Consider the following 174,046-nt stretch of genomic DNA (forward strand, 5'->3'; position numbering starts at 1 on the left):
ATGTAGGTGGAAGCCCTGCAAAACATGGTTAAGCTTCAAAGAGTCACATATGCGCGTATGGCGGAATTGGCAGACGCACTAGACTTAGGATCTAGCGGGCGACCGTGGGGGTTCAAGTCCCTCTACGCGCACCATATTTAACACCCTTCATAGGGAAGCACTCTGTATGTCAACAGAGTAATGTAGGTGGAAGCCCTGCAAAACATGGTTAAGCTTCAAAGAGTCACATATGCGCGTATGGCGGAATTGGCAGACGCACTAGACTTAGGATCTAGCGGGCGACCGTGGGGGTTCAAGTCCCTCTACGCGCACCATACCATGAAGAAACCCTTGGCGAACAAGGGTTTTTTGCTGTTTATATATGTGTTTAATAATTATGTAGTAATCATCCATCATGCTTGATTTTATAACCACGCTTATCATCCACATCTATTAATCGAATAGCCCGGAATGACCATTGAAGCTGTATAGCGCTTGTTCAGCACCATATCTTTGCAACTTATGCTCTAATCGCATGCCTACCTTCTCAAGGAGCCTGCAGGAAGCAGTATTTGCTGTTTGTGTCTCAGCTATTACTTTGCCAAGCTTTAATTCATGAAGTGCGTACATTAATAATTGAACGACTACCTCGGCTGCGTAGCCGCTACCCCAGCTTTGCGGAAGAAATTCATAGCTGATTTCCTTAAACCTTCCGTCTATGTGATTATCTAAGGAAACAACCCCAATAAAATCATTGTTTTCTTTTAGTCTAACCGTCCAAATGTATGACTCCTTCGTTGATGAGCGCTCTAAAGCATCTAGAAACTTATTTAGATGATATTCCACTGGTACAGCTCCGCCTAAGTATTTTCTAACCTCATGACTCGAATATATCCTTTGCATGTATTTTAAATCTGATTGTTGTAATGGGTCCAGCTTGCATCTAGTGGTTTGCATATTGGTTATAATCCTCCTTTTATGTTTGCTTAGGATAGCTTGTTCAAAACACGATCTACCTCTACAGTAAGGTGATCCTGCTCAATCGTATGGGGTTAAAAATGTACAAGGTTAATTGTTTTGAGGATAAATAGTAAATGGAATTAGTGTTTTATATAAAGAAATAGTAATCCCATTGCTAGATTTGTAGACATGGTTTTGTGATCGTAACATAGGGAGTTACAGGATGCCAACCTATTCCTGAATAGAATTTGAGGGCTCTATTATCCATATAATCCCTTCATTTTTAGAATAAACCTGTCGATATAGTTCATTGGGACTAACTGGAATCTACACATAAGAAGGAGAAGGAGATCAGTCAGATGCAGCAAAAGATGAAAAAATGGCTTGTTAGAGTAGTAGCTATTCTGCTTATTATAGTGTTGAATGTGAGCTACACAGGAAGTGAATCATTAGGTGGTAAGGGAGCTTATAGGGGTTCCTCCGTTTCTGCGGCAGAATCGACGAATGAGACAAAAACGGTGGCTTCTAATGCGAAGGGTTCTGCTGCCAGCAAAGCAGAAATCGAGTACTGGCGATACAAAGCAGAAGGTACTCTATATCCTCCGATTGTTATGCCGAGTGGAAAGCTGCTGGTAGTAACGAATAATGGATGGTTATCCTTATTAGATAATGGCGGAAAAGAATTAAAAAGAATAAACACATATTCGAAACTATCCGCCCCAGCCGTAAATGGAAAAGGACAAATATTTACTGCAGGAACTGGTGCTAGGCTTTATCAATATGATGAAGGCGGCAATGGCGGTCAGAAAGGTATTTATTATTTTAAAGGGAAAAAGGAACAATTAGAGCCATCTGGCATGGTGACGGATGGGGAAGGTACTCCTTATTTTGCATATCAGCATGCTGTTTTATCGCTGAGCAGTGTGGGAGAGCAGCAGGCTGCTCTACTGCCAGAGGGAGTCTCGGTTAAGGAACTGGCCGCAGGTAAGCGCGGCGTCTATGTACTGGGCAGCAATGGCGTGTTGTATGCCGTGCGCGGCAATGCAGTTGTATGGGAAGCGTCGCTTGAGCAGACGCTGCTTGGGGCGAAGCTGATCGCAGGCGATGTGAGCGGCGGCGTGATGCTGCTTGCGGGCAAAGCTATCGCTGCGTATGAAGAGGACGGCAAAGTCCGCTTCACTCGCGAGCTTGCAGCAGCGCCCGCAGGCGGTTGGACGTCTCCGGTGCTTGTGCCCGGAGACAAAGGTACTGTCGTTGCCGCGGAGCGCAGCGGCAACGGCATAGCTGCGTTCCGCCTCGCAGACGGGGCGGAACTATGGCGCATTAGCGCCAGCGGGGCGGGAGGCTTTGGCCCCGCGGCGCTTGCGCCGGATCTTGGCGCCGGCACGGTGCTGGCCGGCGGCCGTTCCGGCGCTGTGTACGCGATCGACGGCTCTGCCGGGTCGATCGCGTACACCTACGGCGGTCACACCGCGGTTCCCGCGAGCGGTGTGGCGCCGCAGGGCAGCGGACGCTTCGTATATGCGTCCGCTAGTACATTAATCGCAGCGGGGCCAGTTCGCACCGTTGCGATCACCTATGCAGCAGCGGCGGCGGTTAAGCTGCCGCTGGATACACGGCTCCTGCTCACGGACAAGCTGAAGCTGTCCGATCCAGTCGCTGTCAGCTATCGCTCCGACAATCCAGCGATCGTTCGTATCAATGAGAAAAGCGTGGTAACCCCGGTTTCAGCCGGATCAGCTAATCTTTATGTCGATGTTACAGCTAGCGGCTACAAAGGCCAGCTGAAGCTTCCTATTCAGGTTACAGCCTCTACCTTGAACCTAAAGGTGAAGCATGAATCCAAGAAGGTTGTTGCAGCAGGCCAGTCGTTTACGGTTCAAACTGTTACCATTCCAAAGGGAATGCCCGTTACTGCAGGCCTGGCAAGCCGTAAGATAGGCGTCGTTCAGTCGCTTCAATCGATTGCTAAAGATTACCGTGCAGACGCAGCGATTAACGGAACCTATTTTGAGGCTTATGGCGGCATTCCGGAGCCATATGGAACGGTAATTGTAGACGGCAATGTGGAGCATATAGGCAATACAGGGACAGCGATTGGTTTTACATGGGACGGCAAAGTAGTTATGGATACGCTGCGCGTCAAAATTTTAGGTGGAACAGACGGTTCTTTTAAGTCGCCTAACAACTGGTATGCGTATTTTATTAATCGAACACCTGCAGCAGGCGCATCGTCAGCCATTATGTTCACGCCAAAGCGTGGTGCTAAGCTTGGATTTGCACAAGGCACCTCAGTAACGGTCAGTAAGGGTGTCGTGACCAAAATAAGCAAAAAAGAGAATGTCAGCATTCCAGCAGACGGATATGTTCTCGTCTATACAGGTTCTGAGGAGAAGCTAGCCTCACGCTTTAAGGTGGGGACGAAGGTTGATTATAAGATCGAAATGACCAACCTCTCGAAAAGTCCGATTGCATGGTCTCGCGTTCATACCGCCATTGGTGCAGGACCAAGACTAGTGAAGGATGGGAAACCGGCAGTTAATCCAGCTGGTGAAGGGTTTAGCAGCTCCAAAATATTGACCGATGCAGCTGGCAGAAGCGGCATTCTTGTCAAAAAGGACGGGACTGTTGTCATAGCTACTGTCTCCAAAGCAACGATAAAACAGTGGAGTCAAATCATGATTCAGCTTGGCGCTGAACAGGCGATGAATTTGGACGGAGGAGCATCCTCTGGTATGTACGCGCAAGGAAAACTCATAACCACGCCTGGAAGGCTAATAAGCAATGGTCTCGTATTTGGCACGAAGCTAAAGTGGTAACGTATGTAAAATGATAAAAGCTAGCCGTCCCAACCTGTTGGGCGGCTTTTCTATTTAAATGCGGCTCTATTTTTATCGATATGAATAAATGCTATTTATATTATCATTGACTTTTTTTATGAGAAACATTATCATTAGAAAATAAATGATAATCGTTATCAATATTCGTTACTTATTGAAATATAAATATAAAATGATAAGGTGTCTGCCTCAGGCAGCGGAAGGAGCGTGCATGTTCAATGATTCGTTTAACGACCTCTAGTCTTGATATTGCTTATGATGACCGTCTAATCGTTGAGAATTTAAACATTGCTATACCTCAAGGGAAAATCACGGCGCTAGTAGGAGCTAACGGCTCTGGTAAATCAACGATTTTGAAAACAATGGCCCGTATTATGAATCCCTCGAAGGGCAGTGTACTTCTGGACGGGAAGTCCATCCATAAGCAATCGACGAAGGAAGTAGCGAAGCAATTGGCAATTTTGCCGCAAAATCCAACCGCTCCGGACGGACTCACAGTAGCTGAGCTTGTCTCTTATGGTCGTTTTCCATACCAGAAGGGCTTCGGATCGATGACTAAGGATGACCGCAGTATCGTGCAGTGGGCAATCGAAGCGACAGGTATGACTGATTTTGCCGATCGTCCGGTTGATCATCTATCGGGCGGACAACGTCAACGTGCATGGATTGCAATGTCTCTTGCACAGGAAACTGATATTTTATTCCTTGACGAGCCTACAACTTTCCTGGATATGGCACATCAGCTTGAGGTACTTCACTTGCTTCAAAAGCTCAACGCAGCTAATAATCGCACAGTAGTCATGGTCGTTCATGATTTGAATCACGCGACACGTTACGCTCATCATATGATCGCAATTAAAACGGGTGTCGTTGTAGGCGAAGGTACGCCTGCAGAAGTTATGACACCGGATATTATGCGCGAAGTGTTTAACATTGAGGCAGATATCGTGCCTGATCCGCGTACAGGCGTTCCTCTTTGCTTGCCATATGCACTAGCCGGCCAGCCTGCTGCTGATAAAGTGGCATTGATTAACCGTGCACAGTCAGAGAGACCATTGGCTGCTGCTGGAGCATAGTAACTAATATGAATGCCGTAAACCGCGTTTCCTTTGGAAATGCGGTTTTTTGTTCTTTTAGATAAGCCCTGTGTAGTATATTGAGCTTAGAAGCGAGTGGGTGGGAAGTGAACCGTTTATATTTGTTATTTATAAAATGTAATCCATTAGAGCTAAACAATCGGAAGGATTAAACCGGGTAATAAGATATAACGTCATTTAAGCTGATTTTTATGATTGGATTTATGAAATCTAAAAGCACATATTTCCGCGCCATATAAGGTTTTGCAGCCATATTAGAACATTGTATTTTAAAGGATTTAAAATAATTTAAAACTTTTTTTAAAAAACAGTTGCTTTTTGTTTTCAGGGGTGATATATTATTACTTGTCGCCGCGATGATAAACGAAACAAACGGCCGACAGAAATACATGCGGAAGTGGCTCAGCGGTAGAGCATCGCCTTGCCAAGGCGAGGGTCGCGGGTTCGATTCCCGTCTTCCGCTCCATAAATTGTGCGGCCTTAGCTCAGCTGGATAGAGCGTTTGACTACGAATCAAAAGGCCAGGAGTTCGAATCTCTTAGGCCGCGCCATTTTCCCAACATTAGACGCAATTCATTTACACTTCGGGACGTAGCTCAGCTTGGTAGAGCACCTGGTTTGGGACCAGGGGGTCGCATGTTCAAATCGTGTCGTCCCGACCATAATTTTTTTCTTTGCGGGTGTAGTTCAATGGTAGAACTTTAGCCTTCCAAGCTAATAGCGTGGGTTCGATTCCCATCACCCGCTCCAACTATTTAAACCCGAAAGCCTTGCGCAGCAAGGATTTTTTTGTTTTTATATATTGCAATAAAAGTGCCTCTTGCACCTAATATGGTGCAGAAGATGGTGCGAAATTTTAATTAACTGTTTGAGGGTTAAGATACACAAACCGATCAGAAGCCTCTCTGCTGGTTATTTCAGAATCATGCATATAAATATCTGCTGTAGTTCCGATCTTCGCATGAATGAAGCAACCATTCTTCTATTTGTTTGAGTTCTGAACCGCTCTCTCGCAGTAGCTTCGCCGTTTTATGCCATAGATCATACAAACGGGTATTAGGGAGCTCTCGCTTGCTTAGAAACCTGCTCTAGCCCATAGAGGGGAGGATAGTAATTCACACCTTCTCACCATGAAAGACATATCGCTTAGTACCGCCTTACCAGGTCTTACATAACATTTATTTCATTCTAGTCGGAAGCGTCTTAGAGACTCCCTGTACTAAACAAGTGTATGTAAGCTAATCAAATATCCATTTGTATAGTCGGAAAATTAGCCGAGGGAGGTATATCCATACTTCAAAAAATACTTCCAATCTGTAAAAAAAAGTATCTACCTTATTATTACGAGTTCTGCGCCTCATTAAATCATTCTCCTTTATTGGCATTAGGTGAATTGGAGAAATATAGTTACACTTCGATATATCGATTCGATAGTGACCACGTTTGAATTCTAATAAACTTAAAGCTTATTTTTTGGTAAGCCAATTAATTAAATATATGACCCCAATTGCAGAGCCCAAAACTAAAATCTTCTCTATAATGTTTTCCAATGTAGCTCGTCCCCTGCTTCATACATGCTAAGAAAAAACAGAGCCACAAGAATGGTTGGGGCATATAGGGATTGTTTTATATTCGTAATGACCTCATTCTTTCTTTATTTACAAATATTTCTACGCAAAGCATTAATCTAAGTTTCAAAGACAGTGAACCTAAAACATTTAAACCTATTCTTGAAATATCAAGTTATGATTAAAAATTTCGAATGGCGCGGCTTAGAAGCGTTATTTATGCAGCGAAGTAAGTTATATAAAACGCTTAAGAAAGTGAACTATCATATATTAGCGGCAAGTACCTAAAGCGGAAGTTGAAGGTATAAAGTGGGGGTTTGATGAATTGGTACAGGCGCACGTATTCTTAGCTAATTGTGAGGGTTCTCTACAATTAAAACTTCCAAGTAAGAGCTGTAACGGACATGAGATACCTTATTTGCCGAAATTCCATCCTTTTAGAGAACTAACGGACATAGGATCTCTTATTTAGCTTCAGAATGCTTGATTAGGCTACTTTTCGAGCTATTAACGCATCCTATGTCCGTTAGTTCCACGTAACGAGCTTAAATTCTCGAAATAGCGGATTTCATGTCCGTTAGGACTGAACATGAACAGCGCATGAGCAGACTCCAATGTTGAGCCGAAAATATTATTTATGTAAACATAAATAATCGTATCAAACAGAATCTAGATGTCTTATAAGTGGTGCTTCCAGCCTTGTGTAGAATTAACGGACATGAGATACCTTATTTGCCGAAATTCCGTCCTTTTGTAGAACTAACGGACATAGGATCTCTTATTTAGTTTCAGGATGCTTAATTTGGCTACTTTTTGAGCTATTAACGCATCCTATGTCCGTTAGATCCACGTAATGAGCTTGAATTCTCGAAATAGCGGATTTCAAGTCCGTTAGGGTTAAAGGTTAACCATAAAAAACGTAACAGTATTCCAATGTTGAGTGTCGAAAATATTATATGTGTAAAGAAAAATAAACTTATCAAACAAAACATCCCGTCTGGAAGCTCTTAGCGGGCTGTTTTGTTTGCCCATACACTAAAAAAGTAAAACATGTGCTTAGACGAGGTTTGGAATGGTTTATCAAGTATTTTATCAAATGCTTACTAAGCACTTAATCAACTGGTTTACCAAGTGTTTAATCAAGTAGTTACAATGCGTTTTATCAAACGTTTTATCTAGAACCATGCGCTTTGCCAAGAAGCAACCGCTATATCTAGAACCGTGCGCTATGCCAAGTATCAAACGCTTTATCTAGACCGTGCGCTTTGCCAAGAACCAAACGCTATATCTAGAACCAAGAACGTTGCCAAGAACCAACCGCTTTATCTAGAACCATGCGCTTTGCCAAGAACCAAACGCTATATCTAGAACCAAACACCCTACCAATAACCAAACACTCCACCAATAACCAACCCCCACCAAACCCCAAGCACTTTACAAAAGCTTCATGGAACATTAATCATTATGAAATAAAAACTCTCTACAATTCTAGTTAACATAATAGATATGGGAGTGAGTAAAACTTGAAGATCTATAGTAAAAGGTTAATATCATTATTATTAGCTACGGAAATTACGGCCAGCATGGTGCTGGCAGGTGGACCTGTCATGGCTGCTGGTTTGCCATTGTCTGGGACGCCTTACGCAGTAGACAGCGCCTATAATGTAGCGATCCCGCATATTGTTATTAATCAAGTATATGGCGGTGGATTGAGTAAGGATGCTGAAATACTTTTATCTCACGGTTTTATTGAGCTTTATAATCCGACGGATAGTGATGTCAATCTTGCTGGTTGGTCGCTGCAATATGCGGAACCGCTCCCAGGTGTAACGACAGGTGCTACTAAGGCTTGGGAAATGCTAAATTTGACCGGAACGATTAAAGCGCATTCCTCTTTTCTTATAACAGGAGCTTCTACAGGTGCTGCAAATCCTAAAGTAAATCTCTCTGCCAAAAGTGATCTTACTTGGGAGCGTTTTATTAACAACAAAGGGATGAAGGTTGCTCTCATGAGCAATCAAACTTTACTGACTGATCCTAATCCTTTTATATCAAAGCCAGAGGGCTACGTGGATATGGTCGGTACAGGAAGCAATGATAAGGATAGTAATATCGATGGATATGAGACTGCATTCCCTACGGGCTCAGCAGAAGGCACATCGAAGAAAAAGTCCATTCGCCGCAGCAACTTCGTAGATACAGACAATAATAAAGCGGATTTCAAACAAGTCGATTATGAGGTAGCTACCGGCGATGCATTACTAGCAGCAATACCCCGCAGCGGTGCTGACGGCGCATGGGGGCCGGGTATTGTCCAGCCGCTAGTCATTACTACAGCATCTCTTGCTGATGGCTTTGTTGGATCTCCATATTCCGCAGTTATTCAGGCTACTGGTGGAAACACGCCATATACTTTTACAGCAACTGGTTTACCAGAAGGGCTTAGTCTTGCGCCAAATGGTGCTTTAACGGGGACACCGACTAAGGCGGTAGCAAATACTAATGTGACGATTACAGCGACTGACAGCACGGCAGGTACGCCAGTTAGCATAGTTAAGTCGTTTGCGTTTACCATTCAATCCAGTATAGCTCCAGCAACTCATGTTCTCATTAATGAAGTATATGGCGGCGGCGGGAAAATTAATAAAGATACTCCGCCAGCAGCATCTCCATACCTGTATGATTTTGTAGAGCTCTACAATCCTACTGCTTCGCCAATATTACTTGCAGGATATCATTTAAGATACAGCAATAAAGGTGCTACAACGGTACAAGGCTATGATTTTGAAGAAGGTGCGGTCATTGCTCCTCATGATTATTACCTCGTTCGCCTTGAAGCAACATGGGGCAATACGAGCGACAAAAATTACGGAGATCCTTACCTAGCTGATGCATATGCAAGCACGAAAGAGCAATCCATCGGCATGTCTGATGTGGATGGCACGGTGGAATTATTTCAAGGAGTGTACGCCACTTCGGCAGTTGTTGATGCGGTAGGCTTCGGTGCGGTTCAAACTACCCTGCATGAAGGAACATCCGTAGGGAATGGGGCTTCACTGCCAGCGGCTGTTAAAGGCGTGCGCCGCATTAACTTCCAAGATTCCAACAACAATGCTGCTGATTTTGCAGTAGTGGATCCATCGCCTACGCGAGGTGGGAAAACAGAGGGAACCGTTGATGTCATTCCTGATTTTGTGAAGCTTATCGGCTCACTCCAGAAGAATACAGCAGACAAAGTGGTAACGGTCGAAGGTTTGGTTACAACTCCGTCCGTTAAATCGGATAACAGCCAAGCAAACGCAGTGCGTTATGTACAATCGTTTACGGGCGCAATTGCTGTTGAAGGCATGGACCCATCCATCCCGGTAGGTGCAGAGGTACGCGTTTCTGGGACGGCTGGTCTTCATGACGGCGAAGTACGGGTAAAAGGCAACTTACAGGTAACAAGGCTGAACAATAAAATTTTTAGCTTAGTGGCGGAAGATACGTTCGATAAATCTATGCTTAATGTAGATAAGCTTAGTTCAGTAACAGCTGATATGTACGGCAGGAGAGTGACAACTACAGGCAATGTAACTGCCGTGGACAAAACGGCTAATACGATTAAGCTTGATAACAATATGCTGCTTTATGTGAATGGAGCGTTTCCGAAGGTTGAAGTTGGGGACAACGCACAAGCTACGGGAACCATTGGAGTTTTTGGCAGCGAAGTTAGATTGGCTGTAGCGAGCGCAGCTGCAGATATGATCATAAAACCGGCGTCCGCTGAGTTTAAAGATACGCTCAATATTTCAAAAATCGGACAATATTCAGTAGGCCAATTCAATAAAGATGGCGGCGTTGCCGAGATCGTGAAATTCAACAAAGACAATGGCAAATTTTATTTAGTTAATGGCTCCGGTAATCCGCCAAGCTTAGATATTGTCAGTCTGGGAAGCGGGAACGGAACGCTAAGTAAAGAAAAAACGATACTTGTTAAGCCGATGGCCGAGGTTGAAGGTTTTGTATACGGTGATTTAACTAGTGTAGATATTAATACGACAACTAAGCGTGTTTCAGTCGCAGTACAAGAGGCGGATCCACTCAAGCCAGGTAAAATCATCGTACTCGATTATGATGGTAATTTAATCTCAGCCTACGCTGCTGGTGTACAACCGGATATGATTAAGTCAACAGCTGATGGAAAGTATATCCTTACTGCGGATGAGGCGGAGCCGCGCAATGGTACAGATGATCCTAAAGGAAGCGTAACGATCGTCAATACAGTAAACAACAAAGTTACACATGTACTCTTCGATGATCCGTCCGTTATCGAGGATGGTGTTCATATTCGCGGCAAAGTAGATCCGGCAGATGGGAAAATTAAATCGAGCGGAACAAAAGCAGACGCTGTGTATGATCTGGAGCCTGAGTATATCACTCTTTCGGATGATAACAAGACAGCCTATGTGTCATTGCAAGAGAATAATGCAATTGCGATTATTGATATCGAAACGAACAAAGTGACGGCTGTAAAAGCACTCGGATTAAAGGATTATAATGATCCGCGTAATTCTCTCGACGTTCTAAAAGACGGTGCGATTAAGCTGGAAAATGTACCTTTTAAAGGGATGTACATGCCTGATGGCATCGCATCTCATACGATTAACGGTCAAACGTACCTTTTTACAGCTAATGAAGGCGATGTAACAGAATGGCCGAACCGTACAAACGGCAGCACGATAGGTGCATTAAAAGGAAAGCTTGATCCGACTTCAGCGGCAGCGATTTTCCTAAATGGCAAGACTGCTTATGATGGTATTGAAGTCGCAAGCGATATGGGCAATGACGGCATTTACATGTACGGCGGACGTTCTTTCTCTATCTGGAATGCGAACTCGATGGAGCAGGTCTATGACAGCGGCAACGATTTTGAAACGATAACGGGCAGTCGCTTGCCAGCATTCTTTAACACAAGCAACAGTAAGACAGCCATTGACGATCGAAGCGGCAAGAAGGGACCAGAACCGGAAGATATTAAAACGGGGAAGGTTGGCAATAAGGTTTTGGCATTCGTTGGTCTTGAGCGCATCGGTGGTTTCATGACCTATGATGTAACAGATCCTGCGCATGCGACATTCGCTAATTATACAAATACTCGCGTGTTCAAAGACAGTCAAGGCAAGGACAACTTAGATACAGATACTGGCCCAGAAGGCTTGGAGTTTATTCCGGCTAACATTAGCCCAACTGGAATGCCTTTACTCTTGGTTGCTTTCGAGGTAGGCGGCAAGGTAGGCGTATATCAGCTGAATGTAACGAAAGTAACGATGGATAAGGCTTCCTTATCCTTAAAAGTTGGAGATACTGCATCGAAGCTGGTTGCAACTGTCCAGCCTGTAGGCGGAAGCTCTGCTGCTGCGATATGGACTTCTTCTAATACAGCTGTGGCAACCGTAGATTCAAATGGAAATGTCACAGCGTTAAAAGCCGGAACAGCGGTCATTTCAGCAGCGAGTGCTGACGGATATGGTCTCGCTGAGACGAGTGTCACGGTTACTTCAGGTAACATCGTAACTCCATCGCCAACACCGAATCCATCGCCGACGCCTGCACCTTCTACAAAACCTGAAGATGCTGGAGTGACGATCGTAAATGGTGAGACCGTAAAAGCAGTAAGCACACTTAAAGCTGAAACGGATAACAGCGGTAAGACAACAGCAACGGTAACGGTAAATCAATTGGATGCAGCAATAGCTGCATTAGATAAAGCATCAAACGGCAAGCCTGCATCCATTGAGTTTAAAATGGCGGCTAACACAGACACCAAGTCAACGGCTATCAAGTTTGAGGAAAAAGCTATCGCTAAGCTTGCAGCTAAGGGATTGAAGTCGCTGGATGTTAATGCAGGACTCGGAATCGTATCCTTTGATGCTAAGGCTATTGGAACATTGGCGGCAGCCTCAGGGAATGGCGAGCTTTCCATAGCGGTCAACAAAGCGGATGTATCTAAGCTTTCTAGTGCGATTAAGGAAACGATCGGCAGCCATCCTGTGTATGAGTTTGATGTGATCGGTGGAAAAACAGCGATTACCGATCTGAAGGGCGGTACAGCACGGGTTAGCATTCCTTATTCGCTTCAAGCAAACGAAGACAGCCAAGCAGTAGTCATCTACTATATTGCAAATGACGGCAAACTTAGCATTGTACCTAACAGCGTGTACGATAAGTCGACAGGTCAATTACAGTTTACGGTAAGCCATTTCTCTACTTACGGAGTTGGCTACAATCATGTGGCATTTTTGGACACTGCATCAAGCTTTGCGAAGGATTCTATCCTTTACTTATCTTCCAGAGATATAATCGGCGGCTTGGGCAATCAAAAGTTTGCTCCAAAGGCTAACATGTCAAGGGCTGATTTCACACTCATCCTTGCAAGAATTGCCGGCGCTCAACTGGACGATTACACGTCATCAAGCTTTACGGACGTGAAGTCATCCGATTACTTTGCAGGGGCGGTAGCATGGGCGGCTGAAAAAGAAATTGTCGGAGGCGCTGGAGATGGCAGCTTCAATCCTAAAGCCAATATTAGCCGTGAGCAAATGGTTGCTATGATTGCAAGGTTCGTTGAAGTCATGAACTTTGATTTGCCCGTGCAGACAAATGCTATAGCGTTTGAAGATGCATCATCTATTGGTGCATTTGCGAAGGAAGCAGCAGCTGCAGTGCAGCAGGCGGGAATCATTAACGGCAAGATCTATGCAAATAAGGCAGGCAGCTATTTTGCACCGAAGGATTTGGCTACCCGTGAGGAAGCAGCAAAAATGCTGGCGAAATTAATTCAATTAATGTCATAATTCGACTTGAGCAAGACCGCAGCGCCCTTCAGAGAGAGGTGCTGCGGTCTTTTTCATAAGAGGTCTTATTTATGGGATTGAACCAGTCCTTTCGCTAATTTATTAAGCATCGTTAACTTAACTGAAGCGGGTTGTCTTTCGCAGTTATTATTTAACGGAAACATAAGCAGCAAAAAGGAGCGGGTTATATACTTCGTTTGCGTGAATCTGTTTTTGTTAGGATTGGCTTCAGGGCTTCAACCCTGTAGGTTTTTGTAGTATGATGGTAGAAGTCAAAAAAACGTTCATGTTGTACAAGCAAGCTTTCGAAGCGATTGCTGCTTCGGAAAACAAGTAAATGCTTACGGAGCGATCGTTGCTTCGCAAAAATTTAGGAGGAACAGTATGTCGGATCAATCTGCATCTACTTTGACCACAAATCGGCAGCAGGCTAACAATTTGCTGCGACGCGATGTCCGGTTTCTAGGCAACATTCTCGGTGAAGTTCTTGTTCATCAAGGCGGCCGCGAGCTGCTTGAAATCGTAGAACGGATTCGTGAACAAAGTAAATCTCTTCGCGCTGAATTTGTACCGGAATTATTTGATCAATTTAAAGAAAATGTATCATCGCTTAACCCGGAAATACGTCATCAAGTGATTAGAGCGTTTGCCATTTATTTTCAGCTTGTCAACATTGCAGAGCAAAATCATCGGATTAGACGGAAACGTGATTACGAGGTTTCTGCTGGCGAAGCGGTCCAACGCGGCTCCATTGAGAGCGCGGTTCAAGATCTGAAGGAACGCGACATTGCAATCGAGGAAGTTAGAGATATTTTGAGCAATATTTCGCTGGAACTAGTAATGACTGCACACCCGACCGAGGCAACTCGCCGCGCGGTGCTTGATATTCATAAACGGATTGCTGTGGATGTGATGGAGCTGGATAATCCAACACTAACCTATCGCGAGCGCGAGAAGCTGCGTGAGAAGCTCATGAATGAGGTTCTTATTTTGTGGCAAACAGACGAGCTTCGTGACCGCAAACCAACCGTTATCGATGAAGTTCGTAACGGCTTGTACTATTTTGATGAGACATTGTTCGAGGTGCTTCCTAATGTTTATGAAGAACTTGAACGCTGCCTAAGCAAGTACTATCCAGATGAGAAATGGCATGTGCCGGATTACTTGCGCTTTGGCTCTTGGATCGGCGGCGATCGCGATGGTAACCCATCCGTGAAAGCTCAGGTAACTTGGGAAACGCTAACGCTGCACCGTCAGCTGGCTATTCGCAAGTACGAAGAAAAACTAGGCGAGCTTATGGATCTTCTCAGCTTCAGCACAAACCTTGTCGAGGTATCGGCTGAGCTTATCGATTCGATTCGATCGGATCGCGAGCATGTTGAGCTTAAGTGCGTCGATCTTTGGAGAAATACGAAGGAGCCATACCGTATTAAGCTTGGCTTTATGCTAGAGAAGCTGGCTAATACACGCGATGAATCGCTTAAGGGTTCGCAAATGCGTTACAACCACCCGGAAGAGCTTCGCGAGGACTTGCTCGTTATCGATCGCAGCTTGCGTCATCACTACGCTGATTATGTAGCAGATACAGCACTTGCTAAGTTAGTACGTCAAGTGGAGCTGTTTGGTTTCCACCTTATGGCACTTGATGTTCGTCAGCATAGCCAAGAGCATGAAAATGCGATGGCTGAAATTTTGGCGAAAATGAATGTAGCAGCAGATTATGCGGCACTTCCAGAAGAAGAAAAAACAGACCTGCTTCACCGTCTCCTAAATGATCCGCGTCCGCTTACTTCGGGGCATCTAGATTACACGGAGTCCACGCGTGAATGCTTGAATGTATACCATACGATTTATCGGGCGCAGCAAGAGTTTGGCATAAATTGTATTTCAAGTTATCTGATTAGTATGACGGAAGCGGCAAGCGACATGCTTGAGGTTATGGTGTTTGCGAAGGAAGTTGGCCTGTTCCGCAAGGAAGCGGACGGCACGATTCGTTGTACACTGCAATCGGTACCGCTATTTGAAACGATTGATGACCTGCATGCAGCACCAGCTATTATGAAGCAGCTATTCGAAATGCCGATCTACCGTCAAGCGGTGGAAGCTCGCGGCAACCTGCATGAAATTATGCTTGGTTATTCCGATAGCAACAAAGACGGCGGAGTTGTTACAGCGAACTGGGAGCTGCGCGTAGCACTTAATGAAATTACAGCAGCCGGCAAAGAGTACGACGTTAAGCTGAAGTTCTTCCACGGCCGTGGCGGAGCGCTTGGCCGCGGCGGCATGCCGCTTAACCGCAGTATCCTTGCACAACCGCCACATACGGTCGGCGGCGGCATCAAAATTACCGAGCAAGGTGAGGTTCTATCCTCGCGTTATTCGATGCAAGGTATTGCATACCGCAGCTTGGAGCAAGCAACTTGGGCGCTGATTACGGCTGCTCGTCTGGCGAAATACCCAGAACAAGCACCGCAAGCAGAAGCAGAGTGGGAAGAAATTGCACGTTCGATTTCCGAGACGGCACTCGAGAAGTATCAGGATCTTATTTTCCGCGATCCAGATTTCTTGACGTACTTCAAGGAGTCGACACCGCTTCCTGAGGTTGGCGAGCTGAACATCGGTTCACGTCCTTCCAAACGGAAAAACAGTGATCGTTTCGAGGATTTACGCGCCATTCCTTGGGTGTTCGCATGGACGCAAAGCCGCTACTTGCTGCCGGCATGGTATGCCGCAGGTACTGCAATGAAGCAATATACTGGCGACGACGAGGAAAAGCTGAACACGCTTCGTACGATGTACGAGAAGTTCCCATTCTTCCGCTCGCTAATTGACAATCTTCAAATGGCTCTTGCCAAAGCAGATTTGCTTATTGCGAAGGAATACGCAGATATGATTAAGGACAAAACGATCCGCGATCGTATTTTTGAGCAAATCGAAGAAGAATATAAGCTTACATCTGAGCTTATTCTTAGCATCACAGGCCAAACGGAAATTTTGGATAATGTTCCTGTTATCCAAGAGTCGATTCGTCTTCGTAATCCGTACGTCGATCCGCTTAGCTACATGCAAGTGCAGCTGTTAACTGAGCTTCGTGCACTGCGTGATAACGAAGAAGATGATCCAGAGCTGCTTCGCGAAGTGCTTCTGACGATCAACGGCATTGCCGCAGGACTTCGGAATACAGGCTAACTGTTCAAACTAATCGCTTAGGCGAATATAGAATAGCTACAAAGCCAACCATGGCATTTACTGTGGTTGGCTTTTTTTCGTTGAAAGCAGCTGGAAGGYCTTGTTGTGAGAAGCTAGAAAAACAAACTGCAACAGAACTCTATTTTTCTTATGTTCTTTTATAGTCCACTTAAGTTTTGTTTAAGGTACATCCTGCATGATAGGTACATAGGAAACAGACACCTACTATTGAAAGGATGATAGAGATGAACGAGGAAAACAAACGCTCAGAAACGAGCGGTGATACTTACACGTCGAACCATACATCGAACGAAACGAACCGGACTCCTGTCACTACTTATATTTATGAATCCAACAAATCAACAAATGAGCTTAGAGCTTCATATGAGAGGGAGCTTGGGCTGGGACAAGATGGGAGCGGAAGCGGGTCAGGGTCAGCACCAGGCGGTAAAAAACGTTCAAAGCGTGCGGGCGGCAGCTCGGCAAAAACACTGCTCGCATCGTTTTTGATTGGCGCTCTCGTCATTGGCGGTTTCTCCTACATGGCAGATAAAAACAATCTGTTCAGCGGGGGGGAACAAACCGTTCAAAACTCGGGTTCCAGCGTTGTAAGCAATTCAGGACAGCAGGATGCTGGCTTGTCTACAGCATCGCTAAGCTCAAGTGAAGATATTGCTTCCGTCTATAAAGCTGCGAGCCCCGCGGTTGTGAAGATCGAAAATTATGGGGAGCCAGCACGTTCGAACTCCATGTTCGACGATCCACGCTTTCAACAGTTTTTTGGAAATGGCGGGTCGGGTAGCAACGGACAGCAGCAAGAATCGCAAGAACAACAGCCAAGCAGTTCAAATCTTGAGTTAGTAGGCTCTGGTACAGGCTTTTTCTTCGAATCGGATGGTTATATTCTGACTAACGAGCATGTAATTGCGGATGCAAAGGAGGTTAAAGTAACGGTTCAAGGTTATGACGAGCCTCTAACAGCAAAGGTGCTTGGTTCGAGTTATGATCTAGACTTGGCTGTGCTTAAGGTGGAAGAGCCAAACGGCAAAGCATTCCCGTCTCTTAAACTGGGAAGCTCTGACCAAACGCGAATCGGTGACTGGGTGATGGCGATCGGCAATCCATATGGCTTCGATCAAACGTTGACTATGGGCGTGTTAAGCGCGAAAGAGCGCCCAATTACGATTGCAGATGAGCAAGGGAACCATAATTACGAGCATTTGCTGCAAACAGATGCCTCTATTAATCCAGGGAACTCTGGAGGACCGCTTCTCAACGAGAAGGGAGAGGTTATTGGTATAAACACGGCTGTGAACGCTGAGGCACAAGGCATTGGCTTTGCGATTCCTACGACGACGATTACAAAGGTGCTCGAGCAATTGAAAACAAATACACTTTAATAAATATAAAGCGCATGAACATTGAAGGTCTGGGAACATTACGTTTCCTAGACCTTTTTTGCTTTATTTTAGCGTTCCTAGCCGAAAGTCGAAAAAACAACTAGCCTCAGGTCGATTGCTGACTGAACGTCAAACCTATATAATTATTAGAACGGTTAGTATTTTTTGGAGCAAACGGCAATGAAACCTGAACCTGATGTACGTACATTGCTGCTCATGACTATGAACATTACGGCTAATTAGGGTCGATGCTCATATTGGAAGTATCTTTCTCAATTGTCTTGCTTTTTCAGCCCATGTGCATTACGATTTTTCTAGGGTGTATGGATGCGGACATTATATATTTATAAAATAGAGCAAGGCGATCAGTCGATCGAATGGAAGGTTTGGAGGAGTTTAGGTGATTGTATTGGAAGCACGCCTGGCGAAGTTATCGCTTAAAGGCGATCAGCAGGCTTTTGCTGAGCTTGTAGACCTCTATCAAGACAAGCTCTTTCATATGGCTTATCGAATGTTAAACAGCCGCCAGGAAGCGGAGGATGTTGTGCAGGATACGTTCCTTCGCGTTTACAAAAACCTGGATAGATATGATGAAACGTTAAAATTTTCAACTTGGATATATAGAATTGCTACGAACTTATGTATTGATCGACTGCGCAAACGCAAGCCGACCTATTCGCTGGATGCGGAGTCATCGGATCACGAGGGGCTGGATGGCTACTCCATGATACCGAGCGATAATCGGACGCCAGAATCAGAGCTGCTTCTCTCGGACACACAGCGCATTATACATGCGGCTATTGCTTCACTGCCACCGAAATATAAGAGCGTGATGACGCTTAGATATATGCAGGACCTGTCGTTGCAGGAAATTGGCGATGTGCTGGACATGCCTGTCACGACGATCAAAACGCGGGTTCACCGCGGCAGGGAATTTCTTCGGAAGAAGCTTGAGCATAAGTTATAATTACAAATAATGATACAATCCTCCAAAGGAAAGCCATGTCTAGCGCAGACATAGGCTTCTTTTCGGGAGAAATTCAAGCTAATTCCTTACCTGCAAAGGATTACTTACGCGATTACGAAAAAAAGTGAAACATCCTTCTTGCTAGTAACGTATCCTAATAGCGAGATAAGAACTTAATGCGCGAGCAACTGAAAGAAAGGACTGGCTGCTATGAATTGCAACGTCGCTATCGTATGGATGCATGATTATTTGGACGGCGAGCTGCCGCGTGAAGATATCGTTACGTTAAAATCTCATTTGCTTTCCTGTCCCGCTTGTCGCAGCCGGTTTGAACAGCTCCAGAAGACGGACGCCGCGGTGTTCCAGACTTTAGAAGCGATTAAGCCTGCCGCGGATTATGACAAGAAGGCATCCGAGCTTTTAAATGAACGAATTATGCAGCAACTGCCGAAGAAACAGAGCAAGCAGAGAAACCGCATCGTACGTTTTATTTATCGGTACCCCGGAGTAACAGCAGCTGCTGTGTTTGTACTCGTTATGTTAGGCAGCTTCTTCACGATGTGGGAAGAGGATACCAAGCTGATTGTTGCAGGCGAGGATCTTCAGCAGGTCATTATAGAAGGAAATACAGTTATTGTGCCAGAGGGTGCTCATTTAACGGGTAATTTGACCGTAGAAAATGGAATAGCCGATGTTAAGGGCGAGGTGGACGGCAACGTAACCGTCATTGACGGAACCTTGAACCTGGCTTCAACCGGCCATATCGCGGGTCAGAGCAGAACGATTGATCAAGCGCTCGATTGGTTCTGGTACAAAGTAACGCAAACTTTTGGCGGTAACGCTCGCTAAAGCAAGCTGCCTCCCTGTTGCAGGGGGGCGTTTTTTAATTTTTTTTGAAAAAAAGGATTTCCAATCCCATATATAGAAAATAATAAAGTTGAAAACCGATAATTAGACAATAATAAGGGGATCGGCTGTTGGGGGTTGGCATATGAGTTATTTCTCAGATTTAACATGGCATGACTATTTAAAGGATATTATAGACGTTGGTATAGTTAGTTATATTATTTATAAAATGATTTTGCTTGTGCGCGGAACAAGGGCAGTTCAACTTTTAAAAGGGATCGTCGTACTCGTCGCTGTATGGGGGCTGAGTACATGGTTCAATTTGTATACGTTGAAATGGTTAATGAACCAGATGTTCACCTTCGGAATTGTGAGCGTGCTGATTATTTTTCAGCCTGAGCTGAGACGCGTGCTTGAGCAGCTTGGTCGTGGAAAGCTGTTTGCGCGGTCATTTTCGCTTGATCGGGATGTCGTCAATGAACAAATTGACGGCGTAATTAAGGCTGTCCGTTTTATGGCAGAACGAAAAATCGGGGCGTTAATCGTATTTGAGCGGAGCACAGGCCTCAGTGAATTGATTGAATCGGGCATCCGTATGGAATCAAAAATTACATCGGAGCTGCTGATTAACATCTTTACACCGAATACACCGCTGCATGATGGAGCTGTCATTATACGCGCTAATCAGATTATGGCGGCGGGCTGCTACTTGCCTCTATCGGAAAATCCTTTTATAAGCAAGGAGCTTGGAACTCGCCATCGTGCCGCTATTGGAGTAAGTGAAGTAACGGATGCAGTGTCCGTAACCGTCTCGGAAGAAACGGGGCAAGTGTCATTGTCTCTAGGAGGCATGATCGTACGAGATATTAACGAGGAATCGCTGATTTCGAAGCTCTTTGATGAGCTGACTCCGAAGACGACAGGTCGTACGAAGGAACGTGTAACCATATCGTCTCTTTGGAAGCGGAAAGGAGGCAGTGATGGATAAATGGCTAAGTCACCCCACCTCTCTCAAAGTAATATCCGTCATAGTCGGATTGCTGCTCTGGGCTATTGTACATATTGATCCGGACACCTCACCGCAGACGGCGACATCAAATATTGATACCAAAACGATCGAAGCATCGGTTATTACGGCAGATGGCCTAGATACAGATAAGTACGTGCTTACGGCGATGGAACCTACCGTCGTGCGGCTTGATGTGCAGGGCAGGTTAACTGTTTTGTTCAATGCTTCTTCGAAAGATGATTATAAGGTTCAAGTTGACTTGAAAGGCGTTAAACCCGGCATACAGGAGTTGCCTTTGACGGTAAAACTGCCTAAAGGGATTACGCTTGTGGAGATGTCGCCGCGCACCGTTACGGTTCAGATCGAAGAAATTGTAACAAAGCCTTTTGAGCCGCAAGTCATTGTGGAAGGCAAGCCGGCAGATGGTTATATTGTTGGAGCATCGACGATTGTAGCACCGACAACAGGTGTACAGGTTACGCTGCCTAAGGATGATATGAGCAGAATCGGTGCTGTTACGACGGAGATCAATATTGAGGGTGCAGATAAAACGGTTGTTAACAAAAAAGCAAAAGTAATCGTATACGATGTAGACGGTATTGAAATGACAAATGCGATTGTTTCACCAGAAACGCTGCATGTCGAGGTCAAGGTAACGCCTCCGCTTAAGGTACTGCCTCTACAGGTGCGCTATACGGGCACTCTGCCTGAGGGACTGAGCTTAGTATCGGTGAAGCCGGCAATTGACAAGGTGACCGTATACGGCGAGCAGAAGCAGTTAGACGAGCTGCAGGTTTACGATGGGGTCGTGCTTGATCTCTCGAAGGTGAAGCAAACAGGAACCATTCGTGTGAAGACGGAATTGATTGATGGAATAAAGGCAACTGATCCAGCAGAGGTGGAGCTCAATGTCGTTGTAGCTCCCGTTAAGAATAGAACACTTACAGGACTAGATGTAGCTATAGAAGGTATCGCAAACGGGCTGTCAGCGGTTATACGGACGCCGGCAAACGGTAAGTTTGATTTAACCGTCAGCGGAGCAGATCCGGTGTTGTCTACGCTTAAGGCATCGGATATTAGCATTATTGCCAATGTAGAAGGTCTAGGTGTAGGCACGCATGTCGTCACGCTTCAGGTCGATGTGCCTGCGTATATTCAGACCGTACTGGCTGATGGGCAAACTTTAACGGTAACGATAGAAATAACGGACAACTCCGTACCAGGATCAGGATCAGGCGGAGACAACTCCGAGGAGGTCGGAGGCACTCCGACAGAGGAGTCTCCTCCCCCTGCTACGACACCGCCTCCAGAGACCAGTGAGGAGACTGGCAATGGTGGCGGAAACGCAGCAGGCGGTTCAACTACGAATCCATAATCATCAGAGCGGAATAAGTATATAACAACGAAAGCAATATATTACAAAGGAGCTTTTTAAACATGGGGAAATATTTCGGTACAGACGGTGTTCGCGGCGTAGCCAATCGTGAGCTTACACCTGAGCTAGCATACAAAATCGGTCGCTGCGGCGGCTATGTTCTAACACACAAGGCGCAAAAGCCGAAGGTGGTTATTGGCCTTGATACACGGATTTCTGGCCCAATGCTGGAATCTGCACTGATTGCGGGTCTATTGTCGATTGGTGCAAGCGTTGTGCGTCTTGGCGTCGTATCCACACCGGCAGTTGCCTATATTACGCGTGAGCTTAACGCTGACGCTGGCGTTATGATTTCCGCATCACACAATCCTGTAGAGGATAACGGCATTAAATTTTTTGCTGGCGACGGCTTTAAATTGTCGGATGATACCGAACTCGAAATCGAACAATTAATTGATGCTCTTACAGATGAATTACCGCGGCCTGAGGGCGGAGATATCGGAGCGGTATCAAGCGATAAAGGCGCTAAGCAGCGTTATTTGGATWATTTGAAAACAACGATTAAAGGCGAATTCAAAGGTTTGAAAATCGTGCTGGACTGCGCGAATGGTTCCGCTTATGAGCTGGCTCCTTCGGTTTTCCGCGAGCTTGGAGCGGACATTATAACAGTAGGCGCTGAGCCGGATGGTTTGAATATTAATGCAGGCGTTGGTTCGACGCATCCAGAATATTTGCGTGAGCAGGTACTGGCGCATGGCGCAGACCTTGGGCTTTCTTTTGACGGGGACGCTGACCGTTTGATAGCAATTGACGAAAATGGCGAAGAAGTAGACGGCGACTTTATTCTTTGTATTATTGGCGATGCGATGAAGCGTGAAGGCAAGCTGAAAGAGGATACCATTGTAACGACGGTTATGGCCAATATCGGCTTTTTCAAGGGAGCAGAGCGTATTGGCTTGAAGACAGCGCAAACGGCAGTTGGCGATCGTTACGTCATGGAAGAAATGCGTCGCGGCGGCTTCAATCTAGGCGGTGAGCAATCCGGCCATGTTATTTTCCTTGACCATATTACGACTGGCGACGGTATTCTTACTGCGCTTCAGCTCGTTGATACAATTGCAGCCTCCGGCAAGAAGCTAAGCGAACTTAAAGGCCTTATGCGGAAATACCCGCAAAAGCTTGTTAACGTACGCGTAGCGGACAAGAGCTTGTACCAAGGCAATGCAGCGATAGAAGAAGCGGTTAAACGTGTAGAGCTGGAACTTGGCGACAACGGCCGCGTGCTTGTTCGTCCATCGGGTACGGAATCTTTGATTCGCGTTATGGCGGAAGGACCAGAGAAGGAACAGGTCGAGGCTTACGTTGATCAAATTGCAAATGTCGTTAAAAGTGAACTAGGTTAATCATAGAGAATAATGGTGTCGAAGGCCTGTCGGTTCTTGTAGCCGGCGGGCTTTTTTAGCATTATTTTGGAAAATGGACGAGTATATTTTCCGTGAAAGGTTGCACAGCGGCTGGAAAATGAATATGATAGGTAGTGTGATTCAAGAAGGAAAGCGAGGATAGAGGTTATTTAAGCAACATAAGCGCCAGAGCTTGCGTGATGAATGATCGGTGGTAGAGCTAAGATAGATCAGCTTGAAGCGGGTATTCATACGGGAAGCTGACGAGGTGAAGGTGTTCGAAACATTCGGCGGGGACCTTCCGGTATTACAAGCCAACCGAAAGCCGTTACGTAAAACGGCCGGGCGACCGGTCATACAATCGTGCGGCAGGCTTCGATTATAATATTACTCCCGTATGTCCAAGATGCCACCAGCAGGGTGGGCATGGGCAGAGGGGTTACATTTTCCGCAATCATTCGGATTATTTTGTGACAACTTCATAGTGCCTGTGCCACGCATTGGCGGCATCCGATAAGGACGGGAAAATAACCTATCGGAGGCCTATTAAATTATGTGTGGAATTGTAGGATATATTGGTAAACGCGACTCGCAGGACATTTTGCTCGAAGGATTGAAGAAGCTGGAGTACCGGGGTTATGATTCCGCTGGTATCGCTGTCTTCACGAAAAACGGGCTCGAAATTACAAAGTCCAAAGGACGTCTCGCGAATCTTGAAGGCTTGCTGCGTGAAGTACCGCTCGAAGGTTCTATTGGCATTGGTCATACACGCTGGGCTACTCATGGTAAACCATCTGATGTGAACTCGCATCCGCATACGGACAACACGGCTAAATTTTCGGTTGTTCATAACGGAATTATTGAGAACTACTTGAATCTTAAGGAAGAATTAGTGACAAAAGGGCATGTTTTTGTATCGGAGACAGATACGGAAGTCATTTCCCATTTGATTGCTGATGAATATAACGGCAACATCGTGGAAGCTGTACAGCGTGCGGTTAAACGTATGCGTGGAGCGTTCGCGCTTGGTGTTTTGACTGAGTTTGAACCGGATCGCCTGGTTGCGGTTCGTTATGCAAGCCCGCTTGTTATCGGTGTAGGTGAAGGCGAAAACTTCATTGGCTCGGATATTCCGGCTATTTTGGAGCATACGCGCAACGTTTATATTTTGAACGACGGCGAAATGGCAATCCTGACACGCGATGCTGTCGAAGTAATGACGACTGAAGGCGAAAGTATTTCCAAGGAAATATTTCATGTCGATTGGGATCTAGTAACGGCAGAGAAAGCTGGATTTGATCACTTCATGCTGAAAGAAATTCACGAACAGCCAAAAGCTTACCGTGATACTATGATGAGCCGCATTTCAGAAGACGGTAAATCTGTCGACTTAAAAGAGCTGGGTATGACAGCTGAATATATTAAATCGATCCGCAAAGTACACATCGTAGCATGTGGAACGGCATATCACGCAGGTCTTGTCGGCAAAACGGTCATTGAGTCGCTTGCTCGCATTCCGGTTGAGACAGATGTGGCATCCGAGTACCGTTACCGCTCTCCGATCATTACTCCGGATACGCTGGTTATCGTTGTAAGTCAATCTGGTGAAACGGCTGATACACTTGCAGCTCTACGTGAAGCACAGCGCAATGGCGCTCGCGTGCTTGCGATCACGAACGTAGTAGGCAGCTCGGTTGCCCGCGAAGCGGATCATGTGCTTATTACATGGGCAGGTCTTGAAATTGCGGTTGCTTCGACAAAAGCATACAGCTCGCAATTGATTGCTTTTTATCTGCTTGGTCTACACATGGCAGGTACGCTTGAGACCAAAGAAGCTTCTTACATCGCAGAAGTTCTTGAGGCTATGCATCAGCTTCCAACTCAGGTTGAGCGCATCCTTGAGCAAGCGTATGTGCTTAAACAAGTTGCAGAGTCGTTCTCGCATCACAAACACTTGTTCTTCATCGGCCGCGGCGTTGACTATGCCGTAGCGCAAGAAGGCTCGCTGAAGCTGAAGGAGATCTCGTATATTCACTCCGAGGCTTATGCAGCTGGTGAGCTCAAGCACGGTACCTTGGCTCTCATAGAGGAAGGGATTCCGGTTATTGCTCTTGTTACACAAGAAGAGCTGTACGAGAAAACACTTAGCAACATTAAAGAAGTAAAAGCGCGCGGCGCTCACGTTATAGGCATAGCGAACCAAGGGGCAGAGGAAGAAGTTGCGAAATCTGTCGACGAGCTGTTCGCGATTCCAAAGACACTTCCGATTTTGTCACCAGCGCTATCGGTTATCCCGCTACAACTGATTTCTTATTATGCTTCGTTAGCTCTTGAGCATGACGTGGATAAACCACGGAATTTGGCTAAGAGTGTTACGGTGGAGTAGGGAGTTAGGGTTGGAGTGGAATGTGTGAAATTTTAATATAAAAATGTCACACTCCTCCCCAAAAAGCCTGCATTCTTCGAAATGCAGGCTTTTTTATATTAAAAGTGATGTATACAATGAAGTTATTCGCGACTAGTGTGTAGTAAGAAAATTAGTGTTAGACGGTGAAAATAAAGCTTTAGACAAGGAAATATGTCTTTGCTAATGGGTAGATGTCTTTATAGAAGGCTATGGTTATGTTAAATCCTAATGTTAATTTTCAACTTAAAGAAAACTGCCCTACGTAGGGCGGTTTATTCAGCTAACGTTACTCGTTAGCTTAATGACTATCTTGTGCACTATTTATGATTGAAAAACCCACTAGATACCTCCACTAAGTTTTTCAATATCTTTAAAGACTGATGCAAATCGCTTACCTCTAATATGTGATTTGCATCTTTTATTCTAAGGACTTCTGTATTTGGAAATCCTTCGATATGTTCAATATCATCCTCATGAAAAACTGGATCTTTTGTGCCGCTTACAACTAATCCACCAAATTTCTCAATTATCGGGATTGTTGATCTTATAGGTGTTAAGAACATGTGTCTTATCGATCTTTCTTTAAATAATTCAGCTGTCTTACCAGCTATGTACGTTCCAAGACTTTTGCTGACAAATACGACATCATTATAATCATTAATTATCTGGTTTATTGAGGTGTAGCATTCATGAATCAACTGATCAACTTTAGCTTCTTCGAAAGCGGTTCTCGCAGATTGGTAGCCATATTCAAGCATTAATAGATCATGGCCCGCATCATATGCGGATCTGCCCGTATAGTATAAAAGAGGTAATTCACATGAGTAATTCTGCCCAGGGAAAAACACAGCAACTGAGGGGTTATCATTTTTTATGTGTTTGTGAGAAATATCCCTGCCCCACTCAGAGTGTAAAATAATCTTTTCAACTTGCATCCACAACACCTCTTTACAAGTTATTTGGTAATACATTCAATATCCATCCACTAATCCCCTCCCCAACTCGCTCACAAATTTAGTATACAAAACTGCCCGTTAGCGTAACGACGAAGGGCTGCCACGTGGCAGCCCTTTTAGTCTTCAACTATCGTTACCGGTTAGCGTAACCCTTATTCGATGTGAAACCTTTTAGCTTCAAGTAGTTATCCATAGGGAAGTCATAATTAATCCATTTTTCTTTGTAACCTTCCCGTCCATGTTGCTTTAACAATAAGTCCAGTGCTTGAACAACTGCCTTTGTAAATTCCAGTATAGAACCAGTTTCATCTCCTTATTTGTTCAACAATAGTTACCCGTTGGCTTACTTTTTACTGTATTTGAAATAATACCACTCTGAACTAGAAGCCATAACAATATGTAAAAGGTAAGGGTAATATTCTATGCGGTTTCCCACAACTATAATCTGCTCAATTATTAAATAACTCCATATCAACTGATAAATGAAATTAGCAAGAAAAATAGGATTCCGTGACGGGGAGCATATCACTTCGGTGGCCTTATCGGTTTATTTATGAAGGCGGGAACGAAATTTGTTTTTTAAAAGAGTAAAGCATGAAGGCAATCCTTATCTCGGACGAGCTGACAATATCCATCAGTTGAACTGTATTTTGTCGTGGTCAATCCCCGTAAGATATATTGTTACTTTTTGTCTGTTTTCGATAATCTTGTGGAACTAAACCTAGTTGTTTTCGGAAAATAGATGTGAAGTAACTACCGCTTTGGAAACCGCAAGCCAGTGCAATTTCACTTATGGATCGTTTTGTTTCTGTCAGCATTTCACAACTTTTCTGAATTCGATATCTAGTGAGATACGTGTTAGGGGTTTGACCTACATACTTATTAAACAATGTGCAGCAGCGACTCCTGCAAACAGTACCCGCCGATGATATATCTTCAAGCGTTATTTTTTGATCATAGTGTTGTCGGATGAAATTGGTCATCTTCTGAACATTTGTCCACAATTGTATGTCTTCAGATTGCCCTACCTTCGGTTGCAGGTGATCTCCGGTTAAAGCACATAAAGATAAAGCCTGTGAAGTGAGACGAAGCGGATTTGGGGAATTGCTATCGTGCATTTCATCATAGATCGCTTGAAGAGACAGCAATATGCTCTGTTGCCATGCAACTTGGTTTGTAAGCAATATAAAGTCGTCCGTTAGTTGATTGAATTTTTCGTCCCAATAGGTTTGAAGCGGGGATGCACCTTCGCCAAGAAGGGCGGGGTGAATGACAACAACAATGAATAAACAATCGATATGATCTTGGGAGAAACCAAAATGTAATCGGCGGCTATTCACGAAAATTCCATTCCCTTGCTCTATGCGAGTAATATGTCCGTTAACAGAAAAATCCATTGATCCTTTTAGCACATAAATGAAMTCTACATCTAAATGCCAATGAGCTGCAGCAGCATAATTATTAAATTGATGCAGACTTCCTTTTCGAATATAAAGAGGTAAATCAGGAAGATTATAATCCAAGCGTTCCGATAAATCCGAAAACACTTCTAAATTTTTAGTCAAACGGAACTCTCCTTTGATCTATATACGATTCTTATAATAATATAGTCAATTTTAATAGATTGGACAATAATTTTGTTCTATATTGATATCATTCAATTGAACAGGAAGGAGAGGGGATAAAATAAGGTGAGAAATCGTATGCAACTAACATCTCCCATGAACCGTGATTTTAATCGGGAGCTTATGATGCTCGTGATTCCCATTGCATTGCAAAATCTGATCTCAGCTTTGGTCATTTCAATAGATGTGGTCATGGTGGGCATGATTAGTCAAACTGCGATGTCGGCTGTATCGCTCGCAGGCCAAACTACCTTTGCATTGACCTTGTTTTACATGGGAATGTCTACGGGAGCAGGTATTCTTACTGCGCAGTATTGGGGCAAGAAAGATTTAGAAACGATACAGCGCGTGCTCAGTATTGCCTGCATGTTCTCGTTATTTATCTCTGTTATATTTTTTTCTGTTACGTTTTTTGTTCCGGAGACGCTAATGCGACTTTTTACAAAGGATAACGAATTGATAGAGTATGGTTCAAGGTTCTTAAAAATGCTTTCGTTCTCGTATATTGCAATGGGCCTTTCGCAAATGTATCTCACCGTAATCAGAAGCATGGAAAATGCACGACTGAGTGCTTCGATTAGCTCTATATGCTTAATTTTGAACATATTGTTCAATGCAATCTGCATCTTTGTTCTCTTTCCGACGAAGCCGGAGCTCGCGGTTGCTTCGGTTGCCCTTTCAACGGGTTTAGCTCGTTTCATTGAACTTGCCTGCTGTATTGTACATTCCGTTACCAGAGGACCGATTCGCTTCCGACTTCCTACGTCTAAAGGCAATCAGCGTCATTTGTTAAAGGATTTCTGGAAATACACTTTGCCTGTCCAAGGCAATTATATTGTTTGGGGCATAGCTTTAACTGCGACAGCCGCAATTATCGGCCATGTAAGCTCAGATATGGTGGCAGCGAATTCCGTGGCATCCGTGGTCAAGAACCTTGCTGTTGTACTATGTGGAGGCATTGCCAGCGGCGGATCTGTACTAATTGGAAAATATTTAGGGCAGGGAGAAATTGAAAAAGCGAAACATGCGGGTAAACGGATGAGCCAGTACGCTCTGATTTTTGGAGTTATTGCAGGACTCACGATTTTGCTGCTAAAACCACTGGTTTTCTCTGTCGTGAGCTTGAACACTGCTGCACAAAATTACTTGGATGGCATGCTGTATATCAGTGCTTTTTATTGTATTGCCAAGTCGATGAATGCCACGATCATTGCGGGAATATTTACGGCTGGCGGCGATTCTAAATTTGGATTTTGGTGCGATACGGTTGTGATGTGGGGCATAATATTACCACTCAGCTACTTGTGTGCTTTTGTTTACCACGTACCTCCCATCGTGCTGTATATCGTAATTTGCTTAGATGAGGTCGTTAAGCTTCCTGTTACTTATATCCGTTATCGTCAATACAAATGGTTGAACAATATTACAAGAAACTTTGAACAAGTTAGTTAAAGAAAGCGGCTTATACCCATTTCATATATATGAAAAATATAAATTTTGTCCAGAGGAGACTAATGCATGAATATTCAAGAGCGAATGAAAAACGGTCAATTGTTTACCGATCACGATTCTAATTACCCAGATGAAGCTGCAGCTCTAGCTCGTGCGCGCCAGCGTGGCAAAGCTCTGTGCTATGAAATCAATCAATTGCATCCCGATGATTTGGATGGACGGAAATTGCTGATGAAACAGCTTTTTGGGAGCATGGGTGAAAATGTATGGATGGAACCGCCAATTCGTATGTCCTACGGTTCGAATACTACGGTAGGCAATAATGTGTACATCAACTTTAATTTAACGGTTGTCGATGACTATAAGGTTACGATTGGAAATGACGTGATGTTTGGCCCAAATGTAACGATCGCTGTAACCAACCATCCGGTGCACCCAGTCATGCGCAAAGGAGGCGGAATGTTTGCCTTGCCGGTCGTTATAGAAGATGGGGTTTGGATCGGCAGCGGCGCTATCATTTTACCGGGTGTTTCAATCGGAAAGGGAAGCGTTATTGGGGGCGGCAGTGTTGTAACTAAAGATATTCCAGCCAATGTAATAGCAGTCGGTAATCCCTGCAAGGTCCTCCGAGAGATTACGGATCAAGACGAAATTTTTTATTACAAAAACATGCGTTTTGATCAGGTAGAATGGTAAAAACAGCATTTTAAGTATTAAGAATACTTTCAACCAGTGGTATTTACCCTTACTAGTCAGATATTAGATGATGTTAGTGAGCACATTAAAAGTGTGCTATTAGCAATTTGCAAAACAATCATCCTACGGCTTTGAGACATATGTTTCGGTAGGATACATTGGAGATGAACATATGACGGAAGAGGAACGAATTTTTAAGGGGATTTTATTTAGTCCAGGCGCTCCCGAGTTAAAGGCTATAAAGCTCCGTGCACATAACCTTAGCAGTCAATATAGCCGCACTTTTGAGGATCAGACAGTGGAACGCAAAGAGATACTTGAACAGCTGCTTGGCAGGATGGGGGGAACACATCTTCATTCAGGGTCCTATTTTCTTTCATTACGGGGTTCACACAGAAATCGGAAATCACTTCTTCGGCAACTACAATCTTACCGTACAGGACGATGCAAAGATTACCATTGGGAACAATGTCAGTTTTGGGCCTAATGTAACGATTGTTACACCTATTCATCCGTTCATCGCTTCTGAACGTAGGCAAATGCTTGATCAAAATGGTGATCGTAAGTCGCTGTGTTACGCCAAGCCTGTGACGATCGGAAACGATGTGTGGCTCTCAGCCAATGTAACGGTATGCGGCGGTGTTACCATTGGAGACGGATGCGTGATAGGAGCAGGTAGTGTGGTGACTCAAGATATCCCACCAGGCTCCTTTGCTGCGGGTGTTCCATGTAGAGTAATTCGCCAGATCACACAAGCGGACAGTATGCAATTTAAACCGGAAGTGTTAGCAGATTGCCGTGTGATTTTTGATATAGAGTCATAACACACGATAAATTTACGTATTCTCGGTATGTGCTGATGCAATTAAATTAGCGTAACAAATATATATAACACTCAGCCCTTTTGTGTAATCGTGCAAAAGGGCTGTACGACGTACAATGGGCGTTTTTATATGATTAACATTAATAACTCAACACAAAAAAATACAGGGTTAGCATCAATGGCCATATATTAAACCTACTTAATGATTAAAATGGAACCGTTCTAGAACGGTTCTTTTTTAATGTTATTAAATTTATTTCTTTGCTTTCATTATCTTTGAAAAATCAGCTGTAATTTCGAGCGCTAGTGGATTGGCAGAAGCTATCGAAACTAAACTCAGTGCCAAAGGAAGGTAGTGCGATGAACGGTGATAAAGGTGCAACGATGTTCCTTTGAACAGACGACGGTCTTGAATAATGTAAATTATATTTTAAATGGATACAGCGTATCAACCCGAGAAATATCCTCATTCTTCAAACCACATTAAAATAATATTGTCATATGACAGAATTGATGACAGCGGTCACTATAAGACAACCTCCCTTTTAATTATAGTAGTTAATGATGAGTTTTTTTATAAGGATCATGTTGAAGCCATGGTAAAAAGGCAGCTAAAGACCTCATGACATATCAATGATTAACTATGGTTCCATACAAGAAGTGGAGGAAAGAAGGATGAGGAAACAATCTTTTTTGTTGGTCATCGCTATTTTATTATCAGTTATTTCACCTGGACTAGTATCTAATAGAGCGGATGCGGCTGGGGGTACAGTTACAAAAAGTTACGCCGCCTCTGCGGATACGATGGAGTTGAGAGGTCAGCAGGAATTTGACGGCATATATGATAATGATGGGGATGGCTATCTTTATGTTGGTATGAGTAATAATGACGGATTCGTAAATGTCCGAAATAGAATGGCAATGATGTTTAATCTAGGTGTACCCGAAGGAACTATTGTATCAGCAGAGTTGGTCTTGACTGTCGCTACTGTCCTTAGAGTCACTGGTCATAATTTGTATACGGAAGTTAGGGGCTCTACAGCGAATGATTTGAACCTTGTAAGCTTTCCGCGAATGGATACGAACAACCCTTATGCGGATAAATTTACAGCTAAGAATACTAGTGAAGTGCCTATGGGTACATATCTTCAGGATCAAACGATTACTCTTAACGTAAAATCAGCTGTAGATACATTTACGGACAGTTCTGATCGTAAAATAATCTTCATTCTGAATGGTAATGAGTCAGATGCTGATAGCGGTAGATTTTTATTTTATTCCATGGAAACTGCAAATGCTGCGTATCATCCTAAACTAGTGGTTACTTATGAGACCGGAGCTGCAAATACGATTCCGACAGGTTCTTTTACGATATATGAAGGCGCAGCTACAAGCTCGTCAATTGTTAATCTATCTGTAACGGGATCTGACGCTGACGCAGGCGATAGTGTTACGCATATGAGATTTTCGAATAGTGCTGCGGGTTTGTCGGCAGCATCTTGGTTGCCTTTTAGCAATTCAGCAACATTTAGTCTAGCTGGCGGTGACGGGGCTAAGACGATCTATATGCAATTAAAGGATTCCAAAAATGGAATTTCGAATACATCTTCCCAGAGTATACTATTAGATCAGACATCTCCAACAGGATCTCTTATCATTAATAATAATGCTGCATTTACTAAAAACTACACCGTGACTTTGAGCGGAAGTTATTCCGACGGGAGTGGATCGGGAGTTGAGCAAGCTCGGCTCTCGAATGTTAGCGGTAGTTGGCAAACGAGTTGGTTTAATATTTCTGATTTGAATGGGAGGTCGTGGGTACTCCCAGCAGGAGAAGGCGCTAAAACGATATATGTTCAATATAAAGATAGGGTCGGAAATTTGAGTATGGGAACTATAAGCAGCACGATTACTGTAGATACCATATCACCAGTTATATCAAATGTAGAGAATAATAAAACATATAACAAGGCGATGGCCCCCACATTTAATGAAGGTAGTGGGCTATTGAATGGTAACCCCTTTAATAGCGGGACAGAGATTGTTATGGATGGTAATTATACGCTGATCGTAACAGATTCGGCAGGGAATTCAACAACGGTTAACTTTAAAATAGACACGGCTGCACCAGTTGTAACAGGTGTAACTAATGGTGGAATCTATAAGGGGAATGTGACAGTTACCTTTAATAAAGGAACGGCGACATTAAATGGAGCAGCATTTACTAGTGGAACAATGGTTACAATGGACGGTACTTATACGCTTGTTGTAACTGATCAAGCGGGGAATGTAACAACAGTGAGCTTTGAAATAGATAAGACTGCACCATTTGTAAGTGGAGTAACACATGGTGGGAGTTATAAAGCCCCGGTTACGGTGTTTTTTAACGAAGGAACGGCGACGTTGAATGGAGCAGCATTTGCTAGTGGAATGCGGATTGACGCGGATGGTAGTTATACACTTGTCGTAACGGATGCAGCTGGAAATGTAACAACGGTGAACTTTATTATTGATAGAGTAGCACCAATCGTAACAGGTGTTGCGGATGGTGGAATGTACAAGGATAAAGTGACAGTTAGTTTCAATGAAGGAACGGCAACATTGAATGGAGCAGCTTTTACAAGTGGTATGGAGGTTACTGCAGACGGTAGCTATACACTTGTCGTAACGGATGCAGCAGGAAATGTAAGAACGGTGAACTTTGTGATTGATAAGGTAGCACCAATCGTAACGGGTGTTGCGGATGGTGAAATGTACAAGGATAAAGTGACAGTTACCTTCAATGAAGGAACAGCAACATTGAATGGAACTGCTTTTACAAGTGGTACGGAGATTACTGTAGACGGTAGCTATACACTTGTCGTAACGGATGCAGCAGGAAATGTAACAACGGTCAACTTTATTATTGATAGAGTAGCACCAATCGTAACAGGTGTTGCGGATGGTGGAATGTACAAGGATAAAGTGACAGTTACCTTCAATGAAGGAACGGCAACATTGAATGGAACTGCTTTTACGAGTGGTACGGAAGTTATTCAGGATGACACGTACAAGCTCATCGTAACGGATGCAGCAGGAAATGCAACAACGGTGAACTTTGTGATTGATACAGTAGCACCAATCGTAACAGGTGTTGCGGATGGTGGTATGTACAAGGATAAAGTGACAGTTAGCTTTAATGAAGGAACAGCAACATTGAATGGAACTGCTTTTACAAGTGGTACGGAGATTACTGTAGACGGTAGCTATACACTTGTAGTAACGGATGCAGCTGGAAATGTAACAACGGTGAACTTTGTGATTGATAAAGTAGCACCAGTAGTAACTGGAGTAACCGAAGGTGGAATGTACAAGGATAAAGTGACAGTTAGCTTCAATGAAGGAACGGCAACATTGAATGGAACTGGTTTTACGAGTGGTACGGAAGTTAATCAAGACGGCACGTATAAGCTCATCGTAACGGATGCAGCAGGAAATGTAACAACGGTGAACTTTGTGATTGATAAGGTAGCACCAATTGTAACAGGAGTTGCGGATGGTGAAATCTACAAGGATAAAGTGACAGTTACCTTCAATGAAGGAACGGCAACATTGAATGGAACTGCTTTTACGAGTGGGACGGAAGTCATTCAGGACGGCACGTATAAGCTCATCGTAACGGATGCAGCAGGAAATGCAACAACGGTGAACTTTGTGATTGATAAAGTAGCACCAGTAGTAACTGGAGTAACCGAAGGTGGAATGTACAAGGAAAAAGTGACAGTTACCTTCAATGAAGGAACAGCAACATTGAATGGAACTGCTTTTACAAGTGGTACGGATGTTATTCAGGATGGAACGTATAAGCTCGTCGTGACGGATGCAGCTGGAAATGTAACAACGGTGAACTTTGTAATTGATAAAGTAGCACCAATTGTAACAGGAGTTGCGGATGGTGGAATGTACAAGGATAAAGTGACAGCTACCTTCAATGAAGGAACGGCAACATTGAATGGAACTGCTTTTACGAGTGGTACGGAAGTCATTCAGGACGGCGCGTATAAGCTCATCGTAACGGATGCAGCTGGAAATGCAACAACGGTGAACTTTGTGATTGATAAGGTAGCACCAATCGTAACAGGTGTTGCGGATGGTGAAATCTACAAGGATAAGGTGACAGTTAGTTTTAATGAAGGAACGGCAACATTGAATGGAACTGCTTTTACAAGTGGGACTGAAGTTACTCAGGATGGAACGTATAAGCTCGTCGTAATGGACGCAGCAGGAAATGCAACAACGGTGAACTTTGTAATTGATAAGGTAGCACCAATCGTAACAGGAGTTGCGGATGGTGGAATGTACAAGGATAAAGTGACAGTTAGCTTCAATGAAGGAACGGCAACATTGAATGGAGCAGCTTTTACAAGTGGTACGGAGATTACTGTAGACGGTAGCTATACACTTGTCGTAACGGATGGAGCGGGTAATGCTACTACGATTATTTTCCTAGTGGATACTACTGCTCCAACCGGTACATTAACCATTGATCAAGCTGGTTCGGAATGGACGAATGTTGCGGATACAACTCTAACTCTTACTAGCGATGACAGTAGTAAAGGAAGTGGCGTTGTCGAGATGCGCTTCTCGGGCAATGGGACGGATTGGAGTAGCTGGGAGCCATCCGCTGCAACGAAGGCATGGAGCTTTGGAGCAGGCGACGGGGAGAAATCAGTATTCGTACAGTTTAAAGACAAGGCAGGCAATGTAAGTCATTCCGTTATTCAAGATAAAATAAAACTTGACCAGACGATACCAACAGGAACGATTACCATAAATAGCGGAGCTACTGTAACGAGTAGCAAGGAAGTGAAACTATCTCTAACTTCTTCAGATGGCGATGGTAGCGGTGTTACTGAAATGCGGTTTTCTGCCGATAAGTTGGCTTGGTCAGCTTGGGAGAATGTATTGCTCACCAAAAATTGGATTTTGGATGGAGATTATGGATCTAAGCAGTTATACGTTCAATACCGAGATGCAGCAGGTAATAGTAGTGTGGCACATGCAGCATCTATTGAATACCAAGCAAGCAGTGGTTCCAGCAATGGCGGTGGTAATACAGAAACGAATTCTGATATCACAGTTAGCATAGGAAACAAGCCAGTACAAATGGTTAAGGCAACTGTCAGGACAATAGAAGGTAAAAAAGTAACGACGGTTGTCTTTGAGGAAGCGCAGCTTAAAGAGCTTTTGAAGGGAGCAGGCGATAAACCCGTTATTACGATTACGGTCCATAATCAATCTGATATCGTGAATTGGGAAATAAATGCTCGGCTTCTTTCAGCCTTTGAAAGCAGTAACGCTGTTATTCAACTAATGTCTGAAAAAGCGTCTTATAGCTTTCCGATGGATAAAGTTCATATTGATGAATGGCTTAACCACTTCGGATCTAATGTTTCACTGAAGGATATAACTCTCAAGATGGAAATCATTCATGCTCCTAACTCAGAATTTGTTTATAAGGATAGGGATAACGGACAAATTACACTTATCGCTCCTCCTGTGAGATTTTCAGTGAAAGCATACTTTGGGGGCAAGGAAATAGAGCTGAATCAATTTGATACTTTTGTAGAGAGACGCATTGCATTGCCTGAAGGATTAGATCCAAAGCGTATTACGACGGGAGTAAAGTTAATTTCGGACGGATCGCTCATTCATATTCCTACTAAGGTAATAGAAGAAGACGGACGTTATTACGCTGTCCTTAGCAGCATGACTAACAGCATGTACGGTCTCATTTATCATCAAAAATCATTTAGCGATGTTGCAACACATTGGGCCAAAACAAGCATCAATGATCTGGCATCACGACTTATCATTAATGGTTCTGACGAGCAGCGTTTTTTACCGGATAACGAAATAACTCGAGCAGAATTCACAGCTATAATGATAAGGGCATTAGGTTTAAGCTCTGCTGCTAAATCTGTAAGCTTTACAGATATATCAGAAAAGGATTGGTATCACTCAGCAGCTCAAATCGCGTATTCGTACGGATTGGTTGATGGATACAGCGATGGTTCATTCAAGCCTAACGAAAAGATTACTAGACAGGAAGCAATGGTTATTTTATCGAGGGCAATGAAGCTGGCAGATTTGTATAATGAGCTTGTCAATGTACAGCAGCAAAATCTGCTTCATGGTTTTAAAGATAATACAAAAATAGCAGCTTGGGCTCGCCAAGCCGCGGCATTAACGATTCAATTCGGTGTTATCGGCGGTTATAATGGGGAGCTGCAGCCTCAGAAAAATATTACTAGGGCTGAAACATCCGCCATTATCCAAAGGCTGCTTCAAAAAGCTAAATTCATTTAAGCATTACATAAAGAGGCTGCGGATTCCGCAGCCTCTTTATCGATTAGAAGCCTGAAAATACCTATTAGATAAATTAGGTGTTTCCCGTTTTTTTTATGTTCAATGATATAAGGGGAAAGAGATTCCTTTTTATATTTTGTAAAAAGAGGGATGTTGTGACTCTATTAGTTAACTAGAGATTTCTAATTGGCAACTTCTATTTGTTGTAATATGATGGCGGTTAGGGAGTCTTATGTCGTATTTACCCGGATCTAATGTCTTTTTTACCCCTGTTCGTGTGTGGGCTATTGGTTATAATGAGTATTGTGTAAGGGCTTCCAATTCTAAAAAATTGTTGAAAAGAGGAATGCACTTGAGCAAACAGTATGACGTCGCGGCATACATATGGCCGGCTTATACAGGGGACGAACCAAGAACTAGGATGTTCTGGCCGGAGGGGATGGGGGAGTGGCAATCTGTCAAGAACGCCGTCAAGAAGTTTCCCGAACATAATTGGCCGCGCAAGCCGCTGTGGGGCTACTGCAACGAAGCGGACCCCTATGTGATGGAGATGCAGATCTACGCGGCGGCGGACCACGGCGTCAATGTATTCATTTACGATTGGTACTGGTACGACAAACGCCCTTTTTTGGAAAATTGCCTCAACGACGGCTATCTGAAGGCGAGAAACAACGATAGAGTAAAATTTTATTTGATGTGGGCTAACCATAGCGTGAATAATACGTGGGATATCCGCTTGTCGCATGATATGGAAGGCGCCATGATCTGGGATGGCGCGGTCGACCGCCAAGAATTCGAGATCATCGCCGATCGCGTGATCAATCAATATTTTAAGCATCCGTCTTACCACACGATTGATGGCAAACCAATATTTAATATTTACGATCTTGCCAATCTGATGAGAGGTTTGGGCGGTGCGGAAGAAACGAAGGATGCATTCACTTGGTTCAGAGCCAAATGCGTCGAAGAAGGCTTGCCTGGCTTACACCTGCAGCTCACTTTGTGGGGCGAGCAGAACTTCAATCTCAGCGGCGTTGACGGCGGGGAAAAGGTAACGGCGAAAGAGATCGTGAAGCTGCTTGGCTTCGACAGCTTGACCCACTATCAGTACGTTCATTTCGTGAACGTAGACCGTGATTACAACGAAATCATGGTGGATGTCGTTCAAGAGTGGTCCCGCATTGACGCAGCATACGACATTCCGTATTATCCGCACATCTCGGTTGGCTGGGATAATAATCCGAGGTTTAAGGAACGTGTTCCGCTTGTTGTTCAGAACAATACGCCAGACAACGTTCAGAAGGYGTTTGAACAAGCGAAGCAATATGCGGATACACATCCAGAGCAACCTCCGCTCATCACGGTGAACAGCTGGAATGAGTGGACGGAGACGAGTTATTTGTTGCCGGACGATTTGTACGGGTACGGGTATTTAGAGGCGATTAAGAAAACATTCGTCAAATCGTAAGCGCGGAGAGCAAACCTCCTCTTTGAAATAATCAGACCCACTCGGAGTGGGTCTCTTCTCCGATTTTAAATCATGTCTGCTGGTAGCTTGTGGCTGACAACTGGCAACCACGGCAAAGGAAGGTGTAGTAAATACCTTCACTATTTCCGACTTGCTCCATGTCCAGCTGGGCAATGAATACCATTGTTTGCTCACAACTAGGGCAAGACGGGTATTCAGCATCCTGAATCCAAGTCGGATGCCCTCCAATTTGTGTGGCAGGTACTTCAAGGGTCCAGTACGAAGCTTCATAACTGCCTCTAGGCTGGTCTACCATGTGTAGCAAATGGACGGGCTCTGTATCCTCATAAATCTCTCGAGAAAAATGCTTCGGCAGCTGATTATAGGAACTCCAGCTCAAATGACCCTGATAATCAATTTCCATGAACTGCACACCATAATAAGCAGCGCACCGCATACATGCAGCCAATCGCAAACGTTCACCTTCAAGATTCAGAAATTGCAGAACCGGGTCGAGGAGATTGCAATCAAATAGTACTTCTATTGGGCCGTCGCACCATGGGCAGGTATGATTACTGTCCTTAAGCGCAAGCACTGCTATATTTTCAGTAAATTGATCTTCAGCCTTAAATGCATAGCGAACCGAATGGAATAATGTTATCTTGTTTCCCTCATCATCCAGCTCCCAACCGCCTTCATGAGTATAGCTTTCAGGGGATACATAAAGTTCGCTAGCCCAGTGTGGAGTTGATTTTGCCCAGCTATCAAACTGACGCACGATCTCTTCATCTCCGATCCAAGCAAGGGCTGACAGTAGATGGTTGCGATTCTCCTTATCGTGATGAATCCGTTCCATGATTTTGTTTCTAATGGAAGGCAGAGCATCTTTGAAAAGAATCCCTGGATAAAAACATTCTTTTTGTACTAACGCATCCAATCCAAGATGGATGGTTGCCTGAGCAAAGCAAACGAGCGATAACAAAATCTCTTCGGCCTGATCAAGCTCCCCCTCTTCAATAAGTTGTACAGCATACGCCTCCATTTGAGCGACTTCCTTTGGAGTGAGGTTATGATAAAGTTCCTGTTCGCTTTTTGTGTAGGAGAGAAGGACCTCTAGCGGATCATGTTTTTTAGGTGTATGCATGATTTTAAGAATTTCAACGGGTTCGGTAACATCTTTATAAGGATCGAAGAATCTACGATTGCGGGCAATATAGTCTTCCTTTTCCAATCGAAGCTTTTTTTGTTGGCAGGGCATACATATTCCGCCTGTCTTGGCTGCGGTAGCTGGTAAAATAGTTGCTACGCAGCCTTCTGTTTGGCATGGCAGACGTTCCGTCATTAGCTCACCTCTAGAAAAATGAAATTTTGCTTTCTGTCTTTATTATCCCTGTCATTGAAAAGGTTGTCACTAGCATTTAACCGAATTATTACGGGAAGAAGCATTAGTAATTATCGAATGATGATGGGAGGATTAAGATGCGGGTCAAACGGATCGTCACGAATATTGAAGCGCAGGATATTACCGCTGCAAAACGCTTTTACGAGGATGTACTCGGTCTTGAGTTATTAATGGATCATGGTTGGATTAGAACTTACGGTTCGAGCGAAGAGATGAGCATACAAATTAGTTTTGCCACACAAGGGGGATCTGACACGCCTGTGCCTGATATGTCAATCGAAGTCGATGATCTCCAAGCTGCTTTTGATGGCATGAAAAAAGCTGGGTTTCCAATCGAATATGGCATTGCAGTGGAGCCCTGGGGTGTTCGGCGCTTCTATGTACGCGACCCATTTGGTAAGCTTATCAACATTCTTTCTCATGAGCATTGAGGCAAGGTAAAATTTATTGTTTACAGCATGAGATAAAAGAATGAACGGATAAAGCCCGCCGACCAACAGGTCAGTGGGCTTTATTTTTATGTGGTGCATAGATGGCAATAACATTCATTCTTCTACTGAATTACTGACCGTGAACGGGTGCTTCTTTAAGCTGTGCAAGTATGATTTCTATCGTATTATCAATAAATGATTTTTCGGGACGTGCTTTCAATATTACCGTTAGCCCAATTAACGATACGATTAGCGACTGCGATAAAGCTTTCACGTTTACTGGAATTTCGAGTTCACCCGATTGTATGCCCCGTTCAATGGTCTCTAGAAATATGACGGACAGGTACATTTGATGTTCTCTTGTGAGAATTTCGAATTTTTCATCATGCGGTGCAAGCTCGACTATCGTATTGATGCTAAAGCATCCACGGTTGCGATTTTCTCCGTATTCCTCAGCAACAACCCCTTCAAAATAATGGCGAAAGGCTTCCTTAACAGAGGAATAGCTCTGGAGCTTGGTTCGAACGAGAGCAGCGCGCGACATCGTATATTTGCGCAGTGCAGCTTCGAATAATTCTTTTTTGTCACCAAAAGCTGAGTATAGGCTAGGTCGTTGAATACCCATTCTGGAAGTTAAATCGCTAAGTGAGGTAGCCTCATAGCCCTTCTCCCAAAACAGCTGCATAGCTGCATCCAATGCTTTTTCTTCGTCAAATTCGCGGGTTCTTCCCATAGTCAAAACCTCTCGGTACTCTTTATTTTCTAGTGTTTAATCAAATACAATAGTCAATCGTCTATATTTACATACCAATTGGTATAGTATTATTTTATAATTTGCGATTGGCAATGTCAAATGAAAGATCCGTTAATCACAATATAAACTTGGTTTTTAACCTAAAACCATGTGCAAACATTTTTACGTTGACAGAGATCGTTTTTATGCGCTATATTTACCGAGCGATATAACATACCGATCGGTACAAAAAATCTAGTTTTTAAAATGAATGAAGAAAAGGTGTGTTTGAAATGGAGGAGCTTAGAGAAAAAGCAGCAGTCTATAACAAGGTAAAGATGAATTCATCACAGGGAACAAATAACGATCGCGATTCGGTTCAGGGTTCCTCGATGTCTCGCTATGTCACACTGTTGTTTGCGGTTGCCTGCGGGATGTCTGTTGCGAATATCTATTTCGCACAACCGCTGCTCGATCATCTGTCGATGGCGTTTGGCATTGACTATTCAACCATTGGCATTCTGATTACGATCACCCAAATTTTTTATGGATTGGGATTGTTATTGTTGGTACCGCTTGGAGATTTACTGAACCAGCGCCGACTCATTATCGGTCAGATGTTATTTTCCGTGATCGCTCTAGTTATCGTTGGGTTTGCCTCCTCCAGCCTGATGCTTTTCGCAGGTATGGCCTTGGTGGGACTGCTTGCTGTTGTAGCCCAGACGCTTGTAGCATTTGCAACTAGCATAGCTACCCCTGCCGAAAGAGGACGTGTCGTTGGCGTGGTAACAAGTGGAATTGTCATTGGCATCCTTCTTGCACGAACGATTGCAGGAGTATTAACAGATATAGCGGGTTGGCGTTCCGTATATTTATTTTCTGCAGCATTGATGCTTCTTATGGTTTTTGCATTATTTAAAGTTTTGCCAGATGCAAAGCGAGAAGTGAAATCACTGTCTTATCCTCAGCTGCTTAAGTCGGTGTTTATGTTGTTCGTACAAGTGAGGATCCTACGTATCCGAGCAGTTCTGGCTATGCTGATTTTTACGGCTTTTAGTATATTGTGGACTTCATTAGTGCTGCCCCTTAGCGCACCGCCATGGTCACTTTCTCACACCGCCATAGGGGCGTTTGGCCTCGTGGGAGCTGTTGGAGCGTTAGCTGCTGCAAGGGCGGGAAAGCTTGCCGATCAAGGTTATGGACAGAAAACGACGGGCATAGCTTTGATTCTATTGCTCCTATCATGGTTGTTAATCAGCTATACAGATCAGTCGCTATTCGCCTTGGTTATTGGCATTGTTCTTCTTGATTTGGCTGTGCAGGCTGTACATGTCACGAATCAAAGCATGATTTTCGCATTACATGCGGAGGCTCGCAGCCGGCTTGCAGCGGGATACATGGTTTTTTACTCCATAGGAAGTGCCGTTGGTTCGATCTCATCGACTCTAACCTATGCCCATTACGGCTGGGACGGAGTATGTTTGCTTGGAGCATCGGTTAGTACACTCGCTCTTCTGTTTTGGGCAATGACGAGGCGTACTGCCCCTTCCGCATGAAAATAAATAATATAAACAGGAGAGATTGACCATGGAAATAGGAATAACTTCGTTTGTAGAAACAAAGCCGGATATTCAAACGGGTGCAGTAATAAGTCATGCGCAGCGATTGCGTGAGGTTGTCGAGGAAATTGTCCTTGCCGATCAGGTGGGACTTGATGTATTTGGCGTAGGTGAGCATCATCGGAAGGATTATGCAGCATCTTCACCTGCAGTTGTGCTAGCTGCAGCTGCATCACAAACGAAACGGATTCAGTTAACGAGTGCAGTAACGGTGCTTTCTTCATCTGACCCGGTACGCGTTTTTCAGGATTTTGCAACGCTCGATGGTATTTCAAATGGGCGTGCGGAAATTATGGCTGGTCGGGGTTCCTTTATCGAATCTTTTCCACTGTTTGGCTATGATTTGAATGACTATGACGAGCTGTTCGAGGAACATTTGGAATTGCTCTTAAAAATACGAGGGTCCGAAAAAGTAACCTGGAAAGGCGGGCATCGGCCTGCCATTCATGATTTAGGCGTATATCCTCGGCCTGTTCAAAATTCGTTGCCGATATGGGTAGGCAGCGGAGGCAATCGGGACTCTGCAATCCGTGCTGGACTGCTCGGCCTGCCATTGATGCTGGCGATCATTGGCGGTAGCCCGATGCAATTTGAACCACTGGTACAGCTTTATAAGAAAGCGGCTGCGCATGCCGGCCATGATGATTCGCGCCTTAAAGTGGGGTCTCATTCCATAGGTTTTGTTGCAGAAAATACGGATCTAGCAGCAGATACTTTTTTTCCTTCCACGCAAGCAGGCATGAATAAACTTGGGAAAGAGCGAGGCTGGGCGCATTATGACCGTTCCAGCTTTGATGCCGCGCGCAGCTTTGAAGGAGCACTTTATGTGGGTGATCCGGAAACCGTTGCCCAAAAAATTATTCATCTTCGGAAAAATGTAGGCGTTACGCGTTTTATGATGTACGTGCCTTTAAGTACTATGCCGCATGATCAAGTGATGAGAGCCATTGAGCTGCTAGGAACAGAGGTTGCGCCACGCGTCCGAGAGGAAATTGCCAAGTGGGAAGCGGAGACGGAAAAAGAATCATAATTCAGCTGTAGCTGGTGTAAGCGTTGCTCCCCCACAAACGGCTATAATAAATCATTACCTTGCTCGCATCCATCCCAAATCTCTATACTAAAAACAAACAGATGACATGGTGGGCTTCGGCTCCACATCGAAAGGAGGCTTCGGCTATGCAAAGGACGAGTTGGGAAAAGTGGAATGGTCATAATGGTTCTATTTTCTGGTTAACGGGGTTGTCCGGTTCAGGAAAAACGACGCTTGCTTGCGGGGCGGAGAGTGAGCTGCTGAGGCGGGGGGTCAGATGTGTCATCATTGACGGCGATCGATTACGGCAAGGCTTGAATCGGGATCTTGGGTTTACGGAAGAGGCACGACTGGAAAATATGCGCCGTGCAATGGAGATTGCGGATATGTTTCTAGAGAAAGGTTTTGTTGTCCTTGTACCGATGATTTCCCCTTATGAATCGTACCGAAAGCAGATCAAGCAGCGGTTTGGTCCGGATGATTTTGCTGAAGTGTATGTGAAATGCTCACTGGAGGAATGCGAACAACGTGATCCCAAGGGCTTATATCGCAAAGCGAGAGCAGGAGAAATAAAGGATTTTACGGGCATTGATTCCCCTTACGAGACGCCGATACAACCTAATATGATCATAGACACGGAGAAGTTTGGCGAAGCAGATGCTATAAATGCGCTTGTTGCGTACATCGAATCCCGATTGAACAATATCTAGAATAGAGAGGGTGATATATAAATGAGACCGGAAAAAAGTTATACGATATGGTTTTCACAGCGTACAGGGAGTACCCTGCTGAACGAAGCTCTTTCATCAACTGGCCTAGCAGGAAATCMTGCGGAATGGCTGCTCTTCAATGATCCCAAGACAATGACGGTGGACAAAATGGAGCAGATGTGGCGGGAAGGTACTTCGTCAAATGGTGTTTTTGGCTTGAAAACAAGTATGAATAGCGAATGGATCACTGCATTTCGGAACATCTTTCAATTGCCTGATACGGCGACAAAAGCTAGTGTCTGGCGTGCAGCTTTTCCGAATTGCGATAAACATATCTATATGACGAGAAGAAATAAAGTCCGTTTAGCCGTATCTTGGTGGCGGGCCATCGTATCCGGAGAGTGGCATCGGCAGCATGGCCAAAAACCGCAAGAGCATGATATTGCCGATAAGTATAATTTTGATGCAATCAACCATTTGTTCATCGAAAGCTCGCTTCGGGAAGCGGCGATGGAGGACTTTTTTACAGAAGAAGGGATCGTTCCACTTACGATCGTTTACGAAGATTTTATTCTCGATTATGAAGGAACAGTGCTGAGGGTGCTGGATTTTCTGAACATTCAGTCCGAGTCGGTGAAGGTTGCTCCGCCAGCTTTTGATAAGTTAGCAGAAGATGTGGCAGAGCAGTGGGTGCAGCGTTACCGTCAAGAGCGACAAGCGGGAAACGAAACAAAAGTGTGGTAATTACGATTAATTGATGTCTTAGCTCTTAGTTGAGGCGCAAGCATTCGCGGTTTTCCGCTAACGCTCGGATACAAGCAAACGCGAGCGATCTATGTGATACGTCCCATGTTGATAAATAGCAAGACGGAGCTGCAGCCGCAGCCCCGATTAAGAATGATTAAGATACCTCTGGAATCTGAGCAATTAACACTTTGACACCTTTGTTCTCAATATCCTCAATGGCATTTATGCTGGCTTCACTATCGGTAATTAATAGATCCATATCGGTAATGGGGCCTTCTTTTGCAAAAAAATCGACGCCTAGCTTCTCATGAGGAGCTAGACAAATTCGTTTTCTAGAAATTTCGACCGCCGTTCGTCCTAATGAAGCTACTTCTGGAGAAGAGGTGCTTACCCCGTTTTTGGAAATTCCGCCCCCAGCAGCGAAGCACAGATCTAAAGTGAATTGTCTAAGAAACTGATTAGCGAGTGTATCGGAAATGTTTCCAGAACTTTTCACTTTGCCGCCTATCAAATAAACATCAATTTCTTCACGATCCTTCAACACATCAGCCACTCTGATTGCATTCGTAACCACCGTAAAAGGTACCTCAGGAAGAAACTTTAACATGCCGTAATGGATGCCTGCACTGCCTATAAATACAGTATCTTTTTCTTGTATAAAAGAAGCTGCTAATTTAGATATGGCATCTTGATGCGGTGAAGCCTCTTTATAACGTAGGTCTGGCGGGAGCGGGGCGCTGCGGACTTTAGCAGCTGGTATTGCGCCGCCATGCGTACGTTTGAGCAGCCCTTTCTCCTCCATAATCGATAGATCCCTTCGGATGGAATCAATCGACAATTCAAACATATCCGCTAGTTCCTTGGCGAGTACTCTGCCGTTTTTTTGTAGCAGCTCAATAATCTTGTCACGACGCTCATCGGTAAACAAATCGAATCGCCTCCTCTGGATTTTATAACCAGTTACAATTCCATATTATTCGGTTTTATTCAGTTTTGTCAATCTATTTTGTTCGTGTTAATTCTGTTTTGTTCTGGTTTTGGTTGAGGGGCAGCCATTCCTGTAGTTGGTCCGCACATTTCAGTCGGAGAGGACCGATTGACGTTTGATATATCGCCGATGAATCCTGATAATGTAAAGCTAGTAGGCTGGAAGCATATAAAAGGCCCGCAGAAAGGTTATATTTTAAAAAGATAAGGTAAAATTTGAGCTTTATAGATGACTAACTATACCGATAGAGGTGTACTTGCATAGTTTGAAGTAGACCTATTTCAACATTACTAAGAAAAGGAATGTGATTCGAAGTGGAAAGAAGAAAAAGAGCTCGTATAAGCGCAATTCTTCCTACTGTAGATGAACCATTTAATGACTTTAGTCAACCGGTTGATTCTACTTTTGAGCCTGGTTTTGAAAGAGCAGGGTCTATGTTTAGTCGAATCGGCGGTATTGATGGAATCATGTCCATGATGGGAAGAATGCAGCAGTTGTTTGGCTTCGTTCAACAGATCCCTCCTACTTTCAAAGTAGTTGGTTCATTTTTTGGACCAAAGGCAACCGTCAGCAATCTATCCAGAAAACCAGCAAGAATAAAAAATAAAAAATACGACGCAAAATCACGGACAGCCGCAACTTCGCGTCGCACTACAAAAAACAGATAGAGTAACGTAGAGCAATCCTTTTATTAAAAGCCATAAAAAAGGTTAATCATAGCGATTTAATCTAATCTCCCATCTAACTTGCGAGTTCGCTTTTTCGCGAGAATAGTTGGGTGTTTTCTTTGACTTAATCCCTAGCTCACGGCTAGTGCTTCATTTTGCTCAAATGCTTTGGCTTTAATCTAGCGATGATAGGCAGCGTCAGCAGCAGTACGAAGCTGGAAGTCCCGTACACAAAAATTAAAGAGGTCGCTTCTTTCAGAAACCCTGAGCAAAATGTACCGATTAACATAAATCCGATAAATACAGGAACCATCACACCGTTAACACGACCAACGTATTCATCCTGTACGGATTTGATAAATAGCATATTAAGCAGTACTTGCAGCACGGTATAAAATAAACCGACCAGCAGATGGAATGATGCGGTCAACCAAACGTAAGTGGAAAGCGCCTGAACGAGCACTCCCGTCGCCGTTACAATAATAACAACGGTAAATATTTCCCGAGTTTCAAAACGATTGCCAATAGAAGCAGCTATTAATCCCCCAGCTAACATCCCGACTCCGTATAACATACTGAACCATTGCAAATTCTCTTTCGGCAATTGCAGTCTTTCCGTCAATATAAATACATCAAGTGGTTGAATAAGTCCCCAAGACAGACCATCTATAGCAAACCATACGGCTATAACAACCAATATTCTATTTTGACGGAGGTAGATCATACCCTCTTTAATTTCTTTCAGAACAGAGCTGTTTTCTTTTTTCTCTTCACGGGTCTGTTTAGGAAGAAACGAAAGAAAGGAGGCAGAAAGGGCGAATAGGATCAATAAGCTGTATAAGGATACCTTAAGTCCAAAATTAACGTAAATAGCGGTACCGATGACAGGCCCAACAATCATGAAAATCGAGTTCATGCTTTGCGTTAAACCAACAGCTGCTCCAACATGCTTCGGTTCAACATAACGTTTAATGAGCTTAATGGATGATGGCTGAGAGAACTGTGTAATAATAGTGGATACGAAAGTGGCGATATAAATAGCTGGCCAGAAGCCTAGATCCAAAACGCCAATGATGAGCAAAATAGATACGATACTTAATAAGTCAGCTATAATCATCGTTTTTTTGGGATTCCACCGATCAACGAGCGCCCCGCCTACAAGGGCAACAGCAAAGATAGGAAAATATTCGATAACCGTCAGCATCGACACAGCGACCGGGTCATTATTTGATTTTTCCAATACAAAAAAGAGCAAAGCAATGTTCCGTATCCATGTACCTATATTTTGCAATAAATCAGAAGCGGTAACTAATAAATAAACGCGATTACTAAATAATGTTTTCATATGGCTTCACCTATTATGTTTCTATAAATTTAATTCCATGACCATTCCGACAACCGGCCCGTCTGCATCAATCTCACCGTTTAAGCGGAATCCAAAATGTTCATAAAGCTGTTGAGCACGCGAATTATGTTGATGGAGGCTCAAATAAATGGTTCTGATTTCAAATAATTGCTGAAAATATTCGAGTAGTATAGGAATAAACCGCTTGGCATATCCGTTTCCTTGGAATCGGTAATCAATCATAAAGCGGTCAAGCCACACACTCTTGTTCACGTTGTTTTGCCAGCCGTACATTGCATAGCCGACTAAAGTTTCGCCATCATATAATGCAAGCGAAGTTGCGTTTTTCTCAAATAAACATTCGGCTAAAGAAAAGGCGTTGCTTTCAATAAATGGTTGCTGCTCCTTGGACACCGATAATGCGGCTACAGCGCGCCAGTTTTCTGTTGTTACTTCACAAAAATGAAGACTCATTCTGTTCACTCGCTTTCTTTTGCAGTAAATTCCAATACTCATGAAACTATTTTTGTTTTTATAGTTTTCAAGCTGTTTAAAAAAAGAATAAAAGCGTTGGCTTTTATTCTCCCTTTGCAGTTCTAGGCACTAGTCCAAATAGAATAATATCGACAATGGTGGATAAAGCTTCGGAAAGCGTAATATCATTTTTTTGATAAAAGCGTTGATCGAGTGTTGAGTTTGCTGCGTCGATCATTAGCTTCATAATGACAGATATATTTTTGTTAACTATTATGCCTTCGTGAATGCCTTGTTCAATGACGCTGCGCAATGCATCCCAGTCATCGGTCAGCGCATCATCAATTTTTTTCCATTGCTCTGGATAGTAACGCTTCATTTGCTCCAATATCCGTATATCATATAATTCATAATGTTTTGTTAGAAGGGTTACAATACCTCTGATTTTCTCAATAATCGATAAGCTTGCGTCTTGCGTGATCTGAGCTGTTTTCTCATCGAATTCACCTAAAGTTTGCGCAATGAGTGCTTCCAAAATACTTACTTTAGAAGGGAAATGCTCGTACAATGTCCGTTTGCTAATTCCTAGCCGAGAGGCCAAATCGTCCATTGTAAATTTGATTCCTTTATCATGAATCTCTTCGATAAATGCTTTCATAATTCGATCTATCAAGAACAGACCCCCTGAGAGAGAACTTTTAGATTAGAGAAAACTAAAAAAACTAAAATAGTTTCATGGATCGATTTTACCTGTTTGTCTTTCCATTGTCAATGGCAGGCTAATACTCATGAAGACAATGCTTTATCTGGAATATGGTAAAATAATAGCGGATGATAAGGAGATTGTTGAATCTGGTCGAAAATCATTTAGAAATGAATCCTACATTGAGTTGTAGGGCCTATAACGTTTATAATAAAACGATAATATTCCAAAAGAAAAGGTGTCATTCATGAGCATATTAAACGTAGAACGACTAAGCCACGGCTTTGGAGATCGCGCGATCTTCAACGACGTATCCTTCCGCCTGCTTAAAGGCGAGCATATTGGACTGATCGGCGCTAACGGCGAGGGCAAGTCCACTTTTATGAACATTATTACAGGCAAGCTGCAGCCTGACGACGGCAAGGTTGAATGGTCGAAGCGCATGCGCGTAGGTTATCTCGATCAGCATGCGGTTCTCAGCAAAGGAATGACGATGCGGGACGTGCTGAAGGGAGCTTTTCAGTACCTGCTCGATATGGAACAAGAAATGAACGATATGTACGGCAGAATGGGCGATGTAACGCCAGAGGAACTCGAGCAAATGCTTGAGGATGTTGGAACGATTCAGGATACGCTGACGAATCAGGATTTCTATTTGATTGACGCGAAAATTGACGAAACGGCTCGTGGTCTTGGCCTTACGGATATTGGTCTTGATAAGGACGTTAATGATTTGAGCGGAGGGCAGCGGACGAAGGTGCTTCTAGCGAAGCTGCTGCTGGAGAAGCCGGACATTTTGCTTCTCGATGAGCCGACGAACTATCTCGATGAGCAGCATATCGAATGGCTGAAGCGTTACTTGCAAGAGTACGAGAATGCATTTATTCTCATTTCACATGATATCCCGTTCCTTAACAGTGTAATTAACCTCATTTATCATATGGAGAATCAAGAGCTGAACCGCTATGTTGGCGACTATGAATACTTCCAACAGGTTCATGAAATGAAAAAGCAGCAGCTTGAATCGGCCTATAAGCGTCAGCAGCAGGAAATAGCTGATCTGAAGGACTTCGTAGCACGCAACAAAGCGAGCGTAGCGACGCGGAACATGGCGATGTCGAGGCAGAAGAAGCTCGATAAGATGGATGTCATTGAAATTGCGAAGGAAAAGCCGAAGCCGCAGTTCAACTTCAAGGACGGAAGAACCTCCGGCAAGCTCATATTCGAGACGAAGGAGCTTGTTATCGGATATGACAGTCCGTTGTCGAGACCGCTTGATCTTCGTATGGAACGAGGACAGAAGATTGCTCTCGTRGGGGCGAACGGTATTGGTAAAACGACGCTGCTGCGCAGTATTTTAGGTGAAATTCCAGCTATATCGGGTACGGTACAGCGCGGGGAGCATCAGCAAATCGGATATTTCCAACAGGAAATTAAGGATGCAAACTACAATACGTGTATTGAGGAAGTGTGGAAGGAGTTCCCTTCACTCTCCCAATTCGAAGTACGTGCGGCACTCGCGAAATGCGGGCTGACGACCAAGCATATTGAAAGCAAAATTGCGGTGCTTAGCGGCGGCGAGAAGGCGAAGGTTCGCCTTTGCAAGCTGATCAACAGCGAAACAAACCTGTTAGTACTGGATGAGCCAACCAATCACTTGGATGTCGATGCGAAGGACGAGCTGAAACGTGCGCTTAAGGCGTACAAAGGCAGCATTTTGCTTATCTCTCACGAACCAGAATTTTACCGCGATGTTGTAACCGATACATGGAACTGTGAATCATGGACGACGAAGGTATTTTAATTCGTCTAATATAGCCAGAAAGAGGAGACGAGCCTGCAGGCTCGTCTCCTTTTTTGCATAGGGTAGGTGAAACCGTTTCGCTGGTTCATTAAGGCAAGAGTAGACAAGGCTGCATACAGATGCTAGGTTTAAAGCGGATGGATTTGACCTAGGATATTTGGGTAAGGCTTGTTTAATCCTTTTATTACATTAAGCAAAGTAGGTTTAAAAGAATGAATAATAGCGATCAGCCGATTTATCGATTTAGTGAAGCGCCTATTTGGGAGCTGCAGCGCGCTTATTTTGAAGAGCAGGGCATCGAGGCGTGGCAAAATGATGAAGTGCCGCAGTACATTACGAACAATCCTGTGATCGCGTCTGCTTATGCAGAGATCATATTCGGATTTTTACAGGATAGAGCAAGGTTAGGTGGCATATCGGAGGAACCGATTACGATCCTTGAGCTTGGAGCAGGCTCGGGTCGACTAGCCTATCAAGTGCTGACGGCATTATGTGAGCTGATAGATTTTGCTGGTATGGAGCTTCCGCCGTTTCGTTACATCATGAGTGATTTGCCAGTCAAAAATATTGACTATTGGCAGCAGCATGAACGCTTACAGCCATTTGTCCAGCAAGGCATACTCGATTTCGCTAAGTTTGACGCGGTACGTGATACAGAGCTTCGATTGACGGAATCGGGTGTCACGATAAAGCAGGCAGATCTGAAGCAGCCGCTGCTGCTTGTTGCCAATTATTTTTTTGACAGCATTCCGCAAGAGCTCATTTATGTGGATGAAGGTCATATTTTTGAATGTAAAGTGTCCTTCGCGGTACCTGCTGCTGAGGCGGATGGCATAGATGTATCGGACATGCTGGTGAGCATAGAGCCCGAGTATCATTACCGAAGAGCAGCCGAGTATGAAGAGCAATCGTACCCCTATCGGAATGTGATTGAGCTGTATAAGCAGCAGCTTGAGGATTCGCATATCCTCTTCCCGGAGATTGGGATGGATTGTCTTGAACGGCTTGGACGGTTATCACAAGCGGGATTTGTACTGCTTACAGCCGATAAAGGCGATCACCGAATGGAGAACTGGGCATTTGCTGAGCCGCCCGAACTGATTCATCACGGCAGCTTTTCGCTCACGGCCAATTATCATGCGATACAGCATGTTTTTGAACAAAAAGGCGCATTGTCCTATTTTACTAACCATCATTATAAAAATTTGAATGTAGGCTGCATCATCATGCTGGAGAAGCCAGCGACCTATGCGAACACACGCTTAGCTTATCGTCGTTTTGTCGAACGTTTTGGACCGGATGATTTTTTTAGCATGAAGCTATGGTTTGACGAGCATTTGGAATCGCTAGAGATGTACGCCATTTTAGCTTTCTGGCGACTGAGCCGCTACGATGCGCAATTGTTCATTCAAAGCGCTGAGCGCATACAGTCGCTGCTGCCAGATAGCAGCGACGAAGAAGCCGATGATCTTCGGCAGGGTATGCAAATGATGTGGGCGGGCTATTATCCGATGAATGAACAGCACCATTTGGCTTTGGCATGCGGAAGTCTGCTTTATGAGCTGGAGCTGTATGCGGATGCGAGGCTATATTTGGAGCGTTCGATGGAGGCTGGCAAGACGACTGTGGATGCACTCTACAAGCTGGCGATTTGCTGCTATGAAGAGGGCGAAGAGCCAGAAGCATTACAATATGCGCATCAAGTTTTGGCGATGGAGCCAGAACATGAGGAAGCGAAGTCGTTGTTGACTGCCTTCAAATAAGAGGCGTGACAGCCATTTTTCGTTGTTGCGCACACGTCGAATTGGCGTAATAAGCACGTATGTGTGCTTACGGACGAGCTACATAGGCTATTTTGAGGCTGTAAGCGCAAATGTGTGCTTACAGCCATTTTTCGTTGTTGCGGGTACGTCGAATTGGTGTAATAAGCACGTATGTGTGCTTACGGACGAGCTACATAGGCTATTTTGAGGCTGTAAGCGCAAATGAGTGCTTACAGCCATTTTTCGTTGTTGCGCACACGTCGAATTGGTGTAATAAGCACGTATGTGTGCTTACGGACGAGCTACATAGGCTATTTTGAGGCTGTAAGCGCAAATGTGTGCTTACAGCCATTTTTCATTGTTGCGCACACGTCGAATTGGCGCAATAAGCTCGTATGTGTGCTTACGGACGAACAACATATCCTGTTTTATGGCTGGAAGCACATATACGTGCTTCCAGCTTTTTTCGTTGCTGCATATTGGTAGTGGTCATTTCTCTGACTGAGGCTGCATGCGGTAATGCTTTGGGCTGGTGCCATAGAAGGCACTGAAATGGCGTGTAAAAGGATGGATAGAGGCATAACCAAGCTTCTCGGCAATGGCGGTAACGCTCAACTCGCTTTCGAGCAAGAGATGGGAAGCGCGTCTCATGAGCAGCTTGTGATGGTAGGCTTTTGGCGTGAGTCCGGTTTCTCGTAAAAACAAAGCATGAAAGTAGGTTCGCTTCAGCCCGCAAAATTCCCACCATGTCTCGACGGACTCGCGTTTCTCAGGATGAGCATTTAGATGCGTGAGCAAGCGGACGATGCGATAGTCGGTAGGCTGGTGCGTATGAATCGTATTGTACCAGTTCAGAATCCAAGCATAGAGCAAGCTGTTCATCATCTCTGTTCGGTAAAATTGCGAATCATTATACAGCTTAGCGAGCATTAAGAAGGAATCGTACAGCTCTGGATAAGGCTGCAAGGAAAATACGCATGGCAGGCTGTCGAGTTCATCACATGCCATGGAAGGGGCGACGGTATTCAGCTCGAACGGCTCCGGGTCGTAGATGAACGTTCGATTGGCAGAGACGGGATCACTCTGATTCCAGAGATCACAATACAAATTGTAGGAGGACAGCGGATGGTCGGATGAAATATGGAAGGCGTGAGGCTGCTCTGGCCTAAGAAAGATCAGCGTTCGATTGTTGATGGGGTATTTCTTGCCGTCAATCTCCATTTCCCCGGGACCATCTGTAAATAAATGAAAAGCATAAACACTGCAAATGCGCAGCTTCTCATTGGAGCTGCCATCATAAAGGTAATACATGGAATCTCCGACATGAGGCGTGATCTCGTTCAGCTTCTTCAAGCGAACACCCTTTTCTTTGGTATATTCATATAAAATTTAGCGGATGAATTGTCAACTTAATGGATGTCTGATCAAATACACGTTCCTGTATAGATGATACAATAACAAAAATATTAGGGAATGAACAGCAATAGCTGATGTGGATCAATTAACAACATAAATCTTTTCTTTAGCTAGCTTAACTTTTGCATGTACATGGAGGAATGCCTTTGAGATTTAAAGATAAGGTTGTGCTTATAACCGGCGGCGGTTCTGGTATCGGCGAGGAAAGCGCACGGTTGTTCGCGGCAGAAGGCGCACAAGTCGTCATAGCAGATTGGAATGAGCATGAAGGGCAGCGCGTGGCTGATGAAATCAATAAACAACAAGGATTTTTGAAAGGGCTTCCATATAGAAGTGCGCGGGCAATTCAGACGGATGTATCGCGTGAGAGTGCGGTTGAAGCGCTTATGAAAGAAACGGTTCAGACATTCGGCAAGCTCGATGTTCTGTATAACAATGCAGCGGTTATTCTGCCAAAGCCGCTTGAGGAAATCGATGAGCAGTCATTTGACCATGTTCTTGCGGTAAATTTGAAGGGCGTGTATCTGATGATCAAGCATGCGATTCCGCTATTGCGGCAGACCAAAGGCGCGATTGTGAATATGGCTTCGCTGAACGGTCTTATCGGGCAGCGGAATAATCCGATTTATGCTGCTTCCAAAGGAGCGGTTATTGCGCTGACGAAGTCATTGGCGCTCGATTTTGCAGCGGATGGTGTAAGAGTCAACTGTGTGTGTCCGGCCGGTGTGATGACGCCTTTATTGGAAGATTGGCTGAGACAGCAGCCTGATCAAGCAGCAGCGCTGGATGCGCTGAATACGATGCATCCGCTTGGCCGATCGGCAACCTCGGAGGAGATCGCGCAGTCGGTACTGTATTTGGCTTCCCAGCAGGCGTCTTTCATAACGGGTGTAGCTCTTCCGGTTGAGGGTGGGGCTTCGCTAGGCTATTAAACAAAAGGAAGGGAGTACAAACGATGAAAATCACAAAAGTGGAAACATTCGTACTTCATGTGCCCATCGACCCGCCAATAACGGATGCGATTAATGTGGCGACGCATTGGGGACTGTCAGGCGTTCGGATCTTTACAGATGAAGGTTACGTCGGATACGGCTACACAGGAACCTGCGCCCATGGCGATGATATGATCGTCGACACGATTGAACGTTATTACGCTCCGGAGCTGATCGGCAAGGACCCTTTTATGGTAAAGGAGATTTGGGAGACGCTGCGGTATGGCAAAATGCACTGGATCGGACGGGCAGGCATTACGCATATGGCGCTTGCTGCTGTGGATATTGCGTTATGGGACATTATGTCGAAGGCGTCCAACAAGCCGTTATGGCAGTACCTTGGCGGACATAAATCAAAAGGCATTAAAGCCTATAACACGAACGGCGGCTGGTTGAACTGGTCGAAGGAGCGTTTGCTGAAGGATGTCACGGACATTGTCGAGCAGGGGTTTACAGGGGTGAAGATTAAGGTTGGCAAGTCCGATCCACATGAAGATTATGACCGAGTGAAGGCGGTGCGCAAAGCGATTGGCGATCAGGTGATCTTTATGATCGACGTTAATCAGCAATGGAATATTAATACGGCGATGACCTGGGGCAAGAAGCTGGAGGAATTTGATTTATTTTGGCTGGAGGAGCCGCTTAATCCTGATGATATTCTAGGTCACAAGAAGCTGGCGGATGCACTAAATGTTCCGATTGCACTCGGTGAGCATGTGTACTCGAAATATGCGTTCCGTGATTATATTCATCAAGGCGCTATCGAATATTGTCAGGTTGATGTTACGCGGGTAGCGGGTATTACGGAGTGGCTGCAGGTCGCGGGGCTGGCCGCTTCGTACGACATACCAATCTGCCCGCATGTCGGCGATATGGGACAAATTCACCAGCATTTGGTGGCGGCTACGCCGGGGGCAATGATGCTTGAGTATATCCCTTGGATCAGAACGATCTTTGTTGAACCGGCAACCGTCAAGAATGGACAATATGTGCTGCCGGAGCTGCCGGGCGCTTCCACTGAAATCATTCCTAAATATTTTAATGAATTCCGTATTCGATAGATAGCAGGGAAATTGACAATTCAATTGTTACACGAATCTTATAACTAAAGGATGGGGACTGCATGAATCATTCAAAGCTTTGGTATTCAGGGCCAGCAACGGATTGGAAGCAAGGACTGCCGATAGGGAATGGAAGAATAGGCGCGGTCATTCACGGTGGAATAGAAAGCGAAACATGGAACATGACAGAAATTACTTACTGGTCGGGTCAAGTGGAGCGCATTCAAGGAAATGGAAACCCGAAAGCCAATCTGGAGCAGATGAGAGAGCAGTTTTTCAAGGGCAATTATAGCGAGGGAGACCGGCTTGCTAAGCAAGGGCTGCAGCCGAATAAGCAAAACTTTGGCACAAACCTATCTGTGTGCGATATCAATTTGCGCTTCGAGCAGCAAGGGGAAGATCTTGTACGTGAGTTAAGCTTGGAAAAGGCAATTGTGCAAACTTCCTATACAAGCTCAGGCGGCAAAATAACACGTGAAACGTTCGCAACGCATGCCGATGGTATTGTTGTATCACGCATAAAGAGTGAGTTAAAAGGGGCAATATCCTTCTCGCTGAGCATTCAAGGAAGAACCGGAGATTTTGCAACGACAGCTGCGGATGACGATGCAATTGGATTCCGCGGCCAAGCGACGGAAGATGTGCACAGCAACGGAAAATGTGGTGTGTTTTGCGAGGGTATGGTTAAGGTCGTTGCCGTGGGCGGCATTATCGAAACCACTGGTAATGAAATCAAGGTATCGCAAGCGGATGAGGCGTTTATATATTTTGCGGTGAATACGGATTATGGCAGGACAGATGAGAATTGGGCTTCGGAATGCCATGCGCAAATTAACGATGCTATTGCCAAAGGTTATGAGCGCCTAAGAGCGGATCATATTGTAGATTATCGCGATTTGTACGCTCGTGTGACCCTTGATTTAGGCGATACGGCGAGTGCGAAGCTACCAACAGACGAGCGGATGAAGCAGCTTCGGAACGGGCAGTATGATGATCCGGATTTAGTCGCTTTATTTTTCCAATACGGCCGTTATCTAACGATTGCAGGCTCGCGCGAGGATTCGCCGCTGCCGCTGCATTTGCAAGGCGTGTGGAACGATGGCGAAGCGAATCGCATGGCTTGGAGCTGCGACTACCACTTGGATATCAACACGGAAATGAACTATTACCCGACGGAAATAAGCAATTTGGCGGAATGCCATGTACCTTTGATGAATTATATTGAACGTTTATCTGTCGCAGGCAGGCAAGCGGCTCAGGATTTCTACGGAAGCGAGGGCTGGGTGGCGCATGTGTTCTCGAATGCTTGGGGCTTCTCGGCTCCGGGCTGGGAGACGGGCTGGGGACTGAATGTAACAGGCGGATTATGGATTGCGATGCATTTGAAGGAGCATTATGAGTATGGGCTTGACCGCGATTTCCTAATGAAGCAGGCGTATCCCGTTATGAAGGAATCGGCGGTCTTTTTCCTCGATTATATGACTGTGCACCCTACTTATGGCTGGCTCGTAACCGGACCGTCCAATTCGCCTGAGAACAGCTTTTATCCGAGCGGCAGCAAGGATGAAGCTCAGCAGCTGTCGATGGGCTCGACGATGGACCAGCAGCTGATATGGGATTTGTTCACCTTTTGCCTAGAGTCGGCGAAGCTGCTGCAAATGGATTCTGAGTTCCAAGAGAAGCTGGAGCAAGCGTTATTGCTGATGCCGCCTCTCATGATCGGAAAAAAAGGACAGCTGCAGGAATGGCTCGAGGATTATGAGGAGGCGCAGCCGGAGCATCGCCACCTTGCTCATCTATTTGGCTTATACCCGAGCAATCAAATTACGCCGCGGAAGACGCCGGAGCTGAGTGCTGCCGCTAAGCAAACGTTGATTGGCCGGATGCAGACCGATGAGCTGGAGGATATTGAATTTACAGCTGTACTGTTCGCCACCGGCTTCTCCAGATTGTACGAAGGAGATCGTGCGCTAAAGCATATCACTCATTTAATTGGAGAGCTGTGCTTCGATAATATGCTGACCTATTCCAAGGCGGGTGTAGCCGGAGCGGAGACGAATATTTTTGTCATCGACGGCAATTATGGCGGAACCGCGGCGGTAGCGGATCTACTCCTTCAAAGCCAGCCGGGCGAAATTCACTTACTTCCAGCGCTTCCGGCTGTCTGGAACAAAGGGTCATACAAAGGACTGCGTGCCAAAGGAAATGTAGAGGTTGACGTCTCGTGGGAAAATGGCGTGCTGACTGAAGTAACGATTCAAGCTTTCTCTGCAGGGGAAACGGTCGTAAGATTCGGTGAGCAGGAAGTGCAAGTCTCTTTGATGCCCGGCCGCGTATATCGATTCGATAAAGACTTGAAAGCTCTAGTACAGCAAGAAGCTTAAACGGAATGAGCCTAGTCAGTGAATAAGACAACTACTTGTTTTTAATAGTAGTTGTCTTTTCGCGTCAGTAAGTTATTATAAATGAGCGAAGCTCTTTCGTTGCTTCTAGGCTTCTGTACTGCCTATGTTATGAAAGCGCTAACAATCAAGGGAGGTGGGTTGACCGTGCCAAAGTACTCAACCATTTTTCGGAAATTTCTCATTTCATATCTTATTATCTTGGTCATTCCAAGCATAGCAGGTTACGTTTCCTATCGTACTTCAATCTCGGTGACACAATCCATTTCCATTGAGAATAGCGTCACATTGCTGCAGCGGAGCCAGGATATTTTGGAGAGAAGGATGGTTGAGGTTGAGGGCTTCACAAGGCAGCTCGCTTTGAATCCTGATTTAAATAAATTAATGAATGAGCAGAAAAAAGGCGACATCGTCAACGTCTATGGCATTTGGAGCATGGTGAGACAAGTAACGCCGTTTAGCCAGACAAATGATTTCTTGCAAAACTATTTTATCTACTTAAATAACTATGATGTGATCTTTACGCAGGGCTCCGCCTATTTCCGTCCCGAACATTATTATCAGAACTTTCATTATAACGATCTTACGCTCGCGGAATGGAAGGAAACAGTACTGGACAAAACTCACCGAAGTGAAATTATGCCTCTTCGCTCCTTTACTAGCAATGCCAAACAATCCTCCGTCGTTACGTATATGCAGTCGCTCCCTTTGGACAGCTTTAGCGGCTCATCACCTGCTACTGTGGTCGTCATGATTGATGAAGAAAACATATCTAGCCTGCTCGCGGGAGTAGAGGATCGTTACGGCGGCTGGGCTCATATTAGCGATGCACAAGGGAATACAGTTGGACTACGCGGAATTAGCGAGGAAAATGCTAAGCTGCTGTCTTCGGATTCACGCCTCATCCAAGACAAAGTTAGCCAATTTTATAATAACGATCTCGTCATTACGATTCATTCCGAAAAAAATGGTTGGACCTATCGAGCGGGAATTCCAAAGCAGGTGCTGATGGAAAACGCAAATCAAATTAAACATATTACTTGGCTTGTGACCGGCATCGCTTTACTTCTCGGCCTGCTGGCTGGTCTGCTCCTGTCCTACCGAAACAGCGCACCAATGAATAGGCTGCTTACGGTAATGAAGGAGCAGTTTGGCAAGGATGGCATTACGGGCCGAAACGAATATGATTTTTTGCAGGGCAATATATCGAGCATCATTACGAGCAATCGCCACCTGGAGACGGAATTAAAACGGCAGCTTCCTTTAGTTAGAGATGGTTTCTTGAAACGGTTAATTGCTGGGGAATTTCACACCACTGAGGAAATTACGGCAGCGGCTGTACAGGCGGATACGAGGTTTGATACGAATGAGGGTTATGTCGGTATTTTGCAGATTAATGGATACTCCGGCATGGACAACGTAGAAATACTGAACGAGCTGTATGCAGCAAGACTCATTTTGAAAAAGGCGTTAATCGATCTGGACAGCCAGCTGCATATGACGGATCTTGGCTCGGATCGAATTGTGACGATTATTACGACCATGGAAGGGGAGTATGGAGTCGAAGCAGCTAAGCTGCGAATGAGTCATATTCTTGAGAAGCTGTCCGATATCGCCTATAGGGAGTATAAGATTTCGGTCACTGCAGCATTAGGAGATGCGTTCACGACTATTCTTGACGTTAGCCATTCCTATGAGCAGGCGAAGCAAACGATCGAGTATGCCGAGTTTAACAACAAAAAGAGCTTCGTATGGTTTACGGACTCTAGGCTTGAAACAGCGACATATTATTATCCAATGGACATTGAGCAGCGTTTGATTAGCACTATTCGTGCGGGAGATTCGGATGAGGCAAAGCGGATGGTACATTCGGTTATGAATATTAATATGGAAAATAAGCAGCTTTCTATCGAGATGAAGCAGCAGCTGATCGGCGAGCTGAAGGGTACGCTGCTTAAGCTGCTGGACCAGAAAACGTTCATGGAATCCGATTTGCTGCATGCGTTGAAAAATCAAATCATCGGCATTCAAGCTTCTAATCCAATGGCGGCTATTCAGGAGGAGATCATCGGTATTGTAGAAGCATTATGCAGCGTCATCAACAGTAAAAAAAATCATGTTCATATTCAAACCGTCGAGGAAATTAAGCAGTTTATTGCTGAGGCTTATGGCGACTCTGAGATGACCTTATACCGCATTGCAGAGCGGGTGGAGCGGCCGGAGAAATACATTTCACAATTGTTCAAAGAGGTTACGGATATAAATGTCTCTGACTATTTGGAGATGATTCGTATAGAGCAGGCTTCCTCCTTATTACGGACGAACGCTTATACTGTTGATGAAATCGCTGCTCGCGTCGGGTACAACAGCTCTCATTCGTTCCGAAGAGCCTTTAAGCGAGTCATGGGCGTTGCGCCAAGCTCATATCGACAATCGATCGAAGTGTAAGCGTTCAGCGCAGTTACCGATAAGGAGAGGGTTTGAATGAAGAAAAGAATCGCAGGCCTATCTGCGCTTATACTTCTTGTAGTTTTACTGCTTGCCGCGTGCTCGCAAAGCAATGAGCCAGCTCATACGGATGCAGCTTCGCTTGCTTCCATAGACAAGCCGGTCGAGATTAATGTTTTCGCCCAGCAGGATACCAGCATCGATTTAAAAACAAATGATTTTACGAGGCTGCTTGAAAATAAATTTAATGTCAAATTTAATTGGGACATTATTTCGATGGACGGCGCGAAGGAGAAACGGCAAATTTCACTTGCAAGCGGCGATTTTCCTGATGCTTATATTTTAACGGCCTACATTGACCAGTTCACACAATCCGACTTGTTGAAGTATGGCAAGCAAAGCGTATTACTGCCGTTAAATGAGCTCATAGAGCAATATGCGCCGAACATTAAAGCCGCGATGGAGAAAGATCCGAAGCTTAAAGCTTTGAATACAGCTCCTGATGGCAATATTTATGGGCTTGTTGCCTATAGTGAATGCTTCCACTGCTCCTATCCAAACAAAATGTGGGTAAACACGAAGTGGCTTCAGCGATTAGGGCTTGATATGCCAAAAACGACAGACGAATTTAAAGAGATGCTGAGAGCGTTCAAGCAAAACGACCCGAACGGAAATGGTTTATTGGATGAAGTTCCGCTGAGCGGCTCGACGGAAGATTTTGGCGTTCATATTGTTCCTTATTTGATGAATGGCTTCATTTATGATGACGACCGCAATTATTTGTATATGAATAATGGGAAGGTGGATACAGCGGCCAATAAGCAGCAATGGAAGGAAGGGATTTCCTATATTAAGTCACTTTATGACGAGGGCTTAATTGATCCAGGAGCCTTTATTCAAAATGCCGAGGCGCTAAAAAAAGCTGGAGACAATGCAAATGTTGACATTCTCGGCGCAGCTGCAGCCATGCATCCTGCTATCTTCGTGAGTGAGCGAACGAAGGATTATGCACCGCTGCCGCCGCTTGCGGGGCCGTATGCTTCCTATACTACCTTTGCCAGCGGAGGAATATCACCGGGTGCTAAATTTGTCATTACGAATAAGGCGAGCAAGGAAGCGCAAATTGCCTTAATTCGAATGGTTGACTACATGTACACGCCGGAAGGACAAACGCTAGCGCAGTCAGGTCTTGAAGGCGTAGGCTGGCGAAAGCCGGTAGCTGATGAGGTGGCGCTTGGTGAAGGGCTGGAGCCCAAATTTGCGACATTGATCCCCATCGAAAGCACTGAGCAAAAGAACACCGGCTGGAGCGGGATGGCGCATTTCTACATGCCAAGAGATTATCGAGACAGCTGGGTCGCAAGCAAAGACATATACGCGCCCGACGGCTATGAGCGAAGGCTTATTGAAGCGACACTGCTGTATGAGGGACATGAGCCAGACGAAATGTTTCCGGTGTGGAACATTTGGCTTGATTCGGCACAAGCTGATGAAGTGGGGATGCTGAGCACAAACTTGATGAATTACATCGATCAAAGCATGCTTCAATTTATTACCGGCAACTTGGATTTGGATAGGGATTGGGATACCTACGTGAGCGGACTGGAGAATATGCAGGTCGATCGTTTTATTGAAATCATGCAAAAAGCATATGACCAAAACAAACCTATGCACTAGAAATGCATAAGAAAGAACCCGACTGCCCGAGCAGTCGGGTTTTTTTGCGTTTCTAAGCAGCAATCCTGAAAATTGTACGCCGCTGCGGCGATTTGCCCCCTGAAAACAGGGGTTATTGTACGTTAAAAGACGCAAATGTACCTGTTTGGATAATGTGGATTTCTACTATGATCATCGTATAGAAAGCGCTGTCATTTCATCGGCCATTAGCTACCTAGGGGGGATTGTTCTGGAAAAAGAGATTGTATTGAATAACAAGCTGTTGAAGCAAAAGAGCAAGCGCAGCCTTGCGGATGAAGCGAGCAGAAGCTTCAAGAAGCATTGGCAGCTGTACCTTATCATTATACCGCCTGTATTGTTTTTTCTTATTTTTAAATATTACCCGATGCTGAATGCGGTGCTTGCTTTTAAGGATTACAACGTCATTAAAGGCATTTGGGGCAGCGAATGGGTCGGGCTCAAAAACTTCAGGCTTTTCTTTGAAAATCCGATGTTCTGGACGCTGGTCAAGAACACCATATACGTCAGCGGTTATTTATTGCTCGCGGGGTTTCCGATACCAATTATTTTGGCGTTGATGCTTAATGAAGTGCGAAATGGCCGTTTCAAACGGCTTGTACAGCTGGTCACCTTCGCTCCTTATTTTATCTCTACAGTCGTTATGGTATCGATCATTATGATGTTTCTGGCGCCGCGGCTAGGCTTTGTGAATGTGGCGCTCCACTACTTCGGCATGGATTCAGTCAACTTTCTTGGTGAAGCCAGCATGTTCCGATCGATCTTTGTTTGGTCGGATATTTGGCAGACGGCTGGTTATTCCGCGGTCATTTATTTGGCGGCGCTTGCGGGCATCGATCCTACGCTTTATGAGGCTGCCAAAGTGGATGGCGCATCGCGATTTCAGAAAATCGTCCACGTTGATTTGCCGGGCATTTTGCCGACCATTACGATCATTCTCATCTTAAACGTAGGCAGTGTAATGGCGATTGGCTTTGAGAAAATTTATTTACTGCAAAATCAGCTCAATATCGTTAATTCCGAAATAATTGCCACATACGTGTACAAAATTGGGCTGTTAAATGCCAATTACAGCTTCGCTACAGCGGTAGGCTTGTTTAATTCATTCATCAATCTCTTGCTGCTGTTCACGGTTAACGGTTTGGCCAAACGGTTTATGAAATCAAGCATTTGGTAAAAGGGGAGTGCGCCTATGGCATCAACGAAGATAGCATCGCAGGCACCAATCAGACAAACGATTAAGGATTCAACAGGCGATAAGATTTTTTTGTTCATTATTTATGCCATATTGGCGGTTGTGTTGATCGCGGTTATTTATCCGCTTATTTATATTATCAGCAGCTCGATCAGCAGCCCGGCAGCCGTTACTTCCGGCCGTGTCTGGCTGTGGCCCGTTGATATTTCCTTTAAGGGCTTTAAGGTTCTGTTCGATACGCCGGAAATTATGAGAGGGTACGGGAACTCGCTATTCTATACCGCAGCAGGAACGTTGATCAGTGTAGCCCTTACGGTCATGATTGCGTATCCGATGTCGCGCAAATCCTTTTTTGGCCGCAGCGTCATTATGATGCTCATTACGTTCACCATGCTCTTCAGCGGCGGTTTGATTCCGACGTACATGGTGGTGAAGGAGTTTGGCATGATCGATTCGCGGTGGGCGCTGCTCATTCCGAATGCGGTTTGGGTATGGCAGGTGATTATTGCACGCTCCTTCTTCCAGTCGTCCATTCCAGATGAATTGTTTGAAGCAAGCGAGATCGATGGCTGCAGCGACATCAGATTTATGCGAAGCGTGGTTATTCCGTTATCCAAGCCCATTCTTGCGGTGCTTTTCCTAATGTACGGCGTAGGTCAATGGAATGCCTACTTCGATGCCTTAATCTATCTCAAATCAGCGAAGTTGTTTCCGCTTCAGCTCGTTCTGAGGAGCATCATCATTATGAACAACAGCGCAAGCGTAACGGATGCCTTGAAGCAAGTGGAAAGGCAGCAGCTGTCAGAGCTGCTTAAATATYCGCTGATCGTAGTAGCTACGCTGCCAGTTCTTATTATTTATCCTTTCGTACAGCGTTATTTCGTACAAGGGATGCTTGTTGGCTCAGTCAAAGGCTAACGGGAAAGAGGCAGAAACTGCGCTGGTTTGCATGAGAGGAGGTGGTTCATTTGTAGTGTAATTGCAATACAAAAGTATGGCACAAATCGAAAAAGGGAGCGATACATTTGAAAAAGAGACTCGTAAGTTTGCTCGCAATCATGCTGATGATCAGCTTGGTGCTTGCCGCGTGCTCGAATAATAAAGGAACTTCCAACACTAATAAGGCAACAAATACGCCAAAGGCACAATCGGAAGAGACGGGAGCAACCGCACCGGTTGAAATTACGATATTTGCGGTACAAGAACCGAATATCGATATGGCTACGAATAAATTCACCAAATTTGTAGAAGAGAAATTCAACATAAAACTTAAATTTGAAACGACACCTCCGGATGGCGCGAAGGAAAAACGTCAGATTTCATTAGCGAGCGGAGATTACCCGGATGCGTATATGCTTCCTGGCTACATTGATCAATTCACGCAGGCTGATGTTGTGAAGTATGGAAAACAAGGGGTGCTGGTGCCTCTGAACGATCTGATCGAGCAATATGCGCCAAACATTAAAGCAGCCATGGAAAATAACTCTGACTTAAGAGCGTTCAACACGGCACCCGATGGCAATATTTACGGACTTGTCGCTTACAGCCAGTGCTTCCACTGCTCGTATCCGAACAAAATGTGGTTGAATACGAAATGGCTGGATAAATTGCAGCTGGAAATGCCCAAAACGCCTGAAGAGTTTAAGGCTGTATTAAAAGCGTTCAAAACACAAGATCCAAACGGCAATGGCATTGCTGATGAAGTGCCGCTAAGCGGTTCAATCGAGGACTTTGGCGTACGCGTCATTCCATTCCTCATGAATGGTTTTGTCTATGACGATGACCGCAATTACTTGAATCTAACCAACGGTAAAGTAGAGTCGGCTGCGCTTAAGCCGGAATGGAGAGAAGGCTTAACGTATATTAAATCGTTATACGATGAAGGCTTAATCGATCCGGGCGCCTTTGCACAAAACGCGGAAGCTTTCAAAAAGATTGGCGAAAATGGCGATGCTCAAATTTTGGGCGCTGGCGCCGGTATGCATCCTGCTATCTTCGTAAACATCGATGTGGGCAACAAAAACTCAGCTGATTACAACCCCGTACCTCCGCTTACAGGACCACATGGCTCGTTCGCGACTCATGATGGCGGCGGCGTTGCGCCGGGAGCAAAATTTGTAATCACGAATAAAGCATCTGAAGAACAAAAAATTGCGCTTATTAAATTGGTTGATTACATGTTTACAGAAGAAGGACAAACGAATGGCGCTTCCGGCATGGAAGGCATCGACTGGAGAAAGCCGAAGGAAGGCGAAGTAGCGCTTGGAGAAGGCGTTACCCCGAAGGTAGCAACGATTCCTGCGGTTGAAGGCGAAGCGCCTCGTAATGCAGGTTGGAGCGGAACGGCTCACTTCTACATGCCAAGGGAATACCGAGACAGCTGGGTTCAAGGTACGGATATTTATGATTCCGCCAACTATGAGCGCAGATTGTATCAAGCGACGCTATTGTACCAAGGCCACGAGCCGAAGGAGCTTTTCCCATTGTGGGCGATTTGGATTGATTCAGCGGAAATCGATGAGGCAAGCATTTTGCAAACAAACATTAAGTCGTTTATTGAGCAAAATGCGCTTCAATTCATTACCGGAAATAAATCGCTTGAGAAGGATTGGGACGGTTACGTGAAGGGACTCAAGGATCTGAAAATAGATCGTTATCTCGAAATTTTGCAAAAAGCGTACGACCAATCATTTAAATAATAGTGATTTCAAAGGATCAGGTTCTTTATTGCGAGATAAAAGCCTGATCCTATTTCATAAACAAAGGAGCTAAATAATGACGCAAATAATGAAGAAATCACGTTTGTGGCTGCTAATCGTTGTGATGATTACAGCGCAGCTGGGAATCGTGATACCAAAAACAGATGTTGCGGAGGCGGCGAATAATGGATTAGCTGCGAAGCCATATATGGGCTGGAGCAGCTACAGCTTGCAGGTTTATACGGGCAATGGACAGTGGATTAACGCAGACAATATTAAGGCACAATCGGATGCAATGCATGAGAAGCTTCAGCCTTATGGCTACGAGTATATTAATATCGATGCGGCATGGAATGGCGGAATGGACGAGTATGGGCGGCCAATCCCAAGTACAACTTTATATCCAAATGGCTTTCAAGAGGTGATCGATTACGTCCATGCGAATGGGCAAAAGATCGGCTTGTATGGCATTCCAGGCTTATCGCCGCAAGCTTATGATCAGGATCTGCCGATCTATGGCGCTCCCGGCTGCTCGATGAAGGACATCGCGGCTCAGCCGATTCAGGAGTCGGATTATTGGGGGCTTGGCTACAAAATAGATTTCAGCCAGCCATGCGCGCAGAGCTACATAAATTCAATTGCCGATCTTTACGGAGAATGGGGCATCGACTTTTTGAAATTTGACAGTGTGACGCCAGGCTCAGGCATTTCTGACCTTTCGCTGGATGCGCGTGACGATGTAAAGGCTTGGTCGCAGGCGCTGGCTCCCCACCAAATTTGGCTGGAGCTTTCCTGGGCGCTTGATATCAAATACATCGATTACTGGAAGCAGTATGCAAACGGATGGCGTGTGGACTGGGATATCGAATGCTACTGCGGCAACGGGGGGTTAACGGCTTGGCCTAATATCGCTAGATTATTCCCGAAAGCAGAGCAGTTCTGGCGTCATGCAGGTCCAGGCGGCTGGAATGATTTTGATTCGTTGAATATCGGAAATGGAACAATGGATGGCATCACGATGGACGAGCGGATGTCGGCGATGTCGTTCTGGGCGATTTCATCGGCGCAATTATACATCGGCAATGACATGACAAATTTGGACGATTACGGCATTGAGCTGTTGACGAATGAAGAAGTAATCGCGGTCAATCAGGCTGGCAGGCCGGGGCATCCTGTATCGACAGCGACGGAGCAGCAGGTGTGGTATGCGAATAATGGTGATGGAAGCTATACGGTGGGACTCTTTAATCTCGGCAGCTCTGCTGCGACGGTTAACGTGAATTGGAGTGATATTGGCATCACCGGTTCAGCCACTGTCCGTGATCTGTGGAGCCATGAGGATTTGGGCTCATTTGCGACTGGATACAGTGATGAAAATTTGGCTTCGCATGCTTCGAGGTTGTTCAAAGTAGTGGCACAGGATGGAACAGCAGCTGCTAATGACGACGATACCGGAATGAAATATTCAGGCCATTGGGTTCGTGGCGGCGGGCAGGAGCTAGTCGGAGACAAGCAAAATCTCATTATTGATGTAAGGGATAACACAGCGCAAAACAGCAGCATTAGCCCATCTGCGGCAAGCTTCAATAAGAAGTCTTCGGAGCAGGCTGATGCTGCGACGGTAATGACGCTGAACGGAAATACACTGAATAGTATCACAAACAATGGAACGGTACTGGTGTCTGGTACGGATTACAGCGTATCAGGTGATACCGTTACGATTAAAAAAGAGTACCTAGCAGCAAGACAGGCAGGCATCACGAATTTAACGTTTGCGTTTAGCGGCGGGGCATCACAGACCTTTGCCATAACCGTAAACGACACGACAATAAGGGATAGCAGGGTTACTCCTGCAACAGTGAGTTTTGATAAGAAGCTGTCCACTCAGGCTGATATTACGCTGACGACCTCGTTAAACGGCAATGAATTAACGGGCGCTGAGCATGAAGGAACCCCTTTGGCAATTGGCACGGACTACACCGTATCAGGAAGCCAGCTGACAATTAAGAAGGAGTATTTAGCGGGGCTTCCTACTGGAACGACAGCGTTATCCTTTTCATTCAGTGCAGGAGCGGAGCAGCATGTCTCCTTAGTCGTAAGGGATACTTCTGTAGGCGGGTCAATATCCATCAATGATGATCATCCGTCTATTGTCTATACAGGCGGCTGGAACCGCAGCTATAACCGCGGACTTGGCGATTATATGGATGATGTGCATTATGCGGAGGCAAACAACAATGATTATTTTGAGTATACGTTTACGGGAACGGGCATTGAATTCATTACCGAGCTGGACCCTTCACAAGGTGAAATAGACATCTATGTGGACAACGTATTCCAGCGAACGATCAGCACCTACAACATCGGAAGGCTGGCACAGCAGCAAGTATTCAACATAACAGGACTCACTAACGGAACCCACACGCTTAAAGCGGTGAAGAAGTCTGGTTACTTCCTGCTGCTCGATAAGCTGAGAATTAGTGTGCCGGATTTAATTAGCGCGAGCAGTGGAATGTTTGATAAGGCTGATGGGGAGCAGGCTGATTTTACTCTTTCGACAACAGTTGATGGAAACAGCCTAAGCAGTATTACAGATGGTTCAGGAGCCTTGATAGCGGGCACCGACTATACGGTTGATGGCAATGTGGTGACGCTTAAAAAGGAATATTTGGCGGCACAGCCTCTTGGGACTGCGAGCTTGATCTTTACCTTTGATGGCGGAGCGACGCAGACGCTGGTGATTGCTGTAAGTGATTCATCTGCTGCTAACAGCACAATTAACCCAGTCACAGCCAGCTTCAATAAGAAGGCAGATATGCAAGCAGATATCGCCACAACGTTAACGCTGAATGGAAATATGCTTGTCGGTATTTCGAATGGCACAACGACGTTGGCGGCAGGCAGCGATTATATCGTTTTGGACGATACAGTCACGATTAATAAAGCGTATCTGGCATCACTGCCGCTTGGCACGATAAATCTAAGCTTTAGCTTTGATCATGGAATGGCACAGAACTTATCCATTGCCGTAAGTGATACGACAGGTCAGAACAGCACATTGGTCCCGAGCGCATTAAGCTTCGACAAGAGAGCGAATGCACAAGCAGATATTTGGACGAAGCTCACTTTTAACGGGAACAGCTTGAGCGGTATTGCTGATGGTGCGGCGGCTTTGCAGGCAGGCGTCGATTATCAGTTGTCGGGCGACCAGCTTACGATTAAGAAGGAATTCCTTGCGGCCAAGCCAAATGGAATGACCAATCTGACGTTGTCTTTTAGCGGTGGAGCTGCGCAAATACTGGCTATCGCAGTAAGCGATACGTCTAGAGGCCGCTATGTATCTATTAATAATGATGATAGCGGAATCTCTTATAAGGGTGCATGGCAGCATGGAAGAAACCGTGGATTAGGCGATTACAAGGATGATGTCCATTACACGGAGGCGAACAACGATTATTTTGAATATGGGTTTGAGGGAACAGGCATTGAGATCGTAACGGAGAAAGATTCCTCGCAAGGGGATATCGATGTTTATGTGGATGACGTGTTTAAGCAAACGATCAGCACGTACAATACTTGCCGGCAAATTAGGCAGACGGTATATAGTATTGAGGGATTGTCTGAAGGAACACATAAAATTAAGGTCGTTAAGAAATCCGGGTATTATATGCTGTTAGACCAATTACAGTTTAGAGTTGCAGATATGATTAGTCCGGATGCTGCAAGCTTTGACAAGACGGCGCAAGCCGATGTAACGACAACGATTAGCATTAATGGCAGCAATCTGCTTGGTATTGCGAATGGCGCTGCAATGCTTGTGGCGGGCAGTGATTACACGATATCAGGTAGTGTGATTACAGTTAAAAAAGAATATCTTGCCGCACAGCCGGATGGAGCGGTGAGCTTAGCCATTTCCTATAAAGGCGATTATCAAAATGACCTGCACGCGACGGAGACGAATGGCGATTATGTTGAATATTCATTCACTGGAACCGGCATATCATTCATTGCGCCGAAGTCAGCTTCTCAAGGTGACATAGACATCTACGTTGACAATGTATTTAAAGAAACGGTAAGCGCGCATCATGCGAGCAGACTGACCCAGCAAGCGGTATACAGCATATCTGGGCTAGCAAATGGCGCTCATACGATTAAGGCGGTTAAAAAATCCGGAGAGTATATGTTGGTGGATGGTGTGAAGTTTGAGGTGAATGCGGCGACGTTGCCAACGGCAACGCCAACAACAGCGCCAACAGCAACAGCAACGGCAACACCAACGGCAACACCGGAAGAAACAATAGCGCCGACGCCGTCGGCAACACCATCGATAACACCAACATCGACACCCGTAATCACGAATGCTCCAGCTAAGGAGCTCATCACGATTGATGTTGAAAATGCCGCTAAGGTTGTAATCACGCGTACGACACAAGCGGATGGCAAGAAAACGGATGATGTGCCGATTACTATTGATCAGGCGCAAAAAGCTGTAGACAGCGTCACAGCAGCAGGACACAAATTGGTTAATATTACGATTCCTGATACGAAGGATGAAGTAATGCTAACTTCTGTCACTCTGCCGAAGGAAGCAAATAAAGTGTTCGCAGATGCAAAAATTGATTTAGGCATATTGACAGAAAACGTTAAGATAATGGTGGCTAGCGGCTTGCTTCAGTCAGCACTGGAGGATCTGTTCATTCGGTTTACACCGATTACGGAGGAAGCAAAGAAGCAGGAAATTGCGGGTCGAGCGAATAAAGAAGCGATGTTAAGGATCGTTGCAGGAAATAAAGAGGCATCTATAATAGGCCGTCCGATGAGCATTGAAACGAATATGCCAAAAGGCAATGTAACCCTCATTTTGCCTTTGAAGGATGTGAAGCTGAGCGAAGCAGACCGGAAGGACCTGGCTGTATATATCGAGCACAGCGACGGAACGAAGCAGCTGATGAAGGGCATAATCGTACCGTTTAACGACAATGGCGAGATGGGCCTTCAATTCACAGTCGACAAATTTAGTCTTTTTTCACTCGTCCATGTGGAGGGCTTAGCCGATTCTAGCTTGGGTGCCGCTTATATGAATGGTTATGAGGATGGTACATTTAGGCCGGAAAACAAGATTACCCGTGCTGAGATGGCGGTTATTCTGTTAAGAATCGTGAAGCAGGAAGCGATTGCGGCGGACATTCCTTATCATGATGTTCTCGCAGGCAATTGGGCGAAGGATGCGATTTCTAAAGTAACAAAAATGGGCTTAATGCAAGGATATGAAGATGGAACGTTTGGTGCTGAAAAAGCAATGACACGAGCTGAAATGGCGAAGCTTATATCCACGCTTATCGGTGCTGCACCAAAGGCTGGAGCAGGTTTTACCGATATTTCGACTCATTGGGCGAAGGCATCTATTCTAAATGTGCAAGCTGCTGGAATCACTAATGGCTATGCGGATGGAAGCTTTAAGCCAAATAACGCGCTGACGCGTGCTGAAGCAGTCAGCATGATCAACAAAATGCTGGGCAGAGTCAAACTAGTTGGCATAACATCATCCCCGTGGAAGGATGTTACTAGCAAGCACTGGGCTTATGGCGATATTTTAGCGGCGTCAGTTAAGTAGCAGAGATAGGGTGTCCAAAAAGAGTTAAACTCGCTGAAGAGATAATTGGATTTAATTAAAAACCATAAAAATATTAAAAAAATGGCGTCACAGGAACTTATTCCAGTGCCGCCATTTTTCTGTTTTGGTCTATTTATGTTTGCTTAAATAAATGGTAGGCGAGCAAATTTCTGTGTCTGCTTGAGGTGGAAATGGAGCAGTAAGCACGCATAGGTTCTTACAGCGAGAGAAAAGGCTAGGTTTGTTGTCTGTAAGAACAAATATGGGCTTACAGAGTTACGGCAGCGTTTGTTCGAGGTGGAAATGGAGCAGTAAGGACGCATAGGTTCTTAAAGCGAGAGAAAACGCTTGGTTTGTTGTCTGTAAGAACGAATATGYGCTTACAGACTTGCGGCAGCGTTTGTTCGAGGTGGAAATGGAGCAGTAAGCACRCATAGGTTCTTACAGCGAGAGAAAASGMTAGGTTTGTTGTCTGTAAGAACAAATATGYGCTTACAGAGTTGCGRMAGCGTTTGTTCGAGGTGGTAATGGAGCTTTAAGCACGTATAGGTTCTTAAGGCGAGAGAAAAGGCTAGGTTTGTTGTCTGTAAGAACAAATATGCGCTTACAGAGTTGCGGCAACGTTTGTTCAAGGTGGAAATGGAGCAGTTAGCACGCATAGGTTCTTACAGCGAGAGAAAAGGCTAGGTTTGTTGTCTGTAAGCACATATATGAGCTTACAGAGTTGCGGCAGCGTTTGTTCGAGGTGGAAATGGAGCAGTAAGCACGCATAGGTTCTTACAGCGAGAGAAAAGGCTAGGTTTGTTGTCTATAAGAACAAATATGCGCTTACAGAGTTGCGGCAGCGTTTGTTCGAGGTGGAAATGGAGCTGTAAGCACGCATAGGTTCTTACAGCGAGAGAAAAGGCTAGGTTTGTTGTCTGTAAGAACAAATATGCGCTTACAGAGTTGCGGTAGCGTTTGTTCGAGGTGGGAATGGAGCAGTAAGCACGCATAGGTTCTTAAAGCGAGAGAAAAGGATAGGTTTGTTGTCTGTAAGAACAAATATGTGCTTACAGACTTGCGGCAGCGTTTATTCGAGGTGGAAATGGAGCTGTAAGCACGCATAGGTTCTTACAGCGAGAGAAAAGGCTAGGTTTGTTGTCTGTAAGAACAAATATGTGCTTACAGAGTTGCGGCAGCGTTTGATCGAGGTGGAAATGGAGCAGTAAGCACACATAGATTCTAACTTTTGGGACAGCCCCTTCTGTTATTTGGGGATGAAATGGCGGCAGCTGATTATAGAGAGGCTGCAGTCTAGGTATTAAGATGCCATTTTCCAGACTGCCCCTCTAAGCGCAAATAACCTCGTTAACCATCATTTGACGTGGTTTGTCTCGGGTTTTCTTGTTTTTGCACCTTATAGTGGTTTTTGAACAAATGGTAAAGGAGGCGTATAGTGGTTAATAGTGTAAATGACACGGAAATTGCAAAGCAAGGCAGACTGGAGGTTGCCGAGTATGGAACCATGGAAGCGTACCATGTGGATTTTATGGTTCGGCGTTCTTTTTTGCAGCTCAAGCTATACGATGTCCGTACCGTTCCTGCCGCTATTTCTGTTCGATTTGGGGGTGCCGGAAAGCTCCGTCAATCTATGGGCTGGAATTGTGCATTCCTCAGCTTTCCTCGTCGGAGCAGTGATGGCTCCCTTATGGGGGATGCTTGCAGACAAGTATGGGAAGCGGAAAATGGTCATACGAGCAGGACTCAGCTTAGCTATTATTTATGCGCTGATCGCTTTTGTGCAAACGCCATGGCAGCTCGTCGGCGTGAGAATGCTGCATGGCTTTGTGGGTGGATTTGTTCCAGCATCCATGTCGATCGTAGCATCAGTTGCACCGAAGGAGAAGCTTGGCTGGAGCCTTGGCATGATGCAAGCGGGTACGATGACTGGCGGTATTCTCGGACCATTATTCGGCGGGCTGTTGGCTGAAGCATTTGGACTTCGCAGATCCTTTGTTGTCGCTGCGTTTATTATTTTAGCTGCGACAGTGGCGGTTATTGTATGGGTGAGGGAAGGAAAAGCGGACACATCTGAAGGGGCAGCGGCCGGAACGAAAAAAGAAAAGCCAATCACTTATCGGATGGCTTTTCGCAATCGTGCACTCATGAGTATGCTGCTGCTGCTCGTTATCGTTCAGCTATCGATTAATATGATACAGCCGCTCATTACCCTTCATATTGCCAAGCTGCAAGGGGGGCTGCAAGGAGCGGAGCTGTCAGCTGGTTTTGTGCTCTCGCTTATCGGAATAGCAGGCATTTTGGCATCGCCAGTTTGGGGAAGGCTTGGTGAGAAGAAGGGCTTCTACCGGATTCTCGTCGTATGCCTGTTCTGCGCGGGATCGATCATTAGCATGCAGTTTTTTGTACAACAATTATGGCTTTTCGCTATCGTGCAATTCATATTCGGTTTATTTATGGCTGGCATAGCGCCTATCGTCAATACGCTGGTTGTCCAAAGCACAGATGAGCAGTTTAGAGGCAGATCATTTGGGCTAACAACAAGCGCGAATCAGTTCGGTGCGATGCTTGGTCCGCTCATCGGAGGTTTGTTAGGCCTGGCCGTAGGCATCCACTGGATCTTTGTCGCCACAGGAATGATTATGGCAGCAGCCGGCGTGAGCGTATGGATAAAGCGGAGACATGAGATGGTGAAAACGAAGACAGCCTATCGAGCTTAACTCGGAGAAAAGTGAATAAATAGGCAGCACAAGCCAGGCGGAGTCTAGGGGAAAGCGCTCTAGTTCCTCTTGGCTTTCGTTGTAAATAATAGGAAATGTTCGTTTCTATTTAAACAAAAGTCTGTTATTCTACTGAAGAATAGAACTTTGGACTGAGGAGTGAGCTGCTATCAAGCCGGTTACTGTATATGATATTGCTAGGGAAGCGAACGTCTCAGTAGCCACTGTGTCGCGCGTCATTAATAATACGGCTCCGGTAAAAAAGTCAACCAGAGAGCGAGTTATGGAGTTAATTGCGAAACATCAGTTTCAGCCGAATGCCATTGCAAGAAGCCTGTTTAAGAAGGAAACGGGAATGATAGGCGTTATTTTGCCGGATATTACGAACCCTTTTTTTCCAGAGGTTTTGTCAGGCTTGGATCAAGAAGCGCGCAGCAAAGGCTACACTTTTTTTCTATGCGATACGGTATCAACGAACGGAGATTCAGCAGAGCAATATGTGCGGGAGTCGCAATATTTGAGTATTCTGATGGAGAAGCAAGTAGACGGCATTGTGATGATAGGCGGACGAATTAACCTTGCTAAGCCAAGCAAAGATCTTGTGAGCGAAGTGGTTGAAGCTAGTAAACGCGTGCCGCTGCTGCTCATTAACGGCAATCTCCCCGGTGAAGGGATGACTCGTGTATATGCCGATGAGCAGGAGGGCGCAGAGCTTGCGACACAGCATTTGATTGACTTAGGACATACGGATATTGCATTTGTTGGCGGGTACAAAAACATGTCCAATACGATTCAGCGTACTCGCGGTTTTGTGAAAACGATGGAGAAAAACGGAGTCCAAACTCGCAAGGAGTGGATACGCGATGGCGGTTTTTCCGTTGAAGCGGGTAAGAAGCTAATGCATCAACTGCTGGAGCTGCCCGAGCGACCAACCGCTATATTTTGCGCGAACGATTTAGTGGCTATCGGCGTTATGAAAGTTGCTCACAAAGCAGGGCTTCGCGTGCCGCAGGACCTATCGCTGATTGGGTTTGACGATATTCCTTATGCCTCGAACAGCATTCCAGAATTAACGACGATTTCTCTAAAATGTTATGAGGTAGGCCGGAACGCAGCGGAGCTGCTCCACCTAATGATTACGAAAAACAAAGTGAATAAGAGCACCAAATTAAGGCCGGAGCTCGTTGTAAGAGAGTCTACAGCTCCACCTTCAAAGCAAAATAATGCTTAAAATTGCGTTTTCAAATAATTATTGACAACGCTTACAATGTTGAATACAATCAAAATGTGAAAAGATAACAAGGTGTCACCTACAATAATGTAACCCGTTACATTTACAGCGAGATCGCTTCTTTCCAGAAGCTAACACATAAATACACATCAGCGAACCGTACAGAATTGCGTTCTGTTTATCCCGGTCATGACGTGTATTTATTTTTATCTAAAAATGTAACGGGTTACATGAAACGGGTTACACATTTCGGGCTTTTAGTCTAATTCGTTGGAGGTTTTGACATGGTCATGGACATTGGAGCGAAAGCAGCCGTGCGATTTGATGCGGATGCCGTGAAGATTCAGGAAACCCCTCATATTTTGCTATGTGCCTCGCTGTTTTACTTCCGTATTCCAAGCGCGCTTTGGAAGGAGAGGATGGAGCAGCTGAAGGCATTTGGTTATAACAGCATCGATGTGTATTTTCCATGGAACTATCATGAAACAGTTGAAGGAGAATGGGATTTTAGCGGAGAGYGTGACATTGCCTCATTCCTGACAACGGCTGCCGAAGTAGGACTATACGTCGTCGCAAGACCTGGCCCCTACATTTGCTCGGAGTGGGATGGTGGAGCACTTCCGGCTTATCTGCTTACGAAGGGACTGAAGCTTCGCGATAACGATGCTGAATTCCTCGGCTATGTTTCCAAATGGTTTGATCACATCCTGCCTTTGCTAAAGCAGAACCAAGCAGGTGAGGGCGGAACGGTAATCGGTGTTCAACTGGATAATGAGCTCGATTTCTATGATTGTCATGACCCCAAAGGATATATTAGTGCACTGCGCGATATGGTGCTTAAACACGGAATAACCGTGCCGCTGTTCGCTTGTGCCGGTCAGGGCGGCTTGCTGCAAGCATCGGGACTCGCAGAGGATGTGGTGCCGACCTGTAATTTCTATCCAGATAATCGAGAGGCTGAATTTGAAGACAAGGTGCTTCACTACAGTGGAACCTTAGCTAAACTAGGTTATCCTCTGCTCGTAACGGAGACGAACCGGGCACATTACCTCCTACGTAGATTGCTCTCCTGCGGCGCCAAGCTGCTCGGTCCGTATTTGCAGGTATCGGGAACGGATTTTGGCTTCACGAATGCGACGAACAATTGGGGCAAGCCGCTAGCGTTTATGACGTCGGACTATGATTTTGGCGGCATGATTTCTCCTGAAGGGCATATTCGCGAGGAAGCGTATGAGGGCAGGCTGCTTGGACGGATGATTGCAGCTTACGGCACTTCGCTCGCTGAGGCTGCAAGCCAAGGCTTAAGCACGGATTGGAAGCTGATTGGACAAAGCGATAGAGTTGTTGGCCCCTATGCCCTGCAGTTAAAGGGCGGCGGAAAACTCCTATTTGTTACGAATTTAGATGATCAAGATAAAGAACTAGCCATCGTAATGGAGAATGATACGAATACAAAAGCTGCGAGCAGCTTTAAGCTCAAATCGGGCAGGTCGCTGGCGCTGCCTTCTCAAGTACCTCTACAGCATTGGGGAGTAGAAGGAATACTAGAGAGCTCGACAGCGGAGCTATATATGGCAGAAACAAATGATACAGGTGCAAGTCTCGCTTTTCATACAGAAGGTTATGGTGAAATTGTATTGCTGCTAGATGCAGCGCCGGTGGATATGAAAGCTCTGAATGCAACTGTGGAAACGATAGAGGGAGGCAAGGTCAGGATCGCCTTTGAAGGTAAAGAAGATAGCGTCTGTTCCATTATTACTTCGGATGGGCATACGTTGAAGCTATTTATTACCGACAGAATGAAAGCGCTTTATTCAGAAGGGTTGAACGATGCTGATGACACCATTAATCATGGCAAGCCGCTTCATTACTCGGATCGCACTGAAATAGCAGCTGCTGAGTGGCGCCTAAATCATTTTGATGCGGCATCACCTATGAATAAAAAGGATAAGAGAGACCCATCCGCTTCAAAAAAAGCAGATTACTTAGAACAGCATGAAATTTACCGCGGGTATGCTTGGTATGAAGCGACGGTTCGACTGCCTGAAGACAAAGCGGTAAAAGGTATTCTTATTCGCTCAGGCAGTGATGTTGTGTCGCTGTATGCGGGAGGAGAATACGCGGGAACGGCAGTGGCTGGGGGAGGCAGTTCTTATCTTCATTTAAGCAATGGCCTACAAGAAGGAAAGCTGCTTGCCAGAGTGGAGATATGGGGACATTCGAACTTTGACGATGCTAGGCTTCCCGGGCTTCGATTGCATGCGATGAAGGGGATTAAAGGACTGTCAGCCATTACAGAGGTTAGAGACCTTAGCCGTAACTGGAGTGTTTACCGGGCTGCGGATCGGATTTTGCGCAAGGAGCTGATCGAGTCGCCTGATAGCAGCATGTGGCCGATCGTTAACTTTGGCGGCTGGATGTCTCCTGATCATCCGGCTTTCGAATATTACCGAAAAACATTCCGTGCATCGGAAGCGGCAGACTCGTGGACGCTGCATTTCCAAGGTATTCAATCGCTTGCTCGGCTCTTTGTAAACGGAAAGGAAATAGGCGAGGTGCATCCGTTTGATCCATACTTTAATATCTCTGAGCATGTGACGGCAGGGCAATCCGTAGAGCTTACTGTATTCGTTGAGAGAGTGCTTGGTTTACCATCCGGGCAGGTTTACTTGTATGAAGGCCAAGAGGCCGACAACTTTGCAGTTTATGCGGCAGAGGAGGAAGCGCTTCGGGAGCATGCGGAAAACTTGCGGTCGCAAAGCGGAACAACCGAATTCCCCATCTCATTGGAGCCAGGAGAAACCGCATGGCTGTATGCGACTACCGTGAATTCAGAAGCAGGCAAAGGCTGGAGAGCGAAGGTTTCCGGCACTAGCCTTAAAATGACAGTGTTTCTGGAAGGAAGAATCGTTGGACGACTATGGCTGCCAAGCCAAACGAGCAGGCCTGTCATGTCAGGCGGAAGCCCGGATTCCTTTTACTTGCCGGGAGCTTGGTATGAGGGCGGAGAAGGAAGCTTAACGATACTGCTGGAAGCGGTTGATCAAGAGAAGCAAGGGCGTTTGGAAGCAATTCAATTCATATCCGTCTAGCAATGACGACAAGGGGGAAGAAGGATGGAAACGACCATAGTCGAGCGGGCTCCCCAAAGGAAGCAGAAGCGAATGAGCAGCGGCAAGCTTAGACGATTTTGGAACAACAAAACGTTATTAATCATGTGTTTGCCGGCCATCGCTTTCTTTCTTATATTTGCTTACTTGCCGATGCCCGGCTTGTATCTAGCTTTTATTAACTACAACTACTCCGATGGCATCTTCAAAAGCCCGTTTGTTGCATTTGACAACTTTCGCTTTCTCGTCATGAATGGTGATCTATGGCGGCTCTCATTTAATACGGTAGCTTACAATTTGGTATTCATCGTGCTGGGAAATGTCATGCAAATTTTTGTAGCTATTCTACTGAATGAGATTCGGCGCAAATGGTTCAAGAAGATAACGCAAACGCTTATGTTTTTACCTCACTTTATATCTGCCGTTCTAATCGGGCTTATCGCCTACAACATCTTGAGCTATGACTACGGCTTATTGAACAGCTTGCTGGAATCGTTAGGCATGGAGCCTGTCAAAACCTATTCCGATCCGAAAATATGGCCGTTTATCATCGTACTCACCTACCTATGGCAGTCCACTGGATACGGTTCGATCATTTATTTTGCAGCCATCATGGGGCTGGACAACGAAATTATCGAAGCATCCGAAATTGACGGCGCCAACGCCTTCCAACGCATCATTTACATCGTGCTTCCTTGGCTAAAGCCAACCTTCATCATCTTGATGCTGTTCTCGCTCGGCGGCATTCTTAAAGGCAACTTCGGTTTGTTTTTCAACTTAGTAGGCGCAAACAACACAGCCTTATATCCAACAACGGATATTATCGAGACTTACGTATTCCGTGCCCTGATGACAAACTTCAACTTCTCGCTTGGTAGCGCAGTAAGCTTATATCAATCCTTGTTCGGTTTTGTAGTCGTCTTAACAGCCAACTGGCTTGTGAAGAAGGCTTCGCCTGAAAACTCGTTATTTTAGGAGGTGTCACATATGGAAAATAGGGATGAATCACGCAGCATTCGGACAGACATAAGTGGCATCATCGTCAAAGGTTTTGGTTATCTTTTCATTACATGTTTTTCGATATGCTGTTTATTGCCCTTCTTGCTCGTGCTTGGCACCTCACTGACAGCAGAAGGCACGATTAAGAAGTACGGCTTCAACTTGTGGCCGCGCGATTTCAGCACCTTTGCTTACAAAATCGTGTTCGAAAACCCCGATCTCATTATTGGTTCCTACCTTGTCACGATGGGAATCACCATTGTTGGAACGGTCTTTGGTCTCTTTCTCGTGGCGATGACGGGTTATGCGCTTCAGCGCCCGGACTTCGGCTATCGAAATGGCATTTCGTTTTTCATTTATTTCACGACGCTGTTCTCCGGCGGCCTTGTGCCCTTTTACTTGCTGATGACGCAATATTTGACGCTGAAGGACAATTATCTTGCTATTCTTCTTCCGGGACTGCTCAGTCCATTTCTCATCATCATGATGAAAAGCTTTGTTCGTTCAATCCCGCATGCCATTACCGAATCAGCGAAGATCGATGGAGCAGGCGACTTTACCATTTTTCTAAAGCTAATTTTGCCAATGACTACGCCGGCGTTAGCAACCATTGGGCTGTTTATCGCCCTTGGCTACTGGAATGAGTGGTACAACTCGATGCTGTTCCTCTCGGCGGATATGAAGTACAGGCCGCTTCAGCTGTTTTTGTACAATGTCGTAACCAGCGCTGACTTTATCCGCAATTCGTCCGCTGCATCCAATGTGCAGCTTCGTGATATGCCGCTGGAATCGATGAAGATGGCTACCGCGGTGGTTGCGACCGGCCCTGTCATTTTGTTCTACCCATTCGTGCAACGGTATTTCATTAAGGGAATTACAGTAGGTGCTGTAAAAGGCTGATGTGCCGCAGGCCTGCAAGGGTCTCTTCACATAAAGGGCGAAGCCCGAATCATGAAAACAAAGGGGAGAAGTGAGATGTCGAACGTCAAGAAGATTTCCGCTCTGCTAATCGCTGTAATGATGATCATCAGCCTTGCGGCCTGTTCCGGCAGCAACGGAGATAAAAAGGAAAGCGGCAATAAAGGGAGTACGAACACAGAAAACGGCAATAAGGGGAGCACGAACACGGATGATGGCAATAAAGCAGCTGATACGTCCAAATTCGTAAAAATCAGCTATGTCGTACTTGGCGATAAGCCGAAAAACGGCCAGTTCGAGAAGGTGCTGGCTGAGGTTAATAAGCTGATGAAGGAAAAAATCAACGCCGAGCTGGAGTGGAAATGGGTCGAGTGGGCAGATTGGCAGACGAAATACAATCTGCTGCTGGCATCCGGCGAAGCGGTGGATTTGATTACGATTGGTACGGACTGGCTTGATACATGGGGCAATGCACAGCGTGGTGCGTTTATGAATTTGAATGATTTATTGCCGCAATATGCACCGCAAACCTGGAATTCAATTCCTGAAGAGGACTGGTCGGAGAGCAAATATAAAGGAAATATCGTTTTGATTCCAGAAAATGATTACACACAGTGGGTTAACCATGGCTTCTTCTATCGTGGAGATTGGGCGAAGGAAGCGGGCATAACGGATCCAATTAAAGATTGGGAAGGCATTGGCAAATACCTGCAATATATTAAAKATAACAAAGAAGGCGTTATTCCTTGGGATGCTGTTGCAGCAACAAGCACATTTGGCGGGTATGCAGCGTCCTACACGGATCAATTAGAGCTTCCAATTTCAACGGGCTATTTGCCAGTGTACACGACCAAATCATTTGAAGAGAAATATACGGTAGTGAGCCCTGTATTCGAAGACACATTCCTTAATTTCGCAACGTTAATGAAGGAATGGGCAGACAAAGGTTACTGGCGCGAGGATGTGCTGAACAACAAAAACGACAACCGCTCCGCGCTGCGCGCTGGATTGTCGGGACTGGATCAGCATCATACACAAACGTTTGGCGGGCTGCGCGTTAATATGGATAAGGATCAACCAGGTTCTGAGCTGCAAATGTTCCCATTTGCTCGTACAGGCGGCAATAACTTGACGGAGCTCTCCATCACGCACGGAGGAACATCGCTTGGAGCGCACAGCAAAAACCCTGAGCGCGCTCTAATGGCTTATGATTTAATTCGCAACGACGAGCAAATTTATCATTTGATCAACTACGGTTTGGAAGGCGTTCAATACGAAGTGAAAGACGGCAAACGCCAACAGCCAGCAGCCTACAACGAAGCAAAGGATTCCTTTTATTCGGATTTCTGGGGTGGACGTGTCGACAAATTCGAAATTCCGAGCGTAACTACTTGGGATCAGCTCGAAGAAACGTTGTATGCGGAATATGACAAAATCAAGAAACCTTACCCTTACGGCCAATTTGTATTTGATAAAACGCCGGTAGAAGCTGAATTAACGGCGATTACACAGGTTTCGGGCGAGATGGGACCTGCGATTACGTATGGTAAAGCAGGAGACCCGGCTCAAGCCGTAGAGCAATTCCGCAGCAAGCTGAAAACAGCTGGCTACGACAAGGTGCTTGCAGAATTGCAGCGCCAAATGGATGCTTACAAGAAGCTGATCGAAGGTTAACGAATAGATAGTTTGCGAAGCGCAATAGGGGTTTCCAAGCACGAAAGTGCGGAGCTCCTGTTGCGCTTTTTTCAACACCTTTAAAAGAAAAGCGTCCTTTAGGTCAATTATAATCAATTGGCGGGGTATGCTTGGTTAACCTCAGTAAAGTAGCGCTTTCATTAATAATGCTACAATGAATCTATAACCATGTAAGCTAACCCAAATCTATGATAAAGGCGGCGAAGAAATGAACTCATCAAATATTGCAGTACAGTTGTACACGTTGCGTGACTATTGCCAGAATGAAGCGGATTTGGAGCAGACGCTGCGTAAGGTAAGAGAAATCGGTTATGAAGCGGTTCAAGTATCGGGAATAGGCCCTATTGCTCCAGAAAGAGTGAAGCAATTAGCAGATGCCGAAGGGCTTCGTATTTGTGCAACGCATGTAAGTCTTGATTCTATGGTCAATGACTTTGACAATACCGTGCAAATGCATAAGCTGTGGAACTGTAAGTATGTTGGGTTAGGCTCTATTCCGGATGAATACCGCACTAGCGGGGAGGGCTATTCCACCTTTGCGAAGCAAGCGACAGAAATTGGAAGAAAGCTGCAGGAGCATGACTTGCAGTTTATTTATCATAATCATCAGTTTGAGTACCAGAAGTTTGCAGGCAGAACAGGAATGGATATTTTGCAGCAAGAAAGTGACCCGGCTGCAGTTGGATTCGAGCTCGACACCTATTGGGTACATGTTGGCGGAGTAAATCCGGTGGATGCGATTCATCAGGTTAAAGGCCGAATGGGTGTTGTTCATCTCAAAGATTTGGAAATCGTTGACTATAAGCAAGTGTTCGCTGAAATTGGCGAAGGAAACTTGAATTTCAAAGCGATTATTGAAGCATGCAGAGAGATTGGAGTAGAGTGGTATGTAGTCGAGCAGGATGTATGCAGACGTGATCCGTTTGAGAGCTTGGCTATTAGTTTTAACAATTTAAAACAATTTCTATAGGAGCAATGTTAATATAGAAGCGAGAGGATGATAGAGATGAAAATCGGCATTATTTGYGACGATTATTGGCACCCGGGCAAGCTGATCAAGGAAGGCTTGGAGCCGCTCGGCAAGCAAGGTTTTCAGCTCGATTATACCCAGCATGCATCAGAATGGTCGCGCGCGTGGATGGATCAGCAGGATGTGGTTGTGCTTGCCAAGTCGAACCAAGTGTCGGCAACAGATACAACGCCTTGGCTCACTGAGGAGATTCAGCTGCAATTCCAGAGCTATGTCGAGCAAGGAAAAGGATTGCTGGTACTGCATGCAGGAACGGTGGGCTATCGTGATGAGTCTGTTTTCTTTGAGCTTGTAGGCGGGGTATTCCAGCATCATCCGGCCGCTTGTTCCGTTACGATCGTTCATAAGGACGAAACGCCATGGGACAAGGCGCATGCACAGGACTTTACAGTACATGACGAGCATTATTTTATGGAGGTTATCGACGATCGCATTCAAGTGTTGATGACTTCGGAGTCAGAGCACGGCACGCAGCCAGCAGGCTGGATAAGGGAGCAAGGTAAAGGTAGAGTTTGCGTGCTTACACCAGGGCATCTCTTATCCGTGCTGCAGATGGAAGAGTATCAAGCAACGATAAAACAGGCTTTGAAATGGTGCGGTGGAAGCGACCGATAATAGGGAGCTATCAACAAATGTACATTTTTTATTCAGAGGAGTGAATAAGGATATGTCGGTACAAACAATGAAATGGGGCATCTTGGGTCCGGGCTGGATTTCCTCAAAGTTTGTTAAAGATTTAGCATTTGCAGAGGGCGCAGAGCTAGTCGCTGTTGGTGGGAGAAGCCTAGAGAAGGCGGAGCGTTTTGCCAAAGAGTATAATATCCCACGCGCTTATGGCAGCATTGAAGAGCTGACGCAAGATTCCGAGATCGATATTGTTTATGTGGGCACGCTGCATCCCATCCATAAAGAAAATGTGCTCGCCCTATTGCGTGCTGGCAAAGCTGTCATTTGCGAGAAGCCATTCACAATGAATGCAGCGGAAGCGAGAGAAATCATAACATTAGCCAGAGAGAAACGAGTATTTCTTATGGAAGCGATGTGGACACGGTTTTTACCGCCAATCCTTAAGGTTATGGAATGGATTGCGGATGGTAAAATCGGAGAAGTGCGAATGCTTAAAGCTGACTTTGGCTTTGATATCGGCTGGGCGCCGGAAAGCCGTTTGCTTGATCCTGCGCTTGGCGGAGGTGCGCTGCTGGATGCTGGTATTTATCCCGTTTCCTTCGCATCATTAATTTTCGGCGGGGCGCCATCCAAAATTCTGAGCAGTGCTCGTCTTGGCGAGACGGGAGTAGACGAGCAGTTTTCATTGTTGTTTGAATATGAAGGTGGACGTACTGCATCGCTGAATGGAGCGGTACAGCTGGAAATGGTTAATGATGCTTATATTTATGGAACGAAGGGGCATATTCATGTGCCAAACTTCTTGTTCGGTAAATCAGCATATTTGCACCCGAAACAGGGTGCTGCAGAGTCGATCAAGGACGACCGTGAAGCAGAGGGTTATTCATTTGAAGCTGAGGAAGCGATGAATGCGCTCCGTGAGGGAAGGCTCGAAAGTTCAATCATTCCGCTGGATGAGACGCTAGCAATTATGGAGACGCTGGATACGATCAGGAAGCAGTGGGGTCTTCGTTATCCTGCTGATGAATAATTGTAAAAAAAGGAGTAGGCTGCGTATGCGCCTACTCCTTTTTTTATCAGTATCGATGCCTCTAAGCAGAAGCTTTCTAAATCGCTTATGCTTTTACCGCTTGAAGCCATGCTTCAGCAATGAGTGCGGCACCAGCAGGAGACGGGTGAACACCGTCGGGAGCCCAATAAGCCGGTCCTGTCTGCGTTGCAGCCTGTGCGAACAAACCATCAAGCGGAACATAAATGGCTTTAAATTCTCCAGCGAGCTCGCGGACAGCTTGAATTTTTGGATCAAGATCTTCACGCCATTGCTTCTGGCTATCATTTACTGGAAGCACGAAAGGTTCGACTAGAACAAGCTTAGCGTTCAACTGCTCCTTTGCTCTGCTCAGCAAGCGGCGGTAAGTGGTATAGTATTCCTCCGTGCTAAGTGGATCGTTATTGTCATAGCGGCGCCAAGTATCATTAATGCCCACATAAACAGACAACAGGCTTGGTTTCAAATCAAGGCAATCCACTTCCCATCTCCGCTCCAAATCAATGACACGGTCACCCGATATCCCGCGGTTCAGAAACGTAGCTTGTTTCTCAGGATATTTACTCGTAAACAAAGACGTTACAAGATTTGCATAACCCGATCCTAGATTTGCCCAGTCATTTCGGTTGCGGCCAGCATCCGTGATGCTGTCGCCTTGAAATAGAACAATTGCGTTTTGATCGATTAATGTCATTTTTTAGACCTCCAATGAGTTCAAATACTAGTCTTCATAAGATAAAACATGTCTTGAAGCGGGATAGCTGTGAGCGCTTTCTATTTGTCAGCAAATTCATAATACAAAGGATTCCATTCTCTGGTCAATAAGCAGCTGTTTTTTTCTTCCATAAAATAAGAAACAATTATAACTGAAGTTTCTATTTAACTTTTCTGTTATTTCCTATTTAATAGTATAGAGAAGGATAAATAGATTGGGGCAGCATTTGTTAATGGTGCGTAAACATTTTTGGGAATATTCAGAAAACTTTAAAATATACTATAAACGATAAGAACAGAAACAGCTAGAATGATTTTATGCTTTTCCTCCTATTTTTTTCATAAAATCTTAATGTTCTTGCTCTATAATCGAATTAAGGGAGTGATGGGAATGATCTCTTCTTACTTCAATGAATGGCTGGATGAATATAATGATTATATGAGATTATACACGCTTTTTGGCGACGAGTATTACCTCGAACAAGCTGGTGAAGCGTTAGCTGCGTTAAAGGCTTTGGTCCTTAGAGCTGAGCGCCATAAAAATATTCTTCGGAAAATCATGAGCGATAAGGTTCATGTTTATTAAGAATAACAAACGAAGAGCATAACGAAATTTAAAATTTAAAAGCCATCATAAGAATCCAAGTGCAGGATTAATGGTATACTGATAAGTAATGATAACGAGGAACAAGATTCTGATAGATGCTTTAGCTGCATTTTATGAGGTTTAACTCGGCATAGAAGACATGATGGAGTGATAATATGAGTAGTACAAAGGGTAAAGGCGGAACCGGCAGAGGAACGGACAAAAAAGGCTGGAATCGCTGGCAAGCAGGGGAAAAGAAGAAGTTAGCGAAAAAGGTGTTTGGCAGAAACCAAGGTGCTAAAGGCGCTGAAGGTGAAAAAGGTAAAACGGACGATAAAAATACGCCTAATGCTAAAAGCGCTAACATGACTAAAGGCAGTACCGCATTTAAAGGTGGAAGCGCGGCTAAGGGCAGAAAATAGAAATAACAAAGAGCAATCTGTGCGTGAGCCATGATGCTCTTATGAAACGAAAGACGGTTAGACAGGGAAGCTCTCTGTTTAACCGTCTTTTTCTCGTTGTCCTGCCGATATTTAAGTTTTATAATGGTACTATTGCTTGGATAAAAATGTGAATTGTATTTTTGAATAATGTTCAGCGAGGTGGCTTCATCATATGAGTGACTATCAATCCATAATGCTTCTTCTCTTCTTTATCTTTCCCGTCATGTATATGATTGACACCGCTTTAGTTATTATAAGACGAAACGCTAAGCATATTGAGAATCGTCTTGCCTTTCTTRCCATTTGTTTGCTGGCGAGTATGATTTTTTTTCAATACCTCGAGCAGCTGTTATCTGCCGAGTATGCGCTGAATATTTCTGCTTATATGGTTTACCCAGCTTCTATAGCCGCGGTAAGCATGAGCGTTTTGCTTCATCTCACGGCAACAAACAGTTATCATCGGCTTTCTCGATGGAGCACCATAGGCATAGCTTTTATACCCTTTATAATGTATTTTCTGCTTCTAGCCATAAGAGGAAGAGAATATTTGCTTGAAGGGGTTCGTATAGAAGGTTTTTGGAAGCAAATCGAAGTTGCTCCAGCTATGACTGTTATTTATGGTTTTTTGGTCATGTATTCATTGCTTAATATAGCTATTTGTTTAATAGCCCATTATAAAGCGAATAATAACGTTGATCGCAAACGATTTATGATACTGCTAAAAGCCAATTTATTTTACCAGTTGGCAACGATCGGGGTCTTAATTGTATATACTGCTTTCTCGCCCTATGTTTATATTTCAGATTCAGTCATTTTTTTGACAACTATAATATGGAGTATTTCACTTCGTGTCTATATGAAAAATGATTTCCTGCCTTCTACATCCAAAAAATATGAGCTGCTTTATCATTTTTCCCCAACCGCCATCATTATGATCGACAAAAATATGATCATGAAGGAAGTAAATCCAGGTGCGCTTCGTATACTTGGATTTGAGAAGGAAGAGGAGCTGGAAAATCGCTCTTTATCTGAATTCATCGTTATGAACGAACGCAAAGACATGGAGGAAGCCTTTGCTGCTTCCTTTCCGAAGGATGCATGGAGAAACCGTGAGCTGACCATAGTGAATCGAAAAGGCCAGAAACGTGCGATTTTGGCTGATACGGAAATGATGGCTGAGGGTAAGGATTGGTTTTTGTTAATGGTCATTCGGGATATTACGCAGCAGCAGGAAGAGTCGCGTCTCATACATTTTTTGGCACATCACGATACATTGACTAAGCTGCCTAACCGCTATCATTTTAATCGAGAACTGGAAACTTCGTTGAAAGCTGTGAAATCATCAAAAGCGCTGCTCGGAGTCATGCTTATCGATTTGGATCGCTTTAAGCTGATAAACGATACGCTTGGACATCAGTTTGGTGATCAGGCTTTAATTGACGTTGCTCAGCGCCTGCGTCAAAATGTGGACCATCGGCATTTGCTTGCCCGCCTGGGCGGAGATGAATTTATTATTTTAATTAAAGAAGCGGAAGAATATGATGAGATCGTATCGCTTGCAGAAAACATTCATCTAGCCTTTCAGCTGCCGATTACGCTTCAAGGGCAAGATTTCTACTTAGGCGGCAGCATTGGAATTAGTGTCCATCCATTTGATGATGACAGCTCTGATGGGCTTATCAAGAGGGCAGACATTGCCATGTACAATGCGAAACATAGCGGAGGCAATCAGTATCGTTTGTATACGAATGAGATGATTGCTCTAGTACAGCGGGACGTCAAGCTGGAGAAGCATCTTCGCAAAGCACTGAAACGCAAGGAATTTGTTCTCCATTATCAGCCGCAGATTAATTTGGCAAGCGGACAGCTGATAGGGGCGGAGGCGCTTATTCGCTGGCAATCGGTAGAGCTTGGCATGGTGCACCCAGGAGAATTTATCACGCTGGCGGAGCAAACGGGATTAATTAATGAAATCGGACAATGGGTTATTGCGGAAGCTTGTCAGCAGGGTAAACTGTGGCAGGAGCAAGGCTGGAATGATTTTATGCTATCGGTGAACGTTTCGTCGAGACAATTCATGCAGCCAGATTTCGTAAACAAGGTTCAGGAGATTTTGCGCAGCAGTGGCCTTGAGCCTGATCGGTTATGCTTGGAGATTACGGAGAGCATGGTCGTTAATAATTTAAATGTAGCTAGAAAGATGCTCGATGAGCTTGTTGCTTTAGGTATACATATCGCCATTGATGATTTTGGTACAGGTTATTCCTCATTAAGTGTGCTAAGGCAGCTGCCGATTGCTATTATCAAAATTGACCGCTCCTTTATTACTGATATGGATGCCTATCAAGGTGGCTTATCCATCGTGAAGACGATTGTGTCGATGGGGCATGACCTGCAGAAGCAGGTGGTTGCTGAGGGCGTAGAAACATTGGATCAATATGAACAGCTAAAGCAGCTTGGCTGTGACAAAGCGCAGGGTTATTACTATCATAAGCCGCTCCCATTGCTAGAGTTTAATAAACTATTAATCGCTAGGTGATAGGTTCGAAAGTACATAAACGAAGGCTGCCAGCTTCAAGCTGGCAGCCTTTTTTTGGTATGTCATTAGAGCATCTCGGTATCAATAATGCGCCAGTGATGCTTAAGTGTAGCTTCCAAGGCTTCTTTATCCTTCTCTTTGAACAAGTTAAGAATTTTTCGATGCTCCGCATTTACTTGCTTTAGCACGTTTGCGAGCTTTGGTTTGTCTTCACTTGCATAGGATTGACGAATAAAGCTGTTTTTTAATGAATTCAACGTTTCAATTAATACAGGATTATCGCATTTTTTTATATAAATATCATGGAAGTTATATTGGTCCATATGATAATCGGAAAAATACAGCTTGCTAATATCAAGATCAATTTTGTCGACAAGCCTTTCCATTTCGGTGAAGTCAGGCTGCTGAAGTAAATCAATACATAAGGTAGCAGCGAGTGCATCCAACACTCCAATAATTCGGGAAAAATCGAGTTTTTTCTTGGAATCGAAGGCTTTGACAGTGAAGCCGCGTCTAGGTAAATAATCTAGGAGATTGTCGGAGGATAGTTGAAATAATGCTTCTCTGGTAGGCGTACGGCTTATATCTAGTTTTTTGCAAATTTCAGCTTCATTAACTTTTTGATTCGGAAGTAATGTGCCATCTTGGATTTTTTGAGCGATATACTCGTAAACATGGTCTTTTAACGATTGGTATTTAGGTGATTGCATGTAGGTTCCCCTGTTCTAACTTACTTTAATGAGGTGAAGTTGTTTGCTGTATAACTTTTATATGGGTTAGAGAAATGGCTTAGTTGAATGAACATGCATTCGTACAGTAGATGATTTCACTATTTTATCATCTGATCCAGATATTAGACAAGCGTATGAATATGTCGAAAGGTGTCATAATAACTCACATCGAAATAACAATTTTTAATAGATTCATAAAAAAACATTGTAGATAGTGGAAACCGATGTTATAATTACTACCATCATATATGTATATTGTATACAGATTTAACTCCGTATTCAATTCGGGGGATTTTAGACTAAATCAGATAATGAATTGGGAGAGATGGAAATGAAAAAGAAATTATCATTGCTGCTTATTTCGGTTATGGTCGTCCTTTCGGCATGTGGTCAAAACAATAAGGAAAATACGCCAGCTGCAACGAACAATAACGCGGCAACAGATCCTCCAGCAGTAGAGAAAACAACGCTTACCCTTGGTACAAGTGCCGATTATGCACCCTTTGAGTTCCATAAGATGATAGACGGTAAAGATACGATCGTTGGTTTTGATATCGAAATTGCTAGAGAGATTGCGAAAGATATGAATGCTGAGCTCAAAATTCAAGATATGGACTTTGATGGCTTGCTGCTCGCACTTGATACAGGAAAAGTGGATATGGTTATTTCAGGTCTGACACCTACGGAAGAACGTAAAAAGAACGTTGATTTCTCTGAAATTTATTACCTGACTAGCCAAGGCGTTTTGGTGAAAAAGGATCAAGCTGAGCAATTCAAGTCATTGGATGATTTAAAAGGTAAAAAAATCGGTATTCAAAAAGGCTCGATTCAAGAAGGCATTGCACAGGAAATCGCCGATGCGAAGTTAACGGCTTTAGCTAAAATTCCTGAACTGATTTTGGAGCTGAAGAGCGGTCGTGTTGATGCCATTATTCTAGAAAAACCGGTAGCGGATCAATACGCAGTGGTCCAAACGGATATTGCAGTTTCTGAAGTGAAGATTGAGCAGCCGGTAGAAGAAGCTGGCGTGTCTATTGCTGTTAAGAAGGGCAATCAAGATTTGCTTAATAAAATTGATGGAACGATTGCTCGTTTGAAGGAAAGTGGCGAAATTGATCGTTATGTCGTTGAGGCCAATGAGCTGGTTGGAGAATAAAGAGCGGACGGAGTAGTTGAATATGGATTTAAACTTCGGTTTCCTGACAGAGTATTGGCAATTTTTTTTGAGAGGAGCCTTGGTCACGCTGGAGCTGTCTTTCTTCGGCGTGGCGCTCGGCACAGTGCTTGGGGTTGCCGTTGCATTAATACGAATCTCGCGCTTCTGGCCGGTTAAGTTTTTGGCCTCTACCTATATTGAGATCATTCGAGGAACCCCAATGCTCGTACAAATCTTTATTATCCATTATGGACTGACTGGATTTGGTATAAATCTGCCGCCTTTCATTTCCGGAGTGGTGGCGCTTACAATTAATAGTTCTGCCTATATGGCTGAGGTATTTCGAGCGGGAATCGAAGCGATCGACAAGGGACAGACGGAGGCGGCTCGATCCTTGGGGCTGAGCAGAGGTATGGCGCTTCGGTACATCGTGCTGCCGCAAGCCTTTCGCAATATGCTGCCGGCCATTGGCAATGAATTCATTATTATTATTAAAGACTCCTCGCTTATATCCGTCATTAGTATTGCGGAGCTAATGTACAATGCTCGGACGGTTCAGAGCGTCACCTTCTCGCCGATGGAGCCGCTGTTAGTCGCTTGTGCATTATATTTTATCATGACATTTACATTATCCAGGCTGCTTGCTGTGCTAGAGAGGAAGTTGAGAAGCTGATGATAGTCGTAAAAGGGCTGCGCAAATCTTATGGAAAAAACGAAATATTGAAGGGGATAGACACGGTAATTCGCAAAGGCGAGGTTGTTGTTGTTATCGGACCAAGCGGATCAGGGAAAAGCACCTTTCTTCGTTGTTTGAATCGATTGGAGGAGCCGTCGGCTGGTCATATTCAGCTGAATGATTGTGAAATTATAAATAAACAGTCGGAGTTAAATCGGATTCGTCAAGAAATGGGCATGGTGTTTCAGCATTTTAATTTATTTCCGCATATGACCGTCTTGGAAAATTTAACCCTTGCTCCGCGTAAGCTAAAGAAGCTGAGCAAAGAGCAGGCAAATGTAGAAGCTGTGGAGCTGCTGCGCTTAGTGGGGCTCGAAGACAAGAAAGATGCCTATCCAGATCGTCTCTCAGGCGGACAAAAGCAGCGTGTTGCGATAGCGAGAGCGCTTGCCATGCAGCCTAGCGTAATGCTGTTTGATGAACCAACGTCAGCACTCGATCCTGAGATGGTTGGCGAGGTGCTTGAAGTCATGCGGAAGCTTGCTCAAAACGGAATGACGATGGTTATTGTAACGCATGAAATGGGTTTTGCCCGCGAGGTTGGCGATAGGCTGCTGTTTATGGATGGCGGCTGCATTGTTGAAGAGGGAGTGCCGCTGAAGGTATTCCAAAATCCTCAGCACCCGCGAACGCAAGATTTTTTGGCAAAGGTTTTATAGCAGCAAGGTCGTTTAGTTTGTAAATTCCTGGTGGTTAATAATCAATCCAGGTTTTTTTATAACAGTAATTGAATATTGTATACAAATTTGTAGGGAGTGATTTCATCGATATGACATCTACCAAATCTACAGCGGTTGTCATGGAGCAGTCGGATCGATACGGCGCACACAATTACCATCCGCTGCCTATCGTTATTTCGGAGGCTGAAGGTGTCTGGGTGAACGACCCTGAAGGCAATCGGTATATGGATATGCTCAGTGCGTACAGCGCTCTTAATCATGGTCATAGGCATCCAAAGATTATTCATGCACTTAAAGATCAAGCGGATAAAGTAACGCTCACTTCGCGAGCTTTTCACAATGATAAGCTGGGTGAGTTTTATGAAAAGCTCGTTAATTACACGGGTAAAAATAAAATTTTGGCAATGAACACGGGGGCAGAAGCAGTGGAAACCGCCATTAAGGCGGTTCGTCGCTGGGCATATCGTGAGAAAGGTGTGGAGCACGACCAAGCGGAAATTATCGTTTGTATGGGCAATTTTCATGGTCGGACGATAACGGTCACTTCCTTCTCTTCAACGGAGGAATACAAAAAGGATTTTGGACCATTTACGCCAGGCTTCAAGTTAGTTCCTTACGGTGATTTGGCTGCTCTTGAACAGGCGATTACACCAAATACAGCTGCCTTTCTCGTTGAGCCGATTCAAGGGGAGGCGGGCATCATTATTCCGCCGGAAGGATATTTGTCGGGAGCCTATGCATTGTGCAAACAAAATAATGTGCTGTTCGTGGCGGATGAAATTCAAACCGGTTTTGGACGTACAGGCAGACGCTTTGCGTGTGATTGGGAAAATGTAACGCCAGATGTTTATATTATGGGCAAAGCGCTGGGCGGCGGGGTAATGCCCATTTCGGCAATCGCCGCAAACGATACGATTTTAAACGTGTTTGAGCCTGGATCGCATGGATCTACGTTTGGCGGCAACCCACTGGCTTGTGCCGTCTCTGCAGCAGCAATTGATGTCATTGAGGAGGAGAAGCTGGCAGAGCGTTCGGATGAACTGGGGAAATATTTTCGAGAACAATTAGCTGAAATTAGTTCACCGCATATTGTGGAAATTCGCGGTAAGGGCTTGTTTATCGGTTTGGAGCTTGATACAGCAGCTAGGCCATACTGTGAACGTCTGATGGCGAAAGGGCTATTGTGCAAAGAAACACATGACACGACCATTCGGTTCGCGCCGCCGCTCATTATAACGAAAGAAGAGATCGATTGGGCGATAGAAAGGATTGCGCTTGTGCTTCAATCCGAATAAGGGATGAATTTGCGGACGGAGACAGGTTAAGGAAGGGGATGTTCACTTTGGGAAGCATTGGGGAAGCGAATCTTAACAAGACGGGGAGGACGGATTTTATGGCGAGCAAAAAAGTGAGACTCATAAGCGTTCCGTTCTGGATGGGCGGAAGCCGCGCAGGATCGGAGCTTGGACCGGAAAGCATTATTCAATCAGGGCTAGCGCGTCAAATCAGAAGTATGGGATTTGATTTAGTTGGCAACTACGAGGTCAGCTGCCCGAGGCATGGCGTGCTTGATCCGAAGCAGCCCAAGATGAAATATTTTCCCGAAGTGAAAGAGATGAGCGGGCTAGTAGGTGAACAGGTCTATCGCGCAGTGCTTGCGGACTCCTTTCCTCTCGTATTAGGAGGGGACCATAGTGTTGCGATTGGCTCGCTAGCTGGTTTGACTGGTCATTACAATAATTTGGGTATTATCTGGTTTGATGCGCATGGCGACTTGAATACGGAGGAGACAACTCCTTCCGGAAATATGCACGGTATGCCGCTTGCGGTAGCGATGGGTCTAGGGAAGTTTAAGCTTTCCGATATACCGGGAGCTGGACAGCTCATTAAGAAAGAAAATGTAGTGATTATCGGAGCGCGTGATTTGGATCATTACGAGAAGGAGCTTATTCGCTCAGAAGGTATCGCTTGCTTCACGATGCATGACATTGACCGAATGGGCATGAAGGCAGTCATGGAGAAGGCGATTGAGATTGTGAGCAGCGGTACGGATGGTGTGCATGTAAGCTTTGATATGGATTGTATGGACCCGGCGGAAGCTATTGGTGTAGGGACGCCGGTTCCAGGCGGAATAAGCTATCGCGAAGCGCATCTAGCGCTGGAGCTGCTAGCTGAAACAGGCCGCGTAACCTCTATGGATATTGTGGAAGTAAATCCTCTGCTGGATGTAGGCATGCGTACTTCTCGGCTTGCGGTTGAGATGGCGACCTCTCTGCTTGGCAAACGAATCATATAGAATCTAGGCGGTTAGGGGACGAGGGTTCGCTATGGAAAAAATGATGAGGAGCTTTTTTCTGACTCTCGGCAAAAGCATTCGGATTGGGAGCTTGGCGCGTAAATATGGCCTCAAGCTGGGAGCTAGCCGATTTGTAGCTGGGGTTGAGATAAGCAGCGCCATTGAAGCGGTCAAGAAGCTTAATAAACAAGGAAAAATGGCAACTTTAGATCATTTAGGTGAATTTATTCGAGGTAAGGAAGAGGCAGCTCATTCCGCAAATATGTGCTTGCGCACGCTAAAGGCAATTGCTGCTTCTAATGCAAATGCGAACTTATCATTAAAGCTTACAAGCTTAGGACTGGATCTAGACAGCAAGCTGTGCGAGGAGCATATGAGAACGATATTGGATGCCGCTGCGAAAATGAACATTTTTGTTCGAATCGATATGGAAGATTACTCTCACTGCCAGCCTGCTCTTGATCTATATAAGAGGCTGCGAGAGTCATATGACCATGTAGGTATCGTTATTCAAGCTTATTTGTTTCGCTCGGAGCAGGATGTTTATGAGCTAGGACTTAATCGTGCCAACCTAAGATTGGTGAAGGGCGCTTATAAAGAAGCTGAAGAGGTTGCCTATCCGCAGAAAACGGATGTCGATCAATCATTTGAGAGATTAATAAAGATGCATTTGCAGAGCGGCAGCTACACGGGGATAGCGACCCATGATCGCGCCATCATTGATACCGCAAAAAGGTTCATCAAAGAGCAGGGAATTCCAGTGGAGCAATTCGAGTTCCAAATGCTTTATGGCATTTGCGAGGAGCTGCAGGATGAACTCGTTCGTGATGGTTATAGAGTAAGAATATATGTCCCTTACGGTGAAGATTGGTTTGGTTATTTCATGCGAAGACTGGCAGAACGACCTGATAACGTTTGGTTTGTACTGAAAAATATGTGGAAGTAGAGGGGAATGACAATGAGAGAATGGAATGTAACGCCATTTGTTACTGAACCGATGACTGATTTTGGCAATGCTGAGAACCGCGCTGCCTTTCTGGAAGCAATTGCTCATGTGAGAACGGAATTAGGCAAGCAATACCCGCTGCATATTGGAGGTCATGCCGTTCATACCTCTGATTATATCGTATCGCGCAACCCGGCAAAGTCGGATGAAGTAGTAGGTGAAGTGGCAAAAGCGAGCCAAGAATTAGCAGAACAGGCGATGAAATCAGCGCTTGCTGCTTTTGAAACGTGGAAACATACATCGGTATGGACACGGGCGAGCTGCTTGATGAAAGCCGCAGCGCTCATGCGGGAGCGGAAGCATTATTTTTCGGCGTGGCTCGTAATTGAGTCAGGTAAAAACTGGGCAGAAGCCGATGCAGATACCGCAGAAGCGATTGATTTTATGGATTATTATGCACGTGAAATGTTGAAATTAGCGGAAACCAATGAGCTAAAGCCGCTGGTTAAGCTAGCAGGTGAAGACAATCGGCTGACTTATATTCCGCTGGGCGTCGGGATTGTTATTCCGCCTTGGAATTTCCCGCTGGCAATATGCGCTGGGATGGCTAGTGCCTCTATTGTTGCAGGCAACACGATTATTATGAAACCTGCATCTACAACTCCGATTATTGCTTACAAGTTCTATGAGCTGATGGTGGAGGCGGGGATGCCTGCTGATGTTATTCAGTATTTGCCGGGAAGCGGTGCAGAAATCGGTGACTACTTGACTAGCCATCCAAAGACCAGATTCATTAGTTTCACAGGCTCGAAGGAAATAGGGCTGCGTATTAATAGGCTGGCTGCTGAGCAAGCGCCGGGACAAATATGGATGAAGCGAGTTGTAGCGGAAATGGGCGGGAAAGACGGTATTGTCGTAGATGAAACGGCCAATATCGATGCTGCTGCTGATGCTATTGTGGCGTCTGCTTTTGGGTTTCAAGGACAGAAATGCTCGGCAGGCTCAARAGCCATTGTTGTAGCGGATGTGTATGATGAGCTTATTGAAAAAGTGAAAGAAAGAACGAGCAAGCTTGTTATGGGTTCCCCGGAAGAGAATGCGGCAATCGGGCCTGTTATTGATAAAGCTTCTTTTGACAAGATTTTGAATGCCATTGAGAGAGGCAAGAGTGAAGGTAGATTAATAGTAGGCGGAGGAAAAGGAATAGAGAGCGGCTATTTCATAGAGCCAACGGTATTTGCTGATGTTGCTCCAAAAGATTCGTTAATGCAAGAAGAGATATTCGGGCCTGTACTAGCGATTGCTAAGGCGAAGGATTGGCAGGAGGCTATTCATATTTACAATGATACGGAGTTTGGTCTGACAGGAGCTTTTTTCTCAGAAGAAGAGGATCGTATTCAAGCAGCGCTGCAGGAAATGCATTGCGGCAATCTATATATTAACCGTAAATGTACGGGAGCGTTAGTAGGCGTTCATCCCTTTGGGGGATTTAATATGTCAGGTACAGATTCAAAGGCTGGCGGACATGATTATATGCTATTGTTCACGCAAGCTAAACTTACGTCTATTAAACTATGAATGAATAATAGTCGGCATCCTTAAAATTTAATGTCATATAAAATAACATAATAGATTGATTTTTATCGAATTTTAATCGAATATCTGAAAATATCATTGTCTATATGAAATGTTGATGTTACACTATCTCACGTAAAGAAGTATATTGTATACAAATTTTGACGCTTTACCCACATATACATAAGGCGCACCCTAGATTAAGTCAAAATTGATTAACGCAAAAGCGGAATGGGAGTGATGAGTATAGCATTGTCAATCTATAGTTTGGCTGCACTCTGTTTATTGGATTAATTGCTAGACAAAAAAGGAGGAAGAACATGTCTAAGAAGATTATCTCTCAAAAGCTTCTCGCACTCATGCTTTCCTTAATGCTCATTTTCTCTATCATTGCTCCTGGTGCTGCATATGCGCGGGAAGGTGCCGATACAGGTTCGGTTCCTGCCGAGGAGACTGCAGTCGCTCCAGAAACAACGGGGCTGGAAGAAACTTCGGATACGGAGCCGCTGATCGTCTCTGCACTTGCTGAGCCGGAAGATTCGGTTGGTAAAAGTGCTTATGATTATCTTAATTATATGGCGACCACAATCGGTGCTCGTGTTGCGGGTACGGCGAAAGAGGTTGAAGCCGGAAATTATGTAAAGGCTGAATTCGAAAAACTAGGCCTTAATACTGCGGTACAGCCGTTCAGCTATACTCGCGGTGGGACAACGGTTAATTCAAATAACATCGTAGCGACTAAAGTAGGAACCTCGCCTAAGGTTATAATCGTAGGCGCGCATTATGACTCTGTCAATGCAGGCAAAGGCGCTGATGATAATGCATCAGGTGTAGCGGTTATGCTGGAATCAGCGAAAGCAGTGTCCGAGCTAGCTACGCCGTATACGATTAAATTCATTGCGTTTGGCGCGGAAGAGCAAGGACTTAGAGGTTCTCAATATTATGTGTCTCAAATGACGGCTCAAGATAAGAAAAACACAGTTGCGATGATTAACCTCGACAGTGTGGCTGTCGGCGACAATATGTATATTTATGGAAGCAGTGGTTCGAAAGGTTTCGTTCGTGACCTAGGCCTTAGCATTGCTGACCGTCTTGGTCTTTCCCTTATAACTAATCCAGGTGAAAATCCTAAGTATCCAGTTGGTACAACAGGAGACTGGAGTGATCATGCGCCATTCTCGAAAGCAGGTATTCCTTACGCCTACTTGGAAGCGACGAACTGGAGCCTTGGCGACAAGGATGGTTATACGCAAACTACACTGGATGGAGAGATATGGCACACAGCAAAAGATACTCTTGATTATATCGAGTCTGCTTATCCGGGAAGAATCCAAGAGCATTTAACGACATTTACTAAAGTGCTCACAAGCATTCTTCTTGAAGTACAAGAGCTTCAACTAAGCAAAGATAAAGCATCCATAACAGAAAAAAGAACGATTGACGTTTCATTCGAATTACCGGCAGGCGTAGCGCTTGCAGATCTGAAATGGAGCTATGGCGAGAAACCTCTGACCGAATGGAAAAAGTGGGGCACGAACTCATATTCGGGAGACCCATTCATCTATTTGGAAGGGACGCCAGTGCTGGATGGAACGACGGTTAAAGCGCAAGTTACGTTCGACCTTATTTACAACACAACAAACTTGTCTGGTGCTCACCGTTCCAGATACCCGGCAATGCTTGGTACTCGTGATTTTGCTGTTCTAGATCAGAAAGGCCGCACCATTGCGACAGCACCTATTAAGCTTAATGTTTATGACAGCTATCATTCGTATGATGAAATTAAACCAGAGATTGATGCGATTACAGCAGAAATTAATGCGAAAAATAATCGCTATGTCGAAACGCAGGTTCTTGGCCAATCCGTGCAGGGCAGAAACATTTATTTTACGATTTTGGCAAAGGACAAAGCGTCTGTAGACAAATACTTAAATGAAACGATGCCTGCTATGATGAATGATCCGAAGGGCTTGCAGGATAAAATCAAAAATGGCACGTTCACCGACTATAAAGTTCCAGTATGGCTTAACAATATCCATCCGGATGAAGCGCCTGGCGTTGACGTTATTCTTAACTTCTTCCGGGAAATGGGGATGAAGGATAACATCACGTTTAATACGAACGAGGATGCCGCTAATCCGCTGCCCGTTACGTTAAACGTAAATGATGCGCTTGAAAATGCTATTTTCCTAATGAATTTCACGGAAAATCCAGATGGACGTTCATTGAATACGCGGGCAAATGCCAACTCGTTTGACTTGAACCGCGATAATTCCTATCAAACACAGCCCGAAACAAAAATCGTAACGAAAGAAATTGCCAAATGGTCGCCGCTTTCCTTCTTGGATATGCACGGTTTCGTAGGCAGCTTCCTGATCGAGCCGTGTACGCCGCCGCATGATCCGAATTTCGAGTACGATCTATTGATTGGAAGCATGCTCGAGCAAGCGAATGCGATGGGTAAAGCAGGTATTGCTAATACCAAATATACAAGCTACGAAATTCCGTATGAATCTCATCAAAACAACAATGGACCTAATAAATCAGGCTGGGACGATGCATCTCCTGCGTATACAGCTGTTTATGCGATGCACCATGGTGCATTAGGTCACACGCTGGAAATACCAGAGCTTAACGAGGATTCAACGACTGCACTCTTCTATGCGAGCGTTGCAGCAACCAAGTATGTAGTAGAAAACAAAGAAAAATTGTTTTTGAACCAGCTTGAAGTTTATAAACGTGGAGTCGAGAATACAGACAGCCGTACCGTTGATAAATATTTGACGAATGCTGCTGATCAAGTCATTGGCAGACCGCGCGGTGCAGAAACTAATTTCTTCCCAGACTATTATGTTCTTCCTGTAGCAAGCGAATTGCAAAAAAACCGCCTAGCAACGTATGAAATGGTTCAGTACTTGCTGAGCAATGGCGTGAAAGTCGAACAAACCACGACACCTGTGACGATTGGCGAGGTCGTTTATCCAATTGGCTCTTATGTTGTCAACATGAAGCAAGCGAAGAGGGGTTATGCTAACCTCGTCTTGTATGACGGCTTTGATGTATCGGATTTCTCTGAAATGTATGCGGAAATCGTTCAAAGCTTTGCTGATATGAGAGGTTTTGATCGTTATGTGGTTCGTCAGGATGGAGCCTTCTCCGGTAAAACGACGAGCGTTACTGGAGTCGTAATCCCAGAGACGACCATTCCAGGCGACGCAGAACAGTATGTCATTAGAAATACAAGCAATGCGGCCATTAAAGCAGTAAATGAATTGCTTGCAGCTAAGAAAGCAGTAACGATGCTGAGCAAAGGTGCTGCAGGTTATGAATTAGGAGATTTCCTCGTTTCCAAAGCGGATCTCCAGTCTATTTCCAAAAAATATTTGTTAGATGTTATTGCCTTTGACAGTAAGAACAGCAAAGAAGGGCCGCTGCTGAAATTAACGACGGTATCCGCAACAGGAGTCCCTGCTTTTGTTCTAAAAGATTTGGGCTTCCCTGTGACAACGGATATGGCGGCAAGCGATGTACTTATTAACACAAGCGGACAAGCAAGCACGAACCTGATTGGTGAGGGCAAGCCTTATATTGGATTCGGAAGATCAGCAATGAACACAATGAAGGGTTCGACGCTGCTGCCAGGATTCGATTTCGCAACGACAGGAAGCTCTCATGAAGGCTTGTTCAAAACAGAGCTGGATCAAACGCATTTGATTACGGCTGCGTACGATGCAAAAGAATACTTCTACACGGCATCGGGTTCATGGATCACTTCTACTCCTGCAAATGCGAAGGTGTTGGCAACGGCAAGTACAGATGCTGACTTCTTTAAAGCAGGCTGGTGGCCTGGAAATGATAAAGTAAAAGGTAAAACGATTGGCTTCACCTACAAAAAAGGCAAAATTAATGTCACGTTATTTGCGAATGATTTGCTGAACAGAGCACATCCGCAAAAGCAATTCAGAGTGGTGGCTAATGCAATATTTACAGCGGCATTTGCTGAGGAGACGGGACCTGTTGTAACACCGGACCCAGGCACCGGCGGACCAGGTCCAGTTGTAACACCAACGCCAACACCGACTCCTAAACCTACGCCAACGCCAGTTGACGTTCCTGAGTTTAAAGATTTAGGAGCTGTCGAGGCATGGGCTGGAGACGCAATTAAGGAGTTGGCTGGAAAAGGCATTATTACAGGTATTAGCAGCACATCATTTGCACCGCTTAAACAAGTAACGCGAGCTGAGTTTTTGACGATGCTTGTTCGCGCTTATCAATTAGCGGATGCGACTGCCACGGCAGACTTCAGTGATGTGAAAACGTCGGATTGGTACTACGCTTCAGTAGCTGCAGCGGTGAAAGCAGGACTGGCTCAAGGTGTAGGAGAGGGCAAATTCGATCCTAACCGACCGATTACACGTGAGGAAATGGCTATTATGGCTGCGAACGCCTTGAAGCTCATCAATAAGGATGCAGCAGCAAGTGACGTAGAGGGTGCCTTAAGTAAATTTAGCGACCAAGCTAAAATGGCATCGTATGCGAAAGAAGCGATTGCCCTTCTGACAGAACAAGGCGTGATCAACGGCATGACGGACGGCTCCTATGCTCCAAAAGGCATAGCTAACAGAGCGCAAGCAGCCGTTATCATTAGCAAGCTCCTTAAGAAAAATTAAATTAAAGCAATAGATAAAGGGCTGCCAGCGGCAGCCCTTTTATTTAAAGCTTTTTTATGAAGTACATATTGCCTCACAGAAAACGCAAGGAGGACGGCATAGATGAAATTGAATATTGGGAGCAAACGTAAATTAACGATAGCCAATAAGATTTACGGCAGTTTTTTTGCTGCAATTGTTTTTATTATGCTTCTATTATGCTTTATTTTTTATAATCTCAATAACCTTAATAGATCCTATAATGAGCTTATTAACAATAATGTAGCCGTCCTTATGAATATGGAGTCTATTCAAAGAAATGCCGTTCAGCTCAATAGCAGCTTTAGCGATTACTTATTGAATAAAAATAAAGACATGTTAAAAGAAATGGATGCGGTAAGTGCGGATATTGTTAGTCAAGCAAAGGCAGCACAAGCTTTGATACAAAATGAGGAAGATATTAAAGCGCTTGACGCCCTTCTGGGATGGAACAATCAATACATGGAACGGATAGCAGCGTTTAACGATGTGGAGCAGTTAAAAGCCACTTCTTATGCCAACACACGCGTTTTCCCTTTGGCCAAGCTAATTCGCACTAATGCGATTAAACTCGCTCAAAAACAAGAGAACGTTATGTCGGAAAAGGTACTGGCAAACGATAGGGAAGTTAATCAGTCAAATATTTCTATGATTATCGGAAGTATCCTCCTTATTGCGGTGACGCTGCTGCTTGGTACACTGCTTTCTAGAAATATTTCCATGCCCATTAGACGTTTGTCTGGATTAGCTGTGGCCGTAGCCAGCGGTGATTTGCGCAGCACGCCTCTTCACATTCGAAATAAAGATGAAATCGGTTCATTAGCAGACTCGTTTGATAGTATGAGGAGCGGTTTGCAGGAGATGATAGAGCAGGTCAATCAGGCTGCGAAGCAGCTGGCAGCAAGCTCTGAGGAGATGCGTGAAGGAGCCAAACAAACCTCAGCAGCTACGTATTACATCGTTGAATCGACGCAGCTGGTTGCTGCATCAGCAGAGGAGCAGCTGCAAGGTTCAGAAGCAATTTCAACAGCGATGGAGGACATTGTCGAAGCAATTAGAAGTATAGCATCCGCGGTAACTGTGATTTCGGAAACGTCAGAGCAAGCCATTCTTATCGTAGATGGAGGACATTCCTACATGGAGCTTGCCACCCAAGACATGAGCAGCATTGATCAAATCGTCGATGAAACTGCGAATTCCATGGAAAATGTGAAGGAAAGCGTGCAGCACATCGAGAACATCGTAGCATTAATTGCATCCATTTCGGGCCAGACTCGGCTGCTTGCATTAAATGCAACCATTGAAGCAGCAAGGGCAGGGGAACATGGCTTAGGGTTTGCTGTAGTAGCGGAAGAGGTTAGAAACTTAGCGAAACAATCGGAAGAAGCGTCAAAAAAAGCGTCTAAGCTGCTCGGCACTGTACGCAGCAATACAATGCAGGCTGTTTCTATGATGGATAAAGGGAAAAATGAAGTGAAAAAGGGAAAGCGTTCATTGATCGAGACAAGCAGTCAATTTCAGCTTATCCGCAGTTCAGTGAGTGAGGTAGCGAGCCAAATTCAAGAGATTGCTGCGTCATCCATACAAATATCTACAGGCTCGCAAAACATTGCTGCTTCCACTTCAGCCAGCGCGAAGCAGGCTAATGAATCATCAGCATTGACGCAAAGCGTATCTGCAGCAACCGAAGAGCAGCTTGCGTACATGGAGGAAATAACAGCATCTGCAACAACGCTTCATGCTGCAGCAGGTGATTTGCAAAGCCATGTCTCTAAGTTCAGAATGGTATAACTGGTTGAAAGCCCCGAGCGAACCGCTTGGGGTTTCTTGCTGTCGTCCTTTTTATTTCTGGACACAGCGGCATACGCCCAAACCCAAATCAGCTCCTTGGCATAGGCTGTTATCATCACATGAAATCAAGGAGCTTAATCCGAATGCCAAAAACGACAACAAAACCGGAGATAACCGAATTATCGTCTGATGATCTTGCTATATGGGCTGCAGTTATATTAGTCATTGGCGATTTATTTGGATTGTTTGCCGTCATAAAAGCAAAAGAGGAAAAGGAAGAGCTGCTTTAAACCTTTGACCATGATGATTCAGCTTATCACATAAAAGTATTCTAAAAATTTCAATATAAAGGAGAAAAGTTGATGGCAGATAAAAAAGAGATTAAGTCTGAAGAACTGGCCAAGCTTTCAGCATCGCTTTCAGCCGTTGGTTATGGATTAATCCTGCTTTCGCTTGAGAGGGCAGATCAGGAAAACCTGGAGCGCAAGGGGAAGGAAAATGAGAAGATGTCAGCAGCAGTAAATCGGTTATATCGACGTTTCAATGGATAAAGAGAGCGGGGATGAAGGGTGAACATAATCTCTCCTTCAATGATTACGTAAACAGCCCCTCGCATATCGCAAGGGGCTGTTTGCATGCTGCTTACAAAATTAACTCAAGCCATTGTTCTTTCGTTACCGGACCGAAATAGAAGGGCAGATTAATATCAGCTGTAAGCTGCTTTAGAGCGGAAGCTTCATAACGAATGCCGATCAGTTTCTGAGCAACTTCATTGCTGTCGCCACGGCCAAAAAAGTCTCCGTAAATAGCAGCGTTCACAATCAATCCTTCTTCAACCTGAAGGCGAACATCAAAGGTGCCAACTCCTTCGATTCGTTTCTTCTGCTGTACATTAAAGGATGGAGAACGGCCATAGTTCCATTCCCAGCTGCGGTAGCGCTCTTCCGCCAGCTTGTGTATATTTTGCCAGTCCTGTTCAGATAACTCGTAGAACGGAATTTCAGCAGATTGCTCAAAGATGGATTGAAGCAGTCTTTGCCTAAACTGCTCTATCGTCATAGGCTCCTTCAAAAACTCTGTAATATTCGCCACGCGGCTGCGGATCGACTTCGTTGACTTCGATACATATTTCTCAGCATTTGCCTTTAGCGCAGATACAACATTTTCGATTTCAGAATTAAACAGCAGCGTTCCATGGCTGAACATTTTGCCCTTCGTCGAAAATTGCGCATTGCCGGATATTTTTCGCTCGCCAACCTGTAGATCATTTCGGCCGGTCATTTCGGCGTCTACACCCAGCTCTTGAAGCGCACGTACAACGGGCTCGGTGAACTTCTTGAAATTGTGAAAGGACTTACCATCATCCTTCATAATAAAGCTGAAATTCAAGTTGCCGAGATCGTGGTAGACGGCTCCCCCTCCAGAGAGTCTGCGGACGACGTGAAGCCCACTGCTCTCGACGTAATCTGCATTAACTTCCTCGACGGTATTTTGGTTCTTGCCAATGATGATGGATGGCTCATTTATGTAGAAAAGCAAGTAGTCATCGTTGTCAGGCAATGAACGCAATATATATTCCTCTAATGCCAAATTAAGCGTTGGGTCGGTGATGCCATTATTGCTTACAAAACGCATGATCTTTGTCCTCCTATGCTGTAGCTCATATTGGCATTATACCTGTACGTCCTGTTCCTTATCAAATGAAAGGTTCGTACTTAATGGGTACAACCTATGCATAAGCTGAAATAATTCGTATAATCGAATGAGGAAAAAAGCTTGATGCAGAGGTGAAGCAAATGGAAGCGAAATTTTGTATGTCATGCGGTCATGAGCTCGAAACCCGTGACGTTGACGGTACGATGAGGCGGGCTTGTACGAGCTGCAGCTTCGTTCATTGGGGAAATTATAGCATTGGTGTCGGAGCACTGGTCGTAAAGGATGAGAAGATTTTGCTCGTTCGCCGAGCGCAAGAGCCTGGAAAAGGTAAATGGACGAATCCGGGCGGTTATATTGAGCAGCTGGAGGCCATTCAAGACACGATTGAGCGAGAGGTTATGGAAGAGTGCGGCGTGCAAGCAATCGTTAAAAACGTCGTAGCACTGCGTGATCAGCCGAGAAATATACATAATCTGTACGTAGCATTTGAGATGGAATATGTGAGCGGAGAGCCTACCCCGGATTTTGTGGAGGTTGACGCTGCCGGTTTCTTCACCTTGCAGGAGCTGGAAGCAATGGATGTTGCCAGCTTTACACAGTGGCTGGTTGATGTTGCTTTCCATGGACAATCACAGGGACTCAAGATAGATAGGTCGCCTGTCGTGCCTTTGAACGGTTATGGATTATTTCGAGTATAAAATATAGCTATTAACCAGATTTATCCTGTTATTTATAGTAGAGACCTTCCTTGCGGAAGGTCTCTTTTTTTTGCGAATTAGAACACCCAGTATACCCAATACGATAATAGAATCAACGTGAATATAACGGTAATCGGAATGACGATTGAAGTTACCTTCAAATATTGGACCCAGCTAATTGGAACTCCGCCTTTACGTACGATATGCATCCACATAAGCGTTGCCAGTGTGCCAATTGGCAATAGGAGCGAACCGATGTCACTGCCGATGACACTAGCGAGATAAGCAATTTTTAACGTCAGAGGATCAAGGCCCATATTCATTAGTGTAATCGTACCGACCATAAGTGCGGGATGGTTGTTGAATAAATTGGAGAGTACGCTTAAAAGTCCGCCCATGAGGACGCTGGCGTGAACCAGGCTTCCAGATATGAGAGGCTGCATAAGATGAATAAGCCAATCCGTTAAACCGATGTTGTTAAGGCCATAAATGATCACATACATGCTGAAAGCGAATATGAGTATATACCAAGGTGTTTTTTTGAGCATGTCCGCCGGTGAAATTTTTAAGTGGTACCAACGCCAGCCTAGCAGAAGAGCAGATCCGATAACAGCCATTGCAGCGACGGGGAAGTGGATGTAGGAAGCGACAAAGAGGCTGATACGAACACAGAATACAAAAATAAGAATATTGCGCATGAAGCGGTTGCGGTTCTCTTTAGGCAAGGTTTCCTTTAACGGATGGCTGCCGGGCATAAGATTCCACCTGGAAGCGGGAGGAAGTGTTTTTGGAAGTGTGCGATAGAAGACGGCAAACAGCAGGAGCGACAAGAGGACAAGTCCAAGCGAAGCGGGTACGAACATCATGGCGGTATGCATGTAGAGATCCATATGAACGATTTTTAACGCAATTAAATTGACGATATTGCTTACGCCGATAGGGGCACTAGATGCCGTTGCGATTAATGCGCCAGATAAGAGATAAGGTATTTTTTGATGTTTTTTTAGTCCCATATTTTGCAGCAAGAGCAGTAATATGGGCGTTGTAATTAAGATGCTTCCGTCGTTGTTTACAAAAAGCGTCATGAGAAAGCAAAATAAGTTTGTTAGCCAAAACAAACGAATGCCGGAGCCGCGTGCTTTTTTGGTGAGCAGCTCGGCTGCCCAGTAGAAAAAACCGAAGCTTTCTAAAACAATGGCCATAACGATAGTAGCAATAATGGTGACCGCAGCCCCGCTTATCGTTTCGGTTATTTGACCGAGATCGGAAAGCGAGACGCTTCCGCTAAGAAGAACGACTGCAGCTCCGATTGTTGCGGGTATCGCTTCATTGACCTGCGGTCGCCAGAAGATGAAGCTGATTGTTAGAAGGAACGCGGAAATGGTCATAATGATCATTAAGTCATGCATGCTTTAACCTCTTTTCAGTTTTGAACCCTTTTTTTGCTTTATTGTGCAGCACTCCTTTTCTAGATAGAACCTTAGGCTACTTGGAAAACTAGCATTCTAGCAAAGCTAGAGATCCTCCTTTCTCTTATTTATTTTGTATCTATGTAGTGTAAGTATACGTACATGATAGAGTGTTCGTACTGGTCAATATCCCTATCTCTATCAAAATCTGCTAGTATCAATTGAAGATATTTGCCCCATAATGATAGATAGCTTCTATGGATTAAAGCCCAAAAAAACCCTCCTAACGATGGTCGTTTGGAGGGTTTTTAGTCGCTCTTCCATACTTGCTTAAAATATTGAGTAGGAGAGAGGCCGACATATTTTTTGAATACTTTGCTGAAATGATAGGGATCGTTGATCCCGACTAGATAACCGATTTCTCCTATGCTGAGCGGCGTCGTTTCAATCAATTGTTTCGCTTGGTTTACTCGAACCGCGTTGATGTACCGAATGATCGATTGGCCGGTAACGAGCTTAAAGGCACGGTTTAAATAATCATAGTTGCCTTCAAATGCAAGCTCAATGTCTTTGCCGGTTATTTTGCTCTGATAGTTTTGATGGATATAATCGAGCAGCGCGTTAACCTTAACAACCGACTTCGAATGAATTCGGTCGTTGCGCTTCAGCTCATCCATAAAATATTCACGTGAGAGCTCAACGAGCCATTGCATAAATTGAAAAGCAGTTAGGCTTCTATTGTAATACCTGCGCATATAGAGCTTCTGCATTTCATTTAATGCATGCAGGATGAGATTAAATCTGGTTTTATCAGAAATCGTATGGTATTTGGGGAAGTAGCAGTGATTTGGATGGATTCCATTAACGGTAGGCTTATGCTCAATAAACGGAGACTGGTCATGCTCAACAATAAAGTAATTGGCTAAAGCCAGCATATCATCCCTATACACAGCTTTAATATCTGAATGCTCAAAGTGAATGTAATAGTAATCGCAAACATGCTTTGCAGTTCCTTCATGATTCAAATTGGGCTCAAGAATAAGCAAGTCACCTTTACGCAGAACATAATGATTTTTCTCCTCTTTAATATGGAGTTCTCCACTTCTGATGAAATAGAGCACATACTCATTTATATTTCGTTTGAAATGAATCCACGGGCTTTTGTAAGCAATAAACCCCATAATTTTTATGCGAGGCACTAAATCCATGTTCATGGACAGCAATAGTTATGACCTCCTTCACTCCGTAAAAGTCGCTTTTGTACAAAAAGAGTCTAGATCGGACATTCCCGTTCATTCTAACACAAACTATACTGGGTTTGTAATTGAAGCCAATATAAGGACGGGATGAAGCATATGAAGAAGCTGAAAATAGGCGTTATTGGGCTTGGCGGCATTGCTAACTTTCATATTGAAGGCATCTTGGCAAGTGAACATGCTGAAATATGGTCGATATGTGATTGTAATGAGGAAGCGCTTTTGGCCAAAGGCAATGAACTGGGTATTCCGCTTGAGCGGCAGTATGTAAATCATTTGGATATGTTAAAGCAATCAGAGCTGGACGCTGTGACCATAGGCACACCAAACAGCAATCATTTTCAGATCGCGTATGACGCCATTATTCATCGCAAGCCATTTGCGCTTGAGAAGCCAATTGCCCTTGATGCGAGGGAAGCAGCGATTCTTAGACAGGAATTAGCGAATCATCCCATCCCTCATATGGTGTGTTTCACGTATCGTTATAAATCCGCGGTTCGATATGCGAAGCAGCTGCTTGAGCAAGGCACGCTTGGCAAGATCAATCACGTATACAGCCAGTATTTGCAAAGCTGGGGTATTAATGAGGAAATTCCACTGCTCTGGCGATTCCGCAAGGATCTGTCAGGATCGGGTGCGCTCGGTGATTTAGGTTCTCATATTCTCGATCTTAAGCGCTTCCTTATCGGAGAAACCGTGAAGGTTATCGCAGATGCAGGAACGATTGTAAAAGAGCGGGACAACCTAAATGGAGAGGGCAAAGGCGAGGTGGATGTTGATGATTTCTGTCATGTGCTTGCCCGTTTCGAAGATGGCGGCTCCTCTACGATGAACATATCCCGTTTCGCTTTTGGCCGCGGCAATTACCAACGGATCGAGATTTACGGTACGCAAGGAGCGCTCATCTACAACCTTGAAGAAGAGGATAGCCTTGAAATCAAGCTTGGAGAGGATAAGCAATTCCGTAAAATCGATATTCCAAATTCGTTCGCAGCAAATCAAATGCAGTCCTTCTTTAATTTGCTGAACGGCAAGCAAGATGGTCTCGACGCAACAATCGAGGATGGTTATATCAATCAGCTGACTCTGGATTCTATTCTCCTATCCACCCAGGAAGAGCGCTGGATTACGATAACACAGGAGGCTTCTAATAATGGCTAATATAAAGGTAACTGTCTGGAATGAATATCGGCATGAGAAGCAAAATGAACAGGTTGCAAGCATCTATCCCGAAGGGATTCATAACGCAATTGGCGGCTACTTGAAAACAGTGGATGGCTTTGAAGTAAAGACAGCGGTTCTCGACGAGCCTGAACATGGGCTAAGCGATGATGTGCTGTATCATACGGATGTGCTCATCTGGTGGGGACATCTCGCTCATGCTGAGGTGCGGGATGATATTGTCGAGAAGGTGCGCGCACGCGTCATGGAGGGCATGGGGTTAATCGTTCTTCATTCTGGCCATGGCTCCAAAATATTTGAGCGTTTGTTAGGCACTAAAACAGGAGATCTCAAATGGCGCGATTATGGCGAGAAAGAGCGGGTTTGGGTTATCGAGCACGGCCATCCGATTGCGGACGGCTTAAATGATTATATTGAAATTCCGAAGGAAGAAATGTACGGGGAGCGCTTTGACATACCCGCGCCAGATGAGCTCGTATTTATTTCCTGGTTCGAGGGGGGAGAGGTATTTCGAAGCGGCTGCTGCTACCGAAGAGGAAAAGGCAAGTTGTTTTATTTCCGGCCTGGACATGAAACATTCCCGATCTACCATCATCCAGATGTGCTGAGAGTCATTGCGAATGGCGTACGATGGGGGGCTCCTGTTCAAGGCGCAAGCACATCGCTAGGACGTGTTGCTCCGCTCGAGCCAATTGGAAAGTAAATGGTGAAGGTGTCTTATCTTTCTGTTTAGACAGAAAGATAAGACACCTTTTTTATTTTTCCAAAAAAGAGGCATTTAAAACGGAGTGAAATACGACACCTTTTCCGCAATGAAAACGGTTTCTAACGAAGAATGATCTAAGCATAATGAAGGAGAAGCATAAATATGAGGAGGGTCAATCCTATGAAATGGTACAAAACAATTTCGTACGGGGTACTAGCGGCGGTAATGGCTTTTACGATTACGGCGTGTGGAAACGGAAATAACGCACCTGCCAATAGCGGAGGAAATGCTCCGAAAAATGAAAGCGGTAACGCTCCGGCAGCGGGTGGCAAAAAAGTTACTATTGAATACTGGCATACCTATAGCGATCAAGAAGAGAAGGTGCTCACGGAAAATATTAAGCCGCTCTTTGAGAAAGAAAACCCAGGTATCGAGCTCAAGCTGACAAGAATGCCATACGAGGGCTTGAAAGAGCAGGTTATTGCCGGAGTAGCGGGCGATGCAGCACCTGACCTCATGCGAATGGATATTATTTGGGTTCCTGAATTTGCCAAGATGGGAGCGCTGCAAGATATAAGCAAGAACGAGGGTTTCGATGCATTAAAAGCAAATACGTTCGAAGCGCCTATGGAAACGAATGCCTATAACGGCGGCTACTATGGCGTTCCAGTAAACACGAATACAAAAATTGCTATCTACAACAAATCGGTTTTGGATGAAATCGGCATAAAAGAAGCTCCTGCGACAATGGATGAGTTCGTTGCAGCAGCCAAGCTTGCGGTCGCAAAAGGCAAACCGGGCGGTATTGGCATCGGCGGAGCGAACGTATGGGCAGCATCGCCTTACTTCTGGAGCCTTGGCGGTTCATTGACGAACGAGGACTATACAAAGGTTGAAGGCTACTTGAACAGCCCGGAGAGCGTAAAAGCGCTCGAAACGATTGTACAGTGGAATAAAGACGGACTCGTAACGCCTACGATTCTTGGCGGCGAGCCAGGCGCATGGGACGGTATGAAAAACAATGATTATATGATGATTGATGACGGCCCTTGGTTTTACAGCATTCTGATGAACGAAGCAGAATCGAAATTCAAACCGCTGGAGCAAACGGTTCGCGGCTTGATTCCTACTGGTGCAGGCGGCAGCCGATCTGTTGTAGGCGGCGAGGATCTTGTTATCTTTGCAAACTCGAAGCATCCGCAAGAGGCGTGGACATTTGCAAAATGGATGCTTGGCGACGAGCCGCAAAAGATCATGAGCAAGCTTGGTCTTATCCCTACAAACAAAACGGCAGCAAACGATCCGGCATTTCTTGAGCAGCCATTCGTTACAGAATACGTGAAGCAGCTTGAAACTGCACTGCCGCGCACACCGATTCCACAATACGGCGAAATGGAAGGAATCGTTAATCTTGCTTTTGAGAAAGCGGTCCGTGGAGAGCTTAAACCAAAAGAAGCGCTCGATGAGGCAGCGAAAAACATTGAAGCTATTTTGAAGAAATAAGTGAAATGCTAGAGCCTTCATCTACTGCAAAGGTAGATGAAGGCTCTAGTGAGATGAAGGATAGGGAAGGAGCATCAATATGTCTATACCAGTGACGGGGCAGCCGAAACAAGAACAGCGAATTCCGGCAGGCGTAAAGTTGAAAAAGGGCATTCAGCAGTGGATAAAGGTTATGCCTTATATCTTTCTTGGTGTTTTAGGAACGGCCGTATTCGTTATTTATCCGATGATTAAAAATATAATTATAAGCTTCCAGGAATACAGCATTATGCCTAATGCAGAAAATCCATTCATTGGCTTTGCAAACTACGTATCCGCATTTACGGATCCAAACAATAAAGTGTTAATGGCAATCCGAAATACGTTTCTGAACGTCGCGGTAACGGTACCTATTAACTGGTTTCTTGCCATCGTGTTTGCGGTCTTAATTAATATCCACTTCGTTAGGCATAAGATTGTGTTCCGTACGATTTATTATTTGCCCATCATCACGTCTTGGATCGTGGTCGCCTTCTTGTTCCGCTTCTTGTTCGCTGGCGGTGAATATGGCTTGATCAACTATATCTTTTATAAGCAGCTTGGCATATTCCATGAACCGATTAATTTTTTATCAAATTATTGGACGGCTATGATTGTCATCTGGTTGTTTCATATTTGGAAAACGGTTGGTTGGGGCGTAGTCATTTATTTGGCGGCCTTGCAGGGCATTTCGAAGGAGTATTATGAAGCGGCGCAAATTGATGGCGCTAACGGAACGAAGCAGTTCTGGAGCATTACGGTTCCGATGTTAGGTCCTGTCACCGCATTCGTTCTTATTAACCTAATTAACGGAGCATTCAACTTCTTTCCACAAGTGTACTTTATTACGCGCGGTGGTCCGATGGATCAGACACAGACGCTGCCAAGCCTTATGTACATGCAAGCATTTAAGAACTTTAACTTTGGTTATGCATCTGCGGTAGCCGTCATGATGGGGATTGCAGTGTTTTTACTCACCTATTCTCAGATGAAAAAATTCGGCAATCAGCGTTTTTTGTAGGAGGGAGAAGAAATGAAAACTAAATGGCATATTCAGCTACTAGTTTACAGCATTATCGTGCTTGGAGCGTTGGCTTTTCTATTTCCCTTCGTATATATGATTATGACGAGCTTCATTAAAGGGGCATACTCGCTGCCGCGGCCTAAGGAAGTATTCTCCGTCATCCCAAACCTATATAACTACCAGCTAGTATGGAGCAAAAATAATTTTGCAAGGTATTTCCTGAACAGCTCGCTCGTTACCATCGTGTCTATGACAGGAAGTTTGTTTCTCGGCTGTTTAACCGCCTACGGGTTTGCGAGATTTACGTTTCCGGGCAAAGAGTTTCTATTCCGAATGTTTCTTCTGACCATGATGATTCCCGGAGTGATCAACATTATTCCACAGTTTCTAATTATCAAATCATTTGGTTTGGTTAACACCTACTGGGGGCTATGGTTAATTTATATCGGCGGCGGTGTTGTTGGCAGCACGTTCTTCTTGCGCGGATTCTTTCAAAGCATTCCGAAGGAGTACGAGGAGTCCGTGTTGATCGATGGCGGTGGCAGCTGGCGCATTTTCTGGAATATTTACCTGCCTCAGTCGATGCCGGCGATTGCGACGCTTGCAGTTCTTTCCTTTCAAGGCACATGGGAGGAGTATTTCACGGCTCTAGTCATTATTAAGGATGAGGCGCTTCGGACGCTGCCAATTGCACTGCTGATGTTCAACGATAAATATGCGACAAACTATTCATGGGTATTTGCTGCTTCCATTATAGCGCTCATTCCGACGATAATCCTTTATATTATTTTCCAAAAAAGATTCGTACAGGGTGGATTTAACGAAGGCGGAGTGAAGGGTTAAATCTAAAAACAGGAGCTATCAAATGAAACGTAAAAGAAATCGAAATAGAATAAGTTCATCAGTCATTGTTGTCATTACCTCTTTTATGATCCTTGCTTCCGGCTGCAGCGAGCAGAAGGAAATAAAGGCGGAGCTTGTGAATAGCCAAGGTATAATAAGTCGCTTGTCGACCGACAAATCGGCTTATCGTCCCGGCGACAACGTTCATTTTACGTTGGATTTGGCTAAAACGGAGTCAAAAGCGAAGGTGATTGTCCAGTATCGCCATCTAGGGGAGAAGATCGCTGAGCAAGAAGTCAAGGTGGACGGCAATTCATTGGAATGGGATTGGACGCCTCCAAAGGAGGATGGCCGAGGTTATATGGCTGAGGTTTTCTTTGCAACGAAGGAAGAAGTGAAGGATCATCAGAACATCGCAGTTGACGTGTCCACAGACTGGAGCAAGTTTCCTCGTTACGGTTATTTAGCGGACTTCCACAGCATGAATGGGGAAGAGATGGCAACAGTAATCGAACGTCTGAATCGGTTCCATATTAACGGCATTCAATTTTATGATTGGCAGTATAAACATCATCAGCCTCTGAAGCTGGAAGGCAATCAACCAGCGCCGGAATGGCCGGATATTGCAAACAGGCCTGTCGCCTTGGATACAATTAAAGGCTATATTGACCTTGCGCACAGCAAAAACATGAAGGCGATGAACTACAATTTATTGTTCGGGGCATATGAGGGGGCAGAGGAGGACGGTGTCAAAAAAGCGTGGGCGCTGTACAAAGATCCTTCGCAAGCGAATCAGGATAAGCATCCATTGCCAGACAGCTGGGCCAGTGACATTATGCTCTATGACCCAAACAACGTGGAGTGGCAAAACTATCTGATCGATAAAGAAATTGAAGTATTTAACCAATTGAAATTCGACGGCTGGCATGTTGATCAATTAGGCGATCGCGGAGCGCTTTGGAATGCCAAAGGAGAAAGTGTAAAGCTGGCGCCGGGCTATGTATCATTTCTGAAAGCAGCTAAGGAGAAGCTGGATGTCGACTATGTGATGAACGCTGTCGGACAGTATGGGCAAGCCTTTATGGCTCCTCAGGCTCCTCTCTCATTCCTATATACCGAAGTATGGGACGGGCATCCGAAGTATGGCAACCTGAAGGGGATTATCGATCAAAACAACCAGTTTAGCAAAAATAAGCTAAACACGGTGCTTGCCGCTTATATGAACTATGATTTGGCAAACGCGAGCGGGGAATTTAATACGCCAGGCGTTCTGCTTACAGATGCAGTCATCTTCGCATCCGGCGGATCCCATCTGGAGCTTGGGGAAAATATGCTGGCCAAAGAGTATTTCCCTAATCGAAATCTCTCCATTCCAGCTGAACTGGAAGAGCAGCTTATTCGCTATTACGATTTCCTTGTCGCTTATCAGAACATTTTGCGAGATGGAGTAGAGGAATCTGAACTAATCGTATCAAGTACAGGGGACACAAGTGTTTCCGCTGCTCCAGAGCAAGGAAAAATATGGTCCTTTGCGAAGCAGAAAAGCGGAAGCGACATCGTTCACTTCATTAACTTCACTGATGCTAAAACCATGGAGTGGAATGACAGCAAGGGCGAGCAAGCTGTGCCTATTGAGCGTAAAGAAATAGACATTTCCATTGAGACAGAGCGTGAAGTTGCAAGTATCCTATTCGCCTCACCAGACTATTATCAAGGATCACCTATTAAGCTGAGCTTCAAGCAGCAAGAAGGCAAGGTTACACTTAAGCTTCCAGTCCTGAAATACTGGGATCTACTAACCATTAATTACAAGTAAGGTTGCGATAGCATGCAGAACCAAGCGATACGAAAGATAGTTTTCGTGCGCTTGGTTTTGTACACTGCAATGAAAGCGTTTGCTGATATGAACGTAATGCATGAGAATGAATGGAGCGAAGCCAGCATGGCTGCGCTCCTCTTCTATAAAACCTTCTATTTTAATCGTGTTGATTTAGGTAAACTAGGAGTATCTTCTTTAACAAGGTGGGCAGCTTATGGCGCGCTTCGAGAAAATAACGAACCGATTTGCTTCAAAAATGATTTTAGCGTTTTTACTCATTATTTTGATTCCGACCACTTTATCGGGTTTCTCTTTCTATTTGGAATCTTCCGCGCTTGTAAAACGAAATGTTAGAGCATCTACCGTTCAGGTTACCAAGCAAACCGCAGATGCCTTGTCTTCTATTTTCAACGCGGGAAGCGATACATCCGATTTAATATACAGTGATTTGAAGGTGCAAAAATCAGCGATGCAATATACCTCGAGTCCGCTTAGCGAGCAGATCGAGATGACGCAATCATTAAATACGCTGCTTAATAACGTCGTGTATTCAAGCTCATTCGTAAGAATTGTTTATATCATTAAAAGTGGGGGCATCGGCTGGGGGAGCGGCACATTTTCTACACCCAAACTGCGAAAGGTTGACTTGAATCATCAAGAGTGGGTAGCGGAGTCGAAAAAGCAGGATGGCGGGTTCGTATGGCAGCCGATGCGAAAGGATCCTTTTAGCGGTGGTGGGGAAAATACTGATCTTGTTCTCCCGATCAGCCGTGCGTTAAAAGACTTTGAATCGCTTCAGCAAATCGGTCTGCTGGTCGTTAATTTAAATGGCAAGGCCATCATTAATACGATTAAGCAAGTGAAGCTGGGGGAAACCGGACGTTATATGGTCGTTAACGCACAAGGTGAAATTATGATCGATGCGGATCTTTCACGAATTGGTCAGATGGTGGAGGATGCTAAACTGCATGAGTTGATCGTACATAATGATGCAGTTGAATTCGAGTACGCTAATAAGGGCGTCCATTATTATGGCGTAAAGCAGCTGCTAAGCAATGGTTGGCTGCTGGTTGGCACAGTTCCTACGCTTGAAATAACGGGGGCGCTGGATAAGCTGCATACACGTATTTTAATAACCTCAGCATGCTTCGCTTTGCTTGCGGTGCTCGTTGGTCTTCTCATCGCGAAGAAGGTTACGAATCCAATCAAGCAATTAACGCTAGAGATGAGGAGAGTTCAGCAGGGAGATCTATCTGTTCGAACAGCGTTAACGTCTACAGACGAGATTGGGCTCATGAGTAGGCATTTTAATAAAATGCTGGATGAAATTGAACAGCTGATGCTACGAGTGGAGCAGGAGCAAAACGAGAAGCTTGAGGCCGAGGTGCGTGCGGTCACTTACCGGATTCATCCGCATTTTCTCTACAATACGCTTAGTACGCTCAGATGGCTGATTCGAGCAGGAGAGATGGAGCGAGCCGAACAAGGGCTAGCGGCTCTAACTAGACTGCTTCAAGCGAATATGGGCAAGAACGGGCAAATGATTACACTTGCGGAAGAGCTGGAGATCATTCAGAAATATATCGTTATTTTAGAAATGCGGTATGAGCAAAAATATGCTTTGGCTATAGAGGTACAGCCTGGGGCGGATCAAGTGAAAATTCCAAGGATGCTGCTTCAGCCGCTCGTTGAGAATGCGATCTTCCACGGCTTCGTGCCGCTTAATCGCGGAGGAGATATTACGATTAAGGTGACAGAGCAGCAGGGAGAGCTGCGGATTGTGATCCATGATGATGGCTCAGGAATATCAGAAGAGAAGTTGAAACAATTGAATGCAAAGGAAGGTATGACGAAAGCAGGCATAGGAATGAAGCATGTTTATGATTCCTTAAGGCTTTATTATGGCGCAGGCTCGGGCATATCTGTTACGAGTGATATTGGACTCAGTACTCATATTCATATCGTCATCCGTTTATAAAGCTAAAGCTTCCGAGTTCAGATATTGCTGCCTACAACTTCGAGGAGGAAATGACGTGAACGATTATGTTTTGATTGTGGACGACGAGCCGATTATTCGAAACGGGCTTAAAAACTTCATAAGTTGGGATGAGCAAGGGCTGACCTTAGTAGGAGATTGTGCAAATGGCCTTGAAGCATTTGAACGGCTTCGATCTCAGCCTATTGATATTTTGATAACGGATATTAAGATGCCAGTTATGGATGGACTGGAGCTAACGCGAAAGGCGCTGGAGGTTAATCCGCTAACCAAGGTTATCCTAATTAGCAGCTACAATGAATTCGAATATGTGCGTGAGGGGATGAAGCAGGGTGCTGTCGATTACTTGCTTAAGCCGTCACTGGAAGCGGGGGAACTCATTGCTGTACTCGTGCGATGTAAAGAAATGCTGCAGCAAAACCGCAGACAAGTCGTGCAAAATCAACAGTTTGATGAGCAATTGGTTTTCCTTGCGAGAAGACGTTCTGAGCAGGAAATCATACGCTTGCTCGCAACCAGCGAGTCTGAATCTAAATTAGTTGATCTTTTTGATCAGCCAAATGATCGCTACGTTTGTGCTTTTGTTGTATCGGATGGTCTAAACGAGTGGCGGGAACGATACGGGGATTTGCATATTAGCATCATGTAYGAGGATATGCAGGCTTTATTTTATGAGCAATTCCAGTATGGCAGTGCGCCGATTTTGACGGGAGAAGGTCTCTTTATGATCTTACCTCTTGTGGGGAATGCAGAAGGTGAGCTTGAGCGCTTCAAGAACCGGGTTGCTGCTGAACTATCGACCTCAATTTCTATTGGTTACTGTGTGGAGCAGGAAACAGAGCGGGTGGAAACAGGACTCAGAAAAAGCCGAGCTGCAGGGGAACGAAGATTTTTTGAAGGTACGGGCAAACTCTTTGCCTATGAACAAATACCGGATGAGAGCGAAGCGGGGTCTAATTATGAGGGAATGAACATGCAGGTTATGGTTGAGCAATTTCGCACCGAGGACCATACAAAAACAGTCATCGATCGCTTCGTTTCAAGCTGGACGAAGGGTGCTCAAACACCGGAGCACGTAAGAAAAGAAGCATATGAACTGCTCTCTGCCTATGCTTTTGTGAACGGAGGCTCAAAAACGCTATCAGATTTCCGAGAACATATTTGGCGCTGTGAGACGGTTGTTCAGCTCGAATCGACTATCCGTCAATTGTTTGAGGAAATGGAACATCCCAATCAGCTGAGGTTGGTTGATAAAGGCCATAGCGGACAGTTAATCACTAAAGCCATCGCCTACATTAAGCTCCATTACCGAGAAGACTTAACACTGCAACAAGTAGCAGATAACATACATGTAAGCAAAAGCTATTTTTCGAATTTGTTCAAAAAACAGGCAGGTCAAAATTTCATCGATTATTTAATCGATTTGAGGCTGCACGAAGCAAAACGGATGCTGGTTAAAAACGAGTACAAGATTTATGAGGTAGCTGAAAAATCCGGTTTTAACGATGTGAAATATTTTAGCAAGCTGTTTAAAAAAATGACTCAGATGACACCTGTAGAGTATCGAGATAAGCATCAACAATAGTTGATGGAGGAGATTGCCATGCTTATAAATAGGCTGATAATAATAGTGTGTTTACTTGCAATCTGCTCAGGCTGCAGCCAGCAGTCTATTCTTACAAATGACAGCAAGGTCGAGAAGTTAACAAATACCGAGAATACGGAAATCGAGTTCTGGCATACGTACAGTGATCAAGAGACTCGAATTTTGGAGGATATACTTATTCCTGCGTTTGAGGAGGCGTACCCCGCTATTCACGTCGTTCCTGTTCGGCAAAGCAACAACATGGAAATGAAATATACGCTCATCTCCAAGGCATCTTCCAATAGAGCGCCTGATGTAGTGCGTATGGATATTGTATGGGTGCCTGAGTTTTCCCAAAGCGGATTGCTGCTACCCCTGAGCGAATACGATGATTTTGGCAAAATAACGCAATTGCTGCAGAGCAATACAGGCTCAGCAGGTTATTATAAGGGTTCCTATTATTCTCTTCCCGTTAATATGAACACGAAAATTGCTATATTCAATCGTACATTGTTGGAACAGGCGGGCTTGTCAAAGCCGCCTGCAACTTTTCAGGAAGTGATTGATCTTGCTAAAAAACATCGATTCATGATTGGTATAGGGGGGCTTGAGTCGTGGAAGAGCTTGCCTTATATTTATGCGCTGGGCGGACGTATGACAGATGATTCATATTCGAAGGCATCCGGCTATTTGAATGGAGAAGCGACAATCAAGGCGGTTGAGCAGCTTTTATTGCTATATAAGGAGCAGTTGATTGATCGTACGGTTATTAACGGCGGCGGAGATAATTGGGAGGGGGTAAAGTCAGGGAAAATATTGGTCACAGATGATGGACCTTGGTTTTACAGCGTTTTTCAAGGCGAAGAGCTGGAGAGGGCGATTAACGCAACAATAGCAGTTCCGTTTCCGCCGGTTTTTGGTCCTGCCTCCATATTGGGAGGAGAAGATTTAGTTATTATGAAGGGCTCGAAAAATCCATTGCAGGCCTGGACATTTATGAAATGGATGGTCAATACGCAATCGCAAATTGCAATGTCGCAAACAGGCATAATTCCGACAAACTTGGAGGCCAAAGAGATAAAGGCGCAGGGTGAATCCTTTATTCATCCGTACACGGAGGCGCTTGATCATACATTTCTTCGTCCGCCAGTGAAAAGGTATAGTCGAATTGACGCTATTTATATAAAATATATGACCAAAATTTTTCAAGAGGAACTTTCGGTTAAACAGGGATTAACGGAAGCAGCCGCTAAGATTGATCGTTTGTTAAAGCAGTAAAATAGATTGATCCTCTAGACGAGACATGTTGTATGCAAAAAAAGCAGGAATCTATTTGTGATTCCTACTTTTTTTATTTCGAAGCGGCAGTCTGCTCCTTAACGGAGCTGAGCCATGCATCTTTAATATGAATTGAATTCACATCACTCAATCATCAGAATTTCACGAATATCCTTTTCCGATAGAGAGGATAGAGCCTCCTGACCAGGCTGGATAACCTCGTCAATCAGGTTCATTTTCTTTTGCTGAAGCTCATACATTTTGTCCTCGACCGTGCCTTGCGTTACGAGGCGGATGACCTGTACGACGTTTTTCTGTCCAATACGATGTGCACGATCGGCTGCTTGCTGCTCGACGGCGGGGTTCCACCAAAGGTCGTAGAGAATAACAGTGTCGGCACCCGTTAGGTTTAGTCCAGTGCCCCCGGCTTTTAACGAGAGCAGGAAGAGGTCGCGCTCACCGTCGTTGAATCGATTACAAAGCTCGACGCGCTCGGAGGCTTTTGTTTGTCCGTCCAAATAAAAATGAGTAATGCCTCGGTAACCCAGCTCCCGTGCGATTAGGCCGAGCATTTCTGTAAATTGTGAGAAGATGAGCAGCCGCTTGCCAGCACTCTGGCATTCCTCGATAATTTCGAGGAGCTGCTCAAATTTGGCGGAGCTTCCTCGGTAATCTTCTACGAATAAGGCAGGATGGCAGCAGAGCTGGCGAAGCCTTGTTATTCCAGCCAAAATTCGAATTCGATTTTGCTGGAAACTTTCATCGTTCAAATGCTTCACTGTTTCCTGCTGCAGCTTAGCAAGGAATCCAACATACAGCTGTTTCTGTTCAGGCAGCAGCTCCGACGCTTGTATTGACTCGATTTTGTCAGGCAGCTCCTTCAGTACATCACTTTTCAGCCTGCGCAGCAAGAACGGACGAACCCGCTTGGCGACAGCTTCTCGCGATAGCTCGTTGAAAGCTTGCTTGCTAGGAAATAACGCTGGGAAAACGGCTCCGAAAATAGACCATAGCTCCTCCAGCGTATTTTCCACGGGCGTGCCGGTCAATGCGAAGCGATACCCGGCATCAATAGCCTTAACGGCTTGCGCGGTTTGAGTCGTATGGTTTTTGAAATATTGCGCCTCGTCCAAAATAAGTGTGTGGAAGCTTTGCTTCATATAATCTTTAATATCTTTGCGCAGCAAGGGATATGAAGTTATGATCACATCCGCCGAAGAATCGCCTGTCAGCACGCCGCTGCGCTCTGACTTGGTGCCATCGGCAATAACGGCGCGAACCTCTGGAGCGAATTTCTTCAGCTCATTCAGCCAGTTGTAGGCGAGTGAAGCGGGAGCGACGATTAACGCTGGCTGCTCTCGCCTCCGAATCTCAGGAAGTACGGAAACGACAAATGCGATGGCCTGCACTGTTTTTCCGAGCCCCATATCATCGGCAAGAATGCCGCCGAAATGGTAATGGGCGAGCGTCTTCATCCATTGATAGCCATACTGTTGATAATCCCGCAGCACGTTCGCGAGATTGTCCGGTACAGGGAAATCCAAATTGTCGGGGTTACGCATGTTTTCCAGCAGCCGGCGGAACGATTTGCCAAGTCTTACCGCATTTCCGTTCTCATGTGAACCAATGAGATGAAGGCCGCGGGCTGTAGGTATCCGAAATTCAGTTCCTTGAATATCGCTCTGGCGCAGGCCGACCTCATTTAAGAAATGGATGATTTCTTGAAACTCGGCGCCATCAAGCGGCAATAACGAGCCGTTTGGCAAGCGGTGGTATTTGCGCTGCACTTCAAGCGACTTCAGCAGGTTCCGAATTTCCGATTCAGGAATGCCGTCCATATCGAACTTGAATTCCAGCCAGTCTGTACGCTCATCTACATTAATCGTTACTTTTGGCGCTGCATGCTTAGTCACAATTCGTACTTTAACAGCAGAGGTAGCGTACACGGTCAGCAGCTTCTCAAGCCGCGGGATGATATGGTGCAGAAATTCGAATTCCGAATCCTCGTCCTCCATGAAATAGCCGCCCTCTGTTTTGGCGAAGGGAACCAGCTCCATCAGCTCGAGAATGAGCCGCTCTTGTTCTCCGTCCCGCATGAGAATGCGATCAGTACCGCGTGATTTCTCGCTTCCTTCTAAAGGATTAATAATAATGTCGCCATATTGAAACTCAAGCCCTGCGACCAGCCGATCTCTTACCCGGTCCAAGTAAAGCTTCGCTTTAAGCTGCGTTTGCAGCACGCGGTCAGATATTGATTCCGCAATGCCGACACTGCCCAGCTTCATTAGTCCCGGGATGACCCTTTCCATAAACGGCTCCATTTGCGCAGGGGCAATATGAATCTTTGGCTTGCGCGAAGTGTCGAGCAGCTGCTTCATCTCCATAAGCCGTGTGCAAGATTCCGGTTTCAGCTCAATCAGCTTGCCGTTTGTAATGACCAGCTCATAATCTTCCATAATGATGATCTGATCAAGTCCCTGAATATCCAATTGATAGCCGTCGCTCGTCGCTTGATCAAACGCAAAATGGAGCGGGAGCGCTTCGTCACTCCGTTCAATGCCATGAAACGTTTGATTGTTATAGAGCAGCTGTACGGTCGGTGCAGCAGTTAGCAAAGGAAGCGTCTTATCCCATGAGGAGGGAGGCACAAGCAGCATACGGTCTCCGCTTGCCGGAGCCTCTCTTAGAATTGAGCGGGACAGCGATTCCCTGAATATCTTTTCATTTCGGTAGATTTGAATAAGCCTCGCAAGCACCGCATCATTCTCCTGCTGAAAGCTGTGAACGGCTGGATCATAGGTGAAATGTTTCGAGAAAACGTAAGGCTCCCGCCGATCGACCTTTTCCAGAAATTCTCGTATTTGCTGTACGATATATAACCGTTTTGGGCCAACCTTAAGCTCAATGCCGAACATATGCTTTCGGAAGCCGTAGGGGAAAAGCTTAACAGAAATCTCTACTTCAAGAGTGGTGCGCATGTCCAAAAGCGACCGGCTTCCGCTTGTGCGGATCGGACGGTGGCTGAACAAGCCTAACATGCCGTTAGCCAGCCGAGTATCGGCTGCTTCTAACCCCGCATGCGCCGCATATCGATTACGGAGATGGGTTGTATCTGCTTCGTCATCATCGTAGTAAGGCCTATCCTCTGGATGAAGGAGTGAGGGGTAGATACGGGCAGGCTTATCATACTCATTTTGAAAATGATGAATTTGCAGCAGCGCCGCAGCTACATGCTGGCAATACTTATCGTAGGTGCTGAAAGCGAGACAGGAGCACTCCGCTTCGACGTCTCCATCCAGGTCAATATCGATCGTAACCTCATAGCGATGGTTGCCCATTACGATAGCTTTAAAGCTGCTTGCCTCAGGACCTTGGTCCGCAAGCGTAACTTTTCCATCTTTATAGTAGGCTTCGCCGCGTTCATAGAAGGTATCGCCGCATAGCAGCTTAATAACTCGCTCGGACAACTGTACGCTCATGGTATGGTTCCTTTCCGCTAGCGGAACGCTTGTTCCGATGTGTAAGTTAATTCTTATCATAGCAGAATATGTACAGCAGGTCACAATTCAAAATGTGGGCATTGGGCTTCTGAAATAAAAGCCTAGCATGAAACAAGGATAATGCTAGCTCTACTTTTGATGTGGTCTAGGCAGCTCTTACTGAAATTGAATGCAATCAACGGTATAATGTAGGAAGAGAAGCTAAGCTTGATTATGGGAAAAGGAGCTGGACAACCATGCATTACCGACGACTTGGAAATAGCGGCCTCAAAGTATCCGCGCTCGGTTTAGGTACCAACGCTTTTGGCAAACGCRCAGATTATGAGGCTTCAAAACAAATCATTCATAGCGCGATAGACAATGGAATCAACTTTATCGATACAGCTAACATCTATGCAGCCACCGAATCCGAAAAAATCATTGGGCAGGTGCTTGAGGGACAGCGTCAACATGTTGTTTTAGCTACAAAAGCAGGGCTAGTTCGGGGAGCAGGCGTAAATGAGCGCGGCTCATCCAGATTTCATTTGCAGACGGAACTGGAACAGAGCTTAAAACGTCTAAAAACCGACTATATCGATCTATATCAAATTCATACGTTTGATCCTGAAACACCGCTTGAGGAAACACTTCGAGCATTAGAGGATATGGTACGCTCTGGCAAGGTGCGCTACATCGGAGCTTCCAATTACTTTGCGTGGGAGCTGATGAAGGCGCTCGGAATCAGTGATCGGCTTGGGATTAACCGCTTCGTATCGACACAAGTAAGCTACTCCTTAGCGGATCGAACGCCGGAAAACGAGCTGGTTCCGATGTGTCTAGACCAAGGCGTGGGCATCATTCCGTATTTTCCGCTGGCTGGCGGCATTTTGTCAGGAAAATACAGCGCAGCACAGCAAGCGCCAGAGGGCTCTCGCGCTCAGACCGACCCGAGTTTCCAGCGATTTATCGATACTAAAACCATTGCATTAGGTGAAAATGTAGCGAAGCTTGCGGAACAATTGGACTGTACGCCAAGCGTATTATCACTCGCGTGGCTCATGCATCAGCCTGTCGTATCTACAGTCATTGTGGGAGCGACAAAGGTGGAGCAGCTCAAAGAAAACTTGAAGAGTGTATCCTTGCAGCTGACCGCAGATACAGAAGAGGAATTGCAGAAGATTAGCCGCCCATTCCGTACGGGTGAACCTTTTGCATGGTATCGCTTGCCGTAGAGATAGACACAACGGGTACCCACACGCAAAACACTTTGAAGAAGGTGCATGGCTTGTGGGTGCTTTTTTGTATAGAAGCCTTGTTATTGTTGCATTCGTGGGCAAATTGTAGATGCAGCCTTGTTTCATCTCTATCCGATTTGTTTTATAAGTTATTATCAAATAGGAGGAGAGTGAGAGGCATGACGGAGAAGCAAACCTATTATGTATCGATTTCTGGAAAGCGGGTCGAGCCTGAACCTTCCATCAATGATCAGTTAACGGTAACCGCAACGCAGGCGGAGATCAGTGAGCTTCAGCAGCTGCTCGACCAAATTCAGCGGGACGATGAGAAAACACAATTTCGCGCACCAATCCCTTATAAATCAGCTGATAATGACAAAGCAACCGACAAGTTTAATGAGGATATCATCAAGGTTTACGAAACCGTATATGTGTTAGGCACGGCAGAAACTAGAGATCATATTCGCCAAATGAATATTTTAAACAAGCTGCAAGACTCTGATTACGACTATCCCGGATATGAGCGATAAAAAAACGGTAAGCCAGTAAACAGATAAGAGGCTGTCACTAAAGGCAAATTGCCTTAAAAGAGACAGCCTCTTTGCTTTGAAATGGATAAATGATGAAGAACATATTCAGATCAATATTGATGCCGCTCTAAGTCGTCTACGTAGTCCTTGGCCTCTTTGAGGCTGACGCCACTTTTTTTTCTAAACTCTTTAATTGCTTGAACTCTCTTTCCTGAAGCAACTAGCATGCGTAATCTATCATCGATATTTATAGGGGCGTTGTTGCGAGTCATACCGGGTGAGGAAGGAGGGGAATTCAGGTTTGGCTTGGGTGATCTCGAAAAATCCGAATGGTTGTTAGCCCGTTGAAGCTCTAATTTTATTTCGTCAACCTGTCTCTGCAAGCTAAATACTTTTAATCCAAGCAGGACGGATAGAACTAATGCACTCACAGCAACAATTTCGATCGTTTCCATTACGAATCTCCCCTTCCTGTTTTGAAAACCTATTATAACATAATTACAATTATTGTAAGGGCGATTTCTAGCTGCTGAGCAAGAATGTTTTGATAATGAGAATGATTATTAATATAATAAGAGAGGTGGAAATTGTAAATAGACATGGAAGGTGAACATGATGACATTACAGGAACATATACCATTATGGAATCATGCTGCTATACGGGTGCTTGATGTTCGTCGGTCTATTTTGCGATCGGGTGAGAGTGTGCAAGGCTTCCGATTGCCAGCTAGTGCCTTCTTTTTCGCTGCTGCTGGTGATGCAAAAATTCTCATAGACGGAATGGAGCATATGGTGAATCGTTTTTATGTGTGCCATGCCGGAAAAGGCGCTACGATTGATATTGTGCAAGTGAATGAAAAACTCGATTATTATTTTATTTTTTACAAAGCAGTCCTCGTTTTACCAGCTCGTAAAGAACTGTTAAAAGTATATAGAGACAATAATCCCTTTCAAATGCAATATGGTTTTGCCCCTGCCTTTCCGCTAGGTCTTCTGACGAGAATCGAGCAAATGTATTCGCACTGGATGCTTGATATTCAATTGGAAAGATTTCATGTGAGAGCGTTGTTTCACCAATTGGTATACGATCTTATGAAGCAGCTCCATGCCGCTGAGGGTGCAGCCAAAGCTCAGCCGGATTACGTCAGCCAAACGATTCGCTTCATGGAGGAACGTTACGCTGAGACAATCAGTCTTCAAGAATTGGCGAGCACTCTTCATTGCAATGAGAGAAAGCTGCAGCGATTATTTAAAGCGCAGCTTCGGATTGGGCCACTAGAGTATCTCATTCAGGTTCGAATGGATCATGCGCAAACGATGTTATTGAATACGAATATGCCGCTTAAAGCCATTGCAGAATCAGTAGGTTATGGTGATAGTTATTATTTTAGCCGAGCCTTTAAGAAGCATATTGGCGTTTCTCCTCTTAACTTCAGAAAGCACCGTCGGATAAGTTCATCCTCTATGTCGCAAAATTCCATTGTCGCGGATACTTCTCTMTCGTATGATGGTGATTGTGATAATCATTATCAACAATTAGACGGAGGAGTTATACGGATGAATAGGAGTAAGAGGTCGATTTTAGCGGTTAGCTTGATGCTCAGTTTAATGTTATTGTTGAGTGCATGTTCGACGGGAAATAGCATGGGAAACAATACGGGAGGGGCTAGTCCAGCTGGAGCTGAATCTAGTGCAGCTTCTACAAACACAAACGTATCGCAAACAGCGCAACAGGCGTATCCTGTTGTTATTAAACATATGAAGGGCGAAACAACGCTGGAGCAGCGCCCACTTAAAATTGCGGTGCTTGATACAAAATTTGTGGATCAATTGGTAACTTTAGAAGAGCAGCCAGCGGGCAGCGTAAAAGCCGCGGCAGACAAAACAGACTTCCCGGCTTATTTAATGGATAAGCTGAAGGATGTTAAATTGCTCGGTACAAGGGATGAGCCCAACCTTGAGGCTATTATGGCCATGGAACCCGATTTAATTATTTGTACAGAATTCCAAGAAGAAGTGTATGAGAGCTTGTCCAAAATTGCTCCAACGATCATGCTCGAATTTAATGAGGATTGGCGCGTCACTTTAGATACTTTTGGAAAAATTGTAGGGAAGTCTGAAGAAGCGAAGGCTGTCTTGGAGGCCTACAACGTGAAAACAGAGAAGCTGAAGGTAGAGCTAAAGGCTAAGCTCGGAGATCAAACTGTTGCATTAGCGCGCCCACGTGATGAGGGGATACGGATACATACACCAATCCACCGTACAGGAGCTATTTTATACAATGATTTAGGCTTGAATGCCCCAGAATCAGTTTTGAAGGAAAAGGATACCGCTTATGAAATTGCATTAGAGGCTTTCCCGGAAGTTGGCGCTAATCATTATTTCCTCGTAAAAGATGATATGTTCAAGGCGGCAGTGGACGAAATCCAGAAGACGGAAACGTGGAAAAATGTTGAAGCTGTGAAAAACAATCAAGTCTATGATGTGGATTCAAACATATGGATTGCCTATTATGGCCCGATTGCCATTAATATGATTGTTGACCGGGTAGCAGAAATTTTCCTTGGTAAGGCATAACATGTCAGCAAAGCTTTCAAATTCGGAGTGGGGTAATTTAAAAAGCAGATATAACTTCTCTTATGAAAATAATACTGACTCCGCTGATCGCTCCATTTATTCAAGAAATTTATTGAATAAGGAGCTATGCGAAACCTATCTGGATCGGCTAGGGAGCGAAATAGCTTCGCCATCAAGAAGAGTAACTGCGTCGATGCTCGCGAAGCGATATGCTTATCTAGTCGTTGCTCCTGTTCTGTATGCGATGACGGTATACAACAAGAATCTGACCATGACGTTGGACAATTGCCGCTTGGTTTCACCTAGCGACAGCGAGTTCAATGTGACGAAATCCAAGTATCCTAATTTAAGCTTTGAAGAACCAAGCGTTACGGAACCGGTAGCTGGGGAGCGGAAAGAGTGGCGGGATCAGGTAATAAGAGAACTTTTTGCAGAGCATATTTCTCCATTATTTCGTGCTTTATCTATGGTTGGCGGAATACCTATAGTGATCTTATGGGAGAATGCGATGGTTCGAATTGCTCCGCTTTATGAGGACGGGCTAGAGGAAGAAACGAATCCGGTTATCTTACAACGACTTCATGAGGATTTCACGTTTATAACGCAGACTGCACCAGCAAGCTTATTTGGAGAACGCCGCAATCCGTTTAAGAAGTTTATGAGCAAAACGAATATAGGCACGATGAGCGAGCTGCCTGATATTCGCAAGACCTGCTGCTTCTATTATGAAATGTCTTCGGCGGAATATTGCAGAGCTTGTCCGAAACCTTTCGAATGCCATAAATAGCTGGACATTGAGCAATCGTCTTGTCACCTTTTGGGGCAAGGCGATTGCTCATTTTATTTATTGGTTCTTAATATAAAAGGGATTTTGAAATATATTTTGATTCCACATATGCCATTTGACGGCCGGTGTCATAGAGCTGAAGCTCGGGATTTCTTTAGCAGCTTACAAACATTATTCATCCGAATTTATGTTAAATAGGAAAGAATGGTTTCTCCTGTTACAGCTATGAACATTTGAGCGAAGTAATGGCAGTTAAAGGGGTCATTTCGGCGGCGTCCGCTAGGGAGTTGGATGCCTCTTTTATAAACTTTTTCGAATGCTGAACATGTCCTCATGGGGATGCTTCCACCACAAATAGTGAATAGCAGGAGCTTTTCCTGCTATTTTATATTTAGCTGGAAAAGCTCCAGTTAATTTTAAGCTGTGCGCTCATTTGAGTTAATTAGCAGGAAAAGCTCCATGTAATTTTGCTGCAAAGCGRCTTTTTAGGRATTATKTGTTGAAATAGCAGGAGCTTTTCCTGCTATTTTATATTTAGCTGGAAAAGCTCCAGTTAATTTTAAGCTGYGCGCTYATTTGAGTTAATTAGCAGGAAAAGCTCCAKGTAATTTTGCTGCAAAGCGRCTTTTTAGGRATTATKTGTTGAATTAGCAGGAGTAAATCCTGTTAATTGCTAAATTRGGCTGCTTCCATTACAAATAGCAGGAGCTTTTCCTGCTATTTTATATTTAGCTGGAAAAGCTCCAGTTAATTTTATGCTGCGCGAAGCTGACTTAATTAGCTGGAAGTGCCATGCTGAGCATTCTGCAGACTCCATATTATAATAAGTTTGTTTTAATACTTAGTGTGTTGATGGATTTTCAGTTTATCCCATGCGCTGATGGATTAGTGCTGTTAATTAGACACGTATTATGTAAGTTTGACCTGCTGCTCGCTCCATGCCCAAAGATTAGCCGCAAGCTCGGGATTGCTCGCTTTGCTTGCCGTTTGAACGCTTTTGCTGTCGATAAAATATTGGCCGGTCAGATTTGCCGCTTCATCGCTGGATGCTAAATAAATTGCCGTCTTTGCCCCTTCAAGCGGCGTTCTGAAAAAAGGCTTGAGCAGCTTATGCACCGTCTTACCGAAGCCGCTCTTGCGATCTACGCCAATATTGGTCGCTACCGCCCCGGGATGAAGACTGTTAACCGTCACCCTCGTACCTGCGAGACGCTTTGCCAGCTCATTCGTGAATAAAATATTCGCGAGCTTCGATTGCGCATAACCTTTTGCGACATTGTAGCCCCTCGTTAGGTTCGGATCGTCAAAATGTATTCTTCCGGCCTTATGGGCACCTGAAGATACATTGATAATTCTCCCTTGCGGAGCACGTTGAAGAAGGTCAAGCAGCTCGTTAGTCAGCAAAAAATGACCCAAATGGTTGATGCCGATTTGCGATTCAAATCCATCCGAGGTTATGCTTCGTTTCAAGGCGACAACCCCTGCATTGTTGATCAACACATCAAGCTGGCTATATTTCTGCTTAAATGCAGCAGTGAAGGTGCGAATGCTGGCAAACGAGCCCAAATCGCAGGTCATGAGGACAATATCGCTGCTGCCGCTTTGGCTGCGCGCTTGTTCAAGTGCAAGCTCGCCACGCTCCTTGCTGCGGCATATCATCACGACATGCGCCCCTTGCTTCGCAAGCTCGACCGTTGTCGCAAGCCCCATGCCGGAATTGGCGCCAGTTACTGCTACGACCTTTCCTGTCATATTGCTCATCCAAGCCACCTCCGTATATTCGTTATTTACAGCTTATCATGTGCAGCAAAGGTATGCCGTACAAATTCAATAAACGATCTGACATGTGGAGACAGCTGATCCTCGTTGCGGTACGCCAAACAAATATGCCGCTGGTTTACATACTGAGGCAGATCGCGCATAACGAGTTCGCCGGCTTCGATTTCTCGGATGACGCTTCGGCGCGGCAGGATGCCAACACCCATATTGCATTTTAGAGCTTCCTTGATCGTTTCGATCGCACCCAGCTCCATAACACTTTCCCACTGCAAGCCAGCCCCGGCTGCCCACTCATCGGACAAGGTACGCGAGGTTGAGCCAACCTCATGCAGCAGAAATGTTTCATGTCTAAGCTCTTCGACCTCTACTTGCGAATGGTTAGCTAACGGATGCTCCGGCGCAAGCAGCAGCTTCAGCTCATCAGCGACTAACGGCTGTATAATAAGGCCTTCTTCCAGCGATTCGCCAAGAGAGACGATGCCTATATCGATCTCATAGCTGCGCAGCATCGCAAGCACAGAAGCTGCTTGCTTCACGGTCAGCATGAGGCTTACTTTTGGATACAGCTTGCGGTAGGCGGCAAAGTGCGGCGGCATCACATAGGTTGCTGGCGTGTAGCTCGCCCCCAGCCTCAAACGGCCTTCCCCTTGTTCACGGCGCTCCAGCATGGCAAGCCTAGCTTCTTCCATAAGGAAAACGATTCGCCTCGCATAGGGAAGCAGATCCACAGCAGCTTCACTTGGCTGAAGGCTCCGCGAGTGCTTGCGGAACAGCTCCACGCCAAGCTCCTCCTCAAGCCTTTTGAGATGAAAGCTGATTGTCGGCTGCTTAAGTCCCAGCTTATCTGCAGCTTCCGCGAGCGTTCGACCGCTGCATACCTCCATAAACACATGCAGCTGCTGTACATTCATCCCGTGCTCACTCCCTCGCTTTTTGCCTATTAATATAGATTAAATCTATATGTATATCAATATCTATCGATTATATTTCATAATATCTCGACATTACGTTAACAATCATCTGACAAACCGTTGCTAAAGTTAGGAGGTAAGCAAAACAGATAGTGGAGGGAAATCAAAACGATGAAAACGAATGGGAAACGCTGGCTTGGAACCGTTTTGCTAGCTGGATTGATGGCACTAACTGCTGCATGCGGCAACGGAAATGCCGGAAATACGAATAAAGGGGCAGCAAATGCCGGAAATACACAAACGACGGCTCCTACCGAAGACGCGCAAGCGACAGAAACAGCTGCCACGGAGGATAAAGGAACGCTTACTGTATACTTGAACGATTTTGACAGCATTATCGCTCCATTATTTGAGGAAGCTACCGGCTACAAGCTGGAGGTCGTTGCGGGCAACGGAGCAGAAATTATGTCCCGCGTTGAAGCAGAGAAAGGCAATCCGCACTGGGATGTCATTTGGCTGGATGCGATGCCTTCCATTTATGGTCTAGGGGCAAGCGGTCAACTGCTTGAAGGCTGGTCGCCGAATAACGTCGCTAATCTAACTGACTTTGCCAAAGCTTTTGTGCCTGAGAAGCAATGGTATGTTCCTACTGGCGCACATGCTGCGGGAGTTATCGTGTATAACAAGGACAAAGTGAAGGCGGAGGATGCGCCAAAATCATGGGAAGACTTCTCGAATGCGAAGTACAAAAACTTGATCGGCATGGCTGACCCAGCGATCGCAGCTCCTGCTTATCCTTTTGTTTCTTGGTTTTTTAAAGAAAAAACAATCGATGGCGGACAAACGTTCTTTAGCTCGCTGATGGACAATGGGCTTCGTGTGTATCCCAAAAATCCAAACGTTGTCAAAGCGCTCGCCGCTGGTGAAATCTCGATCGCAGCACTGCAAGAGAGCAATGCCTATGCGATGAAAAACGATAACGAGCCTATCGAAATTATTTGGCCGGCAGAAGGCGCTCCTGCATCCGTACGGGTAGCTGCGATTCAGAAGGATACCAAAAATCCGAATGCAGCTAAAGCGTTTATCGAATTTCTGCTTGATCCAAAAACGCAGCAAGCTTTAATTGATCAAGGCGACGAGAGTTATTTCCAGCCTTCCGTAAACGGCGTAAATGCCAAGCAAGATCGCGCAGCCGATGCGAAGCTCGTTGCAGCCGACGCTTCCTGGGCATCTGAAAATGAAGCGGCAATCAAGCAATGGTTCGCCGACCAGTCCGTTAAGTAAACGATGCAAACCTTTATGAAGGATCGGTTAGGATGGTTTGTCAGTATCATCCTATTCATCCTCGTCTTATATCCCTTGGCGGCAGTCATTATTCAAGTACTGCTGCCTGGGGTTTTCTTCGGCAATTGGCAACTCGGGGATCTTGCGCTGCTGCTCGAAATATTCAAGCGTCCCTTATGGCAAAAATCACTCGAAAATTCCGTTGTGCTTGGACTTGGAACGACAGTGCTCGCTACGATTCTCGGCGGTGTGCTGGCAACGATACGCGCCAACTGGTCATTTCCAACAGCTAAGCTGCTGGATGCCTCCGTTTGGCTGCTCATTATTACGCCTTCGTTTATTTTAGCGCAGGGCTGGGTGCTGTTTGCTGCCGGAGGCGGCATCGCTGTTAACCTGCTCGGCTGGCACTGGGTTACGAGCGCTGTTTTTCAGCCTGCTGGACTTATTTTTATTATGACTTTAAGCAAATTTCCGTTCGCTTATTTGAGTGTTCATGCGGCGATGGAGTGGAAGGTTGATCAGCTGTCTCACGCAGCTCGCCTATCCGGAGCATCTGCTTTCACGGTATGGCGTACGATCCAAGCGCCTCTGCTTATGCCAGCTGTTTGGGCTGGAGCAGCGCTTGTCTTTATGGATACAATCGGCGATTTCGGGCTTCCTGCATCGATTGCCGCTGTTTATCGTTTTCCGACACTGCCTTACTCTATTTACTCGGCAATTTACACATCGCCCATTCGGTTCGATATGGCAGGCGTTCTGTCCTTTTATCTCGTATTGTTAATCGGCATTGCGATGTTTGTCCAATTTTATGCGATGCGCCGCTCACGCTTTGATTTCTTATCAGCACGGGCGCAGCGGTCTGTACCGAAGCCGGCTGGAAAGTTTGCTGTGCTTCTTACCACACTAAACTTGTTATTTCTTGCCGTAGTCATCGGCATTCCGATAGGCGCAAACGTACTGATGTCCATATTCAAAACACAGTCAGGCGGTATGAAGCTAACGAATCTCACCTTGGAGCATTACAGGGAATTGTTCCATAGCTCAAGCACGCTGTTGAAGGGTTTGTCTCATTCCTTAATGATCGCTGGAGTCGCTGCTCTGCTTGGCCTATTATTCGGGCTGTGCGTCGCTTATGTCTTAACCTATTCACAGTTCAAATTTAAACGGACGATTGAGGTGTTCTCTGTCGTCACGCTTGCTGTTCCCGGCGTCGTGCTGGGCATTGGGTATATTTTCGTCTGGAATCAAAAATGGCTCGATTCGATCGGCTTGCTCCTGTACGGAACGCCTTGGATTCTTGTGCTTGCCGCAATCGCTGGCGCTATTCCCGTCATTACGAGATTGATGGTCGGCGCAATGGCGAAAGTGCCGCTTAGCCTGCTTACTGCCGCGCAGCTGCAAGGCGGTACGCTCGCAAGCCGCGTCCGTTTCATACTTGTCCCTTTAATACGAGGCGCTTTGCTCTCTGCGGGCCTTGCTGCATTTGGCTCCAGCGTGTTTGACTTAGCGGTGAATTCGATCCTGTTCCCGCCAAACTTCCTCACGCTGCCCGTTACGATTAACAAAGCATTCGAGGATTTGGATTTTGGTTATGCTTCAGCGGCAACCGTCGTTGGATCATTTATCGTTATTATGATTATTTTGGCGGTTGAGCTCATGCTCCGCCGCAAGGAGGCAAACACATGACATCGACTGCGATTCAGCAAAGGTATGACGAGGCAAATGAGCCTAAGCCAGCGGCTCCCAAACCGCTGCTTGCAGCATCTGGTTTAATGAAAAGCTACGGATCGTTTCAAGCGCTTAAAGGAATTTCTTTCGACATGCGCGAAGGCGAGATTATTAGCGTGCTTGGTCCTTCAGGCTGCGGCAAGTCGACGCTGCTCCAGCTCGTCGCCGGCCTATCGAAGCCGGACGGCGGCCAGCTTAAGCTGGGCGATGAAATTATCGCCTCTCCGTCTGTCATGATGCCCCCTGAGAAACGCGGGGTTAACATGGTGTTTCAGGACTATGCGCTGTGGCCGCATATGAATGTGTTCGATAACATCGCTTATGGGCTGCATAGAAGCAAGATGGCTCGGGCGGATATTCAGCAGCGCGTTCAGGAGCTGCTGGCGATGCTCCATCTTGAAGGGCTTGAGCGCAGGCTGCCGCCGCAGCTCTCTGGCGGTCAGCAGCAGCGGGTCGCTATTGCGAGGGCGATTGCTACTAGGCCGAAGCTGATGCTGCTCGATGAGCCGCTCTCCAACCTTGATATGCGGCTGCGCGTAGAAATGCGCACCGAGATGGCGTATCTATTCCGCCAATTAGGGATGAGCGTTTTCCATGTTACGCATGACCCGGAGGAAGCTTTCGCTATGGCCGATCGGCTGCTTATTTTGCGCAACGGGCAAATTGATCAGATGGGCACGCCGCAGCAATGCTTCACGCGTCCGGCCAGCCGCTGGGCAGCTTCCTTGCTTGGAGCAATCAACGGCTTGCGAGGCGAGGTCATAAACGGAGACAGCGGCAGCGCTGTTCGCATCGGCTCATCGATCATTCACGGTTTGCTCGCGCCAGAGCAGCAGAAAATAAGTGACCATTCGCAAGCGATCATTATGTTCCGTCCTGAGGAAGCTGAGGTCATCGAGCGAAGAGACGCCGCAGCCGTGCTTTCATTAGCTTCATCGCAGGAGCGGACAGACAATACGATTCAGCTTCAAGTGCTTCACTGTACCTTTGAAGGCAATCGCTGGCGTGCAGTTGCACAAACGAGCTGCGGCCAGAAGGTATATCTAGTGCTCGCAGTCCCGTTAGAGGCTGGCGAGCATGTAACGATAAAGCTAGCCATTCGCTCTGTTTTCATTTACCCGAATGAGGAAGAAAGGTAGTCGATCCATTTGTATAATCCAACAAAAACAGACTCGCGTCTTTTAGCCATTGCAGATATACACGGTTATGAAGAAGAACTGCTGCTTTTGCTTCAAGAAGCAGCTTATAACCCGCACCATGATCGGCTTATTTTGCTGGGCGACTACATTGATGCCGATAGGCCCGCTACATGGGGCACGCTAGATACGATTCACCAGCTTATCAACGAAGGTGCACAGGCATTGCTCGGAAATCAGGAGCTGCGGCTTCTTGCATCCGCTGAGTCCAGCAGTGCGCTTCACCCGGAAACGAAAGAATGGCTGCACAAGCTTTCATTGTATGTGGTAGTCGGCCAGTATTTATTCGTTCATGCAGGCATTCGGCCAGGTGTCCCTCTGCATGAGCAAAAAAAGAAGGATCTAACGGAAATTCGCGACGAGTTTATTTATACGCCTTTGCCTGATTCGGACGAGGCGCAGTCGTACACCATTATTTTTGGCCATACGCCAACGTTCAAGCTGGATGCTTCTTCCCCTGGAGCCATATGGCAAGGAAATCGACGGCTCGCCATTGATACTGGGGCCAAGCATGGCTGTCGCTTAACACTGCTTGATGTCAGCAGCCAATTGAGCTATTCGTGCTCGACTGCGCCAGAGAGCCGCGGCGGCGATTTCAAATTGCTTAAGCTCTAACCCATTTAACTCACAAAAAAAGCGCTGCCCGTTTGCCTTTACGGGTTAAGCGCTTTTTCTTTTCTTAAATAGAGCTATTTATATTGCTATTTCGTTCAAAAGCAACGATCCAATCCCCTTGGACTGCCGCATAACCTGTGTCACCCTCAACAACCAAGCCGTACAAATTTTTGACGTCTACATATTCCTTGCGAGTGCCATTATCGAATTCAAGCGTGATGTAATAATACGTACGGGATGAATTGCTGCTATGCCCTACTCCGTCGTGGTTATGGTGATTCGTATGATGGCGAACGTCCATGCGCTTGGCTACAACGCGCGCGTAAGTCGTTTCTTTTGGCGCGGTCGAATTTTTGAAATATTTAACTATGCTAAAAATAATGCCGCCAATAACGAGCACGAATACGATCATTATAAATATAGGAACAATCGTAAACATGATTCCTCCGCCTGGAGGGCCGAATCCAAATCCATTCACAAACCATCACATCCAATCTTTTCTTTTCATGTCATTAATTTTACTATTAATACGTTCTTCCGACTAGTCTGATGCGGTATAGGCTGCAAAAGCTGAGGTTAATTAATAAAAAGGAAGGGAGTAACGAAGCGGATTGTTGGGGCTTAATAGAGTTAGGATATAGGCTCACGCAGAAAAGAGCGGCTGGACGCTGCGCACGTCGGATAGCTGGATAGCCGCTCAGCGGGATCATTTTTATTTTGACAGCAGTTAAGCCTCATTCCTGCTTATGTAACGGAAAACGATCGATGATCTCGTACATAGGGGACTCGTTCATATGGGTGAGCATGAGCACAAACTGATCGATTTCCCAGCTGAACGATGAGGCAATAGACGTCGCTGCTTCAATTGGCATTCGATTAGCGTCAGCGAATCCTTTGGCAAGCGTGATATGCGGCGCGTAGGGACGATCGTCTGGAATGAAGCCGACTGAACTCGTTGCCCGAATAATCTCCTCGTGAAGAGCGGACAGTTCTTTTAAGTTTCCGCTAACAGCACCCCATAGAACGCGTGGAGCAGCGGGCGGACCAAACGTTCCGATTCCGCTCCAAGTTAAGGAAAAAGCATTTGCTCTTACTTTTTTTAGAGCGGCTGCCAGCTCTTCAAGCTGAGCAGCCGAAGTGTCGCCTAAAAACTGAAGCGTAATATGGTAATCGCTCGGAAGTGTCCATTTACGGAAAGGCAGCGTATGTTTATGATCTTCTGCCCAGCTTTCCAGCTCCTTGGACACAGATGGTGATACAGGTATAGCCACGAACAAGCGCATTATATTTTCCCTCCTAATCTCAGTATGCAGCCATAACACTCGGACCATTCATTCTGCACGTTGGATTTGGCCTTTTTTTCCATTTCAAATATCTTTAAGTAAACCAAATATCGCGGAAGCGTACCCAGCCCAGCGATTCCAATGAAATGCCGCGCACGGAAGGGTGGAACGCAGTTTTCAAATGTTTACGGTAGAGGAAAAACAAGCTGTGCCTGGCTTTGAGCTGAGCCTCGATGTCTATGAATATCGCTTCTCGACGTGCTCGATCCGGCTCACCCAATATCATCTGGATACTGTGCTCCAGCATATCATGAACCTCGGGAAGCGCATGCTGCTGCATGCTTTTGTACAAATCAATTAGTCTCAGCTCGCGATGCTCGTCCAGCATGACAGCGAAAAGCAGCAGATCGGCGGACATGCGTGCTGTTCCTTTAAATTGCTCGGCAGGAATGAGGTTTATTTGCAGCGGAATGCCTGATTCCGCATACACCTTCTGAATGATCTCTGCATCCGCTGCATATTGCGGAATCGTAGCTAGTACCAGCGGTTCGCCTTGATAGCCGGAGCTGGCAAGCGCTTGCTTGATTACGCTCCAATCAATGGGGGCTGCATCCTGCGTTTGATCAATCTGGTTCAGCCAGAAGCTGTTAACTCCTTCAATGACATCTCCGGATAACAGCTGCAAAAGCTCTGTCCGCTCGATAGCGAGGTTAATTGCCGCTCGTATGGCGGGGTTTGCCAGCAAGCCGTGCTTTTGTTCATTAACTGTGATGAATTTACAGGTCATGCCGGACTGTCTAACCTGCTGCCATCGTTCAGCTGCCATATCCGTTAGTCTCGCGTTGTGCATGATTTGAAACGATTGCAGCTCAGCGTGGTTTTCGCGCGTTGCCTCCTCGGCAACGGTCCATACTTCTACACGGTCGAGGAATGCTCTGCCGCGGAAATAGGCAGCGAAAGCTTCCAATATCCAGACGCCTTGATCATTTCCGGTGAATCGAAACGGACCTGTACCAATCGGTTTGCTGCCAAATTGCTCTCCAGCTGCCGAACAAGCATCTTGAGGCACGATAGAGGCGCGATTAGTTGTCAAAAAAGAGAGAAAAGCTTCGTTGCGCTCGGATAATTGAATGCGAATGGTTGTGTCATCCGGTGTATCCATAGAAATGATGTTGGTGTAAGCCCAGCTGTAGAGCCCTTGCGGTGCAAGGCGTTTAAGCCGTTCAAGCGAATACTTGACGTCTGATGAATCCAGCTCACGGCCATGGTGGAACAGAACGCCCTTGCGCAAATAGAAAGTCCAGCGCGTACGCGATTCATCCACCTCCCACGCATGGGCAAGCTGCGGCAAAATCTGCTCGCCCCTCGGATCGATGCGAACGAGCCCATCAAATATTTGATTAACGAGGTGGGACTCGCCCGTGTAATGGATAGCTGCCGGATCTAGCGAAAAGATCGTCTGCGGAAGCGGGAAGCGCAAAATATCAGTGCGCCGCTTGCCCTGCACCTCCGAATGAAATCCGAATTGACCAGAGAGCCATTCCTGAAACTGGTCGCGCAGCAAAGGCGCTTCTTCGATTTGCTGGAGAAGCTCAAGCGCCGAATGCAAATCCTGCTTTTGCATCATTTCTTGCGCTTCCTCCAGCGCGACTTGTTCCTTGCTGACGAGGAAGGAGAGGGCAGAGCGATTGCCGCGTCCCCGCTTTGGCTCCCACACTAACCACTCTTCCTGCTGCATACGTTTCAATAAAAGTACCATATTCCGATGTGTGCAATCGAGCAAATTTGCGAGCTCCTGTGTTGTAACCTCGAAGGGAATATTCTCTTGAATAGTCGGATATGAGCGCCTAAGCGCGAGATAATGCCTGCGGATTTTCATGCAAATTACTCCTAACTCGAAAATATGAAATTTTCCAATTATAACTTACACTTTTTGTTCTTGTTTTCTAGGTTACAATAAAAGGAGTAAATTAACAAATCCAGTTTAAAGATGGAGTGAGTGAAAAATGAGAGATCCAGCACCATGGCAAAAAAGGTATGAGAAAATGCTTATTCTTGCCCTTCTGTTTGGTCTAGTCAGTCAATATTTGTTCGTAGGAGCTGCCGCAGGCATTTCGGTTATCGTGTTCATTGCCAGCTTTTAYGGGTTGTTTTTTTATTCCATAAAGGGGAGGATGGGGGGCTTTGAGAAATGGGAAGGTCAAGCACGATCTGGCTGGCTGCTGCTCATTCCAATCTTTTTACTAACGCTGACGTATGCACTATATGATAACGGTCTGTTCCGTCAGCTGAATATGTTTGCATTATTTGCATTGATCATTTCTCAAACGGTGCTTATGACGAGCAGTAGTGTGAAGCCATGGTACCGAGGCGTATTTTATACAGAGCTATTATTTCTGGCTTTAATTAAGCCGTTTGCTTTTATAGGCGTACCGTTTAACCTAGTTAATGATCGTTTGAGAGGAAAAGAGAAAGGTGAGAACTCGGCGAGAAGCAAGTTTGGCAAAATATCGCTAGGACTGCTCCTGTCCGCACCTATCCTTATTGTCGTTATTGCGCTGCTTGCTTCAGCGGATGAAATTTTCCTATCTTGGCTGCTTGAGATTCCGGGCGCCATGGATCGTTTCTCTTTAGGGGAGAGCATCTGGCGCATAATCGTAGCAGCAGTATTCGCCTTTTATGCTTTTTGCTACATATGGGGATTGCTCTTTAATAAGGCAACAGATACAACAAAAAACTCACCGACAGACACGCCGGCTGCTGCGATACAGCCAAACGGACGTATCGAATTTGATCCCATCACTGCTGGGACGCTGCTTGTCAGTATTAATATCGTTTACGTGCTGTTTGTTATCATTCAGTTCTCCTATTTGTTCGGAGCGGCAAACGGTCTGCTGCCTGAGGGAGCTGCGTATGCCGAATATGCACGCAGAGGTTTTGCGGAATTAATTATGGTTGCACTCATTAACGTTTGCTTGCTTATGTGCGGTTTGCATCTTATTCGGCGCACTAGCGCAGCAGCGGAGTGGATTCGCAAGCTGTCTCTTACCGTGTTGATAGGCTGTACAATCATTATGCTTATTTCCGCTTACAGCAGGCTCTCTTTGTACGAGGAGGCTTACGGCTTCACACAGACAAGACTACTCGTTCATGGCTTTATGATTTATCTGGGCTTTTTGCTCGTCATTGCATTACTGCGTATATGGAAAGAGCATTTCTCGATGGGCAAGGTCTATATATGCATATCTATTATTGCATTTGTTGTGATGAACTATATCAACATAGATGCGCGGATTGCTGAGAACAATGGTGATCGCTACGAACGAACAGGTAAGATTGATATCGCTTATCTCGGTACGCTGTCCACAGATGCGGCGCCGGCGCTGCTAAAGCTGCAAGCGAAGCATCCGGAGTTGAAGGGGCTGAACGGAGTAATAAATAAGCTTCAGGATAAGGCCCATAAGCATAACAAGTGGCAATCTTGGAATCTATCGAAGCAACGGGCTAAATAATTGGAGAAAGGCAAGGTCGTTTGTATGATGAAAATATCCCTTTTTGATCGTAGTATTCGACTTATCCTCTCACTTGTCGGATTTCCACTGTTAATCGTACAGTATTTGATAACGGTCTATGAGCAAAAAAAACATAAACCTACGGGGTGGCATGCCGACATCGGCTCACGCAAGCTGCATGTTACCGTGACGGGTCATGGTTCGCCAACAATTATTTTAGAAGCGGGGATGGGCGGTTGCTCGCTGGATTGGGCACTCGTTGCTCCGGCGCTTTCGACGAAGGCGAACGTGATTACTTATGATCGCGCAGGGTTTGGCTGGAGTGAGGCGGTGCTTGATCTGCCTACTTGCAGCGCTTATGTTGATGATTTGCGTTCACTGCTGAGAACGCTTGGCGCAGCTCCGCCCTATTTGCTAGTTGGCCATTCCTACGGCGGGATGATTATGAGGCTGTTCGCCTCGCGTTATCCGGAGGAAGTATGCGGCCTTGTGCTTGTAGATGCGACGCACGAGAGCCGCTATCTGCCGGAGCAAACAACCGCTGGCCGGCAAAAACAGCTGTTTAGCCACCGTTCCCAATATAGACTAGGCTATATGCTGGCGCCGCTTGGCATACCGAGATGGCTGAAGCAGCATATCGGCTCTAAGCGTTTGCCGGAAGAATGGCTGGCGCCAGTACGCGCATTAGGTTACAAGGCAAGCGCGTATAGGGCTGTCTATGCTGAGCTGCTTAGTACGACGGAAAGCAGCCTGCAATTAAAAGCTGCCGAGCCGCTTAAGCAGGATTTGCCTGTTATCGTATTAAGCGCAGGGAAGCAGAATGAGGAATGGCAGCAGGGGCAGCGGAAGCTTACAAATTTGACCAAGCGCTCGAATCAGATTATAGTCGAGGATAGCTGGCACTCTATTCATATTCATAGACCAGATGCTGTCATTCACGCTATTAATCGTTTATTAGATGAAATAGATTTGTCTAGTTATCGCTAAAATGTAAGGAGTTTTGCAGTAATGCGCATGACCAAAAAACGTTTGTTGTGGATTTTACCATTAGCTATTCTTGTAGTAGCCGCTTTTCTTTATTACGAGAATAATGCGATCGGAATAACAAAATATGAAATCAGCTCAGCGAAGCTTCCTGAAGGAGTCAGCTCTTACCGTATCGTTCACTTAACAGACCTTCACAGCAAGTCCTTCGGCAAGGAGCAAAGCACAATTACGAGCAAGGTAAAACAGCTGAAGCCGGACCTCATTGTGATGACAGGCGATTTGGTTGATAGCAGAAGATACAATGCAGAAACTAGCCTTACCTTGATGCGCAAAATGACGGAACTGGCTCCTGTCTACTATGTGACCGGAAACCATGAATATGGCCCGAGGTTAATCACATTACAGAAGGCGTTGAAAGAGCTGGGCGTCCATGTGATGCGCAACAAAAGCGAAATGATAAAGCTGGGTAATGGCGAGATTCGAATAGCTGGCGTGGATGATCCGGTTTTTAATTTAAAGGCTGATGGCGATGTTGCGAAGCTGAATGAAAATATGGCGACGGCTATGAAAGCAACCGAATCCGAAAACAACTCCGACACGCTCACTATTCTTTTATCGCATCGCCCGGAACTTTTTTCGGTCTACACGCAACACAAAATCGATTTAACCTTCTCCGGCCATGCGCATGGCGGACAGGTGCGCTTGCCTTTTTTGGGTGGGCTCGTGGCCCCGGGGCAAGGTTTCTTGCCAAAGTATGACGGAGGCAAATATGTGGAAGGCGGCACAACGATGATCGTCAGCCGCGGACTCGGAAATAGCATTTTTCCGCAAAGAATATTTAATCGCCCAGAGGTTGTACTGGTTGAGCTTACGCGTCCGTAACGCTTAGCATCCACGAAACTATGTGGAAAAGCTCTCTTTCTAATAGCAAAAGAATCCAATGGCAGTCCAGCAAAGCAGCAGCGAAATGAGTTCGATTTCTCGTCGAACTTGTTTCGCTGTTGCCGCTTTTGCAATAAATAAGTTCGTTTCGGCTATGTCCAAAATACTAGCTATACTATAGAATGAAAACGTTCCTACTAGTCATCCAAACCACCAAAGGAGAGTCATAATGAAGATGAAGAAAAAAGTAAGTTTAGTGATTGCTGCTCTCATGTTGTTTGGAAGCGTCATCAATTCTGTTCCGAGTTCGGTAAAAGCAGCTGAATCGGCAAGCACGGATACCCAGATTTCCATCCTAGGTACTTCGGATATTCACGGACGTTTTATGCCATGGGATTATGCTCTTGACGGTCCCAATCCCACGGGGAGTTTAACGCAGTTATTTACAATAATCAAAAAAGTTCGCGAAGAGAACCCGAATACGGTTTTACTGGATGCAGGGGATATGATTCAGGGCAATTCGGCTGAATTATTTAATGATCAACCGAAGTCTCCGATGATGGTAGCCATGAATGAAATGAACTTTGATGCATGGGTAATGGGCAATCATGAGTTCAACTTCGGGATCGATGTGTTCAATAAGATTACCACTCAGTATAAAGGTCAAAGGCTGGGCGGGAACATCTATAAGGACAATGGTGATCGATTCTTGCCTGCGTATACCATTATCGAAAAAGCTGGCATAAAAATTGGAGTTATTGGAATGGATACGCCAATGACGACTGAGTTTGAAAAAGGAACGGATCATCTAGACGGGATTGTATTCAAAAATCCTGTTGATGAAACGAAAAAAGCAATCAAGGAATTAGAAGGTAAAGTAGATGTAATGGTTGGTCTTATGCATATGGGACTGGAGAACGAAAATGGTGTACCAGGTACTGGCGTAGCTGATATTGCCAATGCGAACCCGGAGCTGGCTGCTATTTTTGCAGGTCACATGCACAAGCTTATTAAAGAGGATACGGTGAATGGCGTTTTAATTGTTGAACCGGATAAATACGGAACGCATGTTTCTCGTATCGACCTTACGTTCACGAAGCAAGGTGATAAGGTAGTTCTTAAAGATAAGAAAGCTGCTGCATTGCCTGTTAAAGCGGCTGATGGAACGACTGAAGTATCGGATCCAGCATTGGAATCCACGCTGCAGCCGTATCATGATTTTGCTAGGGCAGATGCGAATATCGAAGTGGCACAACTTAAAGGAATGAATCTTGTAGCTAAAAATGAGATTAATGATATTCCTACTGTACAAATTCAGGAAACACCGTTATCAGACTTCTTTAACGAGGTTATGTTGTATTACAGTAAGGCAGATGTCGTTGCTCATCAGATTGATAACGATAAGGCGCGGCTGGATGTAGGTCCTATTAAGAAAAAAGATATTGCCTATAACTATCAGTTTGCTCTAGGAGAAATTACCGTTTACCAAGTAACGGGTAAAGATTTGAAAGATTACATGGAATGGGCAGCAGGTTATTTTAACTCAACACGACCTGGCGATGTAACGGTTAGCTTTGATAAGACACGCCGCGCTTCCAAATATAGCACCAACGATTTTTTTGGCGGCGTCAAATATGAAATTGATCTAACGCAGCCTGCTGGCAATAGAATTACGAACTTACGTAAAATGGATGGCAGCAGCATCAAATCGGACGATGTGATCAAACTCGGTATGAACGCATATAGGATGGATGCACTTAAAGCCAAAGGTGGAGCACTTGAAGGACGCAACTTTGAGCAGCTTTGGTCTTCGAAGGATGCAAGCACATTTGGCGAAATGGACGGAACCATTCGTAATCGTGCCATTGCGTACCTAAAAGACGTGAAAAAAGGTGTATACGAGCCTAAAATTCAAAGCAATTGGAAAATTACAGGTGTAGATACGAAATCTCCTGAACGTGCAGATGTAGTTGAGCTTATTAATACTGGTATATTGGAGATTCCGAAAACGGAGGATGGCAAATATACCAATGTAGCCTCAATTAACATTTTGGATGCGGTCACTGAAAATGAAATAGCTGAGTTGTCTAACAAAGCAAAGGTGGAGCAAAGTCTATTTGCCGGCGTGAAGACAAAAGGTGAGTTCTACCATAAACTGAATGCGGCGATTAAGGCGGCAGTGACTGCCCCAGAGGTAACTACTCCGGAAGTAATCATTCCAAAGGAACCAGTTAAGCCTAATCCTAAACCTGATCCTAAACCAACAGTAAAGCCGGTCGTTAAGCAGCAAGCAAAGGTTACAGCATACTTCTTGAATGTTCGTGCTGAAGCTTCTTCGAAGGCAAAGATTTATACGGCTGTACCAAAAGGTACTGTTCTTGAAGTGTTAGGAACGGAGCACGGCTGGGTGAAGGTTTCGTATAAAGGGAAAATAGCATATGTGTATGGTAAATATGTAGATATGATTTAATATTTTATTTTAGCTTAGTGCCCAGTCTTTGTAGACTGGGCACTTTTTGGGTAAATACTATTTTCCAAAATAGACAAAAAGAGACCCACAGCATTCGGTGCTGTGGGTCTTCATTATATATATTACAAAAGGGGGTTGTTTTCATTATAGTAGGCTTTCATTAAAACGAGATGAAAATTATATTTCAAGTTTATTACAAATGATTGGAAAACGATGTAATACTCGCTTGCATATCGAGGAGAAGCAATGAATAGACTTGTTAAAAGCAGAAAACTTGTCCGATTATGCTTGTCTGGAGAGGGTGGGAAATTACGATATGAAGCATTCACAATCGAGTATTGCGATATTAGGGATAGGTACGGCGGTTCCGCCTCATCTTGTTGATCAAGCGGATACAGCGCGAAGGTTAGTCGATGCATTAAGCGATAAGCCGGATTCCGCCCGGTGGGGAAGAAGGATTTTTAAGCAATGCGGCGTGCAAAGCCGGTATACTTGTGAACCGAATCTGCTCGCGGAAGCAGCCGAATGCCGCTACCTGCCGAGCGCTTCACCGGAGACCGCTCCCTCGACAGCGGAACGTATGGGGATATACAAGCGGGAATCCGTTCCACTTGGGCTTCATGCAGCGAGACAAGCTTTGGCAGATGGAGAGGTTGATGCGGCTGAGATTACACATCTTATTACGGTCAGCTGTACCGGACAATTTTTGCCCGGAATGGATGCAGCGATCATACATCAATTAGGACTAGCCCCCACGATAACCCGTATCCCGCTTAATTTTCTCGGCTGTGCTGCGGGGCTTAAAGCCATTGGCCTGTCACGTCAAATTGTATCGAATGACAGTAACGCCAAAGTACTTGTTGTATGCGTCGAGTTATGCACGCTTCATATTCAGCCATCTGGCGATAAGGAATCGTTATTTGCCGCTTCATTTTTCGGGGACGGAGCTTCAGCCTGCGTCATTGGTGCGGGCAAGCCGCATCACAGGCCTATTTTTGCGCTAGGCGAAGAACGTTCGGTTCTGCTGCCTGAATGCGCAGAGGAAATGGTGTGGGAGGTTGGCAACCACGGCTTTGACCTATACCTTTCCCCGCATATTCCGAAGCTGATCGGCGAGTTTATACCTGCGGAAGTAAAGCAATTATGCGGGGATGAAGCGCTGGATCTATGGGCAATCCACCCAGGCGGCAAAGGTATTATCGATATTTTGCAAAATAAGTTCGAGCTTACGGATGAGCAAACCTCGCATAGCTTAGGCGTGCTGCGCGATTACGGCAATGTCTCCTCCGCTACGATTTTGTTTGTTCTGAACGCCATGAGATCGCATCTTCAAGAAACAGGCTCGGAGCGAGTAGGCGGCATTGCACTCGCATTTGGTCCAGGCTTAACCGCTGAGATGATTAAGATTGCTTATGTTCCCGCTGTACTAACGGGGGATCAAGAGCAAATGGCGGACGAGGCTTATGTCTAGAAGCTTGCGTCATCGGGCTGCAGCTGCCGAGCTTATGGATGATTTTTCAATAGGCGGGGCTGAGCTGCATGAGGCTTTGCGCCAGCTTCGTCAACTGAACCGTATTTTTGTTGCAGCCGCACCGACGATTTACGGCGTTGAACGACTTTGGGAGCAAGCGAATAACCCGAGAAGCCTGACCATTCTTGATGTTGGAGCGGGCTCAGGCGATGTGAACCTTGGGCTGCTGAAATGGGCGGATGGACGAGGAATTGACCTTTCTATTCAGCTAGTGGATATAACGGAAGAGGCTTGCGAGGAAGCTAGGTTGGTTTTTCAAAAGGAGCCCAGAGTCCAGATTAAGCAAGGAGATTTGTTTGATTTGGCGGATGGCAGTGCGGATATCGTAACGGGGACGCAGTTTTTGCATCATTTCTCAGAGGAGGAGCTGCCGCATGCAGCTGCAAGTATGCTCAAGGCAGCACGGCTTGGCGTGGTTGTCAATGACATCCACCGTCACTGGATCGCATGGGCTGCGGTATGGCTGACGACTCGGATCATTTCCACTAATCGATACATTTTGCATGACGGTCCATTATCGGTTGCCAAGGGTTTTCGCGCAAAAGATTGGAAGCTTCTTGGCCAAAAACTGAGCAACGGTTCTATCAGCTACAGCTGGAGACCTTTGTTCCGATATGCGGTCGTTATTAGCAAGTCACATAACAGTCCATTTGACGGAGCTGAGTAAAATGACGCGTATACTGGATGCAGCTGTGCTCGGAGCGGGCATAGCTGGGAGCAGCTTAGCCAAAGCGCTTGCCGATAAGGGCTGGGAGACGCTGCTGCTCGATCGTCAATCATTTCCGCGCCATAAGGTGTGTGGAGAGTTTCTATCTCCCGAAGCGCAAGGAACACTACAGGTGCTTGGTTTAAGCGAGTCTATTAAAGCGCTGGGACCAAGCCTGATAGAGCGGATACGTTTAATTTTCGAAAATGGCGCTGAGATCAATATTCCGCTTTCAAGTGCGGCATGGGGTCTCAGTCGATATTCGCTTGATGCCGCGCTCCATCAAGCGGCGCAGCAAGCGGGCGCAAAATTGCAAACGGGAACGACAGTGACGGCAGTGAAGCCTACTGATTTTGGCTATTCCATTGAAACAAAACAAAACGGTAAATTCAGCTCAGTTGAGGCTCGTACTGTCATCGCCGCTTGGGGAGCAAATAAGCATGCAGGATTACCGGGCTACAAGCAACATCAGACGGCGAAGCCCTCGTACATGGGCGTGAAATCCCATTTTCGCGGCATAGCTATGGAGCCGGTTGTTGAGCTATATTTCTTCCGCGGCGGTTACTTAGGTTTATGTCCGGTAGAAGACGGGCTTGTGAATGCTTCGGCTCTGCTCGCTCGCGATAGCTTTGCAGATGCAGGAAAGACGATACTGGGGATTATGAACGCCGCTGCAAGGCGAAATCCGAGGCTGCATGAGAAGCTCGCGCTTGGGGAGCCTGTTCAAGGAACGCAGGCAGCAGTAGCGCCTGTTCATTTGAACCATAAGCCGCTCGCGTGGGATCAGCTTCCGCTTCTTGGCGATGCAGGTGCGATGATTCCGCCGCTTTGTGGAGATGGAATGTCCATGGCACTTCGCTCCGCTGCTCTATGTGCTCCGCTAGCTGACAGCTACTTAAATGAAAGTCTTACTATGGCTGATTGGAATCGTGCGTATACGAGGGCAATTAAACGTGAATTTGAGGGGCCGCTGCGATGGGGAAGCTTCCTGCAATGGTTATTTCATATGCCGACCGTTTCTAGTTGGCTGCCAAACGCCGCGCGAATAGCCCCTCCACTTGCACAGGGGCTCGTCCGGGCGACGAGATTAAAGCCATTCCGGATGTAAAGGCGAAGCCAATGAGCAGCGTGCGGATGTGACTGACTTTGGAGGTGCATATTCATGGGGATGAACGGCCTAGCACTTCTATCCTTTCGCTTTCCGCGAGTGTGTATTTTCTTATGGTCAATTGCACTTATCTTAGTTGGCAGTCATGCGCTTAGGCTGGATTCCGTCGTACAAGACCATGGCTTGTATCCGCAAAAGGGAAGTTATGCAAAGGTGCAGCAGGTGCTCGCATCCGATTTTAATCTGTCAGAAGCACCGGTCATGCTGCTATTCGAGAAAACGGACAACTTATCGAAGTTGCGATTTCATGCTTTTATTGAACAGACGCTTCGGCAGGTGAGCGGGACTCAGGGTCTGACTAATATTATTTCTCCGCTTGAGCGGCAGGAACTGCAGAAAGGGAACTACGCGTACGCAATGCTTTCATTCGACGCTCCACCTTATCGGATGGAGGATACGCTAAAGCAGTTAAATCAACTTTTGCCCGCCTACAGCGGAATTTCGATAAAAGTGACAGGCAAATCAGTTATTCAAGGTGATGTAAATGAGGCTAGTCATGCGGATTTAGCAAAAGCAGAGCTGATCGGTATACCGCTTGCTTTTCTGATCTTGTGGCTTGTTTTCCGTAAAATCATTATTGCGCTGCTCCCCATCGTTATTGGTATAACGGGAGTGACGATTGCTATGGGAATTGTATATGGAATAGGCACCCAATTGCCGCTGTCCAATTTTGTTCTGAATGTGATTCCGATGGTGGGACTTGCCCTAAGCATCGACTTTGCACTTATGCTCGTTAGTCGATTTCGCGAGGAACTCGGAGGGCATAAGCAGCCTATCCAGGCGCTTGCTGCAACGATGAAGACAGCTGGCAGAGCTGTTTTTGTATCGGCAGCTTGTGTCTTCTTGGGTTTGCTGAGCTTTATCTGGATTCCGCTGCCCATGTTCTCGTCCATTGCGCTCGGAGCGATGACAGTAGTAGCCGTATCGCTGCTGCTCGCGTTTACGCTGCTGCCTGCACTGTTTGCGATTTGCTTGCCTTCCATGCAAACGAAAAAAACACGCCCGATTGGTACCAGTCGTTCATCCGTATGGGATGGGCTTGCTCATTTGGTAATGAAACGGCCCATGGTGATGGGGATGCTGGCAGGGGGCGTGCTTATCCTATGTTTGTTGCCCCTTAGTAGAATGGAGACTGCTGTTCCAGATGAGGCTTCATTGCCTCAAAACTATGAATCTCGTTTGGCCGCTGAGACCTCAGAGGCTGTTTTTGAGCTGCCCTCCACATCAAAGGTATGGGTTATTGCTCGCGGGGATAGCTTGTTTCTGGAGCAAGCGGATTGGATGAATGCCTTTGAGCTGACGAAGCGCTTGGAGCAAGACCCGAGCGTCTTGAGGGTGGACTCGGTATTCTCTAGGCTTAATTTGTCACCCGAGTATTTGACAACAATCATGCAGCGGCCACTGCAAAATAAGAAATTCCAGCCGGCGCTCCAGCCATTTCTGAAAAATAATCAAATGCTGCTGCAAGTGACGATTGCGGGCGAACCATCCTCTCGCGAGACGATGAATTGGCTGAGGGAGTGGGAGCGAAGAGGGGAATCATCAAAAATATTCTTCTCGCTTGGTGGAGAGGCCAAGTATGAGCAGGAAGTATTCGATCATGTTTTTGGAAGCTTAGCTTATGTGCTGCTCTTTCTATTCGTTACGAATTTCATCGTGCTTCTTGTTGCCTTTCGTTCCGTCCTCATTGCTCTCAAAACTATCCTCCTCAATCTTCTGAGTATAGGAGCATCCTTTGGTATTCTGACATGGATCTTCATGGATGGCCGATTGGGGATTGAGCCGAGCAGCATTGCCATTATGATTCCGGTATTTATTTTTGGATTAGTATTTGGAATTAGTATGGATTACGGCGTTTTTCTCATCTCGCGCATAAGCGAGAAATTTCATCATACGCGCAGCAATAAGCAGGCTGTACGAATGGGGCTTTCCTCCGTCAGTCATGTGATAACCGCGGCTGCAGCTATCATGATCGTCGTCACCGCACCCTTTGCATTTGGCGAAGTAGTAGGCGTAAAGCAGCTCGGCATCGGCATTGCGACGGCCATATTTATTGATGCAACAATTGTTAGAATGGTGCTGGCACCTTCCTTAATGCTCATGCTTGGAAAATGGAACTGGTGGGCTCCGAGCTGGTTGAAGCAATAGAAATCGTATGCGTATTGCGGCTGCTTCGGCAGTCGTTTTTCATTTGCCTATTTGAGGACAAGCATAATTGCGCCTTATTTTTATTTCTTATAGCGGGAATTGATTTGTGCTATAGTTTGAATAATCATAAAGCAGAGGAGACATTTCATGTATATACCTCAATCGTTTGAAGTGACGGATAAAGAGACATTATACGCTCTGATGGAGCAGAATAGCTTTGCTATATTATTTTCACAACATGAAGGTAAGCCCTGTGCAACGCATCTCCCCTTACTGTTAGATGAAAGCGAAGGTTATTTGTATGGTCATATGGCAAAAGCAAATCCGCATTGGGCAAGCTTAAAAGGGGAAGTACTCGTTGTTTTCACTGGAGTTCATTCGTACATTTCATCCTCTTGGTACGAAACGCCAAATTCCGTGCCGACGTGGAACTATACCGCTGTTCATGTGTACGGTCATGTTGAGCTCATTGAAGATCATGCGGAGCTGCTCAAAATCGTAGACCAATCGGTTAGCCATTATGAATCAAGCATGCCAAATCCGTGGAGCATGAGCCAAGCTGATCCAACGTACATTAACAATTTGTCCAAAGGCATTGTTGGATTTAAAATTCATATTTCAAAAATAGAAGGCAAATGGAAGCTGAGCCAAAATCATTCCAAAGAAAGACAAGAACGAGTCATCGATGCGCTGGAATTACAGAAGGATGTTCAATCGAGGCAGATTGCAAAGCTGATGAAGGATAATGTGAAGAGATCATCTTTGTAGCGCATGAAATAAATAAAAAAGGCAATGAAAAAACCAGACGAACACGCTTGTAGTGTTTGTCTGGTTATTTGATGTACATATGACGCGTAGGTTGTTTAATCCGCTGTGGCAACAGCCTGCAGCTTGGCGCTTGCAAGCTCGCGGACTGCTTTCCATTCTGCCAAATGTTTTTCTAATTGGTCGATCAGCGCGCTGACTCCTTGAATGAAGTCAACTTGACCGCTCGCTCGAATCGCTTCAATGGATTGAAGGATATCCGAAGACAAAGTCATGTGAGAAGGAAGGGCTGCAGTCAGCTCATGAAGAGCAAGCTCAATGGACGCAGAAGAAGCTGGTAGTTGGCTAGTCTTTGGAGCTGGTTCAGAATCAGCTTGTTCTTGTATGATTTGCTTCTCTACTTTCGAAGCAGCTGCTTTGGGCTCGGCAACAGGTGCAGGCTTGGCGCGCTCCGCTTTGTTTTGCTCATGAGTTGACCAGGTTTCGATGAGTCCAGCGCCTGATTTAAATAGCAGCTTGTCCTTCGTGCTGTCAGAGATCGTTTTATCTTTAAACAGCTTGGCGATTTTTTTCACGTCGCTTACTGGCAGTTCATCTCTTGCTGCAATCAGCGCTAGTGGATCGCGGTGCTCGATCGGCAGATCCTTTAGGGGGAGCAGTTGATCTTCGGTTAGCTTATCCTTCCTAATCTCAGTGCCGCCAACGATCAGCTTCTTTACGGCATTGCCAAACTTCAGCAGCTCACATTTGTTTTTGATATACGATTCAGGCTTGCCCAGCTTGCCGGACAAAAATTTGGTGGAGCTCTTAAACTTCGAATCGTTCAACAGCTTATTAAACGCCTCGGCCTCTTCAATCGGAGAGAAGCCTTCGCGCGTCAAATTTTCCGCTATTTGCTCCAAATATATTTCCATCTCGTCTGTTACGGTTGAGACGATACAAGGAATCGTTGGCCGTCCGAGCATTTTGCTCGCCTTATAGCGGCGGTTCCCATAAATGATTTTATAACGTCCGTTGCTTGTTGTTCTTACTTTAATCGGTGAGAGCAGGCCTATTTCTTCGATGCTTCTCATTAATTCTTGCAGCGCTTCTTCGTCAAACTGGTACCTCGGCTGATCGGTATCCTCATCAATTAAATCAGTAACAATTTCAATGATATCCATAGGTCTCTCCTTAATTTTTTGTTTACTAGAATGCATGGCGTCATTTGTTCTTCGTTCGTCTGTTATGTAAAAGTATTGAGCATCCGATTATGATAGTGGCTTCCTCTATTATATCGGATCTTTTGTTAGGAATGGTTGCAAGATAACATTTTCAATGAAATGATGCAGCTTCTTCCGAGAGAAGACTCATCAATTTGGACAAACAGGTGTTCTGATTAATTATAGCAGATGGCACGAAATAGTGACACTAGCTGGAAAGAGGGTACCGATATGGAGGGGGAGAATGGACAAAAAAAGCCAAACCCCGTGAACGAGGCTTGGCTTAGGCTCACAAATTATTTAACTGTTTTATTATAGTTTGCAATTTTTTCAGTGATCGCTTTGGCGGCATCATCAAGTGCTTTTTGCGGTTCTTTTACGCCAGTTAATGCTTCTTCAATCGCTGTCTCAACAAGCTGACGCGCTTCAGGGAATACGCCCATCACTGCGCCTTGCGAAGCAGGGGAAGGGATAGAAGCGTGCAGTTGATCAACTGCTGTTTGGAACTGTGGATATTTTGCTAAATTATCGGCAACGATTTTTTCGTCATAAGCTTTTTTTGTAATTGGGAAGTAACCAGTGTTGATGTGCCAATAAGCTTGTGTTTCCGGCTTAGCTAAAAATTTGATGAAATCCCATGCTGCTTTTTGTTCAGCTTCAGGCTTGTTATTCAGAATCCACAAGCTTGCTCCGCCAACGACAACACCGCCATCCTTCGCATCGGCAGGTTTAGGCAGGAAGCCAGTACCTACTTCAAATTTGCCAGCCACTGAATCTACAATACCGCGAAGCGAAGCGGTAGAATCTAAGGTCATAGCGATTTGGCCAGCTGCGAATGCTTTTTTCGTATCGTCTGTTTTACGTCCTAGGTTAAGTGCTGATTTGCTGTCAATAAGATCCTTCCACCATGACAATGTTTTAACACCAGTCTCATTATTCAATTGCGATTCTGTAGCGGAAGCTGTACGTCCGTTGCCATTATTCAAATATTCTACGCCTTGGTTTGCAAAAAATTGCTCCATGAACCAGCCATAAATTGYGAATGAAGCACCTGTTTGACCATTTTGCGTAAGCTTAGCAGCAGCTTCCTTCACCGCTTCAAAAGTTACTGGCGCTTTTTCTGGATCAAGTCCAGCAGCTTTGAATAAATCTTTGTTATAATACAAAATTGGGTTTGATGTGTTAAAAGGCATGGAGTGAAGCTTTCCGTCAAATGTATAGTAATTTGTAATATTTTCTTCTAGCTGAGAAAGGTCATAATTTTCCGCATCTACAAAAGTTTGAACAGGTGTAGTTGCTTTGGAGTCGATCATGAATCTTGAACCGATTTCGTATACTTGAATGAGTGATGGTCCGGATTTGGAATCCATCGATGCTTTCATTTTATTTAAACTCTCGTCATAGGTTCCTTGAAACACTTCTTCAACGACTACATCTTTTTGAGAAGCGTTGTAGTCTGTAACGAGCTGGGTTACTGCTTTGCCAAGTTCTCCGCCCATGGAGTGCCACCAAACAACTTTAACAGGTTCTTTTGCCGTTTCGGTAGGAGCTGCTGAAGCTTCAGTTGAGTTCGTAGCAGAAGGCGCCTCTGCATTGCCTTTGTTCCCAGAGTTGTTGCCTCCGCAGGCTGTGACTACAAACAACATTACCGCCATCATAATCGTCAAACCAGACCTAAACCTTGCTTTCATTCTTTTTCTCTCCCTCTCTACTACTTTTTTTGTTTATAGTACATTTATGGAAACGTCTATAAAGACGGAGCCACCTCATTCATTATCCTTTTACAGCACCAGCAGTAATCCCTCGTACGAGCTGCTTTAATCCAATAATGAGCAGTAATAAGGAAGGCAGCAGCACAATAGCTACGCCGGCTAAAACGATGTTCCAGCTTGTCATTTCTTCGAACTGCAGCATGCTAATGCCGATCTGTACGGTTCGCATCTTATCGCTGTTCGTTATGAGCAGGGGCCAAAGGTACATATTCCACGAGTTCAAAAACACATACACAGATAATGAAGCTATGGCTGGACGTGAAAGTGGCAGTACGATAACTAAGAAGTGGCGGATATGCCCGCTGCCATCTATTTTTGCTGCTTCAAAAAGCTCGCGAGGCAGCTGTAAGAAATATTGCCGCAGAAGAAACACGCCAAACGCAGACGCGAGAAAAGGAATCGTCAATCCTTGATAGGAATCCAGCCATCCCCATGATTTTACCGTCAAATAATTGGGGATAATGGTGACTTCCCACGGAATCATCATGGTGGAGAGGAATAAGGAAAACCAATATTTTTTGCCTGGAAAACGGATATATACAAAGGCGTAAGCAGCCATGCTTGCGATAAAAACTTGACCAACCATAATAATGGTCGCGATAAGAAAGCTGTTCGCTATGAACGCACCAACGGGAATAAGCTCAAATACGGCAGAGATGCTGCCCAAATACACGCTATCGGGAAACAAGTCAGGCGGAAATTGAAGAGACTGCTCAGGTGTCATCAATGCCTGTAGAAATGTGTAAATCAAAGGAAACAACATAGCGATGGAAAGCAGTGAGAGCAGCAAGTACACACTAGAGCGGCGTAAAAACGGCTTTAATCCGATCATTGGTAATACACCTTCTTTTCTACAAACACAAACTGGATAATCGTCAAAATAAGAATGATAGCGAATAGGACTAACGACAAGGCGCTTCCAGTCCCGAACTGGTAGTTAATGAACGCTTCTTTATAGATGGAATATACGAATACCTCTGTTGATCCGGCAGGTCCGCCTTTGGTTAGAAGATGGATTTGTCCAAAGGATTGAAAGGAGCCGATGATCGAGATAACAGCTAGAAAAAATAGAGTAGGCGACAGCAGTGGGAGTACGATTTGCAAAAATGCACGGAATGGGCCTGCGCCGTCAATCTTTGCGCTTTCGATCATGTCATCCGGAATACTCTGGAGACCGCTCAGCACGATAATGTAGTTGAAGCCCGATTGCATCCAGATGGTCATCATGGATATTGATAATAAAGCTGTGGATGGATTGGTAAGCCATTGGATGGGGGCAATGCCAAGCGTTGATAGGATATAATTCAGCATTCCGAGGCTGGGGTGAAAGAGGATCATCCAAATGACGGCTGCAGTACTTACGGACAGCGCGAGCGGCATTGCGAACATGAATTGAAAAATACGCATGGCTGGCAGCTTGATATGGGTGAGTGCGGCTGTAACGATTCCAAGTACAATGCCGACAGGAACGGTGTATAGTGTGAATAGGCCTGTAACCGTCAGGCTATTCCAGAACATTTCCGATGAAAACAGCTGTGTATAGTTATCGAACCCGACATACTCAGCGACTCTTCCTCTGGGATCTGTTAATTGGAAGCTTAAATAGACTGATTTCAGCAATGGATAAAATAAAAATACTGTAAATAGCAAAAGTGAAGGAGCCAAAAACAAATAACCAAGTGCGTTCTCCCTCAATCGATTCGTTTTAGCCAGTAGTCGACTAGCAGCGTGAGAGCTATGTGTACGCTTAGCGGCTAGAGTAAGCTTGCCTTCTTGCATGTTCATTCCCTACCATCCTTTCACATCCATGTTCTCCATTTAGTGTAGATTTCGAATGTTCGAGGAATGTTTTGAAATTAATAATAAATTGTAGATCGCTAGCATTAAAGGATAGGCATGCACTGTTAGTGAATTGTAAAATACCGGAACATTTAAATCGTGGTGCTCGTTATTAGTTGAAAGGGGGGGGGGATGATGAAACGATGGACGAGTGCAGGCCTCATCTTATTTTTGACAGTAGGGATGCTCCTGGCTGGCTGCAGCAGTAAGCCGTATGGTCATTACCGTGATGACCAAATGATTGGTTTTATTAACGGTTTGAACGAGCAAGAGAAAAAAATTGAATTCGATATTTCTGAGTGGACGAAGCGCGATGAGCCGGGTCCAGCTATAGAAGATTGGGGCGTAGAATATGAAGCCCTCGTGCTTCCAAGCACCAAAATAAACAATGAAGCAGGCGATAAGCTGAAATGGGAGGACTTGAAGCAAGGACAGATGGTTCAGATCAATCCCTCGCGTACGGAGAAGATTACGGATACGCCGGATGAGCTCATTGTTTTATCGATGTCCAATGAGCAGCTTTTTAAGAGAGCAGGCTTGTTGGCAAGCAAAAAAGGCAGCTACCGAACGACAGTTATATACGAGGATGGTAAGGGAGAGCCTTTTGATATTAATGACATCGAGAAAGAAGCAAGCATCATGCTTAATGGTGGCTACAGCATGATGGCGTACAATCCAAACGACGTGCTAGATATAAAGAAGATGTTTAATATCGAGCAATTTCCAGTCATTTTAGTATTCAATACTGAGAAGCTAGCGCTAAAAACAGATCGTCTGGAGGATGCAGTAACTTTTTTGAAAACTAAATAGAGTTGCGCATCAGCCAAAGATTTTATTTAATGAGATAAAAGATAAAGCATATTAAGGTGGGGCTCAAAATGGAAGAAATACAAGGGGATTTATTAACATCGGAAACGTTGAAATCGGATTTGATTAAGCTCGGCGTACAACCTGGAATGACGGTTATGATGCATACCTCGATGAAGGCGCTTGGCGGTTTTGTATCCGGCGGGCCGACTGCGGTAATTTTGGCGATAGAGTCATGTCTGACAAGCGAAGGTACACTTGTTATGCCAACGCATACGCCTGATTTGTCTGATCCTGAAATTTGGCGATACCCGCCAGTGAAGGAATCATGGTGGCAGCCGATCAGAGATACAATGCCTGCTTTTGAAGCAGACCTGACTCCTTGCTTAGACATGGGAGTTATAAATGAATGTTTTAGAAAACAAAATGGCGTCGTTCGAAGCAATCATCCACAGGTTTCTTTTGCAGCGTGGGGCTCCCAGAAGGATAGGATAACTGCAAATCATAGCTTGGAATACAGTCTGAGTGAACAGTCTCCGTTAGCGAGGCTTTATGACTTGGAGGGCTGGGTGCTTCTGCTGGGCGTTGGTCATAATAAAAACACTACTCTTCATCTAGCGGAGTATCGGGCTGAGTATGCAAATAAAGCAGAAACGATTAATAAAGCACCGATGCTTGTAGACGGAGAGAAAAAATGGGTTGCGCTGCGCGACGTTGATTTTGATACGGATGATTTTAATCATTTAGGCGAGTGTTTTGAGAAAGAAACAGATCATGTTAGCAGAGGAAAGGTCGGTAATGCGGACGCGCTGCTCATGCCAGTTAAAGCTTTAGTTGATTACGGAGTAAAATGGATGGAAGCTAATAGAGGCCGCTAGTTTCCCTTTTGTAATATTTTTCCCCAATGTCGAAATACGGTGGTATGATGAGAAATATAACCATATTCATCAGGCAAAGCTTTCAAGAGCAATAACTTGCTAGTGAGCGAACAGAGGGGAAGCGAACGAATGATAACGCTATTGAAAAAGCATCTGATTGTCCGTGTTTTATGCGCTATGACCGTAGTTATGATATTGATCGCGGGAGGCTACATAGGAACACAAGTAGTGCAAACCAATTCTGCAGTTGAAGAGGCGATTAACAGCTACAATATTCGAATTGCAGAGAGCTATGCGGCCACGCTTGAGTCGGGGGAATTTACGGAATTTCTCAAGCAGCCTGAGGAAACAGAGCTATACTGGTCAATTCGCCAAGAGCTCAGCTATTTCCGTTCGCAAATTGGCGCAAGATACGTCTATTTTGTTCGTTTTGATGAAAATCGTGAACCGAGAATTATGATTGACGGTTTGCCTAAAGATGATAGCTCAGCTTCCCCTATTAATGAAGTAACAGATATGCCGGCTTCGGCGGTTGAACATATTTTTGCTGGAAGAAACGCAAGCTCTCCACTAATTGAAAACCCGGTATATGGTTCTTACTTGTCTGCCTATGTACCTTTGAAAGATGACAGTGGCGCAGTGGTTGGAGCAATTGGCATTGATACGGATGCCGCTGTATTCCAACAGCTGGCTAAGAGTGTCATAAAGGAAAGCATCCCACTCTATATCATGATGCTAGTCATCACGCTTGTTTTAATCGGGGCGATCATCTGGTTTGTCCGTCGTTCGCTTCAGCCTCTGGAGACGGTAACTGCCAGTGCTGAGAAGATGGCTTTAGGTGATCTGGTGGAGGCGAATGCGATTTTGCGAGCAAAGCCAGTCAAATCTGTTGATGAAATAGGTACGGTATACAAGGCGATGCTTACGATGTCCGAGCATTTGAATGAGCGAGTTCGAGGAGTAGTTGTCAATGTAGAAAAGACGTCTGAGCAGCTCGTTTCATCAACACAATCCTTTGCAAGCAGTGCTGATCATATGCTGCAAATGGGCGAGGCGATGAATGGTTCAGTTCAGCATATTTTCGAGGGTGCACATGCCCAGAAAAAAAGTGCAGACGACAGCGCACTTGCGATGGAGGAAATTGCGCAGGGAATCGTTAAGATTGCGGAATCTTCATCCACCGTTTCGAGTGCAGCGGTACAGTCACTAGAAATCGCACAATCGGGCGAGCAAGCGATGATACAACTGAACACACAAATTAAAAATATTTCGGCTTCTGCCGGTCAGACACTGCATATTGCAAGGCAATTGCAGAGCTATACAGGTGAAATCGGTCATGTCATTGGCTCCGTTCGCGATTTTGCTTCCCAGACCAAGCTCCTAGCACTAAATGCATCGATTGAAGCAGCGAGGGCTGGTGAGCATGGAACAGGCTTTATGGTTGTAGCGAAAGAGGTAAGCAAACTAGCGGAAGCTTCTGCTTCCTCCGTACAGCAAATTTCATTGCTGCTTGGCAATATTGAAATAGAATCAGGGAAAATTAGCGAAGAGATGGAGAAAGCCTCAAGAGATATTGAAGACGGAGTTTCTTTATCGGGTGAAGCAGCCGAATCTTTCTTGCATGCTGTTGAATCGTTCCGACTTGTGAGCGAGCAAATTATGGAGGTATCGGTGACGACGGAGCAGTTAACAGCTGGTTCTGAGGAGGTAGCCGCTACAGTGAGCAGTATTGCGCATATCGCAAGAGATGTATCGGATCAAACGGAGCAAATTCAAATGCTGACTGCACAGCAGCTGGACATGATGAAGCAAGTACATGATGTGTCTGTGGTGTTAAGCTCTAATACGAAGGATATGAGACAAGCCATTGCTCAGGTAAATGTTTGATTTAAGCAAGTAAAAGGCTGCCAATGCTGGCAGCCTATTTTTTATTTGCATATTAACTTATTACTTAAGCTTCTATGGGCTTAATCGCTTCATATACATAATTTTGTTTGCCGTTTGATGGTGCTTGGCCATAGTTGTAATCAGCTGACACAATTACATCGGAAAAACCAATGTTTTCTAAAATAAGCTTAAACTCTTCGACACCGTACCAACGTAAGGCAAATCGCTGCAGCTCAGTTTGGATAAGAGCGCCGTTGTGCCATTTTTCATATTTAATATATGAAATCTTATATTGATTGTATAAGTCGGCTTCAACAAGCTTGTCTTCCATGGTGATGATGTCTCCATCCGGCAGGTTGAATGTCGACGTACCGCTGTATTGCCCACAACTGAAATTGTTGTCAGGCAGAAACAGGTCAAGTATGATACGTCCCCCTGGCTCAAGATGATTATACAAATTTTTTAGAGCCAGAAGTGATTCGTCTCGGTTCTCTATTAATAGGAATGAACCGCCTGGGATAATGATTGCTTCATAGCGATGAGGCAAATCAAGCTGTTGCAAATTTGACTCATACAGCTCAGTAACGAGCCCGCGTTCCTCACAGCGTTGACGGCAGGATGCGAGCATTTCCGCTGAATAATCAACGCCATCGACTTGCAGCCCTGCTTCTAGAAGCGGAACGAGAACACGACCAGAACCGGCCATTGCTTCGAGAATACGACCCTTGCAATCTTTCAGTCGATCTTGGTAATATTCTAAATCGCCACCGATAGATTGACCTGTTTTCTTGGATAAATCATAGACCACTGTACAAAGTTCTCCATAATAACTAAACGACATACGTAATTCCCTCCGATAATTAGATGTTTACGGAAGGGATTGTAATGATTATCCCTTACGCACCTTAATAATGAACGTACCGGAATGTAGTTTTTGCATGATAACCACTCGCTTTCTTGTAAAGTTATTATAAGTATAGGCAATGGGTAAATATAGGTCAATATTTCCAGAAAAAAGATATTTCTAAATTCTCATTTACAACGGGTTCATTTATACTATTAATGAATGTTGGTCTATGAGAGGGTGATTATGGAATGCATGTAAACTGTATGTTGTGCAGAAAACCATTTGATATTAATCACAGTGATCCTCAATATCGAAGGCTCATTGAAAAACAAACGAAGTATTATATTTGTCAGTCATGTCATTCCAAAACAACAAAAGAAGCCAGTGCTATGAGCGAGATTAAGCCAGAAGGCCTTGATCCCAAAGGGTATGACAAATTAATAACTTAATTGTCTATGCTTTATGATGAACAACTACAAAACCGACCCACAAAACCCACCCACAAAACCAAAACACAAAACCCAACCATAGAACCTACACACGACACTCGGTAACGGACAGGAGAGACCTTATTTGCCGTAAATCGTACTTTTTCTCGATCTAACGGACATAGGATCTCTTATTTCATGATATCCGAATGAATTTGGGGTCATTTTGGGCAAATAGAGGATCCTATGTCCGTTAGAAAGCAAATTAGCCTTTATTTTGAGAAATAAAGGCTTATATGTCCGTTAGGACGGAACCTAAGCACAGTCGAGGTAATCAACGAGCCACATCGTATTTATTTATTGAGATGAAGCTTTTTATCCAAATATTTAAGAGCTTTCTCCGTACAAACATCGCTCAGCTCTGCTTTGACGATAGCTCTGGTCTCTGCTAGATTATCGTGAGCAACAGCCTCTTTACCAAGTGTGGTTTGAAGCCAGTGATCTGAGCTTTCAAAGCACATGCTGCTCCAACCGCCATCGAAGTCAGCTTCCTGTGCCCCGGTAATCACAATGTCAGCAAAGTTTTGAAGATCAACAAGCGCCCGATCGTAGTCTTTCTTCTGCTCTTTAGCAGTCAGCCGGCTTTCCTTACGTAAATTGCGTGAGTCGATATTGCCTGCTTCCTTAATAATATGATAAATATTTCTGGCTTCTTGGGACATAAGCCCGCTGCTATAACGTTCCTCAACGCTTTTTCCTTGGGATAACAAGAACGGGATATGAGGAAACAAGTCAACGTGAATAAAGGTTAGTTTGCTGCCAAAAAACTTGCCATATGCCGCATGCTCATCCTTTACGATTTTAACCCGCCATATCCACGGATCAAACTCAGTTTCTGTATGCCAGCTGTCACTAGGAACCACGGCAGTGAGGGACGGATGCTCAGGGATAAGGTCAGAGAATGGAAATATCTTATATTGACTGACTAGCTTTACGAACTCTGGATAAGTAGTAATGCTCATATATACACTCCTTATAACGTTTACTCCTTTATTCTAGTTTTCTCCTGTCTAATCCTTCCATACATCGACTTATTAAATTTGATTTAAAAAAGTAACTTTTTTACAGTATCTGGCGTCACTATAGAAGAGGTTAAAATGGAACAGCTTTTTGCTCATGAAAGGACTGGCGAAAAAGTGAAAGGAACATTCGTTTCAGCTGTCATTACGGTGCTGCTTCTTGCTGGTTGTGCAGCCGAAAGTGTTGGCCCAAAAGCAACAAATGTACAGGAGCAGCAACGGGTTCAAGCTAAACTAACAGGGTTATTGGATAAGAAGACTAGTCCTTCATTTAACATCACAGATGCGAAAGAAATATCTATTTCCAGAGCAGCGGGTGCCAAGTCTGTTGAGTCAGTGTACACGGATCAAAGGAGGCTGGAGGCTTTTGTCAGCGCTATAAATACGGCAGTACAAATGCAAGGGATTTTAAATATGTCGAAACCGATCTTTACGATTACGGTGAAACAGCCAATCGTGAAAAACACCTTCAACCTTTGGATAAACGAGAGTTCTAAACAGGGCGTTATTATGGATGTGAAAGATACACATAAAGGCTTTACATTAACAAAGGAAGCGACGAATGAATTACTCCAAATCATTCAAGAGGACTCACAGCTCACTGAGCAGAGTGAGTTCGTTATGCCGCTTGCCTATGAGAAGGTTCAAAACGATCAGAAGGTTGCGAAGGTAGATCACTTTCAAATGGAGCAGCTTATTAAAGAACAGAACATTAGTGGCGGAAAAATTAGTATTTATTCGAAGTCGGGCGACGTTGAGCAAGTGTATGGTGCTTTCGAATCTGAAGCTGGTCTTTATGAGCTTGGGGCAGTCGGAGGCATGCACTCACAAAACAATGATGAGCTTCTATCGGTCAAAGAGCTAGAGCTTTATGGTAAGTCGCTTATTCGAATCGACGGTGTCTTTGGGGCAAATGCACCGATACACAACTATTTTGAAATGAAAGATGGTAAACCTATTCCATTCCTGCTCGTAGACACGGGTCATGCGAAAGAAGTGGATGTAGACGGAGATGCCATCGAAGAAGTGGTCTCGAAACACGGTCTACCACTGCTCACTTTTGTTTACAAATGGGAGGATGGCGCTTTTAAAGTTGGCGAAGTGGAATCGCAACAATAATAAAATTCGCAGGAGGTTTTAATGATGAAAAAATGGATAAAAGCAACGACAGCTGCACTAACAATAGCGGGTGTACTTAGTGCGGGTTCTGCAACGATGGCGGCATCTGCACCCAAGGCAACCATTAAAATGTTCATCGATGGCAGGCTCCAAGATGATGTGCTCAACGTGAACGGCAGAACAATGGTGCAGCTCACAGCCTTTAATGATCCTGAAAAACTCAAATATTCCTACGAAACGGCTACCAAGACGATTGTGATTCAAAATCCAGCTCGGAAATTGACTGTTCGATTAAAGGACGGACTAAAATCAGCTGATGTAAATGGGAAAAAAGTTCCCTTAGATGCCCCAGTTACCGTAAAGAAAGGACGTACTTACGTTCCAGTTCGTTTTGTTACGGAAACACTTGGCGGAACAGTAGGAAGCGACAGCACAGGGAAACAGATTATTGTAAGAACACCGTCGGGTGAAGAGCGGTTTAAAACGCTGAGAAATGGCGATCTTACAGAAGCGCGAAAGCTAGCGATTCATACTCCTGGAGTTGACAATGGGATGGATATTGCACCATATGGTGAAGGCTTCACTTTCGTGTATACTTTCCCTCAAGGGGAGGCACTCCGTTATACCTTGGAATATAGAGGTTTAATCACGTATTATGAAATCAACGATAGCGGTATTAGTGAAGTAAAATGGCAAAAGGATCTATTGGGGAAAAACGGAGAAGCGGGCAAGGAACCAAAGCCGTTTGGCGATTCCGTCTATTTCTTAGATAACTTTATGGCGGATTGGCTGAATTATGGGACAATTGACAGCAACGGAAAGAAGACGGAACTAGGCTCTATCGATCGTTATACGAATAAAGAATTTGCTAATGTCGTCATTTTACCAATTGAGGGAGAAGTACGAACAGATATTAAATAATTAAAGGATTCTATAAGGAATTAGAGAGGAATTAACATTGATTAGAAAAATAGACATCACAGATGCTGCCATAGCAGAGGAAGTATTGCGTATACAGCTTCCATCCTATAGGGTGGAAGCAGAGCTCATTGATTTTTATGAGATACCGCCATTAAAAGACACCGTAGATACGCTGCGTAATTGCGGGGAGACCTTCTATGGTTATTATATTAATAATGAACTGTGCGGAGCCATCGCCATCATGATTGATAATAACATCATAGACATTCATCGGCTCATTATCCACCCTGACCATTTTAGAAAAGGAATCGCGAAGCAGCTGCTTCAACACATCGAAAGCGTTGGAGTCAGCGGAAATGTGATCGTCGTATCAACGGGATCTAAAAACGCTCCTGCGGTTAACCTTTACAAGCAAAGCGGATATGTTGAAACGGGAGTTATTAAAGTGGAAGAACGGCTATCGCTCACCTCCTTCCAAAAAACATTAAATTAACTCTGCTCTCGCACGTACTGAAGGAGTTTGATGATTTGTATCAGTTAGCCAAGGAGCTTAGCGGCTCTCAAGAGATTACCGTCTATGAAGCCAATCAATTATTTGGGGAGATCGGAAAATATCGCTTCTTGCAGTTCTCTGATCATGCGATTCAAGGGGCGATAGATTTGAAGGATCCGAAGCGAGTCGTCATGGAGTATCCGCGTGCGATCATGCATCTGATGGAAAATAACGATCAATCGTTCGAAAATGTTTTTATGATTGGTCATGGAATTGGAACCATCGCCGGACACTATTCCGATAAACGATTTGTGATAGCGGAAATCAGTGAGAAGGTAGTTGAGCTGAGCAGAACTTATTTTAGCTATAGCGAGGACAATGTTGTAATTGGAGATGGGCGGCAGATCCTTGAAAATCAGGCGTCCGGCGGCTTTGATTATATTATTTTGGACGCCTTCACGAAAGAGGGGACACCGTATCATTTAACGACATTGGAATTTTTTGAGTTAACGAAAGAGAAGCTGAACGCAATCGGTTCGATGATTATGAATCTCTTCGGAAAAGTCAGAAACGATAAATTAATTAATTCAATTTATTCAACGCTGAAAGAGGTCTATCCGTATACGAAAGCCTTCTCTCTGCCTGCAGAAGATTTAGCCGATACTCGTAATATGATCATCGTCGGTAGTAACAAAACGCTCAGCTTTCAATCACGGGAAATGGCTGGTTTCCTCGAAATAGAATTAGAAGAAGGGCATCGCATCGCGGACAAACGAAAAGGATGAACCGACTATACGGATCATTTGTTGTCACGTATGATTTTTCGATATTCGCGCGGCGTCATGCCGACAATTCGTTTGAAATGGGTGAGGAATGCATCGATATTTTTGCAGCCGACCTCTTCCGCAATGCTGCTAATTTTTAGCTGGGAGTTCCTAAGGAGCTCGCAGCTTTTTTTTATGCGCAGATGCTGCAAGTAATGCAGGAAGGTTTGTCCGGTATGCTGCTTGAACACTCGGCTGAAATGCCGCTCGCTCCACTCGCAGCGATTTGCAAGCTGGCTGATGGTTACATTCTCATGAGCGTGCTGCTCAATGTAGTTCAGCACATGATGGAAGCGGGCGGAAGAATTCTCTTCTAATAATAGCTCCTTAGCGTCCTTCATTAATCGATAGACGGATAGAAACAGCTGCACTAGCAGCGTTAGCAAATAAGCCGATGACCCACTCCGCGGGAGCTCATATTCACGCAGCAGGCTGCGAAATAAATCTTCAATAACACTATCCGAGTCGAACAAGGAGTGGAAAGTGGATGCATCATTAAAACAGGTTTCCAGAAAATCAACGATCTCCTGATCGCCAATCCAGTCTTTCTGAGATTGAAGGAGCGAGGGCATGAAGACGCAATTATATACAATTAATGGTGAGCTGTTGCGTGAAGGTGTTGAAGGACGAAAGACATGCGGAATGCCAGGCGGCAGAATAAATAACATCCCTTTATAAACGGGGACGACGTCATCCCCTATATGATGAAAGCCCTTGCCTTCAGCTACATAAGCAAGCTCAATGAAAACATGATTGTGCAGCGGCAGATCAAAGTCTTCCTCGGCGCGGTTTACGAAGATGAATTTACTCTTTTGAAAATATTGCTCGCTCTCGTAAAGCAGCGTATGCTTGCTTGTCATCAGCTTTCATTCCTTTCATCCGATGTCGTTTTTCAGGGAATAAATGTCCGAAACAGGGGTAATTGAGTAGCATGATTTTACTATAATTAGAGGTAGAATGCACGTGCAAACCTACGATTACTCGCTTAGAAGGGGCGGAATAACATGATGGATTGGGATTGGAAAGCGAATTGGATTTGGGGCGGAGAAGCTGAAAGCCCTCGCAATGAATGGCGCTGCTTCAAAAAGAGCTTTGATGTTGCACCATCATCGGATGATTTTGACCAAAATACTCAAACAACACTGCGAATTAGTGCGGATTCTCGCTATGTTCTTTATATTAATGGCAAGCAGGTAGGACGCGGCCCTGTACGTTCATGGACCGTTGAGCAATTTTATGATGTGTACGATATTGGCCATCTGCTGGTGCCTGGGCAGTCAAATACGATTGCGGTGCTCGTACATCATTTTGGCGTAACGACCTTTTACTATTTAAGAGGCCGCGGCGGGCTGCTTGTGCAGTTGGATAGGAGCAGTGAAGAGGGAACGCAAACGCTGCTTGAATCAGATGATACTTGGAGCACAGCTATTCATGAAGGCTATCATACACGTACGCCTCGAATGTCTTGTCAGCAAGGCTATTCTGAGTATGTTGATGCTGGTTCATGGGACAGCGATTGGACTACAGCCACGGGTAGTGGTGATGCTTGGGAGAAAGCAGCGTTACTAGGCGTTGTTGGCACTGGACCGTGGAAGACGCTAATAGAGCGGGACATTCCGCTGTTAGCAGAGTACCCTGTTTATCCTTCCCGCATTTTATCTCTGAGCAGCGTTAAGTCCTTTAGCTTCTCTACGTCAATTGATATTCGCAATCAAATGGTTGAAGGCAGTGAGGACCATGCAAATGTTGTCGGCTTCACGGGTTATGCGGCTACCATTCTCTCTGTCCAAGAAGACGCGGATATTATACTCGGGTTCCCATTTGCGAGTGAGTGCGTAAGAGCAGTCTCAATTAATGGGGTGAAGCTGGATTCGGATCAGTTCACAGGAGTGCTCCCTGAACGTTATGCAGAAGTGACAATTCAAAAAGGCGAACATTTACTCTTAATTGATGTGAGTGGAAGCATGCATACAGGTCAGCTGCACCTGGGCATCTACAGTGAAGTTCCGATTGAGGTTCGATCACCGCTAGCTTCTGAGCAACAGTCAGTAGGTGCATCAGCTTTTATTAGCATTGGTCCTTTTGACAGTACCGTATATTTGGATCATCAGGAATCGAGACAGATTGATTTTGAGGATGCGTATTATAAGCAAGTAATAGATAAGGTATCTTCCATTCAAGATTTGGATGCCTATTCTCCATATATTCGTTCTATTAATGAGAGTCTAGTAAGTGAAGTAGATGTATTCGGTCTCTCTGTCTGGAAGAAGGAAAGCACTCCACATGTTATTCCGGTGGCTTTGCAAAATCTTGTTATTCCGAACGCATCGCCGGGAGTTATTCCGATGTATCCAGGTCTAGATACAGAAATTATTATTGATTTCGGCAAGGAGCTTACGGGTTATCTGTCATTTGAGGTTGAGGCAGAAGCGGGTGCTATTTTAGACTTTTACGGATTTGAGTATATGACAGAGGATTATCGCCAAGATACGTTTGGACTGGACAATACTGTGCGCTATGTATGTAAAGAAGGGAGACAGACTCATGTCTCTCCAATTCGCAGAGGCTTGCGATACTTGATGCTGACTGTCCGAAATGCGAATACGCCGGTCAAAATACAAAATGTTCATTATATAGCAAGCCATTATCCAGTAGCAGAGATTGGCAGATTCCAAAGCTCAGATCCTTTATTGAACGACATATGGGAGATTAGCCGCCATACGACGAAGCTATGCATGGAAGATACTTTTGTGGATTGCCCAGCTTATGAGCAAGTTTTCTGGGTGGGGGATAGCCGCAATGAAGCACTGGTTAGCAACTACTTATTCGGCGTAAATGATATGGTTAAACGATGCTTGCGTCTTGTACCGGGATCGAAGGATCAAACGCCTTTATACGTAAATCAGGTTCCGAGCGGCTGGAGCAGCGTTATTCCGAACTGGACCTTTTTCTGGGCTATTGCATGCCGTGAATATGTTGAGCAAACAGCAGATCTTCATTTTGCCCAAGAGATGTATCCGCATATCCGTTTTACGCTAGAGCATTATTTGAAGGAAATCAATGAGGATGGATTGCTCGCTATTAAGGGCTGGAACCTGCTCGACTGGTCGCCGATTGATCAGCCTAACGATGGCATTGTCACACATCAGAACTGCTTCTTAGTGAAGACGCTGCGAGTTGCCTCTGAGATGGCTGGTTTTTCCGGTGATGAGGAAGGGCGCTCACGTTTTGCGGCAGCAGCCGATGATCTTCAAGCGGCGATTAATCAGTATTTGTGGTCCGAGGAACAGTCTGCCTACTTGGATTGTATCCATGTGGATGGACGCAGATCAGACATCTTCTCCGTGCAAACACAGGTGGTCGCTTATTTGACAGACGTTGCGCAAGGAGAACGTAGAAGCATTATGGAGAAGTATTTGCTGGAATCGCCTTCCCATTTTGTTCAAATCGGCAGTCCATTCATGTCTTTCTTCTATTATGAAGCATTGTCAGCATCGGGACAGTATTCTACGATTGTTGAAGACATCCGTCGCAATTACGGGCAAATGATCGAGCATKACGCGACAACTTGCTGGGAGATGTATCCGAACTTCTCGGAAAATAGAGCGAATCCGAATATGCTGACTAGAAGTCATTGTCATGCTTGGTCGGCAGCGCCAGCTTATTTCCTTGGACGCGAGGTGCTTGGCATTCGCAGTACAGCAATGGGCTGGACGGAGGTCGAAATTAGTCCTAATCCTTGCGGTCTTACTTGGGCGAAGGGCAGCGTTCCTCTCTCCGATGCAGGGCAAATCGATGTATCGTGGAAAGTGATCGATGAGAAAATCATTGAGGTTTCCATTCAATCCCCGGCATCGGTAAAAGTGAATGTTAAAATACCAGAAGGATACGAAGGTATCGTTCGGGAGAAAAAAATCTTTTAGCAGAAGTATCGGTTGAATTACGCTCAATGGAATGAAGATGCAAAAAAGCTCTCGCTGTCAGTAGACAGTTGAGAGCTTTTTTTATAGGAGCGGTAAAATGCATTTGAATTATTTTAGTATAGATCGAACATGTTGACTTCATAGCCTTGTATCTTCAAATATGTAAACATCTGCGCCCGATGATGCTGAATATGGGTCGTAATCTCAATCAGCCATTTTGCCTGTACCGAACCGTGTTCTAGATAAAATGGTTTTGTTTTCTTGTGCAGGAAATCCTCATCCGGAAGACTTTCCATATAAGCTCTGACTTCATGCAAACCAGTCGTGAGCCAAGCAATTAGTTTCTCGTGGTCTTGATCGGCAGCTATATCCGCTTCAAGCTTGCGGATGACGGTTTCATCGTTCTCCTGAAGAATGAGCAGATCAACCGAAGGAATAGATACGATATGTTGGACAAGCTCCAGCAGCGTCCTCATATTGTCATGCGGTCTGTATGACCAATGATCGGTTGAGATTTTGCGAATCAAATTGGAAGAGGTTTTCGCGATATGCTCCAATTCCTCCAGCAGTAATCCTTTTACTTCATTAATAGTTTGAGATTGCATTGCCTTCACTCCATTCTTCTTAATTATAGTATTGTTGTCACCCTTAGTGGGCTTAATACTGATTGTAGCTTATAATAGTGACAGTAGTTGTCATAATTAAGAAATGAATGGAGAATCAATATGTCAAAATCGAAACGGCTCATTGAATTGATGATGACTGTTAATAGAAAACGTAAGTTCAACGTCAAAGAACTCGCGGTTGAGTTTGAAGTGTCGACAAGAACGATATTGAGGGATTTGCAAGAGCTGAGTGAGCTGGGCGTTCCGTTGTATTCGGAGGTAGGGCCGCATGGCGGGTATCAGGTATTAAAAGAAAGGATATTGCCTCCGATTGCTTTTACGGAAGAAGAGGCTGTTGCGATATTTTTTGCCAGCCATGCTTTGAGGCACTATTTATATCTTCCCTTTGAACCTGAATCATCCTCGGCACTCAGCAAGTTCTATTATTACATGCCTGGTGATGTGCGGGATCGTATTGATCAAATGAAAAATCGTGTTGATTTTTTCACGCCTGCTCGGCAAATGAAATCCCCTTATTTATCGATCTTGCTTGAAGGGGCTATTCACCAAAAAGTGTTGGTTATCGAATATGAATCACGAGAAGGTCGGTCAAGCCGTCAAATACAACCGATTGGCATATATGCAAGCAACGGATTATGGTACTGTTCCGCTTACTGTTTTCTTCGTGCTGAATTGCGGTTGTTCCGTTGTGATCGAATTCACTCCGCTGTAGAGGATACATCTGATTTGGAAGCGCTGGATTTGCGGCATGTAAACCTTGGGAATAGCGATGAGGTTTTTCAGACGCAGGAGACATATGTTAATCTTTACGTTGAATTAAGCAGAGAAGGCTTGCAGCGCTGCGAGTCTGAGCTATGGCCGCTGCCCAAGCTGAATATTCGCGAAGATGGTACAGGCTGGATAGATGGCGATATTCGAAAGGTTGATCTTTCGTTTTATTCGAAGTTTTTTATGGGTTTAGGTAATGAAGCAACAGTTAAGGAACCGGTTGAACTAATAGATCGCATGAAAAAGATATTAACTGAAGTCATGGCTAAATATGCGTGAAGTTAAAGGATAAACAACAAAATAAAATTAATTTCAAAAAACACTTGCATTAGTAGGCGAGTACATGGTATATTCTTATTCCGGCCAAGAAACACACCGGAACAAAAGAAAAACAAGCAAGACAAACGATAGAAAAGTTTGCTCTTTGAAAACTGAACAACGAGTAATAACTGCCTTGCAAATCCTTCGGGATGAGCAAATATAGCGATAAAAGTAATGAGCAAGTCAAACACCAATTTGGAGAGTTTGATCCTGGCTCAGGACGAACGCTGGCGGCGTGCCTAATACATGCAAGTCGAGCGGAGTTGATGAGGTGCTTGCACCTCTGATRCTTAGCGGCGGACGGGTGAGTAACACGTGGGTAAC

At 45.1% G+C, this 174,046-nt stretch carries 122 protein-coding genes, 6 tRNA genes, 1 rRNA gene and 2 pseudogenes; 101 read left to right on the plus strand and 30 right to left on the minus strand.

What is annotated here, in order from left to right; genetic code table 11:
• Window positions 1-51: 51 nt before the first annotated feature.
• Both AC1DPK_RS08205 and AC1DPK_RS08210 read left to right on the plus strand, forming a co-directional pair.
• A tRNA-Leu gene (locus AC1DPK_RS08205) sits at window positions 52-134 on the plus strand.
• Between the two features lie 97 nt (window positions 135-231).
• Window positions 232-314, plus strand: a tRNA-Leu gene (locus AC1DPK_RS08210).
• Between the two features lie 118 nt (window positions 315-432).
• Here AC1DPK_RS08210 and AC1DPK_RS08215 read toward each other — a convergent pair.
• On the minus strand, window positions 433-936 hold the full coding sequence (locus AC1DPK_RS08215) for a GNAT family N-acetyltransferase (protein WP_477509964.1): 504 nt from the start codon (window positions 934-936) through the stop codon (window positions 433-435).
• A gap of 362 nt (window positions 937-1,298) precedes the next feature.
• On the opposite strand from AC1DPK_RS08215, the gene AC1DPK_RS08220 reads away from it, so the two are divergent.
• The 15 genes from AC1DPK_RS08220 to glmS all read left to right on the plus strand — a co-directional run bounded on the left by AC1DPK_RS08220 (window position 1,299) and on the right by glmS (window position 25,855).
• A complete protein-coding gene (locus AC1DPK_RS08220; RefSeq protein WP_477509965.1) occupies window positions 1,299-3,758 on the plus strand; it encodes a phosphodiester glycosidase family protein in 2,460 nt (819 codons plus the stop codon).
• A gap of 239 nt (window positions 3,759-3,997) precedes the next feature.
• The gene (locus AC1DPK_RS08225; RefSeq protein WP_076271911.1) at window positions 3,998-4,855 is read left to right on the plus strand and encodes an ABC transporter ATP-binding protein; all 858 of its coding nucleotides are present in this window, start codon (window positions 3,998-4,000) and stop codon (window positions 4,853-4,855) included.
• A gap of 412 nt (window positions 4,856-5,267) precedes the next feature.
• Window positions 5,268-5,342 (plus strand) — tRNA-Gly (locus AC1DPK_RS08230).
• Between the two features lie 8 nt (window positions 5,343-5,350).
• Window positions 5,351-5,427: transfer RNA gene (locus AC1DPK_RS08235), tRNA-Arg, on the plus strand.
• 34 nt (window positions 5,428-5,461) lie between these two features.
• Window positions 5,462-5,538, plus strand: a tRNA-Pro gene (locus AC1DPK_RS08240).
• Window positions 5,539-5,552: 14 nt separating this feature from the next.
• Window positions 5,553-5,626, plus strand: a tRNA-Gly gene (locus tag AC1DPK_RS08245).
• Between the two features lie 2,341 nt (window positions 5,627-7,967).
• Window positions 7,968-13,280 (plus strand): choice-of-anchor I family protein, encoded by a 5,313-nt coding sequence (locus tag AC1DPK_RS08250; protein WP_477509966.1) that lies wholly within the window; start codon window positions 7,968-7,970, stop codon window positions 13,278-13,280.
• A gap of 384 nt (window positions 13,281-13,664) precedes the next feature.
• Entirely contained in the window at window positions 13,665-16,469 is a 2,805-nt protein-coding gene (gene ppc, locus AC1DPK_RS08255) for a phosphoenolpyruvate carboxylase (protein ID WP_441885568.1), read from the plus strand.
• Between the two features lie 245 nt (window positions 16,470-16,714).
• Entirely contained in the window at window positions 16,715-17,869 is a 1,155-nt protein-coding gene (locus tag AC1DPK_RS08260) for a S1C family serine protease (RefSeq protein WP_477509967.1), read from the plus strand.
• Between the two features lie 400 nt (window positions 17,870-18,269).
• Window positions 18,270-18,836 carry an RNA polymerase sigma factor SigW gene (gene sigW / locus AC1DPK_RS08265; protein WP_054025284.1) on the plus strand — a complete coding sequence of 189 codons (567 nt, stop codon included), beginning with the start codon at window positions 18,270-18,272 and terminating at the stop codon, window positions 18,834-18,836.
• A 210-nt stretch (window positions 18,837-19,046) separates the two neighbouring features.
• Window positions 19,047-19,685, plus strand: a complete 639-nt coding sequence (locus AC1DPK_RS08270; protein ID WP_076271683.1) for a zf-HC2 domain-containing protein — start codon at window positions 19,047-19,049, stop codon at window positions 19,683-19,685.
• A gap of 142 nt (window positions 19,686-19,827) precedes the next feature.
• The gene (gene cdaA, locus AC1DPK_RS08275) at window positions 19,828-20,670 is read left to right on the plus strand and encodes a diadenylate cyclase CdaA (RefSeq protein WP_076271682.1); all 843 of its coding nucleotides are present in this window, start codon (window positions 19,828-19,830) and stop codon (window positions 20,668-20,670) included.
• Window positions 20,663-22,066 carry a CdaR family protein gene (locus AC1DPK_RS08280; RefSeq protein ID WP_477509968.1) on the plus strand — a complete coding sequence of 468 codons (1,404 nt, stop codon included), beginning with the start codon at window positions 20,663-20,665 and terminating at the stop codon, window positions 22,064-22,066. The genes cdaA and AC1DPK_RS08280 overlap by 8 nt, the downstream gene beginning before the upstream one ends.
• 62 nt (window positions 22,067-22,128) lie before the next feature.
• Window positions 22,129-23,469, plus strand: a complete 1,341-nt coding sequence (gene glmM, locus AC1DPK_RS08285; protein ID WP_477509969.1) for a phosphoglucosamine mutase — start codon at window positions 22,129-22,131, stop codon at window positions 23,467-23,469.
• A gap of 553 nt (window positions 23,470-24,022) precedes the next feature.
• The gene (gene glmS / locus AC1DPK_RS08290; RefSeq protein ID WP_441885562.1) at window positions 24,023-25,855 is read left to right on the plus strand and encodes a glutamine--fructose-6-phosphate transaminase (isomerizing); all 1,833 of its coding nucleotides are present in this window, start codon (window positions 24,023-24,025) and stop codon (window positions 25,853-25,855) included.
• Window positions 25,856-26,193: 338 nt separating this feature from the next.
• On the opposite strand, the gene AC1DPK_RS08295 is transcribed toward glmS, so the two are convergent.
• Both AC1DPK_RS08295 and AC1DPK_RS08300 read right to left on the minus strand, forming a co-directional pair.
• Complete coding sequence (locus tag AC1DPK_RS08295) at window positions 26,194-26,811, minus strand: alpha/beta hydrolase (protein ID WP_441885560.1); 618 nt, start codon at window positions 26,809-26,811, stop codon at window positions 26,194-26,196.
• A 680-nt stretch (window positions 26,812-27,491) separates the two neighbouring features.
• A complete protein-coding gene (locus tag AC1DPK_RS08300) occupies window positions 27,492-28,397 on the minus strand; it encodes a helix-turn-helix domain-containing protein (RefSeq protein ID WP_477509970.1) in 906 nt (301 codons plus the stop codon).
• A 126-nt stretch (window positions 28,398-28,523) separates the two neighbouring features.
• Here AC1DPK_RS08300 and AC1DPK_RS08305 point away from each other — a divergent pair, with 126 nt between their 5' ends.
• From AC1DPK_RS08305 to AC1DPK_RS08330, 6 genes and pseudogenes are all read left to right on the plus strand, one after another.
• The gene (locus AC1DPK_RS08305) at window positions 28,524-29,909 is read left to right on the plus strand and encodes an MATE family efflux transporter (protein WP_477509971.1); all 1,386 of its coding nucleotides are present in this window, start codon (window positions 28,524-28,526) and stop codon (window positions 29,907-29,909) included.
• Window positions 29,910-29,975: 66 nt separating this feature from the next.
• On the plus strand, window positions 29,976-30,605 hold the full coding sequence (locus AC1DPK_RS08310) for a DapH/DapD/GlmU-related protein (RefSeq protein ID WP_477509972.1): 630 nt from the start codon (window positions 29,976-29,978) through the stop codon (window positions 30,603-30,605).
• A 172-nt stretch (window positions 30,606-30,777) separates the two neighbouring features.
• Window positions 30,778-30,888 (plus strand): annotated as a pseudogene (locus AC1DPK_RS08315) (sugar O-acetyltransferase); the annotation flags it as partial.
• A 34-nt stretch (window positions 30,889-30,922) separates the two neighbouring features.
• Complete coding sequence (locus AC1DPK_RS08320) at window positions 30,923-31,429, plus strand: sugar O-acetyltransferase (RefSeq protein WP_477509973.1); 507 nt, start codon at window positions 30,923-30,925, stop codon at window positions 31,427-31,429.
• Window positions 31,430-32,103: 674 nt separating this feature from the next.
• A complete protein-coding gene (locus AC1DPK_RS08325) occupies window positions 32,104-37,776 on the plus strand; it encodes an S-layer homology domain-containing protein (protein WP_477509974.1) in 5,673 nt (1,890 codons plus the stop codon).
• A gap of 352 nt (window positions 37,777-38,128) precedes the next feature.
• Window positions 38,129-39,244 (plus strand): glycosyltransferase WbsX family protein, encoded by a 1,116-nt coding sequence (locus AC1DPK_RS08330; RefSeq protein ID WP_477509975.1) that lies wholly within the window; start codon window positions 38,129-38,131, stop codon window positions 39,242-39,244.
• A gap of 70 nt (window positions 39,245-39,314) precedes the next feature.
• Here AC1DPK_RS08330 and AC1DPK_RS08335 read toward each other — a convergent pair whose 3' ends face one another.
• Complete coding sequence (locus AC1DPK_RS08335; protein WP_477509976.1) at window positions 39,315-40,586, minus strand: DUF1963 domain-containing protein; 1,272 nt, start codon at window positions 40,584-40,586, stop codon at window positions 39,315-39,317.
• A 137-nt stretch (window positions 40,587-40,723) separates the two neighbouring features.
• Here AC1DPK_RS08335 and AC1DPK_RS08340 point away from each other — a divergent pair, with 137 nt between their 5' ends.
• On the plus strand, window positions 40,724-41,077 hold the full coding sequence (locus tag AC1DPK_RS08340; protein ID WP_441885544.1) for a VOC family protein: 354 nt from the start codon (window positions 40,724-40,726) through the stop codon (window positions 41,075-41,077).
• A gap of 130 nt (window positions 41,078-41,207) precedes the next feature.
• Here AC1DPK_RS08340 and AC1DPK_RS08345 read toward each other — a convergent pair whose 3' ends face one another.
• Window positions 41,208-41,810 carry a TetR/AcrR family transcriptional regulator gene (locus tag AC1DPK_RS08345; RefSeq protein WP_477509977.1) on the minus strand — a complete coding sequence of 201 codons (603 nt, stop codon included), beginning with the start codon at window positions 41,808-41,810 and terminating at the stop codon, window positions 41,208-41,210.
• 338 nt (window positions 41,811-42,148) lie between these two features.
• Here AC1DPK_RS08345 and AC1DPK_RS08350 point away from each other — a divergent pair, with 338 nt between their 5' ends.
• From AC1DPK_RS08350 to AC1DPK_RS08365, 4 genes are all read left to right on the plus strand, one after another.
• Complete coding sequence (locus AC1DPK_RS08350; protein ID WP_477510048.1) at window positions 42,149-43,366, plus strand: MFS transporter; 1,218 nt, start codon at window positions 42,149-42,151, stop codon at window positions 43,364-43,366.
• Between the two features lie 31 nt (window positions 43,367-43,397).
• Window positions 43,398-44,459 (plus strand): LLM class flavin-dependent oxidoreductase, encoded by a 1,062-nt coding sequence (locus tag AC1DPK_RS08355; RefSeq protein WP_477509978.1) that lies wholly within the window; start codon window positions 43,398-43,400, stop codon window positions 44,457-44,459.
• Between the two features lie 146 nt (window positions 44,460-44,605).
• Window positions 44,606-45,169 carry an adenylyl-sulfate kinase gene (gene cysC, locus AC1DPK_RS08360; protein ID WP_441885536.1) on the plus strand — a complete coding sequence of 188 codons (564 nt, stop codon included), beginning with the start codon at window positions 44,606-44,608 and terminating at the stop codon, window positions 45,167-45,169.
• A gap of 21 nt (window positions 45,170-45,190) precedes the next feature.
• A complete protein-coding gene (locus tag AC1DPK_RS08365) occupies window positions 45,191-45,913 on the plus strand; it encodes a Stf0 family sulfotransferase (protein ID WP_477509979.1) in 723 nt (240 codons plus the stop codon).
• Window positions 45,914-46,070: 157 nt separating this feature from the next.
• Here AC1DPK_RS08365 and AC1DPK_RS08370 read toward each other — a convergent pair whose 3' ends face one another.
• Window positions 46,071-46,844, minus strand: a complete 774-nt coding sequence (locus AC1DPK_RS08370; protein ID WP_477509980.1) for a DeoR/GlpR family DNA-binding transcription regulator — start codon at window positions 46,842-46,844, stop codon at window positions 46,071-46,073.
• Window positions 46,845-47,218: 374 nt separating this feature from the next.
• Between AC1DPK_RS08370 and AC1DPK_RS08375 the strand changes: the two genes are divergently transcribed.
• A complete protein-coding gene (locus AC1DPK_RS08375) occupies window positions 47,219-47,572 on the plus strand; it encodes a hypothetical protein (protein WP_076270337.1) in 354 nt (117 codons plus the stop codon).
• Between the two features lie 142 nt (window positions 47,573-47,714).
• Here AC1DPK_RS08375 and AC1DPK_RS08380 read toward each other — a convergent pair whose 3' ends face one another.
• The 3 genes from AC1DPK_RS08380 to AC1DPK_RS08390 form a co-directional block, all read right to left on the minus strand.
• Window positions 47,715-48,917: an MFS transporter gene (locus tag AC1DPK_RS08380; RefSeq protein ID WP_477509981.1), complete on the minus strand. Its 1,203-nt coding sequence runs from the start codon at window positions 48,915-48,917 to the stop codon at window positions 47,715-47,717.
• 21 nt (window positions 48,918-48,938) lie between these two features.
• Window positions 48,939-49,391 (minus strand): GNAT family N-acetyltransferase, encoded by a 453-nt coding sequence (locus tag AC1DPK_RS08385; protein WP_477509982.1) that lies wholly within the window; start codon window positions 49,389-49,391, stop codon window positions 48,939-48,941.
• 103 nt (window positions 49,392-49,494) lie between these two features.
• Window positions 49,495-50,049: a TetR/AcrR family transcriptional regulator gene (locus AC1DPK_RS08390; RefSeq protein WP_477510049.1), complete on the minus strand. Its 555-nt coding sequence runs from the start codon at window positions 50,047-50,049 to the stop codon at window positions 49,495-49,497.
• Between the two features lie 292 nt (window positions 50,050-50,341).
• On the opposite strand from AC1DPK_RS08390, the gene AC1DPK_RS08395 reads away from it, so the two are divergent.
• Window positions 50,342-51,898, plus strand: coding sequence for an ABC-F family ATP-binding cassette domain-containing protein (locus tag AC1DPK_RS08395; RefSeq protein WP_441885522.1), 1,557 nt, complete (start codon window positions 50,342-50,344; stop codon window positions 51,896-51,898).
• Between the two features lie 212 nt (window positions 51,899-52,110).
• Window positions 52,111-53,661, plus strand: a complete 1,551-nt coding sequence (locus tag AC1DPK_RS08400; protein ID WP_477509983.1) for an SAM-dependent methyltransferase — start codon at window positions 52,111-52,113, stop codon at window positions 53,659-53,661.
• A 489-nt stretch (window positions 53,662-54,150) separates the two neighbouring features.
• Here the strand turns inward: AC1DPK_RS08400 and AC1DPK_RS08405 are convergent, their stop codons facing one another.
• A complete protein-coding gene (locus tag AC1DPK_RS08405; protein WP_477509984.1) occupies window positions 54,151-55,014 on the minus strand; it encodes a helix-turn-helix domain-containing protein in 864 nt (287 codons plus the stop codon).
• Window positions 55,015-55,217: 203 nt separating this feature from the next.
• On the opposite strand from AC1DPK_RS08405, the gene AC1DPK_RS08410 reads away from it, so the two are divergent.
• From AC1DPK_RS08410 to AC1DPK_RS08495, 18 genes are all read left to right on the plus strand, one after another.
• A complete protein-coding gene (locus AC1DPK_RS08410; protein WP_477509985.1) occupies window positions 55,218-56,009 on the plus strand; it encodes an SDR family NAD(P)-dependent oxidoreductase in 792 nt (263 codons plus the stop codon).
• Between the two features lie 23 nt (window positions 56,010-56,032).
• Complete coding sequence (locus AC1DPK_RS08415; RefSeq protein ID WP_441885514.1) at window positions 56,033-57,130, plus strand: mandelate racemase/muconate lactonizing enzyme family protein; 1,098 nt, start codon at window positions 56,033-56,035, stop codon at window positions 57,128-57,130.
• Window positions 57,131-57,192: 62 nt separating this feature from the next.
• Window positions 57,193-59,514 carry a glycoside hydrolase family 95 protein gene (locus AC1DPK_RS08420; protein WP_441885512.1) on the plus strand — a complete coding sequence of 774 codons (2,322 nt, stop codon included), beginning with the start codon at window positions 57,193-57,195 and terminating at the stop codon, window positions 59,512-59,514.
• 165 nt (window positions 59,515-59,679) lie between these two features.
• Complete coding sequence (locus tag AC1DPK_RS08425) at window positions 59,680-61,980, plus strand: AraC family transcriptional regulator (protein WP_477509986.1); 2,301 nt, start codon at window positions 59,680-59,682, stop codon at window positions 61,978-61,980.
• 36 nt (window positions 61,981-62,016) lie between these two features.
• Window positions 62,017-63,657, plus strand: coding sequence for a type 2 periplasmic-binding domain-containing protein (locus AC1DPK_RS08430; protein ID WP_477509987.1), 1,641 nt, complete (start codon window positions 62,017-62,019; stop codon window positions 63,655-63,657).
• Window positions 63,658-63,898: 241 nt separating this feature from the next.
• Window positions 63,899-64,852 (plus strand): ABC transporter permease, encoded by a 954-nt coding sequence (locus AC1DPK_RS08435; protein WP_477510050.1) that lies wholly within the window; start codon window positions 63,899-63,901, stop codon window positions 64,850-64,852.
• Window positions 64,853-64,867: 15 nt separating this feature from the next.
• Window positions 64,868-65,788: a carbohydrate ABC transporter permease gene (locus AC1DPK_RS08440; RefSeq protein ID WP_477509988.1), complete on the plus strand. Its 921-nt coding sequence runs from the start codon at window positions 64,868-64,870 to the stop codon at window positions 65,786-65,788.
• A gap of 107 nt (window positions 65,789-65,895) precedes the next feature.
• Entirely contained in the window at window positions 65,896-67,569 is a 1,674-nt protein-coding gene (locus AC1DPK_RS08445) for an extracellular solute-binding protein (RefSeq protein ID WP_076270350.1), read from the plus strand.
• Window positions 67,570-67,645: 76 nt separating this feature from the next.
• On the plus strand, window positions 67,646-73,183 hold the full coding sequence (locus AC1DPK_RS08450) for a X2-like carbohydrate binding domain-containing protein (protein ID WP_477509989.1): 5,538 nt from the start codon (window positions 67,646-67,648) through the stop codon (window positions 73,181-73,183).
• A gap of 1,499 nt (window positions 73,184-74,682) precedes the next feature.
• On the plus strand, window positions 74,683-75,903 hold the full coding sequence (locus AC1DPK_RS08455) for an MFS transporter (RefSeq protein WP_477509990.1): 1,221 nt from the start codon (window positions 74,683-74,685) through the stop codon (window positions 75,901-75,903).
• A gap of 169 nt (window positions 75,904-76,072) precedes the next feature.
• A complete protein-coding gene (locus AC1DPK_RS08460; protein ID WP_477510051.1) occupies window positions 76,073-77,134 on the plus strand; it encodes a LacI family DNA-binding transcriptional regulator in 1,062 nt (353 codons plus the stop codon).
• A gap of 284 nt (window positions 77,135-77,418) precedes the next feature.
• On the plus strand, window positions 77,419-80,226 hold the full coding sequence (locus tag AC1DPK_RS08465) for a beta-galactosidase (protein ID WP_477509991.1): 2,808 nt from the start codon (window positions 77,419-77,421) through the stop codon (window positions 80,224-80,226).
• A 72-nt stretch (window positions 80,227-80,298) separates the two neighbouring features.
• Complete coding sequence (locus AC1DPK_RS08470; protein WP_076270425.1) at window positions 80,299-81,219, plus strand: ABC transporter permease; 921 nt, start codon at window positions 80,299-80,301, stop codon at window positions 81,217-81,219.
• 12 nt (window positions 81,220-81,231) lie between these two features.
• Window positions 81,232-82,143: a carbohydrate ABC transporter permease gene (locus AC1DPK_RS08475; protein WP_076270355.1), complete on the plus strand. Its 912-nt coding sequence runs from the start codon at window positions 81,232-81,234 to the stop codon at window positions 82,141-82,143.
• Window positions 82,144-82,218: 75 nt separating this feature from the next.
• Window positions 82,219-83,835, plus strand: coding sequence for an ABC transporter substrate-binding protein (locus tag AC1DPK_RS08480; RefSeq protein WP_477509992.1), 1,617 nt, complete (start codon window positions 82,219-82,221; stop codon window positions 83,833-83,835).
• A gap of 229 nt (window positions 83,836-84,064) precedes the next feature.
• The gene (locus AC1DPK_RS08485) at window positions 84,065-84,826 is read left to right on the plus strand and encodes a sugar phosphate isomerase/epimerase family protein (RefSeq protein WP_477509993.1); all 762 of its coding nucleotides are present in this window, start codon (window positions 84,065-84,067) and stop codon (window positions 84,824-84,826) included.
• A 36-nt stretch (window positions 84,827-84,862) separates the two neighbouring features.
• Window positions 84,863-85,501 (plus strand): ThuA domain-containing protein, encoded by a 639-nt coding sequence (locus tag AC1DPK_RS08490; protein WP_477509994.1) that lies wholly within the window; start codon window positions 84,863-84,865, stop codon window positions 85,499-85,501.
• Window positions 85,502-85,553: 52 nt separating this feature from the next.
• Window positions 85,554-86,543: a Gfo/Idh/MocA family protein gene (locus tag AC1DPK_RS08495; protein WP_477509995.1), complete on the plus strand. Its 990-nt coding sequence runs from the start codon at window positions 85,554-85,556 to the stop codon at window positions 86,541-86,543.
• Between the two features lie 85 nt (window positions 86,544-86,628).
• On the opposite strand, the gene AC1DPK_RS08500 is transcribed toward AC1DPK_RS08495, so the two are convergent.
• Window positions 86,629-87,255 (minus strand): SGNH/GDSL hydrolase family protein, encoded by a 627-nt coding sequence (locus AC1DPK_RS08500; RefSeq protein ID WP_441884424.1) that lies wholly within the window; start codon window positions 87,253-87,255, stop codon window positions 86,629-86,631.
• 411 nt (window positions 87,256-87,666) lie between these two features.
• Between AC1DPK_RS08500 and AC1DPK_RS08505 the strand changes: the two genes are divergently transcribed.
• The 3 genes and pseudogenes from AC1DPK_RS08505 (at window position 87,667) to AC1DPK_RS08515 (ending at window position 90,843) form a co-directional block, all read left to right on the plus strand.
• Window positions 87,667-87,861, plus strand: a complete 195-nt coding sequence (locus AC1DPK_RS08505) for a hypothetical protein (protein ID WP_076270361.1) — start codon at window positions 87,667-87,669, stop codon at window positions 87,859-87,861.
• Window positions 87,862-88,037: 176 nt separating this feature from the next.
• A pseudogene (locus AC1DPK_RS08510) lies at window positions 88,038-88,122 on the plus strand (DUF3934 family protein); the annotation flags it as partial.
• Window positions 88,123-88,476: 354 nt separating this feature from the next.
• Window positions 88,477-90,843, plus strand: a complete 2,367-nt coding sequence (locus AC1DPK_RS08515; RefSeq protein ID WP_477509996.1) for a putative bifunctional diguanylate cyclase/phosphodiesterase — start codon at window positions 88,477-88,479, stop codon at window positions 90,841-90,843.
• Window positions 90,844-90,908: 65 nt separating this feature from the next.
• Here the strand turns inward: AC1DPK_RS08515 and AC1DPK_RS08520 are convergent, their stop codons facing one another.
• The gene (locus AC1DPK_RS08520) at window positions 90,909-91,553 is read right to left on the minus strand and encodes a GntR family transcriptional regulator (protein ID WP_477509997.1); all 645 of its coding nucleotides are present in this window, start codon (window positions 91,551-91,553) and stop codon (window positions 90,909-90,911) included.
• Window positions 91,554-91,905: 352 nt separating this feature from the next.
• On the opposite strand from AC1DPK_RS08520, the gene AC1DPK_RS08525 reads away from it, so the two are divergent.
• The 11 genes from AC1DPK_RS08525 to AC1DPK_RS08575 all read left to right on the plus strand — a co-directional run bounded on the left by AC1DPK_RS08525 (window position 91,906) and on the right by AC1DPK_RS08575 (window position 105,993).
• Complete coding sequence (locus AC1DPK_RS08525; RefSeq protein WP_477509998.1) at window positions 91,906-92,730, plus strand: transporter substrate-binding domain-containing protein; 825 nt, start codon at window positions 91,906-91,908, stop codon at window positions 92,728-92,730.
• 22 nt (window positions 92,731-92,752) lie between these two features.
• Complete coding sequence (locus AC1DPK_RS08530; RefSeq protein ID WP_477509999.1) at window positions 92,753-93,403, plus strand: amino acid ABC transporter permease; 651 nt, start codon at window positions 92,753-92,755, stop codon at window positions 93,401-93,403.
• Complete coding sequence (locus AC1DPK_RS08535; RefSeq protein WP_477510000.1) at window positions 93,403-94,125, plus strand: amino acid ABC transporter ATP-binding protein; 723 nt, start codon at window positions 93,403-93,405, stop codon at window positions 94,123-94,125. The genes AC1DPK_RS08530 and AC1DPK_RS08535 overlap by 1 nt, the downstream gene beginning before the upstream one ends.
• 110 nt (window positions 94,126-94,235) lie before the next feature.
• Window positions 94,236-95,441, plus strand: a complete 1,206-nt coding sequence (locus AC1DPK_RS08540; RefSeq protein ID WP_477510001.1) for an ornithine--oxo-acid transaminase — start codon at window positions 94,236-94,238, stop codon at window positions 95,439-95,441.
• A 98-nt stretch (window positions 95,442-95,539) separates the two neighbouring features.
• A complete protein-coding gene (rocF, locus tag AC1DPK_RS08545; protein ID WP_477510002.1) occupies window positions 95,540-96,442 on the plus strand; it encodes an arginase in 903 nt (300 codons plus the stop codon).
• Between the two features lie 31 nt (window positions 96,443-96,473).
• The gene (locus tag AC1DPK_RS08550; RefSeq protein ID WP_477510003.1) at window positions 96,474-97,388 is read left to right on the plus strand and encodes a proline dehydrogenase family protein; all 915 of its coding nucleotides are present in this window, start codon (window positions 96,474-96,476) and stop codon (window positions 97,386-97,388) included.
• Window positions 97,389-97,400: 12 nt separating this feature from the next.
• Window positions 97,401-98,966 (plus strand): L-glutamate gamma-semialdehyde dehydrogenase, encoded by a 1,566-nt coding sequence (gene pruA / locus AC1DPK_RS08555; RefSeq protein ID WP_477510004.1) that lies wholly within the window; start codon window positions 97,401-97,403, stop codon window positions 98,964-98,966.
• Window positions 98,967-99,283: 317 nt separating this feature from the next.
• Window positions 99,284-103,633: a M20/M25/M40 family metallo-hydrolase gene (locus tag AC1DPK_RS08560; protein WP_477510005.1), complete on the plus strand. Its 4,350-nt coding sequence runs from the start codon at window positions 99,284-99,286 to the stop codon at window positions 103,631-103,633.
• 102 nt (window positions 103,634-103,735) lie between these two features.
• The gene (locus AC1DPK_RS08565) at window positions 103,736-105,442 is read left to right on the plus strand and encodes a methyl-accepting chemotaxis protein (RefSeq protein ID WP_477510006.1); all 1,707 of its coding nucleotides are present in this window, start codon (window positions 103,736-103,738) and stop codon (window positions 105,440-105,442) included.
• A 143-nt stretch (window positions 105,443-105,585) separates the two neighbouring features.
• Window positions 105,586-105,732 carry a hypothetical protein gene (locus AC1DPK_RS08570; RefSeq protein ID WP_179089894.1) on the plus strand — a complete coding sequence of 49 codons (147 nt, stop codon included), beginning with the start codon at window positions 105,586-105,588 and terminating at the stop codon, window positions 105,730-105,732.
• 72 nt (window positions 105,733-105,804) lie between these two features.
• Window positions 105,805-105,993 (plus strand): hypothetical protein, encoded by a 189-nt coding sequence (locus tag AC1DPK_RS08575; protein WP_076270373.1) that lies wholly within the window; start codon window positions 105,805-105,807, stop codon window positions 105,991-105,993.
• A gap of 91 nt (window positions 105,994-106,084) precedes the next feature.
• Here the strand turns inward: AC1DPK_RS08575 and AC1DPK_RS08580 are convergent, their stop codons facing one another.
• The gene (locus AC1DPK_RS08580; protein WP_477510007.1) at window positions 106,085-107,077 is read right to left on the minus strand and encodes a lipoate--protein ligase; all 993 of its coding nucleotides are present in this window, start codon (window positions 107,075-107,077) and stop codon (window positions 106,085-106,087) included.
• A gap of 161 nt (window positions 107,078-107,238) precedes the next feature.
• On the opposite strand from AC1DPK_RS08580, the gene AC1DPK_RS08585 reads away from it, so the two are divergent.
• Window positions 107,239-107,796 carry an NUDIX domain-containing protein gene (locus AC1DPK_RS08585; protein ID WP_477510008.1) on the plus strand — a complete coding sequence of 186 codons (558 nt, stop codon included), beginning with the start codon at window positions 107,239-107,241 and terminating at the stop codon, window positions 107,794-107,796.
• 77 nt (window positions 107,797-107,873) lie between these two features.
• Here AC1DPK_RS08585 and AC1DPK_RS08590 read toward each other — a convergent pair whose 3' ends face one another.
• Together AC1DPK_RS08590 and AC1DPK_RS08595 are read right to left on the minus strand one after the other, a co-directional pair.
• A complete protein-coding gene (locus AC1DPK_RS08590) occupies window positions 107,874-109,205 on the minus strand; it encodes an ArsB/NhaD family transporter (protein WP_477510009.1) in 1,332 nt (443 codons plus the stop codon).
• Window positions 109,206-109,513: 308 nt separating this feature from the next.
• The gene (locus AC1DPK_RS08595) at window positions 109,514-110,419 is read right to left on the minus strand and encodes an AraC family transcriptional regulator (RefSeq protein WP_477510052.1); all 906 of its coding nucleotides are present in this window, start codon (window positions 110,417-110,419) and stop codon (window positions 109,514-109,516) included.
• Window positions 110,420-110,560: 141 nt separating this feature from the next.
• Here AC1DPK_RS08595 and AC1DPK_RS08600 point away from each other — a divergent pair, with 141 nt between their 5' ends.
• The 9 genes from AC1DPK_RS08600 (at window position 110,561) to AC1DPK_RS08640 (ending at window position 122,415) form a co-directional block, all read left to right on the plus strand.
• Window positions 110,561-111,622: a Gfo/Idh/MocA family protein gene (locus AC1DPK_RS08600; protein ID WP_441884382.1), complete on the plus strand. Its 1,062-nt coding sequence runs from the start codon at window positions 110,561-110,563 to the stop codon at window positions 111,620-111,622.
• Window positions 111,615-112,346, plus strand: coding sequence for a ThuA domain-containing protein (locus AC1DPK_RS08605; RefSeq protein ID WP_477510010.1), 732 nt, complete (start codon window positions 111,615-111,617; stop codon window positions 112,344-112,346). Before AC1DPK_RS08600 ends, AC1DPK_RS08605 begins: the two co-directional genes overlap by 8 nt.
• A gap of 183 nt (window positions 112,347-112,529) precedes the next feature.
• On the plus strand, window positions 112,530-113,852 hold the full coding sequence (locus AC1DPK_RS08610; protein ID WP_441884376.1) for an extracellular solute-binding protein: 1,323 nt from the start codon (window positions 112,530-112,532) through the stop codon (window positions 113,850-113,852).
• A gap of 79 nt (window positions 113,853-113,931) precedes the next feature.
• Complete coding sequence (locus tag AC1DPK_RS08615; protein ID WP_339205187.1) at window positions 113,932-114,891, plus strand: carbohydrate ABC transporter permease; 960 nt, start codon at window positions 113,932-113,934, stop codon at window positions 114,889-114,891.
• A 12-nt stretch (window positions 114,892-114,903) separates the two neighbouring features.
• Window positions 114,904-115,737 (plus strand): carbohydrate ABC transporter permease, encoded by an 834-nt coding sequence (locus AC1DPK_RS08620; RefSeq protein ID WP_076270382.1) that lies wholly within the window; start codon window positions 114,904-114,906, stop codon window positions 115,735-115,737.
• A gap of 22 nt (window positions 115,738-115,759) precedes the next feature.
• Window positions 115,760-117,553: a glycoside hydrolase family 66 protein gene (locus AC1DPK_RS08625; protein ID WP_477510011.1), complete on the plus strand. Its 1,794-nt coding sequence runs from the start codon at window positions 115,760-115,762 to the stop codon at window positions 117,551-117,553.
• A 217-nt stretch (window positions 117,554-117,770) separates the two neighbouring features.
• Entirely contained in the window at window positions 117,771-119,534 is a 1,764-nt protein-coding gene (locus AC1DPK_RS08630) for a cache domain-containing sensor histidine kinase (RefSeq protein ID WP_477510012.1), read from the plus strand.
• Between the two features lie 55 nt (window positions 119,535-119,589).
• Window positions 119,590-121,137: a response regulator transcription factor gene (locus AC1DPK_RS08635; protein ID WP_477510013.1), complete on the plus strand. Its 1,548-nt coding sequence runs from the start codon at window positions 119,590-119,592 to the stop codon at window positions 121,135-121,137.
• A gap of 18 nt (window positions 121,138-121,155) precedes the next feature.
• Entirely contained in the window at window positions 121,156-122,415 is a 1,260-nt protein-coding gene (locus tag AC1DPK_RS08640; protein ID WP_477510014.1) for an extracellular solute-binding protein, read from the plus strand.
• 143 nt (window positions 122,416-122,558) lie between these two features.
• On the opposite strand, the gene AC1DPK_RS08645 is transcribed toward AC1DPK_RS08640, so the two are convergent.
• Window positions 122,559-125,894, minus strand: a complete 3,336-nt coding sequence (locus AC1DPK_RS08645) for a DEAD/DEAH box helicase (RefSeq protein ID WP_477510015.1) — start codon at window positions 125,892-125,894, stop codon at window positions 122,559-122,561.
• Window positions 125,895-126,151: 257 nt separating this feature from the next.
• On the opposite strand from AC1DPK_RS08645, the gene AC1DPK_RS08650 reads away from it, so the two are divergent.
• Both AC1DPK_RS08650 and AC1DPK_RS08655 read left to right on the plus strand, forming a co-directional pair.
• On the plus strand, window positions 126,152-127,126 hold the full coding sequence (locus tag AC1DPK_RS08650) for an aldo/keto reductase (RefSeq protein ID WP_477510016.1): 975 nt from the start codon (window positions 126,152-126,154) through the stop codon (window positions 127,124-127,126).
• Window positions 127,127-127,308: 182 nt separating this feature from the next.
• The gene (locus AC1DPK_RS08655; protein WP_441912881.1) at window positions 127,309-127,659 is read left to right on the plus strand and encodes a hypothetical protein; all 351 of its coding nucleotides are present in this window, start codon (window positions 127,309-127,311) and stop codon (window positions 127,657-127,659) included.
• 110 nt (window positions 127,660-127,769) lie between these two features.
• On the opposite strand, the gene AC1DPK_RS08660 is transcribed toward AC1DPK_RS08655, so the two are convergent.
• Window positions 127,770-128,114, minus strand: coding sequence for a hypothetical protein (locus AC1DPK_RS08660; RefSeq protein WP_441884354.1), 345 nt, complete (start codon window positions 128,112-128,114; stop codon window positions 127,770-127,772).
• 157 nt (window positions 128,115-128,271) lie between these two features.
• Here AC1DPK_RS08660 and AC1DPK_RS08665 point away from each other — a divergent pair, with 157 nt between their 5' ends.
• Both AC1DPK_RS08665 and AC1DPK_RS08670 read left to right on the plus strand, forming a co-directional pair.
• Entirely contained in the window at window positions 128,272-130,236 is a 1,965-nt protein-coding gene (locus AC1DPK_RS08665) for an ABC transporter substrate-binding protein (protein ID WP_477510017.1), read from the plus strand.
• Between the two features lies 1 nt (window position 130,237).
• Window positions 130,238-131,023: an IucA/IucC family C-terminal-domain containing protein gene (locus tag AC1DPK_RS08670; protein ID WP_477510018.1), complete on the plus strand. Its 786-nt coding sequence runs from the start codon at window positions 130,238-130,240 to the stop codon at window positions 131,021-131,023.
• 909 nt (window positions 131,024-131,932) lie between these two features.
• On the opposite strand, the gene AC1DPK_RS08675 is transcribed toward AC1DPK_RS08670, so the two are convergent.
• Window positions 131,933-132,775: an SDR family oxidoreductase gene (locus tag AC1DPK_RS08675; protein WP_441884454.1), complete on the minus strand. Its 843-nt coding sequence runs from the start codon at window positions 132,773-132,775 to the stop codon at window positions 131,933-131,935.
• A 35-nt stretch (window positions 132,776-132,810) separates the two neighbouring features.
• Complete coding sequence (locus tag AC1DPK_RS08680) at window positions 132,811-133,713, minus strand: LysR substrate-binding domain-containing protein (RefSeq protein ID WP_477510019.1); 903 nt, start codon at window positions 133,711-133,713, stop codon at window positions 132,811-132,813.
• A 171-nt stretch (window positions 133,714-133,884) separates the two neighbouring features.
• Between AC1DPK_RS08680 and AC1DPK_RS08685 the strand changes: the two genes are divergently transcribed.
• The 4 genes from AC1DPK_RS08685 to AC1DPK_RS08700 are packed head-to-tail and all read left to right on the plus strand — an operon-like array spanning window position 133,885 to window position 138,536.
• Window positions 133,885-134,997, plus strand: a complete 1,113-nt coding sequence (locus AC1DPK_RS08685) for an extracellular solute-binding protein (RefSeq protein WP_477510020.1) — start codon at window positions 133,885-133,887, stop codon at window positions 134,995-134,997.
• Window positions 134,998-135,012: 15 nt separating this feature from the next.
• Window positions 135,013-136,683 carry an ABC transporter permease gene (locus AC1DPK_RS08690; protein ID WP_477510021.1) on the plus strand — a complete coding sequence of 557 codons (1,671 nt, stop codon included), beginning with the start codon at window positions 135,013-135,015 and terminating at the stop codon, window positions 136,681-136,683.
• Window positions 136,680-137,864, plus strand: a complete 1,185-nt coding sequence (locus AC1DPK_RS08695) for an ABC transporter ATP-binding protein (protein WP_477510022.1) — start codon at window positions 136,680-136,682, stop codon at window positions 137,862-137,864. The genes AC1DPK_RS08690 and AC1DPK_RS08695 overlap by 4 nt, the downstream gene beginning before the upstream one ends.
• Before the next feature lie 9 nt (window positions 137,865-137,873).
• A complete protein-coding gene (locus AC1DPK_RS08700) occupies window positions 137,874-138,536 on the plus strand; it encodes a metallophosphoesterase (RefSeq protein ID WP_477510023.1) in 663 nt (220 codons plus the stop codon).
• Window positions 138,537-138,600: 64 nt separating this feature from the next.
• On the opposite strand, the gene AC1DPK_RS08705 is transcribed toward AC1DPK_RS08700, so the two are convergent.
• The 3 genes from AC1DPK_RS08705 to AC1DPK_RS08715 form a co-directional block, all read right to left on the minus strand.
• A complete protein-coding gene (locus AC1DPK_RS08705) occupies window positions 138,601-138,975 on the minus strand; it encodes a DUF2500 domain-containing protein (RefSeq protein WP_441884335.1) in 375 nt (124 codons plus the stop codon).
• A 295-nt stretch (window positions 138,976-139,270) separates the two neighbouring features.
• Window positions 139,271-139,819: an RNA 2',3'-cyclic phosphodiesterase gene (gene thpR, locus AC1DPK_RS08710; RefSeq protein WP_477510024.1), complete on the minus strand. Its 549-nt coding sequence runs from the start codon at window positions 139,817-139,819 to the stop codon at window positions 139,271-139,273.
• Window positions 139,820-139,913: 94 nt separating this feature from the next.
• Window positions 139,914-141,698: an ABC transporter substrate-binding protein gene (locus AC1DPK_RS08715; protein WP_477510025.1), complete on the minus strand. Its 1,785-nt coding sequence runs from the start codon at window positions 141,696-141,698 to the stop codon at window positions 139,914-139,916.
• Window positions 141,699-141,825: 127 nt separating this feature from the next.
• Here AC1DPK_RS08715 and AC1DPK_RS08720 point away from each other — a divergent pair, with 127 nt between their 5' ends.
• The 9 genes from AC1DPK_RS08720 to AC1DPK_RS08760 all read left to right on the plus strand — a co-directional run bounded on the left by AC1DPK_RS08720 (window position 141,826) and on the right by AC1DPK_RS08760 (window position 153,991).
• Window positions 141,826-143,331: a DUF4153 domain-containing protein gene (locus AC1DPK_RS08720; protein ID WP_441884326.1), complete on the plus strand. Its 1,506-nt coding sequence runs from the start codon at window positions 141,826-141,828 to the stop codon at window positions 143,329-143,331.
• Window positions 143,332-144,318, plus strand: a complete 987-nt coding sequence (locus AC1DPK_RS08725) for an alpha/beta fold hydrolase (RefSeq protein ID WP_477510026.1) — start codon at window positions 143,332-143,334, stop codon at window positions 144,316-144,318.
• Between the two features lie 21 nt (window positions 144,319-144,339).
• The gene (locus AC1DPK_RS08730) at window positions 144,340-145,200 is read left to right on the plus strand and encodes a metallophosphoesterase (protein WP_477510027.1); all 861 of its coding nucleotides are present in this window, start codon (window positions 144,340-144,342) and stop codon (window positions 145,198-145,200) included.
• Window positions 145,201-145,471: 271 nt separating this feature from the next.
• Window positions 145,472-147,670, plus strand: a complete 2,199-nt coding sequence (locus AC1DPK_RS08735) for a 5'-nucleotidase C-terminal domain-containing protein (protein ID WP_477510053.1) — start codon at window positions 145,472-145,474, stop codon at window positions 147,668-147,670.
• A 316-nt stretch (window positions 147,671-147,986) separates the two neighbouring features.
• Window positions 147,987-149,141, plus strand: a complete 1,155-nt coding sequence (locus AC1DPK_RS08740; RefSeq protein WP_477510028.1) for a type III polyketide synthase — start codon at window positions 147,987-147,989, stop codon at window positions 149,139-149,141.
• Entirely contained in the window at window positions 149,134-149,868 is a 735-nt protein-coding gene (locus AC1DPK_RS08745; RefSeq protein ID WP_477510029.1) for a methyltransferase domain-containing protein, read from the plus strand. The genes AC1DPK_RS08740 and AC1DPK_RS08745 overlap by 8 nt, the downstream gene beginning before the upstream one ends.
• 1 nt (window position 149,869) lies before the next feature.
• Entirely contained in the window at window positions 149,870-151,015 is a 1,146-nt protein-coding gene (locus AC1DPK_RS08750) for an NAD(P)/FAD-dependent oxidoreductase (RefSeq protein ID WP_477510030.1), read from the plus strand.
• 54 nt (window positions 151,016-151,069) lie between these two features.
• Window positions 151,070-153,223, plus strand: coding sequence for an MMPL family transporter (locus tag AC1DPK_RS08755; RefSeq protein WP_477510031.1), 2,154 nt, complete (start codon window positions 151,070-151,072; stop codon window positions 153,221-153,223).
• Between the two features lie 147 nt (window positions 153,224-153,370).
• On the plus strand, window positions 153,371-153,991 hold the full coding sequence (locus AC1DPK_RS08760; RefSeq protein ID WP_477510032.1) for an FMN-binding negative transcriptional regulator: 621 nt from the start codon (window positions 153,371-153,373) through the stop codon (window positions 153,989-153,991).
• Window positions 153,992-154,086: 95 nt separating this feature from the next.
• Here the strand turns inward: AC1DPK_RS08760 and AC1DPK_RS08765 are convergent, their stop codons facing one another.
• The 4 genes from AC1DPK_RS08765 to AC1DPK_RS08780 all read right to left on the minus strand — a co-directional run bounded on the left by AC1DPK_RS08765 (window position 154,087) and on the right by AC1DPK_RS08780 (window position 158,747).
• Window positions 154,087-155,151 carry a ParB/RepB/Spo0J family partition protein gene (locus AC1DPK_RS08765; protein WP_477510033.1) on the minus strand — a complete coding sequence of 355 codons (1,065 nt, stop codon included), beginning with the start codon at window positions 155,149-155,151 and terminating at the stop codon, window positions 154,087-154,089.
• Window positions 155,152-155,486: 335 nt separating this feature from the next.
• Window positions 155,487-156,881 (minus strand): ABC transporter substrate-binding protein, encoded by a 1,395-nt coding sequence (locus AC1DPK_RS08770; protein ID WP_477510034.1) that lies wholly within the window; start codon window positions 156,879-156,881, stop codon window positions 155,487-155,489.
• An 82-nt stretch (window positions 156,882-156,963) separates the two neighbouring features.
• Window positions 156,964-157,794 carry a carbohydrate ABC transporter permease gene (locus tag AC1DPK_RS08775; RefSeq protein ID WP_477510035.1) on the minus strand — a complete coding sequence of 277 codons (831 nt, stop codon included), beginning with the start codon at window positions 157,792-157,794 and terminating at the stop codon, window positions 156,964-156,966.
• The gene (locus AC1DPK_RS08780) at window positions 157,791-158,747 is read right to left on the minus strand and encodes a carbohydrate ABC transporter permease (RefSeq protein ID WP_477510036.1); all 957 of its coding nucleotides are present in this window, start codon (window positions 158,745-158,747) and stop codon (window positions 157,791-157,793) included. The genes AC1DPK_RS08775 and AC1DPK_RS08780 overlap by 4 nt, the downstream gene beginning before the upstream one ends.
• Window positions 158,748-158,933: 186 nt before the next feature.
• Here AC1DPK_RS08780 and AC1DPK_RS08785 point away from each other — a divergent pair, with 186 nt between their 5' ends.
• From AC1DPK_RS08785 to AC1DPK_RS08795, 3 genes are all read left to right on the plus strand, one after another.
• Window positions 158,934-159,611, plus strand: a complete 678-nt coding sequence (locus AC1DPK_RS08785; protein ID WP_477510037.1) for a hypothetical protein — start codon at window positions 158,934-158,936, stop codon at window positions 159,609-159,611.
• A gap of 68 nt (window positions 159,612-159,679) precedes the next feature.
• The gene (locus AC1DPK_RS08790; protein ID WP_477510038.1) at window positions 159,680-160,486 is read left to right on the plus strand and encodes an AAC(3) family N-acetyltransferase; all 807 of its coding nucleotides are present in this window, start codon (window positions 159,680-159,682) and stop codon (window positions 160,484-160,486) included.
• 129 nt (window positions 160,487-160,615) lie between these two features.
• Window positions 160,616-162,373: a methyl-accepting chemotaxis protein gene (locus AC1DPK_RS08795; protein ID WP_477510039.1), complete on the plus strand. Its 1,758-nt coding sequence runs from the start codon at window positions 160,616-160,618 to the stop codon at window positions 162,371-162,373.
• A gap of 64 nt (window positions 162,374-162,437) precedes the next feature.
• On the opposite strand, the gene AC1DPK_RS08800 is transcribed toward AC1DPK_RS08795, so the two are convergent.
• A complete protein-coding gene (locus AC1DPK_RS08800) occupies window positions 162,438-163,214 on the minus strand; it encodes a class I SAM-dependent methyltransferase (RefSeq protein WP_477510040.1) in 777 nt (258 codons plus the stop codon).
• A 254-nt stretch (window positions 163,215-163,468) separates the two neighbouring features.
• Between AC1DPK_RS08800 and AC1DPK_RS08805 the strand changes: the two genes are divergently transcribed.
• Window positions 163,469-163,669, plus strand: coding sequence for a DUF2197 domain-containing protein (locus AC1DPK_RS08805; RefSeq protein WP_441884278.1), 201 nt, complete (start codon window positions 163,469-163,471; stop codon window positions 163,667-163,669).
• Between the two features lie 332 nt (window positions 163,670-164,001).
• Here AC1DPK_RS08805 and AC1DPK_RS08810 read toward each other — a convergent pair whose 3' ends face one another.
• On the minus strand, window positions 164,002-164,670 hold the full coding sequence (locus tag AC1DPK_RS08810) for an AlkZ-related protein (RefSeq protein ID WP_430060693.1): 669 nt from the start codon (window positions 164,668-164,670) through the stop codon (window positions 164,002-164,004).
• 135 nt (window positions 164,671-164,805) lie between these two features.
• Here AC1DPK_RS08810 and AC1DPK_RS08815 point away from each other — a divergent pair, with 135 nt between their 5' ends.
• From AC1DPK_RS08815 to AC1DPK_RS08830, 4 genes are read left to right on the plus strand one after another with little or no spacing between them, the layout of a single operon-like run.
• Window positions 164,806-165,846 carry a YhfM domain-containing protein gene (locus AC1DPK_RS08815; RefSeq protein WP_477510041.1) on the plus strand — a complete coding sequence of 347 codons (1,041 nt, stop codon included), beginning with the start codon at window positions 164,806-164,808 and terminating at the stop codon, window positions 165,844-165,846.
• A gap of 21 nt (window positions 165,847-165,867) precedes the next feature.
• On the plus strand, window positions 165,868-166,767 hold the full coding sequence (locus tag AC1DPK_RS08820; RefSeq protein WP_477510042.1) for a copper amine oxidase N-terminal domain-containing protein: 900 nt from the start codon (window positions 165,868-165,870) through the stop codon (window positions 166,765-166,767).
• Between the two features lie 37 nt (window positions 166,768-166,804).
• Entirely contained in the window at window positions 166,805-167,260 is a 456-nt protein-coding gene (locus AC1DPK_RS08825; RefSeq protein ID WP_477510043.1) for a GNAT family N-acetyltransferase, read from the plus strand.
• 17 nt (window positions 167,261-167,277) lie between these two features.
• On the plus strand, window positions 167,278-168,045 hold the full coding sequence (locus tag AC1DPK_RS08830; RefSeq protein WP_477510054.1) for a spermidine synthase: 768 nt from the start codon (window positions 167,278-167,280) through the stop codon (window positions 168,043-168,045).
• A 14-nt stretch (window positions 168,046-168,059) separates the two neighbouring features.
• On the opposite strand, the gene AC1DPK_RS08835 is transcribed toward AC1DPK_RS08830, so the two are convergent.
• A complete protein-coding gene (locus AC1DPK_RS08835; protein ID WP_477510044.1) occupies window positions 168,060-168,944 on the minus strand; it encodes a helix-turn-helix domain-containing protein in 885 nt (294 codons plus the stop codon).
• A gap of 144 nt (window positions 168,945-169,088) precedes the next feature.
• Here AC1DPK_RS08835 and AC1DPK_RS08840 point away from each other — a divergent pair, with 144 nt between their 5' ends.
• On the plus strand, window positions 169,089-172,007 hold the full coding sequence (locus AC1DPK_RS08840; RefSeq protein WP_477510045.1) for a family 78 glycoside hydrolase catalytic domain: 2,919 nt from the start codon (window positions 169,089-169,091) through the stop codon (window positions 172,005-172,007).
• A gap of 113 nt (window positions 172,008-172,120) precedes the next feature.
• On the opposite strand, the gene AC1DPK_RS08845 is transcribed toward AC1DPK_RS08840, so the two are convergent.
• The gene (locus AC1DPK_RS08845; protein WP_477510046.1) at window positions 172,121-172,612 is read right to left on the minus strand and encodes a DinB family protein; all 492 of its coding nucleotides are present in this window, start codon (window positions 172,610-172,612) and stop codon (window positions 172,121-172,123) included.
• Window positions 172,613-172,732: 120 nt separating this feature from the next.
• Here AC1DPK_RS08845 and AC1DPK_RS08850 point away from each other — a divergent pair, with 120 nt between their 5' ends.
• The gene (locus AC1DPK_RS08850; protein ID WP_477510047.1) at window positions 172,733-173,680 is read left to right on the plus strand and encodes a helix-turn-helix transcriptional regulator; all 948 of its coding nucleotides are present in this window, start codon (window positions 172,733-172,735) and stop codon (window positions 173,678-173,680) included.
• 234 nt (window positions 173,681-173,914) lie between these two features.
• Window positions 173,915-174,046 (plus strand): 16S ribosomal RNA (locus AC1DPK_RS08855); the annotation flags it as partial.

The sequence above is a fragment of the Paenibacillus sp. 01T424 genome, assembly GCF_056398745.1.

What these genes read in the sequence shown, in the direction of transcription:
- AC1DPK_RS08455 (WP_477509990.1), top strand. Translation starts at nt 74,683, where the DNA reads ATGGAACCATGGAAGCGTACCATGTGGATTTTATGGTTCGGCGTTCTT.
- AC1DPK_RS08795 (WP_477510039.1), top strand. Translation starts at nt 160,616, where the DNA reads ATGATAACGCTATTGAAAAAGCATCTGATTGTCCGTGTTTTATGCGCT.
- AC1DPK_RS08615 (WP_339205187.1), top strand. Translation starts at nt 113,932, where the DNA reads ATGTCTATACCAGTGACGGGGCAGCCGAAACAAGAACAGCGAATTCCG.
- AC1DPK_RS08495 (WP_477509995.1), top strand. Translation starts at nt 85,554, where the DNA reads ATGTCGGTACAAACAATGAAATGGGGCATCTTGGGTCCGGGCTGGATT.
- AC1DPK_RS08780 (WP_477510036.1), bottom strand. Translation starts at nt 158,747, where the DNA reads ATGAACATGCAAGAAGGCAAGCTTACTCTAGCCGCTAAGCGTACACAT.
- AC1DPK_RS08605 (WP_477510010.1), top strand. Translation starts at nt 111,615, where the DNA reads ATGGCTAATATAAAGGTAACTGTCTGGAATGAATATCGGCATGAGAAG.
- cysC (WP_441885536.1), top strand. Translation starts at nt 44,606, where the DNA reads ATGCAAAGGACGAGTTGGGAAAAGTGGAATGGTCATAATGGTTCTATT.
- AC1DPK_RS08755 (WP_477510031.1), top strand. Translation starts at nt 151,070, where the DNA reads ATGGGGATGAACGGCCTAGCACTTCTATCCTTTCGCTTTCCGCGAGTG.
- AC1DPK_RS08450 (WP_477509989.1), top strand. Translation starts at nt 67,646, where the DNA reads ATGACGCAAATAATGAAGAAATCACGTTTGTGGCTGCTAATCGTTGTG.
- AC1DPK_RS08540 (WP_477510001.1), top strand. Translation starts at nt 94,236, where the DNA reads ATGACATCTACCAAATCTACAGCGGTTGTCATGGAGCAGTCGGATCGA.
- AC1DPK_RS08295 (WP_441885560.1), bottom strand. Translation starts at nt 26,811, where the DNA reads ATGCAAGTTGAAAAGATTATTTTACACTCTGAGTGGGGCAGGGATATT.
- AC1DPK_RS08530 (WP_477509999.1), top strand. Translation starts at nt 92,753, where the DNA reads ATGGATTTAAACTTCGGTTTCCTGACAGAGTATTGGCAATTTTTTTTG.
- AC1DPK_RS08505 (WP_076270361.1), top strand. Translation starts at nt 87,667, where the DNA reads ATGATCTCTTCTTACTTCAATGAATGGCTGGATGAATATAATGATTAT.
- AC1DPK_RS08805 (WP_441884278.1), top strand. Translation starts at nt 163,469, where the DNA reads ATGCATGTAAACTGTATGTTGTGCAGAAAACCATTTGATATTAATCAC.
- AC1DPK_RS08225 (WP_076271911.1), top strand. Translation starts at nt 3,998, where the DNA reads ATGATTCGTTTAACGACCTCTAGTCTTGATATTGCTTATGATGACCGT.
- AC1DPK_RS08600 (WP_441884382.1), top strand. Translation starts at nt 110,561, where the DNA reads ATGAAGAAGCTGAAAATAGGCGTTATTGGGCTTGGCGGCATTGCTAAC.
- AC1DPK_RS08420 (WP_441885512.1), top strand. Translation starts at nt 57,193, where the DNA reads ATGAATCATTCAAAGCTTTGGTATTCAGGGCCAGCAACGGATTGGAAG.
- AC1DPK_RS08595 (WP_477510052.1), bottom strand. Translation starts at nt 110,419, where the DNA reads ATGAACATGGATTTAGTGCCTCGCATAAAAATTATGGGGTTTATTGCT.
- AC1DPK_RS08525 (WP_477509998.1), top strand. Translation starts at nt 91,906, where the DNA reads ATGAAAAAGAAATTATCATTGCTGCTTATTTCGGTTATGGTCGTCCTT.
- AC1DPK_RS08310 (WP_477509972.1), top strand. Translation starts at nt 29,976, where the DNA reads ATGAATATTCAAGAGCGAATGAAAAACGGTCAATTGTTTACCGATCAC.
- AC1DPK_RS08390 (WP_477510049.1), bottom strand. Translation starts at nt 50,049, where the DNA reads ATGAAAGCATTTATCGAAGAGATTCATGATAAAGGAATCAAATTTACA.
- AC1DPK_RS08590 (WP_477510009.1), bottom strand. Translation starts at nt 109,205, where the DNA reads ATGCATGACTTAATGATCATTATGACCATTTCCGCGTTCCTTCTAACA.
- AC1DPK_RS08785 (WP_477510037.1), top strand. Translation starts at nt 158,934, where the DNA reads ATGATGAAACGATGGACGAGTGCAGGCCTCATCTTATTTTTGACAGTA.
- AC1DPK_RS08675 (WP_441884454.1), bottom strand. Translation starts at nt 132,775, where the DNA reads ATGACAGGAAAGGTCGTAGCAGTAACTGGCGCCAATTCCGGCATGGGG.
- AC1DPK_RS08355 (WP_477509978.1), top strand. Translation starts at nt 43,398, where the DNA reads ATGGAAATAGGAATAACTTCGTTTGTAGAAACAAAGCCGGATATTCAA.
- AC1DPK_RS08340 (WP_441885544.1), top strand. Translation starts at nt 40,724, where the DNA reads ATGCGGGTCAAACGGATCGTCACGAATATTGAAGCGCAGGATATTACC.
- AC1DPK_RS08520 (WP_477509997.1), bottom strand. Translation starts at nt 91,553, where the DNA reads ATGCAATCACCTAAATACCAATCGTTAAAAGACCATGTTTACGAGTAT.
- AC1DPK_RS08220 (WP_477509965.1), top strand. Translation starts at nt 1,299, where the DNA reads ATGCAGCAAAAGATGAAAAAATGGCTTGTTAGAGTAGTAGCTATTCTG.
- AC1DPK_RS08845 (WP_477510046.1), bottom strand. Translation starts at nt 172,612, where the DNA reads ATGCAATCTCAAACTATTAATGAAGTAAAAGGATTACTGCTGGAGGAA.
- AC1DPK_RS08565 (WP_477510006.1), top strand. Translation starts at nt 103,736, where the DNA reads ATGAAATTGAATATTGGGAGCAAACGTAAATTAACGATAGCCAATAAG.
- AC1DPK_RS08705 (WP_441884335.1), bottom strand. Translation starts at nt 138,975, where the DNA reads ATGTTTACGATTGTTCCTATATTTATAATGATCGTATTCGTGCTCGTT.
- AC1DPK_RS08400 (WP_477509983.1), top strand. Translation starts at nt 52,111, where the DNA reads ATGAATAATAGCGATCAGCCGATTTATCGATTTAGTGAAGCGCCTATT.
- AC1DPK_RS08380 (WP_477509981.1), bottom strand. Translation starts at nt 48,917, where the DNA reads ATGAAAACATTATTTAGTAATCGCGTTTATTTATTAGTTACCGCTTCT.
- AC1DPK_RS08580 (WP_477510007.1), bottom strand. Translation starts at nt 107,077, where the DNA reads ATGCGTTTTGTAAGCAATAATGGCATCACCGACCCAACGCTTAATTTG.
- AC1DPK_RS08270 (WP_076271683.1), top strand. Translation starts at nt 19,047, where the DNA reads ATGAATTGCAACGTCGCTATCGTATGGATGCATGATTATTTGGACGGC.
- AC1DPK_RS08645 (WP_477510015.1), bottom strand. Translation starts at nt 125,894, where the DNA reads ATGAGCGTACAGTTGTCCGAGCGAGTTATTAAGCTGCTATGCGGCGAT.
- AC1DPK_RS08695 (WP_477510022.1), top strand. Translation starts at nt 136,680, where the DNA reads ATGACATCGACTGCGATTCAGCAAAGGTATGACGAGGCAAATGAGCCT.
- AC1DPK_RS08570 (WP_179089894.1), top strand. Translation starts at nt 105,586, where the DNA reads ATGCCAAAAACGACAACAAAACCGGAGATAACCGAATTATCGTCTGAT.
- AC1DPK_RS08735 (WP_477510053.1), top strand. Translation starts at nt 145,472, where the DNA reads ATGTTGTTTGGAAGCGTCATCAATTCTGTTCCGAGTTCGGTAAAAGCA.
- AC1DPK_RS08485 (WP_477509993.1), top strand. Translation starts at nt 84,065, where the DNA reads ATGAACTCATCAAATATTGCAGTACAGTTGTACACGTTGCGTGACTAT.
- AC1DPK_RS08775 (WP_477510035.1), bottom strand. Translation starts at nt 157,794, where the DNA reads ATGATCGGATTAAAGCCGTTTTTACGCCGCTCTAGTGTGTACTTGCTG.
- AC1DPK_RS08745 (WP_477510029.1), top strand. Translation starts at nt 149,134, where the DNA reads ATGTCTAGAAGCTTGCGTCATCGGGCTGCAGCTGCCGAGCTTATGGAT.
- AC1DPK_RS08625 (WP_477510011.1), top strand. Translation starts at nt 115,760, where the DNA reads ATGAAACGTAAAAGAAATCGAAATAGAATAAGTTCATCAGTCATTGTT.
- AC1DPK_RS08655 (WP_441912881.1), top strand. Translation starts at nt 127,309, where the DNA reads ATGACGGAGAAGCAAACCTATTATGTATCGATTTCTGGAAAGCGGGTC.
- AC1DPK_RS08560 (WP_477510005.1), top strand. Translation starts at nt 99,284, where the DNA reads ATGTCTAAGAAGATTATCTCTCAAAAGCTTCTCGCACTCATGCTTTCC.
- AC1DPK_RS08820 (WP_477510042.1), top strand. Translation starts at nt 165,868, where the DNA reads ATGATGAAAAAATGGATAAAAGCAACGACAGCTGCACTAACAATAGCG.
- AC1DPK_RS08415 (WP_441885514.1), top strand. Translation starts at nt 56,033, where the DNA reads ATGAAAATCACAAAAGTGGAAACATTCGTACTTCATGTGCCCATCGAC.
- ppc (WP_441885568.1), top strand. Translation starts at nt 13,665, where the DNA reads ATGTCGGATCAATCTGCATCTACTTTGACCACAAATCGGCAGCAGGCT.
- AC1DPK_RS08630 (WP_477510012.1), top strand. Translation starts at nt 117,771, where the DNA reads ATGGCGCGCTTCGAGAAAATAACGAACCGATTTGCTTCAAAAATGATT.
- AC1DPK_RS08815 (WP_477510041.1), top strand. Translation starts at nt 164,806, where the DNA reads ATGGAACAGCTTTTTGCTCATGAAAGGACTGGCGAAAAAGTGAAAGGA.
- AC1DPK_RS08260 (WP_477509967.1), top strand. Translation starts at nt 16,715, where the DNA reads ATGAACGAGGAAAACAAACGCTCAGAAACGAGCGGTGATACTTACACG.
- AC1DPK_RS08740 (WP_477510028.1), top strand. Translation starts at nt 147,987, where the DNA reads ATGAAGCATTCACAATCGAGTATTGCGATATTAGGGATAGGTACGGCG.
- AC1DPK_RS08620 (WP_076270382.1), top strand. Translation starts at nt 114,904, where the DNA reads ATGAAAACTAAATGGCATATTCAGCTACTAGTTTACAGCATTATCGTG.
- AC1DPK_RS08410 (WP_477509985.1), top strand. Translation starts at nt 55,218, where the DNA reads ATGCCTTTGAGATTTAAAGATAAGGTTGTGCTTATAACCGGCGGCGGT.
- AC1DPK_RS08280 (WP_477509968.1), top strand. Translation starts at nt 20,663, where the DNA reads ATGGATAAATGGCTAAGTCACCCCACCTCTCTCAAAGTAATATCCGTC.
- AC1DPK_RS08765 (WP_477510033.1), bottom strand. Translation starts at nt 155,151, where the DNA reads ATGGATATCATTGAAATTGTTACTGATTTAATTGATGAGGATACCGAT.
- AC1DPK_RS08685 (WP_477510020.1), top strand. Translation starts at nt 133,885, where the DNA reads ATGAAAACGAATGGGAAACGCTGGCTTGGAACCGTTTTGCTAGCTGGA.
- AC1DPK_RS08680 (WP_477510019.1), bottom strand. Translation starts at nt 133,713, where the DNA reads ATGAATGTACAGCAGCTGCATGTGTTTATGGAGGTATGCAGCGGTCGA.
- AC1DPK_RS08585 (WP_477510008.1), top strand. Translation starts at nt 107,239, where the DNA reads ATGGAAGCGAAATTTTGTATGTCATGCGGTCATGAGCTCGAAACCCGT.
- AC1DPK_RS08470 (WP_076270425.1), top strand. Translation starts at nt 80,299, where the DNA reads ATGAGCAGCGGCAAGCTTAGACGATTTTGGAACAACAAAACGTTATTA.
- AC1DPK_RS08345 (WP_477509977.1), bottom strand. Translation starts at nt 41,810, where the DNA reads ATGGGAAGAACCCGCGAATTTGACGAAGAAAAAGCATTGGATGCAGCT.
- AC1DPK_RS08215 (WP_477509964.1), bottom strand. Translation starts at nt 936, where the DNA reads ATGCAAACCACTAGATGCAAGCTGGACCCATTACAACAATCAGATTTA.
- AC1DPK_RS08550 (WP_477510003.1), top strand. Translation starts at nt 96,474, where the DNA reads ATGGAAAAAATGATGAGGAGCTTTTTTCTGACTCTCGGCAAAAGCATT.
- AC1DPK_RS08850 (WP_477510047.1), top strand. Translation starts at nt 172,733, where the DNA reads ATGTCAAAATCGAAACGGCTCATTGAATTGATGATGACTGTTAATAGA.
- thpR (WP_477510024.1), bottom strand. Translation starts at nt 139,819, where the DNA reads ATGCGCTTGTTCGTGGCTATACCTGTATCACCATCTGTGTCCAAGGAG.
- AC1DPK_RS08575 (WP_076270373.1), top strand. Translation starts at nt 105,805, where the DNA reads ATGGCAGATAAAAAAGAGATTAAGTCTGAAGAACTGGCCAAGCTTTCA.
- AC1DPK_RS08335 (WP_477509976.1), bottom strand. Translation starts at nt 40,586, where the DNA reads ATGACGGAACGTCTGCCATGCCAAACAGAAGGCTGCGTAGCAACTATT.
- AC1DPK_RS08500 (WP_441884424.1), bottom strand. Translation starts at nt 87,255, where the DNA reads ATGACATTAATCGATCAAAACGCAATTGTTCTATTTCAAGGCGACAGC.
- AC1DPK_RS08475 (WP_076270355.1), top strand. Translation starts at nt 81,232, where the DNA reads ATGGAAAATAGGGATGAATCACGCAGCATTCGGACAGACATAAGTGGC.
- AC1DPK_RS08760 (WP_477510032.1), top strand. Translation starts at nt 153,371, where the DNA reads ATGTATATACCTCAATCGTTTGAAGTGACGGATAAAGAGACATTATAC.
- AC1DPK_RS08350 (WP_477510048.1), top strand. Translation starts at nt 42,149, where the DNA reads ATGAATTCATCACAGGGAACAAATAACGATCGCGATTCGGTTCAGGGT.
- AC1DPK_RS08610 (WP_441884376.1), top strand. Translation starts at nt 112,530, where the DNA reads ATGAAATGGTACAAAACAATTTCGTACGGGGTACTAGCGGCGGTAATG.
- AC1DPK_RS08750 (WP_477510030.1), top strand. Translation starts at nt 149,870, where the DNA reads ATGACGCGTATACTGGATGCAGCTGTGCTCGGAGCGGGCATAGCTGGG.
- AC1DPK_RS08790 (WP_477510038.1), top strand. Translation starts at nt 159,680, where the DNA reads ATGGAAGAAATACAAGGGGATTTATTAACATCGGAAACGTTGAAATCG.
- AC1DPK_RS08385 (WP_477509982.1), bottom strand. Translation starts at nt 49,391, where the DNA reads ATGAGTCTTCATTTTTGTGAAGTAACAACAGAAAACTGGCGCGCTGTA.
- AC1DPK_RS08640 (WP_477510014.1), top strand. Translation starts at nt 121,156, where the DNA reads ATGCTTATAAATAGGCTGATAATAATAGTGTGTTTACTTGCAATCTGC.
- AC1DPK_RS08800 (WP_477510040.1), bottom strand. Translation starts at nt 163,214, where the DNA reads ATGTCGTTTAGTTATTATGGAGAACTTTGTACAGTGGTCTATGATTTA.
- AC1DPK_RS08730 (WP_477510027.1), top strand. Translation starts at nt 144,340, where the DNA reads ATGCGCATGACCAAAAAACGTTTGTTGTGGATTTTACCATTAGCTATT.
- rocF (WP_477510002.1), top strand. Translation starts at nt 95,540, where the DNA reads ATGGCGAGCAAAAAAGTGAGACTCATAAGCGTTCCGTTCTGGATGGGC.
- cdaA (WP_076271682.1), top strand. Translation starts at nt 19,828, where the DNA reads ATGAGTTATTTCTCAGATTTAACATGGCATGACTATTTAAAGGATATT.
- AC1DPK_RS08670 (WP_477510018.1), top strand. Translation starts at nt 130,238, where the DNA reads ATGTCAGCAAAGCTTTCAAATTCGGAGTGGGGTAATTTAAAAAGCAGA.
- AC1DPK_RS08715 (WP_477510025.1), bottom strand. Translation starts at nt 141,698, where the DNA reads ATGAAAATCCGCAGGCATTATCTCGCGCTTAGGCGCTCATATCCGACT.
- AC1DPK_RS08535 (WP_477510000.1), top strand. Translation starts at nt 93,403, where the DNA reads ATGATAGTCGTAAAAGGGCTGCGCAAATCTTATGGAAAAAACGAAATA.
- AC1DPK_RS08430 (WP_477509987.1), top strand. Translation starts at nt 62,017, where the DNA reads ATGAAGAAAAGAATCGCAGGCCTATCTGCGCTTATACTTCTTGTAGTT.
- AC1DPK_RS08660 (WP_441884354.1), bottom strand. Translation starts at nt 128,114, where the DNA reads ATGGAAACGATCGAAATTGTTGCTGTGAGTGCATTAGTTCTATCCGTC.
- glmS (WP_441885562.1), top strand. Translation starts at nt 24,023, where the DNA reads ATGTGTGGAATTGTAGGATATATTGGTAAACGCGACTCGCAGGACATT.
- AC1DPK_RS08835 (WP_477510044.1), bottom strand. Translation starts at nt 168,944, where the DNA reads ATGACAAGCAAGCATACGCTGCTTTACGAGAGCGAGCAATATTTTCAA.
- AC1DPK_RS08325 (WP_477509974.1), top strand. Translation starts at nt 32,104, where the DNA reads ATGAGGAAACAATCTTTTTTGTTGGTCATCGCTATTTTATTATCAGTT.
- AC1DPK_RS08690 (WP_477510021.1), top strand. Translation starts at nt 135,013, where the DNA reads ATGAAGGATCGGTTAGGATGGTTTGTCAGTATCATCCTATTCATCCTC.
- AC1DPK_RS08810 (WP_430060693.1), bottom strand. Translation starts at nt 164,670, where the DNA reads ATGAGCATTACTACTTATCCAGAGTTCGTAAAGCTAGTCAGTCAATAT.